This is a genomic window from Serratia sp. CY37869, from assembly GCF_052168895.1.
In the GTDB taxonomy this organism is placed as follows: domain Bacteria; phylum Pseudomonadota; class Gammaproteobacteria; order Enterobacterales; family Enterobacteriaceae; genus Serratia; species Serratia ureilytica.
The window spans coordinates 788,751-1,015,572 of sequence record NZ_JBJNLU010000001.1; the positions used below are offsets into that span (position 1 = coordinate 788,751).

Genomic DNA, 226,822 nt, shown 5'->3' on the forward strand with positions numbered 1-226,822 from the left:
AGGCGCTGGTATGCGAACGGCATCTGGTGCCGGCGCACCTTCAGCAGCCGCATTTCCAGCTGGAAACGGCGATGCCGATCCACCAGGTGGAGATCGTCCGCTACCCGAGCAACCCGGTCGCGGTGCCGAACATCAGCCAGGCGTGGCAGGCGATCCAGATGCTGGCCTCCAATCCTTTGCGCCATGCGCGCCCCGACGTTCAGGATTGTTCGGCGCTGTTGCGCGACTGGCTGTCGTTGTTCTGCCATCAGGATGACTCCAGCCAGCGCAAGCGCATCGCCAGCATCAAAAACGCCTGGGTGGAGCACCACTTCGAACGCAATCAGGGGCCGGGGCCGCTGGCCTGGATCCGCGGAGCCGAGATCGCCGTCAACTTAAGCGCCAACCATCATGCCGACCACGGCGCCTATCTGTTCGGCAAAATATTGCACCACGCGTTGAGCCAATACGGCGACCTGAACCAAACGTTAAGCATGAAGCTGTTGCTGGATGGGGAAACCCACGCCGACTGGGGGGCGCTCTACTATGGCTGATATGTCGTTGATGCGTGAAACGGCGCTTTCGTTGGAACAGGCGCCGACGCCGGGGGCGCAAAGCGAAAGCGCGGGCCAGGCCGAAATCCGCGGGCTGTCCAATCGACAGGATTTTTTCGAGCTGCTGCGGCGTATCGAACGCGCGCAGCCGGATGCGCCGCGGCTCGGCGTCTCCAACGATCGCAGCCGCGAAAGGCTCTGCATCACCCAGCCGGCGGATATGGCGTTCGCTTCGCGTGAAATCGCCTCTATCGTGCAGCGCCCTAAGCAAGTGCTGATTCAGGCGCGGCATTTCGGCATGTTCGCCCCCTACGGCCCGCTGCCGATCCATGTGACCGAGCACGCGCGCACCGAAGTCATCGCCAGACGCAACCAGGCGTTCCAGCAGTTCGTCGGCATCGTCAGCCAGCGCTTCGCCGTATTGCACTACCGGGCCTGGGCGCAGCTGAAGGCGATGATCGGCCATGAGCATGACGATGACAAAAACCCGTTCTTGCGCCATTTGCGCCAGACGGTGGGCGTCGATACGGCGCTGACGGTGAACCCGCATATCCAGCGCCTGCGCGAGGCGTACCCCGGCACTTATCTGCCCGGTCGCCGCTCGCTGCGGCAGCTCAACAAGATGTTGGCGGCCTATTTCGCCGTTCCCATCACGATTACGCCGCGCTACGCCAAGTGGATCGACGACGGCAAGCAAAGCGGCAGCCAAAAGCTGGGCAAGTTGGGCAGCACGCGCATCGGCAGCCGCTTTTTCGATGCCCAGTACGGCGCGCATATTCAGATCGGCCCGCTGGGGGCCCCGCAGTATCAGCAGTATCAGCGCGGCAGCAGGCGGCTGCAGGCGTTGGTGAGCATCTGTCATGACTTTACGAGCCATCAGCTGATGCTGGATGTCAGCCTGCTGATTGCCACGGAGCCGGGCATGGCGGCGCAGCTGGGCGGCAAGTCGCTGAGTAAAGACAGCTGGCTGAAACCTAAGACAGGGACGTTTAGGCAGCTGGTTTATCAATCAACAACTTAATATAAGGAAATTTAAGGTGTATCAACGAGAACGTCTTTTTTCGCGATTGGGCCACTTTGCCTATCAGTCGTTCGTCGAAGCGACCAAGCTGTGCCGAACCTTCAGGCACGAATACGTGGAGCTGGAACACTGGCTGAAAGTCCTGGTGGACAAGGAACGCGGCGACTTGCCGATGATCCTGGCGCACTACGCCATCAACAGTCAGCGCATCAGCGATGCGTTGGATCGCATTCTTCATACCTTGCCTAACCGGACGAATGCGGTGGTGGACCTGTCGACGCAACTGGAAACGGTGGTGGAAAGAGGGCTGCTGATGAGCCAGCTCGCCGAAACGCCGTCCGGCGGGGTGCGCACCATTCATATCTTGGTCGGCATTCTGCAGGATCCCACGTTGCAGCGCAGCCTGTACCGGCTGAGCGACGAGTTCAAAAAACTGCCGATCCCGCAGCTGTTCGACGATTATCCGGCGATTCTGGCGGAGTCCGTCGAGCATGAGGAAGAGGAAGAAGAGGTCTACAGCGCCCACGGCGATGCGCCGGAGGCGTCCGAGACGGTCGATATTCTCGATAAATGGTGCGCCGATCTGACCCGCCAGGCGCGCGACGGTGAAATCGACCCGGTGATTGGCCGCGAAGCGGAGCTGCGCCAGGTGATCGACATCTTGCTGCGTCGCCGGCAGAACAACCCGATTTTGGTGGGCGAAGCCGGGGTCGGCAAAACGGCGGTGGCGGAAGCGCTGGCCTGCAAGATAGCCCAGGGGCAGGTGCCGCCGCTGCTGCAGGGCGCCCGGCTGCTGTCTTTGGATCTGGGGCGCATGCAGGCCGGGGCGAGCATGAGGGGCGAATTCGAATCGCGCCTGAAAGCGCTGATCGACGCCATCGCGCATTCGGCGGTGCCGGTGATCCTGTTTTGCGACGAGGCGCATACGCTGGTGGGCGCCGGCGGGCAGGCCGGCACCGGCGACGCCGTCAACCTGTTGAAACCGATGTTGGCCAGGGGGGCGCTGCGCATGGTGGCGGCGACGACCTGGTCGGAATACAAACAGTTCATCGAGCCGGACGCCGCGCTGACGCGCCGTTTCCAGTACGTGTTGGTTTCTGAACCCGACGAAGAGAATGCGGTGAACATGATGCGCGCCATCGCCCCGCATTTTGCCCAGCACCACAGCGTCAAGATCCGTGAGTCGGCGCTGCAGGCGGCGGTGCATTTGTCGCTGCGCCATCTGCCGTCGCGGCAACTGCCGGATAAAGCCATCAGCTTGCTGGACACCGCCTGCGCGCGGGTGGCGCTGAGCCAGCATGCGCTGCCTGAAAAAATCGAGTCGCTCGAGGCCGGGTTGGCGGTGAAGCGCACCGAAATGAACGGCCTGCAGGAGGAAAGCAAATTCGACGATCTGGCGCTCACCCGCATCACTGAATTGCAGCAGACCCTCAGCGATATGGAAGGTGAACTGGATGCGCTGCGTCAGCGGCAGGCGCAGGAGCAACAGGCGGTCACCACCTTGCTCGACGCGGAGCGGCAGTCGCCGGAGCGCTTGCCGCAGTTGGCCTCCGAGCTGGGAGCCTTGCAAGACGGCGGCCTGCCGTTGGTGTATCCGTGGGTGGATGACCGCGTCGTGGCGGAGGTGTTGTCGGATTGGACCGGCATCCCCACCGGCCGCATGCTGCAAAGCGATCTGGACAATGCGCTCAATCTCAACCAACTGCTGAGCCGCCAGATATTCGGCCAGCAGACGGCGATCGATGAAATCGCGCAGGCGGTGCGCATCTCCCGCGCCGGCATTCAGGCGCACGATCGGCCATTGGGCGTTTTCATGCTGTCCGGCCCGAGCGGCGTCGGCAAAACGGAGACCGCGTTTGCGCTGGCGGAGGCGATGTACGGCGGCGCGCATAACCTGATCGTCTTCAATATGAGCGAGTTTCAGGAATCGCATACCGTTTCCACCCTGAAAGGGGCGCCGCCGGGCTATGTCGGCTACGGCAAGGGCGGCAAGTTGACGGAGGCGGTGCGCCGCAAACCTTATTCCATCGTCTTGCTCGACGAATTCGACAAGGCGCATCCCGATATCCACGAGGCGTTTTATCAAGTCTTCGACAAGGGCGTGATGGAAGACGGTGAGGGCCGCATGATCAGCTTCCGCCAGTGTTTCATTTTAATGACGAGCAATATCGGCGCCGGCGAAATAGAAGCGACGCTGGCGGAAACGCCGGATCTGAAAACCGAAGCGCTGCGGCCGATGCTGCATGACGTGCTGGCGCGCTTCTTCCCGGCGGCGCTGTTGGCGCGCATGAACGTCATTCCCTACGTGCCGCTTTCTACCGAAGCGATAACCCATATCGCCACCAAACAGATTTCGCGTTTACAACAGCGTTTGCACAAAGAAGTGGGCGTGTCGCTGGTGCTGGAAGGCGACATTCCAGGCTGGATAGCCAAACGCATCAGCGCCCATCCTTCGCGCGGCAGAGCGGTCGAGTCGCTGCTGCAGCAGGCGATTTTGCCGCCCATCAGCAATGAAGTGCTGCAGCGCAAACGGACGGGACAGGAACTGCAGAATATCCAACTCATGGTCGAGAACGATAGTTTAAGTGTTTATTTCGACTGATTTTTAATTTGCCGCCGGCCCGCAAACGCGGGGCGGGGTTCGATATCGGATCAGAGAGGTTGTTATGCCTTTAATCGAAATTGATAACCCGGTGTTAGCCGAATTAAATGCGTTTCCACTCAGCTTCACCACCAAAGAAGGGTTGTCGAGCAACTCGCAATATACGCTCGAATTCGAATGTGAACAGGCGGACGTTGATTATGAATCTCTGCTGGGTCAAGGGATCAGCATTCAAATAGAAAGGCCGGATTTCGGCGCGCGGCCGTTTTACGCTTACGTGATCGGCGCCTCCGATTCGGGGCAGCATCAGGATAAGTTCGTTTATAAGCTGGAGCTGAGCACCTGGCTGTGGTTTTTGATGCAGAACCGCAACAGCCGCATTTTCCAGGATTTGAACGTGCTCGACATCATCGAGCAAATCTTCTCGCGCTACGGTTTTGCCGACTACCGTCTGGATATTCAAGGCACTTATCCGACGCGTGAATATTGCGTGCAGTTTTCCGAAACGGATTTCGCGTTTATCAGCCGCCTGCTTGAAGACGAAGGCATCTGGTATTACTTCGATCACGCCGAGGATAAACACACGCTGGTGATCACCGACCGGCAGAATTTCGACGATCTGGATTTCGGTTACGCCGTGTTGCCGTTCATGCCGGACAGCGAAGAAAACCGCGCCATCCGCGAAGGGATCCAGCGCATCCAGCGTTCACGCAAAGTACGCCCGAATGAAATCGTGCTGCGCGACTTCGACTTCCAGAACCCGCGCAAGAACCTGCAAACCAAGGTGGAAGAGAGCCGCCTCGGCCTGCAGAACACCCCGTTGGAGTGGTATGACTACGCGGCGGGTTATGTGGATACCGAACGCGGTGAAAACCTGGCGCGGCTGCGCCTTGAAGAAATGCAAAGCGACGGCCATCTGCTGTTTGGCGAGAGCAACGCCGTCGGGTTGATGGCCGGCAAGGATTTCTCCTTGATTTTGCACCCGGACGCCAACCGCAATCGCCGCTTCAAGCTGACTCGCTGCGACTATGTGTTCGTGCAAGACGGCCCGGACAGCAGCAGCGACGGCCGCAACGTCACCTGCCGTTTCAATGCGTTGAACGACGACGTGCCGTTCCGCCCGCTGCGCGAAACGCCAAAGCCGCAGATGCCGGGCATCCAGAGCGCCACCGTGGTCGGCGCGCCCAACTCCGAAGTGCATACCGACAAATTTGCGCGCATCCGCGTGCATTTCCACTGGGATCGCTACAAAACCACCGAGGAAGACAGCTCTTGTTGGATCCGCGTGGTGCAGGCCTGGGCCGGGAAAGGCTGGGGCGTGATCGCCATGCCGCGCGTCGGTCAGGAAGTGCTGGTGACCTATGTCGACGGCGATCTCGATCGTCCGATGGTGACCGGGATTGTGTATAACGGCGACAACCCGCCGCCTTATCAGTTGCCTGAATACATCAACTACTCGGGCATGGTGTCGCGTTCGCTGCGCTTCGGCAAGCCGCAGCATGCCAGCCAGTTGACCTTCGATGACAACCGCAACAACGAACGCGTCATGCTGCATGCCGAACGCGATCTGCAAACCACGGTGGAGCGCAACCAGGCCACCGAGGTGGGAATGGACAAGTTCGACATCATCCGCCGCACCTTTACCGACTGGTTCACCAACCACGTCTCTTACAAGGATTACGTCTTCAGCATTACCGGGTTTGACGCCTCGATTAAAGGCGTCAGCGCGTCGATGACCGGCGTCAGCCTCACCGCCACCGGCGTGAGCACCTCGTTTACCGGCGTCAGCACCTCGTTCACCGGCGTGAGCACGTCATTTACCGGCGTCAGCACTTCGTTCACCGGGCTGAGCACCTCGTTTACCGGGCAGAGCACCAGCTGCACCGGCGTATCAAACTCGATGACCGGCGAAAGCAACTCCTTCACCAGCATCAGCAACAGCATGACCGGCGAAAGCAACAGCTACACCACGGTCAGCACCAGCCAGACCGGCAGCAGCACCAGCTTTACCGGCGTCAGCGTCAGCACCACCGGCTCGTCGACCAGCACCACCGGCTGCAGCATCAGCACCACCGGATCGTCGACCAGCACCACCGGCTGCAGCATCAGCACCACCGGCAGCAGCGTGAGCACCACCGGCAGCAGCGTCGGCACCACCGGCAGCAGCGTCAGCAGCACCGGCAGCAGCGTCAGCAATACCGGCAGCAGCGTCAGCAATACCGGCAGCAGCACCAGCACGACAGGGGTGTCGATCAGCTATACCGGCGCGTCACTGTCCGAGACCGGCGTCGATTTGAAAAAAGTCGGGATGCAAAGCAAAAACTAACGAGGCGCGGCAATGAGAATCATACGGCCACAGCAATTGGTGGCGATTAAAGGAAGTTACCAGATCGGGACAGACAGCCGGCTCGGCATCAGCGTCGTGGCCGGATGCTACCTGTCCCGGCCTGAACACTTCGTGAACGAAGCCGAAATCTGGGAGGCGTGGAAGCGCGTGCCGCTCAGCCTGCCGATATTGGATGTTGCCGAGCCGAAGCCGTTCGCCGAATACCTGATCGCCGGCCATGCCGGCATCGGTCAGCCGGTGAAAACGCTGAATGTCAGCGCCGACATCGGCGGGCTGAAGCGCCGTTGGCGGGTCGAGGGCGAGGGACGGCGCGGCGCGATGGAGGTGGAACCCTTCCTCAGCGTGCCGCTGGATCACACCTCCGCCTGGGGCGGCAAAGACAACAAGGAGAACCCGTTTGGCCGCGGCTGCAATGACGGGCTGCGGCCGCTGCTGATGACGCTGTCCCCCGAGGGGACCGCGCAGGAGCGCTCTCCGCTGGCGGCGCCGGCGCCGGTGCCGCACGAGTTTGCGCTGCGCAAGGCGCACATCGATAAGGTGGCGGGCCAGATCGCCGGCAAAGCCTATCTCGAGACGGCATTCCCCGGGCTGCCGGCCAATATCGATCGGCGTTATTTCCAGATGGCGCCGCCGGCGCAGTGGTTGCCGGAAGCGGCGTGGCCGGATCGGGTGCCCTTCGAGCTGCAGGGCGTCGGCGCGCAAAGCGAAGCGATTCGCGGCGAGCTGCCGGCGGTGCGCGGACGGGCGTTCATCCGCCGTCACGATAGCGACAGCCTCGAGGAAATCGAGCTGCAGCGCAAAACGCTGTGGTTCCTGCCCGACAGCGACATCGCTTTGCTTATCTTCACCGGCAATGCGCCGTTGACGCATCTGCTGGACGAGTCCATCGAGTCCGTCATGCTGGCGTTGGATCGCTGCGATGCGCCGCGCTCGTTCGACTATTTCCAACAGGTATTCCGCAAGCGCAGCGACGATGACGCCTCGCCCTTTGAGTTTCTGTTCGATCCGGATCTGATGCCGGTGGAGATGGGGTTGAACGTCATCCAGGCGGTGTCGGATCACCCCAGCGATTTGCGTTACGATCCGTCGCCCACCTCTCTGGGCGATTCCGCCGTGTTCTATCAACGCATCCGCGAGGCGATCGCCTTGCACCAGCAACAAGCGGCGGCGGAGCCCGCTTCCGTGACGTTGCCCGATTTGCCGGATCTTCCCGCCGAAGACGGCAATGACGCGTTTTTCCCCGATAGCGCGACCGTGGAAGGGAAGACTTTCACCGGTTTGCGCTGCGAGGCGCTGTCGGGCCGGCATTTTCTGCAGTGCCGCTTTGAGCGCTGCGATTTCTCGCAGGCTTCCCTCGATAGCTGCACCTTCGAAAACTGCGTTTTTGATGCGGTCAATTTGACGCAGGCGGCGCTGCGCCAGATCCGCATGATCTCGTGCACGCTGCAAAAGCCGTTGCTGGCGGAAAGCGTGTGGCAAGAGGCGGTCTTCGAACGGGTGACGCTGGCGGAGCCTCAGGGGCAAGGGCTGCGCGCCGACCACGTGAAGCTGGATAACTGCGTTTTCGAGCGGGGCGATTTCACCGCGAGCCGCTTTGAACACGCGGCGATCGGCAACGGCATGTTTAATGGCGCGACGCTGATCCGCGCGCAGTTTCTGCAAGGCGAGCTGGACGCGTGCGTGTTTAACCGCTGCCTCGCCGAAGAGGCGGTTGCGCTGGAGATGACGCTCACCAAAAACTCGTTCCTTGGCGGCAACTGGCGCGGCGTGCGCTTCGAACGCTGCCGCGTCGAGAGCCTGACGGCGGGCATGCAGGCGAACTTTTCCCACGCCGTGTTCAGCGATAGCTGTTTCACCAAAGTGGGATTGAAAGCGGCGCGCATGGAGAGGTGCCAACTGCTGTACAGCGTTTTCACTGAATGCAACTTTGACGAGGCCGATCTGACGGCCTGCGCGATCGCCGGCTGCGATCTGGCCGGCGTGCGGTTTAAAGACAGCCTGTTGACGCACTCACGTTGGCAAAACAGCAGCGCTCAGCAAGGCCTGTTTTATAACGCCGATCTGCGCGATGCGGAATTTGACCAGTGCAATCTGGCGGCGGCGCATCTGGCGATGACCTGGCAGGACGCCGGCACGCGGTTCAGCGGTTGTCTGCTGGAGCGCGCGTGTTGGGTGCCGCGCAGAATCATTCATGGGGACTATGCGCATGAAAACTGAAAGCCGCGTGATTCAACAGGCGCTGCCTGACCGAGAGGCGATCGAACTGGAGGTCGCCCAGGCGGTGGCGCAGACGCCGCCCATGCCGCGGATCTTCAAGAAACGCCGGTTCCACGATCGCGAGCTGAAAGGGTTGACGCTGAGCGACTGCTTTTTCATCGACTGTCATTTCGAACGCGTCACGTTTGAAGGCTGTGATTTGCGGGCGGTGCGCTTTGAGGGCTGCACCCTGCAGCAGGTCAACGTGGTCGGCGGCAGCCTGATGCGCCTGTCGTTCAACGAATGCCGGTTTGAGAACCTGACGCTGCAACAGGGGCTGCTGTGCAATTTGGCGTGCAACGACACCACGCTGCAGGGGTGTTACGTCGGCGATTGTCTGCTGGATGACTGCGGTTTGATCCGGTGCGAGGTCAACGGCGCGGAAATTGAACGCAGCAGCCTGGGGCATCTGGCCGTGCAGTCCAGCACCCTGACCAACCTGATGTTTCACCAGGACGTGATACAGGACGCCAACTGGTACGCCTGCCAGCTCACGCAGTGCCTGTGGCAGGCGTCGACCCTCGAGCGCCACATCATGGGGAGCTGCCGGCTGGAGACGTGCAGCTGGCAGACGATCGCGGGGCAGGCGCGCATCTGGTTCACCTGCCGCCTGTCGGGCTGCACTTTGGCTCAGCTACAGCTGCAGGGCGCCAGTTTTCACCGCAGCGAGCTGGAGGGGTGTTCGTTCGCCGACAGCGATCTGACCTCGGCGATCTTCGCTGAAGCGCAGGCGCTGCGCTGCGATTTCGAGCGCGCGACGCTGATCCTGGCGCAGGGGCAGAAGGCCCGGTTCAGCGAATGTGCGATGGGCGGCGCCAACTGGGGGCGCGCCATCTTGCCGCAAGCGGAATTCAGGGCGTGCGATCTGGCGTTAGCCAATCTTGAGCAGGCCGAACTGCGGGAAGCGAACCTGATCGAACAGCCGTTGACCGCCGCTCAGCAACAGAGCGCTCGCCTGCATGGCGCGCAGCGTCATCGCGCCGAAAACGTGCCGCTTACCGCCGATCCGTTCTTGAGCGCGATCGACGCCTGGTATGCGCATCAACAACCGGGGCCGCGGCAACCGTCGTATCAACGGCCAACAGGAGTAAGCAGATATGTATAAATCCAGAAGAGAGCATCAGAAGGTCTATGCCAACGCCAGGGTGACGCCTTTGCAGTTGGTGCGCAGCGCTCCGCTTCCCGAACAAGGGGGGCGCAAGGTGGTGACGCTGGCGGCCGACGCCAACGGCGGTCTGTATGTCGACGGCATGCGCGCGCATTGTCTGGCGGTCGCCACCAGCTGCCTGGTTCAGCCGCTGGCGGGCGATCGCGTTTGCGTCATCGCCGACGGCGACAAGTTGGTCATCACCGAGATCCTGTCGCGGCAACAGGCGAACGCCGTTATGACGCTGGACAGCCGCTGCGCCAACTTGCGCATCGTGGCGCCGGAGATCGAGCTGCAGGGCGGCAAGCGGCTGACGCTGCGCAGCCCGCACTTCACGCTGCTGACGCGCAGCAGCCGTTGGGTTGCCGAAACGCTGCACCAAATCTCTCAACGCCTGTTTGTGCGCAGCAAGCACGCGAGCCGGCGGGTGGAGGAAACCGACGAGGTGCTGGCCAAGCACATCATTCAGGATGCGCGGCAATCCCTCGTCATCAACAGTGAAATTGGTTCCCTGAAGTCTTCGGCGGTGCTGAAGATCGACGGTGGCCAGATACATATGGGGTAAACCACCATGACTGCAGCCAATACCAACATGGGCGGGATCGGCTTTGCCGGCTGCGACCCGATGATACCGGCGCCGGGCCCGAACACCTCGCCCAACAACACCGGCATACCGAACGTGCCTAACATTTTCATTTCCGGCGGCAATGAACAAAACCTCGGCACCACTCGTGTGGCCACCGCCGATTCGGGCGGAGTGATCGGCGCTGCCTCGGGGACGCATTCGGCCCAGGCGCAGCCGGTGCAGGGATCGGGTAAGTATTTCTCCGGCGGCATGCCGGTCACGCGGCTAGGTGATTCCAGCACGACGAACAACAACAACATGGTCTGCACTCAGGTCGCGCCGAGCCAGACCAAATGTTTCGTTAATGCATAGGAGTTCAGCATGGTGAAAACGCTCCGGGGGATTGCGACAGGGGGACTGTTGGCGGTGGGGATGCTCGGCGGATGCAGCTGGTTTTCTCACGATGAGGCTGCGGATGCGGGGCGTCGGTTGCGGTTTATCGACGTCGAGGTGACCGCCAACGACAACGTGAACCCGAATGCCGCCGGGGAGGCGCAGCCGGTCAAGGTGTGCGTGATAGAAACCAATCGCTCGGGGTGGATGCCTGAGGGAATTGGCGACGGCGCCCCTTGCCGCGAGACGGCGCCGTCGGAAGGGGCGCTGAGCCGGCACCAGAGCATTTTGCAACCGAGGGAGACGTTGCGTTATCGCTTCGAGGTGCCGGCGGGGCAAGAGCGATGGGTCGTCGTCGGGGCGGAGTTTCAGCAAATCAGCGGCGTGTTGCCGCTCGCCGAGCAAAAGTCCCCTGCGCAGGCTGATTCGCAAATGAAGGTGATGGTGGGGATGACGTCACTCAGCATAGTGACTAACGACAAAATGGATGAATGACATGTTACCTAAACAACGCGTCGCCTGGGTAGAAGGCATGTTGATGGAACCGCAGCATTTCCAGCAGCAGGAACGTTTTTTCGAGCACTTGATTGAAGCGCGCTTGCGCAGCGTCGAAACCTTCACCTGGGGGTTCCTGACGCTGGAGATCGACAACGGGCTATTGGAACAGGGCAAGTTTGCGCTGAAGAAAGCCAAGGGCGTTTTCCCCGACGGCACGGCGTTCAGCATGCCTGAGGATATTCCGCTGCCGCCGCCGCTGGTGCTGGGAGAAGGCTGCCAGGGGAAAGTGGTGTGCCTGTCCGTGCTGATGGATATCGCCGGCAACGCCCAGATCGATCTTATCCAGGATGCGCGAAAAAGCAGCCGTTTTCGCACCATGGACGCCGAGGTGCCGGATCGCAACCACGGCGTCAGCCTGGAAGGGACCCCGCGCGTGTGCACGATGCAACTGGGCAGCCTGGTGACGCGGCTAAGCCTGGAGGACGCGGTCAGCAGCGCGGAAAGCGTGCTGCCGGTCGGTTTCGTGCGCGAGCTGACCAGCGATCGTCGGGTGCTGCTGGATGAGCGCGCCTTGCCGCCGATGCTGGATTTCCGCGCCATCGGCTGGCTGCCCGCTTTCACCACCGAATTGCTTGGGCTGATCAGCCAGCGTCTGGAGTCGGTTTTCCGCCCGGACGTGCATATGACGATCGGCGGGCTTTCCGAGCTGCTGGAACTGCTGCTGCTGCAAACCTTGAGCGAGTTCAATTTGCGCATCAGCCAACTGCTGGCCAGCCCGCAGGTACATCCTGAAACCCTGTTCGACACGTTGCTGAGCCTGCTGGGGCGGCTCAGCATCATTCCCGGCGGCGAACGCCTCTGGGATCGGGCCGATTTGGTGTATCTGCACGATGAACCGCACAACTGCTACTTCCAGCTGTTCGCCTCGATTCGCCGCGCGCTGTCGCTGGTGATCGAAGCGCCGGCGGTGGCGTTGCCGTTTATCGATCGCGGCGACAGCATTTATCTGTGCCCGAACGACTCGCAGCTGCGCCTGGAAAAACTGGTGTTCGCCGTCAGCTGCGGTTTGTCCATCGAGCATCTGCGCTCGTATTTCCCCGCGCAGGTCAAACTGGGGCCGGTCGAGAAAATCATTCAGCTGATCGATCTGCAATTACCGGGCGCTCGCTTGCTGCCGATGGCTTCGCCGCCGCGGCACATACCGTATTACCCGAACAGCATCTATTTCGAGGTTGATCATGCCGACCCGATTTATAAGGAAATGATGGCCGGCTCGGCGATGGCGCTCAGCATCGTGGGTGATTTCCCCGACCTGCGTTTTGACGTCTGGGGATTAAGGCAAGGGAGGGTGGGATGAACGAATTCGAGAGAAAAATACGCGAGGCGATGGCGGTAACGCGCAACAACGCGACACCGCGCCTTCCCGCGTCCGGCTCGGTGGGCAAAACGACGGCGGAGATCGCCGCGCTGTCCTTCGGCGCGCGGGCGCTGGCCGCCAAGCTGCGGCCGGGAAGCGCCGGGGTGGCGACGCCCCCCGAACCCAAGCCTTATGAAGCGGAAAGCGTTGCGCCGGAAAGCAGCGAGCCCGCGCCGGGCGAGCGCCCGGCCGAGGCGGCGCCGACCTCGAGCGGGCTGTTCGGCCGCGCCGCGCTGAGCAAGCCCGGCGTGATGATGGGCCATTGGGACAACCCGCTGATCGCCGCCGCTATCCCGGTCCTGCTGCAGGTGGAGCGGGTGCGCGATCAGAAACAGCTGAATCCGGGCGCGGTGCGCGCGCAGATCGTGCGTGAGATCCAACAGTTTCAGCAGACGCTGCTGGCGGATCACATCGCGCCGAGCGATGTGGACAAGCTGGCCTATCTGCTGTGCTCCTACGTGGATGAGTGCTGCATGAGCACGCTCGAATCCGGCGAACTGAATCTCAGCCTGCTGGTGGAGTTTTATCGCGACGCCTGGGGCGGGGAAAAGTGCTTCGAGCACCTGCAGGCCTATCTGGCCGCCTCGCCGCGCAACAAGGAGATCCTGGCGTTTTACGATCTGATCCTGTCGCTGGGCTTCGAAGGGCAATACCACGTAATGGAACGCGGCGCGGTGCTGTTGGCCGACGTGCGCAACCGTCTTGACGGCTATCTGTACAGCCAGAACCCGACGCAGACGCTGGCCGATGCCGAGCCGAGCAACGTGGTGCGCAAGGCGACCCGCATCACGCCGCTGAAGCTGCTGTGCTACGGCCTGGCCATCGCGCTGCTGGCGTACGCCTCGGCCGCCTGGTATCTGCACGATCAGTCCCGCGCGCTGCGCAACGCCATTTTGGCCTGGACGCCGCCGCAGCCGCGCAAAATCAACATCATGGAGACGCTGCCGCAGCCGCTGCCGCAAATCCTCAGCGAAGGGTGGCTGGAGGTGCGCGCCGATCCGCGCGGCTGGCTGTTGATCTTCACCTCCGACGGCGCGTTCGCCACCGGGCAGTCGAAGCTGTCGGAAGAGTTTAAAAAGAAACGCAACATTGAGCGTTTGGGGGAAGCGCTGGCGCCGTGGCCGGGCGATCTGGAGGTCATCGGGCATACCGACAACAAACCGTATCGCAACACCTCCAACAACTCCAACCTGAAACTGTCCGAGGCTCGCGCGCAGACGGTCGCCGACAAGCTGCGCGAATCCTTGGCCAACAGTAAATACAACCGCACCGTGACATCGGTCGGCAAGGGCGATCAGGAGCCGCTGGACGACAACGCGACGGAAGAAGGGCGCCGCCGCAACCGCCGCGTGGACATCCTTTGGAAAATCGGCGAGAGGGAGATGGCTTCACCGTCTGCAACGTTAAATCAGGCAGGGGTAGCCGCCGAGGTCCCCGAGGATAACTAAGACATCCGCCGGCGTAGAGATAATAAGGAAATTATATGATACGTAGATCATTCATATTGGTGATTGCCTTGCTGCTGTGTGCGGTGGTGTGGTGGATTGGGCCGTTGATCGCCATCGGCACCTATCGGCCGCTGCTGTCGGTCTGGGTCAGGGGCATCATCATCGCGCTGATCCTGTGCTGGGCGCTCTGGCCGTTCGTGGCGACGTTCTTATCCTGGGTGTTCCGCCACGCGCGAGCGCCGGCCCCGGCCAAACGCAAGACCGCCCAGCGAGACCGCGTGACCTCGCGCTTTTACGACGCCTTGCGCACCTTGCAGTACGTCGGCACGGCGAAGCAGCGCACCCCTTGGCAGCGCTTCAAATACCGCCTGACGCGCCGTTACGTCAGCGAAAAGCCGTGGTTTCTGGTCATCGGGCCGCCGGGCAGCGGCAAAACCTCGCTGATCGGCGAAAGCGGCGAACGCTTCTTGCTGGCCGAGCACTATGGCCTGCAGCAGACGGTGGACGTCGGGCCGACCCAGGATTGCAACTGGTGGCTGGCGGAGAATTCGGTGTATGTCGACACCTCCGGCGAATGGCTGCAGTTGAACGGCCTGGGGGAAGAGGGCGCCAGGGCGCGCGACACCCTGTTCAAACTGATCCGCCGCCATCGCCGCCATCCGGGCATCGACGGCATCATGCTGTGTCTGGATGCGCGTTGGTTGCTGCACGCCTCGCTGACGGAGAGAAAGTCGGTCGCCGACGCGCTGCGCGTGCGCCTGCTGGAGATGGCCTCGTGGTTCCGCAGCGAGCTGCCGGTCTATCTCACCATCAGCCACCTCGATCAACTGGTCGGCGGCGAGACCTTCCTGTCCATGCTGGGTGACGATCTGTTGCAAAAAGGCATGGGCTTCAGCCTGAACCGCGCCGAACAGGGAGAAACCCCCTTCGAGCAGTATGAAACCCTCTACCGGGAGATGGTGGCGCGCGTCAGCCATCACGTGCTCGAACTGTTGCACGATGCGCCGGACGGCCAAAACCGCCAACAGCTGCTGTTCTTCACTGAATCGCTGGGGTCGCTGGGCAACCCGTTGTATTCCCTGTTAGAGCAGATCTTCCCGCAAACGCCGGTGGGCTACGCCTGCCATCTGCAGCAGGTGTGGCTGGGCAGCACCATCGCCTTGCCGCCGCAGGGGGCGATCTACAACGCGGAAGCGGCGGATATCTATGAAGCTCGCCCGACCGGGCGCATTTATCACCCGGAGCTGGATTATGCCCGGCAAGAACGCGGGGTGATGCAGCAGTCTTCGCACGCCAGGCCGCTCGGCAGCCGCATGAGCTCCCTGGGCCGCTATGTGCTGGTGCTCATTCTGTTGGCGGTCTCGTTTAACCTGCTGGCGATGCGTTACCTGTGGGAGAGCGATTACATCTCCTACATTGCGGCGCGCTTCGATGAGACAAAGCGCATCGTGCGCGAAATTCCGGTGACTAACCGCGTCAGCGACGATGTCATTTCCGCCTATGAGCAGCTGGGGTACATGAACGCGCAATTGGGCGGCGAAGTGTCGCCGGTGCCGAATCCCTATTTCGAGCACAAGCTGATCAACAGCGCGGCGCAAAAAACCTACCAACGCCATTTGCTGCAGATCTTCTGGCCGGCGGTGGAAAACTATATCGCGGACGAACTCAAGAATGACGTCTCGGCGTCCAACAAGGACGTCTACGGCACCCTGAAAGTGTACCTGATGATGGGCGAACCCTCGCACCGCTCCGCCGAAGCCTTGGTCGACTGGTTCATGGCGCGCTGGGAAACCTTTATGCCGCAGGGCTACACCGACATGAACAAAGGCATCTTTGCTTACCATCTGCGGGAGATGTTCTCTTTGCCGGACGCGCCGGTCATGAAGATGAACGGCGATCTGCTGCGCCTGGCGCGGGTGAAAGCGATGAACATTCCGATGCAGGTGCGGGTGGTGCGCCGCATCGAAGAGAAACCGTTGCCGGCGGCGATCAACGATATTTCGTTGGCCGACGCCGCCGGGCCGAACGTCTCCTTGATGCTGCGCCGCAAGAGCCAGGCGACGGTCACCGATACCGCCGTGCCGGGGTTCTATACCCGCGCCAGCTATCGCGACGTTTTCCTGGCGCAGCTCGATGACGCCGCCAAGGACATGATCGAAGAAGAGTCCTGGGTGCTGCGCGACAGCGCGGAAGGGAAAAACGCGGTGAACTCGCTGGCTTCGGCGCAGAAGCTGGCCGACGAGGCGAGGAAGCTATACCTCATCGAGTATGCCGACAAATGGGATGCTTTCATGCGCGACGTGCGCGCCCGGCCGGTCAACGGGCTTGAGGATGCGGCGATCCTGGCGCGTCAACTGTCCGACCCTTCTTCCCCGCTGGCCAATCTGGTGCGCTTCGCCGCGCGCGAAACCAGCATGACCGGCACCAACCAGGGCGATGCGGCAAGCTGGTTCGATCGCCAGCGCAATCGCATCGAGCAGCAGCGGCGCGACATCCTCGGCGAGATTTCCGGCGAGCGCGCGCGTTTTCGTCTCACGCCGGAACGCGCGGTGGAAGATCGCTTCGAGCTGCTGCGGCGTCTGGGCTATCAGCTGTTGCAGACCACCAACGCCAGCAACGATCCGCTGAGCCGCAGTTTCGAAGCGCTGTACAGCCAGTTGACCACCTTGTCCACCTCGCTGCGCGGCGGCCAGGTGGTGCCCGCAGGAGGCACGCTGAAGCGTCTGCAGTTGGATGCGGCGCGCCAGCCGGAACCGGTGCGCAGCGTGATGATGGATCTGTTGCAGGTCGGGGACAGCCAGACTATTCAGCAGAGCCAAAAGAACCTGAGCAAAGGCGCTTCGTCGCTGGCCTCCGGCTTGTGCAAGAGCAGCATCAGCGGGCGTTATCCGTTCTCGCGCAACGCCAGAGCGGAGGTCGGCATCGAGGACTTCTCGCGCATGTTTGGCCAAAGCGGCGCGATGCAGCAGTTCTTCGATGAGAACCTGGCCCCTTATGTGGACGTCAACGCGCAGAAATGGAATGCCAAACCGGGTTCAGAGGGGATCGTCAATGCCAGCACGCTGGGCGCGTTTGAAAATGCCCGCCTGATCCGCGATACCTTCTTCACCGCCGGCGACAAGCTGTCCTTCTCCATGTTCATCAGGCCGTTGTCCCTGACGCCGACCATTACGGAGGCGACCCTGGATATCGATGGGCAGGTGATTAACTACAGCCATGGCTTCAGCCAGCCTACCCGTATCGATTGGCCGGGCCCGAAAGGCGGCAGCTATGTTCGACTCACCTTCCGCACTGGCACCGGCCAGATCCAGGTCGCCAGTTTCGACGGGCCCTGGGCCTTGTTCCGGATGTTCGACGCCAGCAATCCCGTGCCGCTCGCCAGCGACAGGCGAGAGCTGACGATGTCGATGTCGTCGGTGGTGGGCGTGCTCAAACTGGAATTGCGCTCGACGATGAAAGATTTCCCACTTTGGTCACGGGCGTTGCGAGGATTCTCGTGCCCGAAAGCGATGTAAACACAACCGTAAAGAGGTGATAAACATGTTAGATCCAGCCAAAATTTTAGAAACCATGAAGGCCGGCGGCAATTTGGGCACCAATTCCCAATCGTCGCTGAGTCAACCGTTTATGCAAGGCGTCAGCAATATTCAAATGTCGGGGCCGGATGCGGCCAAGTCGGTCATGAGTAATGTGACAAAATCTTGCGATGATATGTTCGGCAATATGAAGGGCATTTTTAATGGTCTGCAATCGAATGTGAACGCACACCAAAAAATGCAAACGAGCGAGCAGCCGAAAGATTTTAATGTTTCCATGGACGATCTTCGTCCGGCGATTGCGAAAGGGTTCCCGCACGAAATGGCGGACTTCTTTTCCAAAGTGCCGAAACTGTAATCAAAAACTCGATGGATAAAATACCGGGAGGCGGAAATGCCTCCTGGTATTCACAAGGAGTGTTGCGATGATCTATGACTGGATGCTCAAAAACGCCAATAAACGCATGGGTTTTTTTATCATGGTGATACCCAGCCTGTTTTTTTGGATATTGGTTTTTCTGACCTTATCTATTTTTTGATTCTTTGATGTAAAAAAAAGCACCCGCGAAGGTGCTTAAAATGAAGCGAATTAAAAAATAGGAAGGGATGATTATGAGTTGTTATTACAGTTTAGAGATGATCTGCAATCCGCTGGAAATCAGCGCATCGACGGCCAGACCAATACCTTTACCGATGGTGCCGACAACGGTTTTGGCATCCGGGTTAACACCGGCAATCGCGGAAATGGTATCAATACCTGTACCTACCGCACTGCCAATCAGTGTGCCTACGTCACCAAAAAAACCAGCACCGTTAACTTGTTCAATTTCTACTGCGGATAGTTCTTTCATGATTGAAACTCCTTTTTCAGTTAGCCCTTTACTTCAGGCAATTTCATTATTGCAAATCAGGTCATTTTTTCAATAAAACTCGTGCTGTTTTTTTATACTATTGTGTTTTTTGTTAGATTGATTTTGCATCGTTAGATTATATATTGCCGAAACCTGGGTTTTTATATCTTACTCGCCTTGAACGGCGGCGGTTTTATGAGGTTATTATTTTAAATCGGAATGATATATACCAGAAGGGAGACCTTATGAAGGTATTGACGACGCCGGAAAGACCTTTCCGGTATGATGAGCTTGCGGATAAAATCATCCGGGAGGCCAGGAGCCGCTTGGGCTGCGCCGTTCTGCGGTTTTTAGACTGCATGATCCTGGGTTATGGCCCGCCGGTGATAGTCTTTGATATCTATAATAATCACGGTAAGTTGCAAACGTTCAAAGTCATTCTTCCTCTTGGGAGCGACAAGCAGCTAAAAAAAGATCACCTCGGGTTGGTTTCCTGCCTGGAGGCTAAAAAATTGATGAGGATAAAAAAAATATAAATCATCCCGCTCGTCAACGATGCCGCGTTATCTTTCTGCGCTGCGCATCACTCCTGAAAAATCTTTACTCCTACCAGGCATTTCTTGCGCGGGCGGCCGATGGGTTCGCCTTCTTCTTTTTTGTTGCCGTCTACATGAAAGGGCGGGAATCACTTACTGCCATAAAGTGTAGCTTTTTTTTATGCAATTTTTTTACAATAAAATGAATATGGTTATACTCTGTTTAATAGGGTCTGCGATGACCCTGCCGCCTCGTGCGAAAAAAGCATTATCCTGCCTTTATCATAAGTAAATTCCTAATGCATAAACGGATTCTCTTAACAATCAATGTCACGCAATGTTATGTTCTATATTATGTGTTTTTTCGATATTTATCTGGATATATTGCGCTCTTGGAGTAAAATTAACGTATCAGAGAAAAATCTTAGCACCGTGATGCTGATGGCAATGATGCCTTATAAATATATCTTACGATAACAATTTCCCTTGCGAAGCGCGGCAGCTTACCGCGTCTTGCTTTTGTATGCTCTCCAGGGCAGATGATTTATATAACCCTATATATAAAATGCACTTTTGCGAGGCAAGGTCTTTTTTGCTTCGCCTATAACGCTTTTTTATTAAAAAGCACGTTAAAACAAAAAATAATCACAGCAATGATATTGCAGTAAGGAGAGTGAGCAAGCGTAGTCAAAAGGGAGGTTTGTTAATGGAGCGCGTCAATATCGCTATTGTGGATAAAAATCAATTCTTCAAGCTGGGGTTGAGTCTTGCCTTGCAAGAAGGTTTTCTCACGAATGGCATTAAGGCCAAGATCACGGGAGAAGAACGTGCCAACATCATATTCAGGGCGCCGGACAAGCGGGTGTCCATAAATTTTTGTCATACCCAGCTTTTGCAGGGCAACTTTTCTTCTATTCCGCTCTATTTTTCAATATTGGAGCATAAAAAGACATTCCCTAAAATTCATTGCAATTTGGAAGCCGGAAGTATTACGCGCAAAGACAGCGTGGCGGCGATCGTGGACAAGGTCATGTTCTGCTATCGCAAGAAAAATAGTTTGGTTTCAAGCTATTGCCCGCGTTGTCGTACCCAGTTGACCTTTAGCGAGGGGAAAGTGTGCCGTTTAATCCATCTGGGCTATTCACAAAACCAAACGGCGATGTTGCTCGGCATCAGCCCGAAAACGGTGAGTATTCATAAACGTTCGGCTATGAGAAAACTGAACATCGATAATAATATTGAATTCTTGCGCTGGTTAAAAATGCACAGCGACTCTTGTTAATCAGGGAAAGGACGCGAACGGTCCGGCGCCGTATTATCAGCGGCGCTGAGCGGTCATCTTTTATTGATTTCCGCCCGGCATGGAATCGGTTTTATAGGGAGATAAAACATGGCTGTCTTTGTGAGAGAAGCGGTTTCTCATAATCATTTCAAATTATTGCAGGAGCTTTATGGCAGAGATTTGGGCGGGGAGCGTTTCCTGCACTGGAAGCATTTGCTCGATCCGCATTGTGGGGCGCCGATGGAAAAAACAGGCATATTTTACAAGGATCAAGAACGTTATCTCGGGATGTTTGTATCCAGTTTTTATCCTTTTAAAATCAATGAATTGTCTTTTAATGTTAATATGCTTGGCGATCTTGGGATCCACCGTCAGGTCAAATCTTCCACCGTCTTGAAAGATTTTTTCCTGCAGGCCAGGCGTTCGGATGTGGCGGCGGATATCTGCTTTTCCGATGACAGGAAGATCAGGGTTTATGAAAAGATTTTTAGAAAGTATTTAACGACCAATACGCAAATCTATCCCTTCGTCGAATTAACCTTAAAGCCTGATAAGTTTATGGCCTTTCGTTTTACCGAGGGCGGACAAGCGCGGCAGGCCAGCTTTATCAATAATCTGGGGCGAGAAAAAGATCATCGCGCATTTGAATATATTGAAAAACATCCTCTGTATCATAAAATTCATTATATCAATAAAGGCAATCTCTACGCTGTGATTGGCTGTTCCAGTGAGTGTGCCGAACTTTTGGATATTTCCAATCCTTCCAGGGAGTGTTTTTCCTGGGCCATCGGCGTTTGTCGGCACCTGCATAGCCGTTGCAAAGTGATGATCCCTATTGATTTTTACAAGTCGATTTGCGCTCAGGCGGCGGAGGTCATTGCAGAAAAGCGCATCAACATGCTGATCGGTTATTACTCAGAAAAGATAAGCGAGCTGATGCCGAAAGAGGTTTGGGTATGCCGCATGGATCGCCGTTAAGCAGGGCACGTGTATTCTAAATGGAGTGTTTGTCATGGAAGAGATTCCTGTATCACCCTATTCAAAAGTTTTTATCGATGAATATGACCGCCATCCAGAGGGCTGTAATTACAACGTATTGGTGCTGCAGCGTATTGAGGGCGCGCTGGATCCCATCAGATTACAAGCTGCGCTGAATGCGCTGGTGCAAGATCATGTCCTGCTGAACAGCCATATTCATGAACGGAATGGCGAACTGTATTGGCGTCGCAATGACGCAATCCATCCTTTGCAGCATTACACGGACCGCACGCTGCTGACCCAAGTGATTCGCCAGCCCTTCGACATTTACCGCGGGCCGCTTTATCGTTGGGCGCTTTTCGCCGAGGGGCCGGGGCGCTATACCCTGGCGCTGGTGGGCCATCATCTGGTGATCGACGGCGCGTCTTCCGACGAGTTTTTCTCATTGGTGAGCCAGTACTATGGTCAACAGCGGCTATCGACCCGCCTCGAGGCGGCCGAGATTGCCGCCATCAACCGGCAGCTGCAGCGCGAGGTGGAACAACTGGCCGCCGATGGAGCGCTGGCGCACTGGCGGGCCGAAGCGGCAAATTTGGGCGTGATAGACGTGCCCTTTGAGAAAAGCGGCGCCGTGCGAAACGATGAGGCGGCCGAGCTGCGTTTCCAGGTGCCCAAAGCGCAATGGAAAGCGCTGAAGCAGAGCGCGGGAATACGGCGAATGAATGACTTTCTGGCGTTGCTGGTGCTGTGGGGCATCTTGATGGCGCGCAGCGGCAATCAGGAAACGGTCTATATCAGCTATCCGGTGTCGATAAAAAAGGGGCAAAGATTTGCGCTTGGCGGGCATGTCAACACCAGCGTGATGCCCCTCGCGCTGCGTGACGGCGAAGGCTTCGCCGCCGTTTATCAACGCGCGCTGGCGTTTATTACCGCCGCGGCGCCGCACTCGCGCCAACGGTTTAACCAACTGCCCACGCAACAGGTGGTGCAGGCGCTGGGTATCCGCGCGATGCCGATTTCCTTTGCCCAAACCAACCTGCGCGATGCGGCATTGGCGCTGGCCGATTGCGCCACTTCGCCGTTGTTTGAAGCCAACCACGATATGGCCAGCGCGTCGCTTTCCCTGGAATATGAGGATCGGGCCGACAGCGATGCCTTGCAGTTCCGGCTGCGTTTTCGTCAGGACATGTTTGACGAAGATGACATGCGCGACTGCGCGGAACATTTCATGCGTTTGATGCAAGCGGCGATGCGCGCGCCTGACGCGCCTTTACGCCACCTCGCCTTTTATCCCGCCGCCGACATGCCGCCAGATGACGACGCGGTCCCTGCGTTGCCGAGAGAAACCCTCAGCGCCCGGTTTGAGGCGATCGCGCTGCGTTATCCGGATAAGATTGCGCTGGAGTTTGAGGGGCTGCATGTCAGCTACCGTGAGCTGAACGGCATGGCGAATAGCCTGGCGCGCGAAATTACGCTCCGCTACCAAGCGCTGACCGGGGGCGCCCCTCAGGCGGACACGCTGATTGCGCTGTACAGCGAGAAAAGCCTGGAAATGGTGGTGGCGCTGCTGGCGGTGCTGAAAACCGGTGCGGCCTATGTGCCGCTCTCCTGCAATTATCCTCAGGCGCGCATTCGGCATATTCTCGAAGAAACGCGTGCGCCGGTGCTCATCGCCGGGGAAAGCCTGCAGTCGGCCGCCGAGGCGCTGGCGGCGATGATGCCGCACGCCGTGTCCGTCCTCACGCTGGGCGATCTGAACCGCCTGCCGCACGAGCGGCAGAATCTGCCGGCCGTCACCGGCGCCGACCGGCTCGGCGCGGTGATCTATACCTCGGGATCGACGGGGATCCCGAAAGGCGTGATGCTCGAGCAACACGCGATGTGCGGGTTGGCGACCGCATCCGGCATCGCTGTCACGCCCGATGACGTGTTGCTCTTCCTCTCGAGCCCGGCGTTCGACGCGGCGACGTTCGAGGTGTGGGGCGCATTGCTCAACGGCGCCAAATTGGTCGTCGTGCGCGATACGGAGGATATCGCCGGCGATGTGCCGCAGTTGGAGGCCTTGCTGCGTCGGCAGCAGGTATCGATTCTGTGGGCGACGCGCAGCCTGTTCGATCATCTTTACCTCAGTCACCCCGACCTGTTCGCCGGGCTGCGCTGTCTGCTGGTGGGCGGGGAGGCGCTGACCGCCACGCTGATGCAGCGCCTGGTGCGGCAAGCCAACCGCCCGCAGCAGGTCATCAATGGCTATGGCCCGACGGAATGCACCACGTTCACCACGATGTACGCCATCGCGGCGGACGAAACCCGCAGCAGCATCCCGATTGGGCGAGCCATACCGGGGCGCGAACTTCATGTGCTGGATCGCTGGCTGCAGCCGTTGCCGCCAGGGCTGGCCGGCGAGCTGTATATCGGCGGAGACGCGCTGGCGCGCGGCTATCTCAACCAGCCGCAGCAGACGCAAGAGCGTTTCATTACGCTGAACGGGCGACGCTTGTATAAAAGCGGCGATCGGGTGCGAGAGTTGCGCGACGGCAATCTGGAGTATCTCGGCAGAAACGATTGCCAGGTAAAAATCCGCGGTTTCAGAATTGAACTCAGCGAAATAGAAAATACGATCAATGCGCTGGAGGGCGTCGAGAAATGCGTCGTGGTGGATGTCGTCCATCGCGATAGCAAGCGCCTTGCCGCGTATGTGCTGATGGCGCGGGGCGAGCCGCTGGATCCTGCCGATTTGCGCGCCCGGCTGGAGCGGATCCTGCCGGATTACATGGTGCCGTCCAGCTATGTTGCGCTCGACGAGATACCGCTGACGGTGAACGGCAAGCTGGATCGCACGGCGCTGCCCGCTCCGCAATTCGCGCAAAGCGAGCGATATGCCGCGCCGCAGAATGCGCTGGAGGCGTTGATTTGCGCCCTGTGGGCGGAGATCCTCGGCGTTGAACGGGTTGGGGTGGATGACGACTTCTTTCGTCTGGGCGGCGATTCGATCCAAAGCATCGTGTTCACCAGCGAATTGAGCAAGTCGGGCTATCACAGCAACTCGCGTGCGGTGTTCGAAACCCGGAATGCGCGGGCACTGGCCAAGCGCATCTTGCAGCAACGGGACGCGATTGCGCCGCTCAATGAACAGGGCGAGCTGCAGGGCGAATTCGAATTGTTGCCGATTCAGCGCTGGTACAACGAGCAGCCGCCGCAACATCGCGCCTTCTTCAACCAGACTTTTTTGGTGCGGGTGCCGCCGATGTCCGCCGAGCGCGTGGCCGATCTGGTCAACGGGCTGGCGTCGCGCCATGACATGCTGCGCGCGCGGTTTAGCGCCGACGATGCCGGCGCGCTGGTCGCGCAGCGCTATCTGTCGGTGGCCGACGGCGGCCCTTCATGGGGATACTATGACCTGGCGCTTTGTCGCCAAAGCCGCGCCGAACTTCTGCATCAATGGCAATCGGGGTTTGATCCGGTAGAAGGGCCGCTGTGCCGCTTCGTCTACATTTTCGACAGCAGCGCGCCCGGCTATGCGTTGATGTTCTGCGCATTCCATCATCTGATCATCGACGTGGTGTCCTGGCGCATCATCGTCAGAGACATGCGACGGTTGCATCAGGGCGAATCGCTGTCGGCGAAAGGCACCAGCTACCGGCAGTGGGGCGAGACGTTAAGGCACTACGCGGCGAGCCGGCATGACCAATGCGCTTACTGGTTGGCGATGATCGCCGGGCAACCCGATTACGCCACGCTCAGCGAGGGGGCGCAGAGTCCGGCGTTTTGCCGCTTAGAGTGCGACGCGGCGTTGACGACGCTGTTGATGGACACTTGTCATCAGGCCTACCGTACCTCGACCCGCGATGTGTTGCTGGCGGCGCTGGCGCCGGTGCTGCAGGCCTGGCATGGCCGTGCGGACAGTTACCTCACGCTCGAACACCATGGCCGCGATATCAATGACGATAAGATCCAGCTCGACGACACCGTCGGCTGGTTCACCGCCTTACTGCCTTTGCGCATCACCGCGCATCAGAGCCCAAAACACACGCTGCGCGCCATCAAGGACACATTAAGAAAGATGCCGGATCACGGCATCGGCTATTCGGCGCTGAAATACGGTTCAGCGTCGGACGACGAAGCGATAGCCTGTCTGCGGCGCCACCGCTTGCCGGCCATTTCATTCAACTATCTCGGCGTCTTTAACGAACAGACTGACGACGCCCTGTGGGCCTTGATCGACCAAACGGCGGATCTGGAAAACGGCGCGCTGCCGGCGAGCGACAATGTGCTGGATCTGGTGCTCTACGTGCACGGCGACCGGCTGAGCATCGTGATGTCGGGCTTATTGCCGCAGGCGACGCTGGCCCGGCTCGGTTCGCACTATAGGGAGAGCGTGTCGGCGCTTGTCGAACACTGTTGCCACGAGGCGAGCCAGGGCGTTCGCCTCGCCAGCCCGGGGGACTTCCCCCATGCCGACGTCAGCCTCGCCGAGTTGGACCACTGGCAGCAACGTCATCGCATCGCCGCCGTTTTCGAGGCTACGGTTACGCAGCGGGAACTGATGTATTTCAACCGGCTTAACCGCGAGTATCAGATCGATCAGGCCGTTTATGAGGTGGCCGGCCCGCTGCAGCCGGAGGTGTTGAACCAGGCCTGGTCGCTGGCGCTGCAGCGCTTTGAAATGCTGCGCGCCGGGTTTGGCGATCAAACCCGCCGTGGGCGGCCCAACGTCTTCATCTGCGAGACGCTGCAGGCGCCGATCGCGATCGAGGATTGGACCGATGCGCCGCCGTCCTCGCTGGAAGAAAGGATGGAAGCGCTGTTGGCCCGGGAACGAGAAACCTCGTTTGAGCTGGATGCGCCGCCGTTGATCCGCTGGTGCCTGATCAAGTTGAACGCCGATGAGCACTATCTGGTGCAGACCTTTAACCATATCTTGTTCGACGGTTGGTCCCTCGGCGTTCTGTTCGAACACTGGTTCAACGACTACCTCACCTTGCTGGAAGGGGGCGCGCCGGCGCTGGAAATTAACCGATTTGAGCCGTTCGCCGCTTATGTGCGCGCGCACGGCGACGATCCCGAAGCGCAGGCGTTCTGGGCGGACTATTTGCGCGGAGCGCCGGTCAACCAACGTTTGCCGTTGAGCGCTTCGCCGGATGCCGCGCCGCAGGGGCGACGTATGCGGCAATATGGCGCGGAATTCACCGCGGAACAGGTGGCAAGCCTCACCGCGTTTTGCCGGCGCCAGGGGATCACGGTCAATCAACTGACGCAGCTGGCCTGGATGCTGGCGCTGGCCGAAGCGCTGGCCTGTGACGATATCGCGATCGGCACAACCATGAGCGAGCGCCCGGCGGACATTGAGCAGGTGCAGACGCTGTTTGGCCTGTGTGTCGCCAGCCCGGTGCTGCGCCTGCAGGCGATTCGCCGCCGGCCCATTTATGCGTTGCTGGCCGATATCGCGGATTCCCAGACGCTGAGGCAGAAGTACGCCTTTTCCGAACTGAACCGCTACGACGAACAATGGGTGCCCACTTCGCCGTTCGGCAGCCTGTTTGTGTTTGAAAACATGCCGCAACCGCAGAAGGATCCGCGCTTGCCGTTTACGTTCCGGGTGACGGATATCGTCAGCGGCAGCAACCACCAGACGGTGCTGTGCTTGTTCCCCGAAGCGGAACGGCTCGCCATTTCACTGTTTTATGATTCTCACGAGATAGCTCAGGAGAGCATCGTTGCGGTAGGACGCCGTTTTCAGGCCATTGCGCTCGCGATCGCCCACCTTCCGCCCGACAGCGAAATCCGCGCCGAAGACGGGATTATCCTGGCGGAGGAGGCGTGATATGTGGCTTGCTATCGACGGCAAAATAAAATACCGGGCGATCGTGAGCGATCTTGACGGAACCTTGCTGGATCCTGCCGGGAATCTGTCTGATCTGACGGTGGAAACGCTCAATATCCTGCATGCCCGCGGGCTGGAAATCGTCATCGCGACAGGCCGTTGCGATGCGGATGCGCGCGGGATTGTGGATGGCTTGGGGTTCTCGCCGGCGATCGTCTCCTGCAATGGCGCGATGGTCAATATCGAGGGGCGGCCGGTGGCGGATAAACGCTATTTCCTGCCTCGCGACAGCCAAATGATGTTGATGGATTACCTCTTCGCCTGTCCGCTCCACGTGACGTTGTTCACCCAGGAAGGATGGATGATGGCCGAAGAGAATCCGCATTTTGCCGACTATATCAAAACCTCGGGCGTCGCTTGCCGCTATGTCGAGCCGGAGGCGATGAAACGGCAACCGATCCTGAAAGTGCTGCTGCAGGGTGAAGCGGCGCTGATCGAGCGGTTTTACGACGAGGTCAGTCAGGCTTTCGGAAAAACGCTGTCCATCTGTAAGTCCTCTGCGGAAACGATAGACATCATGGATAAGCATATTTCCAAGGCCAGAAGCGTGGCCGACTATCTGAGCGCCAAACAGATAGCGATGCGCGATTGCCTCTCTTTCGGCGATGCGATGAACGATTTGGACATGCTGCGCTGGGCCGGAACGGGGGTGGTGATGGGCAATGCCATGGGCGAATTGAAGCGCGCGCTGCCGTTTAACCCGATTGCGCTGCCCAACAGCCGCAATGGCGTCGCCGATTATCTCTGCCGTGAGTTCGGCCTGTTCTGACATTGTCACCGCCGCGCGGGTGAACGCATTGGCAACAGGGTCTTTCGTGGGCAGTTAACAAGGAGGTGAACAAACAGTGAGGGTTTCATTTTTTCATTACTAAACATGTCGATAAATACAAAGGAGACAGTATGAAAGAACTGACTGAAGCAGAAGTCATGGCGGTTTCCGGCGCAGGCATCGCTTCCGATGCCGGCAAAATCCTGGGCAATGGCATTGGCGCCATCGTAGATGCCGGTACCGGTCTATTCGGGATCCACGCGGATGCGGCGGGCGCCGGCGCCAAACTCGGTGAGGGCATTGGCGCCGTCATCGATGCCGGGATTAGCGCCTTCTCGCAGCTGTTTGGCCGTAAATCGTCATAAGCCCGGCCCTTAATGAAAAGTGCCCGCAAGGGCACTTTTACTTCGCTCATGTCGGGAGCCGGAAGAACGGCAAAGGGAGAGTTCATGGCGAATAAAATCATCTTGATCATGGTCATCAATCTGTTCGTGGCGGTGGCGTTGGCGGTGTTTAACTTTATCTATATCCAAAAGAAGGTGGATATACGCGCCCCCAATGACGCCACGCCCTTTCAGGTGACCGAGAAAGCGCAGGGCAGGATCGTCTCCATGCAGCAGACCTCGGTATTTCTGAACAACAATCCTGTGGTGGCGTTTACCTTGGAAATCAACGCCAGGCGCAAACAGTTTACGATCGCTGACCATCGGGAGGTGGTGCTGTATATCGCCATGAGCCGTTATGAGGAAAACGGCGTTTACAGCCTATTGCTGGGCGAGAACGACAGAGACGTGGCGTTCGAAAAGGACAGCTTTGGCTATCCGATACGCTGTCATCAGGTGCTCTAGGCGCGCGGAAGGTTTCCTGCCGCCAGGCGGCGTAAAAGGGATTTGCCACGGACAAAGGGGGGAGGAAAAAATGCTGAAACGCATCGGATACATCGCGCTGATTTGCCTGGCCTTAATCGGCGGGCGGCAGGCCATGGCGGCAGAGGAAGATCGCTGCTTTGCGGACGAACATCCCGCCTTGCACACCGTTATTCCTTGTTATAACAATCAGTTGGCCATATTGCCTCTGTCATATTCGTTAAAGGGCGTGGATAACGGCCATGACGTGTCGATACGCCATTATCGGTTGATGTCGCAATCCTGGTCGCCGCAAGACGCCATCCGGCCGACGCAATGGTGGCACGATGTGGATATTTATATCCCCAACGGGGCGCTTGCCCGTAAAGCGTTGGTGCTGATGAGCGATGACTGCGCTTGCGCCGCCGCAGGGGCGAGCGGGCCAGGCAAGCAAAATGCGGCGTTTTCCGTCGCTACGCCGGCGGCCTTGGCGGCGGAAAGTCACACCATCGTGATTGTCGTCAACCGGCTGCCTTATCCGTACCTGGAATATCAAAATGAGGGGCGGCGTCGTGCGGGGGAGGACAGCCAGGCCCGAGGCTGGCGATTGTTCCTGGACGATGCGGATGAGTACTTGATGATGCCGCTGGCGATCCCCATGACGGCGGCCTTGTCGCAAACCATGACGCTGGCGCAGCGCGAATTGAGCCGATGGGGGATAGATAAATTCATCGTGGCGGGCGCGGCGAGCGGCGCAACCGCGGCGTGGCTGGCGTCATTGTCGGATGAGCGCATCGATGCCGTCGTCGCCATGTTCCCGGATGGGGTCGCGGCGCGGCAGGTCTTGAAGCATACCTATCGTACGTATGGCGGCCGTTGGCCGTTGGCGTTTCATCCTTATTACCAACTCGGCATCGATCGGCGCATAGAGACGCCGGCGTTCGACAAACTGATGCAAATAGCGGATCCCACCGCTTATCCGCCGCCGACGGCGGGAGAGCGGCCAGCGGCGGCGAAATATGTCATCATCGCCAGCGGCGACGAACGTTATCCGCCGGACAGCACGCGATTCTATTTCAGCGCCTCACCGGGAGAGGCTTCGCTGCGCGTGATTGCCGACGGGGATCGCGCGGCAAGCCGGCCGGCCGCCGAACGCGCCATACTGGCGATGATCAAGCGCCGCCAGCGCGATATCGCGTTGCCGACGATCGAGGTGCAAGGCAGCGCCGCGGATGCTGCGGTGCGCACGCTGCGTTTTTCCGAACCGCCGGCCACCGTGCGGCGTTGGAGCGCGCACAACCGCACGGCCCGAGATTTTCGTTATTCGTGCGGCGTACGCTTTACCCCGGAGCCGTTGGCCGCAGCGGAGGCCGATCGCGGCGAGTTTCGTCTGGCCGCCCCGGCGCAAGGCTGGGAGGCCACCTTTATCGAGGCGGTGTTCAACGATGGGTTTATCGCGACCACGCCGGTCTTTATCACGCCTGACGATAACTATCCGTCCGCCGTTCCCGCGGGCGATGGCCTGGCGTGTGAAACCCTACCCGGCAGAGGGCTGGGGGAAGATTATCGCCATGACGATTAATTAGCGGCGCCGAAAAACAATAAGGCGGCAATGCGTTATTCTGCGCGACAGAGCGCATTGTTGCCTTGTTTTCGAAATAGTGAACGGCGTCAGACAGAATATTTCTGCGTAACGCCATTTTCTCGTTGTCACATGACCGCGCCGGTTTCACGAACGGCGAATGCCTTATTCTCCCTCCTGTTCGATAAACCGTTATCGCCATGCTTTTCCTATTCCTCTGCTCCTCTCGCTGCCGCCGCGTCGTGATGCCTTTCGTAATATAACTGTCATTTATTTCAGGGCGAGTTTTATCGCCCGGCTTTCATTTTACGGCGATGTCGCCCGATTTTCCGGCTGAGGGAGAAATGAGGAGGATCTGGCGAAAGCGCCTTCGAATAGCGCGAGAATAAATTCCCTGGCGGCCAGATGATTGAATCAAGAAACGCCGATTTGGCGGTTTTTTCAAAATAAAATTAAGAATGATGCTAATTCTATTTGGGGTAATTATCTTTTCTCATCTTTACATTGATTTTATGTATTGCTAAAGGGGGAAAGCTAAGCATAATTAACTGTGAAAGGAGCGGAGCTCCTATTCTCCCTGTTCGGGTTCTCCGTGGCGGGGATATTTTGAAGTCTGTCTAATCAAAAGGAGAAGTACCCATGATGGAAAAAAAAGTGATTATGTTGGCATTTGTCGCGGCAGCGTGTTCAAGCGCTTTACCTGCTCTGGCAGCAGATGGTCAGGTTAATTTTACCGGGAATATTGTCGATGCTGCGTGCAAGGTCACGAATGACTTGAGTAATCCATTAAATGTTGTTTTGGGTGATGTGGCCCGAACGGCATTTGCGGGTGGCAAGGGATCAACGTCCAGCGCGACAAAATTCACGCTGGAAGTCACCGATTGTCCGGATACGGTAAAAAGCGCCACCGTTAAGTTCGACGGCGCGGCCGATAACGGCGACAGCAACGTATTGCAGCTGACCCAGGAAACGGATGTCGCTACCGGCGTCGGTATCCAACTGTCTGATATTTCTAACAGTGTTCTGCCGCTTTACACGGCGTCGACGGCTTATCCGTTGGCTTCCGGCAGCGGCGTGAAAAATAACCTCGATTTTACCGCCCGCTATATTTCCACGCAGGCAGATGTTACCGCCGGTAAAGCCAATAGCGTCGCCACCTTTACGCTGAATTATAACTGATAATATTTTCTTGCCCGCTGGTTCACAGCGGGCTGTATTGCCTCGGAGATAATATTATGCGTTTTAATCGCTACGGCGCCTTAGCGGCTTTCATTATTTTATTGTTTGCGTCTACGGTTCACGCCGGCGTGGTGATTGGCGGGACGCGGGTGATATTCAACGGCGAAAAAAAAGAAGCGTCAATCAGCGTGGAGAATCCGGATAAAGAACCGTATTTGATTCAGTCCTGGCTGGAGAATCAACAAAGCGGGGTGGATAAAATCGCGTTTATCGTTACGCCGCCTTTATTTCGGCTGGACGGCAACCAGGAAAATATGCTGCGCATCGTGAAAGTGGGCGATGGCTTACCGAAAGATAAAGAAAGCTTGTATTGGATGAATATTAAATCCATTCCTTCAACAACCCAGGCGGGTAAATCGAATACGCTGCAAATAGCGGTCAAGACCCGCATTAAATTGATTTATCGGCCGGCGCCGCTGCTCCGCCAGGTGCCCGAAGAAGTGACGCAGCAGCTGAAATGGCAGCGTGTCGGTTCAGAATTAAAACTCACCAACCCAACGCCTTATTATATGAACTTTCATTATGTCCGCATCGGGGGGCGGGAAATGAAAGAGGTGGCGTATATCGCGCCGATGAGCAGCGAAATGTTTGCATTGCCCGTGGCGGGCGCAACGTCGGTAAGCTGGAAATTAATTAATGATTATGGCGGCACAGGGAAAGAACATCAGTCAGGTATTTAATCTGTAAGGGAAGGCAGACAGAGGGATAAAACATTTCAATAATGGAGCTAATGAATGATAACTCAAAAGCGTATATTAGCGAAGCGGGATGCTTGGCTGAAACGCATAGCCTTATTCACGGCAACAACGGCGGTATGCGGCAACATGGCTAATCCCGCCTTCTCTCGTGACTATTTTAATCCGGCGTTGCTGGAAACCGGGCGCTCAGGTCAGCAGCACGTCGATCTGTCGATTTTTGAAAATGGCCAGCAGGTTCCCGGCACGTATCGGGTCGATATTTGGGTGAACGACATGCTGCTGGAAACGCGCGAGGTGTCGTTCGCTCTGCGGGCCGGCAGCGACGAGAAGGCCGATCTGCAGCCTTGTCTGACGCGGGAAGATCTGAAACGGCTTGGGGTGAAAGTTGAGCTGTTTCCCGGTTTGGCCGGTGCCGATCGCTGCGCGAATTTGGCCGCGATCCCGCAGGCCTCGGCGCAATTTCAATTTAACCGCCAACGCCTGATGCTGAGTATCCCCCAGGCGGCGTTGGAAAATAAGGTGCGCGGATACGTTCCGCCGGAACAATGGGATGAAGGCCTGCCGGCGATGCTGCTGAACTATGGCTTCACCGGCAGCAACAGCAAGGGGCGCGATCGATTCACCCAGAGCGCAAGCAGTTATTACCTTAACCTGCGGCCGGGCTTCAACCTGGGCGCCTGGCGAGTGCGGAACTACACCACCTGGAGCTACAACAGCGCCGGCGGCGGGCGAGCGTCGGAGGATCGTTGGGACTCCGTCTATACCTACGCCCAGCGCAATATCATCCGCCTGAAAAGCTTGCTGACGCTCGGCGAAAGCAGCAGCCCGTCCGATGTGTTTGACAGCGTATCGTTTCGCGGCGCGCAGCTGGCTTCCGATGACGACATGTTGCCGGAAAGCCTGCGCGGTTATGCGCCGGTGGTGCGCGGCATCGCGCGCAGCAATGCGCAAGTGGTCATTCGCCAAAACGGCTATGTCATCTACCAGAGTTACGTTGCGCCGGGCGCGTTTGAAATTTCGGACATGTACCCGACCGGCGGCAGCGGCGATTTGGAGGTGACTATCAAGGAGGCGGACGGCAGCGAACAGCACCTGACCGTTCCCTTCGCCAGCCTGCCGGTGCTGCAACGCGAAGGGCGGCTGAAATATGCGCTGACCTCGGGGCAATACCGCACTTACGATCACAGCGTAGATAAAAAGATCTTCTCGCAGGCCAGCCTGATTTATGGCTTGCCCGCCGGTTTCACCCTGTATGGCGGCGGCCAATTCGCCGGGCCGTATCAATCGCTGGCATTGGGTCTGGGCAAGAACCTGGGCGAGTTCGGCGCCCTGTCGGCCGACGTCACCCAGGCGTGGGCAAAGCAGGAGCATCAACCGAAAAGCGATGGTCAGTCATGGCGCGTGCGGTACAGCAAAAATATCGTCGAGACGGGGACGAACTTCGCCATCGCCGGCTACCGCTATTCGACCAGCGGCTACTATGGGCTGCAGGAAGTGCTGGACACCTATCGCAGCGGCAACCGTTACGCCCCGATAGACCGCCGCAAAAATCGCGGCGAAATCACGCTGAACCAGAATTTATGGGAAGGGGCGGGGTCGCTTTCACTCAGCGCGGTCTCCGAAGACTATTGGGGCTCCGAGCGCAATATGCAGTCGCTGAGCGCGGGTTACAACAATAGCTGGAATGGCATCAGCTACGGTTTTAACTACAGCTACAGCCGGAATTCACAGGCTATTTACGGCGATTCGAACCGCGGGCGCATTTACGATCGCGATCAGATCTTCGCTTTCAACATCAGCGTGCCATTAGAGAAATGGCTGAGCAACACCTACGCCACCTACAACCTCAACACCAGCAAAAAAGGCAATACCAGCCATACGGCGGGCCTCAACGGCACGGCGCTGGCCGGCGGCAACCTCAGCTGGAGCGTACAGGAAGGGTATGGCAGCCAGGGCCAGGGCAACAGCGGCAACGCCAACGCCGACTGGCGCGCGACGTACGGCGAACTCACGGCGGGCTATGCCTACGATCGCAGTCAACAGCGCGTCAACTACGGGGTGAAGGGCGGGGTGATCGCCCATGAAGACGGTGTGACCTTCGGTCAACCGTTCGGCGAAACCGTCGCCCTGGTACAGGCGGCCGGCGCGAGCGATGTGGCGGTCGGCAATCAGGTCGGGGTGAAAACCGACTGGCGCGGCTACGCGATCGTTCCTTACGCCACGCCTTATCGCAACAATTCGATTCGCCTCGATGTCGACAGCTTGCCGGATGATGTCGATCTCGAGTTGACGAACCAGTCGGTCACGCCGACTCGCGGCGCGGTGAGCCGGGCGAATTTCAAAGCCAACGTCGGCAGACGGATTTTGATGAAGGTGACGGACTCGCAGGGGGCACCTCTGCCGCTGGGCGCCAGCCTGCGTCTTGCCGAGGGGGCGACTCAGCCGTTCCTGGTCGGCGGCGACGGCGTGGTTTATCTGACCGGCATGGCGGAAAAGGGTCTGCTCATCGCGCAGTGGGGCAGGAATGGCGAGAACCAATGCCGCATCCGTTACCAGTTGCCGGCGGAGCCGCCGTCAGCGGGTCTCCAAACCCTAAACGGCGTTTGCCAATAGATCTCGCTCTATTTCCATCATGACTTTTAAGTGAGAGTGAAAATGAACGTTTTTCTCAGGATATTCGGTTACGGCGCCCTGGTGTGGCTGGCGACGCTCACGACGGCGGTTTATGCCGGCACCTGTACCACCAACGCGAAAACCGCCCGTATGGGGTTGCTGACGCTGGCCGTGGATCCGCGCATTGAAGTCGGCGAGCAGTTGGCTGTTCGAACCGAGAACAGCATTAACGGCACGACGTTTTCTTTTCTTTGTTCCGGTTCGGTCGCCTATCGCTCCATGTCGCCGCTGACGCCGAGCGCGCTGCCCGGCGTATTTGAAACGGGCATCGAGGGCGTGGGGGTGACGATTTCAGACTTATGGCAGAGCAATAAGAACGTGCCCGTCAACACGGCGATTTCGCCCAACTTGCTGACGCCGTGGATCAATCGAAACGATGTTCGGCTGACGTTTATTAAAACCGGCCCGATCAAAACCGGCGGCGATATGGGCGGGAAAATTATCGCCAGATATTATCTGGATTCGACCTCCATTTTGGATATCAGTATTTCCGGCATGAAGGTCATTCAGAAAAGTTGCCTGGTTGATTTGAACTATAAAAATCAAACGGTAAATCTGGGCAGCCCTAAACGCAGCGAGTTTAACGGCGTCGGCAGCACGGCGGCGTCTTCCGAACGCAATTTTTCCGTGGTTCTGCAATGTCAGGAGGACAATATTCCGGTTCAGGTCACGTTCGAGGCGGCCGGAAATTCGCCTGGCGTGGGAATGATTGATATCGCCGACGGCGCCGATGCGGCGAAGGGCGTCGCCGTGGAAGTGTTGGATGAGAACCGTAATCCATTAACGTTTTCCAGACCGATCAATTACCACACCGCGGCTGAAAAAGAGATCAGGATCCCCTTGATGGCGCGCTATAAGCAAACGGGAGCCATTAGCCCCGGACAGGCCGACGCGGTGATGACATTCACCATTACGCAGAATTAAAGAGACCCCTATTAAAAATATAATGTCGTCTGTTCGCGCGACATTATTGGTGGCATCAGGCGCTGCAGGCCGATGCCAATGCAATGACAACACGCATGTATGGCAGTGTTTGTCCGTTTAAATATGGAGATTAACCAATGAAAGAACTGTCTGTTATCGAAATGAATGAAGTGTCAGGCGCTTATTCCTGGGATATGAGCAATGGACTGTCGGGGCTGATTGGCAGCGCCGTCTCCAATGCCGCGGAAGCCGTTTCATCCATCGCTCTGGGCGCCTCCGTGGGCAGCATGGCGGGCGCCGTCATCGGCGGTAAGCACGGCGGCGACGGCGGCGGCCTGCTGGGCGTCGGCTCGATTGGCCAGGGCGTCGGCATGGTCGCCGGCGGCATCCTGGGCGGCGTAGCCAGCGGCGTGGCCGCAGCCGTTATTGGCTGGGACACCACGCTGGAATACTCCAAAAAAGGCCTCGATGGGCTGATTAACGGCACCATCAGCTAAATCCATACGCGGTCCAAAGCCGCAGCGTTCTCGCTGCGGCTGTCTCCCGGTCAGGCAAGCGCAGGTTCTTCCTATGAGTGATAATAAGAGCAGGAATATTTTCCGCCAGGAGGCGGTCAATTATCAACGTCAAAGATGGACCGGCAGGGCGCTGTTAATTTCCGGCGCGTCGAGCCATGTGATTGCCGCCACCTGTTTCACTTTTATTCTGATCCTGGCGGGCGCACTCTATTTTTGCGAGTACACGCGCCGGGTCGATGTTGAAGGCGAGGTGATCAGCATCCCGCATTCCACCAATGTGTTTTCCTCCCAATACGGTTACGTGAGCCAGGCATTCCATAAAGCCGGTGACGTCGTGGAAAAGGACGAACCGCTGTATGTGATTGATGTCTCGAGAAGCACCACGTCCGGCAATGTCAGCCATATCGCGGCCAGCGAAATAAGCAAACAGATTAGCAATCTGGATTCGATAATCAGCAAGCTGAATAAAAATAAAACCGCCATGCTGGATAATTTGCGCAAACAGATCAATAGCTATGAAAACGCCTATAAAGAAACCGAGAAACTGAACCTCAGCGCCAAAGAGGGGATGGATAAAATGCGCGATAGCCTGAAAAATTACGAACACTATTTGACGAAAGGCCTGATCACTAAAGATCAGTTAAATTATCAGCGCTCGCTCTTTCAGCAACAGCAAAGCTCGTATCAGGCGCTCTACAGCCAAAAGATCCAGCAAAATATTCAACTGTCGCAGTTGCGCAGCGATTTGCTGATTCGCGCCGCCGATTACGACAATCAGATATCGCAAAGCGAATCGCAACGCAGTGATTTACAACGCCAGCTGGCGGAGTCCAATGCCGGCGGCCAGGTCATTATCAAAGCGCCGCTCAAGGGGAAAATCGAGTCGCTGAGCGTGACCGCCGGGCAGGTGGTCGAGAGCGGCAGCAGTCTGGCGCAAATCAAACCGATTGATAACATCAAATATTATCTGGTTTTATGGCTGCCGAATAACAGTTTGCCCTACGTGAAAATCGGCGATGGCATCAACATTCGCTATGAAGCCTTCCCGTCGGATAAATTCGGTCAGTTTCCGGGAAAAATAGAATCCATCTCGTCGGTCCCCGCCTCCCCGCAGGAAATGTCGGAATACAGCAGCGGAAATAAAAGGGAAAGGAACGCCTACTACAAAGTGCTGGCGTCCATCAGCGACACGCAATTCAGCGATAAAGGCAAATATCTCGAAATCAGCAGCGGGCTGCAGGCCAGGGTCATCGTCTTCCTGGATAAGAAACCGCTTTATCAGTGGGCGATCGCGCCTTTGTATGACATAAAAAACAGCGTCGTGGGGCGAGTCGATGAAGGACAATAATCTCTTTGAACGGATCAACGAGAAGTTAACATTCTCACTGCGCAAGCGGGTGCCGAGCATCTTGCAGTCGGAGTCATCGGAATGCGGCCTGGCGTGCCTCGCCATGATCGCCTCCTATTACGGGTTTAATGTGGATATGCTGAGCCTGCGGCAGCGATTCGGCATTTCCACCCAGGGCGCGACCCTGGGGACGATCTCTCAAATCGCGTCGCAAATCCAGCTGAAGACGCGCGCCTTGTCCTTGGACATCGACGAAATCAATCAGCTGAAAACGCCCTGCATACTGCACTGGAATATGAATCACTTCGTGGTGTTGGTTAAGGTGCAGCGCGCCGGTTTTGTCATTCACGATCCGGCCTTCGGGCGCAGAGTGATCGGGCTGCAGGAGATGTCGAATCACTTTACCGGCATCGCGTTGGAGCTGTGGCCCGACAGGGCCTTTCAAAAAGAGACCCTCAAGACCCGTTTGCGCCTGCTGGATTTGATGAAAAACATCGAGGGCCTGCCGGGGACGCTGCTCAAGATCTTTGCGTTATCGATAGTCATCGAATCGGTCAACCTGCTGCTGCCGGTGGGAACGCAACTGGTGACCGACCATGTCATTCAGGCGCATGACTACAGCCTGCTGACGGTCATCTGTTTGGGGCTGATCTTCTTCACCTTGTTCCGCGCGGTGGTCAGTATCGCCAGGGCCTGGATCTCCATCGTGCTCGGGACGCTGACCGATATTCAGTGGAAGACGACGCTGTTTGAACACCTGATGAAGCTGCCGCTGGATTTTTTCGAGAAACGGCACCTGGGGGACATTCAATCGCGCTTTTCCTCGCTGGATGCGATCAGAACCACCTTTACCAATAATATCGTCAGCGGGATCATCGACGGCATCATGACGGTCGGGCTGTTCGCGATGATGATGGTCTACGGCGGCTGGCTGGTCTGGGTCGTGGCGGGCTTCACTCTGATCTACATCCTCATCAGGATGATGACTTACAGAACCTACCGTCAATTCTCGGAGGAGCAGATCGTCAAGGCGGCCAAGGCCAACTCGCATTTCATGGAGACGCTGTACGGCATCTCGACCGTCAAGGCGCTGGGCATCAAGGAAACGCGCTCCAGCTATTGGCTCAATCTGAACGTCGATGCCGCCAATACCAATATCAAAATCACTCGATTCAATATGATGTTCGGCGGGATCAATACCTTTATCACGACGCTCGATCAGGTGGCGATCCTGTGGCTTGGCGCCATGATGGTCATCGACAATTCCATGACGCTCGGCATGTTCATGGCGTTCAATGCCTATCGCGGCCAGTTCTCTCAGCGGGCCTCGAGCCTGATCGACCTGGCGATCGGCTTGCGCATGCTGTCGCTGCACAATGAGAGGATATCCGACATCGTCTTTACCGATGCGGAGACGGAGTCCGCGCCGCGACAGGTTTTCCCCTCGGGCACGGGGATTGCCATTGAGGTAAAAAATCTTACGTATCAATATGACGCGCTGTCGCGGCCGATCTTCAAAGACCTGAACATGCGCATTGCGGCTGGCGAAAGCGTGGCCGTCGTGGGCGCCTCCGGCGCGGGCAAGACCACTTTGCTGAAGGTGATGTGCGGTTTGCTCAGCCCCACTTCCGGCCAGGTTTTGGCCGACGCGATGGATATCCATAAAGTCGGGGTGAATAACTACCGTAACGCGATCGCCTGCGTGCTGCAGGACGACCGGCTGTTCTCCGGGTCCATTGCGGAAAACATCAGCGGGTTTGAGGTCAATGCCAATAAAGAGCTGATCATGGCCTGCGCGATACACAGCAATATCCACGATGAAATCATGCAGATGCCGATGGGCTACGAAACCCTGATCGGCGAGTTGGGTAATGGCATCTCCGGCGGGCAAAAGCAACGTCTGTTTATCGCGCGCGCCCTCTATCGCCGCCCGAGTGTGCTGTTTATGGATGAAGCGACCAGCCATCTGGACGTTGAGAATGAGTCGGCGATCAACCGGGCGATATCTTCGCTGAATATTACGCGCGTGATCGTCGCCCACAGAAAGTCGACCATCGACTCGGCCGACAGGGTAGTGGTGCTGGGGGCCGAGAGCGGCGCGCCGGCAGGCGGCGGTGAATAAAGGGCGCTTGCCGGCGCCGGGGCGAAGCCGGCAATGCAGGCTGTCCCCACGGCGAAAATCGCGGTAAAATGCAGCAGTTGACCCTATCGCATTCCATCAGGCCGTCGAACCCGCTATGAAAACGCGCAAACCGCGCCGCCCGCCCGGGCGGTGGATCTATTACATCCTGCATGAAGACATGCTGTGGCCTTGCCCGGTCAAATGGGAGTGGGAGAGCGGCTATAACGCCTGGCTGCCGTTTTACTATTCCCCCACGCTGGAATTCGTCGCCGGCAACCCCGCCCGCGCCACCAAGGTCAGCAGCGGCCGACGTTAAGCGGGCCGCGCGTGCTGCTCGCCTTGCCGCCCGACGTCCGCTCACCTAAGATCATCTCATCACCCACAGGTTTTCCCGGAGCCCCCATGTTGACTCTGTTTCGCACGTCTCTTTGCGGCGCGCTGGCATTGCTGCTGCTCGCCGGTTGTCAGCAGACGGCGCATAAACCGGCGCCGCCGCTGCAGGCGCAGCTGGATCACATCGCTTCGATGCTGGCCGGCGGACACTTCCTGCGCGTGGACTGCGGGCGCAGCGAGATACCGGACGATGTGAAGCTGCAGCGCACCGCAATGCGCGCGGCGCAGCGCCGCGGCTGGGACACGCAGGCGGCAGGGTATCGGCAGTTGCCGGCGCTTACCCAGGCGCGTTACCTGACCCTGCAACAGGACAATCAGCTGCTGACGGAAAAATGCGCTGCGCTCAGCCGCAGCACCGCCCGCTTTATCGCGGCGGCGCAGGCCGATCAGGAAGATTACATGGAGTAGCGCGCCGGCATGCCTTTCGGGCGCGCTTTATGGGCGCCCCAAAATTCTTTGCAGGATAACGATTTATCGATCATCATTTGAAATGATGTTTCACTTTTACCCATCGAGCCCATCTTGAACCTGTATGCCGCACTGCGTCAGCGCGTGGAAAATACGCGCTGGTACGCCAAACGGAAAAGCTACCGCGTGCTGTTCTGGCGCGAGATCACGCCACTGGCGGTGCCCATCTTTCTGGAGAACGCCTGTGTCCTGCTGATGGGGGTGCTGAGCACCTTTCTGGTGAGCTGGCTCGGCAAAGAGGCGATGGCCGGAGTGGGGCTGGCGGACAGTTTCAACATGGTGATCATCGCCTTTTTCGCCGCGGTGGATCTCGGCACCACCGTGGTGGTGGCCTTCAGCCTCGGCAAGCGCGATCGCCGGCGGGCGCGGGCGGCGGCGCGTCAGTCGCTGGTGCTGATGACCGGCGTGGCGCTGCTGTTGGCGGCGGGCATTCACCTGGCGGGCGAGCCTATCATTGATGTGATCGCCGGCGCGGCCTCGCCGGAGGTGAAAGCGCTGGCGCTCTCTTACCTGCAAACCACGGTGTGGAGCTACCCGGCGGCGGCGATTGCGTTGATCGGCAGCGGCGCCCTGCGCGGCGCGGGCAACACCAAGATCCCGCTGCTTATCAATGGCGGCATGAATATCCTCAATATCATCATCAGCAGCATCCTGATTTACGGCATGCTGGGCTGGCATGGCCTGGGGTTCGTCGGCGCCGGGCTGGGGCTGACGATTTCCCGCTATATCGGCGCCATCGCCATCCTCTACGTGCTGGCGATCGGCTTTAATCCGGCGCTGCACATCACGTTGAAAAGCTATTTCACGCCGCTCAAAATGAGCATCCTGTGGGAAGTGCTGGGGATCGGCATTCCCGCCAGCGTCGAGTCGGTACTGTTTAACGGCGGCAAGCTGTTGACGCAGATGTTTGTCGCCGGCATGGGCACCAACGTGATCGCCGGCAACTTTATCGCTTTCTCCATCGCTTCGTTGATCAACCTGCCGGGCAACGCGTTGGGATCGGCCTCGACCATTATCGTCGGCCGGCGGCTCGGCAAAGGCGAGATCGGCCAGGCGGAGCGGCAGCTGCGCCATATTTTCTGGCTGTCGACCCTTGGGCTGACCGCCATCGCCTGGGGCACCGCGCCGCTGGCCGGGGTGTTCGCCGCGTTTTATACCTCGCAGGATGATGTGAAAACGGTGGTGAAAACCCTGATCTGGCTCAACGCCGCCTTTATGCCGATCTGGGCCGCTTCCTGGGTCTTGCCCGCCGGGTTGAAAGGCGCGCGCGACGCCCGCTTCGCCATGTGGGTGACGATGCTCGGCATGTGGGGGTGCCGCGTGGTGGCCGGCTACGCGTTGGGCATCGAACTGGGCATGGGCGTGGTGGGCGTCTGGTTGGGGATGTTCCTCGATTGGGCGGTGCGCGGCGCCTTATTCTACTGGCGCATGGTCAGCGGGCGCTGGCTGTGGAAATATCCGCGGGCCAGGCGCTCGGACGCCGAATAAGCTCGCCTGCGCGCAGCCTGCCGGCGGCCTGAGAGGCACCGGCAGGAAGAAGCTCTATTCAGAGGGAAGGGTACCAACGCAATGACTTCTTGACCGGCCCCGGTGTGACCAACACCTTACCTCGGCCGACCAGATTCAACAGCAGATTGCGCGCCTGATAGATCGTGATGTCGTTAGACTCCGCCAACTGGCGGGTCGTGGGCCACTCGCCGGGAGGAGGAGGTGCCGTGCCGTTGGCCGAAGGGCAGAGGCGGTGCAGCGTCGTTAATAAATGCTGCTGCAGGTTTTGTAATTCTTGTTGTTTTGACGTGCGTTTTATCATGTCAGCCTCCCTTAAACTTCAGCCGAATTTTGATATAACGATAAGCGTCGCCCGGAAAATAATGCCCTGTCCCGGCAATACTCTTCCTGAACCGGTAGCGAACACTTGCCTGAACCCGATATTTCCACTGCAATAAACCAGCGGCGTTCACGGATCGGGAGCGGTAATGAGGTGGCCAAATTTTCAGCCTGCTGTGCGTAATGGCTGTACTTCATCGTTTTTCTCCATGGTTTACTGCCCGGTGCTGGTTTTTACCAGACCGAATTGATAAGCCTCCCTTTTCTTTTCCAAATCATTATACCGCAAATAGAAAAAAGGCGATCAATAATGTCGTGTGATATATATTTTACGAGATAATCTACTATCGTTATTAATTTTACGATCTGTTGTCTCGAAAAAATATAGTTGTCTTGTGGTTTTTGGGCTTATATCTCGTATTTATTACTTTTGCTTTGAATGACTTTTCAAATTACAACGATTTTTGTAAAAATATTTGGGCCAAAACAAGCGGTAAGTTGAATCTTAGTGTAATTCCCATGGCAAGGGTTAAAATCTTGCGGGAATTTACTGGTTCGGTTGTTTTCTTTCTCATCAGTGTGGTTTTCGTTGAATACCTAAAATGGGTGATGATGAAATAAAGGTCGCGATTTAATTATCGTGAGGGTTTGCTTTGGCTGCGGGTAATACCGTTTTCATTCTGGATTGTATAAATAACCGTTAAAGGAACGGGAGCGATCCTGCGCTTTTTACATAAATTAAAGGAATAAGTGAATTATGAAACTGAACAAAATCATGCTGACAGCAGTTCTGGCGTTTGGCGTTTCTTCTCTGGCGCATGCCGCCGACCAAGGGCATGGCAAAGTGACGTTTACCGGTTCCATTATTGATGCGCCTTGCTCCATTTCTCCTGAGACCGTGGACCAGACCGTGGATATGGGCCAGGTATCCAACGTTGCGTTGAAAAATGGCGGTAAATCAGCGCCGCGTCAGTTCGATATCAAACTGGAACAGTGCGACAACTCGACGCTGAAAACCGTCACCACCACCTTCGAAGGCAAAGCCTCTACCGCCAATAAGGATCTGCTGGGCATCGTCGGGACCGCCAGCGGCGCCAGCATCGCCATCACCGACACCGCCAGCAACCCGATCAAACTGGGCACCGCAACGGCCCCACAGAACCTGGGCACCGGCACCAACACGCTGCGCTTCGCGGCTTACCTGCAGGGTGACGGCGCTTCCGCCACCGTCGTTCCGGGTGATTTCACCGCCGTTGCCGATTTCAAGCTGGCATACCAGTAAGCCTGCGCCATTGGCGTGACGTTTTGCATGCGGGGCTTCCCCGCATGCTTTTTCCCAGATGGAAGGTCTGTGTCAGGAGGTTCAATGCGCCGGTTTATTCACCCTTTAGTGTCTCCTTGCATATTGACGGCTACGCTGATGAGCCCGGCCGCGCCGGCGGCATCCGGTTTTCAGGGCTGGGGACGCGTAAATATGCAAGGAGCCATTATTGATACCGCTTGCGCTATTGCCGCCGGCAGCCGCGAGCAGACTATCGATATGGCCGTGATGCCGACGGGAAATATCATGCGTGATGGCTTAGGCAATACGCATCCGTTCACCATCGAATTAATCAACTGCACGCTTGAACGCCCGAAACCGAATTTGCCGGACTGGCGACAATTTCAGGTGGTTTTCGATGGCGATGCCGATGGCGACTTATTCGGCGTGCACGGGGAGGCGAAAGGCATCGCGCTGCAAATATCCGATGATATGGGGAATATCGCCGCGCCCGGTCGTCCGTTGCCGCTGGGGGATATAACGCCAGGCAGCATGTCGCTTAATTACTCCATTAAATTGGTTGCCAATAATCAACCGATGCGTGCGGGGGACTATTTTTCCGCCGTGCGGTTCAAGCTGGATTATTACTGAGCGCTGTTATTGCGGCAAGCCGCAACGCCAGAATTATACGATATAAGGTTAGGGATATGATGTTGTCGCCTGCTGGGAAGCTATTTCGTTTTCAGGTACTGGGGTTATGTATCACGCTGGCGGTGGGAAGTTCATCAACGTGGGTATATGCCGAAGACGGTATTCAATTTAATGCCGACATTTTGGACGTGAACGATCGCAAAAATATCGACCTAAGCCAATTTTCCCGCAGTGGATACATTATGCCGGGAAGTTACGGCATGGTGGTCCATCTCAATAAAAGCGAGTTGCCCGAACAGAAGATCCCTTTTTATCCGCCGGACAACGATCCTGACGGCAGCCGCGCCTGCGTGGGCAAAGCGCTGGTCGAGCAGTTGGGATTGAAGCCGTCGGCATTGCAAGCGCTGACCTGGTGGCATCAGGGGGAATGTCTGGATGAGTCCAGCCTGAAAGGCATGGTGTCGCGTGGCGATCTGGCGACGGGCTCGCTGTATCTGAGCGTCCCGCAGGCTTATCTGGAATACAGCTCCGACGACTGGGATCCGCCGTCGCGCTGGGATGAAGGCATCCCGGGCTTGCTGTTCGATTACAACGTCAACGCCCAGAGTCGGCAGCAGCAGCAGGGCGGCACGCGCGGGTACAGCGTCAGTGGCAACGGCACCGCCGGCGCCAACCTGGGCGCCTGGCGTCTGCGTGCCGACTGGCAGGGGCAGATCAATCACCAGACCGGCAGCGGGCAATCCACCGACAAACGCCTGGACTGGAGCCGTTACTACGCCTATCGGGCCATTTCTGCGCTGCGCTCGCGCCTGACGCTGGGTGAAGACTATCTGGATTCGGGGATTTTCGACAGCTTCCGTTTTTCCGGCGCGAGCCTGGTATCGGACGACAACATGCTGCCGCCGAACCTGCGCGGCTATGCGCCTGAGGTGGTCGGGATCGCCAAGACCAACGCCAAGGTGACGATCAGCCAGCAGGGGAGGGTGATCTATGAAACCCAGGTGGCGGCGGGGCCGTTTCGCATTCAGGACATCAACGATGCCATCACTGGCGAACTGGATGTGCGGGTCGAGGAGCAGGACGGCAGCGTACAGGCGTTCAAGGTCAACACCGCCAGCATTCCGTACCTGACGCGGCCCGGATCGTGGCGCTTCAAGCTGGCCGCCGGTAAACCGTCGGATTGGCAGCACCATTCGCGCGGGCCGCTGTTCGGCACCGGAGAGTTCTCCTGGGGCGTCAGCAACGGTTGGTCGCTGTATGGCGGCGCACTGCTGGGCGGTGACTATAACGCGCTGTCGCTGGGGATAGGCCGCGATCTGATGATGTTCGGCGCGCTCTCGTTCGACGCCACCCAATCGCGGGCGCGGTTGCCGCAGCGGGAGGAGACGCTCAGCGGCGGCTCTTATCGGGTGAGCTATTCGAAGACGTTCGATGAACTGGACAGCCAGGTCACCTTTGCCGGCTATCGCTTCTCGGAAGAGGACTTCATGAGCATGAGCGAATATCTCGACGCGCGTTATTACGGCAGCCGGGTCGGCAACAACAAGGAGATGTACACCATCACCTTCAACAAACAGTTCCGCGACTGGGGCCTGAGCAGCTATCTCAACTACAGCCACCAGACCTATTGGGATCGCCCGTCCAACGACCGTTACAACCTGACGGTGTCGCGCTATTTCGATCTCGGCAAAATAAAAAACCTGAACCTGTCGTTGTCGGCTTATCGCAACCGTTACAACGATTCCAACGATGACGGCATGTACCTGTCGCTGTCGATGCCGTGGGGCAACGGCGCCACGCTCAGCTACAACAGCACGGTGAACCGCAACGACACCACGAACCGGGTGGGGTACTACCAGCGAATCGATGAACACAACAACTACCAACTGAGCGCCGGCAGCGCCCGCCGCGGCGCTAACCTGAGCGGCTACTACAACCACGAGGGCGATGCGGCGCGCCTGAGCGCCAACGCCAGCTATCAGGAAGGGCGCTACAGCGCCGTGGGGCTGTCCGCGCAGGGCGGCATGACGCTGACGCCGGAAGGCGGCGCGTTGCACCGCGTCGGCATGATCGGCGGTACGCGCCTGTTGGTGGACACCAACGGCGTGGCCGGTGTGCCGGTGCGCGGCTACGGCAGCACCGTCAGCACCAACCGCTTCGGCAAGGCGGTGGTGGCGGACGTCAATAGCTACTACCGCAACAAGGCCAGCATCGATCTGGACAAACTGGGCGACAACGCCGAAGCCACCCGTTCGGTGGTGCAGGCCACCCTGACCGAAGGGGCGATTGGCTACCGTCAGTTTGACGTTATCGCGGGCGAAAAAGCGATGGCGATCGTCAAACTGGCGGACGGCAGTACACCGCCGTTCGGCGCCACGGTGCTGAACGCCCGCAAACAAGAAACCGGCATCGTCAACGATGGCGGCAGCGTGTACCTGAGCGGCATCAACGCCGGGGAGATCATGACGCTGCACTGGAGCGGCGCGGCACAGTGTCAGGTGCAGCTGCCCAAAACGCTGCCGGCCGACATGCTGACGCGTACGCTGCTGCTGCCGTGTCGGCCGATCGCCGCGGCGCCATCGGCCCCGGTTGAATAAACCCATCACCCTGAATTTGGAGTTATCGACAACATGCAAACTTTTTCTCTTAAAACCGCCGCGGCGCTCGCGCTGTTGGGCGCCACGGCGGCGCAGCACGCGCAGGCGGCAATCGCGCTCGATCGCACCCGGGTGATCTTCGACGGCGGCCAGAACTCGGTCAGCCTGAATCTCAGCAACCAGAACAAGCAGCTGCCGTATCTGGCGCAGGGCTGGCTGGAGGACGAGCAGGGCAACAAGATCCAGAGCCCGCTGGTGGTGTTGCCGCCGGTGCAGCGCATCGAGCCGGGCAAGCCGAGCCAGATCAAGATTCAGGCGCTGCCGGCGGCCAAACAGCTGCCGCAGGATCGGGAGACGTTGTACTACTTCAACCTGCGCGAGATACCGCCGAAGAGCAACAAGCCCAATACGTTGCAGATCGCGCTGCAGACGCGCATCAAGCTGTTCTATCGCCCGGCGGCGATCGTGCCGAACCGCACCGATATGGCGACGCCATGGCAAGAGCAGCTGACGTTGACGCGGCAAGGGGAGAGCTATCAGGTCAATAACCCGACGCCGTACTACATCACGATCGTCGATGCGGGCAGCAAAAAAGGGGGGGAGGGTGTAAAGGGATTTGAGCCTTTCATGATCGCACCGAAGAGCCAGGCGCGCCTGACCGTGGGCGCAGCGGGGCTGGGCGGTAGCCCGGTGCTGACCTACATCAACGATTACGGCGGCCGGCCGCAGCTGAGCTTCAGCTGCAGCGGCGTGAGCTGCAAGGTGGTGCCGGAGAAACGGACGGCGTCATAACCCGCCGCAGGCGGTGCCGACGGGAGAGCCATTCAGGGGGAAAGGATGAAACGAGAACGGAAAAAGGCCGGCGGGAGCGCGTTGATGCTGGCGCTCAGCCTGGGTGTGATAGCGATGCCGCCGGCGAAGGCCGACGTGGTGGACAACTGGCAGGTGGAGGGCGCCAATGGCGTACTGCAGGTATATGGCGCTCTGACGGAAAGCGCCTGCCGGCTGGAGATGAGCAGCGCGCGGCAGGAAATCTGGCTGGGTGAGACCGGCACCGCGCGCTTGCGTCAGGCCGGCGATCGCGGGCAGCCGGTGGCGTTCGAGCTGCGTTTGCAGGATTGCCTGCGCACGCCGGGGGGCCAGCGAGATGCGCGTACCGGCGCGTTGGTCTGGGCGCCGAATCAACCGGCGGTGACGGTCAGCTTCGGTTCGACGGCGGACAGCGACAATCCGCAGCTGGTGAAAGCGCAGGGCACTTCAGGGCTGGGGTTGCGCCTGCTGGACGGCCGCGGTCGCGACGTTCGGTTGGGCAGCCGCGGCGAGCCGCTGCTGCTGACGCCAGGGCAAGAGGCGTTGAGCTACAGCGTGGCACCGGAGCGAACCGTGGCGCCGCTGATGGCCGGCGCGTATCGGGCGACGGTGGATTTTAGGCTGAATTATGACTGAGGCGAGGCGATGGTACCGAGGATAAGACGCGGCCGGGTGCCTTTCTGGCTGGCGGGAGTGCTGGCGCTAGGCCAACTGCCGGCGCAGGCGACCACGGTGAACGTACGGGTCACCGTGCTTTCTCCCCCCTGCATCATCAACGGCGGACGCCCGATCGAGGTGGACTTTGGCGATGAAGTGATGACCACCCGCATTGATGGCGCCAACTATCGGCGGGCGGTGAGTTACACGCTGACGTGCAGCGGGCAGAGCAGCAACGGGCTCAAACTGCAGGTGCAGGGGGCGGCGAGCGGCTTCGACGGCCAACTGCTGCGCACCAGCAAAGACGGCTTGGGCATTGCGTTGCTGAACGGCGGCCGCCGTTGGCCGATCAACCAGTGGTTGAGCTTTACCTATCCGGCCGCGCCGACGCTTGAGGCGGTACCGGTGAAATCGGCCACCGCCAGGCTGGCGGCGGGTGAATTCACCGCGGGCGCCACCATGAAGGTGGATTATCAGTAACGCGGGAGCGAGAGCATGAAACAACGTTTTACGGCGAGCGTGCTGCTGTGCGCAGGGATGGCATGCCATCTCGTCTGGGCGGAGAAAACGGTCGACATGCAGTTTCGCGGCACGTTGATCGAGCCGCCGCCCTGCACCATCAACGATGACGGGATCATTGACGTGAACTTCGGCGATCGTGTCGGCATTAACAAGGTCGATGGTGCGAACTATCGGCAAAGCATCGGCTACCGCATTCGCTGCGAGCCGGGGATCGGCAAATGGGACATGTTGCTGAGTCTGACCGGCAACGCCGCAACGTTTGACGAAGCGGCGGTGCAAACCAACCGGCGCTATCTCGGCATCCGCATTTACCAGAACGCACAGCCGTTCAAAGTGGGCAGCGCGCTGCCTATCGATCCGGCCAAACCGCCGGTGCTGGAAGCGGTGCCGGTCGGCAAATCGGGCGAAACCCTGACGGAAGGCGCGTTCGAGGCCACGGCGACGCTGCGGGCCGACTATCAATGAAGGAGGAGGCGAGCGTGAAAACAACACAAGGCGGCTGGGGCGTTATCGGCCTGTTGCTGTTGGCGCTGGGCGTGAACGGCGCAGCGCAAGCCGCGGACAATCTGCGCATGCGCGGGGCGCTGGTGGCGGAACCTTGCGTCATTCAGCCGGGCGACGAGAGCATCGCGCTGGATTTCGGCACGCTGGTCGACAAGTACCTGTACCTGAACCAGCGCACGCAGGGGCAACCGTTCGAGTTGCGGCTGGCGGAGTGCGATCTCAGCCTGGGCAAGACGGTGTCGATCACCTTCAAAGGGACGGAGAATGCGCAGCTGCCGGGGCTTTTGGCTTTGGCGGCGAGCAGCCAGGCGCGCGGGATCGCCATCGGCATGGAGACGCTGCAGGGGCAGCCTTTACCGCTCAACAGCGCAGGCGGCAAGTACCCGTTGCAGGACGGCGGCACGGTGATTGGGGTGCAGGCCTATGTGCGCGGCGAACCGGAAGCGCTGGCAAAGCGAACCATCGGTCGCGGTGCTTTCAGCGCCATTGCGACGTTCAGCCTGGACTACCAATGAGCGCCGGGCTTCGGCAAAACAGAATAAGGATATGACGCGATGCAGCGTTTTCACTTCAGAGGGATGTATTTACTGCTCGGCCTGCTGCCGGGGCTGTGCTCGGCGCAAATTTATTCCTATGTGACCAAGAGTACCGGCTCTCCCAGCAATGCGGCTTATGAGTATGTGCTTGAGAGCTGGGATAAGGATGACTCATCGCCTAATCCTTGCTATCAGCAAAGCATGTGCGCTGTGGGGATCAACCACCGGCACACCAGCGCCAATACGGGCGGCAGCACGGCCGTGACGCCTTCGGCCTCTATCGTCGGGTCGGGGCGCTACCCGCAGATTACCCAACTGCGGACGATGGGTGAACTCAGCCGCTTCTACCAGAGCATTTATCCGTTGCCGATCGTCGGTGCGACTTCTCATGTGGGGGATGCCATCACTCAGGAGTGTGTCGGGCTGTTTTATACCACCTCGTCCTCCTCCGCCGTTGAAGGCAACAGCGCACGGTTGATGCCGAGCAGCGTCTGCGGCATCGCGCCGCCGCCGGTCGGGGTCTGCGGCATCGATGAGCAACAGCTCGATCTGAACCACGGCGTGTTGCCGGATACCGACCTGGTAGGCAATACGGCGCGCGGCAGCCTGCGCGTAGTGTGCTCGCAGAAGATGAACATCGTCATGTATATCCGCGTCGGCAGCAATGGCCGCCTGGATCTGGGGAATTCCGGCGTCTACAGCACGCTGCGCATCAACGGCGCCCTGGGCAACCTGGGTTATCAGTTCACCGCGGATACGCGCGGGGTCACGGTGCCGATCACTTCCACCCTTGGCGTGACGGGAACGATCAAGGCTGGCAATTACTCGGGGCAATCGGTCGCCATTCTGGCGTTGCCGTAGCCGCATTACCCGCGCCGCGCGCCGTTGCATTATGCCGTTGAGTCACCCGCCATCAGGGGGGGGAATCGCGCTCGGCGGCGACCGGGAAGGATGATTTCAAAGGGAGCGTGCCGATGGAAACTACCATCACTCTGGCGTTTATCGATAATGACCGTTTCTTTATTGAAGGATTGCAGCAGCTGCTGCTGGCGTATTTTGCGCGCCGCGGCATGCGGGTTCAGGTGCTCGACGCCACACAGGCGCATCGGGCGGATGTGGTGTTCCAGTCCGTAGAGCGTGATTGGCAGGCGCGTTTCTGCCTGCGTTCAGTGAGCGGTGGCCAACCGCTCAACTTTGCGCTGCGTGAACCCGGCGATACCCGCTGGCGCGATAACCCGCGTTGCATCAGTGAGGCGGGCGTTATTTTCCGCAACGACTCGCCGGACAGCGTATTAAGCCAGCTGGAGCGGGCATTGGCGGCGCGGACGAACCGCGACGCAGAGCACCGGTGCTATTGGTGTGAACGGCAGCGCATTACCCGCCGTGAGCAGGATGTCATGCGCTACCTGGCCTGTGAATTGCCGCAGACCGCCATCGCGCGCAACCTGCATCTGAGCGTGAAAACCGTCAGCAATCACAAACAGGCGGCGATGCGAAAACTGGGATTTAAACGCAATGCGGATCTCTACCATTGGTTGCGGTTGGGCGGGTTGAAAACCGTAGAGCGGGCGCGCGGATGAGAGGGCGGCTCAGGCGCTCAATTTGGCGCCTGAGGGGCAGGAAGCGTCAATACAGCAGCGTCATCGCGCTGAAGAACAACAGCGTCAAGGCGATGATGATGAGGTTTTGCGTGGCTTTGCGCACCAGTTTGCTGGCGCTCAGGCGGCTGTCGATGACGTAGAGCAGCGGCACCATCAGCAGCACATAGGCGAACATCAGCATGGCGGTAAAGGGCTGCAGGTTCATTCATGTTCCTCCTGGGCGTCATCATGGCCGATCAGGTGTATCAGCACGGCTTGCGTCTGGCGGTGCTGGCCGATAAAGGGCGACGTGGCTGGCGATGCCGGCGCGAACGTCAGGCCGGCGCGTCGCGTTTTCACCGCCGCTTGCAGAATCTTCTTTCGATGCTTCCGAGTATGGTCGACCATGCGCCTCCGAATAGGGCCGCCCGAAGGCGGCCGATCGTTGTATTGCCCATTAAGCTGGAGAGGATCGCAGCCGCTGCCGGGGCCGCAGAGGTATAATATTGCGAATGATAACCATTATCAATAATGGAGATGAAAAAATTAAGGGTATTGCGAGGGGGCAGCCGGCGGGGCGGGAAAAGAAAAAGCACGCCTTGCGGCGTGCTTTGCGGGGTACTAACGGCGGTGGTTACTTCTGATCGGGCAGGGCGTAAGCGACCACGTAGTCGCCCAGCTTGGTGCCGAAGGAACCGTGGCCGCCGGCGTAGATCAGCACGTACTGCTTGCCGTTGACCTCATAGGTCATCGGCGTCGCCTGGCCGCCGGCCGGCAAGCGCGCTTCCCACAGTTTTTCACCGTTGGTCACGCTGAAGGCGCGCAGGTAGTTGTCCGCGGTGGCGCCGATGAAGAACACGTTACCGGCGGTGGTCACCGGGCCGCCCAGCATCGGCATGCCCATTTTGAACGGCAGCGGCAACGGTGAGCTGTCGCGCACGGTGCCGATGCGTTTTTTCCACACGATGTCGTTGGTTTTCAGATCCACGGCGGAAATGTAACCCCAGGCCGGCTGTTTGCACGGCAGGCCGAACGGCGACAGGAACGGGTTCAGGGTGACGCCGAACGGCACGCCATACTGCGGTTGTACGCCAGACTCGGTACCGCTGCCGCCTTTGTCGCCTTCCGGCGGCTCAATCGGGTTGCCTGGGCCGCGCGGGATCAGTTTGGAGACGAACGGCAGCGCGATCGGGTTGGCGATGGCGATTTCGCGATCGGTATCGACGGCCAGGCCGCCCCATTCGAACATGCCCAGGTTACCCGGGAACACCAGCGTGCCCTGCTCGGAAGGCGGGGTGAAGGTGCCTTCATAACGCAGGCTGTGGAACATCACGCGGCAGACCAGCTGATCATAGATGGTCGCGCCCCACATGTCGGCGCCGGTCAGTTTCTTCTCAGGACGGAAGGTCAACTCGGAGAACGGCTGGGTCGGTGACAGGCGATCGCCCTTGGCCGGGCCTTGCGGTACCGGTTTCTCCGGTGCCGGCACCACCAGTTCGCCGTTGGTACGGTTCAGCACGAAGATGTTGCCGGTTTTGGTCGGCACATAGATGACCGGCACTTTTTTACCGCTCTTGTCGGTAATGTCCGCCAGGGTCGGCTGCGCCGGCACGTCCATATCCCACAGGTCATGGTGGACCGTCTGATAGAACCAGGCCAGTTTGCCGGTGGAGGCGTTCAGCGCCAACAGGCCGCTGGCGTAGCGTTCCATTTCCGGGGTGCGATCGCCGCCCCAGATGTCCGGAGTGGAAACGCCCATCGGCAGGTAAACGATATCCAGCTTGGCGTCATAGGCGGCAGGCGCCCAGGAGTTCGGCGAGTTCGGCACGAAGTGGTGCTCGTCCGCCGGGATGGCGTTCGGATCTTTCGCGCCCGGATCGAAGGCCCACAGCAGCTTGCCGCTGTTGACGTCGAAGCCGCGGATCACGCCGGAAGGCTCGCGGTTGGAGTAGTTGTCGGTCACGGCACCGGCGACGACGATCACTTTATCGGTGATCACCGGCGGCGAGGTCGGCTCGTAGTGGCCCGGCGTCGCATACGGCATATTGCTCTGCAGGTTCAGCTCACCGTTGTTGGCGAAGTCCGGGCAGGGTTTGCCGGTTTCGGCGTCCAGTGCGAACAGACGGCCGTCGTTGACCGGCAGAATGATGCGGCGTGCGCACATCGCCGGAGCGGCGTCGCCGGCGGCGCCTGCGGCTGCGGCGGTTTCGTGGTAAGACACGCCGCGACAGGTGATGTGCTGGAAGGTTGGGTTGTATTTCAGCTGCGGATCAAACTTCCATTTTTCTTTACCGGTGGCGGCATCCAGCGCGAACAGCTTCTGGTGCGGCGTACACATGTAAAGGGTATCGCGGATCTTGATCGGCGTGACTTCGTTGGTGATCTCACCCGGATCGTTGGCGGTCTTCAGATCGCCGGTCTGGAAACGCCAAACCTCTTGCAGCTGGCCAACGTTTTTGTCGTTGATCTGGCTCAGCGGCGAGTAACGGGTGCCTTCCTGGGTGCGGCCATAGGCCGGCCAGTCGGCGCCGGTGGCGTCTTTCGGTTGTACCTGGGCGGCGTCGAGGGTGCCGTTAATCTCTTGCGGATCGTTGAACACGGCATAGGCCAGCGCGATGACGGTGATCGCCAGCGCCGCGCTCAGCGCGCCGTAGGCGAATTTGCTGTTGGCCACCAGCTTGCGGTAGATAAACGGCAACACCAGCCACAGGCCGAAGAAGAAGGTGACGTCCAGGCGCGGCGTCAGCGCCCAGAAGTCCGGGCCCACTTCCCACAGGGCCCAAATCGTGGTGCCCAGCAGGAATACCGCGTACAGCAGCAGCGCGGTGGCGCGGCGGCGGAACAGCAGCCAGGAAGTCGCCAGCAGCACCAGCCCGGCGATGATGTAATACAGCGAACCGCCCAACTTGGCCAGCCAAATGCCGCCGCCGAGCAGATAAAGCCCGCTCAGCGCGGCAAACAGCGCCGTTATGACGATAAGCGGCGATAGTGACGCTTTATTTTGCATAGCAATACCCTTACCAAAAATGAAAGTCCCCGATTTAGAGATTAAGCCAAATCGGAAAAAACACGCGGTTTCTCCCTATTATTTCAGCGAGAAGCCGCTAGGGTGACGTAAAACCCATCCCGTTTTTTAACCTTAAGGTGCTTTGCCTTATTCAAAGCGATAAGACAAGGTGGCGCCGCCACCCCAGTTGCGCCCCGGCGCCGGCTCGAAGTAGCGGCCGTTGCCTTCGTTGACGATCACCGAACCGACGTATCGGCGATCGAAAACATTGTCCACCCGGCTGAACACGTCCAGCGCCCAGCGGTTCCAGGTAAAGCGATAACCGGCGTTTACGCCGGCCACGGTGTAAGAGGGAGCCTGCGCGCTGTTGGCGTCATTGGCCTGAATGTCGCTCATGTAGCGCAGTTCCGCGCCGGCGTGCCAGCCTTCCGGCGGGGCATAGGCCAGCGAGGCGTAGCCCATGTTGCGGGCGATGCCCGGCAGGCGATTGCCGGCGGGAATGGTTTGGGCCGGGGTACAAACGGCTTTGCCGCACATCTCGCTGCGGTAGGTGGCGTCCAGCAGCGTCCAGGCCATATGCAGGCGCCAGTCCAGCGCGAACTCTTGATCCAGCGCCAGTTCCAGGCCGCGCCGCCGGGTTTTGCCGGCGTTGGCGTAGCTGGTGCGCCCACCGCTGCTTTCCGCCACCACCAGCTCGTTGTCGGTATCGGTCTGGAACAGGGCGGCGCTCACCAGGCCGTTGCCGAGGCGCAGTTTGCTGCCCAGCTCGACGGTGTCGCTGGTGGACGGCTGCAGACCGATGTTCAGGCCGGCCTGGCCGTTGGGGCGATAGGAGAGTTCGTTGATGGTCGGGGTTTCAAAGCCGCGGCCGGCTGAGAGATAAACGTTCCACGCCGGATTGATTTTATAGTTGAGCGAGCCCATCGGCAGCCACTGGTGGTAGCGTTTGCTGCCGCTGTCGTCGCCGTTGCGCGGCGTGATGTAGTAGTCGGTCGAGTCGAAGCTAACCGTGCTGTAGCGCAGGCCGGCGTCCAGCGTCCAGTGCGGCGTCAGTTGCCAGGAGGTTTGCAGGTAAGGATCCAGGTTCCAGATGCGGTTTTTCTCGTTGCGCCGCTGGTCGCCTTTCTCGCCGTAGTCCACTGTGCCGTCTCGCAGAATAAAGTTTTCAAACCCCTGCCGGCGTTCGGTCATGGTTTCATAATCCAGACCGCCGATCAGTGTTACCGGTAACGAGGCGAGAGTATCCTCATGCTTCCAGCGAGTGTCAATGCCCTGATATTTTCTTTCCAGCACGATCACCCCGCCGGCGTGGGTAGGGTTAAGCTGCGGCCCGCGTGGAATGGATTGGTACTGCGTGGTGTGGCGCTCGCCGTGGTAGGCGGTCAGCGTCAGTTCGTCGCGCTCGCTCATCTGGCGCTGATAGCGCAGGCCGGCCTGAGTCTGATCGAGCGACTTGCGGGTGTTGTATTGATCCGCGCGCGGCGCCTGGCGCGGGTTTTCCTTCCATTCCGCTTCGGTCAGGCCGCCCGGATCGCCGGCGTCAATGGAGACGCTGTTGAACATCAGCGTCAGGGTACTGACGTCGTCCAACCGCACGCCGAGCTTGCCGTTGCCGAGGTTTTTCCGCGCGGCGCTGTGATCGCGATAGCCCTGAGTGGTGAAGCGGGTGCCGGAGATAGCGTAGTTGACGTCGCCGGCCTGGGTGCCGTCGCCGGTGGCGCCGGTCGCTTTCACCCCGTAGCGCCAGGTGTTGTCGCTGCCGAAATAGCTGCCGGCCTCCAGCGTTGGCGGCTGGGCGCCGGTCTGTGTGTCAACGTTGATCACCCCGCCCGAAGCGTTGCCATACAGCGCGGAATAGGGGCCGCGCAGCACCTCGATGCGCTCGACGGAGTTGATGTCGATGTTGGAGGTTTGTCCCTGGCCGTCGGGCATGGTGGCGGGGATGCCGTCGACGTACATGCGCACCCCGCGCACGCCGAACATCGATCGGCTGCCGAATCCGCGTATCGACAGCTGCAGATCCTGCGCATAGTTTTGTCGGTTTTGAAGTTGCAGGCCCGGCACGCTGCCAAGGTTTTCCGACAGGTTAATCTGCGGTGCGGCGTTGCGCAGGTCCTGGCCGTCGATCACGCTGACGGACACCGGCGATCCCAGCTCGGTCAATCCGATGGGTTGCGCCATTACCACCAGCGTATCGCTGTCTTTCTGATCCGCCGCCAGGGCCGAACCGATGCAGACCGGCTGCAGCAATAACAGGGTTGCCGGGGTCAAGACGGGACGTTTTTTATTCATCAGATAATTCTGCCAATAATGCTGAAAAAATTGCCCGCAAGTGGGCGAAAATAGCCATTTGTGACTCCCTGTACTGGCATTCAATGGGAGGGAAACTGCATCCTGCAACGAGTATAGGATATTCCGACACCGTACACTTTGGAATAGCGCAACTGAAAGATGCGGGTTTTCATTTAAGAAGATTCTCTTTTTTATCGCTTTTCCTGCGATGCCTTTAAATTAAATTTATTTATATTAAATATATTCCTATCTTTGTTTTTAATTTATTTACAATAGTTATTTTATTTATGAATGAAAATCCGTGAATCATTTTAAAATGACAAATTATTTTTTATGTCATTGTTTTTATTGGTTTTAGTTTATTTGTGTTTTTGTGGCTTTATTTTTTATAAAAATAAAATAATATTCGCTCTTATGTTTTTTAAGTTTTCGCCTAACAGCTCAATCGCATAACCATCACGGTATTTATGCCATGCATAAATATCTATTCATATATTATTGGAATATATTAAAAGGGAATTGATTCATGGGCGCGATCATCGCTTCACCCTATACCCACACGTTTTGGAATGAATACGTCCTCAATCCACACTCCTGCGAGTACAACCTGGTGCTGGATCAGACCATTGAGGGGGCGCTGGACGTCGATCGACTGCGCGCGGCGGTCGAGGGCGTGTGCCGGGACTATATTCTGTTTCACCATGTCCTCGACGACAGCTCGCCGCAATTACGCTGGGTAAAGACGGAGAAGAAAATTGCGTTGGAAACGCTTGATGCCGATTGCGATGCCGGTAAATTAATCAATACGCCGTTCGATCTCCGGGAGGGGCCGCTGTGCCGCTTCTACCTGATTGAGTTGGCGCCGCAGCGCTATAATTTGATCATTGTCGTTCATCATATCCTGATCGACGGCCTGTCCGGCCAGGAGTTCTACAACGCCGTTTCCGCCTATTACAATCGCGGGGCGGCCGTGGCGCCGCCGCAGGCGAATGAAACGGACATTTGTCGATTGTACCGGCGCTATGAGGCGGATATCGCGGCGTTGAAGCAGGACTTCGCTTCCGCGTCATTCTGGGGCGACCGGTTGGCCGAATGCGCCCCGCGCGTAGCGTTGCCTTATCTCCCCGGTGAAGCCCCCGAAGCACCCGGCGCCGGCGAAGTGCGCTTTACGTTGCCGTTCGCCGAGTGGCAGGCGCTGAAGTCTGGCGTCAGATATGCCAACCCATTCCTGATATTCAAAACGCTGTGGGCGTTGCTGATCGCCCGGCAATCCGCGCAGGACACGGTGCATATCGGTTATCCCGTCGCGCCGGACGGCGGCGAGCCGCTGTTTTTCGGCGCCCAGGTCAACACCGCGGTGTTTCCCTTAACGCTCGCCCCGCAAGCCACGTTCAACCAGCTGTACCGCGCGACGCTGGCCTACAGCAAAGCGCTCAAGGTGACGGGCAAGCTGCGGCACAGCCAATTGCCGGTTTATGACATGCTGAACCTCAGCCCGGTGCGCGAGCTGAACGTCAATTTCACTCAGGCTTACCTGAAAGATGCGCCGCTGGCGCTTGACGGTTGCCGCATCGGCGTCAATCACCGTTACAACGTCGATCTGGCCGGTTCGGAACTGCTGCTGGAGTATCAGCCGACCGAGCAGGCCTTTGAGTTTCGCCTGCGTTATCGGCCCGATCTGTTCGACGCCACGCAAATGGCGGAGATGGCGGAGCAGTATCTCGGGCTATTGCAGCGTGCGCTAGCCGAACCGGACGCGCCGATAGCCGCGTGGCCGCAGCTCACGGCGCAGCAGGTTTTACGCTGCCGCGACGCCTGGGAGAGCGAGCCGGACACGGCCGACCCAGGAGCGACACTGCTCGACGGCGTGGCTCGCCAGGTGCGCCGTCATCCGGAACGCATCGCCGTAACCGATGCCAACGGTTCGCTCAGCTACCGCCAACTGGCGCAGCGCAGCGATCGCCTGGCAATACGGCTGAGGGAAGAATATCGCCGGTTGCGCGGCGCCGCCATGCCGCCAGAGACGCTGATCCCGCTGTATCTGCAGCGCAGCGCGGAAGCGGTGGTGGCGATGCTGGCCATCATGAAGGCGGGCGGTGCCTATGTGCCGCTGGATCCCGCGGCGCCGGCGCAGCGCCTGGAATATATTCTGCAAGAGGTGAACAGCCCCATCGTCCTGACGGAAAGCGCATTGCAAGGGGAGGCGCGGCGTCTGGCGCCGGACGGCGTTTGCCTGGCGGCGGATGAATCGCTTGCCGATGCGGATGCCGCGAGCCTGCCGAATGTCGAAGCCCGGCAATTGGCCTACGTGATTTACACCTCCGGCACCAGCGGGCGGCCGAAAGGCACGCTGTGCGAACACCGGGGCGCGGCCAACATGGTGCGGGGTCATACGCAGCGTTTGCTGCGCAATGAATCGGGCGCGCTCAACTGCCTGCAGTTCGCGTCGCTGGCCTTTGACGCGCACGTGTTTGAAGTGTTCATGGCCCTGAGCAACGGCCACCGGCTGTTCATCGCGGGCGAGGCGCAGCGGCGCGATCCGGCGCTGTTGTGCGGCCAAATGGCGGCCTGGGGCATCGAAGCCTGTTTCCTGCCGCCGGCGCTGCTTGGCACCTTGCCAGACCTGCCGGCTTCGGTGCGCTATCTCGCGACCGGCGGCGAGGCGACCGCGCAGGAGGCGCTCGACCATTACCTGGCCTGCGGCATGCAGGTTGCCAATCTGTACGGCCCGACCGAGGCTTCGGTCAGCGCCAGTCTGAATATCTATCGCCGCAACGGCGCGCGCAATATCGGCCACGCCATCGCCAATATGCGTTGTTATGTGGTTGACGAGCATGACAATCTAATGCCGCTGGGGGCGGAGGGCGAGCTGTGTCTGGCCGGCGCCGGCCTGGCGCGCGGATACCTGAACCTGCCGGCGCTGACGGAAGCCGCATTCGTCGCCAATCCTTTTGAACTGCGCGAGCCTTACCGGCGCCTGTATCGCACCGGCGACCGGGTACGGCGCTTGGCCGACGGCAGCCTGGACTATCTCGGACGACACGACCAGCAGATCAAGATCAACGGCTATCGCATCGAGTTGGGCGAGATCGAAATGCAGCTGCGCGCGCTGCCCGAGGTGGCCGAGGCGGTGGTGACCCTGCGCCCCGGCACGACGGACCAACTGGCGGCCTGGTATGTGCCGAAGCCCGGCGCGACGCCGCAGGCCGGCGACCTCTTGCAACGCCTGGCGGCGCAGCTGCCGCATTATATGTTGCCGTCGGCGCTGTCGGCGCTGTCAGCGCTGCCGCTGACGGTGAGCTGCAAGGTCGATTACCGGGCATTGCCGGAACCGCTGCCGGTGGAGCGGCAAACGGCGTTTCGCCAACCGGGCACGCCGCTGGAGACTCAGCTTTCTGCACTGTTCAATCGGCTGCTGGGCGGCCATGTCGGCATGGACGACAACTTCTTCCGCCTCGGCGGCAACTCCATTATGGCCATCAGGCTGTGTCACGAAGTGAATAAATTGCCGGGGGCGAAGATCTCGGTGCTGACGTTGAATCAGCATCCGACGGTGGCCGCACTGAGCGAGCATATCGCCGCTCAACGGCAGGCGCCGTCGGATGAGCCGCCCATCCTCGCCGGCGGGCTGCGGGAGGGGCCGCTGTCGCTTCAGCAGTCGCGATTGTGGTTTGTTCAGCAACTGTCGGCGGACGCCACGCACTATCTGTCGCCGGTGCTGCTGCGGCTGGCGCCGGACATCGATGACCAACGTTTTGCGGACTGTCTGCAGGCGATCGTCGAGCGCCACCAGATCCTGCGTAGCCTGATTCGCCAGAATGAGCGGGGCGAAGCCAGCCAGTGGGTCAGCGACGCCGTGCTGCCGGTGCCTTTGCTGACGGTGAGCAGCGCTGAGTTTGACATGGCGCTGGCGCAGGCCTGCAGCCGGCCGATGGATTTGACGCGCGAGCTGCCGCTGCGCGCCACGCGCTATCGTTACCGCGATGCGGCGGGCGGGGAAACGGCCGTTTGTCTGTTGGTGTTCCATCACATCGTCTTTGACGGTTGGTCGCTTGAGGTGCTGCTGCAGGAGCTGGACGCGCGCTATCGGGGAACGTGGCGTAAAGCGACAGAGCCGGCGCTGCAATACCTCGACTATGCCTGCTGGCAACACGCGCCGGAAAATGTGCAGCGCCGGGCCGACGAATTGGCCTTTTGGCAACGAGAGCTGGCGGGCTGGCAGCCGCTCTCGCTGCCGGTGGATTTTTTGCGGCCGGCGGTCTTCGACGTACGCGGCGACAACAGCGAAGTGCCGCTGCCGGCGGCGCTGGTGAAGGCGCTGGAGGCGTTGGCGCGCCGAGAGGGCGTGACGCTGCATGCCGTGATGCTGGCGGGGTTCATGCTGTTGCTTGCCCGCTACAGCGGTCAGAACGATGTCATGGTGGGTACGCCGCTGGCGAACCGCAATCGCCCTGAGCTGGGGAATCTGATCGGGTTCTTTGTCAATACGCTGCCTTTACGCCGGCAGATCGACCCCCGTCAGGGCGTTGCCGAGTTTGTGCGAGAGGTTGCGGCCACGACGCTGCGGGCGCAGCAGCATCAGACGCTGTCGCTGGAGGCGCTGGTGGACGCTCTGGCGCTGCCGCGCGACTTTTCGCGGCATCCGCTGTTCCAGGTCATGTTCGCGCTGGAGGGCGAGAGCGGCGCACCGGCGCGTCCGGACTGGCTGTCGGTGGTCGATCTGAGCGCGGATGAGCGCACCGCCAAGTTCGATCTGACGCTCACGCTGACGCCGCAGGGGGAGCAGATGCGCGCGCGCTTCAACTTCGCGTCGGCGCTGTTCAGCAAAGCGTCGATGGATCGGTTGGCCGGCTACTATCTCGCCCTATTGCAACAGATGGCGCGTCACGATGACTGGCCGCTGGAAAATATTCGTCTGCAGCCGCAGAGCCCGGCGCTGCCTGCGGCGCCGGCCTTTAGCTATGCGTTTGAACGCTGCCTGCAACAGGATTTCGTGCGGCATGCGCAGCGCAATCCGCAGGCCGTCGCGGTGATCGACGCGCAGGGGGAAATGACGTACGGCGAACTGCACGAGGCGGCGTTAACGCTGGCCACTCAACTGCGTGTGCAGGGCAAGATGACCGGCGACGCCATCGCCGTCGTCGCCGACAAGGGGCGCCGGCAGCCGATCGCCCTGTTGGCGGCGCTGATGTGCGGCAAGGCGTTTTTGCCGATGGAGGCGACATGGCCGCCGCAGCGGCGGCTGAAGGTGATGGCGCAGGCCGGCATCAATACGTTGCTCAGCGATGCGCCCTGGGCCTGCGACGAGATCAACCTGGTCGAACTGAATGCCGGCGGGCTGGCGGCGCAGTTGCCGCTGCCGGAGAGGCGTCTGCCGGTGGTGGAGGCCGGTCCTGACAGCCTGGCCTATATCATTTTCACTTCGGGCTCGACCGGCACGCCCAAGGGCGTGGCGATCGAACATCGCAGCGCGGTGAACATGCTGGAAGGCGTTCGGCGGTATTTTGGGTTCAACGAGCGGGATCGCAGCCTGGCGCTCAGCGCGTTGAGCTTCGATCTGGCGATCTTCGATATTTTCAGCCCGTTGAGCGCGGGCGGCGCGGTTGTGATGCCGGCCGAGCGAGATCGGGTCAATCCGCAAGCCTGGTATCAGCTGATGATGACACATCGAGTGACGCAATGGTTGAGCGCACCGGCCCTGATGGAGCTGTTGCTGGACTATGTAAACGGCGCGGGGCTGGCGGCCGGGCCTGCGCCGGCGCTGCGGGCGGTGATGGTGGGGGGCGACTGGATCGCCACCTCGCTGCCGGAACGCTGCCTGGCCTGGGCGCCGCACGTCCGCTTCTGCAGCGCCGGCGGCGCTACGGAGGCGGCGATCTTCACCATGCTGTATGAGGTGCCGCGAGGCGAGAAAATTCGCTCGGTCAGCATCCCTTACGGTAAACCGTTGCCGCACCAGCGTTGCTACATTCTGGATGCCGGACGACGGCCCGCGGCGCCGGGCGTGCGCGGGGAGATCTATCTGGCCGGTGAAGGGTTGGCGCGCGAGTATTACGGCGATCCGCAACGCACCGCCGAGAGTTTCTTCTGGCATGAGGAGCTGCAGGAGCGGGTGTATCGCACCGGCGACGCGGGCCGGTGGCTCGAGGACGGCAATGTGGAGTTCCTGGGGCGTCTCGATCAGCAGGTCAAGCTGAACGGCTACCGCATCGAGCTGGGTGAAATAGAGCATGCCGCGCTTGCCTATCCGGGGGTGACCGCCTGTTGTTGCGTGCTCGTCACCGACCCTCAGCCCTGTCTGGCCGCTTACTTCGTTGCCGATGAGGCGATCGCCCCGCAGGATTTGGCGCAGCATTTGAGCAGCCAACTGCCTCCTTACATGGTGCCGCAGGCGCTGATGCAGCTGGCACAGCTGCCGCTGACCGAAAACGGCAAGATAGCCCGACAGGCGTTGCCGCCGCCGAAAAGGACGGCGCGCGAGTTTGTCGCGGCGCAGAACGAGCGGGAGAACACTTGCCTGGCGGTGTGGCGCGATCTGTTGCAGCGGCAGGATATCGGCGTGGAGGACAATTTCTTCTCGCTGGGCGGCAATTCCCTTCTGGCGATCCAGGCCTGTTACCAGATCGGTCAGCGGTTGGGGATCGAGGTGACGTTGAGCGAGCTGGGCCGGTTCCCGACGATCCGTTCATTGTGCCGTGCGTTGCTGCGGCAGGGGGAGGGCACCGCGCCGATGTTGATCCCGCCGCTGCGGCAACGCGAGTATCCGCTCTCCGCTTCACAGCTGCAGCTGTGGTTTATCGAGAACCTGAACGGCGGCGGCAATCTTTATCATGTGCCGATGCTGTTCCGTCTCGGCGAGGAGGTCTGTCTGACGGCTTACGAGCGCAGTCTGCAGGCGGTCGTCGCCCGGCATCAGGTGTTGCACAGCCTGATTGCCCAGAAGCCGTCCCAAATTGCCGTCGCCCGGGCCTGTGAACAAACGCTATCGCTGGAGCGCGTGGCGCTGGAGGCGGCGCGCTGGCCGGACAGACTGCGGCAGGATATCGATCGGCCGTTTGCCCTGGAGGCGGAGTTGCCGATCAGAGCGAGCGTTTACCAGGTGGCGCAGCCTGATGGCGGGCGGGTGACTTACAGCCTGATCCTGGTGCACCACCTGGCGTTTGACGGCTGGTCGCAGCCGGTGCTGCTGCAGGAGTTGGATGCGCTGTATCAGGCGCAGCGGCAAGGGCGGGAGGCTGAGCTGGCGGCGTTGCCGTTGCAATATGGCGACTATGCCGTCTGGCAGCGGCGCTGGCTGGACTCCGCGTTGGCGGATGAGGCGAAAGCGTATTGGCGACAAGCGCTGGATGGGTGGCAGGCGCTGGAGATGCCGCTCGATTTCGTGCGGCCGGCGCGCTTCGATCATCGCGGCGCCAATCACGTCATCGCGCTGCCGGAGGCCCTGACGATGCAGGCGACGCAGTTCGCCCGGCGGCAAGGCGTCACGCCGTTTGCGCTGTATCTTGCGGCCTTTAATCTGCTGCTCGGTTACTTCAGCGGCCAGCAAGACATTCTGGTCGGCACGCCGGTCGCTAACCGGCCGGTGGCGGAGACCCGCTCGGCGATCGGATTCTTCGTCAATACGCTGCCGTTGCGCTCGCAAATAGACGATGCGGCGTCGCTGAACGATTATGTGCATCGGGTTTTTGATGGCGTGCTGCAGGCGCAGCGGCATCAGAATTTACCGTTGGATCAGTTGATTGAGCTGCTGCAGGTGCCGCGCGATCTGTCGCGCCATCCGCTGTTTCAGACGCTGTTCGCGCTGGAAGAGGCGGGTGAAGCGCCGGCCTGGCTGGCGCCGCAGGATCTGTTGACACACTATCAGGCGGCCAAATTCGATTTGACGCTGAGCATACAGTCGGCGCCGCAAGGCGGCAGGGCGATCTTCAACTATGCCACCGCCCTGTTTGCACCGGCCACGCTGGCGCTGTTGGGTGAGTATTATCTGACGATCCTCACGCAGATCGTCAATCACGGGGAGCAGCGCGTCAGTCAGTTGGCGCTGTTATCGGCGAGTGAAACGGCGCGGCAGCGCGCCTTCCGTCAATCCTGTCCGCCGGCCTACGATTTCGAACGCGCCATCCATCATGATTTTATCCGTCAGGCCGAGCGCGATCCGCAGCGGGTGGCGATTGTCGATGAATGGGGTGAGCTGAACTACGGTGAGCTGTATCGGCGTGCGTTGGCGCTGTCGTTGCAGCTGCGCGAGCATGCGGATATGCGCGCCGACACCATCGCGGTGATGGTGGACAAAGGGCGGGCGCAAATCATTGCGGTGCTGGCGATCCTGATGGCCGGCAAGGCCTATTTGCCGCTGGACGGCGCCTGGCCGGAACGCCGCCGCCTGGATATCGTCGCGCAGTCGCAGACCCGGATTATCCTCAGCAGCCGGGCGTGGGCGGCCCACGGTAACGCCAGACTGTTGACGATCGATCCGCAAGGTGCGGTCAACGCGTTACCGCTGGCGGCGCCGGGTGAGCCGGTCTTGCCGGCGCCTTCCGCGCTGGCCTATGTGATTTTCACCTCCGGTTCTACCGGCACGCCGAAAGGGGTGGCGATAGAACATCGCGGCGCGGTGAACAGCATCATCGATACCTTGCACCAGCTGGAACTCGGTGCGGACGATCGCGGGTTGGCGCTTAGCGCGCTGAGCTTCGACATTTCGGTGTTCGATATTTTCGGCCTGCTGTCGGTGGGCGGTGCCATCGTGATGCCGTCCGAAACTGAACGCTATCAGCCTGAGGCCTGGCATCGGTTGTTGATGACTCAGGGGGTGACCTTCTGGAATTCCGCGCCTTCGGTGATGACGCTGCTGGTGGAGCAGCTGGAGTCCGCCGCGTCGCAGGCGCAGTGGCCGCATCTGCGCAACGTGGTGCTGGTGGGTGAGGTGATCTCGCGTTCACTGCCGGCGCGCATTCGCCAATGGCGGCCAGGGTGCCGGGTAGTCAGCGCCGGGGGCGCGACCGAAAGCTCCATTTGGTCGATTTTGTACGACATTCCGGAAACGCCGATCCTGGCGCCCAGCGTGCCTTATGGCCGGGCGATGGCCCATCAGCGTTTCTATGTGCTGGATCGCCATCTGCGCGTGTTGCCGCCCTGCTTACCGGGGGAGCAGTACATCGGTGGGGCCGGCGTGGCGCGCGGCTATTACCGCAATCCGTCGCTGACCGAGGAAAAATTCATCTACCATCCGGAACTGGGGGAGCGGCTTTATCGCACCGGCGATGCCGGGCGCTATTTGCCGGACGGCAATCTGGAGTTCCTCGGCCGTATGGATTTTCAGGTGAAAATCAATGGCTACCGCGTCGAGCTGGGGGAGGTCGAGCAATGTGCGCTGGCGTTCGGCGCGATCAAATCCTGCTGCGCCGTGGTGCTGTCAGAGGCGCATCGGCAGCGTCTGGCGCTGTATTACGTCAGTGAGGCGCCGCTGGAGGAGTCGGCGCTGCTGGCCTTTATGAGCGGGCAATTGCCGCTATACATGCTGCCTGCGGCCCTGGTGCGGCTGGAAGCGTTGCCGTACAACTCCAGCGGTAAGCTGGATCGCAAGGCGTTGCCGGCGCCGACGGCGAATGAGCCGCAGGCCTATGTCGCTCCCGCGAACGCGCTGGAGCAGCAGTTGTGCGCATTGTGGCAGGAGGCGCTGCAGTGCGAGCAGGTCGGCATGACGGACGATTTCTTCCTGCTGGGCGGCACCTCGATCAAGGCGATCTCCCTGTGCGTCGGCATGGGCGAACTGATGGCCGCGCCGGTGCCGGTGGTGCAGCTGTTGCAAAGCCGCACCCTGAAAAATCTGCTGGCCGCCAACGAGCGCCGTTTGGTCATGCCGCTTAACCGCCGGACAGACGGCGTGCCCACTGTGTGGATGATCCACCCGGCGCTGGTGGGCGCGGAGGCGTTTCATGCTTTCGCTCAGCCGTTGCAAGGGCGACTCAATTGCTATGGCGTCGATAACCATAATCTTTACCATCAACCGACCATCGACTCGCTCGGCGAGCTGGCCGAACGGTATTTGAACGACATGATTGCTGCCGGCCTGCTGCAAGACGCCGGGCCGGTGCGCATTCTCGGGTGGTCGCTGGGGGGCATCATCGCGCTGGAGATCGCCGCTCGCCTGGAGGCGCGCGGCTGCCGTAACGTGCAGCTGTATCTGCTGGACAGCTTCTATCGGCAGACCACGGCGGAGCTGCCGCTGGAGCAACTGCTGCCTGCGCTGGGCATCGAGGGCGAGGCGGCGACACGCGCCATGGCCGCCGGGCAGGCGGAGCGGCGGCTGTCAGAGGGAAGGCTGAGCCGCCGATTGCAGACCACGAAAGTGACGCTGTTTAAGGCGACGGAGGGTAACCCGCAGTTGCCGGAGGCGATAACGGCGCCGCTGCTGGCGCTGGAAGATAATGGACTGGGCGCGGTTTGCGCGCAGCTCAAGATTATCCCGCTGGCCTGTCATCATCATAATATTTTGCAGTGTGAGGAGGCGATCGGACAAGTGCTCAACGATGACGTTTGATTCATGAGCCTGGTTCATAAGCTCAAGCGTATTTCGCCCCATAGTCATGGCGGCAGTCGCGTTTTACAGTCACCACACCGGAACGGCGCCGCGTCAGGCGGGGCCGGTATCAATCAGTGGGGGAGTGAAGATGCAAACACGCAAATTGGGGCGCGAAGGGCTGGAAGTCTCGGCGTTGGGGTTGGGCTGTATGGGACTGAGCTTTGGCTACGGCCCGGCCACCGATAAACGGCAGGCGATCGATCTGATCCGCGCCGCGGTCGACGAAGGCGTGACGTTCTTCGATACCGCGGAGATTTACGGTCCGTTCACGAACGAGGAATTGTTGGGCGAAGCGCTGGCGCCGGTGCGCGATCGGGTCGTCATCGCCACCAAGTTCGGTTTCGACTTGCCGCAGCCGGCGGGGCAGCAGGTGTTGAACAGCCGTCCGGAGCATATTCGCCAGGCGGTGGAAGGTTCGTTGAAGCGCCTGCGGGTGGAGACGATCGATTTGCTGTATCAGCACCGTGTCGATCCCGAGGTGCCTATCGAGGAGGTGGCCGGTACGGTGCAGCAACTGATTCGCGAAGGGAAAGTGAAGTATTTCGGCCTGTCGGAAGCCGGTGCGCAAACCATTCGGCGAGCTCACGCGGTGCAACCGGTCACGGCGCTGCAAAGCGAATATTCGCTGTGGTGGCGCGAGCCGGAGCGTGAAATCTTGCCGACGCTGGCAGCGCTGGGCATCGGTCTGGTGCCATTCAGCCCGCTCGGCAAGGGCTTTCTCACCGGCGCCATCACCGAGGACACCACCTTTGACAGCGGCGATTTTCGCAACGTGGTGCCGCGCTTCAGCGCCGAAGCGCGCCGGGCCAATCAGGCGCTGGTGAGCGTGCTGGGGCAGATAGCGCAGCGCAAGGGCGTGACGCCGGCGCAGATCGCCCTGGCCTGGCTGCTGGCGCAGCAGCCGTGGATCGTGCCGATCCCGGGAACCACCAAGCGTCACCGGCTGGAAGAAAATCTTGCGGCGGCGTCGGTGGTGTTGGCGGCGGACGAACTGGGTGAGATTGAGCGTGCGCTCTCCGCTATCGACGTGATTGGCGATCGCTACCCGGCGCATCTGCAGAAAAACGTCGGGCGTTAAGCCCCGCGCCGCAGCGCCTCAATCAGCAGCGCAAAGGCGGTGGTGTGTTGCCTGCGGCTTGGATAATAGAGGTAATAACCGGGAAACGGCGGACACCAGTCGTCCAGCGCCATCTGCAACCGCCCGTCGGCCAGCGGCTCGGCGACGGTATCTTCCGGCACAAAGGCGATGCCGAGGCCGAGCTGCGCGGCGTCGATTCGCTGGCGCAGGCTGTTGAAGGTCAGTTGCCCCTCCACCCGCACTTTGATCTCCCGGCCATCGCGGGCAAATTCCCAGGCGTACAGCCCGCCGAGGGTGGGCAGGCGCATGTTGATGCAGCGATGGTTTTGCAGCGCTTGCGGCGTAGCGGGGAGGCCGTAACGGGCGAAATAGTCAGGGGAGGCGACGGGCACCATGCGCATATCCGGCCCGATGCGCACCGCGACCATGTCCTTCGCTACCTGTTCCCCCAGCCGAATGCCGGCGTCGAATCGCCCGGCGACGATGTCGGTCAGGCTGTTGTCGATGGTGATTTCCACGTTGATATCCGGGTAATCGACGAGAAAAGTGCGCAGCACCGGCCATAGCACCGCATCCACCGCGTGTTCGCCGGCGGTGATGCGGATGTTGCCGGCGGGCCGATCGCGCATTTCACCCAGCGCGTTCAGCTCGTTTTCTATCTCCGCAAAGCGTGGACCAATGCTGTTGAGCAACCGCTCACCGGCCTCGGTGGGGGCGACGCTGCGAGTGGTGCGCGTGAGCAAACGCAGCGCCAGGCGTTCTTCTAGGCCGCGAATAGCGTGGCTGAGCGCCGATTGGGAAACCCCAAGCTGTGCCGCCGCTTTGGTGAAGCTGCGCTCCCTGGCCACCATCAGGAAAGCGATCAGATCGTTAAAGTTTTCTTTCAACATATCGGCACCGAAGAGGAGGGTGAGCGCACTGTCGCGCGTAGATTTATGAATTGAGCTCATAGCTCCTTGCGCATTCTACCCGCTAGTCGCCGGAAAAGCATGGCGCTATCTTGACATCACTCACTCATGATTATCAGCGCCGGCTGTGAGATCCGGCGCGGAGGACACGACAGATGAAAATACAACGCAGCGGTTCTATCCCATCACAGCGCGGTTCGGCGGATTACTTTACCGGGCAGGTACGCATCGACGCGCCGTTCGCCGGTGATGCGCCGGCCAGGGTGGGCGGCGCGACCGTCACCTTCGAACCCGGCGCCCGCACGGCATGGCATACGCATCCGCTCGGCCAGACGCTGATCGTCACTCAGGGGCGCGGGTGGATCCAGATGTGGGGCGAGAAGACGCAGGAGATGCACCCCGGCGATATCGTTTGGATACCGGCCGACGTCAAACACTGGCACGGTGCGACACCGGACACCGCCATGACCCATATCGCCATCGCCGAAGCGGTGGACGGTAGCCCGGTGACCTGGCTGGAGCCGGTCAGCGAGGCGGACTACCGACCATAACGCCGATCAGGCCGGGGGGCTCTGTTCGCAAAACCGCAGGCGGTTGCCGAACGGATCGGTGAGGTTGAGCTCTTTGCCCCAGTCGACAACCTCCAGCCCCGGCCTGGCATAGCGATAGTTTTTGGCCGTGAGCTCCTGGTGCAGCGCGTCGATATCGTGCACCGGGATGAAAATGGCGGCGCCGGGCGTGCTGTCGCCATAGTGTTCGCTCAGGTGCAGCGTCAGCTCTGAGCGGGCGATCTGCATGTACAGCGGCAGATCTTTGCTGAAACGGTGCTCCCACGCCAGCGTGAAACCGAGAAAATCCAGATAAAACTCTTTGGCCTTGTCGACTGAAAAGATACGCAGGATCGGAATGGCGGGGGAGAGCGTCATCATTGTTGACCTCACTGTCGCGTTAGCGGCAGCCGATATGGATATCGGCTGCGTCGGGGCCGGTATAGGCTTCGAAGTCGGTCAGGAAGCGACGTTCGATTTCCGGGTGTTGCTCGAAGTAGGCCCAGATGGCTTGCCAGCCTGCGATAACCGCCGCCGGCATGGCGCCACGGGCCTGGAACACCAGATAGCGGCCGGGTTGGATGTGCAAACCGCTCTCTGCCGCGCTGCCGGCGGTGACGTCAAACGGCCCGCTGGCGTCGGAGGCGTAATTGGAGTAGACCCCGTAAACCGGCATGGCGGGCGACGTGGCGAAAAAGTCTGACCACAGCGCCGGGATTTTAGCCGTCTCGGGCTGGGTTTCGTCCTGATTGGTGGTTCTGATTGTCAGGCCGACGACGTAAAAACCGGGCAGGTGTACCGAGAGAGGCTGCATAGAGGCAATTCCTTTTAACCGCTGAAAAGATGCCTAAAGGTAGCAAAGGCTCCCCAAAACCGCCAGACAGGGCCCCCGCAGACGCGGGGACCCTCGCATCAGGCGCCCAGGCCGCCGAGGCACAGGTATTTGATCTCGAGATAGTCTTCGATGCCGTATTTTGAGCCTTCACGGCCCAAACCGGAGTGTTTCATGCCGCCGAACGGCGCCACTTCGGTGGAGATCAGCCCTTCGTTGATGCCGACAATGCCGTACTCCAGCGCTTCGGCCACGCGCATCACCCGGCCGATGTCGCGGCTGTAGAAGTAAGCGGCCAGGCCGAACGGCGTGTCGTTGGCCAGTTCGACGGCGTCGGCTTCCTGGCTGAAGCGGATCAGGGGCGCCACCGGGCCGAACGTCTCCTCGCGGAAGATTTTCGCCGTGCGCGGCACGTCGGTCAGGATGGTCGGGCTGAAGAAATTGCCGCCCAGCGCGTCAGGCTTGCCGCCCAGCAGCACCGAGGCGCCGTGCTCGACGGCGTCGGCGATGTGCTCGCGCACTTTCTCCACCGCGTCCGGGTTAATCAACGGGCCGATGGTGACGCCGTCATCCAGGCCGTTGCCGACTTTCAGCTTGGCGACGGCGGCTTTCAGTTTGGCGGCGAAGGCATCGTATACGCCGTCTTGCACCAGAAAACGGTTGGTGCAGACGCAGGTCTGGCCGGCGTTGCGGTATTTCGAGGCGACCGCGCCGGCCACGGCGGCGTCCAGATCGGCGTCGTCAAACACGATAAACGGCGCGTTGCCGCCCAGCTCCATGCTGGTTTTCTTGATGGTGGGCGCACACTGGGCCAGCAGCTGCGCCCCCACTTCGGTGCTGCCGGTGAAGGAGAGTTTACGCACGTCCGGGTTGGCGGTGAGTTCGCCGCCGATGCCTTTGCTGGGGCCTGTTATCACGTTGCACACCCCGGCGGGCAGCCCGGCGCGCTCCGCAAGTACGGCGATCGCCAGCGCCGAGAACGGGGTCTGGCTGGCGGGGCGGATCACCCCGGTGCAGCCCGCCGCCCAGCCGGGGCCGGCTTTGCGGGTGATCATCGCCGCCGGGAAGTTCCACGGAGTGATGGCGGCGAACACGCCGATCGGCTCTTTTTGCACGATGATGCGGCGACCGGCCTGCGGCTGCGGAATCGTGTCGCCATACACCCGCTTGCCTTCCTCGGCGAACCATTCGATAAAGGAGGCGGCATAGGCGATTTCACCGCGGCTTTCGGCCAGCGGTTTGCCCTGTTCCGCCGTCATGATGCGCGCCAGATCCTCCTGATTTTCCATCATCAATTCAAACAGCCGCCGCAGCTTGCCGGCGCGCGCTTTGGCGGTCAGCGCACGCCAGGCGGGCAGCGCCTTTTTGGCGGCGGCGATGGCGCGCGCGGTTTCTTCGGCGCCGAAGGCCGGCACATGGCCGACCAGCTCGCCGTTGGCGGGGTTATGAATGGCGATCGTGTGGCCTGCTTTGGCCGGCAACCATTGCCCGTCGATGTAATTGGCCTCGCGGAACAGCGTGGGATCCTTGAGGGTAGCGCTGATGCTGGTGCTCATTGGTCTCTTCCTTTGCTGAGTTCAACAGAATGGTCTATCCCATACGGCTACCCTTTACCCTAGCAAATTTTGCCGCCGCCGTTTGTCAAGGTGGCGACAAGATGAGCGTTTTCTTCATGCGCACCTTCTGTACAAAAAACATCCGCCGGCGAGCCGATACTGAAAGAGCAGGCATATGACCCTTTTCGATGTGATTAAAAGGAGTGTGCGAATGATGAAATCAGTGGACAGGCATCTCGCGGCCTACGGCAGCGAAATGGATTTTTTGGCGTCGAGCATTGCCCTGATGGAATGGCAAGGGCGGCAGATTGACGCCGGGCAGGTGGCCGGCAATATGTCGGAGCAGCAAAGCCGCCTGTTCTTTGCGCGGTTAAATTATTTTCGTCAGCTTTATCAGGCCGCATCGGCGGCCGAACACAGCCTGTAATTTCCGATCCAGCCCCGCCGCCGCGGGGCTTTTCATTTCAGCTCAGCGGCGCCACACCCCGGTCGCCAGCGTCGCCGGCGAATACTCCAGATTACGCCCCCGCCACGGCAACGCCGCCGCAAAACGCCAGGCGCGGCGCACGTCAAATCGCCAATAGCGTTCCGCCCCTTCGACGCCGGGATCCCCTTCCGCCTGCCAGAGGATTTGCGTTTCCCCCTGCAGATGCAGCACGTCGCCGCGATCGAAATCGATGAACAGCAGCGCCGCCCGCGGTTCGGCCAGCAGATTGCCCAGCGTGTTCATGTAGCGGTTGCCGCGAAAGTCCGGCATCCACAGCGTGTCACCTTCCAGGTGGATAAAGCCGGGGCGGCCGCCGCGATGGGAAATATCCACGCCGCCCTGCGCCAGTGCCAGGTGCGCGCAGCTGGCGACGAAGCAGGTGTCCGCGGCGCGGATCAGCGCCTGCGCCGCCGCATCCAGCACGGCCAAATGCTCAATCGGCTGCGGCCGGCTGTCCACCGGGTAGAGTTCGCGGCGCTGAATGTACTGCGGGCAGTTGCCGAAGCTTTGCTGAACGAGGATTTCCACCCGGTTTTTGTCGGTGCGGCCGATGGCGCCGTTGGCGCGGTTGCGCCGCCGGTTGCTGAAATCCAGCCCCAGCGCGCCGACCGGCTTGCCGGGCAGCAACAGCGCCTGGGCGGGATCGTCGCCGCGGCGCGGCGCGCTGATGCGTAAATGCGTGTCGTCCGGCGTGCGTAAAAATCCGGGCGGGCCGGTGAACAGGGTGGCGATGGGCCAGCCTTGTTCATCCAGCGTGGCGACAAACAGGTAGGGCAGCGCGGCGAAAAACGCGCGATGCTGATCCGGCATCGCGGGGTAGATGCCGCCGCCTACGCTGCCAAACCCGGCCAGCGTCTGCGCGCGCAGCTCATCGGGATGGAACAGTTGAGGGATCATGGCGTCAGCTCCCCGCCGGTTCCGGCAGGGCCGGCATGGCAAAGAAGCCGGGCAGTGCAGCGATGCGCGCCGCCCAGCGACGTATCGCAGGGTAAGGCGACAGCGAAATGCCGCCTTCAGCCGCGACCGCCACGTAGCTGTGGCAGGCCAGATCGGCGATGGTGGGGTGTTCGGTGGCCAGGTAGTCCCGCTCGCTCAGATGCTGTTCCATCTGCGGCAGGAAACGATCGCTGACCGCCCGCGCCGCCTGATAGTCCTCCGGCACGGCGAATTGGGCGATCAGTCGGCAGGCCGCCGGGCCGTAGCGGACTTCACCGGCGGCTTTGGAAAGCCAGGCCTGCACTCGCGCCGCCGCGGCCGGCTGTTCCGGCAGCCAGTGGCTGTCCGGCGCATAGCGCTTCACCAGATAGACCAGAATGGCGTTGCTGTCGGCCAGCGTCAGATCGCCATCCTGCAAGACCGGGATCTGGCCGAACGGGTTGAGCCGGCGGAAGGCTGCGCTCTGCCGTACGTCCGCCGAGGCTTCGACCCATGCATAGGGCAGCGCCAGCATGTGCAGCAGCAACGCCACGCGATGAACGTGGCCGGAAAGCGGGGTGCCGTAGAGTGTGATGGTGGACATGGCGTTTCTCCTCAGTGCTTTTTGTCAGCATACTCTTGCGTTGAACGAGCGAAATCCGGCAATGTGGAAATTGATAATTTCACTTTTCGGAAGAATCTATGGATCGGTTAGACGAGTTGGCGATTTTCGTGGCGGTGGTGCAGCAAGGCAGCCTGGCGGCGGCCGGGCGCAAACTGCGGCGTTCGGCGCCGGCGATCACCCGGGCCATCGCCGCGCTGGAACAGCGTTTCGGCACCCGATTGGTGGAGCGCACGACCCGGCGGCTGGCGCCCACCGAGGCGGGTGCGCGGCTGTTGGAGCGCGCGCAACGGCTGCTGCAGGATTATCAGGCGGTGGTGCAGGATACCGCCGAAGCGCAGCTGAGCGGCTTGCTGCGCGTTACCTCGCCGGTGCAGTTCGGCCGCCGGTACGTGGCGCCGGTGGTGATGGCATTTCTCGATGATTACCCGCAGATGCAGATCGAAATGGTATTGAACGATCGCAATCTCGATCTGATTGACGAAGGGTTGGATATCGCGGTGCGCATCGGTCATCTGCAGGACTCTTCCCGCGTGGCGCGGCGGCTGGGGCAGGTCAGCCGGGTGACGGTCGCCAGCCCGGATTACCTGGCGCGCTGCGGTGAACCGCGATCGCCGGCGCAGCTGGCGGAGCACGCCACCATCGTCGGCACCCAGCGGCCGTCGCTGCGCGAATGGCGCTTCGGCCCGCAGGAAAACGGCGAGCGCGTGCGATTGACGCCCCGGCTGTTGCTCAACGACGTGGAAGCGCAACTGCTGGCGGTGCGCGCCGGCAAGGGCGTCGCCCGGTTGCTCTCGTATCAGGTGGCGGACGATTTGGCCGCCGGTACGCTGGTGCGGCTGTTGACGGATCATGAGCCGTTGCCGATGCCGGTGCAGCTGGTGGCGCAGCAGGCGCAGCACATGCCGCTGAAGGTGCGCGCCTTTTGGGATTATGCATTTGAACGGCTCAGCGCCTTGCCGCAAATTCAGCTGGACGGGCGGGGGAAATAAACGCAAAAAGTTTCATGGGTTAAACTTTTTCATTATTCATCAGGTTTTATTTTACCGGGCGCGCATTGCTGATGCGCCCGTCTTGACAATAATGTTGTCGGTGCTAATAGTTAATTCACATCTTAAATAATAAACGAAGTTTAATATATGAAACCACTTGCGGGGAGTTATGACAACGGCGCCACGGTGGATAATGAAGCGGCTATTTTGACTTCATTTCAAACCCGCAGCGCGGCTGTTTATAAACAGACGCGCCATGAAAATAATATTGCTTATGGCAACGGCGAACGTGAAACATTTGATTGGCTCTATTCTGCAAAGCAGCATCAGGGGACGTTAATTTTTATTCACGGCGGCTATTGGCAATTTTGCGATAAGGCGGATTTCGCCTTTATCGCCGCCGGGCCGCTGGCGTTGGGTTTTGACGTGGTGTTGGTGGAATATGCGCTCGCGCCGGCGGTGGATCTCGACGAAATATGCCGACAGATCGGAATGGCGCTGGATGCCATTCAGCGCCGCCTGCCGCCGCACTACGCCCATCCGGTTTATCTGTGCGGCCATTCCGCCGGCGGGCAGCTGGCGGCGCTCTGGCAGCAGCATGCGTTGGTGGATGCCGTCTTTCCCATCAGCGGCCTGTTCGAGCTGGCGCCGCTGCAACAAAGCTATGTCAATCGGGCGCTGCAGTTGACCACGCGGCAAATTGAAACGCTCAGCCCGGCGCGCCGCCTGCCGACGCGCGGCAAGCCGCTTACGCTGTATTACGGCGCATTGGAGCTGCCGGAACTGAGAGGTCAGTCGCAACACTATCATGCGGCGCTGCGCCAACGCGGGCTGCCGGCTGAACTGGTCGCGGTGCCAGGCGCCAACCATTTCACCATCCTGGATGCGTTGTTCGCCGCCGACGGCGCGCTGCTTCGCCAACTTGACCACCACAGGAACCACTGACATGCGCGAGATTGTAGAGACCGGGCTGCCGGATATCGGCCAGCCTTTTTCCTGGGCCACCCGGGGCGGCGGCATGCTGTTTACCGCCCATGGCCCGGTGCGGGCGGACGGCAGCATCGACACCGGCGCGCCGGAGCGACAGATTGCGCTGACCTTCGATAACCTGGCGCAGACGCTGAAGGCGGCGGGCAGCCACAGCGATAAGGTGCTGCAGGTGATCGTGTATCTTACCGACGTTAACGACGTTAAATGGCTCGATGATATTTACCGGAAATACTTTAATTATCCTTATCCCAATCGCTCCACGGTTATCGTCGAGAAATTGGTGGTGCCCGGAATGAAAATAGAAATTACCGTCAGCGCCATCGCCTGATTTAATTTCTCCTTAAGCCTGTCTTCATATTAATTCAATAACGAGTTAAGGATGCGTCATGTTTAAACAGATTGCACCTTCCGCCGCCGATCCTATTATGTCGCTGATGGAAGCCTATTTGCAGGATCCCAATCCGAAAAAAGTGAATTTAGGCATTGGGCTGTATTACGATCGGCAGGGGAATATTCCGCTGATGCAGGCGGTTGAGGCGGCCGAGCAGCGGTTGCTGGCGCTGCGCCGCCCGCACGGTTATCCGCCGATCGAAGGTTCGCCGCAGTTCGCCCGCCAGGTGCAGGCGCTGCTGTTCGGTGAGCAACAGGCGGCCGAGATCGCCACGGTGCAGACCGTCGGCGGCTCCGGTGCGTTGAAGCTGGCGGCGGATTTTTTGCGCCACTTTCTGGCGCGCGGTGAAATCTGGGTGTCCGATCCTACCTGGGCCAATCACTGGGCGATTTTCGAAGGCGCCGGGCTGCGGGTGAATACCTATCCCTACTTTGATGAAGCGGCGGGCGGCCTGCGTTTCGCCGCCATGCTCGACGCGTTGGACAGCCTGCCGCCCGGCAGCGTGGTCTTGCTGCACCCTTGTTGCCATAACCCGACCGGCACCGATCTGACGGCGGAGCAGTGGCGCGCCACGCTCGCCGTGCTGCAGCGACGCAGCCTGCTGCCGCTGTTCGACATCGCCTATCAGGGCTTCGGCGACGGGCTGGAGGAGGACTGCTTTGCATTGCGCGAAGCGCTGAAAACCGATCTGCCGTTTTTGGTCTGCAATTCGTTTTCCAAAAACGTCGCGCTGTACGGCCAGCGTCTGGGCGCGCTGTCGGTGCGCTGCGCCGACGCGGAAAATGCCGCCAACGTCAAAGGGGCGTTAAAAACGCTGATCCGCCGCAGCTATTCCTGCCCGCCGACGCACGGCAGCCAGATCGTGGAAACCCTGCTTGGCGATGCCGAACTCGGCGAGCTTTGGCGCGATGAGCTGGCGGAAATGCGCTCGCGCATCAAGCAAATGCGTGAACAGCTGGCCGCCGGGCTGGCGCAGGGCGGCTCTTCGCTGGATCACCGGCGCATTCGCGAGCAGCGCGGTATGTTCAGCTATACCGGCCTGAACGAAGCTCAGCTGCAGACCCTGCGGCAGCGCTACGCCATCTATCTGGTCTCGCCCGGCCGCATGTGTCTGCCGGGGCTTAACCCCGGCAACATCGACTATGTGACCGCCGCGATCCTCGACGTCACCCGTACCGCCTAACTCCGCCCGGGAGCACAGCCATGCCACAGATGAATGATTTTGAGCATATCGCCCGCCGCCAGGGCGGGTTGAACAAGCATCTTACCGCCGGGCAGATGTCGATGCTGGCGATCGGCGGCGCCATCGGCACCGGGCTGTTTCTCGGCAGCGCCTACGCCATCCAGATGGCGGGGCCGTCGGTATTGCTGAGCTACCTGATCGGCGGCGTCATTGCGCTGCTGCTGATGGGCAGCCTGGCGGAAATGACCTCCGAACACCCGACGCCCGGCTCGTTCGGCGACTACGCCGAATTCTACCTCGGCCCGCTGTTCGGTTTTCTGGTGCGTTACTCTTACTGGTCCTGCGTGGTGCTGGCGGTGGGCACCGAAGTCACCGCCATCGGCATGTACATGCAGTTCTGGTTCCCGGCGACGCCGACCTGGCCGTGGGTGCTGCTGTTCTCGGCGGCGGTGATCGTCGTTAACGTGATCGGCGTGAAATCGTTCGGCCAGGTGGAATACGCGCTGTCCACCGTCAAAGTGACGGCGATCGTGGCGTTTATTCTGATCGGCATCGGCATTCTGGCGTTCTCGGGCAACCCGGCCTATGGTCTGCGCAACCTGACCGCCGGCGGCTTTATGCCGTTTGGCGTCAAGGGCATGTGGTTCGCGGTGATCGTGTCCATCTTCAGCTACCTGAGCATTGAAATGATCGCGGTGGCCGCCGGCGAGGCGAAGAATCCGGTGATTGCGGTGAAGGCGGCGTTCAAGGGCACCATCGTGCGGCTGTTCATCTTCTACATGCTGTCGATCGCCCTGATGCTGGCCATCGTGCCCTGGCGCCAGTCCGGCACCGGCGAAAGCCCGTTCCTGATGGCGATGAACGTGATCCATCTGCCCGCCGCCGCCGGTATTTTCAACTTTATCGTGCTGGTGGCGGCGCTGTCGGCAATGAACAGCCAGCTGTATATCACCACTCGCATGATGTTCTCGCTGTCGCGCGCCGGGCAGGCGCCGGCGGCGTTGGGGCGCGTCAGCCGGCGCGGTATTCCGGTCAATGCGCTGGCGATGTCGTGCATCGGTATCGTGGTGTCTATCGTGCTGAGCCTGGTGGCGCCGGAAACCTCGTTCGCCGCCATGATGTCTATCTCGGTGTATGGCGCCTGCTTTACCTGGCTGATGATTTTCGTCACCCACCTGTTCTTCCGCCGCCGGCATCGGCAGACCCACCTGAAGTTTCGCATGTGGGGCTTTCCCTATACCACCTTGCTCGGCGCCGGGCTGATGACGGCGTTGATGATCTCGACGGCGTTTACCGAATTCTTCCGCATGACGCTGTGGTTCGGTATTCCGTTCACTTTGCTGCTGGTGGCGGCTTATCACTTCCAGAGCCGCCGCGCGGTTGCGCCGTCGCCACTCAAGGCGCCGGAAGTGGAGTAATAAGGGGAGGGGCTGAGGCGCATCTCAGCCCCGGGGATTAAAGCTGGCTTTTCGGGATCAGGTGGTCGCCGAAGCTCAGGCGACGGCGGCCCGGCTCGATTTCGGTCAGCGGCGCCACTTCGTGCAGCGAGGATTTGCAGCGCTGTACCAGATCCTGATACTCGCGGGTGCCGGCGATCTTCCAGGCTAATTCCTGTTCGGTCAGATCGCGCAGCACGCGCGCCGGGCTGCCGACCACCAGCTTGTTGGCTTCGATCACCGCCGCGGCTTTGACGAACGCCATCGCACCGACGATGGTGTTCTCGCCGATCTCCGCGCCGTCCATCACCACCGCGTTCATGCCCACCATCGCATTGCGGCGAATGCGGCAGCCGTGCAGGATGGCGCCGTGGCCGATATGGCCATCTTCTTCCACCACCGTGTCCTGCTGCGGGAAGCCGTGCATCACGCAGTTATCCTGAATGTTGGCGCCGTCGCAGATCACCAGGCGGCCAAAATCGCCGCGCAGGCTGGCGTTCGGGCCGATATACACGTGTTTGCCGACGATCACGTCGCCAATCAGCACCGCCGTCGGGTGCACGTAACTGCTGGGGTCAACGACCGGCGTCAGGCCGTCAATCTGATACACAGGCATAGCGTGAGTTCCTTAACATGTAGGGTCGCGCGGCAGGCCGCCGAAGCGCCGATAGTAGCCGGCGGCCGGCGCGGGCAGGGCGCCGATGGTGGTCTCCGCCAGCGCGCTGACGTACTCCGTCGCGGCGCGATCGACCTGCTGATAGAGATTGATGCACAGATTGCGGGCGATCTGGCCCTCCCACTGGGCGGGCAACAGCGCGTCCGGCAGCAGCGGATCTTTCAACACCACGCGACGGAAGAAGTGAATCAATAATAGCTTAATCTGGAAACAGCGCAGCGGCGTCAGCGCCGCCGGGTCGACTTCGCGCAGCAGCGCCATCAGCGGCCGGAAAGAGACGATAAACTCATGATAACCGGCCGCTACCTCGCTCAATGACCAGCAGTCGGCCACCAGTTTCTGCAGCGTTTGCTCGGAGCGATTGTAGGGGTAATCGGCGCGGAAGTAGATCACCTGCTCGCTGGCGTTCAATTCGCCGAGCAGCGCCGTCACGTCGGTTTGCGCATGGGTGGGGGCGGCCATCAGGTTGTTGGCGATCTGCCCGAACCCGAGCCAGCCCAGCTCTTTTTTCAGCCGCGCGCGCGCGTTTTTTTCGGCGCATTCCAGTAGCAACAGCTCCCATTTGCCGTCCCAGGCGGGCTGCTCGCGCAGATAGATCTTCGATTCGGCGTGGCGGAACTGGCGCATGCCCTGCTCGGTCACGCGGTAGAAGCTGCGGCGGCCGATTTTCTCCACCGCCAGCCACCCCTCTTTCTGCAGGCGGAACACCGAGGTGCGCACGAAACGATCGCCGAAACCGAAGGCCTCCAGCAGCGCGCTCAGGCTGCCGAGCCACACTTCGCCGCCGCGGTGGCTGAGCGCGTCGCCGTACAGCGAAATGATCAGCGACGTGCCGCTGATCGGCTGGGCGTCGACGGCATGGCGAATGAACTCATCCAGTTTATGTTCCATATTTTTCCATGGGTTAGCCTTCGATGAGCCACAACATTAACATAATTTGGGGCGGCGTCATCCGTGACGCCGTGCGCCTCAGCGCGGCCGCAGATCGACCACGCGCTGCGCCTTGCCTTCCGAGCGCGGAATATCGCCGCAGTTGGCGATGCTGACGTCGGTGCTGACGCCCACGATCGATTTGATGTGGTGGCGCAGCTGGTGGCAGATATCGCAACGCTGCTGATGGCTGAGGCTGAGCGCCGATTCTTTCAGCTCGACGCGCACCGCCAGCGTGTCCAGATGCCCGCTGCGGCTGACCTGCAGTTGATAGTGCGGCGACAGCTGCTCGAACTGCATGATCTGTTCTTCCACCTGCGACGGGAAGACGTTGACACCGCGGATGATCAGCATGTCGTCGGAGCGGCCGGTGATCTTGCCCATGCGGCGCATCTGGCGCGCGTCGCCCGGCAGCAGCCGGGTGAGATCGCGGGTGCGGTAGCGGATCACCGGCAGCGCCTCTTTGGTCAGGGTGGTGAACACCAGTTCGCCGTGCTCGCCGTCCGGCAGGGCGATGCCGGTTTCCGGGCAGATGATCTCCGGCAGGAAGTGGTCTTCCCAAATGGTAGGGCCGCCGCCGCTTTCCAGACATTCCATCGCCACGCCCGGCCCCATCACCTCCGACAGGCCGTAAATATCCAGCGCCTTGATGCCCATGCGGGTTTCGATTTCGTGGCGCAGGGCTTCGGTCCAGGGTTCGGCGCCGAACACGCCGAGCCGCAGCGAGCAGCCGCGCGCGTCGCCGCCCATTTTGCGCTCCAGTTCATCGATCAGCGTCAGGCAGTAGGACGGCGTCACCATGATGATGTCGGGTTTGAAATCGAGGATCAGCTGCGCCTGGCGTTCCGTCTGCCCGCCGGACATCGGGATCACCGTGGCCCCGAGCCGCTCCGCGCCGTAGTGCGCCCCCAGGCCGCCGGTGAACAGGCCGTAACCGTAGGCGACGTGCACCTTGTCTTTGGCGGTGGCGCCGCCGGCGCGCAGGCAGCGGGCGACGATATCGGCCCAGTTATCGATGTCGCGCTGGGTGTAGCCCACCACCGTCGGGCGGCCGGTGGTGCCCGAGGAGGCGTGGATGCGCACCACCTGTTCCATCGGCACCGCGAAGGTGTCGAACGGGTAGTTGTCGCGCAGATCCTGCTTGGTGGTGTAGGGGAAGCGCGCCAGATCGCTCAGCTGCTTAAGATCGTCGGGGTGTACGCCCGCCTGATCGAACTTGCGCTTGTACATCGGCACATTGTCGTAGGCGTGGTGCAGCGTCCACTTCAAACGCGCCAACTGCAACGCTTCAATCTCATCGCGCGAGGCGAATTCGATCGTTTCGAGGGGCTGTGGATTTATTGTCATGGTTAGCCTCAGGGGTCAGACACGCTCAATGATCATGGCGATGCCTTGGCCCACGCCGATGCACATGGTGCACAGAGCGTAGCGGCCGGCTCGCCGTTCCAGTTCAAACAGGGCGGCCAGCGCCAGGCGCGCGCCGCTCATGCCCAGCGGGTGCCCCAGAGCGATCGCGCCGCCGTTGGGGTTGACCTGCGGGGCATCGTCCGGCAGGCCAAGCTGGCGCATCACCGCCAACGCCTGGGCGGCGAACGCTTCGTTCAGTTCGATGACGTCCATCTGCGCCAGGCTCAGCCCGGCGATCTCCAGCACCTTGCGGGTGGCCGGCAGCGGGCCGATGCCCATCAGCCGCGGCTCCACGCCGCAGGTGGCGGTGGCAAGGATGCGCGCGCGCGGCGTCAGGCCCTGGCGCGCCGCCATCGCTTCGGAGGCGACGATCAGCGCGGCCGCGCCGTCGTTCAGCCCCGAGGCGTTGCCGGCGGTGACGCTGCCGGGCTGACGGAACGGGGTTTTCAGCGCCTGCAGCTGATCGAAGGTGGTGTCGGCGCGCGGGTGTTCATCCTGGCTGAACAGGGTGACTGCGCCTTTTTTACCGGTGAGGCTGACCGGCGCTATCTCCTGCGCCAGGTATCCCAGCGCCTGCGCCCGGGCGGCGCGCTGCTGGCTGCGCAGCGCAAAGGCGTCCTGATCGGCGCGGCTGATGTTGAACTGCGCCGCGACGTTTTCGGCGGTCTCCGGCATCGAATCGGTGCCGAACTCGGCCTGCATGCGCGGGTTGACGAAGCGCCAGCCGAGGGTGGTGTCGTACAACTGCGCCTGGCGGCTGAAGGCGCTGTCGGCCTTGCCCATCACCAGCGGCGCTCGGGTCATCGATTCCGCGCCGCCGGCCAGCATCAGCCCAGCGTCGCCGGCTTTGATGCTGCGCGCCGCTATCGCCAGCGCGTCCAGACCCGAACCGCACAGGCGGTTCACCGTGGTGCCGGAAACGCCGACCGGCAGCCCGGCCAGCAGCAGCGCCATGCGCGCCAGATTGCGGTTGTCTTCCCCGGCCTGGTTGGCGCAGCCGAGGATCACATCGTCCAGCTGCGCCCAATCCACCTGTGGATAGCGCTCCAGCAGCACGCGCAGCGGCAGGGCGGCGAGGTCGTCGGCGCGCACCTGGGCCAGCGCGCCGCCATAGCGGCCGATCGGGGTGCGCACGCCGTCGCAGATAAATGCCTGATTCATGCCTGATCTCCTAAAATGCTGTGACCGAGGCGGTGCGCGCGGCCGCGAAACCAGGCGACGGTTTTGCCCTGTTGATTGACGATTTCGACGTCATACAGCCCGGTGGCTTTGCCCTGATGGCGCATCTGCGCGCTGGCGGTGAGGCGATCGCCGGCCAGCGCCGGGCGGACGAAGTCGATGCTGCAGCCGGAAGCCACCGCCGCCAGCCCCTGGCTGTTACAGGCGTAGGCGAAGGCGGTATCCGCCAGGCTGAACAGCTGGCCGCCATGGCAAGTCTGGTGGCCATTGAGCATCTGCGGGCCGACGGTCATGCTGACCTGCGCGTACCCTACGTCGACGGCATCGATGTGCATCCCCATCGCCTGAGCGCAGGTATCTTGCTGGAACATCTGTTCGGCGCAGCGCTGAGCCAGCGCGCGCGGCGTATTGGCGTTCATTGTTCGGCTCCTGAGAAAGCGGCGGGGGAAGCGTAGCGGCGCAGCAGCGGCATCGGGCGATAGCGGGCCTCGCCGTAATAGCGTTGCAGGTTTTCCAGCGTCGTCAGGATGTGGCGCCAGCCGAGCGCGGCGCCCCAGGCGAGCGGGCCGCGCGGATAGTTGACCCCGCGCAGCATCGCCAGATCGGTATCCTCGGCGCTGGCGACGCCTTTGTTCACCACGTCGAGCGCTTCGTTGGCCAGCATGGCCAGGGTGCGCATCGTTAGCAGGCCGGGGTAATCCGGCAACGGGATGACGCGTTTGCCGAGGGACTGCAGCAGACGGATCGCTTTGGCATTGTGTTGCGCGCCGTTTTGCGCCGCGCAGCTGATGGCGATGGCGGAGGCATGCGCATAGTCGGCACAGAGATCGAACAGCACCACGGGCATTCCACGTTCGTCGGCCAGTTGGCCGGCGGTTTTACCATTGGTTAACATCAGTGTAACGTCGTCGATCGTGACGTGCGGGCTGGTCTGGCCAGGTTGTTTGATCGCCCCCGCATTTTCGCTTAACAGCTGCGCCAAATCGGCCAGCGAAGACCAGTCGCCGTGCAGCGTAACGCGCTGCGGCAGCGCGGCCTGCGCCGGTGGCGCAAAGGCGATCATCTCTGCGGTGGGGCGTTGCGCGTCGTAGCGGTAGAAGCCGCGGCCGGATTTGCGGCCGAGGCGCCCGGCGGCCACCAGCTCCTGCTGCACCAGCGAGGGGGTGAAGCGCGGATCCTGGTAGAAGGCCTGATACACCGAGTCGGTCACGGCGTAATTGACGTCCTGGCCGATCAGATCGGTCAACTGCAGCGGGCCCATGGCGAAACCGCCGGCGTCGCGCATTACCGCATCCAGGGTGGCGGCGTCGGCCACCCGTTCTTCCAGCGCGCGCAAGCTTTCGGCGTAGAACGGCCGCGCCACGCGGTTGACGATGAATCCCGGCGTCGAGCGGCACACGACGCTCTGCTTACCCCAGCGCTGCGCCAGGGCTTGCAGCGCGGCGAGGGTCTCGGCCCCGGTCTCCAGACCGCTGACGATCTCCACCAGCTTCATCAGCGGTGCCGGGTTGAAGAAGTGCAGCCCGGCCATGCGCTGCGGGTGTTGCAAGGCGCCGGCGATGGCGGTGATCGACAGCGAGGAAGTATTGCTGGCGAACAGCGCCGTGGGCGAGCAGACCGCTTCCAGATCGCGGAACAGGCTCTGCTTGATCGCCAGATTTTCCGCCACCGCTTCAATCACCAGCGCGCTGTCGGCCAGTTGCTCGAGCGAATCGGCGCGTTCGAGACGCGCCAGCAGCGCCTCGGTGGTGTTTGCGTCGGCCTTGCCGCCGTCGACCCGCTGCCGCAGGCGGCGAGCGAGTTCGTCGATCGCGCGCTGGGCGGCGGCGGGGGCGATATCGAACAGCCGCACCGGGTGACCGGCGGCGGCGGCCACCTGCGCAATGCCGATGCCCATGGTGCCGGCGCCGATCACCGCCACCTGGCCGTTAAGAAGGGGCGCGTTCATGGCTATTTCCCGCTGAAGTTTGGCGTGCGTTTGGCGAAGAACGCGCTGACGCCTTCGCGGTAGTCGTCGCTGCGGCCGCCCAATCGCTGCAGATCGCGCTCCAGATCGAGTTGTTGATCGAGGCTGTTGGTGGCCGAACTGTAGATGGCTTTCTTGATTAGCCCCAGACCGTAAGTCGGCTGGGTGGCCAGATGGCGCGCCAGCGTTTGCGTGCGGTCGGCCAATTCATCCGCCGGCACCACCTGCCAGATCATGCCCCACTCCAGCGCCTGTTGGGCGCTGATTTTGTCGCCCAGCATGGCCATGCCCATCGCGCGGGCGTGGCCGGCCAGCCGCGGCAGGAACCAGCTGCCGCCGGAATCCGGCACCAGCCCCAGGCGGCAGAACGACTGAATAAAGCCGGCGTTGTCGGCGGCGATGACGATGTCGCACGCCAGAGCCAGCGCGGCGCCGGCGCCGGCCGCCACGCCGTTGACCGCGCACACCACCGGTTTGGGCAGGGCGGTCAGGCGACGGATCAGGGGGTTGTAGAAACGTTCGACCGACAGGCCGAGGTCCGGCGCCTGTTGATCGGCGCTGACGTTGCGATCGTTGAGATCCTGCCCGGCGCAGAAACCGCGGCCGGCGCCGGCGATCAGCAGGCAGCGCACGTTGTCGTCGCGTTCGGCTTGCGTCAGCGCTTCGCTCAGTTGGCGATGCATCTCGTCGTTAAAGCTGTTGAGCCGATCCGGCCGGTTGAGGGTCAGCGTCAACACGCCGGCGTCGAGATGGCTGAGAATCAATGCGTTATCCATAAATCAGCGCCCCTGATAGTTTGGCGTACGTTTTTCGAAAAAGGCGGCGATGCCTTCGCGGCGATCGTCGGTGGCGGCCAGGGTGACGAACTGCTGACGCTCCATCGCCAGCCCCTGGCTAAGGCCGGTTTCCTCGGCCTGTTTCAGCGCCTGCTTGGCGGCGCGCAGCGCCAGCGGCGCCTGACGGCTGATGCGATCGGCAATCTGCTGCGTGCGCTCCAGCGTCAGGGCATCGACGCACACTTCGCTGATAAGGCCAGCCTGCAGCGCGGTGCGGGCGTCGATGGCTTCGCCGGTCAGCACCATCTGGCTGGCGCGCGACTTACCGACGCAGCGGATCAGGCGCTGGGTGCCTCCGGCCCCCGGCATCAGGCCGAGGGTGATCTCCGGCAGGCCGAAGCGGGCGCTTTCGCCGCCGATAACGATGTCGCAGGCCAGCGCCAACTCGCAGCCGGCGCCCAGGGCATAGCCGTTCACCGCCGCCAGCAGCGGCTTGCTGAACTGCGCCAGCCGCTGCCACAGCTGCGGACGGCGATCCGCCAGCGCGGCCGGCAGATCCTGCCGTTGCAGCTCGTGCAGATCGGCCCCGGCGGCGAAGAAACGCGCCGCGCCGGCGATCACCACGGCGCCCACGCCGCTGTCGGCATCGGCCTGATCCAGCAGAAACACCAGCTGCTCCAGGCAAGGGGTGCTCAGGGCGTTGCGCGCCTCCGGGCGGTGCAGCGTCAGCGTGACCACGCGGTGCTGCTGCTGACGCAAAATAAAGGGGGTATCCATCGCGGCTCCTAGACGTCGAAGTCCAATACCACGCCGTCGCCTTTCGGCCACGACTGGCAGCTCAATACATAGCCCGCCGCCAACTGATCCGGCTCCAGGCTGTAGTTGACACCCATCTCGACCTGGCCAGCCTTCAGACGGCATTTGCAGGTGGCGCATACGCCGCCTTTGCAGGCGTAGGGCAGGTCGGCGCCCTGGCGCAGCGCGGCGTCGAGAATGCTATCGTCCTGTTCGCCGAGCTCGATATCCAACCGGCGGCCGTCGAGCAGGATTGTCACCCTGGCGGCGTTGCGATCGCCGCTGTGGCGCGGGCGGGCGACCAGGCCGCTGGTGTTGAAACGTTCGCTGTGGATGTGGTTGGCCGGGACGCCGGCCTGTTCCAGCACGGTCTGCGCGTCGTCCATCATCGATTCCGGCCCGCAGATGAAGGCGTGGTCATAGTCGCGGAAATCCAGCAGCGCGCCGCCGATCGCCGTCAGGCGTTCACGATCGATGCGGCCGCTGAGCAGCGGGCTGTCGAGGCTCTCCTGGCTGAACAGGTACAGCGGCTGAAAACGCTGCGGGTAGCGGTTTTTCAGATCCGACAGCGCTTCTTTGAACATCATCGAACGGCTGTTGCGGTTGCCGTAGATCAGGGTAAAACTGCTGCCCGGTTCGAGCTGCAGCGTCGCTTTGATGATCGACAGCATCGGCGTGATGCCGGAGCCGGCGGCGATCGCCAGGTAATTGCCGCGGCGCTCCGCCTGCGGCTGATAGCCGAAGCGCCCCTGCGGCACCATCACTTCCAGCGCATCGCCGACTTTCAGCATACGGTTGACGAAGCCGGAGAAACGGCCCTGATCAATCGCTTTTACGCCGATCTGCAGCAGGCCTTCCTGCGGTGAACTGCAGATGGAATAGCAACGCCGCAGCTCTTCGCCGTTGACCCGCGCCTTGAGCGTCAGGTGCTGGCCGGGGGTGTAGCGGTATTGGTTTTGCAGCTCTTCGGGCACCCGCAGGGTGATGGCTACGGCGTCCGGCGTTTCGCGCTCGATGGCGGCGACGTTCAGGCGATGAAAGACCGTCATGGTGTCAGCGCTCCTATATGCATTTGAAGTAGTCGAACGGTTCCCGGCAGTCGCAGCAGCGGTACAGCGCTTTACAGGCGGTGGAGCCGAACTCGCTGATCTTCTCGCTGTGGGTGCTGCCGCAGCGCGGGCAGGCGACCGGGCCGTGGGCGTGCGGCCGATCGCAGGTGTGGCCCTGCGGGGGCGCTACGCCGTATTGCCGCAGCCGCTCGCGGGCGTCGGCGTTCATCCAGTCGGTGGTCCAGGCCGGGCTGAGGCGAATGTCCACCCGCACCGGGCTGAAGCCGGCGGCCGTCAGCCGCTGCTCGATGGCGTTGAGTAAAAATTCGGTGGCCGGGCAGCCGGAATAGGTTGGGGTGAAGGTCACGCGCCAGCCGCTGCCGTCGCGCACCACGTCGCGCACCATGCCCAAATCGGTGATCGACAGCACCGGCAGTTCGGGATCGCTGATCTGCTGCAGGCAGTGCCAAATCTGCGGGATTTCGGCGGGTTGCAAACGAGTGACGTTCATCGCGGCCTCCTACCACTGACTGTTTGGATAGGCGCGCTGCAGGAACTGCATCTCCGCCAGCAGCGGGCCGAGGTGTTCACTGTGTCGGCCTTGTTTGCCGCCGTGCCGGAACGCCTGCTCGGCGGGCAGCGTCAACGTCGCCTGGCGCAGCGTCTCCTCCACCAGCGCCTGCCAGGGGGCCTGCAGCTGGCGCGGATCGACGGCGATGCCCTGTTCCGCCAGCTCAAGCTCCAGCGCGTCGGCCTGGAACAGCTCAGCGGTGAAGCGCCACAGGTTATCCAGCGACTGCTGGATCTTGCGGTGGCTGATGTCGTTGCCGTCGCCGAGGCGGATCATCCAGCCGCGGCTGAAGCGCAGGTGGTAATCGGCTTCCTTCAACGATTTGGCGGCGATGGCGGCGATCTGCGCATCGCGGCTGCGGCTTAGCGCCTGGTGCAGCTGCACGTGGTAGGCGTCGAGCAGGAACTGGCGCACCAACGTGTCGTTGAAACCGCCGTTCGGCTGTTCCGCCAGCAGCAGGTTATGGAACTGGCGCTCGTCACGGCCGAAGGCCAGGCTGTCTTCGCTGCAGGGCGGGCCGGCCAGTTCGGCGGCGTAGCCCAGGAAGTGGCGCGCCTGGCCGAGCAGATCGAGACCGATGTTGGCCAACGCCAGATCGATTTCCAGCTCGGGCGCGTGGCCGCACCAGGCGCACAGGCGCTGGGCGAGGATCAAAGGCGTGTCGCCCTGGCGGAGCAAATAGCTGATGCGCGGATCGTTAACCGTCATGGTCGCCTCTACATGTTCTTGATGCCGTCGGGAATGGTGTAAAACGTCGGATGACGGTAGATCTTGTCTTCGGACGGATCGAAGAACGCGCCGCGATCTTCCGGCTGCGAGGCGATCAGATGGCGCGATTGCACCACCCAGATCGAGCAGCCTTCGTTGCGGCGCGTGTAGGCGTCGCGGGCGTTTTCCAGCGCCATTTGGTCGTCTGCGGCGTGCAGGCTGCCGACGTGGCGATGCGCCAACCCTTGTTTGCTGCGGATAAACACTTCATACAGCGGCCATTCAACGTGGCTCATGATCTCGGTTCCTTATGTTGGCTATGCGGCGGAAGCGGCGTTTTTCGCGGCGTGGGCCATGGCGCCGTCGCGTACCCAGGCGCCGTCTTCCCAGGCGCGGCGTTTGGCCTGCAGGCGTTCGTGGTTGCATTGGCCGCGTCCTTTGATCACTTCATGCAGTTCGCTCCAGTCGATCTCGCCGAAGCGATAGTGGCCGGCGGCCTCGTCCCAGGTAAGACTCGGGTCCGGCGCCGTCATGCCCAGCGCCGCAAGTTGCGGCACGGTGTTGTCGACGAACTTTTGCCGCAGTTCATCGTTGCTGTGGCGTTTGATTTTCCAGGCCATGCTCTGGGCGCTGTGAGGGGAGTCGGCGTCGCTCGGGCCGAACATCATCAGCACCGGCCACCAGAAGCGATCGATGGCGTCCTGCAACATCGCGCGCTGCGCATCGCTGCCGTGGGCCATCGCCATCACCGCCTCGTAGCCCTGGCGCTGGTGGAAGCTTTCCTCTTTGCAGATTTTCACCATCGCCCGCGCGTAGGGGCCGAAGGACGCGCGGCACAGCGCCACCTGGTTGACGATGGCGGCGCCGTCGACCAGCCAGCCGATCACGCCGATATCCGCCCAGTTGAGCGTGGGGTAATTGAAGATCGAGGAGTACTTCATTTTGCCGTCGAGCATCTTTTGGTAGATGTCCTGGCGCGAACAGCCGAGGGTTTCGGCGGCGCTGTAGAGGTACAGGCCGTGGCCGGCCTCATCCTGCACTTTGGCCAGCAGCACCGCTTTGCGGCGCAGCGTGGGGGCGCGCGTCAACCAGTTGGCTTCCGGCAGCATGCCGATGACTTCCGAATGGGCGTGTTGGCCGATCTGCCGAATCAGGTTCTGACGGTAAGCGTCCGGCATCCAGTCTTTGGCTTCGATAGCGATATCCGCCGCGATCTTGGCGTCGAAATGCTGCTGATACTCTGCTTCAGTTGTCATGCTCGCCTCTTGGTGATTCGTATTTTTCACATTGAATATAAAAATGTGAATCACTTTAACTAACCATAAGGCTACAAACTGATAACAAAAAGATCAAACGAGATTCATGTGGTTTTGCGAGTGCACTCACAAGTGAATTGTTTATATTATTGATTTAATTTGATAAATAAAATCAATGACTCTGTGTTAACGACAGGGAAAGCGGCTTGAACGCGCTTCTTGTTCTCTTTTTGTTAAAATTGAGTTTGGCGTAAACTGGCATTTATGTGATACGTAATTAAGCTGTAGGGTGAAAATTTATGAATTTTGGAGGGCACATGCAGCAGTTACACAGTTATCTTTCTGGCGCCTGGGTGTATGGGCAGGGAGAGAGCCGCGAGATCCGCCACGCCGTGACCGGCGAGGCGCTGTACCAGGTCTGCTCCGACGGCCTGCCGTTAGCGGCGAGCCTGAGCTATGCCCGCCGCCACGGGGGGCCGGCGCTGGCGCAAATGACGTTCCAGCAGCGCGCCCAGATGCTCAAAGCGGTGGCGAAACACCTGCTGGCGCACAAAGAGGCGCTGTATCAGATTTCCTATCAAACCGGGGCGACGCGCAGCGACGGCTGGGTCGATATCGAAGGCGGCATCGCCACGCTGTTCGCCTATGCCGGCATGGCCGGCCGCGATCTGCCGGATGATACCCTGTGGCCGGAGGATGAGCTGATCCCGTTGTCGAAACAGGCGCAGTTCGCCGCTCGCCACGTATTGACCTCGCGCCCCGGCGTGGCGCTGCATATCAACGCCTTCAACTTCCCTTGCTGGGGCATGCTGGAAAAACTGGCGCCGACCTGGCTGGCGGGCATGCCGGCCATCATCAAGCCGGCCACCGCCACCGCGCAGCTGACGCAGGCGATGGTCAGGCTGATCGTCGACAGCGGGCTGGTGCCGGAAGGGGCGCTGCAGTTGGTATGCGGTGGCGTCGGCGACATGTTTGCGCACCTGGATTATCAGGATGCGGTGACGTTCACCGGTTCGGCGCAGACCGGGCAGCGGCTGCGCGCGCACCCGCGGCTGTTGGAGAAATCGATCGCCTTCACCATGGAGGCGGATTCGCTCAACTGCTGCGTGCTGGCGGAAGACGTAACGCCGGAGATGCCGGAGTTTGCGCTGTTTATCAAAGAGGTGTGCCGTGAAATGACCGCCAAGGCGGGGCAGAAATGCACGGCGATCCGCCGCATCATCGTGCCGGCGGCGCAGGTGGTTGCGGTGCGTCAGGCCTTGTTGCAGCGCCTGGCTGGGGTGACGGTGGGCGACCCGCAGCTGGAGCAGGTGCGCATGGGGGCGTTGGTCAGCCACGAGCAGCGTGATGATGTGCAAAGCAAGGTGGAGTTCCTGCTGCGCAACGGCTGCGAACCGCTGTGCGGCGCGTCGCTGGATAAGCTGGAAATCCTGGGCGACGGCGCGCGCGGCGGGGCGTTTTATCCGCCGACCCTGCTGTATTGCGCCGATCCGTTCACCCATCAGGCGGTGCACGGCACTGAGGCCTTCGGCCCGGTGGTGACGCTGATGCCGTATGCGGATACCGAGCAGGCGATCGCGTTGGCGTTGCTGGGGCAGGGCAGCCTGGCGGGGTCGCTGGTGACCGCCGATCCGGCATTGGCCAAGCGATTCATTCGCGCGGCGGCGTGCGCCCACGGCCGCATGTTGATTCTGGATGAACAGGCGGCGGCGGAGTCCACCGGCCACGGGTCGCCGCTGCCGATGTTGGTGCACGGCGGCCCGGGGCGCGCGGGCGGCGGTGAAGAGCTGGGTGGACTGCGCGCGGTGAAGCACTATATGCAGCGCACGGCGATCCAGGGCAGCCCGGCGATGCTGGCGGCCATCGGCGGCGAATGGGTGCGCGGCGCGCCGGTCGCCGAGCACCCGGTACATCCGTTCCGGAAATACTTCGAGCAGCTGCAGTTGGGCGACAGCCTGTTGACCGCGCGCCGTACCGTGACCGAAGCGGATATCGTCAACTTCGCCTGCCTGAGCGGCGATCATTTCTACGCGCACATGGACAAGATCGGCGCCGCCGATTCGCTGTTCGGCGAGCGGGTGGCTCACGGTTACTTTGTGGTGTCCGCTGCGGCCGGGCTGTTTGTCGATGCCGCCGTCGGGCCGGTGATTGCCAACTACGGCATGGAGAATCTGCGCTTTATCGAACCGGTGAAGATCGGCGACACCATTCAGGTGCGGTTGACCTGCAAGAAGAAGATCCGCAAGCCGCAGAAAACCGCCGAAGATCGGCCGCACGGCGTGGTGGTGTGGGATGTGCAAGTATTGAATCAGGAACAGCAGCCGGTGGCGCTGTACAGTATCCTGACGTTGGTGGCGCGCCAACAGGGGGACTTCGAGGCGTGATGCGCGCTTGCCGCCGCCGGAGCTGCCGGCGGCGGCAATCTATTCAGATCAGCGGCTGACCGCGCAGCTGTTCCAGCACTTTCAGCGGCGAGCGCTGCGGATCCTGCATCTTGTTCACCGGCAGCAAGAAGGTCTGTTCCAGCATAAACTGGCCGCCCATCGCGGCGTGCGGCGTTTGATCCGAGAAGCAAATCCAGCTGCTGCCCGGCGGAAACGCCAGCGCAAGCTGCGGCCCCTGTTGTTGATAATCGCCGTCGGCCTTCATGGCGTCATGCAACTGCAGCATCAGGTGGTCATAATGGCTGCGGCGGGTTTTGGTGATACGTACCCGGTGCTGCAGCCAGCTGCTGAAGGCGGAGTAGCGCGCCAGACGCGGCATAAAGCGTTGCGCCAGCTCAGGGAACGGTTCGCCGACGCGCCATTGGCGATGTTCACCGTGCGGATTGATGTTGGTGAAAATGCGCAGAATACGTTCACCGTAGTTCGGGCGCGACGGGAAAGCATCGACGTGCAGCCGGCTGTCGTCTTTGCGCCAGGAGCTGCTTGCGCGCCAGGCCGAAACCGGATGCAAACGCAGGCTGCCGGTCGGATGGTGCAGCGCCTCCTGATACTCGGGCAACAGCCCGGCGATCAGCTGGCGGCAAGATTGGTAATAACGTTCCAGCAGTTGCTGAACCTGCTGTCGACGTTCTGCGACGGCGACGCCGGTCAGCTTCCCGGCCAGCGGTTGATAGCTGATGTTTTTGCGCTTCGGATCGACCAACGCCGGATCCAGCAGCGGCATTTCCTGTTCAGACAGGGTGAAGGCCAGTTCGGGCAGAAACAGCACCTTGCCCTGTTCCAGTTCGCTGACCGCGCTGGATGCTTCCGCTGCCGCCCATTGTCGCAACGGCAGCGTCAGGACGGCCTGTTCACGCATAATATCGCCAGTAGGCATGAGATCTCCTCGCAAATCTATATCGCTTTATTCCCGTCTTTCAGATTGCCGCGTGATTGGCTGCACTGGCTTGCGCAGTGGCTGGCTGGAGCGGCGTCAGCAGCCCGCTCAATTGCAACGTGAAATTTGTGGGTTCTATTATGGATGTATCAGCAGGGCGCAGTGCGCCGAAGCGTGCGATGGCTTCCTGATATAGAGAATAATCCTGATAAGGGTATCACCGGCAATACCAATGAAAAGTAAACGAGGGCTAAACGGGGCTGCGTGTAGGCACGAATAATCAAAAATGGCACGAATTGTCCGCTGAATAGCGAGTTTTTTATCTTATTGAATTGTAATGGAAATAAATATGCTGCTTATTTATTGGCGTTATTTCATTCGAGAGCGGGGCAAATTGGGGAAATAATGTTTCGGTAGGAAATTATTTCATTTTTGTCGTGGGAATAAATCGGGCCGCCCAATTTTGGTGGCCCGATGAGTGATTAAGCGCCGTAAATGCAGTTTTTGCCTTTTTTCTTGGCCTGATACAGCGCGCTGTCCGCCTCATTGATAAAGCTGATCGGCGTATCGTTATACATATGCGGCACTTTGGCGCAGATGCCGATGCTGATGGTGACGATGCCGTGCGGGTTGCCCTGATGCGGGATCTTCAGATCGCGCACCGCCTGGATGACGCGTTCGGCGAAAATCAGCGCGCCCTGCACGTCGGTATCCGGCAGGATAATCCCCATCTCTTCGCCGCCGTAGCGCGCCAGAATATCGTTGCTGCGGCACGCCAACCCTTTCAGCGTCTGGCCGATCTGCTGCAGGCACTGGTCGCCGGCGACGTGGCCGTAGCTGTCGTTGTACTGCTTGAAGTAGTCGATATCCAGCATCAGCAGCGCCACGCTGCGGTAGTTGCGCGAGGCGCGCGCCAGCTCGTTCTTCAGCGCGATGTCAAACTGGCGGCGGTTGGCCAGGCCGGTCAGGCTGTCCAGCAGTGCCAGTTCTTCCAGCATCTGGTTGATGCTGGTCAGCTGATCGCGGGTACGCATCAGCTCGGCTTCGGTTTGCATGCTGTGCTTGATTTGCCGCAGCAGCACCGTGCCCATCGCCAGCAGGATCATCAGCAGAGAGAGGCCGCCGGCGGCGAACAGGCCGGCGTCGGTGCGCCAGTCCGCCAGTGCGTCGCGTTTCGACAGCCCGGCGGCGATCACCAGCGGAAAGCGGTTGACCCGCGAATAGCCGTAGATGCGCTCCACTTTGTCGTACAGCGAGGTGATGGTGGCGTTGCCGAATTCCGAATGCGGCAATATTTCGCTGAACAACACGCCCTTGGCGATATTTTTACCGATCGAGGCCGCCGAGTAAGGGCGGCGGTAGAGGATGGTGCCGTCCGCCAGCAGCAGATTTAGCGAGGCGTCGGTGTTGAGGGCGAAACTGTCGTAAAACTGGCGAAAATAATCGACGTACAACGTCGCCAGCACCACGCCGCCAAAGCTGCCGTCCGGGTTGTTGAAGCGCCGCGAAACGGGGATGATCAGATCGCCGGTGGTGCGGCTGCGGATCACCTCGCCGATGTACAGACCGCCGCCATCGCGGTTTTGGTGATATTTGAAGTAATCGCGATCGGCGTTGTTGGCGTTCTTGATGAATTTGCCCGAGGAGGTCGCCAGCCAGCGGCCGCTCGCATCGTAGATAAACATCCCGTGCAGCTGCGGCAGGTTGCCGACCTGGGTTTGCATCACCCGTTGCAGCCGGGTCAATTGCGAGGGCCCCAGTCCGTCGTTCTGGAGACGTTCGGTCAGATCGAGCAGATTGCCGTCTACCTGCATGAAGGTATCGTCGGCATGCTGCGCCAGCGAACGGGCTAGGTTGGCGGATTCATGCTCGGCGCTGCGCAGATCCCGCTGGTGCGCGTTCCAGATTTGCCAGCTGTTAAAGAGGATCAGCGTGGCGGCAACGATGATGACAAACACGCCGGCCTGAAATAATAATGGGGAGCTTTTAACGCTGCGCGGCGCCGCGGCATCCTGTATGGGTTGCTGCTGAGTCATGTCACCCTTGTTGTTTGATTACTATTCAATTTGAGTTAAGAGCAATCTTATATTTTATGCATAAATGCGCCAGACCTCTAGCCCTTAACGTGGCGATAGGGAGAAAGGCGCCTCGCACCCCGCATTTGCGGCGGTGTGAACGCGAAGGAGTAAAAGAGCCATGTCGGATTACATCATTATCGCTTTACTGACGCTGGCGGTGTATTACCCCCTCACGCTGGGGGCGCTGGCGGTGATGATGTTCTTCGCCTGGCGGCGGCGACGGTCGCCTTACTGGCGGTTGGGGCTGGCGCTGTTGACGGTGTTGTTCGCGCTGTTCGCCAAAGCGGCGTATGACTGGCACCGCTACAGCTAGCGGCGCCATGCGGGGTTATTCGACGTTGATCATCCAGTTGACGCCGAATTTGTCGGTCAGCATGCCGAAGCCTTTGGCCCAGAAGGTGGCTTGATAAGGCATCGTTACCTGGCCGCCCTGCGCCAGCTTATCGAACAGTTTGCGTCCTTGTTCCGCGTCGCTGGGGTTCAGCGACAGCGAGAAGCCTTTGTGGGAAGCGCCGCCGCTGTCATCCTGCGGACAGCCGTCGGAGGCCATCAGCACGCCGTCGCCAATCAGCAGACGCGCATGCATGATCGCTTCAGGATTGACGTCCTGCGGCCCGCCTTGGCGGGCTTCTTCGGGCATGTCTTTAAAGCGCATGACCATTTCAATTTTGGCATTCAACTGCTGTACATAGAAGTTAATCGCTTGCTCACAGTTACCGCTGAAGAACAAATAGGGTTGTACCAGCATGACATTGACCTCGGTTGTGGCCCGACAGGCAACGACCGGCCCTCGGGCGGGAAGAAATGATTGCTGGCGGCAATAATTGCCGTCGGTGACTTATTAGTGTAGTCCCCCTGACGTAGAATGCTCGTGCGAGGTGAGCGCCTTCGCCGCCGGCAGGGCGGGCGAAGGCACGAAGGCGGTTAATACAGCGAAGGTTCGCCGGGGGGGCGGGTTTTAAAGCGGCGGTGCAACCACATGTATTGATCGGGCGCCAGCAGCACCTGTTCTTCCACCACGCGGTTCATCATGGCCGCTGCGCGCGTTTCATCGTCCAGCGGGAAGTCCGTCAGCGGCGGCTGCACGATCAGCTCGTAGCCGCGGGCATTCGGCAGGCGGCGCGGCACGAATGGCACGATCGACGGCCGCCCCATACGCGCCAGGATATAGGTGCCGGTCGTCGTGGCGGCGTTTTCCACGGCGAAGAACGGTGCGAACACGCTGCTTTGCGGGCCGTAATCGTGGTCCGGCGCGTACCACAGGATTTCACCCTGCTTCAGGTTGCGGATCATGCCTTTGATATCTTTACGATCGATCATGAATTTATTCGAGCGCAGCCGGCCCCAGGTCTGCACCCATTCCATCAGCTTGTTATTGTGCGGGCGGTGTACGCCGATGCCGGGGTTTTGCATGCCGAAGATGCGCGCGCCCAGCTCCAGAGTGAGGAAATGCAGGCCGATCAGCAGCACGCCTTTCCCGTCCTGACGCGCCAGCTGCATGTTTTCCATGCCGCTCACCTTAAACCAACGGGCGATGCGCCAGTCAGGCCAGAACCAGGCCATGCCGACTTCGAACAGGCCCATGCCGACGGACTCAAAATTTTTGACAATCAGCGCCTCTCGTTCGGCGGCGGGCATCTCAGGGAAACAGAGTTCTAAATTACGGCGCGCTATTTTTACCCGGCGTTTCATCAGGGGCATGGCGATTCTGCCAAGGCCGTGTCCAAGCCGATAAATGAGCGGATAGGGCAATAACACCAATAGATAGAGTATTCCCAGCCCTATCCACAGCAACCAATAACGAGGGCGCAAGAATTCGCGCTCAAAGCGTTGGTTTAAAATCATTTTTTCTGTTCTTCCTTTAATTTCGCAATGGGACCTTAACCCAAATTGTTATGGGCGAAATGATAGAGCATTTTTTGTGAGACCGGGTTTTCCATTCATGCTTTTTTTTTTTACGCTTTATTTAAGCGCAGACGGAAAACGGAACGAAATGAGATTTTTACCGAGGGAAGGGCGGATATTCACCGCTATTTCAACCGGCTGGCGACATTGAAAAATAAGGACACAATTCAGCGCATCGCAAAAGTGACAACCGCTATGTAACCTTAGAGAAACAGCAGCGCGGCGGAACCGTCCCAAACGGCAGCCAGCGCATACAGCAGCGCGAGAATCAGGACAAAAGGGGCATTGAACATCGGCGTTTCCTCCAGGAGGCTGTGTTTAAAGTTTAGCCTGCCCAGATGACAATGGGATGAAATGCGATCGCTTTTGAAGCGGTGAAATTCAGACGGACGGAAATGGGTAAACCGCTGATTTTTTACTATAGTCATAGTGTGATGTTGTGCGATTGTCGCCGTACGCCCCGTCTTGAACGGCTGTGGGCAGAGTGTCCAGAGCAAGATCGCGGAACGGGCGGCGCCGGACGTGAAACAGGTGACGAAGTTCTCAGAGGGCGGGTCTGTAAGGATTTGACATGTCATATGAAAATGACGATCTAAGCGGTGTTGAGCAACCGAGCGACTACGTTAAAACCACCGCCTGCGAAGTGCGCAGCGGCGTAAAGGCAGCGCTCGAGCAATCATGTGCCTGCATCAAGGATAACCCTTGGGCAGGGGTAGGCGCCGGCGCCGTCGTGGGCCTGGTAATAGGATTTCTGTTAGGCAAAAGGCAATAGGGAGAGTAAAAATGGGCATCATTTCCTGGATCATTTTTGGTTTAATCGCCGGTATCCTGGCTAAATGGATTATGCCGGGCAAAGACGGCGGCGGCTTTATTGTTACCGTTATACTGGGGATCGTGGGCGCCGTCGTCGGCGGCTATATCAGCACCTTCTTCGGTATGGGGCGCGTTGACGGTTTTAACCTGGGCAGCTTCGTGGTGGCGGTCATCGGTGCCCTGGTGGTGCTTTTTGTCTACAGGAAGATCAAAGGCTAAGCAGCCGTTGCTCAACAGGGTCGCCGCGGCGGCCCTTTTTCGTGAAATCAATCCGGCTGTGCGGCACGGGCCGCAGCGGCTGAAAGGGGAATATCATGGGTCTGTTCGATAGCGTATTGGGTAACATTCTGGGCGGCGGCGCCAACGGCAAAGGCATCGACTACATCGCCATTATGCAGTGGGTCGAGCAACAAGGCGGCCTGCAGGCCATTTTGGACAAGTTCCGCCAGGGGCAGTTCGGCGATATCGTCGGTTCCTGGCTCGGTAACGGCGAAAACCAGCCGATTACCGGCGATCATGTGCAGCAGGCGTTGGGCAGCGATGCGATCAATCAATTGGCTGAAAAGCTGGGCGTCGATCCGGCCCAGGCGTCCAGCACCATTGCACAGTTCTTGCCGACGGTAGCGGATGCCGCTTCGCCAAACGGTGAAGTGCAGCAAGACAGCAATGAACTGGGCGACATGGTCGGCAAACTGTTCAAATAATGATTATGCTCCCGGCGTCTGGCCGGGGGCATTCACTCCGCTAATTCCCTCGATCGCCGTCAACGCCTGTTGCAAATGCGCCACCCAGGCGCGCACTTTCTGCGGAATAAAACGTAAAGCGGGATAGACCGCATGCAGCGCCATGGGCGGGTAGCGGTATTCCGGCAAGACGGGAACCAGCGCCCCCGTCGCCAGCTGTTCGCCGATCAGCGGCCGCTGAGCGCCACCGATGCCGGCCCCGGCCTCGATGGCCGCCAGCAGCGATAAGGTATTGTTGGCGCGAAACGTGGGTCGCAGCGCGACCATCTCGGCGCCGTGGGGGCCGAGCAGGGTGAGCGTATCGCCATCGTTTAGGCCGCTGTAGCGAATGTGCGCATGTTTCACCAGATCCGCCGGCGAACGAGGGGCGCCATGCCTGGCCAGATAGGCCGGCGACGCGACCAGCAGGCGTTGCAGCTCACCCAACCGTTTCGCCACCATGCCGGGCGCGTGCAATTCGCCGAAGCGCAGCGCCACGTCGATGCCTTCGCCGATGACGTCGGCGCGGCGATCGTCCAGCAGCAGCTCGATGGTGAGATCCGGATGACGTTTTTGGAACGCGATGGCCAAAGGGGTGATATGCCGTTGTCCGAATCCGGTCGGCGCATGCAGGCGCAAATTGCCCTGCAGCTGGTGGTGCTGGCCGTGCAACGCCTCTTCCGCTTCGTCGACCGCCGCCATAATCGGTTTGAGGCGCTGATAGTAATCATTGCCGGCCTCCGTCAGGGTGACCGCACGCGTGCTGCGAAACAGCAGCTGCGCCCCCAACTGCTGTTCCAGACCGGCGATTTGCTGACTGACCGCCGGCTGCGTCAAACGCAGATCGCGCGCGGTGGCCGACAGGCTGCCCAGCTCCGCCACCCGCATAAAGGTTTTCATTGCGTTCAGCTTATCCATGTCGATTTTGCCTATAGATATTTCTTATTAGTGTTAGTGGAAACCCTCATCTACCGCAAGTATCGCTAATCAATAACACTCAGGGTATCGATAATCCGAGGGGTGACAAAATGAACGCAAAGCGACAGGCGCTGGTGATCGGCGCCAATGGCGTGATTGGGCGCCGATTGATTGAGGAGCTGATTGACCAAGGTTGGCAAGTGGTGGGCGTCTCGCGCCGGGGCGGCGAACCGGCGCCTGGGGTGCGCCACCTGCAGGTTGACCTGCTGAATGCGGCGGCGACGCGGGACGCGCTGCGTCCGCTGAGCGCGATTAGCCACGTTTTCTATGCCGCCTATCAAGATGCTCCGGATTGGGCGGGGCTGGTGGCGCCGAACCTGCAAATGTTGCAACACGTTGTCGAAGGGCTGGAGCCGATTGCGCCGGCGTTGGAACATATCAGCCTGATGCAGGGCTATAAAGTTTATGGCGCGCATTTGGGGCCGTTTAAAACGCCAGCGCGTGAAAGCGATGCCGGGCATATGCCGCCGGAGTTTAACGCGGCGCAGCAGCAGTATCTGGAGCAGCGCCAAACAGGCAAGCGCTGGCGTTGGAGCGCCATTCGCCCGAGCGTCGTGGGGGGCTTCTCGCTCGGCAACCCGATGAATCTGGCGTTAAGCATCGCGGTTTACGCCTCGATCAGTAAAGCGCTCGGGCTGCCGCTGCGCTTTCCCGGGAAGCCGGGCGCTTACCACAGCCTGTTGGAAATGACCGACGCCGGACTGCTGGCACGCGCCACGCTCTGGGCGGCGACCGAACCTGCGGCAGCCAATCAGGCGTTTAACATCAACAACGGCGATCTGTTTCGCTGGAGCGAAATGTGGCCGAAAATCGCCGCGTACTTCGGGCTGGAATGTGCGCCGCCGTTGCCGATGACGCTGGAAAACATGATGGCGGACAAAGCGCCGCTGTGGCGCGAGCTGGCGCAACGGCACTCCTTGACCGAGCCCGATTACCGGGCGGTGGCCGGCTGGCGTTTCGCCGATTTCGTCTTTTCCTGGGACTACGACATGTTCGCGGACGGCAGCAAGGCGCGGCGTTTCGGTTTCCATCAGTTTGTCGAAACCGAGGCCATGTTTTTCTCGCTGTTCGATGCATTCCGCCGTCGCCGCATCATTCCCTGAATGCGGCATAAATTTCCCCACAGCCCCGCTGCGGGGAAAGGTCTCAGAACGTCAGCATGATTTTGCCGATGTGCTCGCTGGATTCCATCAGCGCATGCGCGGCGGCCGCCTCTTCAAGCGGGAAGGTTTTAAAGATTTGCGGTTTCAGCACGCCGCGCTCCAGCAGCGGCCAAACTTTCTCGTGCAGCTCGGCGGCAATCTGCGCTTTGTCCGCGACGCTGCGCGAACGCAGCGTCGAACCGGTATGGGTCAAGCGTTTCAAGAGCAGCGGCATCAGGTTGAGCTCTTTTACCACGCCGTTTTGCGTGCCGATTTGCACGATACGGCCTTCCATCGCTGCGGCCTGATAGTTCTTGGCCACATAGTCGCCGGCGATCAGATCGACGATCACGTCGGCGCCTTTGCCGTTAGTGGCGTCTTTGGTGCGGGCGACAAAGTCTTCGTTGCGGTAATTAATCGCCACGTCGGCGCCCAGCGCCAGGCTCGCCTGACGCTTCTCTTCTGAACCGACGGTGGTGATCACCTGGGCGCAGAAGGCTTTCGCCAGCATGGTGGCGACCGTGCCGATACCCGAGGTGCCGCCGTGGATCAACACGGTCTCGCCGGCTTTGAGGTGACCGCGCTGGAACACGTTGACCCAGACGGTAAAGAAGGTTTCCGGCAGCGCGGCGGCCTCGGTCAGGCTCAGGCCCGCCGGAACCGGCAGCGCATTGCTTTCATGCACGGCGCAGTATTGCGCATAGCCACCGCCGGCGATGAGGGCGCAAACCCGATCGCCGATTGCGAAGCGGGTCACGCCTTCACCGATGGCTACCACTTCGCCGGCAATTTCGAGGCCGGGAATATCCGAGGCGCCGGGCGGTGGCGCATAGTTCCCCTGACGTTGCAGCACGTCGGGGCGGTTAACGCCGGCGGCGGCGATTTTCACCAGAAGTTGGCCCGCTTGCGGAACCGGCACCGGACGTTCGGCGACGACCAGAACCTCGGGGGCGCCGGGTTGGCTGATCTCAATCGCTTTCATCGTGTCGGGCAGCGGTGCATTCGTTGACATGGTTACTCTCCTCATCGTGGCGGACGCGGTTATCAGGTGGCGCGTCCACAATAAAGTCTGCTGTTAGCTTAGCGAAATCGAATGAGGTGCGCGTGGTCGAATAGAGCGGTTTTGCGAGGAAGAGAAGGAGACGCCGCCGCGATGGGCGGCTGGGCATCAATCGTTAGGGGGGATGCGGAACCCTTTCAATGAAACGATAAAGTGTTCTTTTCCTTTGGAGATCTTGGCGCCTTTATCGCACCACAGGCTGGCAAGCTGGAAGAAATCGTCGCTGCCGATGTCGTAAGCCAGTTCGATTTTCTTGGCTGTGCCGGCGCGGATGAGCTTTTCTGCTTCCTGGTGGTTTGCAGCTTTAATTATGGTCATGGGCGAAATCCTTGGTGTTAAGCCAGAACGGATAATCGCTAATCATCATATGGCCATATTGTGACAGTTTTGTGATGAAAGGATGACGGTAACCGCAGGCGCGGCGTGCGGCGTGCCGCGCCTTCGCGGTGAAAATGCGTTGTCGGTTACCGATCGTGCGGGCGGACGAATGCACTTTTCTTCTGAGATTTGAAGTGTTTATAGAGCGCATAGCCCGCAATGCCGGCCAAGACGGCCAGGAGGGTAAGAGATCCTGTGGCCATGAACATCACCTCCGAATAAGAATGGCAAGGAGGCGTATTTGTGACATTCATCACTTTGCAGGGCAATGAGACCAATCTGTAATCGGAAAGGCGAGATGCGAGAAGGGCAAAAAAAAAGCGCCTATAGGGAGGCGCATAAAGATTTGCAACACAGCTTGTCATGTTCAACACCAGGAGGAGTGGTGAACTGACGCCATTCTAAGCGGCCGTGATTGCGTGAGGTATAGGCATTCTCCGAAAGCGTCATTACCACTCATAGCCTAACTGAATGTTGTAATCGGGATCCTGGTTGGTGGAATAAGGATCGGATTGGCGGCGGCGATCGGTTTTCTTCACCGGGCCGTCATACGCGGGATAAGGTTTGGTGCGCGGCTTGCTGCAGCCCGGATGATCGCACTCGATGTCGACGCGAAAACCGTTTTTATCTCGCGCCTCTGCCCAAGTGATCGGCGGTTTCTCGGCCTTGGGCGCGGGCCCAGGCGACGTCGGCGGCTTGGGCGCAGGGGCGACGCTGGGATCGGGGGCTTGATAATTCAGCTCCAGCGCGCCAAGCGGAGCGCTGTAAGCGGCAAAGGCCAGCAGGGCGGCGGCGCTGGCGGCCGGTAATGTGAGCCATCTCGGCATGGTGGGTCTCCCTGGATGATTACGCCGGGCAACTATAAAACAGTAAAACGAGAATTACTATCATTTGCCTGCGGCGTAATGGGGATTCAGCTGGCGATCCCGTAGGCAGACGGGGTCAAATCCTGTGCGTTTAGCCGAGATTAACGCCCCTGCACGGCGAAAAAGGTTGCTATTGCCGCTCGCTCGTGAGTTAATGATGTCGGCCTGTGGTACAGACCTATTTATGCACGACATTTTGAGTAAAGTAGTTCAAATTTAAAGCGTTATCCCGGATAGCCCTTCTCTGACGAATTTCCTTTCCAGTGCCTCCATAAGTAACTGATGACCGGCTATCTCGCCCATGGCGGCTAACATTATTATTGAAGGAAATTAGACATGTCTAACATGATCAAAGGTCAAGTGAAGTGGTTCAACGAAGCTAAAGGTTTTGGTTTCATCACCCCAGCAGACGGCAGCAAAGACGTATTCGTACACTTCTCTGCTATCCAGGATCAAGGCTTCAAGACCCTGGCTGAAGGCCAGAACGTACAGTTCTCTATCGAGAACGGTGCGAAAGGTCCATCTGCGGCTAACGTTACCGCTATCTAATTGGCGTCTACCGCTGATTGAATAAAACCCGCCGAGGCGGGTTTTTTTATGCCTGCAATTTGACGGCGCATAAAAAAAAGCCCGCAAGTCTGCGGGCAAAAGTTCCTTGTTACTTCTTCATTTGCAAGCGCTTCTCTGGGGGGGAAACGCCTGAAGACAGGTTACGCGAGGACGGCTTAAGATTCTGCGGTCAAACCGTTAAGAAAGTGAAAATCCAGGCGGCTGCTACGCTGATAGCAGAGACCGGCAGGGCTGGGGCGGTGTCCTTCACCCGGGGTTTTGTAATACACTGATGCCAATCGCAAAGAATGGGGAAGGGTATGCAGGTTAACGATCGAGTGACGGTAAAAACAGATGGCGGCCCACGGCGCGAAGGCGTCATTCTGGCCGTAGAGGTCTTCAACGAAGGTACCATGTATCTGGTGTCTCTTGAGGACTACCCGGCGGGCGTGTGGTTTTTTAATGAAATCGACAGCCGTGACGGCACTTTTGTGGAGCCTTGCGGCGCGCCCGGGCAGTAACTTCGAATAATCTCATTAATTTGCTAACGAAACTGTCTATTTTGAGATTATTTCAATGCGGTAAGAATTTTTTTATCGACGACATAAAAATACCCGTTGCGCTAGCGGGGGATAACGCAGCAGGTATTCTTTTGGTTATCCCAGCGTTTGAGAACCGGATTACGTTATCACCGGATATTTAACGATGGGTAAACAAAGTGGGGGCGTTCTCTACGGTTCAGCGGCTATTGACGAATATTCCACTAGTCAATGTGTCGGTCAAACGGACAACGTGGTAAATGATCTGCTTGTTGTGCGTTTTTATTTTCCGCTTGATGTTTCCCTTGTGGGAAGAGACCGTTTTGGCCTTTATTTGCATCTGGTCTGATATCTGGATGGTGCCTTGCCCGGACATCCACATGCGTAACATGTTCGATTCAGTTTGGCTCAGTGTCACCGGCGTTTGATCCAGAGAGGATTTCTCCACCCGTAGGGATTTTTTCTCGAGATAATGACTAAGTAGCTGATTCATAGTCTCTGGTTTGATGGATTTTGACGATATGATGACGTTCTTGCGAACATATAAATAATCGTCGAAATGTACATTGGTAATAGCCATGAAGATGAAGAATAACGTATCCGGGTGCAGTGAAATCACCCGTTTTATTCGCTCCGTGGCGTTTGCTTCATGGATGAAGCAGTCCTCGTTAATAAACACCAGGCTAGGATTCAACTTACTGCATTTTTCATGCAGGCTGTCAATGTCCTCGATGGCATTAATATGGCGCTTCTTCACGCCATGCGAAGTCAGATAGTCGGTTAACCCCAATCTGGTATAGCTACATGAATCCATGATAATCGTTGGCATATCGCACCCCCACTTAAATCCGTTTTACTGCGGTAATATGAGAAAAAGCCTAAAAAGCCGAAAGGCAAAATGGAACAATAATTCAGTGTAGCGAGTGTTCTATCAATAAACACGACGGCACTCAATGATATTTTCATACTAAACTTATTAATCGCATGAATCTATAAGTTTGGCTTAAGTCAGAGCGATCTGCTACTCGCCCGGCGTCGGCATGATGGGCCTGATTCGCGCTTGGCGCCCGCGCCTGCCGGCATTGTCTGCTGATAATCTGTTCATCATGTCACGAAACAAAATTTTAGTTTGCTAGGAAAAGTCTTAAAAAAAATTCATGTGTCTTTTTTTTGAAGTCTTTTAGCGTGCTTTTTAAGTGCTCAAAAAGCACTCGCTTCTAGGTTCTTCTATTTTTAATCATAAAAATCATTGCGTTATGATTGTCTTGGCACCTTTCGCTAATGATAAGCGCTTCTGTTTTTATCATAACAACAAACAAAAGTTAACATTATTGCTGGAATGTGTAGCTTAATTGTTGCCATAAATCACCATTTTACAATAGGTTATGTGGATATTTATTTCATATGAAATCATTTGTGTGAATGTTTATCGGTGATTGAGTGATTTTTCTAAACTATCGTCTTGCCAGCCGGTCGGCAGGGGCGGCGGCAGGTCGGAGTTGTTTCTGACCCGTGCCGGTTTTAATTTGCTCTTGCACCTTTCAAAAACAGGATGTCGCGGTGAGACAAAATCAATATGGGCAGCCGATAGGCGATGCCCTCCCTCATTGGCAGCCGGCAGGCATGCCCGGGCAAGCGTTACTGTCAGGGCGGTTTTGCCGCCTAGAACCGCTGAACCTCGAACGCTGGGGCGACGAGCTTTATCAGGCTTATCAAACCGCCGAGGACGACCGCGACTGGACCTATCTGTTTTGGGCGCGGCCGCAGACGCGCGAGGATTTTCAGCATTACCTGCAGGCCCTGGCGTCCAGCGCCGACAGGCGCACGATGGTGGTGATCGATCAGGCGAACGGGCGCGCGGTAGGAACCTGCGCTTTTTTGCGCATCGATCCCGCCAACGGTGCGGCTGAACTGGGCACCATCAACTGGTCCCCGCTGATGAAGCGCAGTGCGCTCGGCAGCGAGGCCATTTTCCTGATGCTGCGCCATTTGTTTGACGATCTGGGTTACCGGCGCTGCGAATGGAAATGCGATAGCCTCAATCTGCCTTCGCGTCAGGCCGCCGAGCGTTTTGGCTTTCGCTATGAGGGCACGTTCCGTCAGGCGGTCGTCGTCAAAGGACGCACGCGCGACACCGACTGGCTGTCGATCATCGATGGAGAATGGCCGGCGCTGCGCTCGGCGTTTGCCGCCTGGCTGTCGCCGGATAACATCGGCGACGACGGGCGGCAAGAACGGCGTTTGCAGGCCTTCCAGCCCGGGTGACGCGCCAGGCGTTTAGGCCGTCTCCGCCAGGCAATGGCGCAGCGAGTCCAGCGTCAGGCGAATGTCCTGTTCCTCCGTCATCCAGTTGACCAGCGCGGCGCGGATCCCCGGCTGGCCGTTATAACGCGTAGGGGTGCAACGCGCCACCCCATGCCGGCTAAGGCGTTCGAGAAAGCGATCGCGCGCCGCTTCGCTGTCGCCCTGTGGATGACTGAGGGCAAAGCACACCACGTTCATATTCACGGGCGCCAACAGATGGAAACCGTCCTCGGCCGCTAACGCCGCTCCCAGCGCCTGCGCCAGTTCGACATTGCGCTCGACGATATCTCGTATGCCGCTGCGGCCATAGGCTTTCAGCGTCAGCCAAAGCGGCAGGGCGCGGAAGCGGCGCGAATTTTCCGGCGTCAGATGCAGATAGTTGTCTGGCCGCAGCGTCGGTGCTTCCAGGTAGGCCGAATGGTTCTGAAATACCTGCATCTGCAGATCCAGATGGCGGGTAAATTGGATCGCGCTGTCATAAGGCACGTTCAGCCATTTGTGCGCATCGACGGTGATGGAATCGGCATGCTGCCAGCCCTCGAGCCTTGGGGCGTAGAGCGGCGAGCAGGCCGCCACGCCGCCGAATGCCGCATCGACATGCAGCCAAAATGGATAACGCTCTCGCAGCGCCAGCAGTTGCGGCAGATTGTCGAAAGCGACGGTATTGACCGTGCCGGCACTGGCCAGTACCAACGTTGGCTGGCCTGCGCTAGCGGCCAGCTGCCGCTCCAGCGCCGCCATATCCATGGCTTCAGACTCCGGCAGGCTGGCGACGATCGTCAATGCCTCGCGGCCGATACCGAGCATGCTGAGCGCCTTCACGCTGCTGGAATGCGGATTGGCTCCAAGAACCCGGATCGGGCCCAACGCCGCCAGGCCTTGTTGGGCGATATCCACGCCGCGCTGTTGCCCCAGCCACTGCCGACCAATGGCCAGCCCGGTGAAATTGGCCATGGTCGCGCCGCTGACCAGGCTGCCGCTGAACGTTTCCGGCAGGCCCAGCAGGGATTTCAATTGCGTCACGGCCGCCAGCTCGATCGTGGCTGCGATGGTATCATGGCTGAGCAGGCTATTTTGGTCTGTCACGCTAACCAGCCAGTCCGCTGCGACCGCCGCCGGGGTGCCGCCGCCGGTGACGAAGCCGAAATAACGCGGGCCGGCGCTGGCGGAAATGCCGGCCTGATAACGTTGCCAAAAGCGCTCCAGCGCCGCCAGGGCGCCTTCGCCGTTTTCGTCGAGCCGATCGTCGCCCGGTTGCAGCTGCTGATGCTCGAGCGGTGGGCAGACCGAGCGTTGCTGCAGCCCAGCCAGGAAATCTTCCGCCAGTTGGCGGGTGTGATCGAGGATCTGCGGAAACTGTGCGAGGTCCTGTTGTAAACGTGGGTGCATGGCGGCTCCGAAAGCGTCAGGGATGATGGGGTAAACATAGAACATTTGCCTGCCGGTCAAAATCGATGAAAAATAACCTTTTTGGATAGCCTGGTTAACCAATGATGAGTGAACGCATTCCCTTGCATGTCTTGCCGACCTTTGCGATCGCCGCCAGGTTGGAAAATTTGCGCGCTGCGGCGCAACAGGTGCATTTGACGCACGGCGCGGTCAGCCAGCAAATTCAGCTGTTGGAGCAGGCGGTCGGCTCTCCGCTGTTTGAACGGCGCGGGCGCGGTGTGCGCCTGAATGCCGCCGGGCGAGAGTTGCTGGCGGCGGTAGAGCCGGCGCTGCAGGCGCTGCAGCAGGGCGTCGCCCGCGCCCGGCGAGCGGCGGCAAGCCAGACGCTCCGCATCAGCGTGTTGCCGTCTTTTGCCCATTACTGGCTGCTGCCGCGTCTGTCGGCTTTTCATGAGGCCTGTGCCGATATTGCGCTGGATATCGATGCGTCGCTGGCGCTGCAGGATCTGTCGCAGCGGGGGTTCGATGCAGCGATCCGCATCGGCAGCGGTCAATGGGCGGGGCTGCAGGCGCAGCGCATCGCCTCGGGGGACGTGTTGCCTGTCGCTTCGCCGGATATGGCGCGAGAATGGGGGGCGGCTTTCGAGAACGGTGGCGATATTCCGTTGCTCGAGCACGACGTCAGTCCCTGGCGCGACTGGTTCAACGCGCAGGGGCGCCCGTTATGCGGGCGGCAACAGGCGTTGTTCAACGATGCCGGATTATTGATTCGCGCGGCAGAGCAAGGGTTTGGCATTGCGTTGGCGAAAAAGCTGCTGGTGCAGGATGCCCTCGACGCGGGGAGGCTGGTGGCCTTGGCCGCGCCCTGTCGCCTGAGCGATGACGACGTTTATCTGGCATGGCCGCAGACCGCCGGGTTGACGCCGGCGGTCACCCGCTTGCTGCAGTGGCTTCAGCAGCAGTTGGCGGCGATTTAGCGGCGTAGCCATTCCGGTTGCGAGGTGCCGAGCGTGGTCGCCGGCAGCGCCCATTGCAGAGCCGTGCCCTGCAGACTCAACGGCGCGCGCAGGCGTTGCGCGGCCCCCCAGTGAGTCAGTTCCGTTTCAGGGTTCTCGTCGGCGCTTCCGGCCGGTGTCAGCGGTTCCGGCCGATAATGCGTCGGGTAGGGATGCGCCAGCAGCAGCTGCGCCGTCCGCGCCAGCGACAAGCGCGCGCGATAGCCGGTGCCGCGGTACAGGCGCTGCGTCATACCGGTCAGCACCGCCGCCGCCATCAAATAGCCGGTGGCGTGATCCAGCGCCTGTACCGGCAGCGGCACAGGCAAACTGGCGCTGCGCCAAACCATGCCCGCCTCCGCCAGCCCGCAGCTCATCTGCACCAGACTGTCGAAACCGCGCCGGGTGCGCCACGGCCCGCTCCAGCCGTAGGCATTCAGGCAGACGTCGATCAGGCCCGGCGCCAGCGCGTGCCTTTCCTCCGCGCCATAGCCCAGTTTCTCCAGCGCGCCGGCGCGGTAGCCGTGCACGATCACGTCGGCGTTTCTCAGCAGGTGCTCAAACGTATGGCGATCGCGCGCATTGGTCAGATTGAGGCGCGCGCTGCGCTTGCCCAACATCACTTCGTGTTCGACCCCGGGCTCATCCCACCCGTAAGGGTCGATACGCAGCACGTCGGCGCCCAAGCCGGCGAGAAAACGCGTGGCGATCGGCCCGGCAAGAATGCGCGTCAGGTCCAGCACCCGCACGCCGTGCAGCGGCCGGGCGACGGGCAGCGTCCAGCCGGGCGATGGCGCTTCCGGCTGCAATGCGGTGTGGATCAGCGGTTCGAGCGCCACGCTTTTACCCTGAATATGTTGTCGCCACGCGGCCGCCGAACGCATTTGGGCTGCGCAGCCGCCGGCCGCGATCACCGCTTCCTCCAGCTCGCTTTTTTTCCAGGCCAGCACACGTTCCGCCAGCGCGCCTTTCTTCGATGCCGGGCCCAGCACCTGTTCCACCGCTCGCCGATGGTGTGGCGCATTGGTATGCAGGCGTATCCAGCCGTCCGCCGTGGCGTAGTCGCCGGCCAGCGCGTCCCAGGCGGCGGGCAGCGTCCAACCCAGCGGGCGTAGCGTCCAGCCGAACCAAAGCGAGGCCAGGCGTTGATCGACCCAAACCTGCTGCGCGGCGGCGCCCTCGCGCCGCAGCAGCTCGGCGCAGGCTAAACCTGCGGCGCTCCAGGCGGCGGTGGCCAATTCGGTCACGGGAAAAGCCGAAGGCAATGCGCCGGTGCCGCTTACGGTGAGGCGATCGGCGGGGGCAGGGCATTGCCCGAGGCTTTGCCAAATCTCGTCGAGCAGAGTGTGGATCAGGGGAGTCATCGGCCGCTCCTTGTGGGTAAACGGAAATATAGCCTAGCGTAGCCCACTGTCGGCGGCCTTGCTAAGGTGCGACGTCGAGAGTGCGGCCGTCGGCCAGTTTGGCGCGTACGCTGTGGGGCGCCACGCCGCCGAAAGGTTGCGCGCTGAAATTGGCGGTCAGGGTCGATCCGTCGCTGAACGTCGTCTGTTGCACCCAGCCGTCCCGATCGAGCCAGCGGAAGTCGGTTAACGCTTTATCCCACAAGGCTTGATGCAGCGGCCGGAAGGCGGCATCGGCGCGTTTTATCGCCGGTAAGCGCGCCGCCAGAGTGGTGCGGCTCAGGTGGAACATCGGCGCGGTGTTGTACAGCTGGCTGAGCAGGCTGCGGGTGGTCTGAACGTCGCTGAACTTCAGATTGTCGTAATTCCAGTGGTGGCTGCTGACGATAGCATCGTGGAAAACGGCCTGATACAGCGGCAGGCGGTAACGCGGATCGAATTCGACGGTACGGTAGGGCTGTTTCACTTTGGCGGGTCGGAAGAAAAACGCCGGTTGGGCGTTGGGCCACCAAGCGCCGAGATAATAGGGCGAGGATTTATCCTGATTCATCTGTTTATCTCCCCAGCCGAATCCCCAGGTTTCCATGCCGTGGGCGAACATCAGGCTGCGCGCGGTCACTGCGTTGCCATCCTCTGAGCCCAGCGGCAACTTAAGGGTGGCGCTGAACCAGGCGAGCCGGGCGTTGCGGGCTTCGGCCATCTGCGCCGCGCCGGTTGGGTGGTCGGGCTGATAGTCGTCGGACACCATGCCGGTGCCGTCCACATCGAGAAACAGGCTGTTCAACCCGGCCAATTGCACCAGTTCGCGCATGCGCTGTTGAGAATAGGGCAGGACACAGCCTGGATTGAGGTAATAACCCTGTTTACCGAAGCCGGGTTTCCTGCTGCCGTCTGCACGCACGATGGCGCAGGATTCCCGCAGCGTCGTCGGCAACTGCGCGGTGAGCCAGCTGTCGTTGACGCCGCGCGCGATGGCGGTATCGTAGGAGTCGTAGCTGGCGATCAGATAACCGGCCGCTTTGGCGGCGGCTACCGCTTGCGGGTGCAGGAAGGCGGCGGTCCAGTTATCGGTGCCCAACCACAGGCGCGGCAAACCGGCCTGGCGCAGCGCGTCGATCAACGGTTTGGCCAACCCTTGCCCCCAACCGTCCGCTGGGGTTAACCAGCGTCCCAGCTCCCGTTGCGCCAGCGCCCGCACTGCGGCGGCCTGGCGCTGTTGCGCCTGCAGAAAGTTGGCGTCATCCGGCGTCGCGCCAAGCGCGAACTGCGCCGTCAACGCCCGGTTGATGCCGTCGATCAGGGGCTGTTGTTGCCAGCCCTCCGGCGTTTTTCCCGCCAGCCGCAGCAGCAAGCTTCTGCTCTCGGCGTCCATCTTCTGCCGCAGCGCTTCGGCGGCGGGAGAGGCGAAGTAGTGCAGTAATCCCGGCCAATCCTTGACATCTTCCGCCGCCAGCAATTGGTCGCCCCACAGATAGATATGGGTAGCGCCGATCAGCTTTTCGCCTTCGGGCGCCTGCTTGATCTTCTCGCGCAGGCTGCTGAACCGGCCGTTTTGTTGCAGATAGTCGCGGTAACGGCGGGCGCCGGACAGCGGGGCGTTGCCGACGTGCAGCAGCACCTCGAATGCCTGTTGTTGATTGAAGCGATTGAATTGGTGGCTGGCGCGCATCGCCAGCTTTTCCTGCGCGGTGGCGAAGGCTATCTGGTTACTGAACGGCGTCAACATCAGCCAGCTGTAGACCTTACCCTGGTGTTGCAGGCTCCACAGCGGCAGTTTCAGATCCCAGTTGGTATCCAGCGGCGTCATTTCCGTCGTCAGGTAATGACGCCAGACCGCGTTGTCCAGCGGGATGCGGCTGCCTTCGCCGATCGGCAACAGCAGCGTTTCCCCCTGCGGCATATGATACCAGTTCAGGGTTTGCGGCCGATCGCTGCTGAAGCTCAGGCGCAGATCGCCGCCTTCCAGACGGGCGCTGACGTTGATTGCGCGTTGCGGCCATCGCCAGCTGGCGCGTCGTGGCGTTGCGGTAAGATCCGTTACCTGCTGCGCAGGCTTCGCCAGATTGATCGGCACCGGGCCTGCGGCGATATGCAGCGTGGCAGGGTCGAGTTCAAATTGCACGTCGCCTTGCTGCAGCAGTAAGGCATCGGCGGGAAAACTGATGAGCAGCGCCAGCGCGAGCGGGGAAAACCGTTGTTTCATCAGGGGCGTCCTTGGAAGATGAAAGAGGGCAGTTTACCGATAAGCGCACTGTCGCCCAATGTCGCCATCTTCTATTTGTGACATCGAAATATAAACGCCGTATTCCAGTTTATTTTTCGTTTAATAAATTAGCCTTTACTTCATTACCCGACGTCACTATACTCAGCCAAAATTTCAGTGGAGAAACCCAATTGGACAGTTGTAGTTGTAATAAAACAAATAAGGCAAGCTGACCAATTCTCTTCTGATTTGTTGCTTGCCGTTATCGGCGGGCAGCACCCCTCTCCAGTTATTTCTGAGCTGTGCATACCCGAATAAGAAACGTTTCCTGATGCCTGACGGTTTCAGGTGAATTGAGTTGGACGTTATTATGGTATTCTGCAGCCACAGCCTTTTCCCTCCAGGCACAGCACGCTGATTCGCTGATTTATTTTCAGCGCGATTTCGCGTGTGCTAAACAGCACATGATTTTATCTCCTGCGGTTAATTAAGGGGACAGTCATGGCTATGACTCCTTTCGTTTTGAATTTATTGCTGGCGATGTGCCTGGGCGCGGTCATTGGCGCCGAACGCCAGTGGCGCCAACGCATGGCCGGCCTGCGCACCAATGCGCTGGTGGCGACCGGCGCGGCGGTCTTTATTCTCAGCTCCATGTCCACCGATCCGGCCAGCGCCGGCCGCGTGGCGGCGCAGATCGTATCCGGTATCGGCTTCCTCGGCGCCGGCGTGATCATGCGTGAAGGGCTTAATATTCGCGGCCTCAATACCGCCGCCACGCTGTGGTGTTCGGCGGGGATCGGCGTACTGTGCGGCCTGGGCCAGCATTGGGATGCGGTGGTCGCTACGCTGGTGATCCTGTGCGCCAATATCCTGCTGCGCGAAGCCGCGCAGCGCATCAATCTGCAGCCGCATCAGCAGGCGACCGATCTGGAACTGTGCTATCGCATTCAGGTGACCTGCGGCGAGCAGGACGAAATTCTGGTGCGCACCCTGATCCTGCAGGCGCTGAACGGCGTCGCCTTGCGGCTGCAATCCTTGCGCAGCGCCGATATTTCGAGCCCGGGGCAATTGGAAGTGTGCGCGGAAATTACCGCTACGCCGGCCGCGCAAAAAGAAATCGAAGGTATTGTCTGCCGCGTCAGTCTGGAAAAAAGCGTGAGCGCCGTTCGCTGGCGCGTCGCGTCCGAATTACCGGTCTGATTAATGATATAAATATTGATTAACTTGATTATATGTTCAGGTTTATTCATGCACGCCTTGAATAACGCTGAACATTAAGGAGGCGTTATGGACGATGACCCCGGAAGGAAAATGATTCCAGCGTGGCTGACAGGGTAATTCCGCCATTTAGTCACGCTAATAAAAAATTCCAAGCTGCGCATAGTCACCTGTTTATCGGGCGGGGCTTCGCTGTGCGCAGAACTAAAATAAGAGAATAGCGTTATGACTCAGATTAATGAAAGAACGCGTCGCCGTGATAAAGACGCGGTGACCTACGCCATTGCGCAAGAGGCCACCAACAGCATCGCTCAAACGCTGGCGAACCTGAAGTGCAACCGCAACGGCTTGACCCAGGACGACGCCGATGAGCGGCTGGAGCAGTTCGGCGCCAACCAGGTCGCCCATGACAAGGCGCCGCATGCCCTGATCCAGCTGATCAAGGCCTTCAACAACCCGTTTATCTTCGTGCTGATGGTGCTGGCTGCGATCAGTTTCTTTACCGATTATTGGCTGCCGCTCCAGAGCGGTGAAGAAACTGAACTCACCGGCGTCATTATCATCCTGACCATGGTCACGCTGAGCGGGCTGCTGCGTTTCTGGCAGGAATACCGCACCAACAAAGCGGCGGAAGCGCTGAAATCGATGGTGCGCACTACCGCCACGGTGCTGCGCCGCAGCAGCTACAGCGCGCATCCGCTGACGCTGGAAGTGCCGATCCGCGAACTGGTGCCGGGGGATATCATCCAGCTCTCCGCCGGTGACATGGTGCCGGCCGACGTGCGTCTTATCGCCTCGCGCGATCTGTTCATCAGCCAGGCGATTTTGACCGGCGAGGCGATCCCTATCGAGAAATACGATGCGATGGGCAACGTGGCGCAGAAGTCGAGCGAAGGGGAAGTGTCCAGCGAGAACGCGCTGCTTGAGCTCTCCAACATCTGTCTGATGGGCACCAACGTCGCCAGCGGTACCGCTACGGCGGTGGTGGTGGCGACCGGCGGGCGCACCTACTTCGGCTCGTTGGCCAAGTCGATCGTCGGGACACGGGCGCAGACTGCGTTCGATCGCGGGGTGAACAGCGTCAGCTGGCTGTTGATTCGCTTCATGCTGGTGATGGTGCCGGTGGTGTTGCTGATCAACGGCTTCACCAAAGGCGACTGGAGCGAAGCGGCGCTGTTCGCGCTGGCGGTGGCGGTCGGCCTGACGCCGGAAATGCTGCCGATGATCGTCAGCTCCAACCTGGCGAAAGGGGCGATCGCCATGTCGCGTCGCAAGGTGGTGGTGAAGCGTCTGAACGCCATTCAGAACTTTGGCGCCATGGACGTGCTTTGCACCGACAAGACCGGCACGCTGACCCAGGACCGCATCATTCTCGAGCACCACATCGACGTCAACGGCGCCAGAGATAACGAGGTGCTGCACCTGGCCTGGTTGAACAGCTTCCATCAGAGCGGCATGAAGAACCTGATGGATCAGGCGGTGATCCGCTTTGGCCGCGGCAAACCGGGGATTGAAGCCCTGGGGCGTTTCAGCAAGGTGGACGAGCTGCCGTTCGATTTCGTGCGCCGCCGTTTGTCGATCGTGGTGGCGGATGAGAATGGCCGCCAGCAGCTGATCTGTAAGGGCGCGGTGGAGGAGATGCTGGAGATCGCCACCCACGTGCGCGAAGGCGATCAGACGCTGGTGCTGGACGACGCGCGCCGTGCGGCGTTGCAGGCGCTGGCCCGAGAATATAACGAAGACGGTTTCCGCGTGCTGGTGCTGGCGACGCGCGAGCTGGATGCGCAGCGCCCGGCCGAACCGCTGAGCGTGGCCGACGAACGCGATATGGTGGTGCAAGGGCTGCTGACCTTCCTCGATCCGCCGAAGGAGAGCGCTCAGCAGGCGATCGCCGCGCTGCAGGAAAATGGCGTGACGGTGAAGGTGCTGACCGGCGACAACCCGGTGATCACCTGCAAGATTTGCCGCGACGTCGGGCTGGAGCCGGGCGAGCCGCTCTCCGGGCTGCGGATTGAACAGATGGATGACGAAGAACTGGCGCGCGAAGTGGAACAGCGCACGGTCTTCACCAAGCTGACGCCGCTGCAAAAATCGCGGGTGCTGAAAATGCTGCAGGCCAACGGCCATACCGTCGGTTTCCTCGGCGACGGCATCAACGATGCGCCGGCGCTGCGCGACGCCGACGTCGGCATCTCGGTCGACACCGGTACCGATATCGCCAAGGAGTCGGCGGACATCATCCTGTTGGAAAAGAACCTGATGGTGCTGGAAGAGGGGGTAATCAAAGGGCGCGAGACCTTCGGCAATATCATCAAGTACTTGAACATGACCGCCAGCTCCAACTTCGGCAACGTGTTCTCGGTGCTGGTGGCCAGCGCCTTCATCCCGTTCCTGCCGATGCTGGCGATCCACCTGTTGATTCAGAACCTGATGTACGACATTTCTCAGCTGTCGCTGCCGTGGGACAAGATGGACAAAGAGTTTCTGCGCAAACCGCGCAAGTGGGACTCCAAAAACATCGGGCGCTTTATGCTGTGGATTGGGCCGACCTCGTCAATCTTCGATATCACGACGTATGCGCTGATGTGGTACGTGTTCGCCGCCAACAGCGTGGAACACCAGGCGCTGTTCCAGTCCGGCTGGTTCATTGAGGGGCTGCTGTCGCAAACGCTGGTGGTGCATATGTTGCGCACCCAGAAGATCCCGTTCATTCAGAGCACGGCGGCGCTGCCGGTCTTGCTGACCACCGGGTTGGTGATGGCGCTCGGCATCTACATTCCGTTCTCGCCGCTCGGCGCCCTGGTTGGCTTGCAGCCGCTGCCGTGGGAATACTTCCCGTGGTTGGCCGCTACGCTGGTCAGCTACTGCGTGGTCGCACAGTTGATGAAGCGTTTCTATATCCGCCGCTTCGGCGAGTGGCTCTAAGCCGCCTCGGCATTCACTTCGGGGGCGAAATTCTTCGCCCCCGCACCGCTACAGCAGTTTGTTGACCAGCAGGCCGAGCATGATGGTCAGCGTGAAGGAAAACAGCGTGCCGAGCAGCACATACTCGGTACGCATCTTATCGTCACTTTGGCGCAGATCGCCGAAACGGAAGATAGATTTGGCCGCCAGCAAAAAGCCGATCGCCGGAATTTGCCCCAGCAGCACAAAGGTCAGGATCAGCGTTCTTTCCAGATAGCCAATCTGTTTGCCCGCGCGCAGCAGCGAATCGTTGTCGGCCTTGGCCGAAGGCGGCATTTGCGGCGTCCAGCGCGCCAGCAGTTGCCCAATCAGCAGGCTCATCGGCAGATAAATCAGGCTGTAGGCCACCAGCACCAGGCCGGTTTGCCAACTCCCCAGTTGCCGTCCCAACGCCGCGAGCAGTTCACCGGCATTCGGCGTCAGCCCCAGCCACAGCAAGGCGATCACCGCCAGATGCAATCCCTGATCGAGCAGAAAGCTGCGGGCCGGGCTCAGGCGGATCATGGCGGTGACTTTCAGCAAATCGATCAGGTAGTGGCTGACGGCGATAACCAGCAGGCTGATCAGCACCTGCAGTGAAGACAGTCCGCCGTGCAGCAGGCCGAAACCGGCCACCACCCAGGCGGCCAGCACCCCATGCAGCAACGCGTGCAACAGCAGAAAACGCGAACGCGAGCGATGTTGGATTTTATCTTCCACCCAACTCAGCGGCTGCAGTGGAAAATCCGCCAGCAGATGGACGATCAACAGCCAGGCCAGCAAAGGCGCATAGGTCAGATCCATAGTCAGACGATCCTGTTAATGGCGTGAATAAACCGCATGATTTCCTCGTAGGCCGCGCGTTTCAGTGCGGCGGAGACCGTGGAGGCGGCTTTTTGCAGCTGCTCGGCTACGGCCGCGCCGCTGTCGGCGAACATTCTCGCCTGGACGATGCGCGCTTCGGTCTGCGACAAGCGGCCAATGACATGATCTAACATCGGCAGCAGATCGCTGACAATGGCGTTTGTCCGATCGTTGTCGGTTTTCAGAGCCAGGCGGCAATTTTTCGTCATGGCGTCCAGCGCGCTGCCGGAGTTGATAAAGGCGCTACCGTAACCGGCGGCGTCGGGCCGTTGGCTACCCAGCCCGACGGCGATGCGCGCATCCCAGTGCGCGGCGCCCATCGCCCGCAGCGCAGTGCGAATATACACCGCCAGCAACAGCCCGTCCTCCGGCGCGGCCTGCGCCTGGAAGGCATCGCCGCGAAAGATTTCCACCTGGCGCAGCCGCCCGTCGCGCTGCAGCCGATCGAGCAGGCTGTGCAGCCCGTTGAGGTAGTTGACGGTGTCTGACCGGCGAGAATCGACCAGATCGCCGCTGATTACGCTGATTGGCGTCGGCATGGCGTGATCCGTTGTGGATGGAGGATGACTATAAATTCGCACCTGAATACGAATATGTCAATAATTCGTCTCTAAAGGCGAATTTTCCGGGTTTTGGTCGGTGGAGGCGAAACGTCGGGGGCGAAGAGAAAGGGAGAGAGACGGCCGGGAATGCGCGGACCTGTCAGGTCCGCCACCGGCGGCGTAGACGGAAAGAGGCCGGCGACCGGCCGTTCAGAAGCTTTTGACCAGCACGTCACGCGGCATTTCACTGCCGTGTTTCAGCAGGTGCTCAAACGATCTTTCGCTGCTTTTCAACTGCTGCAAAAACTCCTGCGGCGACAGATCGTGCTTTTTGCCGCTCATGTAAGCCAGCGCCAGTTCTTTTGCCTGATAGCGGGAGAAATTGTACATAGTGTCCTCGATACGGTGAATGTCAGTGCTCACGATTGTAGCGAAAGAGCACATAATGAACAGCCGCTTTGGCGTATGGAATCGATAGCCGAAACTTAACTTGCCGGTTGCAACAGCTCATCGCACAGGCGTTTGATGACCTGGGTTTGCGGCAGGCCGTTGTGCAACATCTGGCGGATATGCTCCGAATCGCTGACGCCCCGGCGCACATGGCGCTCGACCGCCTGCAGCACGGCCCGATCCTCCTGCCGCTCGGCGAAGCCGCTCAGCGTGTCGAGGGTGTGCAGGATATGTGCAGTCAGGCTGCAGCGGCGCAGCGTGGCGGGATCGACGTATTCGGCGGCGAAACCGCTGCGATAGGCGTTGAGCTTGTTGTAGTTGGTGAAGGCATCGTACTCCGGCGCGATCGGCGTGCGGTGTTGCAACAGAAAATCGGCCAGCAGACGGCAGTAGCCGACCAGCAGCGTGGCGTGCGCGAGGCGCAGCGGCGTATCGCAGATGCGGATCTCTACCGTGCCCAGCTCCGGTTTCGGCCGCGCATCCCAGTAAATATCCTTGACGCTGTCGATGACGCCGGCGGCATGCAGCCGGTCATAGTAGGCGTTGAATTCGCGCCAGCTGTAGATGTGTTCCAGGCAGCCGTAATTGGGGAAAGAATTCTGTGCGCTGAAACGGGAGCTGGCAAAGCGCGTATCGACGCCCTGGTACAGCGGTGACGAAGCGCTGAGCGCGATCAGCTGCGGAAAATAGGGCGTCAGCGCATGGCACAGGTACATCGCCTCGTCTCCGTCGTTGACGCCGAGGTGGATGTGTTGGCCGAATACGCAGGCCAGCTTGGAGAGATAGCCAAAACGGCTGGCCAGCTGCCTGTAGCGCGCGTTGTCGCTGATGACCTGCTTGCGCCAGTCGTTGCTCAGGTGGCGGCCGCCGCCGCAGACGTCACAGCCCAGGCGCCGTGCGCTACGCCGGACGGTATCGGTCAGGGCGCGCAGCTCGGCGTGCAGCGCATCGAGATCGCGGTGCACCGAGCTGTTCAGTTCCACCATCGACTTGGTGAGCTCATGTTTGACGCGTCGGCGGTCGCCGACCGCGCTGACCACCCGGTCAGCCCGATCCGTAAGATCGTAGTGCTCGTCATCGACCAGCTGCAGCTCTATTTCGGTGCCGATGGAGAGTCTTTCCGACGGTTTGAATGTGAGCGGCATGGCGCCTCCCCCTCAATAACGCAACGTTAATTCAGTATAAGTCGCGGGGGGAGGCATTGCCGCCGAAGAGGCGTTAGTGCAGTTCGGCGCCGCTGCGATCGGCCAGCGCTTCCAGCAGCGGGGCAGAAGGCACGAAGAACAGGGTGCCGGTCACCGCGTGGCTAAAATCGAGCAGCCGATCGTAGTTGCCGGCCGGGCGGCCGATAAACATGTTTTCCAGCATCTGCTCGATCGGCTGCGGGGAGCGCGCATAGCCGATAAAGTAGGTGCCGAACTCGCGCAGGCCGGGGCGGCCGAACGGCATGTTGTCGCGCAGAATTTTCACCTCGTTGCCTTGCTCGTCGGTGATGGTGGTCAACGAACTGTGCGACGACGACGGTTTGACCGCTTCATCCAGCTCGATGTTGGACTGTTTATGGCGGCCGATGATCTTCTCCTGCGTTTCCACGCTGAGCGAATTCCAGCCCTGCATATCGTGCAGGTATTTCTGCACCAGCACATAGCTGCCGCCGCTGAACGCCGCGTCTTCGTCGCCGATCACCGTGTAGTCGAAGGCTTCGTGCCCCTCCGGGTTCTCCGTACCGTCGACGAAGCCGATCATGGCGCGCTGATCGAAATAACGGAAGCCGTGCACCTCCTCGATCACCGTCACGGCGTCGCCGAGCTTGGCGGTCAACTGAGAGGCCAGTTCAAAACACAGATCCATTTCATCGGCGCGGATGTGCAGCAGGATGTCGCCAGGCGTGGCGACCGCAACGCGCTCCCCGCTGCCGATCGGGCTGAACGGATGCAGCTGGCGAGGGCGCGGCGCGCCGAACAGCGTATCCCAGGCCTCGGAGCCGAAGCCGCAGACGCAGGTGAGATTGCCCGCCGGCGCGCGTTTGCCGACCGAACGTACCACGGCGGCGATATCGCCGCACCAGGCGCGCACCGCCGCCAGATGGGCGGGAACGGGCGACAGGGTGGCGACGATGAAAATGGCATGGCGCGTGACCGGCGTGAATACGGCTTGCGGCGGGGTGTTATTTGCATTCATTGCATTCGGCTCCAGTGTGTTCGGGTGAAATAGATCAGATCAAATTAAAGTGCTCGTCGGGTTTCATCGGCGGTGGCAGCGGGCTTTGGTCGTTCATTTCCAGCAGGTTGCGCTCGATGGTGTTGCAAATGGCGTTTAACGGCAGATGGTTGGCCGACACGCCGAACGGATCCTCCAGCTCTTCGGCCAGTGAGTCCCAGGATAAGAAGGTATAGGAAATGAACACCGAAACAAACGGTGTCATGTAATGCAGATCGGTCACCAGGGCAAAAGGCAACAGGCTGCAGAACAGGTAAACGGTGCGCTGCAGGATCAGGGTATAGGCGAACGGCACCGGGGTGCTGGCGAGCCGTTCGCAGCCGCCGAGGGTGTGAGACAGTTCGCTCAGCTTATCGTCGATCAGCCCGAAGGTGATGTCGCTCAGCAGGCCCTGACGGCGCAATTTGCCGATTTCCTGGCCCAGCATCAGCAGGATGCGGTTGGTCGGCATCGGGCTGGCGATCACCTCGGCCAGCTCGTTGCCGGTGAGATTGTGGTACAGATCGGCGGTGGGGTCGGTGCCGCGCAGCTGATGCTTCAGGCTCCAGCTAAAGGCGATCAGCAGCTTGGCGACCTTTTGCTGCACCGCCGGTTCGTCCGGCAGCAGGCTTTTGATCTGGCGCAGCAGGGTGCGTTCGGTAATCAGCAGCGAGCCCCACAGGTTGCGCGCTTCGACAAAGCGGCTGTAGCCGGCGTTATTGCGAAAGCCGAGAAAAATGGCGATGGCGATGCCCAACAGGCTGAACGGCGCGATGGTCAAATGCACGCCGAGCTGTTCGTACCATTGGTAGCTGATCACCGCCACTATCGACATCAGCACGTTCAGCGACAGGCGAAAGGTAATTTTTGACAGCACGGAACCGTGCCAGGCGAACAGGCGAAAAAACCAGTTCTGGTGCGGGCGAATTATCATAACGTGGGTGCTTCCTGGTGTCCTGCTATTGAGAATAGTCGATTCTTATCCGGCGGCGCTATGCCGCCGTTGTCGATTGCCAGAGCCGTTGCGGGTGCGTATAGACGGTGGCGCGCCCCGGTTTGCTGAAGCCCACCAGCGTCAGGTTGCTGCGCTCGGCCACTTCCACCGCCAGACGGGTGGCGGCGGAGACGGCGAACAGGATCTCGACGCCGCACATGGCGGACTTTTGCACCATTTCATAGCTTGCGCGGCTCGAGACCAGCGCCGCCCCTTGCGACCAGGCCTGTTGGCTGCGGTAACCCAGCAGTTTGTCGAGCGCCACATGGCGGCCGACGTCTTCACATCCGCCGCTGAGTGCGCCGTCCGGCTGGATCCAGGCCGCCGCATGGGTGCAGCCGGTCAGTTTTCCCACCGTTTGCACTTCCTGCAGTTGAGCCAACGCCCGGTCGAGTTGGGCCAAATCGAAACGTTGGGTGAAGGGCAGCGGTGCGATGGGCTGAGCAACCTCCTGCAGCTGCTCGACCCCGCAGACGCCGCAGCCGGTGCGGCCGGCCAGGCTGCGGCGCTTCTCTTTCAGCTGCATAAAGCGGCGGCTCGAAAGCTCTACATGCACTTCAATGCCGTTGCAGGCCGGTTGTTGACGGATGTCGTAGATATCGTCGGGGGAGGTGATGATGCCTTCGGACAGCGAAAAACCGATGGCGAAGGCCGCCAGATCTTTTGGCGTCGCCATCATCACCACGTGGGAAATGCCGTTGTACACCAGGGCGACCGGCACTTCTTCCGCCAGCCAATCCTGCTGCGCCTGTGCCAGATCGTTGCGCTGCCAGACCGCGTGGCGCGACAGGCATTCCTGTTTGATATCGTCGGTTTCTGCGAAGAGCAGGTGCTTGTTCATAACGTTCTCGTGACCGTCGGTGACGAGGCGCCGACGAGGATGAATTCTTATTAGCAGGTGTGGGGATTATACAGGATTCTGATCCCGCTCGCGTAGGGAATCACGCCCTGCAGGTTATCCACAGTTTTGGTGGATAACGTGTGTGCAAGGGGCAGTGAAACACTTAGCAGGCGTAAAAAAAAATCGCTCAGAAAATTATTATATTACGCGACAAAGCGCGATCCGCAGGGGGATAGGGGGTTGCACGCGTTCGCGTTTTGTTTATGCTTTACTGTATAAATATACAGTTTGGTTATGATTATGCTGAGCAATTCAAGGTTGTATGCTTTTTCACCAGGTGAGCCCCTGACGTTACCGCTGTTTGCCGATCGCGTGGCCTGCGGTTTTCCCTCCTCGGCGCAGGACTATGTCGAGAGCCGGCTGGATATCGGCAAACTGCTGGTGCGGCATCCTAATGCCACTTATTCGTGCGCGCCAGCGGTGAGATGGAGCGAGCAGGATGGATCAGGCACTGAATTTTTCACTCAGCTATGCGCAGCTGATCCGGGAAGCAGAAGATGCGATTAAAAAATGCAATCTGAACCAGGGCGGGATGGGTTACACCCTAGAGTTGGGTAAGGCTTCTGTCATTCTGAGTTTCTGGTACGGTCTGGCGCTGCAGGGCTATCCGGGCACAATAATGGATGAACGTGTTGATGCCGACCGGCTGCGCCTGCATGTCCTCATCTATAAGAGAGAGGAGTGACATCGTGGCAACGGTTAACGTCCGCCGGCCGTCGCCGCTGTAGCGACGGATGCTGATTGTGCTGGCCGAACCTGCGCGCCCCCTGCCTGCTGCTGTGGCGCGCGGACGGAACGATCAAGTCGCCGCCAACGGCAAAAGCCGGGAATTGAACGGGCGCATACGTTGGGTAGATACCGGGGAAAGCAGGCAGATCAGGAACGACATCAGAAAGTCCTGTACTACCGACAGATTAAGAAACTGAGCATCCGAGAAACAGCAGACGCGACAGGCTACAGTACTTCCCAAGTTTGTCGCATTCAGGCCTTCTATAAAGAAGTTGAGACTGATTAAAAAGCAGCCTTAATGTACAATAATTTTCGATATCCAAACTGACCCCATGAACAATCAATGAGTTAGAGGTGAAAGATGATTTCATACAAAAAAATCATACCTGCTCTTGTCATATTCGCTTTATCTAATGCTGTGGCATATGCGAATGATTTCGACAAATCAAATGAAGCGATGGCAATTTCAGCAATAGGTTTTTCTGGCTCAAATGCTCGTGTTGCACATGATGTTTGTGGGGCAACCAATGAGAAAATTGATAAATATAAAAAACAAATAAAAGACTCATTAACTAGAACATTAAAGTATGAACAGTCAGGATTCGATACGCATTGGGATAATGGTTGGAAAAATGCTGATTTTTTGGTTAAGTCATTAAGTAATGATGAAGCCTATAAAAAAGAATATTGCCGAGAGGTTTTAGATGGAATTAATAATCCTGAAATGAATTAAGGATTATTCCTTATTCGGGGTTCTACGCCGGAACCCCAGATTTTTCCGTCCGCTAAAATTATCCCCGGTTGAGCAGCTTTATACCGTCAGCTCGCAGTGGACCATCAGGGGAAATGTGGCGGTACAGCGTTTGTCGGGTTATCCCAAGCTCCTGGCATAACGTACTGACTTTCGTCTCTGGCCGTCCCATTGATGCCATTGCCAGTCGCAATTTTATTGGCGTCATTTTGTAAGGCCGTCCGCCGTTCCTCCCGTGGGCTCTTGCTGAGGCAAGGCCTGCCGCTGTTCTTTGCGGCGCTGTACGCAGCAGAGACCGACGGCCGCGCGCGACTGGCTCGACACCCGCTTAGTCCCGCCCTCTGGTCAAATGCAGGCTGACGTGTACAGCCTGCAGGCAGAGGATTTCGTCTGGCAACCGGTATCGCCCGCCGTCGGCGCCGTTCGCAATGACAATCCCTCACTCATCCTGCCCATCGATACGCCAACGGTCTGAGTGCCGCATTATCCACAGTTTTGGTGGATATCATGTGTGCAAACACACGTGAAGAACGCCAAAAGCTGCAGGAAAAATCGCTCAGAAAATTATTATATTACGCGGGAAAGCGCGATCCGCAGGGGGATTGGGGGTTGCACGCGTTCGCGTTTTGTTTATGCTTAACTGTATAAATATACAGTTTGGTTATGATTATGCTGAGCAATTCAAGGTTGTATGCTTTTTCACCAGGTGAACCCCTAACGTTACCGCTGTTTGCCGATCGCGTGGCCTGCGGCTTTCCTTCCCCGGCGCAGGACTATGTCGAAGGCCGGCTGGACATCGGCAAGCTGCTGGTGCGGCACCCCAACGCCACCTATTTCGTGCGCGCCAGCGGCGAATCGATGATCGACGGCAACATTCGGGACGGCGATCTGCTGATTGTCGACAGCGCCCTGACGCCGGAGCATGGCAATATCGTGATCGCTGCGGTGGACGGTGAATTCACCGTCAAAAAGCTGCAGTGCCACCCCGACGTGCGGCTGTTGCCGATGAATCCCGCCTACGCGCCCATCGTGTTCGACGACGAAGCGCAGCTGGAGATTTTCGGCGTGGTGACCTTTATCGTCTACGCGGCGCTGTAGCCATGTTCGCCCTGGTAGACGTCAACAGCTTCTACGCTTCCTGCGAGACCATTTTCCGGCCCGACCTGCGGGGGCGGCCGGTGATTGTGTTGTCCAACAACGACGGCTGCGTGATCGCCCGCAGCGCCGAGGCGAAGGCGCTGGGCGTGCCGATGGGCGCGCCTTATTTCAAGATCAAAGAGGAGATGCGCCGTCGCAACGTCGCGGTGTTCTCCTCCAACTACGCGCTGTACGCCGATATGTCCCGCCGGGTGATGGACACGCTGGAGGAGATGGCGCCGGCGGTGGAGATCTATTCACTGGACGAAGCCTTTCTGCGGCTGGACGGCGTGGCGCGCTGCGAGGCGCTGGAACCGTTCGGCCAGCGGGTGCGCGATCGCATCCGGCGCGAGCTGCATTTGACGGTCGGGGTCGGCATTGCGCCGAGCAAAACGCTGGCCAAGCTGGCTAACTTCGCGGCCAAGAAATGGCGCGGCACCGGCGGCGTGGTGGATTTATCCGATCCGGCGCGCCAGCGCAAACTGCTGGCGTTGCTTCCGGTGGAAGAAGTGTGGGGCGTGGGCCGCCGCCTGACGCGCCAGCTGCAGGCGATGGGCATTCACACCGCGCTGCAGCTGGCGGACTGCGATACCCGGCTGGCGCGTAAAACCTTCAGCGTGGTGCTGGAGCGCACGATACGTGAGCTGCGCGGCGAGTCATGCCTGCAATGGGAAGATGAGGCGGCGGCGAAAGAGCAGATCATCTGTTCCCGCTCGTTCGGCCAGCGGTTGACGCACTACCCGCACATGCGCGAGGCGATCTGCAGCTATGCCGAACGCGCCGCCGAAAAGCTGCGACAGGAAAAGCGCTATTGCCGCAACGTGTCGGTGTTTATCAAAACCAGCCCGCATTCGGCGGGCGAAGGCTATTACAGCAATATGGGCACCGCCCGGCTGCAAACGCCGAGCAACGACAGCCGCGACATCATCGCCATGGCGGTGCGCGCGCTGGAGAGCATTTGGCAGGAGGGGCGGCGTTATCTGAAGGGCGGCGTGATGCTGGGGGATTTCAGCGCCGCCGCCATGGCGCAGATCGACCTGTTCGACGACTGCCCGCCGCGCCGCAACAGCGAGCGCCTGATGGCGACCCTCGATCGCCTGAATCAGGAAGGGCGCGGGCGCGTATGGTTCGCCGGGCAGGGGATCGTCAAACCGTGGCAAATGAAGCGCGACATGCTGTCGCCGGCCTACACCACCCGGCTGGCGGACATTCCTGTGGTGCGGCTGGGGGAGCGGGCGCCGCGCGCTGCCGAATCGAAGGAAGAAAAACGCCGCGGGTGACAACCGGCGGCGTGGGTAGGCTGAGTGTTACTTCACCGCAGCCGGATCCGGCTTATCGGGGGCGATGCCGTACAGCGCCATGGCGCGGTTGACCTCGCTGCGGGCGATACGGCCTTCGTCAGCCAGCAGCTTCAGGGCGGCGAGCGCGATGAAATGGCGGTTGACCTCGAAGAACTCACGCAGCGCCTCGCGGGTGTCCGAGCGGCCAAAACCGTCGGTGCCCAAGGCGATAAAGGTGCGGTCGGGCAAGAACGGTTTGATCTGATCGCCGACGATCTTCATATAGTCCGTCGCTACCACCACCGGGCCGGGATGCGCCGCCAGCAGGCTTTGGATATAAGGGACTTTCGGCGGATCTTCCGGATGCAGCAGGTTCCAGCGTTCGGCCGCCATGCCGTTGCGGCGCAGCTCGCTCAGGCTGGTGGCGCTCCAGATATCGCTGGCGACGCCAAAGTCCACGGCCAACAGCTCCGCCGCCGCCAGCGCCTCGCGCATGATGGCGCCGCTGGCGACCAGCTGAGCGCGCGGGCTCTCTTGGGTTGTCGCTGCGCTCTGTTTGAGCAAATACGCCCCCTGGATAATCCCGTCCTCTACGCCCGCCGGCATCGGCGGCTGCGGGTATCCCTCATTGAGCAAGGTGATGTAGTAGTAAATATCCTCTTGCTCAACGAACATCCTGCGCATGCCGCTCTGAACGATCACTGCGAGTTCATAGGCATAGGTCGGATCGTAGGAGACGCAGCTGGGGATCACGGAAGACAGCACGTGGCTGTGGCCGTCGTCATGCTGCAAGCCTTCGCCCATCAGGGTGGTTCTGCCGGAGGTGGCGCCGAGCAGGAAACCCTTGGTGCGCGCGTCGGCCGCCGCCCAGGCGAGATCGCCCACCCGCTGCAGCCCGAACATGGAGTAGAAGATATAGAACGGGATCGTCGCGACATCGTGGTTGCTGTAGGCGGTGCCGGCGGCGATCCAGGTCGATATCGCGCCGGATTCGTTGATGCCTTCCTGCAAAATCTGGCCGTCTTTGGCCTCTTTATAGTAGCTGAGCTGCCCGGCATCTTGCGGGGTATATAGCTGGCCGAGCCAGGAATGGATGCCAATCTGGCGGAACAGGCCTTCCATGCCGAACGTGCGCGACTCGTCCGGCACGATGGGCACGATCAGTTTGCCGATGTTGGGGTCTTTGAGCAGCGCGCCGAGGATATTGACGAAGGCCATGGTGGTTGACATGTTGCGCTCGCCGCTGCCCTTAAGGAGACTGTCGAAGCGCGATAACGCCGGTATCGCCAGCGGGGTGGATTGGCCGAAGCGGGCGGGGATGTAGCCGCCCAGCGCGGTGCGCGTCGCGGTGATGTACTTCGCCGCCGCGCTGTCGGGCTCGGGCTTCAGATAAGGGATCGCTTCCAGCTGCGCATCGGGGAGCGTCAACCCCAAACGATCGCGGAAGGCTTTCACCGCATCCTGGCTCATTTTTTTCAGCTGATGGTTGATGTTCTGCCCTTCACCGGCTTCTCCCATGCCGAACCCTTTGACCGTTTTGGCCAATACCACCGTCGGCCTGCCCGGGGTATGCATCGCCTGATGGTAGGCGGCGTACACCTTTTGCGGATCGTGGCCGCCGCGGTGCAGCGCCCAGATCTCATCGTCGCTCAGATCGGCGACCAGCGCGAGCAACTCCGGGTACTTGCCGAAGAAATGCTCCCGCACATAGGCGCCGCTTTGCGACTTGAAGGTCTGGTAATCGCCGTCGACGCACTCCATCATGCGCTGCATCAGCAGCCCGGAGCGATCTTTTTGCAGGAGTTTGTCCCAGCCACTGCCCCAGATCACCTTGATCACCTGCCAGCCGGCGGCTTTGAAGGTGCCTTCCAGTTCCTGAATGATCTTGCCGTTGCCGCGCACGGGACCATCCAGCCGCTGCAGATTGCAGTTCACGACGAAGATCAGGTTATCGAGCTTTTCTCGCCCGCCCAGCGCAATTGCCGCCAGCGATTCCGGTTGATCCATCTCGCCGTCGCCGAGAAACGCCCACACCTTTCTCCCCTGATGCGGTTTCAACCCGCGGTATTCCAGATAGCGCATATAGCGTGCCTGATAGGCGGCGGTCAGCGGCCCCAGCCCCATCGAAACGGTGGGATATTGCCAGAAATCCGGCATCAGCCTGGGGTGCGGATAGGAAGAAAGGCCGCGGCGCGCGGATTCGCGGCGAAAGTTGTCGAGCAGCTCCTCGTCGATGCGGCCTTCGAGATAGGCGCGGCCGTAAATGCCGGGGGCGGAGTGACCCTGGATATACACCATGTCACCGGCAAACTCATCGGTGCGTCCGCGGAAAAAGTGCGTGAATCCCACGTCGTAAAGCACCGCGGCCGACTGGTAGGTGGCGATGTGTCCGCCGACGTTGGAATGTTTGCCGGCGCGCAGCACCATCGCCATGGCGTTCCAGCGAATAAACGCATTGATGCGCGCTTCCGCGGCCAGATCGCCGGGATACGTCGGCTGCTTATAGACCGGGATCGTATTCACGTACGGCGTGGTGACCATGCTGAAGAAATCGCCGTGTTTTCGCTGATCGGCTTCGGCCATTCTTTCCAACAAAAAATGCGCGCGTTCACGGCCGTCGATGTCGGCGACGCCTTCAAATGCCTCAAGCCATTCAGCCGTCTCTTGTGGGTCAAGATCTGCTTTTACCGCGGGTTGGTTCATAAAAGCTCCAAATGTACTTACCTGATAAGGCGCTGAGCGATACAGGAATTTATTGAATTGCATATGCAAGAGTTGCAAATGCAATAATGGCGAAAGCCACTCTATCCCTTTACAATTGCAATTGCAACTCACCGCTTTTGACGAGAAAACTGACATGACAGATAAACAACCCGACCTGTGGTTCTCCTTCGTGCGCGCGCACCGGGCAATCATCAAAAAGATAGAAACGCAATTGTCGGAGGCGGGGCTGCCGGCGTACGCCTGGTATGACGTGTTATGGGGATTGGAAAGCGGGGAAAACGGCACGCGCCGCATGCATGAACTGGCGGACGTGTTGGTGATTGAGCGTTATAACCTGACCCGCCTGATGGATCGCCTGGAAAAAGAGCGGCTGGTCACGCGTTTCCGTTCGGATGACGACCGTCGGGCCTCCTTCGCCACCATCACCGAGGAAGGTAAGGCCCTGCGGAAAAAAATGTGGGAGATCTACCGCGCGGTGGTCAAAACCCACTTTCTCAATCAGTTCAGCGAAGAAGAGATCGCACGCTTCTCCGACGCGTTGGACAACGCGATGCAGCTGGCCAGAGCGTGATCAGGCATCGGGCGTGATGTGCAGAACGCGCAGCGCATCGGCGATCAGCGTCGAGGGAATTTTCTGCTCGTCGGCCAGCAGTTTGAGGGCACATAGCGCAATCCATTCCGCCTGCGGATAGTGAATTTCGCCCCGGGTGCGAGAATCCGAACCCACCGCGGCAAAGCGTGCGGGAATGAACCGCTTGAGCTGGTTGGCAATCAGGTGCGAGTAGTCGGTAACGGCGACGACGGGGGCATTCCCGGCGCCCAGACACGTTTTCAGATGGCATTCGCCGCCGCTGTCCTGGCGCTGCATGTCGGCGAGTTCAGCATCCTGCGCCAACCGCGTGTAGCTGGGGCAGCTCCAGATTTCGGCCGCGATGCCCCAATTTTTCAACACCTCAGCCGCCTGCTGAACGCGGGCGAGCGTTCTGCCTGCGCCGCACAGGCGAACCTGCAACGGCGAGTCCGCCGCCGCCGCGACACGATACATCCCCTTGAACGCCTGCTCTGCGACAAACGGCTCACCGGAAGCGGGGGCATCATTGTCTGCGTTGGTCGCGAGATACACCATCTTTCTCGTTCCCTCCAGATAGAGCGCGTGCAGGGCGTGATGGAGTATCGCGCCGGTTTCCCGGGCATTGGCCGGATCGAAAGGCAGCCAGTCCGGCATGGCGGTGAGCTGGAGCGGGAACCAGGCCTGCACGCCTTTCGGCAAGTCGGTACTGCCGGTATCCGCATCGCTGATGAAAATCCCCTTGCGATTGGTTTCCGGCTCAAGCCCGCGGAGCATGTCTACCGAAGGGGTGTTGACGACGTAAAACAACGGTTTCTCATAACGTTCTGATTGATGGCCAAACCAGAGCGGCCAGGCGGTGGCGTAGCGGGAGCTCGGCGGTTCGGCGCGCCTTCTGCCGTCGATGAGCCAGATGTTGCCACTGGCGTTTAGTTCGCTCAAGGCTTCCGCCGTCCAGGCGGTGGAAGAGGGAAGCGCCGCGCCGGCGTTCTGGCTGACGGAGGCCATCTTGCGGATACAGGCTTCGGCCAGGGTTCTGGTCCTGGCGGAGGCGGCAGGCATTGTTATACGTTGAGGCGACATGCGGAGCATTCCCTTTAAGTTGCAAGTGCGATGATTGTAATTGCAATTCATGGCGTGTGCCAATGACTTCTGAACAGGTCGCAGCCATCCAGGCGTGACCCGCGGCGATATATTCAGGTTATGCAGACGCGATCCTATTTGTTTCACCGACCAGACAGCCGCCATCCGTTGTCCTTATTTCTGCGGTTTTTTATAAATGACGGGCGGCTAAAAACGGTTTGCCGATAGGGATAATGCGCGTGTCAATCCGCGTTAAACGAGAATATCGGCATCTTAAAAATAAAACGAAATAAGGATGAAAGCATATGCCTGGATTTAATTATGGTGGTAAAGGAGATGGGACTAACTGGAGTTCTGAACGCGGTACGGGCCCTGAGCCGGGGGGCGGCGATAAAGGCCATTCCGGCGATCGCGATCGCGGCGGCGCCGGCGTTGGCAACAGCCCGGAACAGCAACAGATAGCGGCGATCCAAAACGATCCGGCGCTGCGCATGAAGCTGGAGGCGGTGATTAAGGCGGCGCGCAGAATTAACCCGGATGCGAAATTGCATATTGAAAGCGTCAGCCCATCCGGCACGCTGAGCCTTTCCGCCACCGGTTTGACGGCCGATCAGGCGAAGCACATTGGCCTGGGGGGGCTGGTGATGGGGGTCAACGCCAAGGGGGGGACAGTGGCGATCGGGGATATCGAAACCGGCCATGCGCGCAAACCCTCACCCCCTGGCAAAGGCGGCAACAATGGCCTGAATGCCGGGCAGATCGGCGCCTCTTCGTTAGGCAGTTTCGTGACAGACTCGCATCGCGATCGGCCCGTCAGCGGCTGGCATGGCAACGGCAAAACCGGTGAATTCTCGACGACCCGCACGACCGGGAGTTACTACGGTTTTCATCATTTGAAGGTGGAAAAGCAAGACGGAGTGGCGACCTACAACCTCTACTATAAGGCCAATAAGAACCGGCCCGCGTTTATCGCCGTGGTGAGAGGGGATAACCTGAATGCCATGGAGGTGAAATATGCCAACGGCAAGCCGGTAAAATCACCCGGCTCGGTAAAAACGATCGTTAAGGAATTCGTCGAATATCAAAATGCGGAATTAAAAGCCATCAAGGATGGCGTCAGCCTGGCCGCAGGTATCAATAAAGATATCGCGGAAAAGATCGGCGCGAAATACGCCAAACTCGCCAAGGATTTGGAGGCGGGAATTCAAGGAAAATATATCCGCAACGTGCAAGATGCGGAGAAAACCTACGAGCAATTGACGAAGGGCCTGAACAAAAAGCTCAAGGCGCAGGACAAAGCGGCGATTGTCGCCTGGCTGAAAATGATCGATGCGGAACAGTATGCCCGCAATGCGCGGGTATTGGGCAAGGTCTTCACCGGGGTGGACTGGGCGATCAAGGGCGCGGATCTGGTAAACGCCGCGATTGAAGGTTTCTCAACCGGCAACTGGAAAGCGTTCCGCAACCAGCTCGAAGCGCTCGGGTTGTCGATCGGCGCAGGGTATACGCTCTCCGCTATCGCCGCGTTTTTCGCGCCGACGCTGGTGTCGTCGACGGTGGGCATTTTCGCCTTCGCTTACCTATTTGGCTGGGCCACCAGTTATATCGATGCGGAACGTGCGGGGGAGCTGGAGAAGTGGGTCGCTGACCTGTAACGGCATGAGGGGGCTGGCCCCCTCATTTTATCCCTCACACCCTCTACCTCTTTCACACCACCGGCGCCACCGTCAGCAGCAGATTGGCGAAGCGGCGCCGTTCGCCGGAGGCGATCACCAGCAGCGTCCGATCCGATTTGACCGCGGCGTAAAACGCCTCGCGCGGCAGGTGCTCGATCGGGCAATGTTCTGGCAGCAGTTGCCGGTATTCGGCTTCGATAGTGTTGGTGAAGTCCGGCGGGCAGGCCATCAGCGCCGCGCTTTCCACGTTGATGCAGGCCAGCAGTTTTTCCAGGATTGGCGGGGCGGCGAGCGTGCCGGGCGCCAGGTTCAGATAGACCACGGTGGCGTCTTTCGGCGCGTGCGTCACGCAGGCGTAATTGCCGTCGGCGATCAGCACCTGGGTTTTATGCCCGCATTGCGCCAGCGCGGCGAGCAGCGGCGGGTGAGTGATGGCGGATTTGATCATAAAGCGATTCCTGAATAGGGGGCGGCTGTGCCGCCCGCAGCTGAACTACATGCGGAAGATGCCGCCGTTGATGTCGAGAGTGGCGCCGGAGATGAAGCCGTCGTATTCCGCCGCCAGGAAGGCGATGGCGCGGGCCACGTCGTCCGGCGTGCCTGCGCGGCCCAGCGGGATGCTGCGAACGGTTTCCTCCGCCGATGCCTGGGTGGTATGGCGATTATGAAAGCGGGTGCCGAGGATCAGGCCGGGCGCCACCGCGTTCACCCGGATGCCGTGCTCGCCCAGCTCCGCCGCCAGCGAGCGCGTCCAGGTGAGCACCGCGCCCTTGGTGGCGGAATAGACCAGCGAGCCGGCGTGCCCGCCGGCGCGGCCGGCCAGCGAGGCCAGGTTGATGATGCTGGCGCCGTTCGGCGCCGCCTTCAGGTGCGGCAGCGCGCTCTGGGTCACGTTCAGCATGGTGGTCATGTTTACGTCGATCACGGTTTGCCAGAAGGCGCGATCGATCTCGCCCAGCCATTTGCGCCCGACGATGCCGCCGACGTTATTGATCAGAATATCGATGCCGCCGAGAAACTCGGCGCCGGCCGAGACGCAGCGCAGCGTTTCGTCGGTGTCGATGAGATCGGCGTAGCCGTAGGCGGCCTTTTGTCCGAGTGAATGGGCCAGCGCCACCAGCGCCTTGGGGCCGCTTTCGTCGCTGTGGTAGTGAAAATAGATGTCGCACCCGGCCTTGATCAGCCGCTCTGCGGTGGCGCGGCCGATGCCCTGTTCCGCCCCGGTGATAAAGACCTTTTTGCCCGCAAGATCGCCCATGATTGACTCCTTATTGGTTCGTTAAGAATTGATGACGCCTTCACGCTGTTTGGCGCAGTAGAAAATGCAGATCAAACCGGTCGCCAGCAGGCACGAGGCCAGGAAAAACAGCCCCGGCGCGCTGCTGCCGGTCAGATCGTTCAGCACGCCCACCGCATAGGGGGCGACGAAACCGCCGATATTGCCGATGCAGCTCACTACCGCCAGCCCGGCGGCCGCGGCCGCGCCGGTGGAGATATTGGCGGGCATGGATAAGAACGGCGGCACGGCGGTGTAGATGCCGATGGCGGCAATGCACAGGAATGACAGCGCGACGAGCGGGTCGTATTTAAAAAACGTCACCGCGCCCATCAGGCCGATGGCGGCGATCACCATGCTGAGGCCGGCGAACACGCCGAGCTTTTTGGTTTTGCTGGCCCACAGGCTCCACGGATACACCAGCAGCGCGGCCAGGCCGTAGGGAATGAGCGCCAGCAGGCTGACGCGAAAGATATCGCTGCCGGAAATGGCGCTGATGATCGACGGCAGCCAGGTGCCGAAGCCGTAAATGCCGCATACCATGCCGAAGTTGAGCAGCGCGTAGAGCAGGTACTTTCTGTTTTTAATGCCCTTGAGGAAGTCGCCCAGCGTGATTTTTGAGCCGGATTTGGAGCGGCCGGCGTTGCTCATCAGCCAGGCTTTTTCCTCCACGTTCAGATAACCGACGTCCTTGGGCGAGTTCTTGATCAGGAAGGGGATCAGCAGGCCGATGACGATCGGCGGCAGCCCTTCGAGGATGAACAGCAGCTGCCAGGGGGCGAAGCCGAACCAGTCATGCTGAATATTGAGAATAAAGCCGGAAATCGGCGAGCCGACCGCGTTAGACAGCGGCTGGACGATGATGAACATGCCGAGAATTTTGGTGCGGTATTTTTCCGGGAAGAAGACCGTGAAGTAATACACCACCGAGGGAAAGAAACCGGCCTCGCACACGCCCAGCATAAAACGGCAAATATACAGCTCCAGCGGCGTGCGCACAAAACCGAGCAGGGTCGCGAAGATGCCCCAGGAAATTAATATTCTGGCGAACCAGATGCGCGGGCCGAATTTAATGGTTCCGGCGTTGCTGGGTATTTCAAACAGGAAATAGCCGATAAAGAAAATTCCGGAAGCGAAGCCGAAAGCCGAGGCGGTCAATCCCAGATTATCTTCCAACGCTTTGGCAGCGTAGGCCATATTGTTGCGGTCGAGAAAGGCCAGGAAATACAACAAGATCATTAGGGGGACAATATGCAGCGTCAATTTCCTGATGGCACTGCGTTCAATATCCTTTGGCATTGTTTTTTTCATCATGGTTTTTCCCATGTGGTTAATCGGAATAATAGCGGCCCGGCCCAAAGTCATGAGCGGCATGCTGAATAACGACGTTGCGTGCATAAAGCGTCGCGCCGTTTATTTAGTGCGACGACGCTGTTTTTTCTGATTTTGGCTGCGGCGAGCCGGACGATGCTATCTGCGCATCGCCTGGGTAAGCCGTTTTTACCGAATTAACCGGCGGTTTTGACGGAACGCCGGCTGATGACCGTCGGCGGGAAGAGAAACTCGCCGGGCGGTTGTGAATCATTGTTGATGCGGCCGATCAGGCGTTCGACCATCAGCTGCGCCATCTCGACCAGCGGCGGGCCGATCGACGTCAACCCCGGTTCGGCCAGGCCGGCAAGCGCGATATTGTCGATGCCGACCACCGAAATCTCTGCTGGCACCTGGACGCCGGCGGCGCGCAGCCCCACCATCAGCCCGATGCCCAGCGCATCGTTAATCGCCACGATGCCGTCCGGGCGCGGCGTCAGCGCGAGGATGCGGGATGCCAGCGTCAGCCCCAATTCGAACATCTCCGTGTCGCCGTAGGCGCTGGTGGCTTTGCCTTCGATCACCCGTTGGCGTTCGCTCAAGTTGTGCCCCAGCGCACTCAGAAAACCGTCGATCTTGTGGCTGCGCCCCACGGTCAGCGCCGCTTCGGTGGCGAACACGATATGTCGGCAGCCGCGTTCGAGCAGGTGCTGCGCGGCCAGACGCCCGGCGGCGAGATTGTCCATCGACACGCTGTCGAACAACCGGCTATCGGCGGCCATCGGCTCGGCGAACGGGCTGTCATAGCTGACGATCTTCATGCCCCGCTCGGCCGCCCGGACAAAATGGGTCTGGCGGATGTCGCTCGCCGCCACGATGATGCCGCGCACGCCATGCAGAAACATATCGTCGATAAACGCGGCTTCCTCCTGTTCCTGCCTGTAGGCGTTGCCGAGCAAGACGCGGTAGCGGTGAGCGCGCGCCGCGCTGTCGACGGCGTGCGCCAGCGCCGAAAAACTCGGGTTAACGATCGACGGCAGCAGCAGGCCGATGATCTTCGCCTGTGGCGCGAGGTTCACTGCGGTGCGCGCCGGACGATAGCCCAGGGTGTCCATCGCCTGTTCGATGCGCTGACGGGTCTGTGCGCTCATCTGGTGGCTGCGATTATTCAGCAGGTTCGACACGCTGCTGATGGACACGCCGGCCAACCGCGCGACATCACGAATATTTGCCATTTGCCGATCCCTTGCTGCCTGCCGTTAGCCTGCAATCTATAAGGGAAGGCGGGCGCAGGCAAGCCGCAACCGGGGCGAAACCCGCACGGGATCGCGCATTTGTGAGAGTCGTCAGGCGCAGGGCTGGTTGTTTACTAAACAGCAAAGGGCGGCGGCCATGGGGTGACGCGGATGAGTGAGATCTGCGAAGCATCTCTCGTTTATCGCCCTTCGGGGCGGCGGGTTCTGTACTATTGTTTTCTCTTTGCGGCACGTTCCAGGCCGATGGGGCGCTGGGCGCAACGGAGATCACAGATGAACAAACGGGAATTAGAAAGCGCGATTGTCACCGATTTTTCCAAACGCATGAGCTATGGCGACTACCTGTGCCTGGACCAACTGCTGGACTGCCAGCACCCGCTCTCCAACCCGCCGCATCATGACGAAATGCTGTTCGTGATACAGCACCAAACCTCCGAACTGTGGATGAAGCTGATGCTGCACGAGCTACAGGCGGCGCTGCGGCTGGTGCAGCAGGACAAACTCAGCCACTGTTTTAAAATTCTCGCGCGCGTTAAACAGATCCAGCGGCTGCTGTTCGAACAGTGGGCGGTGCTGGAAACGCTGACGCCGTCGGAATACGTCGAGTTTCGCGATGTGTTGGGCAGTTCGTCGGGCTTCCAGTCGCATCAATACCGGTCGATCGAGTTTCTGCTCGGCAACAAGAACGCCGCCATGCTGGCGGTGTTCAGCAGCGATGCGGAAAAACACGCGGCGCTGAAGGCGATCCTCGAAGCGCCGAGCCTGTACGACGAATACTTGCTGTACCTGGCGCGCCACGGTTTGCCGATCCCGCAGGAGTGCCTCAAGCGCGACTGGACGCAGCCCTATCAGCGCAACCCGGATCTGCTGCCGGCGTTCAAAGTGATCTACGACAACCCGCAGACCTATTGGGAAGCGTATGAAATGGCGGAGAAGCTGGTGGATATCGAAGAGAGTTTCCATCTGTGGCGCTTCCGCCATATGAAAACGGTGGAGCGGATCATCGGCTTTAAGTCGGGCACCGGCGGTTCCAGCGGCGTCAGCTTCCTGAAAAAGGCGTTGGACCTGACCTTTTTCCCCGAACTGCTGGACGTGCGTACCGAAATCGGTGCCTGAGACACTGTGAGGGGGAAGGGCGATGAGCGTGAGGATTATCGATAAAGCGGCGGAGAAGGTGGTGGGTGTCAGAGTGGTGGGGCCGTATCCACAGACCATCCCGCAGGGCTCGCAGCAACTGCTGGCATGGCGGCAGCGCCACGACGTGCCGTTCGGCAAATGGCTGGTGTTGTACTGGGACGATCCGGCAGAAGTGGCGCCGGAAAAGCTGCGCGCCGACGTGGTGATGAGCGTGGCGGACGATTTCGCGCTGCCGACGGGCAGCGCGGGCATGACCGTGCAGACGCTGCCCGCTGGGCAGTACGCGGTTTACCGCGTACGCATCAGCGATGGCGATTTCGAGCGGGTGTGGGGCGAGTTCTACCAGAAGCTGCTGCCGGCCAGCGGCTATCAGCCGGTTGAGGGGGTGAGCTATGAACACTATCTCAACGATTGCGAGGCCGACGGCTATTTCGACCTCGAGATTTACCAGACGGTGAAAAAGTGGTGAAGGGGAAATGATAAAGAAGGCTGAATCGATAGGGGATATCGATTCAGCCTGTGATTGTCATTCCTGTTCGGTTTAGGAGCGGTGACAAGAGGAGGGAGTGTCACTCGCACTGACGTATAGGCCGTTTGATATCTATACAGTGTAGGTAGATAGGCCAAGTCTCACTTTAGCGCCTTGGAATCAAGTGCCTTGGAATCACTCGGTGGCGGTTGTGGTGGCTATTTCCCCCAAGTTCCTTTTTGATTCATTAATATCTTACCGTTCTTTATAACTGTCAGTGTGTTATCAATTTTACTGAGCATGTAGGTCGTCGATGCATTTTTAAACTCATAACTGATTATTGGGCATGGGGCTGTATTGCAATCAGCACGTGTCACTTTTCCCTGCAAAGTTACAGCAGCACCATCTTTTTTACGCTCTCCATAATAAGTAGCATCATTACAGTTTCCTTTACTGATGCAAACAGTCATGAGCTTGATAGAGAATGACTGTGTGTCAAAGTATTCTTCCTCAGTCCTCACCTTATTTCTTTTGCTGTCTGAGGAAAAATGCATGTCTTTGAAGCGTGCAGCCCAATGCAGAATATCATTATTAATAGGGGAATCTTTATCAGATGATTTGTAATTTATGATATCAGAATCAGGTACAACCCAGGCGGCATAAATTTTCCCATCGGGATTGATGACCAGAGCAGAGGCATTTTCCAGATAAAGATCTTTTAGCCACCCTTCAACAAATAACCCACCACCTGGGGTTGAATGAGGTTCACCGAACACATCAAAGTTGTTGATGTACTTTTCATAGTCTTGACCCAGTATGCTTTTAAGATTGTCAGTGACCGCTTTATCGTTGACCAGCCCGCTTACTGTGTTGGTTTTGTTATATTGTAACAGGTCTATCGCTGATGTGGATTCAATGGAGCAAAGCAAAGAAGCAGCAAACAATGTAGGTAATAAGATTTTTTTGAACATAAATCACTCGTTTGATAATTTTAAAAATTCTTCTGCTTCCCGGGCATACCGCTTTTGAAGGCCATTACCATAACGTGCCCACCAGTTGTACTGTTTACCACCCTGCGTCGTGATGGTATCTCCATATATTGCTCTATCGTATTCTACCCGAGCTTTAAGTAAATTATCCTGAAAGCTTTCCGCCGACATACTTTCAATTTTGGCTATTGCCTCCGACGTTAAGGTATCAGCCTTAACTATTCGTCCGGACTCCATGGAGTTCAGGATCGCTTGTGCGCCAGATGAGCCACGCATATGTGCCAATGAAGTTATTGCCCCTTGTTTTCCTGGATCAGAAAAGTTCAGTGCACCTGCAGACTTCGCTGATGCGCTCATTGCTTTGGATACTTCCTCAAACTCTTCAGCGCTGCCTTGGCCGTATTGGTTACGAGCAGCAAGGATTTTGTCATAAGCATTGCCATTTCCTTTTCTGAATCCGTATAACTCACGGCGCCCACCTTGTTCTCCAGCACTCCCTTCAGAGGCCATGACCGATTCAACAACCCGATTATCAATTCTGCCGGGTTTTGTTGTCGATTGAGCATTTTGCGTGATAGATGCCGGCGCCGCTGCCGCCGCCCGAGGGGCGGCGTTAACCGGCTTTCCCGGCGTACCACTCGCCTCCTCGTTCGGGAACAGCTGATCGACGGCGCTCTGGATTGCCGCCTGATGGCCACCGCCCGGTGCGGCGGTGCGCGCGGCGCCGCCAGGCTGGTTGAGATCCAGCTGGCCGCCGGTGTTGATCGCGCCATCCTCTTTTACCGTGATATTGAAACTGGTGCCGGTGATGTTGATTTGGCCGTCCGCCAGCAGTTCGATCACGCTTTCGCCGCACTCGAGCCGCAGCGATTCGCCGGAGCCGAGGGTAAAGGCATTGACCACGGCGTCGCTGCGCGTTTTGCCGGTCAGCGCGGAGGATTCACCTTTGACGCCGGTCGCCTGATTAAGCACCACCCGTTTGATCTGGTTACCGCCCACCAGATGCGTGTGGTCGTTAGCGATGGTGTGGCTTTCATCGTTTTTCACCTGGGTGTCCATGTTGCGCTCCGCCTGGATCCACACCTGTTCGGCGCCGGCCTTGTCTTCGAAACGCAGGGCGTTGGCGTTGTCGGCGGTGCCGTCCTTGGTGCGGCTCATAAAGCCCATCTGGGTGGCGGCGGCCGGCAGCGCCCACGGCGGCATGCTGGCTTCGTTATAGACGCGCCCGGTGACGATCGGCCGATCCGGATCGCCGTTGATAAAGTCCACCACCACTTCGTCGTTCACGCGCGGGATCTGCACGCCGCCGTAGCCTTGGCCGGCCCAGGCGCTGGAGACGCGCACCCAGCAGGAGCTGCCGTCGTCTTTCGGCCCGAAGCGATCCCAGTGGAACTTCACCTTGATGCGGCCGTATTTGTCGGTCCAAATCGATTCGCCGGCCGGGCCGACCACCCGGGCGGTCTGCGGTCCGTGGGTTTTCGGCCAGGTGGCCTGCTGCGGCGGGTGCCAGGGCACGTCCGCCGGCAGGACGATGAAGTCGATGCGGTGTTCGCTGCTCTGATCGTCGCCGCTGGCGTAGCGATTCTCTTTCAGATGGTAGCTGGCCTGCAGCGTCAGATATTCGCGATTGTCGTCGGCATGCGGGGCGTTATACAGCGTGAAGGTACTGCCGGGGGCGATGCCCATGGCGGTGGCGGTGCCTCGGATCTGCTGATGTTCGGCCTGCCAGGCTTCCTGGCGCACGCGGGCGTAGAACTCCCCCTGCTGATGCTCGGTATAGCGGCCCGGCCAGTCGTAAACGTCGATTTGCCCCGGCGTCGGCGAGACCGGGTTTTGCCGCGCCTGGAACAGCCAGGCGTTCGGTTTGCGGAAATCGTAGTCGTCCAGGCTGTAGATGCCCGGCGTGACGCGATCGGACAACGTCCACTGGCTGATACCTTCCTCGCTGGTGCTGCCGCCCGACGGCGTCAGGTGGTAGGGGATCATCTCATAGCCGGGATAGGGCTGGTGATGGTGGGGGGCGTCCCCGAGCACCAGCGTGTGTTTGCCCATTTCGTGTTTGAAATAGTAATAGATGCCCTCCTGCTCCATCAGGCGGCTGATGAAGTTGAAGCTGCTTTCGTTGTACTGCACGCAGTAGCCCCACAGACGATAGTCGCCGGTCAGCTGATCTTCCAGCTGCACGTTGTGCTCCGCCAGCAGGGTCTTGACGATCTGCGGCACCGTCTGTTCCTGGAAGATGCGGAAATTACGGTCTTTGGTCATCGGCCACAGGTCCGGCTGCACGTGCAGGTTGTACACCGCGTAGCGCGTGCCGCCGATCTCTTCGCTGCTGACGGCGATGGCGGTGATCTTACCGTTCAGGTAACGCGGGGCGCTGAGAAAGCCCTGGGTCGGAATTTCCAGCGTCAGCGGTTGGCCGAGCAGCGCTTTGCGATCGAGGCGCGCGTCGGTGCTCAGCAATTCAATAGAGAAGTCGAAAGGAGTGGAAAGCGCTTCGATACCGTCCAGCGAGCGAAACAGCAGTTGCTCCTGGCCCAGTGGCGTGTGCGCAATAATGCGATCCAACATGAGAACGTCCTCTGTGATTGACGTCATGCCCTGCATACTCCGGCGTTGCAGCGGCCTTGCCGCGCGGCCAATGAGGGGGCAGTTGCTCGTCAGTCTCATGAAATAGGGGAAACCCCGCCGAGGCGGAGTTTCAGAACGGGATTAGCCGGCAGTGGCCGGGTTGACCAGCCAGGTGCCGGCGGTGTCGATGCTGAGCTGCTGGCGGCGGAGCCGATCGTTGTGACGGATCTCCAGCTGATAGCGGCCCGGCGCCAGGTTCAGGCTGGCGAAGCCGTTTTCGCCCGGCGTCACCTGCTGCGGCTTGCCGTCGAGGCTGACCTGCTCACCCGGTTGCAGTTTGAAGTACACCAACGCCACCGGTTGCGCCGGCGGCGCCGCTTTTTCAGGTTCCGCCGCCGCAGGCTGCGCGGTTTGCGGCGCGCTCGGCTGCTGCGTCAGGGTTTTCTGCGCCGGTGACGCCTCGCTGTTTTGAGCGACGGCCTGGGCATCGTCCTTGCCGCCGCTCAGCCAGGCGATCGCGCCGATCACCAGCAGCGCGGCGACGCCGGCGCCGGCCATCATCGGGCGCGAGAATTGGGTGCCGCGCGCGGTAACGGTGCCGGCTGCGGCCGCAGCGGCGGCCGGGTTGGCGGCGACCAGCAAGTTCTCCGGCGCGGCGGCCGGGGTGCTGATTATTTCGTTTTCATCGGCGATCGGCAGGTGCAACAACTCGGCCATTTCGTCAATGGTCTGCGGGCGGTCTTCCGGCTTCAGCGCCAGCGCGCGATCGACGGTGCGCAGCAGCTCCGGCGAGTAGCCGGCGGGGCGGCGCTCGGTCAGCGGCTGGTAGCTGTCTTCGATGCTGCGCACCACGCTGACCGGCGGCGGCGAACCGACGATCAGCGTGTGCAGCACGGCGCCGAGCGCGTAGATATCGGTCCACGGCCCTTGTTCGCCGTCGCTGTTCTCGGTGTACTGCTCGATCGGCGCGAAGCCCGGTTTGAGCATGATCTCCGTTTCGTCCGACAGGTTGCCGATCTCTTTGCGCGCCGACCCGAAGTCCAGCAGCACCGGCAGCTGGCTCTCCTGGATCTGGATGTTATCCAGCGAAATGTCGCGGTGCAGATAGCCTTCCTGATGGATGGTGTTGATGGCGCTGAACAGCGGCGGCAGCAGCCGACGGATCCACGCCTCGTCGATTTTCTCCGGCTGCTGCGCCTGCAGGTTTTTCAGCGTGGTGCCGCTGTAAAACTGGGTGCCCATATAGGCGGTGCCGTTCTCCTCCCAGAAGCGCAATACGTGCAGCAGACCGGGATGCGAGAAGCGCGCCAGCAGACGCGCCTCCTGAATAAAGCTGTTCAGCCCGGCCTGGAAAGTTTTGCCGAAGCGTTCGCCGCGCAGCCCGATGCTGAGATCGTCGTTGCGTTTCGCCAGCGAGGTTGGCATGTACTCCTTGATGGCGATGGTACGTTCCAGTTGGTGATCGTAGGCGCGGTAGACGATGCCGAAGCCGCCTTCGCCGATCGCTTCCTGGATCTCGAATTCATTGAATCGATAGCCGCTCGGCAGGCTGTTCGAATTCGGTTTGGTTATCCCGGTTCCCGACATAGTGATGACTCTCTGTGTTCAAAGGGCCGCCGTCTCGGCGGCCGCGGCGTTATGCCTGAAATTGACAAATGAATTCGTTGTTCTGCAGCGCGATATGCAGCTGGCGATAGCGCTGGTCGTTGGCGCTGCCGGTCAGCAGGGTGTGGCTGATCTGCGGCAGCAGGGTGTTGGTCAGGATAGCGTCGACCATGCGGCCGCCGGACTCCACCTCGGTGCAGCGGCTGACGATCTGCTCGATGACCGCGTCGTCGAAGGTGCAGACGATGTCGTGATTCTCCGCCAGGCGACGCTGAATGCGGCCCAATTGCAGGCGCACGATGTTGCCCAGCGTGGCGTCGGTCAGCGGGTAATACGGCACCACCAGCAGGCGGCCGAGCAAGGCGGCCGGGAACACCGACAGCAGCGGTTGGCGCAGCGCACCGCTCAGCGCCTCCGGCTCCGGCAGCAGCTCCGGATCGCTGCACAACCCGGCGATCAGATCGGTGCCGACGTTGGAGGTCAGGATGATGATGGTGTTGCGGAAATCGATATGACGGCCTTCGCCGTCCTCCATCCAGCCCTTGTCGAACACCTGGAAGAAGATTTCATGTACGTCCGGGTGCGCCTTTTCGATCTCGTCCAACAGCACCACGCTGTAAGGACGGCGGCGAACCGCCTCGGTCAACACGCCGCCCTCGCCGTAGCCGACATAGCCGGGCGGCGCGCCTTTCAGCGTCGAAACGGTGTGCGACTCCTGGAATTCGCTCATGTTGATGGTGATGACGTTCTGCTCGCCGCCGTACAGGGTTTCCGCCAGCGCCAGCGCGGTTTCGGTTTTGCCGACGCCGGAGGGCCCGGCCAGCAGGAATACCCCGACCGGTTTGTTCGGATCGTCCAGCCGCGCTCGTGAGGTGCGCACCCGGCGGGCGATCAGATCCAGCGCATGGCGTTGGCCGATGACGCGCTGATTCAGGGTGTCGGAGAGCTGCAGCACCGCTTCAATCTCGTTTTTCACCATGCGGCCCAGCGGGATGCCGGTCCAGTCGGCCACCACCGCCGCCACGATGTTGGCGTCGACGGCGGCGAAGATCAGCGGCGCTTCGCCCTGCAGCGCGCTCAGCTGCTGCTGCAGTTCGCCCAATTGGGCGCGCAGCGCGTCGGCATCAGGGCGCGTTTGCGTCTCTTCGTCGGTGCTCGCCTCTTCTTGGGCGTGCAGTTGGGCGCGCAGCGTGATGATCTGCTGGATCAGCGCCAGCTCCTGCTGCCAACGCTCGGTCAACTGTTCGAGTTCCTGGCGCAGCGCGGTCAATTGGGCTTCAATCTCCTGCGGGCGCAGGGGATCGCCGATGCCGACCTTGGCCTCGCGGCGGGCGATATCCAACTCTATCTGCAGCGCATCGATGCGGTGGCGGCAGTCTTCGACCTGGGCGGGCTCGGCATGTTGGCTGACCGCCACGCGCGCGCAGGCGGTATCCAGCAGCGCCACCGCCTTGTCCGGCAACTGGCGGGCCGGAATATAGCGATGGGACAGCCGCACCGCGGCGTCCACCGCTTCATCCAGCAGCAGCACGCGGTGGTGTTGCTCCAGCGGGCTGACGGTGCTGCGCAGCATCAGCAGCGCTTTGTCTTCGCTCGGTTCGTGCACCTGCACCACCTGGAAACGGCGGGTGAGCGCGGGATCCTTCTCGATGTATTTCTTGTATTCCGACCAGGTGGTGGCGCCGATGGTGCGCAGTTGGCCGCGTGCCAATGCCGGTTTCAGCAGGTTGGCGGCGTCGCCAGTGCCCTGGGCGCCGCCGGCGCCGATCAGGGTGTGAATTTCGTCGATAAACAGGATGATCGGCGTCGGGCTGGATTGCACTTCGTCGATCACCGCCTGCAGCCGTTTTTCAAACTCGCCCTTGACGCCGGCGCCGGCCTGCAGCATGCCGATGTCCAGCAGGCACAGCTTCACGTCGCGCAGCTGCGGCGGCACGTCGCCGGCCACGATGCGCAGCGCCAGGCCTTCCACCACGGCGGTTTTGCCGACGCCGGCCTCGCCGGTCAGCAGCGGGTTGTTCTGGCGGCGGCGCATCAGAATATCGACGATTTGCCGGATCTCTTCATCGCGGCCGGCCACCGGGTCGATCTCGCCGTTGCGCGCTCTGGCGGTCAGATCCTGGGCATACTGCGCCAGCACGCTTTCACCGCTGCGCGCCGCGCCGGGCAGGGGCTCGGCGCCGCTTTGCGCCGCCGCATCCTGGGCGTTTTCCGCCGAGTGAGCGGTAATGGCGGCGAACTGTTCCATCAGCAGATCGGCGTTGATGCGCTCGAACTGCGGGGAAATGGCCTTCAGCAGGTGGCGCAGGCTGTAGGTTTTCAGAATGCCGAGCAGCAGGTGGCCGCCGCGGATGCGCGCCGCGCCGAACTTCAATGAGCCATAGACCCAGGCGCGTTCTACCGCGCTGTCGATGTGCTCGGACAGATCGGAGATGGCGCTGGCGCCGCGCGGCAGGCGATCGAGCGCCTCGACGATGTCGCGCGCCAGCTGCGCCTCGTCCAGCGCGAAGTGGCGAACGATCTGCTGCAGATCGCCGTCCGGCGATTGCATCAGCTGATGCAGCCAGTGCGCCAATTCGACGTAGGGGTTACCGCGCAGCTTGCAAAACGCCGTCGCACTTTCCAGAGAGGTGAATAACAGGCTATCCAGTTTGCCGAATAATACCGAGCGGCTGATTTCAGACATGGTTTTCCTCAGGTCTCAGAGTGGCCTGACGCCGCAGGGCGCCGGCCGAAATAGGGTCAGAACGGGTTTTCCAGCGGTTCAGGGCTGAAGATCAGATCGTCGAGATCGCGCTGTCGCCGATGGTCGGCCAGCCAACTGCTCAGGCCCAATCGCTGCACGCCGCCGAGCTGGATGCCGTGCGCCTGTTCCTTCGCCAGGATCAGGCGCACTTCCCAGACGAACTCGATGCCCAGGTATTGGCGCACCCAGTCGCGCAGTTGCCGGCACAGATCGGCGCCGGGCAGAAAGCGGTCATAGTCCTGCTGCGGCATCGGCCCCAGTTCGATGCGGAACTTGTGCTGGATATCCCGCACCGCGATGCCGAGAAAGGCCGACTCGCCGAGCCGCGGCGCGCCGCGTCCGGCCTTGAGCCGCGCCTGCTCGCGCGGCTCCACCCGCAGCCAGTGCGGCACGTTTTCGACGATGCACACCGGCACCTTGAAATACTGCTGCAAAATTTTGCTCAGGCCTTCCGGATCGCGGCTGTGGCGAATCAGATGACCGGCCATAAAATGTTTAGCGTGGGCGTTGATGCTGTCGCGCTCTTGCTGCGCCGGCTGGCCGATGCCGATCAGGCTCGACAGGTACTCGTCGAAGCGCCGGTTGTCCGGGCGATCCAGCGACACCGTCGGCTGCGCGTCGGCCCAGGCGCGGTAAAACAGCAGCGTCAGCCGGTGATGGAACAGATTGGTGAACGCCAGCAGGGTGGTGTCCTGATGGTGGTACACCCGTTCGCGCACGTATTCGGTCAGGTGCAGCGGCAGCGGTCCGTTGGGGCCGAACAGGCCGAAGCTGAAGATCGATACGTCGTGCAGCGGGCTGTTGGCGCGCGGCGTCACCTGCGCCAGCGTGGAGGGCGCGAACGACAGCGAAGGTTCCTGGCCCAGGCGCAGCATCTCGTGGCGCGGCAGCGGCGCGCGCCCCAGCAGGTAGGGTTGGCCGCCCTGGGCGTCGATGCGCCGCAGCAGTTGAAACAGATCGTGCTTGTAAGGCGCGCTGCGCAGCCGCGGCCAGAAGTCGTCCGGCAGGCGATACAGCGCGTTGATCTGCGGCGGCGCCAGTTCGGTGGCGATCATCTCCGCGTTCATATCAGCGTCCTTTTGCCCATGCGCGCCTGCCAGTGGGCGATCTCGCCGCGCTGCTGGCTGGAGAGCGTCATCTCGGTGAAGGTGTTCATCGCCACCAGGCGCGAGAACAGGCGCTCCAGCACGCTGCCGAGCAGGTAAGGACTGTTGCCGGAGAACGCCTGCTCATCGACCGTCAGATCGATGGCGATGCCGCGCGCGAACACGATGGGGCCGGGTTCAGGCACTCGCCGATAGACCGGCCGCAGGTTGCAGTGGCGCACGCCCTGGATCTGTTTGGCGATCGCCGGCTCGCTCAGGTTGCCGTACAGCCCCAGCAGCTGGCGCAGGCTGGCGGCGCCCTGTTCCGGATCGCCGTCCATCATGCTGAGGTAATTCAGCTGCAGCTGACTGATCAACCGCCAGGTGATCATCCCTTCGGCCAGCGCCGGACGCGGCGGCGTAGGGCCTTTGCGCAGCGAGACCTGCTTGATCGGGATTGAATCGGGCATCACGAAATTGCCCTGATCCTGCTGCAACAGCATCAACGGCAGGTCGCGGCTGGTGCACAGCACGTCGGCGGTGAGGTATTTCAGATCGCTGTGCCACGGCGACTGCCGTTCGTCCACCAGCGATACGAACACTTCCGAACCGGCATAGCCGGTGCGGGTGCCGTAGCGGCGGGCGTGTTCCGACAGCGTGCGCTGTTCGCGCCGCAGCGAGAAGTAGGCGCCATAGTTGCCGTCGTCCGCGCTCAGGGTGCTGTAAAACGGCCGAAACTCTTGCTCGTAGCGTTTTTCGCTGGCGCTGCCGCCGAGCCGCTGCACCGAAAACACTTCGTAATCCAGCGGCCGGATATTGTCGACCACCAGATGGTATTCGTGGTTCTTTTCGTTGATCGCGATGCGTTCGGCCACTTTCGGAAACAGGTTGATCACCGGCGTGCAGTGCAGCGCCAAATGGGCAACGTCGACCACTCGTTCCAGCGCGGCGTCGTGCCTATCGAGCAGCACCACGATTTCGAACTGGCGCAGCGCCTTTTTCCCTTCGCGCACGCTTTGCAACAGCGGACGCAGGCCGTTGACGCTGAAGAACTGGAAGCGCGCCGGGAAGGCGAAATATTCTTGCAGCAGCCGGTAGCCTTCGAAGTTGCGCAGATCGTTGGGCAGCAGCGCCTGATCGGCGGCAAAGCCTTCCTGTCGCAGCCCATCCAACGCCAGCGCCCGCCGCTGCGGCTGAGCCTCCACCGTTTGGCAGACAAGCCCGACGCTGTGCTGCATCAGCAACTCCAGCAGCTGCTGCGCCTGCATGTCCGGCCCGGCCAGGTAAAACATCAATTGGTCCAGCTGCAGGTTGTTGAGCGTCACGCTTTCGTAGCACTCGAGCCGAATGCGCAGCGCGCTGACGCAGCCGCTGTGCTGCAGCCCCAGCGAGGCCAGCGGAATATCGGCCGGAATGCCGCCCAGCTCGACGCCGGCGATGCGCACCGGCTGCAGCGTGACGTCATGCGCCGTGGTGTAACTGCAGGTAATGCCGCTTTTCTTCAGCGTCTGGCTGTCCATCATGGTGCCGCGCGGCACCACGAAGCCGTTGCTGATATCGCCTTTACTGCTGTCCGGCTGCAGCTCGGCGATCGCCATCGACGGCGTCGGCGACAGGTAGTTGGGGTAGATGATCTCCAGCAAGCGCTGAGAAAAGCGCGGGAACTCGGCGTCCATTTTCAGCTGCACGCGCGAGGTGAGGAAGGCGAAGCCCTCCATCAGACGCTCGATATAAGGGTCCGCCACGTCGATGCCGCGCATGCCGAGACGGCCCGCGACCTTCGGGTACTGTTCGGCGAACTCGGCGCCCATCTCACGCAGATAGGCCAGTTCGCGGTTGTAATAATCTAACAGTTTACTGTCCATCGCCTTACCCTATGTCTTTCAGATCGAAGTGGCCGTTTTCCAGATCCACGTCGGTACGGAACAGAAACTCCAGCGGATAGGGCACGCACCACAGGCGGCCCTTGATTTCGATCGACAGCACGTTGTGCAGCTCCAGCGAGCCGGTGTCCGAAATGCAGCGCACCTGCAACCCGTCGGGCAGAATGCGCGGCTCGAAATGGAGGATGGAATCGGTCAGCGCGCGCTGAATGTCCAGCCATTCGATGTCCGACATGCGCTTGCCCGCCAGCGAGGCGATGCCGTAATTCAGGGTGGAACGCCGCACCTGCGGAAAATCGCCGAGATCCAGATTGGATTCGCTGTTGACGCAGTTGAACAGCCACTGCAAATCGCGCAATACCCGGCGGCGCAGCTCGCTGTGCGACACCAGGTTGCGCACCTGCGCCTCCTGCTTTTTCTGCGGTTCGTCGTCGGTCAGCATGTCGAGCAGCACCGGCTGCATTTTGTCGCGTGAAGTCAGGCGTTCGCTGTCCTGACGAGAGCGATAGCCCTGGCGGCGCAGATCGCCGCCGTCATAGTGGGGTGGGCGCTTGTCGTTCATGGTCAGGCGCTCGCGTCGAAGCTCAACTGCCGCAGGCTGTGCAGCGGGAATTCGTCGCTTTCGCTGAGCCAGGTCTTCAGGCCCAGCCCCGCATAGTGGGCGCCGTCGCCCAGCGGTTGCCATTCGGTGCGTTTGCCGAGCAGCAGCGCGTCGTCGCTGCCTTCGGGCAGCGGGTAACGGGCGGGCAGTTGGCATACCTGTTCGCGGCCGTCGGTCAGGCGCACCAGCGCATGGCTCCACACCAGATCGATGGCGCTCTGTGGCGCCTGGAACTGGATCGCGGCGATGTCGGCAAACGGCACCCAGTAGTAAACGCCGTTGAGCGCCAGCTCGCACACCGGCCCGAGGCGGCCGTCACCGTCGGTCAGCCAGTCGAAACTCAGCTGCCGCTCTTGGTCGCCTTCGGCCAGCATTAACCGCCCGGCGCCGGCCGGGGCGGCCTCCAGCGCCTCATCGCGCAGCGTCTGGGCCTGCTCGGCCGCCCCTTGCGCATCCTGATGCAGCGCCTGCACCATCAGTTTCAGCCAGGGATGCGCCTGCCGCAGCAGCGTCGGCGCGGCCGTGCCGGCGAATACCGCCTGGCGTTGCAGCTCGGCGTTGACCGACTGCATCAGCAGCAAGGTGGTTGGTTGGGCGATCGGTTTCAGCGCCTGCCAGGATTTCAACTGCGCGTTGGCGCGCGTCCAGTTACCGCTCAGACACAGCAGTTGCACCAGCGCGGCGCGCAGGTCGGCATCCGCCGGTTTTGCCTTGATATCGTTCTCGACGGCGGTGATGGCCGCGGCGATCGACTGGCCTTGCAGCATGCTTGCTAATGATTTCACAGGCTTTCCTTATAATCAGTGAGTGGCGCCGTTAACCGACAGGTAGCTGCCGCTGGCGGGATCGACCCGGTCTGCGGCCAACTGTTCCACCAGCTTGAAGGTCAGCGGGGCGGAGGCGCTCAGCAGCGGCTGCCAGGCGGTTTGCGCCTGCTGCACGCGCTGTGTGATCTTGGTCTCGTCGGCGGCGTCGACACGCGGCATTTCAACGATCGCTTCACCGTTGAACGCCCAGGCATGCAACTGCGGTTCGAAGGTCAGCAGCAGGAAGCTGCCCGGCGCCTGCGGGTTGCCGCCCAAAATGAGCCGTTGGGCGTTGGCGCTGACGACGGTCAGCGCGCGATCGCCGCCGTTAATCTTCGCCAGCGGGTAACCTTGCAGGAACCACAGCGTCGGCGAGAGGGTTTGCCCGCCGTGTTGCAGCGTGACCGCGCCGCTGCCTTGCAGCCAGCCGTCCTCGCCGCAGCGCAGCGCGTCGCCAGCGGGAATGAACAGCGAGCCGCCGGTGGCTTCGTCACCCCAGAAGGTGCGGAAGTGGCAGCCCTGCGGCAGGCTGAAACGCTGTGGCGGCGCGGTGTCCGCCTGCGCAGAGGTGACGGCCACCGCCGCAGGAATGGTCGGCGGCGGCGGGGTTTGCGGCTGCTCGGCGGTCTCTTGCTTGACCACCTGTTTCCAGCCGCGCGCTTTGGCGGCTTCGCCGGTCGCCAGCTTCTCACCGCGCTTGTCGGTCAGCGTCCAGGGCAGATGACCGGCTTTTGGGCACTGCTTTTCCAGCAGATTGCCGACGCGGGGCAGAAAGTCGTTCAACACGGCCGGATCTTTGCCTTGCGCCGAGACGATGCGCAGCGGGATGCTTTTGCCGCACCAGCTTTCCGGATTGCTGTTCTTGACGTCATCAATAAACACTTCCAGCTTCTGGCTGGGGGAGTAAACCAGGCGATAGTTCATCGCCTGCGCGGTCGGTACCGCCATCAGGGCGACGAGCCCCGGCATCCAGTATTTCATAGTGAACCTTGCTGTGAATGTGCGCCGACTCAGTCGCGGATGAGAAACCGTTCCGCATCCGCCAGCGAATGCAGCAGGGTGGTTTCCTGCGGTGAGCCAATCCAGACGGCGATAGCGCTGTAGTTATCGCTGTTATTGTTTTTCTTCCATGCCTGCTGCATCAGGGCGATCCACTCGCTGGGGGAGTTGACCATGTGCAGCGACTGTTCCAGTTCGGCCTGGCTGAAGCTGTGCCAGAAGCCGTCGGTGCACAGCAGGAAAACGTCGCCGTCTTCCAGCTGCAGCACGTCGCTGTAGGTGGCGTCGCGCTCTTCGTTGAGCCCCAGCGCGAAATACAGCAGGTTGCTGTTGATGCCGTTGGTCTGATAACCGGCGTCCTGCATCTGTTGGATCAGGCTGTGGTCGGTGGTGACGGCATGCAGGTAGCCGCGGCGGAACAGGTACAGGCGGCTGTCGCCGGCGTGCGCCCAGTAGGCCAGCTGGTAATCGCGATCGATAAACAGACTGACCAGCGTGGTGCCCATCTTGCTGTATTCGTCCGACTGCCGCTGCTGCTGGTGGATGGCGGCATTGGCGCGCGTAATGTGCTGACGAATGCTCTGGGCGTTAAGGTGCTTTTCGCCGTCGAAGTTTTGCAAAATGGTGTCGCGCGCCAGTTTGGCGGCGATATCGCCGCCCGGAAAACCGGCGATGCCGTCGCACACCACGAAGCAGGCGGCGCGGTTGCCGAGCACCTCGCCGGTCTGATCCTGGTTGGAGGCGCGGCCGCCCTGATTGGAGGTAGAGGCTATGGTGATATTCATTACGCGTCCGGTTTGGTCTGTGAGTCTTTGTATTGATTCACTTCAACGTCATAGGCGTGCAGGAAGGCTTCGCCGAACAGAGTGTGGAAATCGTCCTCGATTTCGCCGGAGGTTTGCTGATAGTTCTTCACAAAGTAGTCCCACAGCGCGGCCTTGCGGTTGGCGGGCAGCGACAGACGCGGCGCCACGCCTTCCTTGCGCGCTTCCTCTTCGAGGCGCTCCGGGTTGAACGACTGCAGCATGGCGGCGATGATGGCGCGAATGCCGGCGATCATCCCCAGCTGGTGCGCCTGCAGGTCGATCAGCGCATCGCGCACCGCCTGTTCCGGCGGCATAAAGCCCGGCATCTGGCTGCCGAACATCTGCATCAGCACCGTTTTCCCCGAAGGCAGCAGTTTGAACGGGTTGTTGGCCTCGTCGAGGATCATGGTCATCTCAGCCTTCACGCCGCGCTTGAGGATCGAGCGGGATGAGAGCAGGGCGACGGTGCCTTGCGAGAACAGGCTCAGCAGGCGGCCGGCCTGGCGGATCTGTTGTTCGTCGAAATGCGGCTGCGGCTGCAGATCGTCGAGACCGATGCCTTGCAACAGCGCCGTCAGCAGCGGCCCCTCCAAGGTGTCGCCATTCGGCGCGGCGGCGTGCTGCCGCTGGGCGGACTGGTAGGCGACCGGATCGATGCCCAAGCGGTTGCCCTGGCGCGGGCGCGGAGGTTGCGCAGGCGGTTCCTGCTGGCTGAACTGCGGTGCGGGTTGGGGCTGCGGCTCGGGTCTCTGCACCGGCGGCGGCGTCGGTTGAGGGCGCGGCGCTTGCGGTTGTGCGGCGATCGGCGCCGGTGGTGGGGACGGCGGTTGTGCCGGTTCCTCCGGCTGAGCCAGCGGCACGGCGCCGCCCATCAACAGCCCCAGCGGGTCGTTGCTGTTTAACGTCTCTGGCGAAGCGGGCGCGGATGAACCGCCGAACAGCGCCAGCGGATCCAGCTCTTGTTCCGGTTGCTGCGCATTCTGGACGGGGGGAGCCGGGCGCGGTGGCGCAGCCTGCTCCGCCAGCAGCGAGCTGGGGGTGGTGTCGGCCAGGATATGCTCACGCTCAAAAGTGGAGTCGGTGTTGAATAGGGCGGCCGGATCGGTTTGCTGTTGCTGCAATTGGCGCAGATCGACATCGCCCGCCAGCTGCGCCAGCGGATCGGCCGGGTTCAGCTCGCGAGCGGGGGTATCCAGCAGCGGATGGCTGTCTGGATTGGCGATCGGCGGCGGTGTGACGGCGGCCGACGCATTCGGCGTAAATTCTTCCACCAGGCTGTCCCAGATTTCGTTGGGGATCGGCGCGGCGGATTTTTCTTTGGCGGCGGCTGCAGGGGCCGCAGCAGCGGCAACGGCCTTGGCCACCGGTTGAGCCTGCGGCGCGGCGTGCTGTTGCAGCGCGCTGACTTCAATCTGGTAATCGTCGATGCCGAGCACGTCGCCATCCTGCAGTTCAACCTGGCGGCCACGCTCCAGCGGAATATCGTTCAGCAGCACGCGGGTGACGTTGCCGCGATTGGTGATGCGGCATTCGCCGTCAGAGGAAATGTGCACGATCGCCTGCAGACGGGAAATGGCGCGCTCTTCGTCCGGCAGCACCAGGTTGTTGTCCACGCTACGGCCGATGGTGCCGCCCGGCGGCAGAAAATCGCAACTGCTTTGCGGCGGAACCTGGCCGCTTTTATTTTTTACAATGGAAAATCGCATAAGGCATTCCTGCTGATGGGGATTTTAGACTGCTTTGGGCGTATGTTGATTTAGTCATCTAATCAGATGGCTAACTTCGATTCTTTTCTTCTTTGTAATAGGTGTTTTTTGGTAGTTGAGTTAAGTAGATAAAGGTGAACATCAAACTGCCGTAGTGAATAGAGTCATAGTTATCGTTGCCTATTGGGTAGAAAAGATTAAGAAAATCATTTCCATATGCAAAAATTGAGAGCTGTAGGACTCCCATAACAACAACAATGAGACAGTTGAAAACAAACAATGGATAATTGTGTTTGCGTGCCGATATTTTTTTTAAGTAATATAATGCCACTAAAATTATGAGTGACAATGAAAAGTAGGAAAATAAGAATCCATATGAGTAAGTTGATAGCGTGACGTCTGGAGTCATTTTCTTTGGTTGTCCTTTATGAGTTCGTACATCCCGCTGCCGGTTGTTAAATCTGATATAACCTCAATCGTCAAACCTGTTCGGCCCATCTCTTGCCAACCACGAATAAAGTCGCTATTGATATTCCTATATAATCTCCAGGCATCTGGTTTTAATGTTTTCCTGATCATTCCATATCCAGATAGGCTAAGATCTACAGTGCCATAAATTGTATCCGCAGCATCCTGACTATATCCTAGTGCTTTTGCAGTATATCGATAGGCATTTCTGACACTGCCTGATTTATCTTTTCGGAAAAGTAAATAGTAACCGTTTTCATAAATATTGTTAGTACCTTGAGCAATCAGCGGTAAGCCAAAACCGCCACACGCCATACCGAGAGTCGCTGCACAAGTACCGACTCCGGCGAATATTTGTGTTCCTCCACCGACAAAACCTATCTGCTTCAAAATAAGGTTGGTGGTGTTGTTACTCTTCTTTTTTTCTATTGATATATAGAGCGTATTTCTTCCTGCGTCGATAGCAAAAGCTTGGCGTTTAAGATGATTAGTCTCGTCTTCAATGTCCCTGATTGCCCCAGCGTAGGATGTGCAGTGTATACTGATATCCCTTTGTGCAAACTGAATAAGTTGGTCTATTTCCAGTGAGAAATTAGCTCTTGATTCGTTGGTGTATAGATACTGTCGTGAAAACGTTCTTGATAGTTTTTTTAGTTCATCGACAGATCTATCCAGATCTGCTTTTGTTTTGTATTGCATCAGGATTCCTTTCCTATTTTTCTAAACTAACATTTATTATATGTAAGGATGCGTATTTATTATCAGTTGTCGTCTTTCCCTTGGTACTTCTTGATGATGGCTTGTAACGCTTGGCTATGTACAAGATCGATGCACTTGGCCATCGTCATCGGCTCCCCAGACATGCTGTCATAGGGCTTTGCCAGAAATTCTTTTGCCAGCGCCCTGACGGCGGTATGCGCCTCCAGAGAATAATCGCCGAACTCCATGTAACCCCGAGCAGCGGCTGCGGCATCGTTTTTGACTTCTTTTGCTGAGTACCCCTCGGCGATACAGACGCTAAGCGCGTAGTTTTTGAGGTACTCGGCAGGGGAATAGTCAATTTCTGTCGCTGCATTGACGTTCAACGTTGCGGCGATGGCCACAGTCAGTGAGATTTTTTTCACTGATTATTTCCGAGGAGGATTTTCATTTACTCTGTCCGGATTATCTTTCACCCAATTATCATTAGGGCGCTGTACATAATCTTTCGCAAGTTTATCAAGCTCTTCACTATGGTACATATCCATGCACTTCATTAAGTCTAAGCGGCTTTTCCCATCCTTAGCATTGTAATTCTTTTGCAAGTACTGCTTTGTCAGCTTGATGATAGGGGATTCTTCATCACGAATTGCATAGTATGACCAAGCATCGATACCATTCGATGAGGCAATTGCATCTTTGCTAGCCTCTGGTGATGTCTTATAAGCGACGGAAATGCAGTAGGTTAGAGCAATATCCTTGTAGTTTTGCAAATAGCTTCTGTATGCCGCTTGCGGCGGCCAATTTTCAATCGACTCTTCTTGATTTTTCTGCGCTATAGCACAAGTGGCATATAGACAAAAAAAGGAGATAAGGATTTTTTTCATCTCAACACTCCAAAATCCGTATGGTTTGTGCAGAGTAATACATAACCAGCGCATGAGTATCTCAATGCTTGATGGCTAATACCCAGTGAAAATAATTAATAAAACTCTAATTTTCTTAAGTTGATGGTTTTATAAAATTGCAACTTACAATATTAATTATTAATTAGAGTAACGTTCGAAGATGGCTTTAGCCTCACTGGAACTCTGCAGCGAAAGGCAATCTAAAGTATGATAACTTCCTTTAACTGATCCTTGACTATTTTTATTTGCGTACTGTTCAGCCAGTTTTTCGCCTTGTTCGAATGCATCCATGGGGAGTTTACTGAATTCTAAATAGGCGGAAGCGGAACGGAAGGCATCTTGCTTGGTTTTTTCTGAGTCAGTAGATTTCCCAATGCAGCGGCTAATCAGCCAATTTTCATAAATTTCGCTTTGAGGTAAGTTTTCTATTTTTATATCTTCCGCCAGCAACATAGGAGAAACGAGAAGAAGAGCAAGGGCGATGTGGGTAGTCTTCATTTTAATATCCAAAGTGATGCGACTTCAGGAACAAAAGATCCATTCTCAGGATCCCCCATGAAATGACAAGAGTCAGAGCAAATGTCACCGTTCCATAATGTGACATGTCCTCTGGCATTTCGCCAGCCATTTCCTTGTATAACCATTATCCCTTTTTTACCTGAGAATTTAGCTGGGGTAGGGGATTTCACCGTGATATCAGGCTTGCCGAAGTTCTTTTCTAAAAAGAGAATCATATCGTTAACACGATAAAGATACCATTTTTTATCTTTACCAGACACAGTCGCATAACCGGAGTTAGAGGGAATTGGTATGCCTGTATAGTTGAGTACATAACTCATTCGTATAGGACAAGCATTTTCAAAAATACCGTTTTCAATATTGCTTTCTACTTTTCCACCAATCAATGCACCCACTTTTTTTACATTGATATTGACTTCAGAAAAACGAATCCATGCGGGTCCAAATAGAGGTTTTTTCATCCTGACTCTCCATTGTATCCATGTTATGAACCCCCGGCCGTAGCCGGGGGCAGACAAATTAAGCTTCGCGGTTTTCCTTGATGTTCCAACCTGCGCTGCTTTCGGCGCCTTTGCCGCCTTTGTCGCTCTGCTCCCAGTACTGCTGTTTCACTTTCGCCGCCTGGAAGGAGTAGGTGACGCCCACGGTGTCTTCGCCGCCTGCACCGGTGTACTGCACGGCGGTGACCAGCACGTCTTCCAGGGTGATTTTTGCGTATTCAACCTGGGTGCCGCCCGCCTTGCAAACCGACAGCTCAATCTTGGTCAGGTGTTTGCCGCTTGAGCAGTGTTTCAGCAAGGCCGGGGTTGACTTGTCGATCAGCGCGTTGACGTGCAGATCGTTGAAGCACACTTTACCGGCGCCACCGCCGCCGCCAACGCCCATATTGCCTGGTTGAGAGGCGCCCCAGGAGAAAGAAGTAATGTCGGTCCAGCCTTTGTGATTCGAATCTTTGGATTCGCCGCTGGCACCTTCAACTTTCAGGAACATATCAATAGCCATAGTTTCTTCACTCTTTATTAAGGGTTAACAGTAGTATTAACGTTACGTTGAAAAACTCAGGTAATAGCAGCAGGAATTGCAAGTGTGGTAATGCATTACCAATTTATATCCTTGTGCCATGCACCTTCTTAAATACCGAAAACTATCGGTACGGGTTACCGAGCCATTATTAAAATGATAATGGCTCAATGCTTAATTATTTCGCGTTATCTTGGTTCCACATGCGATCCGGGTTTTCTGCGATAGGCTGACGATGAGGTTGATGTATCAGCCAGGCCGCACTATCGCGGCCTGACTTCAGCCCATCAGGACGCGTCGTTTTGCTTCAGCGAAGGCAGCTTCGACACCAGGCGCAGGGAGACGGTCAGGCCTTCCAGCTGGTAGTGCGGGCGCAGGAAGAACTTGGCGCTGTAGTAGCCCGGGTTGTCTTCGATCTCTTCCACCTGCACTTCCGCCGCGGCCAGCGGTTTGCGCGACTTGGTTTCCTGCGATGAGTTGGCCGGATCGCCGTCCACGTAGTTCATGATCCAGTCATTCAGCCAGCGCTCCATATCGTCGCGCTCGCGGAAGGAGCCAATTTTGTCACGCACAATGCACTTCAGATAGTGCGCGAAGCGGCAGCAGGCGAACAGGTATGGCAGGCGCGCGGAAAGCTGGGCGTTGGCGGAGGCGTCGGCGTCGTAGTATTCCGCCGGCTTCTGCAGCGACTGCGCGCCGATAAAGGCGGCGAAGTCAGAGTTTTTGCGGTGCACCAGCGGCATAAAGCCGTTTTTGGCCAGCTCGGCTTCGCGACGATCGCTGATGGCGATCTCGGTCGGGCACTTCATGTCCACGCCGCCGTCGTCGCTCGGGAAGGTATGGCACGGCAGGTTCTCCACCGCGCCGCCGGATTCCACCCCGCGAATGGCGGTGCACCAACCGAACTCTTTGAACGAACGGTTGATGTTGGCGGCCATGGCGTAGGCGGCGTTGGTCCAGGTGTAGTTGCCGTGGGTCGCGCCGTCGGTATCTTCTTCGAAGTCAAACTCGTCCACCGGATTGGTGCGGATGCCATACGGCAGGCGCGCCAGGAAGCGCGGCATCACCAGGCCCAGGTAGCGCGCGTCTTCCGATTCGCGCAGGCTGCGCCAGGCGGCGTATTCGGTGTTCTGGAAAATCTTGGTCAGATCGCGCGGGTTGGAGAGCTCCTGCCAGGACTCCATCTGCATCACGCTTGGCGCGGTGCCGGCGATGAACGGGCAGTGCGAGGCGGCGCCGATCTTGGCCATTTCACCCAGCAGCTCCACGTCCTGCGGGCTGTGATCGAAGTAGTAGTCGCCCACCAGGCAGCCGAACGGCTCGCCGCCGAACTGGCCATACTCTTCTTCGTAGATTTTCTTGAAGATCGGGCTCTGATCCCAGCCCACGCCTTTATAACGCTTCAGCGTGCGGCCCAGCTCCTGCTTGGAAATGCTCATGAAACGGATCTTCAGCATCTCGTCGGTTTCAGAGTTGTTGACCAGGTAGTGCAGGCCGTGCCACGCGCCTTCCAGCTTCTGGAAATCGTCGTGGTGAATGATCTGGTTGATCTGCTGCGACAGCTTTTCGTCGATTTCCGCGATCAGCGCCTGGATGGTGCGGTAGGCGTCGGAAGAAACGGTGACGGTATTTTCCAGCGCCTGCTGCGCCAGAGTTTTCACCGCGTTCTCGACCGCTTCTTTGGCCTGATCGGTCTTCGGCCGGAACTCTTTGTTCAACAGCGCGCTGAACTCATCGCTGGAAAAAGTCTCGGTGGTTTGCAACGCATTTTGTTGCTGAGGCGAGTTGCTCATCGATTAATCCTCACGCTCGTTGTTGTCATCGTTAACCGCCGGCTTCGGCGCGTCGGTCAGGGATTTCAGCAGCGCCGGGTTTTGCAGGATCTTGGAGATCAGCTCCTCGGCGCCGTTTTTACCGTCCATGTAGGACAGCAGGTTGGAAAGCTGGGTGCGGGCGTCCAGCAGATTGTCCAGCGCGTCGACCTTGCGGGCGATAGCGGCGGGGGAGAAGTCTTCCATGCTTTCGAAGGTCAGATCGATGTTCAGCTTGCCTTCGCCGGTCAGGGTATTGTCAACCTGATAAGCGACGCGCGGCTTCAGCGATTTCATGCGCTCGTCGAAGTTGTCGACGTCGATTTCCATGAACTTGCGCTCCTCCACGCTGGCTTGCGGATCGACCGCTTTCCCCACCAGATCCGCCATCACGCCCATCACGAACGGCAGCTGGATTTTGCGCTCTGCGCCATAAATTTCGACATCGTATTCAATCTGTACGCGCGGCGCGCGGTTGCGGGCGATGAATTTCTGCCCGCTGCGGGATTTCGAGTTTGACATGATTTACTCCATCTAATGGCGATTGGGAACGCGCCTCGTCCGGCTGGGAGAGTCAGGTTCTGATTCGGGTCTGCGCAGGGGCAGACGGTATCGGGTGTCGTCAAGAGAACAAAAGTCGGCGGCTAGCTGTTCTCCTCGTTGTCGGGGCGACCGAGAATGGTCTCCAGTTGGTTAAGCCCATCGGGCGCCAAATCGCGGACGATTTGCATAAAGTCCAGCGTAATCAGTCGCTGTACCCGATCGATCATCAGCGGCGCCGGGTGGCTTGGCTCATGAAGACGAAAATAGTTTTTCACCTTGTCCAGCATCAGCTGGGCGTCATCGCGCGACTGGATCTGCGCGCTGCGCCAGTTGAGTGGGGCAGAGGCGCTCTGCACGGCGGCCGGTGGCTGCTCAGCGGCGGTTTCCTGTGTGGCGTCCGCTTCGGTGGCGGCCGGGGCCTCGCTCTGGCCGGCAAGCGCCACCAGCGAAAAGACCTTGGTCAGCGCGCTCATTTCCGGCAGCGCGCTTTCACCCAGATGGCGGGTGACTTCGCTGCGAATGGCGGCCAGGGTGTTGGCGATATGCATCACCAGCGCGCCTTCGGGGCGATCCTGTTGCGCCAGCTCATCCTGCAGCCGTGCGCGGCCGCCGGGAAAGTTGGGGCACTCTTGCTTGCTGCCGTCGAGCAGGGCGCCGGCATCGCGCAGCGAGATTTCACCGGCGGCGCTTTTCAGCAGCGGCGCGGCGCGCACGCTGGCGGCCAGCGCGGCCTTGTCGCCAAGGTCGGCCAGCGCGTTGATGCGGAACAGCGGGTCGGCCTCACCGTCGAACTCCAGCGGCGGCTGCAGGGCATCCCAGTAGCGGAGTATCGCCTGGTGGATCAGCGTCAGCCCGTCGGCATAGCCCGGCAATCCGCGCAGCTGGGTCCAGGCGCGGGTGAGATACAGCATGACGCGCAGGTCTTTGGTGCGCGCCAGCAGCGAGCTTGCGAGACGCTCGACCTGCACCCAATCCGGCGCCTCTTCCGGAATGATGGTGCTGCCGAATTGCTGTTCGGCTTTGCCGGTGGCGGCACGCGCCATGGCCAGAAAGTCGGCGTCGTATTCCAGGTTGTCGCCGCAGGGCGTATCCGCGTCAACCGGGGCCAGCAGGGTATCGGTGTCGATAGCCATAAGATTTCCTTCAACGAGCGATGTTAATCAAACATTTGCGGGTACTGGCCGCCGCGGCCTGGGCGCGCCCAGCCGTTGGGTTCGAACAGCAATGAAAACAGCTGCACGGTGAGGTTGCCGCTGTGCACGTGGGTGTAGAGCGGGTGCCCGTCGGCCTGATTGGTCCACCAAAAGCTGGTGTACTGCGCCGGATCGAAACAGTCGGCGGCCTGCTGCCAGCCGAGGCCCGGTACGTCCGGATGCTGGAAACCGATAATCGACAAGATCTCGGAGTCCGCTTCCGCCGGCGGGCTGGGCAGCGCCGGGATCGCCTGCAGCGTGCGGTCGATCTGTTCGGCGGAGAAGCCGTTGCGCACGCCGTTCAGCAGGGTATGGCCGAGCTGTTGGTACCAGCTCGCCGCCATGTTCAGCTGTTGCGGGCGCCAATCCTGTTGGCTGAACAGGCGCAGCGCGCAGATGGGGTAACGCCGCCCGACGCGGTCGCGCGCCGGCAACAGGCAGCCCATCTGCACGTACTGGCTGCCGAGCGTGGCGGGGATCACGAAGTTCCACACCGGCGCGTTGCTGAACGGGTGATCGTTTGGCCCCTGTGCATCGCGCTGCAAATTTACCAGCCCGTTATGGAACCAGTGGGCCCAGTTGTTGACCACCGGGTCAGGCAAACGGCGTTGCAGGAAGTCACCGGCGGAAGGAAGTTTGCCGTACCAGCCGATGCTCGTCGGGGCGCTTGAATCAGTGCTCATGGTCATGTCCTTTCGGGGCTACGGGCACGAGAAGGCCGGCAGTTGGAACGGATTGCGAATGCTGTTGGGCGTGAACTCCAGCGTGACGCGGTGGCCGTCGAGATTGAACGTCGCCTGACGGCCGAGGCCGCCGGTGCCCGAAGACTGCGCCATATCCACCAGGCGGTTCAGCGCCCACGGCCCGCTGGTCACCAGACTGGCGGTGGTGCCGTTGGCCAGCGCCAGCTGCAGATGCACCTGGTTGGTATTGCGGGTGCCCGGCCAGCTGACCACCAGCGGCACCTGCGGGCCGTGGCTGTATTTGAACAGCTGCCCGTCGATATCCAGCGTCAGGTTGAGGATGTCGTTATCCATCCGCACCGGCCGCACGGTCACGCGGTAAGAGGGCGTCGCCGTGCCGTTGGCGAAAAAGGCGTCGCGGATGCGCTGCGCCTGCTGGAACGACCGCAGGATGCCTTCGCCGCCGGGCAGCGTCTTGCCGTCCACGCCGGGCGTGAAACGCCAGTTGGCGCGGGTGGTATCGACCTTGCCCTGCAGGTTGTCGCGGAAGAAGCTGTCCATCAGCCCGCTGTTCGGCGCGAACATGCGCGCCAAATCGTCCGGCGTCACTTCCTGGCGCGCCCGGGCCACCAACGGATAACGCCCGGCGATCGCCTGGCGGCAGAAGCTGCCGACCTCGAAGCTGATGCGCTTTTTCACGTTCTCCATCTCTTTGCGCTGGGTGTCGCTGCTGGCGCCGATCGCCAGCGACAGCAGCATCTGTTTGAACGGCACCGGCAAGCGGCCGGATTCGGCCTGCAGGCGCGGGATGATGTCGCTCGGCGGCGCCGACATGCCGCTGTTGGCCGCGCCTTGCACCGCCGTCAGGTAGCTGTACAGCTCATCGACCTGTTTCAGCACGCTGTCAAAAGGGATCGCCTTATTGCCTTCGCCCTGGCTTTGCGCCAGCTCAAGCAGCGGCGCGAAGTGCGCCATCACCAGCTGTTCCGGCTGGGCCGACACGTCGCCGTCGGCGTTGGCCGGCCGGTTGGTGAACAGCGCCTCCAGCGTGCGGTTGGCGTTTTGATTCAGTTTGTCTTCGGTTTTGGCCAGCAGCGAGCGGGAATCGGCGTCGCTTTTCTCGTCGCGCAGGGTGACGTTTTTGCTGACGTTAACCAGCAGATTGCGCATCGGCGACGGATTGCCGGACAGCAGGCGCGCGCTGCTGATGCGCTGGGTCAGGTTGCCGATGTTGGCCAGTTGGATATCGCCCAGCAGCTCATCCCAGGCGCTGATAAAGTCCTGCATGTACAGTTGGCGGATGGTCTTGGTCAGATCGGCGCTTTTCTGCTCCGGCGTCTGGCTGTTCAACACCCAGACGTCTTCCTTGCGCAGGGTATCGGTCACCGGATCGATGTTGTCGTTGAACGCTTTCCAATACCCCTGCGAGGTGAACAGGCCCGGCACGCCGTCGGTCACCGGTTTGCCGCTTTTGCGGCTGAATGCCAGTTCGGTCTGCGGACCGGCCAAATCGACCAGGCTGACCGGCTTGATGTCGGTCTGTTTCAGCAGCAGACGCTTAAGGCGGCCGTAGACGCGTTGCGACAGCGGCGCCCGATTGAGCGCGGCCTGCGCCTGTGCCACCAACGGCTCGTCTTTGGCGTAAGGCGAGGCCTGGATCTGCGTATCCAGCAGTTGGCTCAGGTGCCATTCGATCTGCTGCAGCTGTTTTTGGGTGCTGCCCTGCGGCAGGTTGCGCTGCAGGTTGAGCATCACCCAGGCGCGCAGGAATTTGCCGTCGTACTGCTTCGGCAGATACAGCATCTGGTAGGCCTTCAGCGCTTCATAGCTGAAGTCCGCGTCGCCGTGGTTATCGTTGCGCAGCGTGGCGGCGATCTGTTGCGCCACCTGCGGCAGCAGCAGTTCTTTCAACGCTTTTTGGTACAGGGCATTGCCGGCGTCGCCGACCTGATCGCCGCGGAACAATCCCATGCGATAGGTGAACGGCGGATCGTCCAGCGAAAAGTTCTGGCTGTCCGGCAGATGCAGCAGGCTGTTGAGGAACGGCAGCAGCGAGAACATATCGCCGTTGCCCAACTGGGTCAGGCTTTGCCCCTGGCGCTCGACGCCGGGCACCTTGGCGGCCACTTCCGCCAGATAGGCCTTGTTGTTGCCGTAGCTGGTGAACCACAACATCGCCAGCACCGCCAGGATCACCGCCAGCGCGATGTACCCCGCCCAGTGCAGGGCGCGGTTGCGGTATTCCCACCAGCGGTTGCTGCCCGCCAGCCCGGACTCCTGGAAGACCACCGATTCCAGCGTCTCTTTCAGGAAGAAGCTCTGGCCTTTGGCTGCCGGGATCGGCGTTTCCTGGCCCACGCTGTCCCAGGCCGCGTTGGCCTGTGCCCCTGAGTTGGCCGGCGGCAGCTGCAGGTAGCGGTTCAGTTCGCCCATCACCCGGTCAAACGGCAGACCTTCCTGAGTGCCGCTGGTGAAGTAGATGCCGCGCGGGGTAAAGCGGGTTTCAAAACTGGAGGTGGCGAACACCTGTTCCAGATATTGGCCGAGCAGCGGGCGCAGCGCGGCGAATTCCTGCGGGAACAGGTAGCTTTCGGCGCGTTGGCGCGCGTCGTGCTCCATCAGCAGCGTATCCGGCAGCGCCGCATCCAGCCGTTGTTGCAGCAGGGCGTATTGTTGTTCGAAGGCGGCGTTCAGGTTGAAGTCCGGCTGCCGCGAGCGCTCGTAAGGGAAGGTGAATCCCCAGATCTGGTCGCGCTGCGCTTTGTCGAAGCTGCCGAAATAGGCCATAAAGCCGTTGAGCAGGTCGGTTTTGGTCACCAGCACATAGACCGGGAAGTGAATGCCCAGCTGTTCGTGCAGTTCTATCAGGCGTTTGCGCAGCGCGCTGGCCTGCGCGGCGCGCGCTTCCGCGCTGTCGCTCAGCAGATCGGCGACGCTGATGGTGACCATCACGCCGTTGATCGGCTGGCGGGTGCGATATTTTTTCAGCAGCGCGACGAAGCTTTGCCATTCGCCGGCGTCTTCTTCGCGCTGGCTTTCCTGGGTGGTGTAGCGGCCGGCGGTGTCGAGCAGCACGGCGTCGTTGGTAAACCACCAGTCGCAGTTGCGGGTGCCGCCCACGCCGCGCAGCGCGGACTTGCCGAAGCGATCCGCCAGCGGAAAATGCAGGCCGGAGTTGACCAGCGCGGTAGTTTTACCGGCGCCGGGCGCGCCGATGATCACATACCACGGCAGCTGATACAGATATTGGCGGCTGAAGCGGGTCATCCAGCGATGTTTGCCGTCGCCCTGGCCCGGGGCGAAGCGCGCCTTTTTCAACAGCTGCGCCGCTTCGTCGAAACGCTGGGCCAGCGGATCGTCTGGTTTGATCTCGGGCTTGCCGTCTTCCGCCGGCACCGCTTCGGCGGCGCGCAGGTTGCTCAGCAGGCGGCTGTTGAACCAGGCGCTGTAGAGGCGCGGGATCAGGCGGCACAGGAACCAAATCAGGTAGATAGCGCCGATGGCGATCTGGCGGTTGAGTTCCGGCTCCAGCGGGCGATAGTCACCGATGGCGACCAGCGGGCCGATCGTCCAGATGATGAACGCCAGCGCGGTGATGCCGACAAAGCCCCACAGCAGGCGGCTGGTGATGATGGAGAATAACGTACTGAGCATTACTTTCCGGTTCCTTGCGGCAAGCCGTTGATTTCCGCCTGGGTGTTTTCCGGGGCGACCAACAGCGTAATTTCTACCCGGCGGTTCAACGCGCGGTTCACTTTGTTATCGTTCGGCGCGACGGGGTTGCTCTCGCCGCGCCCCTCGGCCTTGACCCGCTGCGGGTTGGCGAGGTGTTTTTGCAAGCGGGCGCTGACCGCTTCGGCGCGCGCCAGCGACAGCTCCCAGTTGGAGGCGAAGCGGGCGCTGCGGATTGGCACGTTGTCGCTGTAGCCGGTGACCAGGATTTTGCCGCTGACGCCGTTCATGGCGGCGGCGATGCGATCGATGACCGGGATATAGTTGGCGCGCACCGTGGTGGCGGCGGAGTCGAACAGCCCGTCGCCTTTGAGGATCACCACGCTTTGCTGCGCTTCGTCGCGCACCACCACCAATCCTTCGGCGATCTCTTTGCGCAGGAAACTTTTCAGGCTCAGCGTCGGCGGCGCGGCCGGCGCCGGATTACCGATCGCCACCTGCGGCAGGTTGGTTTGGTAAATCGCCGCCAACACCGGGCTGGTGTTGTCGCCCAGCCGCCAGTTGAGGGCGATAAACAGCAGCGAAGCCAGGAAGCCGGTCAGCGCCACGCAGGCCCACAGCGGCACCAGCGGACGCCACAGTTTCTGTTGTACCGGCAGATCCAACGCATGAGGCGACAGGGGCGGGGCGTAGCCGCCGCGCACCGACCGAATCAGCTGCAGCAGGCGCTGCTTCATGGTTTCCAACTGCGAGCGGCCGTTTTCCATCACCCGGTAGCGGCCTTCAAAGCCCAGCAGCAGGCAATAATTGATCAGCTCCAGCAGATTGATGTGCTCGCGCGGGCTCTGCGACAGCTTGGCCAGCAGCTGGAAGAACTTCTCGCCGCCCCAGGTTTCGTTATGGAAGGTCACCAGCAGCCCGCTGCCGGACCACACGCTGTTGCTGCCCCACGGGGTCAGCGCCGCCGCTTCATCCAGCGCGGTGCACAGACAATAACGCGCGCCGATGATCACTTCGTATGGCAGGTTGGCGCGTTGGCCGCGGATCTCGAAGCGGCGCATTTCGTCGATCAGCTGTTGGCGCAGCTGCGCCGGGTTGGCGTGCGTGGCCGATTGGCGGATCTGCGAAATGGCGTTCAGCAGCGGGTTGGCGGCGTCCACCAGCGGGTTGGCCGCCGGCGCCATGCTATTTTCCTGAGTCATAGGTTACCGGTCCGTATGGCTGCGAATCGCCCAAAATTCCATGTCCAGCCCCGGGAATTCGCCGGCCAGGTGCAGGGCGAAGGCGCTGGATTTTTCCATCTGTTTCCACAGGTCGCCGCCTTTTTCCAGCTCGAAATAGGTGTAGCCGGCGTGATAAGGGATCTGGCGCGGCGCGACGGGCATGGTGCGCAGACCGATGCCCGGCAGCTGCAGCTGCACCAGATCGCGGATGCGCGTGACCGGGGCGATCTTCATCTGCGCCGGGAAGTGGGTCAGCAACACCTCGGCGGCCACGTCGGCGCGCACCGCCAGCACGAAGCCGAAGTCGCGCATCATTTTGGCGTCTTGCACGGTGGCGACGTTCAGGCCGTGGGAGCGCTCGACCAGCGTCAGCTGAATGGCGTTGTCCTCCAGCACCACCGACAGGCCCTGACGCAGCAACAGCATCAGCTTGCCGAAGCACAGCGCCAGGTTGTCGTGGTCATACACCGGCAGGCGGCCTTCCGGGGTGCGCTGCGCCGAGAAGCTGGCGAGTTCGGTGGCGAACTGCAGCCAATCGGCGAACAGGCGCTCCGGGTGCAGATGGTCGAGGTGGTAGGCATGGCTCACCTGACCGAGATGGCGGTTGATCAGCTGCAGCAGCATGAAATCGACCATTTCGGAACTGCCGCCGCGGCCCGGTTGCAGCAGGCGTTGACTCATCTGCTGGCTGCGCTGTTGCAGCAGCCCCTGCAGATCGTTGATGAAGGTCTTCAGTACCGGGTTTCCCTGACAGTTCAGCATCGGCGGGATTTGCGCCGTATCGAGACGCAGGCTGTTGTCGCCGCGCTTTTCCAGCACGCGGGTGACGCCGAGCGCCGTCCATTCGGCGTTCAGCTCGCTCTCCAGCATCAGCCGCAGGCGCAGGCGACCGAATTGCAAGGCCGCGCTGCCCACCGAGACGGCGTTGAGATCGTCGACTTCGGTCTCGTAAGCCAGATAGCGCGCCAGCGCTTCCGGGCTTTCCTGAAAGATCACGTCTTCACGCCCCGCGCGATAGGTCGGCAGAGCCAGCACCACGTTTTCACCGGTCTTGTTGTCGGCGATGGCCAGCGGCGCGGGCGCCTGCTGGGCGCCGGAGAAGCGAAACGGCGTGCCGTCGGGCATGATGCCGCTGGCGGCGTTGAGCGCAATCTTGCCCTGGCGCAGCAGCGTTTGGTCCAGATCCAGGGTGAGAAATCCCCAGAAACAGCCGCTGTGGGCCTGGCCCCAGTTGCGCATATAGCCTTCGAGATAGTTTTCCGCCTGCTGGAAATGGTGAGGGCGCAAAAACATCCCCTCAGTCCAGACAACCTTATGAGCATCTTTCATCATCACACCTATAGTTACTTCGCTTCAGCGCAGCGGTAGGTCAGTCGACCTTTTTTACGGGGCGCAGGCCACTCACGCCCGCGACGATATGCGCTTCCAGCTCATCCGGCGAGAATTGCCATACCTTGTAGAAATTGGTTTCGGTGGGTTCCGGCAGCGGCAGTGAAATGCGCCAGGTCTTGCCGTCCAGATTTTGATATTCGGCGATCACGCCGATGTAACGTGCGTCCAATGTGCTTTGCCCACCGAGCTTTTTGCCGGTCTGGCCCGGCGTCAGGAAGAACTGATCGCTGTCCAGCAGGCTGTTGCCGAGCACGCTTTTGGCGTCGTTTTGCAGACTGAAAAAGTCGGCTTCCATGAATTCCGCATCCGAGCGCAGCAGCAGCACGCGAATTTTGATCGGCGCCGGTTGCGCGCCGGCGGCGGCGTTGACCTGGCGGTCAGCGTCGAAGACCAGGCTGTAACGCGCCGGCACGCTTTTCGCGGAAGACATGCAGCCGCCGAGCGCCAGCGCGCCCAGCAGCAGAAACAGCATCCCGCACCAGCGGGAAGCGATAGGGGTCGTCGTCATGGGAATCTCGTCGCCCGCAGGCGTGCTGACTACTGGAGGATCCAGGTGGCTGAGCCGGCGTTTTTGCACGCCTTGCTGTCGCCGCCGACTTTAACGCAGTCCTGCTTGGCGGCGCGCGCGCGGCGCGGCAGATCTTTGCGCAGCGTCGCTTTGTAGCGCGCTTCCGGCACGCCGGCGTTGGCCTGGATATACCCCACCAGATCGCCGCCGCGGATGGCGGAGATCGCCAGCCAGTTGTTTTCCACTTCGCCCAGCGCGTAGAACGCGGCGGCGTTGTCCAGGCTGCCGACGGCGGTGCCGGTATAATTCGGGCTGCTCATGATGCTGGCGGCGTACAGGCTGCGGTACTCCTCACCGATCGGTTTGAACTGTTTCGGCGCGCTCACCGCGGCGCGGTGCTTTAACGTGACGCCGTTGACTTCACTGCTGACGATGGCGTCGTTATTGAGCGCCGGCGGCGGTGGCGGTGGGGTGGAGCAACCGGCAAGCGTCAGGGCGGTCAACAGCGTCAGGGTAATCCGTGTTTTCACAATGTCCTCTTTTTCTTGATTGAATGGCTGTGTAATAAGGCGCCGTCATCAGGGCGCAAGCAGCAACACTTTTAATTGGCTCGGCACGATGCGCATGCCGAGCGCGTTGGTGGAATTCTGCAGGCTGAGGCTGGTCAGCCGGGTGGCCGGGGTGCCTTTGAGCAGCACGGTAAAAGCGCCGGTCAGGTGGCGGGACGGCCCCATCACCGTGCCGGAAGCGACGCCGGTGGCCACGCCGGGGTTGTCGCCGTTGGTCAGGGGCGTCACCGTCGCCATGTTGTGCGCCGGGGTGCCGACGAACAGAATGTTGAACGCGTTCGGGATGGCGGTCGGCGCCAGGGCGATATCCGGGTAGGGAATGGGCACCGGCGCCGGGCTTGGCGTCAGACAGACGTCGGGAAACGCCAGGTCCACGCCGATCATTTGGCTGTTGGCAAACATAAAAGGTCTCCGCAAGGTTATCCGACGTGGATCTGTTCCGAATCGAGCTTGGTGATGTCTTTCGAGGTAATCAGCGTGTTGCGAGCATGAATGCGGGCGTAATCTTCCGCCTGATAATCCAGCTGCCCGACGCGCACGTGCTCGGTCTGGCGCACTTTGCGAAACAGCGAGTGGCTGATCTGGCTGACCGAATGCCACAGTGACTCGCAGCGTTTGCCGACCAGGCGGCTGATGCTGACGAAAGCCGAGAGCTCTTCGCCGCTGTATTTCATCTTGTCGACGTGGCAGTCGCCGCTGTTCGCTTGCAGGGTCATGGCGTCGCCGCTCAGGTTCAGCGCCTGCGCGCCGTGCAGCGACAGCGAGCCGTGCAGCGTTTCAATGTGCAGATCGCCTTCGACGCTCAGCCGCGCCGCGTTTTGCGGTTCCGCGCGCTCGAGGACGGCGATCGCCCACAGCTGGTGGCCGCAACCGGCGACCAGCACGCTATCGCCGAGGGCCGGCGTCAGCAGGCAGCTGGCCGCACGGCGGCAATGCCAGCCGCGGCCTTCACATTCCACCACCAGGCTGCCGTCCGGCAACAGGTTGACGACCTGGCCGGCGGCCTGTTGGGGCGGCGCGATGTTGACGGCGCGAGTAGTGTTGACAACGCTCATGGTGATCCCCTCGTGAAGTGGTCAATACGTTCAAATGCGGCTCTGGCGCTGTGCGCTCCAGATTTCGGCGGCGTACAGCTCTTCGTCGCGCTCGAGAATGCCGCTGCGGTCGCCCCAGCGCGTTTGCTGCTGGTGGGCGCGGTGCATGCGGGTGCGCATGAAGCGCGCACGCCGGAAATCGGCGGCGCCGATGTCGGCATAACAAAAATCGGCGTAGGTCAGGTCGCTGTCGCTGAAATCACAGCGCGCCGCGCGGCTGTGCTGGAACACGCCCTGATACAGACGCGCCTGGTTGAAGTTGGCGGCGTCCAGCGTCGCTTCGCTGAAAATCGCCTGATCGAACTGCCCGCTGCGGCACTGCGCCTGAGTCAGGTTGGCCTCCAGCCACAGCGACTGCTGCGCCTGCACGCCCGTCAGGTTGGCGCGCCGCAGCGAAGCGCCCTTGAAGTTGCTTTGGCGCAGCGTCGCCTGGCTGAAGTCGACGTCGTCCAATTGGTTATCGGTAAACTGGCAGGCGATCAGGCGCTGCCCGGCGTAACTTTTGCCCCGGTGGTCGCATTCGAAAAACGTGACGCGGTCGAAATCTGCCCCTGCAAATTCTGTGTTACAGAGGGTTAAGCGAAAAAACGTGACAAGCGAAAGTCGGGCATGCTCCAACGTGGCGCCGTCGAGCGGGCTTTCGTAAAACGTGGTGCGATCGTGCTGAGTGGCGGAAAAGTTCGCGCCGGCCAATTGGCATGACATCCAGTGGCTTTGGGTGAGCGGCAGACGGCTGAAATCACCCTGTTCAAGCCGGCATTCGTTGAACATCGTCAGCTCGATATGACTCTCACTGAAGCGGCTGGCGGACATGGCGCACTGATTGAAGGCCGTTTGCTTGAGGTTCGCCCGAGTAAACAGAGCGTGCTCGAGCCGGCAATCGCTGAATACGCTGTCGCGCAGATCGCAATCGGAGAAGTCCACGCCGTTCAGGTTCAGAGCGTTGAACATTGCGCCGGCCAAATCCATACCCGCGAATGACAGGCCGTGCAAATCCTCACCGGAAATCGGTTCGCCGCGTTTCACACGCTGGCGTATCTGCTCTGGCGTTGAGGTCATACTTCTTTCCCGTTGTGGCGAGGCAATGTTTTCACTCTGGCGGTATAGGCATCGTCGAGCCGGGTCGCCTTGTCCACTTTCGACTGCGACAAATCGGCCCGGAACAGATTGGCGCCCTGCAGGTCGGCGCCTGACAGCACGCACTTTTGCAGGATCGCCGCAATAAAGTTGGCGTCGCGCAGGTTGGCGCGCGTCAGATCGCTGCGAATGAACAGGCTGCCGCTGCCGTTGGCCTGATTGAAGTCGGCCTCGTTCAGCCGCGTTTCCGACAGATCGCAATTGTTGAGGCGCGCGCGGCTGAAACTTGCCCGCTGCAACGGCATCTGACGCAAGTTGCACTGGTTCAGCGTCGCGTCGCTGAAATCCGCCTGGGGCAACAGCGTCTTTGCCGCAAAGGCGCAGGCCGTCAGGCGCGCGGCGCGGAAGCTGAGGTTTTGCGTTTCGGTATCAACCCAGGCGCAGCTTTCCAGCCGTGCCTGCTCGAATTTCACCGCCAGCAGCCGGCATTTGATGAAGCTGACTTTGTCGAGCCGGGCGTGACTGAATGTCAGTTGCTCCAGCTGCAGCTCCATCAGCGTAATGTTGGCCAACGTGGCGCGGCTGAAATCACACTGTCCGAGCAAGGTTTCGTACCCCAGCAAATCGCGTAAGGACGCCATCGTGAAGTCGCAGCGTTGAAACAACGTTTGTTGAATGTTGGTTTCATGCAGCTGCGCGCCGCCGAAATCCGTCGCTTCGCATTTCGCCAGGGCCAAAGAGGCGTGGCTCAGATCCGCCTGCTGCAAGACGGCACCGCAGAGATCGGCGCGTGCCAGCATTGCCTCGCGAAGGTCACAGCCCACCAACCGGGCTTGGCGCAGATTGGCGTTTTCCAGCAACGTGCCGCGCAAGGTGGCATGGCTGAGGTCCATGCCGGACAGATCGGCGCCGGTGAGGTCCAGGCCGCTGAGATCTTTATCGCGCTGCATGGCCGCGGTGACGCGTTGGCGAATGATCTGCGCCAGATCGCCGCTTAAACGCAGCGCCGGGCTTTGCGCCTGTGCCGACATTAAATACATTTGGTGCAGCGCGCGCTCGCTTTCCCCCAACTGCTTGTCGCTAAACGCGTCGGGGCGTTGACGCGCCTGTTGAAACAGCTGGTCGCGCTGCTGTTGGTAGCTTTCCGCGCCGGAAAGGTCGGCGGGGCCAGGGCCGTCAATATCAATGCCGTTTGCCTGCGCGTCATCGCGGATTTCACGGTAATGCGCTTCAGCGCGCTGTTCCATGCCCTCGACAAACTCGGCCAGCTGATCCAAAGCGGGCATCGGTTCAGCTGGCGGTGCGGCAAACATGTCGTCGATGTCTCGGCCTTCGCGCTGCAGACGTTGGCGGTGTTGTTCGCGTTGGTGATGCTCGTAGGCGGCGATGTTTTCCACCATCGGGCTTTGCTGCGTCGGCGTTTCCGTATCGAGCCAGGGGCCAATACAGCACTCCGGCAGCAAATCTTTTTCACGAAAAGCGTGCAGAGCGCCATGCTCTTTATCAAGCCGCCGATCGAGCACCTGCCGATAATGCGCGACGGTGCGGCTTTTACCCTCAATTTCCAGCGCCGGCATGAGCTGCATGACGTCTGCGGCATCGTCTTCATTGATGGGAAGGCTGCCCTGGTAGATCAACAGCATTTGTTCGCGATGGGGAAAGAACCACACGGTGGTGTGGCGCATCGCGACTTCCCCGAAATGCGCTTCGCCGCCGCGCAGCCGGTTAATGAAGCAGCGTGCGCGCCACGGCGGCAAACGGCCTTGCTGAACCGGCTCTGAAGGGTGCATGTTCCATATCCGGTAGGCAGCCTGAAGCGGCAAGCTGTCGCGTTGGGGAAACTGCTGATCGCTTTCCGCCATGTTGAACAGGCGCCAGTCGATATCGTTGGCGAAGCCGGGAAAACCGTGTTTCAACCAGTCGGCGTCGTAGTTTTTACCGATGCGTGAGAAGCGGCGCGGCCAGGTGATCTCCAACGCGTCAAAGCTTGCCGGCTGCGCGCTTTGCCGAGGAGACGCGAGGCGCTCCTGCAGCGGTTCAACATTGGGTAGGCGATGAATGCGGCCCTGCGGAAATGTTTCTGGAGTGGCGCCGATGCCGTGCGGATTATCGGCGAACTGAGCCCCGCCGTAAGCCCGGCGCCAGTCCAGACGCATTTCTGCAAAAGGGAGAGGAGAGGAGGGGCGATCGTTGATCCAATGACGATCGCCGAAAACCACCAGCGTTTTCTCCAGCGAATCAAGCTGGATCTTCACGGCGCAGGCGGTTTTGTCTTGTTGATGGTGGGTGTAGGCGTTGCCGGTGGCGAGAAACTCCGCACAGGCTTTCGGAATAGCCAAATCGAGCACGCCGCCGCTCAGCGTAAGTTCGTCGGCGGCCAACTGCCACAGCTCCGGTTCGGGGCGCAGGCGCGGGGAAGCCCCCATGTCGGCCAAGGCCAAAATGGAAACGCCCAGATGATTTTGCCCTTGCCAAGAGAAGGGGCGATGAAGCGCGCTGAGGCGCAGAGGTTTTACGACTTTCATTGTGTGTGTAAAGCTTCCTGTGGATATCAGCCGGCAGCCAGGCTGCTTGCTCAAAAACAATCCGTTTTTCGGTTTAATAGATATCAGGCTATGTCACAACAGATGAAGAAAACGATGCAGCGTCCAGAGCCGATCGCGAATGCGGGGAGCATTTCCTCGCGTCAAAGGGATTATCAAGAGGACGGTGCGTTGTCCTTCCCGCTTATTTTACGAGCCAGCAGTACGACGGAGACGGACAATGCCGCGGCGATCGCCTTGGCGGTAAATTGGCCTGCGCTCTCCAGATGATAGGGGGCAAAAAAGCCGACGCCGGGGGTACCCAGAATCAGCAGCGCGGCGAGCGGGGCAAAACAGCACAGTTCTATCGCCAGCGCCAGTCTGCCGGGGGCCGCCGCACCCAGGTAACCCATCAAAAAACCGGGCAAAATCAGGAACCCGATCAGCTCCGCGGGCGCGTTCACCGCAGACATCACCTGCTGGTTGTACTTCAGTATCGCCAGCATCAGTGCGACAAAGATCAGCAACCGGACGGACAATGCCGCCGTTCTGCCCGCGGGTAAGACGGTCTTGCAAATGGCGGCGATCAATACGCCGCCAACCAGGATGCCTAAGAAGGTAAACAGGATTTGTCCCCAGAGGCTGTCCTGCGTCGAAAAGGCAATAAACGCGCCCATCGTGACACTTCCTTATGCAAGGTGATTTAGCGAGCTGATGGACGACAAATCGTTTTCACAACGTTGAAATCGGATCGCGTTGATTGAAAAGGTTCTTTTCGCTCAAAGTCGGGATAACTCTTCGATCACCGCTTTTTTGGGGTTCTTGGGATCGTACTTTATCGCGGTGAAATGACCCGGCTGATAACGCGGCAGATCAACGACGCTGATCGGGCCTTTCGCGACGGCCGTATGGTTTTTTCCGTCTTGGGCGATGTATTTGACTTCCACTTCGCAGACCGGCCGATTCCCGTCCCACAGGTTGGTCTGGCGAATGCTGACGATTTGCCCGGAGGCGGAAACTCCGTTCTCCATCACGCTGAGAGAGGAACCGATGTGTTTGAAATAGCCCCAGATATCGACCGTGATGAATTTGAAAAAACCCACCAGGCTGAGAATAGGGGCCAATAAAATCAAACCGATTACGGTGAAGATATTTTTGGCTTTGGACATGGGCATCCCTACTTATAAAAAGATCGCCAGCGCCTTGCTGCTCAATCGCAAAGAACCGTTGGTTATTAAGGCCCCAAGCTGCGTGAACGTCATGGGATCGTTGCTTAGCTTGAAATTGGTTTTGCTGATCGAAAGCGGGTTATGGGAAACATCGAACATCGTGTGCTTGACGCTCAGCCCCGTTAAGGCAAGGTTGGCGCCTATCGCGGTCCACTTATAGCCGTGGCAGTTATCTTTCCAGGTGGGCGCCGAAATAGACACGCCGTCCTCGCTGGTAATGCTGATGGTTTTTGCCGTGATGGTCAGCGAACCGCTAATGGTCGTTTGCTGATCGTTTTTGTAGGTTTCTTTGACATTCCCCGTGATGTCGGTGGTCTGGCCGCCGGCCTCCACCGTCAGCGTCTGACCGCCTGCGGTGACGGTAGTGGTTTGCCCGCCGGCGGTGATGGTGGTGTGCTGCCCGCCGGAGGTGATGTTGACCGTCTGCCCCTTGTTGATGGTGTTGGTCTGTTGCCCCTCGGTAATGTCGAGGGTCTGGTCGCCTTTCACCGTGACATGCTGGGTTTGCGTAATGTTTTGCGTCTGCGCGCCGTCAAGCTTGAAGGACTGATTGCCGGTGATGTCGATCTTATCGCCGCCGTCGATAATCGTCAGGGCGCGGCCGCCTTTGATGTTCACCGTCTGGTGAGCGTTCAGGTTGGCGGTTTCCAGCCCATCGACGGTGGTGGTGCGTTTCGCTTTGTACAGGAACGTGGCGTCGCCGATGACGGTATCGTTCTGCTGGCGACCGATGGTGGTGGTGCGACTGCCGTCAATATTGACGTTCTTGTCGTTTTCCACCGTCATGTTCATGTTGCGTTCGGCGTGCATGTCGAAAGATTCGTTGCCGGGCGAGTCTTCCAGGAACAGGAAGCTGGCGTTGTCGACGCCGCCGCCTTTGCTGCGGCTCATAAAGCCCATTTTGGTGGCGTCGCCGGGCAGATCCCACGGCGGCATGCTGTCTTCGTTGTAAACGCGGCCGGTGATGATGGGGCGATCCGGATCGCCGTTGATAAAGTCGACCACCACTTCCTCACCCACGCGCGGGATTTGGATCCCGCCGTATTTCCAGCCGGCCCAGGCGCTGGAGACGCGCACCCAGCAGGAGCTGGTTTCATTGCCGCTGCCGTGGCGATCCCAACGGAACTTGAGTTTCACCCGGCCATATTTATCGGTCCAGATGCTTTCGCCTTCCGGGCCAACCACTTCGGCGGTTTGCGGGCCATGGGTTTTCGGCCAGGGTGTGGTGCGCGCCGGGCGCCAGTTGATGTCCGCCGGCACCACCTGAAATTCGGTATGTTGTTCACCAACGTCGTTATCGTTGCTGGCGTAGCTGTTTTCCTGCATGAAGTAACGCGCGCTGACCACCAGATAGGCGCGGTTGTCTTCCATACGCGGCGCCTGGATCAGCTGAAAACGGTAGCCGGGCGCAATGCCCTGCGAACTGCCTTCGCCGCTCATCTGCTCATGCTGCGCTTCGAACTCCTGTTGGCGCACCTTGACGTAAAACTGGCCGTGGGCGTGATCGGTATAACGCCCGGGCCAGTCGAACACCTCGGCTTTGTCCTGTGCGAACGAGGCGGGATTCTGCCGGGCCTCCAGCAACCGTGCGCGCGGTTTACGAAAATCGTAGTCATCCAGGCTATACAGGCTGGGCGTGATGGCGTCCGACACGCTCCAGCTGTTGATGCTGTCCTTGTTTTCCACCAGACCGCCTTCCGCGAGCTGATAGGGGATGCTGGCATAGCCGGCGAGTTCCTGATGCGCCGCCGGCGCGTCGGCCAACACCAGCGTATGGCCGTCCTGCTGGTGCGTGAAATAGTAATAGATGCCTTCATGTTCCATCAGACGACTGATGAAATCGAAATCGCTCTCCTGGTACTGCACGCAGTACCCCCAGATGCGGTAGTCGTAACTCAGACGGTTATCGATCTTCACCTGATACTGTCCCAGCACCTGGGTCAGGATGTCGGGAACGGTCTTTTCCTGATAGATGCGAAAATCGCGGTTTTGCGTCAGGTACCACAGCGTGGGGCGCAGCACGGCGCGGTAGATATAGTAGCGGTTGCCGCCGGCTTCTCGTCCGGAGAGGGTCATACGCGTGATATTGCCGTTGAGATAACGCGGGGCCATCGGGTTGCCCCGCAGCTCCAGCGTGATTTTTTGTCCCAGCAGCGATTTCAGATCGAGGCGATTGTCAGGGCTGAGCAGCTCGACGTCGAACTCGAACAGCCCGGCCAGTCTTTCCTCACCGGAAAGGCTTCTGAACAACAGCTGATAGGCGGGCAAAGGTGTGTGCGCAATGATAAGGCGATCCATACTATATCCCCGGTTTAGGCATAGCTACCGCACGAGATTTGACGCGCGATCCCGATGGCGTATCTGTCACGAATTGAGACAGGGGCTGACGAAAGATTTAACAAAGTTTACACAAAGGCACGATTTGTGCAGTCTACAATAGAGCTCTGCATTTGCAAAATAGCCTTGTGGATCAATGCTCAATTCGTTAACTCGCTCACGATATAGTTTTTTATTATCTAAAACATATGGATACGAGCAGATCTTTTTTTATCCAAAATTATTGGGAAAATGGTAATACCAAATAATAAATCTGTAACACTTAAGTCAACGTGTTTATAAAACAACTCTTTTTTTCCGTGAAAAAAGTCACTGAGTATTTTTTATCCTTACCATTCGTTAGTTAAAGATGATCAAATATATAAATTTACCGAATGTTAATTCGGATGATTCCTATTTGGCCTGCGTGAAAAGCCCGCGGTGCGGGCCTCCGACGGTGAGTCTGAATGGTTGATAAAGCAGCAATTGATGCGGTTAGCGCGGAAGGGGATCGAGGGAAAGTCGGCTTATCAGGTCACAGAGCCAGATTAAGGCCGGGTCGCGTTGCGCCTGTCGGCCGGCGATCAGCTCAATGGGGAAAGGCGCGATGGCCAACTCCTCAGGCAGCGGGAGAATGCGTACGCGTTGCGGATCGGAAAAACGCCGGGCCACGCTGGCGGCCAGGGTGGCGATCAGATCGCTGTCGGCGACCACCGCCGGCAGGGCGACAATGTGTGAAAAGGTCACGGCGACGCGCCGCTGGCCGCCGATTTCCGCCAGGCGGCGGTCGACCAAGCCTCTGGCGGAGCCGTCGTCAGCCGGCGCGTACAGCCCGTGCGGCAGGCTGAGGTAGCGGGCCAGATCCCAGCGGCCATCCGCCAATTGCGGGTGTGAACGGCTGGCGATACAGACCAGATGCTCTTCAAACAACGTGCGCACATAGTGACTTTCCGCCCCGGAAAGATGCCCTCCCAGCGCGACATCCACCTCCCCGCTATCCAACTGACGGTAAATATTGCGGCGATCCAGACGCGAAACGCGAATATCGATGCCGGGTGCCGCCTGACGCAAACGGCTGATGATGGCGGGCAGCAGCAAGATATCCGCATAGTCGCCGGCGGCCAGCGTAAAACGCCGCTGCCCGGCGGTGGCCGGATCGAAACGGGCAGGGGGCGCCAACGCCAGATGGATTTGCTCAAGCACCCGCTGTATCTGCGGCATAAGCTGGTGGGCGCGCGGCGTGGGCGCCATGCCGCCGCCGCTGCGGACAAACAGCGGATCGTTGAGCAGAATGCGCAGTCGCGCCAATGCATTGCTGACGGAAGGTTGCGCGCGGTTAAGACGCCGGCCCGCGGCGGTGACGTTACGAGTCTGATACAGCGCTTCAAACACCACCAGTAAATTGAGATCGACGTTGGCTAAATTCATTTTATGAATACTCTATATACAGATAATCCATTTCCAGAATCTTACAGCGTTCCCTAGGCTGGTAGCACACGAATTTAGCCTTCAATCAGGGGAAATGATGAACAAAGTGTTAATCACCGGCATTGAGCCGTTCGAGGGTGACGCGGTGAACCCTTCCTGGCAGGTCGCGCAGGCATTGGCCGGAGAGCGTATCGCCGGCGCGGAGATCGCGGTGCTCGAGTTGCCGTGCGTATTGGGCGTGGCCAACCAGCAGCTGATCGCGGCGATTGAGGCATTGCAGCCGCTGGCGGTGATCTGTCTGGGGCTGGCCGGCGGCCGAGCCGAAATATCCCTGGAACGGGTAGCCATCAATTTGATCGATGCCCGCATTCCCGACAATGCCGGTAAACAGCCGATTGACGTGCCGGTGGTTGCCGGCGGGCCGGTGGGCTATTTCAGTACGCTGCCCGTCAAGGCCGCGGTGCAGCAACTGCGCCGGCAGGGGATCCCGGCGGGCGTTTCTTACACGGCGGGCACCTATAACTGCAACCATATTTTTTATGGTCTGCGTCACTATCTGGAGACGCGGCATTCGCGGGCCAGGGGCGGATTCGTGCACATTCCGTACAGCCATGAACTGGCGGCGGCGCATCCGGGCAAGCCGAGTATGGCGCTGGCGACGATGGTGGAAGCGGTGCGCACTCTCGTGCAGGTGACGCTCACGGTAGAGGAGGATGTGCAATTCGGCGACGGTGCCGTGCATTGACAAGCAGGGCGTGGCGCGCCACGCCCTGATGCGCGTTATTCGTCAGCGACGCGGATCACCAATTTGCCGAAGTTTTTGCCCTGCAGCAGGCCGATAAAGGCCTGCGGCGCCTGCTCCAGTCCATCGACGATGTCCTCGCGGAACTTGATCTTTCCTTGCTCGACCCAACTGCTCATCTGTTGCAGGAATTCATCAAAGCGTGAACCGTAATCGTCGAAGATGATAAAGCCCTGCATGCGGATACGTTTACGTAAGATCAGCCCTTCCAGCAACGGTAAGCGGTCCGGCCCGGCGGGTAACTCGGTGGCATTGTAATGGGCGATGATGCCGCAGACCGGAATGCGCGCTTTGGCGTTCAACAGCGGCAACACGGCGTCGAATACGGCGCCGCCGACGTTCTCATAATAGATGTCGATGCCCTGCGGACAGGCGGCGGCCAGCTGTTCGGCAAAGTCGGGGGCACGGTGATCGATACAGGCGTCGAAACCCAACTCTTCCACCACATAGCGGCATTTGTCCGCACCGCCGGCGATGCCGACGACGCGGCAGCCTTTTAGCTTCCCGATTTGGCCGACCACCGAACCGACCGCACCACTGGCGGCGGCCACCACCAGCGTTTCACCCGCCTGCGGTTGGCCGATGTCGAGCAGCCCCATGTAAGCGGTAAATCCCGGCATACCCAGCACGCCGAGCAGGCGGGAAGGGTGCGGCAGGTGCGGGCCGAGGTTGCGCAGGCCGCTGCCGTCAGACAGGGCGTAATCCTGCCAGCCGTCATAACCCAACACCCAATCGCCGACGTTGAAATCGGGATGCTGTGAAGCCGCCACGCGCGATACCGTGCCGCCCACCATGACCTGACCGATCTCCACCGGCGGCGCGTAGGAGGGGGCATCGCTCATGCGCCCGCGCATATAAGGATCCAGCGACAGATATACGGTGCGCAGCAGCAGCTGGCCGGCCTCGGGTTGTGGCACGGCGACCGTGTCGAGACGGAAGTTCGCCGCCGTCGGTTCGCCGTGCGGACGCGAAGCCAGCAGGAAGCGGCGGTTCTGTTGAGAAGGGGACATCGAAAGCTCCTTTGCGTTGCGACAAACAAGATTCGTTAAGCCTAGTCCAGGGGCGGCAAGGCAACGTTACCGAATGTGCTTAGCCTTAGAGCGGAACGATCAGCACGTCGATATGGCTGATATTGATAAAGCGGGCGGCGGAACAGGAGACCTTATTCATCATGCCGTCGCGATGATTGCCGCAGAGCAGCAGGTCGAACGGCTGATGCCGGCTGGCGTATTCCAGGCTGTCGCCAAGCTCGCCATGCACGATAAGGGTATCGGCGATCGGGTAGCCGGCGCGTTGGCGCAGTTCCTCCATAAACAGCCGGGTTTCCTCTTCCATCAGCGTGCGCAAATCGGCCAGCATCGGCCCGGCGAAATTATTGTACATTTCCGGATTGGCGAGGGTGCTTAACAGGGTGATGTTGCCGCCGTAGGGGCGGACGATAGAGACGGCCTTTTCCACCAGGCGATGGCTGTCAGGCGCGACGGCGACGGTAACCAGAACGTTTTGATACCCCATATTCCACTCCTTGTTGCATCCGTCGTGTTTCAGGCTGCCGCGTCGGGGCCTTGGATGAAATGCTGCGCTCGGATAAAGGGTAGAACCTGGCGGGGGGAATAAATGTGTTTCGCATCACGCGCGGCAATAAAAGCTGAGTTTGCTCCGGTTATATAGCAATAAAAGATAAAACCGTTGCCGCACGTAATTTCACTGAATTAAAGCACCTGCGCCCACAGCGTTTTCGGCACCTTGCCCAGATCGAACAATTTACCGGCAACCAGCTCGGCGCGACGGTGGTCGGCAGCACGGTACATATTGCTCATTTCTGTATCGTTTTCAATGGAATAGTTCAGTTTGTCGTACACCTTCTCCAGGCTGTCCAAAGAGGAGCATTTACGGAATGTCAGCAGATATTCGAGCGTATCGGTCATGATTAAAATATAGCCTGTTAATAGTTAAAGCCGGGTGAATAACACATAGCGGCTCACGGCGACGCCGTCGAGGCAGCGATGTACGACCTGACAAAAATCATTTCAAGTGAATAAATTGCACTGGGTAATAATGTGACGCCGCCCGTGGCGGCGCTGGGATAAATCATAATATGCAAGTGCGCCATCAGCAATCTCATCCTGCTGATAAATGAAGAAATAGGGAAAGTCTCAGGGCGATGCGTCACGAACGAGAAGCTTAAGCGTCGACGTTTCGCTGCATGCAAGCGCGCGAAGCCGCGCTCGCTCTCCTTTGGCGGCGTTTTTTTCACCTGTCCGCAGGGCGGTCGCAGCACGAGGCGATGTATGTTGCCGCTGTCGGCATTGAAACTACGCCTGTTTGGCCTGCGCGATTATGGCAAGTAAAACAAAACTGCGTTTTATTTTATTGCAATGAACCGATGGGGCGCGGGAATTTTAATAACGTCTGGAACGGCGTGGTAATTAATGCGCCGGCAAAAAAGAAATAAAAAAACGCTAAAGCTTTAGGATGTGCTGCCGATATGTCGTTTTGGGATAATTTAACGTTAAAAAACCATTCTTGCGCCGCGCTAATACGGAAACATATCGTTACGTCTATTGGCTTGTTCACTACGCCAGCGAATCATTGATAAGCCATAATCACCTGATGTTGAAAATTAGAACAACCCTCTGCGGAGGGTTTAAGTCAAATCCGATAGCTAATAACCTTATAGTTTACATTGGTTATTTTTCACCTGGGATATTTTTTAGCGGCTCAAATGGTTATTTATACTAAGATTGTTGCCTATATGCAGATTTTTGTTCTGTTATTTTGGTTTGGTGATGGTTTTGTTCGAATTGATCTAAAAAAGATAATTTTTTGGCTGATAAACATTGTTTTTAAGACGTTTTTTTACCTAAGGCGATTTTATGAGCAAAATGCGGGTCATAAAATGTGCGAATTTAGGGGTATTTGGCTTAATTATTTTTTATTTTTGTGATCTATGTCACATTGTATTTAAAATTGCCTCTCACTTACATTGTGTGTGCTAATGGTTCGGGGGTAGAGTTGCGCTGCTTTAGGAATAATCTTATTAAATTTGTAAAAATAGTTTCATGGTGACTAAACACTATCGAAGCAGAATGCTGTACATCCATACACGTTGGTTTACGCTCGTAGCAAATACTGAACAGTGGTCGAATTTAGCGATTGGCGAAAATTATAGCAGTCGTTTTTGAGAGATTAATTTGCCAACTTTGGGAAACAACCCAGGTCACGGGCGATAAAATTTATCACCCAGCGTATGTTTTTAAACATAGTCTGTCGGGATGGGGAATATGGGTACGTCTGAATTACTTAAGCATATTTATGACATCAATTTGTCATATTTACTTTTAGCACAGCGTTTGATCAACGATGAAAAAGCGTCCGCGATGTTCCGCCTTGGTATTGATGAGACCATGGCCGATGCGTTGGCGCAGCTGACTTTGCCGCAAATGGTCAAACTGGCCGAGACCAACCAGCTGGTTTGCCACTTCCGCTTTAACGATCACCAGACCATCGAACGCCTGACCAAAGAGTCGCGCGTCGACGATCTGCAACAAATCCATACCGGCATTTTGCTATCAAGCCATTTACTGCAAGAGCTATCGAGTAAAGACGCTAGCCCGACGAAGAAAAGAGCCTGATGATGGTTGAGAAAAGCATTGTTCAAGAAGCCAAGGACATTCAGCTCGCCATGGAGCTGATTTCGCTGGGGGCCCGTTTGCAGATGCTGGAGAGTGAAACCCAGCTCAGCCGCGGGCGCTTGATTAAACTTTACAAGGAGTTGCGCGGCAGCCCGCCGCCAAAAGGAATGTTGCCGTTCTCAACCGACTGGTTTATGACTTGGGAACAGAATATTCATTCCTCGATGTTTTATAACGCCTACCTGTTTCTGATGAAAAGCGGACAGTGCAGCGGGGTGGAAGCGGTGATCAAAGCCTATCGCCTCTACCTGGAGCAGTGCCCGCAGCAGGCCGGCGAGGCGCCGTTGCTGGCGTTGACCCGCGCCTGGACGCTGGTGCGCTTCGTCGACAGCGGCATGTTGCAGCTCTCCGCTTGCAGCTGCTGCGGCGGCGCATTTATCACCCACGCGCACCAGCCGCTGAACGGTTTCATCTGCAGTTTATGCCAACCCCCATCCCGCGCCGTAAAAAGACGTAAACTTTCGCCGCAACTGGCCGATATTATTCCTCAACTGCTGGACGAGCAGGTCAAACGCGCCATTTGAGCCGCCACGTTGCCGGCTCTCGGCAATGAATACCGACGTGTGATACGCAGGGGCGGCATGCCGCCCCCAGACATGCAGCCTGGTCTGTCGCGCTAGGGCGCGTTTGCCCCACCTTCCATCCACATTGTTAATTTAAGGAATGCGTGTGCTAGTTATTTTGGGTTATCTCGTGGTATTGGGTGCGGTGTTTGGCGGCTACCTGATCGTGGGCGGTCATCTCGGTGCGTTATATCAGCCGGCGGAGTTTCTGATTATCGGCGGGGCGGGGGTCGGCGCTTTCATCGTCGGCAACAACGGCAAGGCGATCAAAGCGACGCTGCGCGCCCTGCCGCGCCTGATGCGCCGTTCCAAATACAACAAAGATCTGTATATGGATCTGATGGCGTTGCTGTTCCGTCTGCTGGCCAAATCGCGTCAGCAGGGCATGCTGTCGCTCGAGTTCGATATCGATAATCCGCAAGAAAGTGAAATTTTCTCTAATTATCCGCGCATCCTTGCCGATAACACCCTGGTGGAGTTCATTACCGACTATTTACGGCTGATGGTGAGCGGCAATATGAATGCGTTCGAGATCGAAGCGCTGATGGACGAAGAGATCGAAACCTACGAGCAGGAAAGCGAAGTGCCCGCCGGCAGTCTGGCGATGGTGGGCGACTCCTTGCCGGCGTTCGGCATCGTCGCGGCGGTGATGGGGGTGGTGCACGCCCTGGCTTCGGCTGACCGTCCGGCCGCTGAACTGGGCGCGCTGATCGCTAACGCCATGGTCGGTACTTTCCTCGGCATTTTGCTGGCCTACGGCTTCATCTCGCCGCTGGCGACGTTGCTGCGTCAGAAGAGCGCCGAAAACGTCAAGATGATGCAGTGCATCAAAGTCACGCTGTTGTCGAGCCTGAACGGTTACGCGCCGCAGATCGCGGTCGAGTTCGGCCGTAAAACGCTGTATACCACCGAACGTCCTTCTTTCGTTGAGCTGGAAGAACACGTGCGCCGCGTGAAAGCGCCGGCGCAGCAGGCGACGGAAGAAGAAGAAGCATGAAACAGAATCATCCGGTCGTTTTGGTCAGAAAGCGCAAGTCGCATCATGCCGCCCATCACGGCGGCTCCTGGAAGATCGCTTATGCCGACTTTATGACGGCGATGATGGCGTTCTTCCTGGTGATGTGGCTGCTGGCGATCGCCAGCCCGCAGGAGCTGACGCAAATCGCCGAATACTTCCGCACGCCGCTCAAGGTTGCCCTGACCAGCGGCGACAAGAGCAGTTCCGAAAGCAGCCCCATTCCTGGCGGCGGCGACGATCCAACGCAACAGCATGGCCTGGTGAAAAAACAGGTCGATTCGCCGGACTCGCGCGCCGAAGAGCTGCGCCTGAACAAGCTGCGCGAAAAGCTGGATGAGTTGATTGAGTCCGATCCGCGCCTGAAGGCGCTGCGTCCACATCTGTTGATCAACATGATGGACGAAGGGCTGCGCATCCAGATTATCGATAGCCAGAACCGGCCGATGTTCAAAACCGGCAGCGCGCAGGTCGAGAGCTACATGCGCGATATTCTGCGCGCGATAGCGCCGATCCTTAACGACTTGCCGAACAAAATCAGCCTGTCCGGCCACACCGATGACATCCCTTACGCCACCGGCGAACGCGGCTACAGCAACTGGGAACTGTCGGCCGATCGCGCCAACGCGTCGCGTCGCGAGCTGATCGCCGGCGGCCTGGCGGAAGGCAAAGTGCTGCGGGTGGTAGGCATGGCGGCCACCATGAGCCTGAAACAGCATGGCGCCGATGATGCGATTAACCGCCGCATCACCGTACTGGTGTTGAACAAGCAAACGCAAGAGGGCATCGAGCACGAAAATGCCGAAAGCAACGCGCTGGATATTGCCCAGCCGGACAGCCTGAAGCAGCTGGCGCCGTCGGCGACCGCGCCGGCCAGCCAAACGCCGGAATCCTCGACGACAGCCCCGGAACCCGCGGCGCCAACGCCGAACGCTCCACCGCAGGCGTCCCCGGCGATAGCCCCGGCCGACCAGGCGCCGGAACCACCGGCGGCCGCACCCGCACCGACTAACCGCGACTCACAGCCAGAGGTGACCCCGTGAGCATGGACATTAGCGATTTTTATCAGACCTTCTTTGATGAGGCGGACGAGTTGCTGGCCGACATGGAGCAACACCTGCTGGAGCTGGATCCGCTGGCCCCCGATATCGAGCCGTTGAACGCCATCTTCCGCGCGGCGCATTCGATCAAGGGCGGCGCGGCGACCTTTGGTTTTTCGGTGCTGCAGGAAACCACCCATCTGCTGGAGAACCTGCTGGACGGTGCAAGACGCCAGGAAATGAGCCTGAGCACCGAGATTATCAACCTGTTTCTGGAAACCAAAGACATTATGCAGGAGCAACTGGACGCCTATAAAACCTCGCAACAGCCTGACGCTGAAAGCTTTGAATACATTTGCCAGGCGCTGCGTCATCTGGCGTTGGAAGCGCAACAGCAGCAGGAGGCGCCTGCGGCTCAACCCGCCGTTCAGCAGCCGGTCGCTCAGCCATCGGCCGCGCCGGCGGCGATCGAAGGCGGCATGCGCATCAGCCTGAACGGGCTGAAAGCCAGTGAAATCCCCTTGATGTTGGAAGAGCTGGGCAACCTCGGCGAAGTTAAAGACCCGCATCAGACGGAACACAGCCTGGACGTGACGTTGCTCACCTCCGCCAGCGAAGACGACATCAGCGCCGTGCTGTGCTTCGTGCTGGAACCGGAACAAATCAGCTTCTCGACGCCGACGCAAAGCGCGCCGGCCGTCGCGGAGGCGAACTTGCCGGAGACGGTCGCTGCGCCGGAACCGGCGCCGGTCGCCAGCGCTGCGCTGCCTGCCGCCAAACCTGCGGCCGCAGCGGCCGAAGCGCCGAAAGCACGCGCCAAGGCGAGCGAATCTACCAGCATTCGCGTAGCGGTGGAAAAGGTGGATCAGCTGATCAACCTGGTGGGCGAGCTGGTGATCACCCAGTCGATGCTGGCGCAACGTTCCGGCACGCTGGATCCGGTGAACCACGGCGATCTGCTGAACAGCATGAGCCAGCTGGAGCGTAACGCACGCGATCTGCAGGAGTCGGTGATGTCGATCCGCATGATGCCGATGGAATACGTCTTCAGCCGCTACCCGCGTCTGGTGCGCGATCTGGCCGGCAAGCTGAACAAACAGGTGGAGCTGACGCTGCAGGGCAGCTCGACCGAACTGGACAAGAGCCTGATCGAACGGATTATCGACCCGTTGACGCACCTGGTGCGCAACAGCCTCGATCACGGTATCGAAGAGCCGGCCACCCGCATCGCCGCCGGTAAATCGGCGGTGGGCAATCTGGTGCTGTCGGCCGAACACCAGGGTGGCAACATCTGTATTGAGGTCATCGACGACGGCGCCGGTCTGAACCGCGAAAAAATTCTCGCCAAGGCCGCTTCGCAAGGGCTGGCGGTGAGCGACAGCATGAGCGACGAAGAGGTCGGCATGCTGATCTTCGCGCCGGGCTTCTCCACCGCCGAGCAGGTGACCGACGTTTCCGGCCGCGGCGTCGGCATGGACGTGGTGAAAAGAAATATTCAGGAGATGGGCGGCCACGTCGAGATCCGTTCGCAGGCCGGTAAAGGCACCACCATCCGCATTCTGCTGCCGTTGACGCTGGCGATCCTCGACGGCATGTCGGTCAAAGTGAACGACGAAGTCTTTATTCTGCCGCTGAACGCGGTGATGGAATCGCTGCAGCCGCAGGCGGAAGACTTGCACCCGCTGGCCGGCGGCGAACGCGTGCTGCAGGTGCGCGGCGAATACCTGCCGCTGGTGGAACTGTATCGGGTATTCGAAGTGGAAGGCGCCAAAACCGACGCCACCCAGGGCATTGTGGTGATCCTGCAAAGCGCCGGCCGCCGCTATGCGTTGCTGGTGGATCAGCTGATTGGCCAGCATCAGGTGGTGGTGAAGAATCTGGAAAGCAACTACCGCAAAGTGCCGGGCATTTCCGCCGCGACCATTTTGGGCGACGGCAGCGTGGCCTTGATCGTCGATGTCTCGGCGTTGCAAACCTTGAACCGTGAAAAGCGTCTGACGGACGCCGCCGCATAATAATGAGTTTATTGATTTAAAAGGTGAATGATATGGCAGGATTGGCAGCCGTCAGCAAATTGGCTGGCGAAACGGTAGGGCAAGAGTTTCTGATTTTTACCCTGGGCAACGAGGAGTACGGCATCGACATCCTCAAGGTGCAGGAAATTCGCGGCTACGATCAGGTGACCCGCATCGCCAACACCCCGGCGTTCATCAAGGGCGTCACAAACCTGCGCGGCGTGATTGTTCCCATCATCGATCTGCGGGTGAAATTCTCCCAGCAGAGCGTTTCCTACGATGAGAACACCGTGGTGATCGTGTTGAACTTTGGCCAGCGCGTGGTGGGCATCGTGGTTGACGGCGTCTCCGACGTGCTGTCATTGACCGCCGAGCAGATCCGTCCTGCGCCGGAGTTCGCGGTGACCCTGGCGACCGAATACCTCACCGGCCTCGGTTCGCTGGGCGAGCGCATGTTGATCCTGGTGGATATCGAAAAGCTGCTGAGCAGCGAAGAGATGTCGCTGGTCGACAGCGTGGCGAAAAGCGTCTGATCCAAGACTCAAGGGGGCAGGGCGCTGCCCCCTTCAACCTTCATGTTCCCTGACCTGTCGCGATGCCGTCCGCCGCGCCCGGAACCCCCACTAAAAATAGTTACTTTCCCGCATAAAGTTTTGCCGCGCTGCGCCGATAACTCTCACATTCAACGTCATCAGAGCCTGTCTGCGCGGGCTTCAACAAGGGAAATCATGTTAAATCGTATGAAGGTGGTCACCAGCCTGTTGCTGGTGTTGGTGCTGTTTGGCGCCTTGCAGTTGATTTCGGGCGGACTCTTTTTCTCCTCGCTGAAAAGCGATAAGGAAAACTTTACCGTCCTGCAAACTATTCGTCAGCAGCAGCTGCAGCTGAGCGAAAGCCGCGTTGACCTGCTGCAGGCGCGCAACTCCCTGAACCGTGCCGGTATTCGCTACATGATGGATACCAACAAGATCGGCAGCGGCGCCACCATTGATGAACTGCTGGCCAAGGCGAAGGAAGAGCTGGGCGAAGCGGAAAGACACTACGCCGCGTACGAGAAAATCCCTCAGGACCCGCGTCAGGATCCTCAGGCGGCGGAACGCCTCAAGCATCAGTACGATGTGCTGTACGGCGCGCTCTCCGAACTGATCCAACTGCTGGGCGAAGGCAAAATCAACGCGTTCTTCGATCAACCTACGCAGAGTTACCAGGATAACTTTGAGCAGAGCTACAACGTTTACCTGGAGCAAAACGGCAAGCTGTACCAAATCGCGGTCGACGGCAGCAACAGCTCCTACAACTCGGCCATCTGGACGCTGATCGTGATCCTGGTGGTGGTGCTGGCGGTGATCGTACTGGTCTGGACTGGTATCCATCACATCCTGGTACGCCCGCTGAACCGCATGATCGAGCACATCAAACAGATCGCCGCCGGCGACCTGACTCAGCAGATCGTCGTCAACAGCCGCAACGAAATGGGCGTGCTGGCGGCCAGCCTGAAACACATGCAAGGCGAACTGATTGAAACCGTCAGCGGCGTGCGCCAGGGCGCAGACGCCATCTACAGCGGCGCGTCCGAAATCGCCGCGGGCAACAACGATCTCTCTTCCCGCACCGAACAGCAGGCCGCGTCGCTGGAAGAGACCGCCGCCAGCATGGAACAGCTGACCGCGACGGTGAAACAGAACGCCGAAAACGCGCGTCAGGCTTCGCAACTGGCGCTGAGCGCCTCTGAAACCGCGCAGAAAGGCGGCAAGGTCGTGGCTAACGTGGTGCAGACCATGCATGACATCGCCGGCAGCTCGCAGAAGATCGCCGATATCACCGGCGTGATCGACGGCATCGCCTTCCAGACCAACATCCTGGCGCTGAACGCCGCGGTGGAAGCGGCGCGCGCCGGCGAACAGGGCCGTGGCTTCGCGGTGGTGGCCGGTGAAGTGCGTAACCTGGCGCAGCGCAGCGCACAGGCGGCGAAAGAGATCAAAGGCCTGATCGAAGATTCGGTCAGCCGCGTCGATATGGGTTCCGTGCTGGTCGAGAGCGCCGGGGAAACCATGGGCGACATCGTCAACGCCGTCACCCGCGTGACCGACATCATGGGCGAAATCGCCTCGGCGTCGGACGAGCAGAGCCGCGGCATCGATCAGGTTGGCCAGGCGGTGGCGGAAATGGACCGCGTCACCCAGCAGAACGCCTCGTTGGTGGAAGAATCCGCCTCGGCGGCGGCGGCGCTGGAAGAACAGGCCAGCATGCTGACCCAGTCGGTAGCGGTATTCCGTCTGAGGCAGGAAGGCCAGGAAGAATTTAAAGCGCCTGTCACCAGCAAGGCGACGGTAACACCGGTAATCAATCATAAGAAAATGAACGCCAGCGATCTGCAGGATAACTGGGAAACGTTCTGACCGGTATCGGGCCTCTCTCGCAGAGGCCCTTTTCCCTACGTAGGCCGGTCGCCGGCCGGCTGCAAGGAGGTTCAAGTGTTTAACCGAATCCGTATCTCTACCAGCTTATTCCTGTTGTTGATGACCTTCTGCGTTCTGCAGTTGGCCAGCAGCGGCCTGTCGTATTCCGCGTTTCGCTCCGATAACCACAACCTCGACATCATCACCCTCGGCAGCCAGCAGCGCGATTCGCTTAGCCTGAGCTGGGTGTCGCTGTTGCAGGCGCGCAATACGCTGAACCGCGCCGGCACCCGCGCGGCGCTGAAACTGCCGCAGGAGCAGGTGAACGAGCTGATGAGCAACGCCCGCAGTTCGCTGCAGAAGGCCGATCTCTATTTCAATCAGTTTATGGCGGTTGAACGCAGCAGTGAACAGCAGAACCAGCAGACGGCCACCACCAAGGCCAGCTACGAGCGGCTGCGCGGCGCGCTGCGCGAGCTGATCGGCTTCCTGGAAAAGGGCGAGCTGCAGGCGTTTATGGATCAGCCGACGCAGAAAACCCAGGACCTGTTCGAGGCCGACTTCGTGCAGTACCTGCAGTTGGTGAACGGTGACATCAGCGAGGCCAGAGACGCTAATCAGTTCTCCTTCACGCTGGCGGGCCTGATGCTGGCGGGGGCGGTATTGATGCTGATCGTGGTGACCGGCAGCGCCATGTGGTGGTTGCGCACCATGCTGATACAGCCGCTGAACCAAATCCGCAGCCACTTTGAACGCATCGCCGCCGGCGATCTGGCGACGCCGATTCAGGTGTACGGCCGCAATGAAATCAGCATGCTGTTCGCCAGCCTGCAACGCACGCAGCAGTCGCTGATCGGCACCGTCGGCGCGGTGCGCGACGGGGCGGAGTCGATTCTGATCGGTCTGCAGGAGATCGCCGAAGGCAACAACGATCTCTCTTCCCGCACCGAGCAGCAGGCCGCGTCGCTGGAAGAAACCGCCGCCAGCATGGAACAGCTGACCGCGACGGTGAAACAGAACGCCGACAATGCGCGGCAGGCGTCTCAGCTGGCGCGTGACGCCTCGGCCACCGCAGCCAAGGGCGGCGAACTGGCCGGTGACGTGGTCACCACCATGCACGATATCGCCAACAGTTCGCAGAAAATCGGCGCCATCACCAGCGTGATCGACGGCATCGCCTTCCAGACCAACATTCTGGCGCTCAATGCGGCGGTGGAAGCGGCGCGCGCCGGCGAACAGGGGCGGGGTTTCGCCGTGGTCGCCGGTGAAGTGCGCAACCTGGCGAGCCGCAGCGCGCAGGCGGCGAAAGAGATCAAGGTGCTGATCGACGAATCGGTCAGTCGCGTCAAACACGGCTCGGTGCTGGTGGAAAACTCCGGCGCCACCATGCAGGACATTGTGCGTTCGGTAACTCGCGTGACCGACATCATGGGCGAGATCGCGTCGGCTTCGGATGAACAAAGCCGCGGCATCGAACAGGTGACGCAGGCGGTGACCCAGATGGACCAGGTTACCCAGCAGAACGCCGCGCTGGTGGAAGAGTCCGCTTCTGCCGCCACCGCGCTGGAAGAGCAGGCCATTACCCTGGCCGACGCGGTCGCGGTATTCCGTCTGGCGGACGATAACGTCGTCGCGCCAGGTAACAGCAACAACGCAGTTTCACCCGTGGTAAAGGAAGCCCAAGATTGTTAAACCGCATAAACAGCACGTTTTTCTCCGGTGAGGCGGCATGAAACAGGCGCCGTCTACTTCTAACCGGGATACTGCGTCGATGTTGACGCAAATGGTGCAGCGCCTGCCGCTGTCGGACGTGCATTTTCGCCGTATCAGCCAGTTGATTTATCAACGCGCCGGCATCGTGCTGGCGGAGCATAAGCGCGAGATGGTTTACAACCGCCTGGTGCGCCGGTTGCGGCTGCTGGGATTGCACGATTTCGGCGACTATCTGGCGCTGCTGGAAAGCGATCCGAACAGCGCGGAGTGGCAGGCGTTCATCAACGCATTGACCACCAACCTGACGGCATTTTTCCGCGAGGCGCATCACTTCCCGATCCTGGCGGAGCATGCGCGCTCGCGGCCGAACGGCTACAGCGTCTGGAGCACTGCGGCCTCGACCGGCGAAGAGCCGTATTCGATCGCCATCACGCTGAGCGATGCCCTGGGGCAGCGGGCCGGCAGTTGCCAGGTCTGGGCCAGCGACATCGACACGCAGGTGTTGGAAAAAGCGGAAGCGGGCGTTTACCGCCAGGAAGATCTGCGCACCCTGACGCCGACCCAAATGCAGCGCTATTTTCTGCGCGGCACCGGGCCGCATCAGGGGCTGGTGCGCGTGCGGCCGGAACTGGCGGCGCGGGTGAACTTCCAGCCGTTGAACCTGCTGGCGCCGGAATGGGCGCTGCCGGGGCAATTTGACGCCATTTTTTGCCGCAACGTCATGATCTATTTCGATAAGGCGACGCAGGAGCGCATCCTGCGCCGCTTCGTTCCCTTGCTTAAGCCGGGGGGGCTGATGTTCGCCGGCCACTCCGAGAACTTCAGCCAGATCAGCCGGGATTTCTACTTGCGTGGGCAGACCGTGTATGGGCTGACCAAGGAGAGGTAATGAGTAAAATCAGAGTGTTATGCGTAGACGATTCGGCACTGATGCGTCAGCTGATGACGGAAATCGTGAACGGCCACCCCGACATGGAAATGGTGGCGACCGCGCCGGATCCGCTGGTGGCGCGCGATCTGATCAAAAAATTTAATCCTCAGGTGCTGACGCTGGACGTCGAGATGCCACGCATGGACGGGCTGGATTTCCTCGAGAAGCTGATGCGCCTGCGGCCGATGCCGGTAGTGATGGTTTCGTCGCTGACCGGTAAAGGCTCGGAGATCACGCTGCGAGCGCTGGAGCTGGGCGCGGTGGATTTCGTCACCAAACCGCAGCTCGGCATTCGCGAGGGCATGTTGGCCTACAGCGAACTGATCGCCGAGAAGATCCGCACCGCCGCCAGAGCGCGCCTGCCGCAGCGTTCCAGCAGCCCGGCGCCGGCGATCCTCAGCCATGCGCCGCTGCTGAGCAGTGAAAAACTGATCGCCATCGGCGCTTCCACCGGCGGCACCGAAGCGATCCGCCAGGTGTTGCAGCCGCTGCCGGCTACCAGTCCGGCGCTGCTGATCACCCAGCACATGCCGCCGGGGTTCACCCGTTCGTTCGCCGAACGGCTGAACAAGCTGTGCCAGATCACGGTGAAAGAAGCGGAGGACGGCGAGCGCGTACTGCCGGGCCACGCTTACATCGCCCCGGGGGATCGCCACCTGGAGCTGGCGCGCAGCGGCGCCAACTATCAGGTGAAGCTGCATGACGGCCCGGCGGTCAACCGCCATCGTCCGTCGGTCGACGTGCTGTTCCGCTCGGTAGCGCAATATGCCGGCCGCAATGCGGTGGGGGTGATCCTCACCGGCATGGGGAACGACGGGGCGGCGGGGATGCTGGAGATGCACCGCGCCGGGGCCTATACCCTGGCGCAGAACGAGGCGAGCTGTGTAGTGTTCGGCATGCCGCGCGAGGCGATCGCCGGCGGCGGCGTCAGCGAAGTGGTCGAGTTGGACAGGATGAGCCAGCGCATGCTGGCGCAGATTTCCGGCGGCCAGGCATTGCGCATTTGATTTCAGTCCGCAGGGTTTGCCCGGCGGCGATATGACCTACGGTCGCCGCGCGGCGGCCTGCGGTTTTGCATCATTAAACGGTTAACTATTTCAGGAGTAACAATGGCAGACAAGAACCTCAGATTTCTGGTTGTGGACGACTTCTCCACCATGCGCCGCATCGTCAGAAATTTGCTGAAAGAGCTGGGCTTCAACAACGTCGAAGAAGCTGAAGACGGCGCGGATGCGCTGAACAAGCTGCGCGCCGGCGGTTTCGACTTCGTGGTGTCCGACTGGAACATGCCGAACATGGACGGGCTCGAACTGTTGCAGACCATCCGCGCCGATAGCGCGCTGGCCGCGATGCCGGTACTGATGGTGACGGCGGAAGCCAAGAAAGAAAATATCATCGCGGCGGCGCAGGCCGGCGCCAGCGGTTATGTAGTGAAACCTTTTACGGCGGCGACGCTGGAAGAAAAGCTCAACAAGATTTTTGAAAAATTGGGCATGTAAGGAGAGGGCGATGAGAGACATTCCAATGCCTGCCAGCGATGCAGCGACCGCGGGAGAGATCATCTCCCGCATCGGCCAACTGACCCGAATGCTGCGCGACAGCATGCGCGAACTGGGGCTCGATCAGGCGATTGCCCAGGCGGCAGAGGCGATCCCGGATGCGCGCGACCGTCTTGACTATGTCGTAACCATGACGGCGCAGGCGGCGGAACGGGCGTTGAACTGCGTGGAGGCGGCGCAACCGCGCCAGGCGGAGCTGGAGTCCGGCGCCAACGCGTTGAAAGGACGCTGGGACGAGTGGTTCGCCAATCCCATCGAACTGGACGACGCGCGTTCTCTGGTCAACGACACGCGTCAGTATCTGGATCAGGTGCCGGGCCATACGGCCTTCACCAACGCTCAGCTGCTGGAAATCATGATGGCGCAGGACTTCCAGGATCTGACCGGTCAGGTGATCAAGCGCATGATGGACGTGGTGCAGGAGATCGAAAAGCAGCTGCTGATGGTGCTGATGGAAAACATGCCGGAGCAGCCGGTGAAGGAAAAACGGCCGAACGACAGCCTGCTGAACGGTCCGCAGCTCGACCAGAACGGCGTCGGCGTGATCGCCAACCAGGCGCAGGTCGACGATCTGCTCGACAGCCTCGGTTTCTGAGGCCTTTCGGGGCGCGCGACGGCGCGCCCCGACAACAAGCCACGCAGTTTTCGTCTCATCCCCTAAATAACCCGCCTTTTTCCCCGTTGTTCCGCCAATGACATCGCCAATTTTTTGGCATGCTGACCGCCATTCTTTACCCTCCCGACACAGGAACGGCGTTTCGTGGCTGAAGACAGCGATCTGGAAAAAAGCGAGGCCCCCACGCCCCACAGGCTGGAGAAGGCGCGTGAAGACGGCCAGATCCCGCGCTCCCGCGAGCTGACCTCGGTACTGATGCTGCTCTCGGGCCTGGCGATCATCCTGATGTCCGGCAGCAACATGGCGCAACAGCTGGCGGCGATGCTAACGCAAGGGCTGAACTTTGACCACGGCATGGTCAGTAACGACAAGCAGATGCTTCGCCAGCTGGGCATGTTGCTGCGTCAGGCGGTGCTGGCGCTGCTGCCGATCATGGCGGGGCTGGTGCTGGTAGCGCTCGCCGCGCCAATGCTGTTGGGGGGCATCTTGTTCAGCGGCAAGTCGATCAAGTTCGATATGAAGCGGCTAAACCCCCTGTCCGGGTTGAAACGCATCTTTTCCAGCCAGGTGTTGGCCGAGCTGCTGAAAGGGATCCTCAAAGCGACGTTGGTCGGCTGGGTCACCGGTCTTTATCTGTGGCACAACTGGGCGGCGATGCTGCATCTGATGACCCAGCAGCCGCTCGATGCGCTGGGCAATGCGCTGCAGATGATCCTGTTCTGCGGTTTTCTGGTGGTGCTGGGGCTGACGCCGATGGTGGCGTTTGACGTGTTCTACCAGCTGTGGAGCCACTTCAAAAAGCTGAAGATGACCAAGCAGGATATTCGCGACGAATTCAAGGATCAGGAAGGGGACCCGCACGTCAAGGGGCGCATTCGCCAGCAGCAGCGGGCGATCGCCCGGCGCCGCATGATGGCCGATGTGCCCAAGGCGGACGTGATCGTCACCAACCCGACGCACTACGCCGTCGCGTTGCAGTACAACGACAAGAAAATGAGTGCGCCGAAGGTGCTGGCCAAGGGGGCCGGCGAAATCGCCTTGCGCATTCGCGAGCTCGGCGCGGAGCACCGCATTCCGATGCTGGAGGCGCCGCCGCTGGCGCGCGCGCTGTATCGGCACAGCGAGATTGGACAACACATTCCGGCCACCCTGTATGCCGCGGTCGCCGAAGTGCTGGCCTGGGTGTACCAACTGCGCCGCTGGCGGCGCGAGGGCGGCCTGATCCCGAAAAAACCTGAACGTTTACCGGTGCCGGAAGCACTGGATTTTGCGAGAGAGAGTGACTCTGATGGCTAATTTGGCCTCCCTGCTTCGTTTGCCGGGCAATTTTAAAGATACGCAGTGGCAGGTGCTGGCCGGCCCGGTGCTGATCCTGCTGATTTTGTCGATGATGGTGTTGCCGCTGCCGGCGTTTATCCTCGACCTGCTGTTTACCTTCAACATCGCGCTGTCGATCATGGTGCTGCTGGTGGCGATGTTCACCCAGCGTACGCTCGAGTTCGCCGCTTTCCCGACCATCCTGCTGTTCTCCACATTGCTGCGTTTGTCGCTCAACGTCGCCTCGACGCGCATCATCTTGCTGGAAGGCCACACAGGTTCCGCCGCCGCCGGGCGAGTGGTGGAAGCCTTCGGCCACTTCCTGGTGGGCGGCAACTTCGCCATCGGCATCGTGGTGTTCATCATCCTGGTGCTGATCAACTTTATGGTAATTACCAAAGGTGCAGGGCGTATCGCCGAAGTGGGCGCGCGCTTCGTGCTGGACGGCATGCCGGGCAAACAAATGGCGATCGACGCCGATTTGAACGCCGGATTGATTGGTGAAGACGAAGCGAAGAAACGCCGCGCCGAAGTGACCCAGGAGGCCGATTTTTACGGCTCGATGGACGGCGCCAGTAAATTCGTGCGCGGCGACGCCATCGCCGGCCTGATGATCATGGTGCTGAACGTGGTCGGTGGCCTGCTGGTCGGCGTGGTGCAACACGGCATGGAACTGGGGGCGGCGGCGGAAAGCTATACGCTGCTGACCATCGGTGACGGCCTGGTGGCGCAGATCCCGGCATTGGTGATCTCCACCGCCGCCGGTGTCATCGTCACTCGCGTCGCGACCGATCAGGATGTCGGCGAGCAGATGGTGGGCCAGCTGTTCAACAATCCGCGCGTGATGCTGCTGAGTGCCGGGGTGCTGGGCCTGCTGGGCCTGGTGCCGGGCATGCCGAACCTGGTGTTCCTGCTGTTTACCGCGGCTCTGCTGGGCCTAGCCTGGTGGCTGCGCGGCCGTGAACAACAGGCGCCGAAAACGGTGGAAGATCCGGTGATGCCGGAGAATCCGCAGGCCGCCGAGGCCAGCTGGGCCGACGTGCAGTTGGAAGATCCGCTGGGGATGGAAGTGGGCTACCGGTTGATTCCGATGGTCGACTTTCAACAGAACGGCGAGCTGCTTGGGCGTATCCGCGGGATCCGCAAGAAATTCGCCCAGGACATGGGTTATCTGCCGCCGGTGGTGCACATTCGCGACAACCTGGAACTGCCGCCAGCCAGCTATCGCATCCTGATGAAAGGCGTCGAGATCGGCAGCGGTGAAGCGCAGCCGGGCCGCTGGCTGGCGATCAACCCCGGCAATGCCGTGGGCGAGCTGGCGGGAGACAAAACCGTCGATCCCGCCTTCGGACTGGAAGCGGTGTGGATAGACAGCGCCTTGCGCGAACAGGCGCAAATCCAGGGCTTTACCGTGGTGGAAGCCAGCACCGTGGTGGCGACGCACCTCAATCACCTGATTGGCCAGTTCGCCAGCGAGCTGTTCGGCCGCCAGGAGACCCAACAGCTGTTGGATCGCGTGTCGCAGGAGATGCCGAAGCTGACCGAAGACTTCGTGCCGGGCGTAGTGTCACTGACGACGCTGCACAAGGTGCTGCAAAATCTGCTCGCCGAGCGCGTGTCCATCCGCGATATGCGCACCATCGTCGAAACGCTGGCGGAACATGCCCCGGCGCAGAGCGATCCTTACGAATTGACCACCGTGGTGCGGGTGGCGCTGGGCCGGGCGATCACGCAGCAGTGGTTCCCGGGCAACGGCGAGATTCAGGTTATCGGCTTGGATACCCAGCTGGAGCGCCTGTTGCTGCAGGCGTTGCAGGGCGGAGGCGGTCTGGAACCGGGGCTGGCTGACCGTCTGCTGGAGCAGGCGCGTCAGGCGCTGCAACGGCAAGAGATGCTCAGCGCGCCGCCGGTGCTGTTGGTTAACCATGCGCTGCGTCCTTTACTGGCGCGCTTCCTGCGTCGCAGCCTGCCGCAGCTCGTGGTGCTGTCCAACCTGGAGATCAACGACGATCGCCAGATTCGCATGACCTCGACCATTGGAGCCGCCTGATGAAACGCTGTCTGTCCTTGTTGTGTTTGCTGGCGCCGCTAGCCGCCGGCGCGGTGTCCGGCTCCTGGGTGGCTGAAGGGGCGGGGGTCACGCTGGAACAGGGCGGGATGCGCGATGAATCCGCCGGTTTGCGGCCGCCGAACGCGCTGCCGGATGCCAATGCGCGCATCACCAGCGTCAGCTGGCGCTACCGTTTGCTGGGGCCAGAGCCCGTGGGGCTGCAGGCCCAGCTTTGCACGGTAAACCGCTGCATTCCGCTCGGCGGCGGCAGCGGCAGCAGCATCGGTCTGCAGGGCGAGCCGGCCAATGCGGAATTGCGTTTTGTCTATTACGTGCAGTCGCAAGGCGGGCTGAATCCGCCGCTGCGAGTGATTGGCAATCAGGTGATCGTCAATTATCAGTAAGATCAGGCCAGAATTTGCAGGCCGTTGCGTTCCACCAGCGTCAGCAGTTTCATCGCGGCGGAGTTCGGTTGCGCTTCGCCGCGCTCCCATTTCTGCACCGCCTTTTTGCTGACGTTGAGATACAGCGCAAACACCGGCTGACTGACGTTTTCCCGTTCGCGCAACGCGCGGATCTCGGCCGGCCCGAACTGCTTCACCGGCCGCAGGCACAGCATGTCGAAAGTGCGCATGGTCACGTCGTCGACGAAACCGGCGCGGTGCAGGCCCTGAACTTCCTGGTGGATCTCGGCAAGAATTTTACTCATCGCTTAGCCTCCGTAACTCCCTGTTGTTGACCAGCTGGTAGAGTCTGAATGGCGAATAATCCAGATACAGCGCAGCCAGATGTTTCAATCCCTGTAACTCATCCGCACTGATGTTTTCTCTCTCGCTTTTGGCAAAGCCGCGCATAAAAAACAGGCGGTCTTCATCGCGAAAAACGATCAGTACCCGATAGCCGCCACGTTTGCCCTCACCAGCCCGAGCGATGCGCTTTTTGTATACGCAACCGCCAAGATTGGCGTCGTACAGCTGATGTTGCATCTCTCGCGCCGCTTTCACTATCGTGGCGTCGCTAATGCGCTCGCGTGCGGCAAAACCCTGAAAGGTTTTGGTGAGATAAATGTCGGCCATTCGCTCTCCCTGCGAATCTATACCCGTTAAGGGTATATTTCAAGTGGTTTAAAAATAACCACAGGGTGACAAGCGGCCAAAGGGAAAGAAACAGCCAAATTCACGCCATGCGCAGCCTGGCACAAAGTCTTAAGTGAATTCAAAGAGTGATAGGGAGAAAATGCGACGGGATGCGCAGAAGCCGGTTAACGCATGCCCGGTGATAGGCTCACCGGGCAAATGAGTCAGGTCAGACGCCGATTTTTCTGCCGAGCAGGCTGCCGGCGTGCGACTGGCCGTCCGGGCCATACAGCGATTTGTTGTTTTTGCTGAGGATGGCCAGCGCCTGAGCGTTATGGTCGATCTGCTGATTGAGCAGCAGGCCGTTGTGCTGGTTCTTTTCGCGCAGCGTTTGGCTGAGCAATTGAACGCGCTGCCAACGGTCGGCCAGGGGGGCGTGGCTGGCATAGGGCGCGCGTTGCCCGCAGTTTTTTTCCTGCCCCAGGCGCTGTTGCTCGAGGTAGGCGACCGTCGCCAGCAGTTGGCTTTTGGCATCGGTTACGCGCTGCAAGGCCACGCCCGGCAGCTGGCCGGAGCATAACAGATCGTGCTCTTCTTCCAGCACGCCATTGAGCGCCTGCAGCGTTTCCAACAGTTTGTCCAGCAGTTGTGCCAGCTTTTCCATAGTGATGACTTATCCTTTACCGCTACCCGCCGCCGCGTTGTCAGTCGCGTCCGGCGATCCATTGAACATCGCTCTGCGCGTCTTGCAGCAGTGCGTCGGCGATTTTGCCGGCGTCCATCTTCAGTTCACCGTTGCGGATCGCCTGCTTGATGGCCTCGACCCGGCCCATATCGATATCCTGGGTGCCCGGCTGCATCAGGCGCGCCTGCGCCTCGCTCAGTTTGACCTGCGTACCGCTGACGGCGGTTTCGGCCACGGCGGCCTTACGCGGCTGGAGCGGGTTGTCGGCCGGGGTTTCACGCGGTTGCACAGTGGAAACCGGCTGTAACCGCTGGGTGCGATCGATACTCATGGTCCATCTCCGTTTACGCCGTGACCGCACTCGGGCGACGACGCTGCAATGAAAGTGTTGCGGCCCTGATGGCCAATAAAATGCTGCTTGATTTGTCTTATCGGCAAGGTTTGCGGAACCTTTACTTTTTTATAACGTAATGCGAATCGCGCCGTCGTCCCCGACCACGCCGCTGACGATTTGCCCGGACGCCATGCGCACGCGCACGCTGTCTTCGGCGGCGGCGTTGTTCATCGCCTTGCCCGCGCCGCTAATGCTGAATCCTTCGCCCTGTGCATTGACCTGCACCGGTTGCCCGGCCTTGATAATCCAGGCCCGGCGCAGCATGGCGAGGGTCAGCGGCTGGCCGGGGCTGATGTTGCGCAGGCTGACGGCGCCTAATGCTTTGCCCGCTTCGGTCAGCGCGCGCGGCGGCAGGGTATCGAGCCGACCTTCTTTCAACGTCAGGTCCGCCGCCGTCAACCGGCTGCCGGCGTTGATGCCGCGCGCCGAAACGAGATAGCGGCCGAACACCTGCACCTGCGTCTGGATAAAACGCCGCTCCTGGCCACAGCGCGCCGAAATGCTGACGTTGCCGCCGATCCGCGCGTTGGGCGGCAGCGACAGCTGCGGCAGTTCGCAAGCGGGCCATTGGTTCGGCGGCGTGCGCACCCGCACTTTTACCTGCACCGGTTCGCCGCTGAACTTGCCTTGGATGAAGCTTTCGATTTGCGTCGCCAGATCGTCGGCGCGCGCGTTCAGACTGCACAGCAGGCCGATAAGCAGCAGCATTTTACCTTTCATCGTCATCTTCTCAAGCTTCATCGGGATACGCGTAAGTGTACCCGCAGCGCGCGCAGGCTAAGCAGATAAATAGCGCCCCATTTTGCGTTTATTCCCGCGATAGGGTAGCGCGGGGGGCGTTTATGCTGTCGACTCCAAATTCTAACCTCGCGGAGGGAGCATGCTCGACAAACTGGACGCGGCTCTGCGCTTTGGCCAAGAGGCGCTGAACTTGCGCGCCCAGCGGCAGGAAATTCTGGCCGCCAACATCGCCAACGCAGACACACCGGGTTATCAGGCACGGGATATCGATTTCGCCAGCCAATTGAACAAAGTGATGGAGCAGGGGCGCGTCAGCGGCAACGGCATGGCGCTCAACCTGACGGCGGCGCGCCATATCCCGGCGCAGACCCTACAGCCGCCGCAGCTCGATCTGCTGTTCCGGGTGCCGGATCAGCCGTCGATGGACGGCAACACGGTGGACATGGATCGCGAACGCACCAACTTTGCCGATAACAGCCTGAAATATCAGACCGACCTGACGCTGCTCAACGGTCAGATCAAAGGGATGATGTCCGTACTGCAACAAGGATAAGGCGCATGTCTTTACTGAATATTTTTGATATCTCCGGCTCGGCGTTATCGGCGCAATCCCAGCGCATGAACGTCAGCGCCAGCAACATGGCCAACGCCGACAGCGTGACCGGCCCGGACGGCGAACCTTACCGCGCCAAGCAGGTGGTGTTCCAGGTCGCAGCGGCGCCGGGACAGCCGACCGGCGGCGTGCGCGTTGCCCAGGTGGTGGACGATTCGGCACCCGAGCGTCTGGTGTATCAGCCGGGCAACCCGCTGGCGGACGCCAAGGGGTATGTGCGCATGCCGAACGTCGACGTAGTGGGGGAAATGGTCAACACCATCTCCGCTTCCCGCAGCTATCAGGCCAACGTCGAGGTGCTCAACACCACCAAGTCGATGATGATGAAAACCCTGACGCTGGGTCAGTAACCGGAGGTTCCCATGGCTATCGCCCCAACCACGAACGAGTCGTTGGACAATACCGTCATCGGTAACAACAGCAAAAATACCAACAGCCAGGATCTGCACAACAGCTTCCTGACGCTGCTGGTGGCGCAGTTGAAAAACCAGGACCCGACCAATCCGATGCAGAACAACGAACTGACCTCGCAGCTGGCGCAGATCAACACCGTTCAGGGCATCGAAAAACTCAACACCACGCTGGGGTCGATCTCCGGTCAGATCAACAGCAATCAGTCGCTGCAGGCCACCGCGCTGATCGGCCACGGCGTGATGGTGCCGGGCAGCAACATTCTGGTCGGCAGCAAGGACGGCAAAGTCAGCACCACGCCGTTCGGCGTGGAACTGGAGCGCGCCGCCGATCAGGTAACCGCCACCATCACCAACGCCAGCGGGCAGGTGGTGCGCACCATCGAAATCGGCGGTCTGACCGCCGGCGTACATGCCTTCACCTGGGACGGTTCGCTGGATGACGGCTCCACCGCGCCCGACGGCGCCTACAAAGTGGCGATTAACGCCAAAGGCAACGGCGAGCAGTTGGTGGCGCGCAGCCTGCACTTCGGCCTGGTGAACGGCGTGATCCGCGACGGCAACGGCGCCAAGCTGGATCTCGGTCTGGCGGGCAACGCCACCCTGGAAGACGTGCGACAGATCTTATAACCCTAAGCATCAGGCTCAATCGGACGATAGCCTGACCACTATTCGGAGAATAACATGGCTTTTTCTCAGGCAGTCAGCGGCTTGAACGCGGCAGCAACCAACCTGGACGTGATCGGTAACAACATCGCCAACTCCGCGACGGCGGGCTTCAAATCCGGCAGCGTCTCCTTTGCCGACATGTTCGCCGGTTCGCAGGTCGGTCTGGGCGTCAAAGTGTCCGGCATCACCCAGAACTTCAAGGGCGGCACCACCACCGGCACCAGCCGTTCATTGGATGTGGCCATCAACGGCAACGGCTTTTTCCGCATGCAGGATAAAGACGGCGGCATCTTCTATACCCGCAACGGCCAGTTCAAGCTGGACGAGAACCGCAATCTGACCAACATGCAGGGTCTGCAGCTGACCGGCTATCCGGCGGCCGGCTCCCCGCCGACCATTCAGCAGGGCGCCAACCCGGTGCCGTTGAGCATTCCTGAAGGCATGATGAACGCGAAAGCGTCCACTTCCGGCCAGATGGTCGCCAACCTGATGTCGACCCATAAGGTGCCGGAAAACAAGACCTTCGATCCGACCAAACAGGACAGCTACAACTATACCAATACCATCACCGCCTACGACTCGCTGGGTAACGCGCACAACATCAACGCTTACTTCGTGAAGACCGAAGACAATAAATGGCAGGTCTACACCCAGGACGGCAGCGCAGCGCCAGTGAACGCCGGCACCATGGAGTTCAGCACCAGCGGTACCCTGGTGAAAACCACCAGCACCAACGGCGCGCCGGGCGAGTTCAGCATGGTGATCCCGATGACCGCCAAAGACGGCGCGCCGGCGCAAAACTTCACCCTGAGCTTCGCCGGCAGCATGCAGCAGAACGTGAGCAGCGACTCGGTGAGCAAGGTATCGCAGGACGGTTATGCCGCCGGTGAATACACGGGCTATCAGATCAACAACGACGGCACCATCGTGGGCGTCTACTCCAACCAGCAAACCCAGCTGTTGGGCCAGATCGTCATGGCTAACTTCTCCAACCCGGAAGGGCTGGCGTCGCAGGGCGATAACGTTTGGCAGGAAACCGGCGCGTCCGGCCAGCCGCGCGTCGGTCTTGCGGGCGGCGGCGGCTTAGGCAAGCTGACCAGCGGCGCGCTGGAGTCTTCCAACGTCGATCTGAGCCAGGAGCTGGTGAACATGATCGTCGCACAGCGTAACTATCAGTCCAACGCCCAGACCATCAAGACGCAGGACTCCATTCTGCAGACGTTGGTTAGCCTGCGCTAATAGGGTCGAGTTATGGATCACGCGATTTATACCGCGATGGGCGCGGCTCGCCAAACGCTGGAGCAGCAGTCCATTACCGCCAACAACCTGGCCAACGCGTCGACGCCGGGCTTTCGCGCTCAGCTCGCCGCGCTGCGCGCGGTGCCGGTTGACGGGCCGAGCCTGGCGACGCGCACATTGGTGGCCGCGTCGACGCCGGGCGCCGACATGAGCCAGGGGGCGCTGAACTATACGGCGCGCCCGCTGGATGTGGCGCTGCAGCAGGACGGTTTCCTGGCGGTGAGCCTGCCGGGCGGCGGTGAAGCCTATACCCGCAACGGCAACATCCAGATCTCCTCCACCGGGCAGTTGACGGTGCAGGGGCTGCCGGTGATGGGCGACGGGGGGCCGATCGAGGTGCCGCCGTCGGCGGAGATCACCATCGCCGCCGACGGCACCATTTCGGCGCTGAACGCCGGCGATCCGCCGAACACCATCGCGCAGATCGGCCGCCTGAAGCTGGTGAAAGCCGACGCGCGCGAAGTGATGCGCGGTGACGACGGGCTGTTCCGCCTGACGCCGGAAACCCAACAGCTGCGCGGCAATCAGTTGCAAAACGATCCGCAGGTGCGGGTGATGCCCGGGGTGCTGGAAGGCAGCAACGTCAAGCCGATGGAGACCATGGTCGACATGATCGCCAACGCCCGCCGTTTTGAAATGCAAATGAAGGTCATCCACAGCGTGGATGAAAACGAACAGCGTGCCAACTCACTGCTCTCAGTGAGCTAAGCAGCAAGGAAATAACCGATGATTCCATCCTTATGGATTGCCAAAACCGGTCTGGACGCGCAGCAGACCAACATGGACGTGATCGCCAACAACCTGGCGAACGTCAGCACCAACGGCTTCAAACGCCAGCGTGCGGTATTTGAAGATCTGCTGTACCAGACCATGCGTCAGCCGGGGGCGCAGTCCTCCGAGCAGACCACGCTGCCTTCCGGTCTGCAGATCGGCACCGGCGTGCGTCCGGTGGCGACCGAGCGGCTGCACAGCCAGGGCAACCTGTCGCAGACCAACAACAGCAAAGACGTCGCCATCAAGGGGCAGGGGTTCTTCCAGGTGATGTTGCCGGACGGCACCCAGGCCTACACGCGCGACGGCTCGTTCCAGATCGATCAGAACGGCCAGTTGGTCACTTCCAGCGGTTTCCAGGTGCAGCCGGCGATCACCATTCCGGCGAACGCGCTGTCCATCACCGTCGGCCGCGATGGCATCGTCAGCGTCACCCAGCAGGGGCAAACCGCCGCCCAGCAGGTGGGCCAATTGACGCTGACGACCTTTGTCAACGACAGCGGTCTGGAGAGCGTGGGCGAGAACCTGTATCAGGAAACCGAAAGCTCGGGCGCGCCGAACGAGAGCACGCCGGGGCTCAACGGCGCCGGTCTGCTGTATCAGGGCTACGTGGAGACCTCCAACGTTAACGTGGCGGAAGAGCTGGTCAACATGATCCAGACTCAGCGCGCTTACGAGATCAACAGCAAAGCGGTATCGACTTCCGATCAGATGCTGCAAAAGCTGACGCAACTGTAATCTGTCATTGACGGGCCCGGCTTGCCGCGCCCGTCATTCTCTTTCGTGAAACAAAGGCGATACCCGTGGTAACCACATATTCGATGGCAATCCTGCCGCGGCAGGGACAACGCTGGCTGGCGGGAATGGTGATGCTGACGCTGAGCGGCTGCGCTTATATTCCGCATAAACCGCTGGTGGACGGTGCGACCACGGCGCAGCCCGCGCCGGCCAGCGCGCCGATGCCGAACGGCTCGATCTTCCAGACGGTGCAGCCGATGAACTACGGCTATCAGCCGCTGTTCGAAGACCGCCGTCCGCGCAACGTCGGCGACACCCTGACCATCGTGCTGCAGGAAAACGTCAGCGCCAGCAAGAGCTCCTCCGCCAATGCCAGCCGCAACGGCGCCAGCAAGTTCGGCGTCGCCACCTCGCCGCGTTACCTTGACGGCCTGTTGGGCAATGCGCGCGCCGATATGGACATTTCCGGCGACAGCACCTTCGGCGGCAAGGGCGGCGCCAACGCCAACAACACCTTCAACGGCACCATTACGGTGACGGTCAACCAGGTGCTGGCCAACGGCAACCTGCACGTGGTGGGGGAAAAGCAGATCGCCATCAACCAGGGCACCGAATTCATTCGTTTCTCCGGCGTCGTCAACCCGCGCACCATCAGCGGCAACAACTCGGTCACCTCGACGCAGGTGGCGGACGCGCGGATCGAATACGTCGGCAATGGCTATATCAACGAAGCGCAGACCATGGGCTGGCTGCAGCGCTTCTTCTTAAATGTTTCACCGTTCTAAGGATTGACTGATGCTGAAAAAATGGTTTATCGCGCTGTGCGTCGGGCTGGTGTGCTTGCCGGCGGCGGCGGAGCGCATCCGCGATCTGGTGACGGTGCAGGGCGTGCGAGACAACGCCCTGATCGGCTACGGCTTGGTGGTGGGGCTGGACGGCTCCGGCGACCAGACCATGCAGACGCCGTTCACCACCCAAAGCCTGAGCAACATGCTGTCGCAGCTGGGCATCACCGTGCCGCCGGGCACCAACATGCAGCTGAAAAACGTGGCGGCGGTGATGGTGACCGCCAAACTGCCGCCGTTCTCGCGCGCCGGGCAGAACATCGACGTGGTGGTCTCATCAATGGGTAACGCCAAGAGCCTGCGCGGCGGCACCTTGCTGATGACGCCGCTGAAAGGCGTGGATAACCAGGTCTATGCGCTGGCGCAGGGCAACGTGCTGGTCGGCGGCGCGGGCGCGGCGGCCGGCGGCAGCAGCGTGCAGGTCAACCAGCTGGCGGGCGGGCGCATCAGCAACGGCGCCACCATCGAGCGCGAGCTGCCGACCACCTTCGGCAGCGGCGGCGTACTCAACCTGCAGCTGAACGACGAAGACTTCACGCTGGCGCAGCAGATCAGCGACGCCATCAACCGCCAACGCGGCGGCGGCACCGCGACGCCGCTCGACGCCCGTACGATTCAGGTGCTGGTGCCGCAGGGCAACAGCTCTCAGGTGCGCTTCCTGGCGGAGATTCAAAACATCACCGTCAACGTCGGCGCAATGGACGCCAAAGTGATCATCAACTCGCGCACCGGGTCGGTGGTGATGAACCGCGATGTGATCCTCGATTCCTGCGCCGTCGCCCAGGGCAACCTGTCGGTGGTGGTCGATCGGCAGAACACCGTCAGCCAACCGACGACGCCGTTCGGCGGCGGCCAAACGGTGGTGACGCCAAACACCCAGATTTCGGTGCAACAGCAGGGCGGGTCGCTGCAGAAGGTGAACGCCAGCGCCAACCTGAACAACGTCATTCGCGCGCTGAACGCGCTGGGCGCCACGCCGATCGATCTGATGTCGATCCTGCAGGCGATGCAGAGCGCCGGCTGCCTGCGCGCCAAGCTGGAAATCATCTGATGGCGGGCGATCTGATGGCGATGTCGGGCGCGGCCTATGACGCCCAGGCGCTGAACGGCCTGAAGCGCGACGCGGCGGCCGACCCGCAGGGCAACCTCAAGCAGGTGGCCCAGCAGGTGGAAGGCATGTTCGTGCAGATGATGCTGAAAAGCATGCGTTCCGCCTTGCCGCAGGACGGGGTGTTGAGCAGCGATCAAACGCGGCTCTATACCTCGATGTACGATCAGCAAATCGCCCAGCAGATGTCGCAAAAAGGGCTGGGGCTGGCCGACATGATGGTCAAGCAGATGAGCAACGCCAACGCGGTGCCGAGCGAAACTGCGGGCATGTCGCCGATGGCGCTGGACAACGAGGTGCTGCAAACGCTGCCGAACCAGGCGCTGGAGCAGATGGTGCGCCGGGCGATGCCGAAAGCCCCGCCGGCCGCCGCGCCGCTGTCGCTCAACAACGGCAACTTCGTCGCTCGTCTGTCGATACCGGCGAAGGTCGCCAGCCAGCAGAGCGGCATTCCGCATCAGCTGATCGTCGCGCAGGCGGCGCTGGAATCCGGCTGGGGGCAGCGCGAGATCCCAACCTCAGACGGCACGCCGAGCTACAACCTGTTCGGCATCAAGGCCGGCGGCAGCTGGAGCGGGCCGGTGACGGAGATCACCACCACCGAGTTCGAACAGGGCGCGGCGAAGAAGGTGAAGGCGAAGTTCCGCGTTTACGGGTCGTACGTCGAAGCGATCGCCGATTACGTCAAACTGCTGACCAACAACCCGCGCTACGCCGACGTGGCCGCCGCGCGCAGCCCGGAGCAGGCGGCGCATGCGCTGCAGCGCGCCGGGTACGCCACCGATCCCCAGTACGCCAGCAAGTTGGTCAGCGTGATTCAGCAGATGAAGAGCGCGGGGGAACAGGCGGTGAAAGCTTACACCCACGATCTGAAAGATTTGTTCTAAATCCCCGTCATTCTTGACGCCGCTGCGGCGCCAATTATTTAGGGGGTAGGCGGCAATGGAGGCTCGCTGGATGCTGACCGCATTGCCGCTTTTTTTCCTCAAGTTCTTCTCATTTTTGCCGATAACCGAAACAGGCTGAGCGAACAGGCTCAGCAGCTCAATTAAGAACCCTGTGGGCCACCGGCGCCGCAGCATAAGGAATTCCGATGTCCAATAGCTTAATCAATACCGCGATGAGCGGGCTGAATGCGGCTCAGGTGGCGCTCAGTACCGTCAGCAACAACATCTCCAACTACAACGTGGCGGGCTACAACCGTCAGACCGCGATCCTGGCGCAGAACGGCGGCATGGCCACTATGAGCGGCTTTATCGGCAACGGCGTGACCGTCACCAGCGTTAACCGCGAGTACAACCAGTTCATCACCAACCAGCTGCGCGGCGCGCAAAGCGCGTTCGGGGCGCAAAACGCCTATTACGAGAAGATTTCGCAGATCGACAACCTGTTGGCGAGCAAGACCAACCCGCTGTCGACCAACATGCAGGATTTCTTTACCAACCTGCAGAACCTGGTGAGCAACGCCGGTGACGACGCCGCGCGCCAGACGGTGCTGGGCAAGGCCAACGGCCTGGTGAACCAGTTCAACAACACCGACAAATTCCTGCGCGACATGGACAACGGCGTCAATCAGCAGATCAGCGATACGGCGCAGCAGATCAACAGCTACGGCCAACAGATCGCCAAGCTGAACGACGAGATCACCCGTTTGCGCGGCAGCGCCGGCGGCGAACCGAATGCGTTGCTGGATCAGCGCGATCAGCTGGTCACCGAATTGAACCAGCTGGTGGGCGTACAGGTCACGCAACAGGACGGCGACGCCTATACCGTTTCCTTCGCCAACGGTTTGACCCTGGTGCAGGGCAGCAATACGTATCAGGTGGAAGCCGTGCCTTCCAGCAGCGATCCTTCCCGTCTGACCATCGGCTATAACCGCGGCAACGGCGCCAGCGAAGTGCCGGAAGGCCAGATCACCAGCGGCACGCTGAGCGGCGTGCTGAAATTCCGCAGCGAAACGCTGGACGGCGTGCGCAATCAGCTGGGCCAGTTGGCGCTGGCGATGGCGGACAGCTTTAACCAACAGCATCGCGCCGGCTTCGATCTGAACGGTGACGCGGGCGGCGACTTCTTCAGCTTCAGCGGCGGCCGGGTGGTGGATAACACCCGCAACACCGGCGACGCGTCGCTGTCGGTCTCTTACACCGATACCGGCAAGGTGAAGGCCAACGATTATCGCGTCGAGTTCGACGGCAGCAACTGGCAGGTCAGCCGCCTGCCGGACAACGTGAAAGTCAACGCGACGCCGGGCACCAGCGCCGACGGTAAACCGACGCTGAACTTCGACGGGTTGGAAGTGAGCATCGACGGCAATGCGCAGGCCAAAGACAGTTTCACCGTGAAACCGGTCAGCGACGTGGCGGGCAACCTGAAAGTGGCCATCACCGATTCGTCCAAGATCGCCGCCGCCGGTAAAGACGACAGCGGCCGCGGCGATAACGAGAACGCCAAGAAACTGCTGGATCTGCAAACCAAAAACCTGGTGGACGGCAAAGCGACCCTGAGCGGCGCTTACGCCGGCATCGTCAGCGGCGTCGGCAACCAGACCGCCGCCGCCAAGGCCATCGCCACGTCGCAGGCCAAAATCGTCACCCAGCTGGGCGCGCAACAGCAGTCGATGTCCGGCGTCAACCTTGACGAAGAGTACGGTGAATTGCTGCGTTTCCAGCAGTACTACATGGCCAACGCGCAGGTGATTCAGACCGCCAGCTCGCTGTTCGACGCGCTGCTGAACATTCGTTGATTTCATTGTTAATCGGCGCCGATAACGGCGCCGGTCGCTCAGAGTAAGGAACCCACAGCATGCGCATGAGTACCGGCATGATGTACCAACAAAACATGAACGGCATCACGGGCAACCAGTCGCTGTTCATGAAGGCCGCCGAGCAGCTTTCCTCCGGCAAGCGAGTGATCAACCCGTCCGACGATCCGTTGGCGGCGTCGCGCGCGGTGATGCTGTCGCAGTCGCAGGCGGAAAACAGTCAATACACGCTGGCGCGCACCTTCGCCCGTCAGAACGTGTCGATGGAAGAAACGGTATTGGCCGGCGCGACCTCCACCATCGCGGACATGAAGGCGTTGATCGTCAACGCCGGCGGCACCGAAAGCGATAACGATCGCCAGTCGCTGGCCACCCAGCTGCAGGGGTTGAAAGATCAGCTGCTGAACCAGGCCAACAGCACCGACGGCAACGGCCGCTATATGTTCGGCGGGTATGTGAACGACAAGGCGCCGTTCGTCGACAACGGCGGCACCGTCAGTTACCAGGGCGGCGACAAGACGGTTGAGCAGAAAGTGGACGCCAACCGCACCATGACCATCGGCCATACCGGCAACGCGGTGTTCATGTCGTTGACCAGCAATCCGAAGCCCGAGCCGGACGGCAGCGCGCCGGTCAGCAACGTATTCGAGAGCATCGATATTGCGCTGAACGCGCTGAAAACCCCGCTGCAGGGCGCCGACGAGGCCACCAAGCAGCAGGTGAACGATGCGCTGGCGAAAGCCAACCGCGGTCTGGACAACTCCTACAACAACGTGCTGAGCGTGCGCGCCGAGCTGGGCAGCCAGCTGCAGGAGATGGATCAGTTGGACAGCATCGGTAAAGAGCGTGACATGACCAATCAGATCCAGATGAGCGCGCTGACGGATGCCGACCTGGCCGAGTCTATCTCGTCCTACTTCATGCAGCAGGCGGCGCTGCAGGCGTCGTACAAAACCTTCAGCGATATGCAGGGCATGTCGTTGTTCCAGATGAATCGTTAAGAGCAATACCCCGTTGCCTGACCGCGACGGGTTTCCCTTTAGTGCGCTTAGAAAACGCCTTCTCCGCCCCGCGGGGAGGGAGGCTTCTTGAAACCGGGCGCACTCGTTTGGCGCGTCGCTCGTTCTCCCACTACTGACTGAGTGACGCGCCTTTTTTTCATCAGGGAAGAAATAATACGATTGTCACCCCTGTTTAATGCGCAATGGCATTATTGAAATCAGCGGTGGAAAAATCACGATGGATATTATTTCCCTGGCGATAAATATCGGTGCTATTTCTTTTTCTTCACCACTTTCCATTTTTCACCGGCGGCCGTTTCGCTGATGGCAACTTTAAATTTGTTGCTTTTCCAGTGGGCCATGCCGAATAACCGGCGTGCTTTGCGGTTGCTTTTCGCTTTAATCATGATCTCGCTCCTGTAGTTAGCAAAGGTCGATGCTGCGCCCTGCAGCCGGCAGGCTGCCGGACGCATTTATTCAGGGTGTAAGTTATCTGCCGCGCATTTAACTCTGCGTGGCTGTGTTATTTTATTTTTCTCTAACCAATAAGCTTATATTATCGCCACGGGTGACTGACGGGGTGTGGACGATATTTTTTCTACCGGGTCTATTTTAGGTCGGGGTTTTATTTATTCAAGCCGCCGGAGACATTTGAACCTTAATCCGGATAAAAGACGTTTCTCAGGCTTTTGTCCCAAGAAAGCGTGTTTATTGCCATTTTGTCTCAGGCGGAAGAGGGGGAAAGGAAGGGGCCGCAGGGGCTCAGAAGGTCATGCCGCCGATCACCGCCGCCAGTCGATCGAAGATTTCACCGAACAGGTGCTCACAGAACGGCGCCAACATCGGCATCATCATGCCCAGCGTCATGATGCCGAAGGTCATGGTGACCGGGAAACCGATCACGAAGACCGACAGCTGCGGCGTCATGCGGTTGAGCAGGCCGAGCGCCATGTTGAGCGTCAACAGCAGGCAGATCAGCGGCAATGCCAGCATCATGCCGTTGATGAAGATCAGCGAGCCGACCTGAGTCAACACCAGGAAGCCGTTGCCGTTCAGCGGCTGCGTTTGGATCGGCAGGGTATGGAAGCTGTCCGCCAGCAGCGAAATCAGCCACAGATGGCCGTCAAAGCTGAGGAACAACAACATCGCCAGCAGGTTGAGCAGGCGCGCCAGCACCGGCATGTTCGGGCCGCCGCTGGGATCGAAGAAAGTGGCGAACGACAGTCCCATCTGCATGCCGATCACTTCCCCCGCCAGGCGCACCGCCGCGAAGGCCAACTGCATGGTCAACCCCAGCGCCACGCCGATCAGAATCTGCTGAATCGCCAGCCACAGGCCGGCGGCGGAGAAGATGGGAATATTGCTGGCGGGCAGCGTCGGCGCAATCAGGATGACGATCAGCCCGCCAAGGCCGATTTTGACCTTTTTGCTGATTTGCTTTTCGCTGAATATCGGCGCGGTGCTTATCAGCGCCAGAATGCGCAGCAGCGGCCAAAAGTAGTGGCTGAGCCAGACGGTGAGCTGGGCGCTGTCGAAGGTGAGCACGGTCAGCCGATCAGGGTAGGCAGGTTGCTGAACAGGGTGCGCATGTAGTCCAGCAACAGATTCAACATCCAGGGACCGGCGATGATGATGGTGGCCACCACCGCTAGAATTTTAGGGATGAACGACAGCGTCATTTCGTTGATCTGGGTGGCGGCCTGCAGCAGGCTGACGACCAGGCCGCTGATCAGCGCCGCCAGCAGCAGCGGGGCGGCCAGCGCCAGCGCGACTTTCATCGCCTCGGTGCCGAGCGCCATAACCGATTCAGGTGTCATCTCGCTTTCTCCGGTCAGGGGTTACGAATAGAAGCTCTGCGCCAGCGAGCCGAGCAGCAGCTGCCAGCCATCGACCAGCACGAACAGCATCAGCTTGAACGGCAGCGAGATGGTGGCGGGCGGCACCATCATCATCCCCAGCGCCATCAGCACGCTGGCGACCACCAGGTCGATAATCAGGAACGGAATGAACACCGTAAAGCCGATCTGGAAGGCGGTTTTCAGTTCGCTGGTGACGTAGGCGGGCAGCAGGATGCGCATCGGCACCGCTTCCGGGCCGGCCAGCGGCGGCTGATTGGCCAGCCTGGCGTACAGCGCGAGATCGGTTTCGCGCGTTTGCCGCAGCATGAATTCGCGCAGCGGCTGCGCGCCTTTATCCAGCGCGACTTCCAGCCCGATTTTGTCCTGGCTGAACGGCAGATAGGCATCCTGATAAACCTTGTCGAACACCGGCGACATGATGAAGAAGGTCAGGAACAGCGCCAGCCCCAGCATCACCTGGTTCGGCGGCGCCGACGGCGTGCCCAGCGCGTTGCGCAGCAGGCCGAGCACGATGATGATGCGGGTGAAGCTGGTCATCATCAGCAGCATGGCCGGCAGGAAGGTCAGCGAGGTCAACAGCACCAGCGTCTGCACCGGCAGCGACCAGCTCTGGCCGCCGTTGGCCAGCGGCTGGCTGATCAGCCCCGGCAGTTGCGCGAAAGCCGCCGGGCTGATGAACAGCAGGGCGGCAGGGAGCCAAACCGCCGGGCGGCGGACGAGGGTATGAAGAGTCGAGGTCATGCCGATTTTTCCGGGCGTTTCAGAACTTTTTGCATCAGTTGGCGGAAGTCCGCCGGTGTCGCCGCGTCGGCCTCGCCTGCGTCTTTCGGCGGAGCGGGCAGGGTGTGCAGCGGGGTGATCTGCTGGGCGGTGACGCCCAATACCAACAAGGTGTCATCGACTTCCACCACCACCACGCGCTCGCGCTGCCCGACCTGGCAACTGGCGCGCAGGTTAAGCAGTTTGTTGTTGCGCGCCTGCGGGGCGAAACCCAGCCGACGGAACAGCCAACCGGCCAGCAGGATCAGCAGCAGAATGCCGCCGAGCGCGCTGCTGACCTGCATCAACACCGAACCGGCCGGCAGGGCCGGCGCGGCGGGTGGTTGGGTGCTTTGGACGGTAACGGGCGCCGCGGCGGTCATCAGCGGCTCAGTCGACGCATGCGTTCGGATGGGGTGATGATGTCGGTGATGCGCACGCCGAACTTGTCGGCCACCACCACCACTTCACCTTGCGCGATCAGGTAACCGTTGATCAGGATATCCAGCGGTTCGCCGGCCAGGCCGTCCAGCGCCACCACCGAGCCTTGCGACAGGCGCAGCAACTCTTTGATGGTCATCTTGGTGCGCCCCAGTTCCACGGTCAGCTTGACCGGAATATCCAGGATCAGGTCGATATCCTGCAGGCTGCCGAGCGCATCCTGAGCTTCCAGCGACTTGAACACCCCTTCGGTGCTCGCGCCGGATTTCTCTGAAGACTGCTGCTCGTTAAACGCATCAGCCCACAGATCGTCTACGGATTCCTTTCCTTCGCCAGACGGTTGCTTAGGATCACTCATTGGGCTGTTCCTCACTCAGAGCATTCAAAATAGGGTTAATCAAATGTTCAACACGCAGGGCGTATTGCCCGTTCAACGTGCCGTATTGGCTGGTCAGAACCGGTACGCCGTCCACATGGGCGATCAGGCGTTCCGGCTTGTCTATCGGTAATACATCGCCCGGTTGCAGCTTCAGGACTTTCGACAGCCGCATCGGGATATCGACGAAGTTGGCGATCAGCTCCAGTTCGGAGTGCTGCACCTGCTTCACCAGCGTTTCGCGCCAGTGGCTGTCTTCCTGCCGCGAATTTTCCAGCGGCGGGTTGGTCAACAGTTCGCGCAGCGGTTCGATCATCGCGAACGGAATGCAGATGTTGAACTCGCCGGTCAGCGCGCCGATCTCCACCTGGAACGGCGTGGTGACCACGATGTCGTTCGGCGAGGTGGTGATGTTGGTGAACTTCACCTGCATTTCGGCGCGCACGTACTCCACGTCGATCTTGTAGATGGCGCTCCAGGCGTCGCCGTAGGCGTCCAGCGCCAGGCGCAGCATGCGCTTGATCACCCGCTGTTCGGTCGGGGTGAACTCGCGGCCTTCGACCTTGGTCGGGAAGCGGCCGTCGCCGCCGAACAGGTTATCGACGGCGATGAACACCAGGCTCGGCGCGAACACGAACAGGGCAGTGCCGCGCAGCGGATTCAGGTGCACCAGGTTCAGGTTGGTCGGCACCGGCAGGTTGCGGGCGAACTCGTGATACGGCTGAATTTTGATCGGGCCGACGGTAATGTCCGGGCTGCGGCGCAGCAGGTTGAACAACCCCATGCGGAACTGCCGGGCAAAACGTTCGTTGATGATTTCCAGCGCGTGCAGTCGCTCGCGCACCACGCGGCGCTGGGTGTTCGGATCGTAAGGCTTGACCTCGCTCTCTTTGCCGACCACCGCTTCGGGTTCATCACCCGCGCTGTCGCCGTTGAGCAAGGCGTCGATCTCTGCCTGTGAAAGAATGCTATCGCCCATAGTGATTACCGCAGTATGAAGGCGGTGAACAGCACGTCGCTGACCACCTGCTTCGGTTGTCCCTTAACCAGCGGCGGGCTGAGCACGTCCTTAATCTGCGCCACCAGCTGTTGCTTCCCTTGTTCATTGGCCAACTGACTCGCTTCCTGACGGGAAAGCAGCATCAGCAAGCGGCTGCGCACCTCCGGCAGAAAATCGTTCAGCTGACGGCGGGTACTTTCGTCCGGCAGGCGCAGCGTGAGGCCGATATACAGCACGCGATCCGGGTTGTTGTCCGGCGTCACCAGGTTGACGGTAAAGGTGTCGAGCGGCATGAACACCGGCGCGGCCGGCGGTTGCTGTTTGACGGCGGCCGGTTCGGCGCCGTTTTTATGCTGTTGCAGCAGCCACCAGCTGTAGCCCGCGGCGCCACAGGCGACGACGCTGATCAATACCAGCAGGATGACCAGAAGGGGGCGTTTCGGTGCTGCCGGAAGGGAGTTCTGAGACATAGCCAAATCTAATTCCTGTTGTTCCACCCGCGGCCTGCGTGGCGGCGGGCATAGCGCGCGGCAAAGCCGCACGCATGACATGTAAAGGTATTATCGCGTCTATCGCGGCGTGCAATAGCCTGAATAGACGCGCAAATGGGTGCCAGCTTGGGCGTTTGCAGCGGCTCAGGCGAAAATATCGACGCCGTTGACCGCGCTGGCCATGCGCTGCAACGCCACCGGCGCGCTGACGCCCTCGGCGGCCGCAGCCTCGCCGCCAGCGTGTTCAGCATAGCTGGAACGCCCCTGGCCATTGGAAGCCTGCTGCTGCGCCTGTTGCCATTGCGGGGTGGACTCGCCGCCCACGCTGCTCTGCCCCAGGTTGATGCCGCTCTCGGCCAGCGCGTGACGCAGCTGCGGCATCGCCGCTTCCACCGCAGCGCGCACCTGACCGTGGGCGGAGGCAATGTGCAATTGCGCCTGCTGATCGTCCAGTTTCAACGTGATCTGCAAGGCGCCCAGCTCCTGTGGATGCAGACGCAACTCGGCGCTTTGCTGGCCGTTGCGGTGGAACATCAACACCTGTTGGTTCAACGCCTGCTGCCATTCCGGGCTGCCCAACTGCGCGTTTAACTGCGGCGTCGGCGGTGCGGTCACCAGTGCGCTAGCCGGTGCGGCCGTTTGCGTTGGGCTGGCGGCGGCCAGGGCCACGGCGTGGTTGAGCGTCGGTTGCTGCTGCGTATCGCCTGCCGGCAGCGGCTGTGCGGCACTTGCGCGCTCACCGCTGGTCGGTTGCGGGAGCGCCGCCGTGGCGTTATCGCCGTCCGGGGCCGGGGTTTTAGCGTTTGTCACCGTCGTGGCGGCTGACGCCGACGAGCGCGCGGCGGTGTTATCACCGGCCGCCGCGATGTTCAGCAGGCCGTTGCCGGGCTGCAGCGCAGTCGCATCGTCAGCGTTTTCCACCGGCAGCGGCCGCTGGCCGTCGGCCGGTGGCGTCTGGGCGACGATCGCGGCCGGCAGCATGGCGTACAGCGCCTGCAGCGTCGCGGCATCCAGCTCTTTGGCCGCGGCGATCGGCGGCTGCGCCGGTTTATCGCCGGCGACGGGCGCATCGGTCTCGGGGCGTTCAGATGAAAGCGCATCGGCTGAGATTGCCGGGTTCTGCAGCAGACCGCCGCGCTCGCCGAAGGCGGCCAGCAGTTGATTGAGCTGGTTGCGGCTCAGGGCCGGGGCGCGTTCATCGTCCGCGCTCAGCGTGACCGGCGGCTGTTTGCCATCGGCGGCGGGCGCGAAACGCGCGCCGAGCAGCTGGGCGAAAGCGGAAGACAGCTGGCTCTCATCCAGCGCCGACGTCAGTTCGGCCAGACCGCCGGCATCGCCGGGTAAGGCCAGGCCGGGCAGGGCGTTCAGATTCATGGGTTGATATTCCTTTGTGCACTGCGTTGAGCGAACTCATCCATCAGTTTTTGATCCCGTTTATTCTCCTGCTGCTGCTCCGCATTTAAGGCGCGGGTATGCAGGGTCTCGAAAGCGTTCAACCGCTGTTGTTTGTCTTGCCATTGCTTCACCGCATGATCCACTTTCTGCCCCCACTGCAGCAGCTGCTGGCGGTGCTGGTCGATGGCCTGTTCCAGCGTGCCGATAAACTGCTGGTAGTTTTGCCAGCGTGAGCTGTCCATGCCGTCGCAGAGCGTATGATTCAGCTTCTGGCGGTATTCGTCCTGATAGTTGAGCAGCATCGACAGCTGTTGCTCCGCCGCCTGCTGCGCCTGCCGAACCTGGCCCAGCTGTTGCGCGGCTTGTTCCACCGCGTCCTGCGCCAGATCGCGCAGGGTAATCAGGGGTGACTGTGATTTCATCGCTCTGCGCCTCTGTGACGTTAAACAATCAACTGCTGCAGCTGTTGACAGGCTTCATCATAGCCGCAGCGTTCAAAGATGCCCTGTTGCAGGTACGCCTCCATCTGCGGGTACAGCGTCATCGCTTTGTCCAGCAACGGATCGCTGCCGGCCGCGTAGGCGCCGACGCTGATCAGATCGCGGTTGCGCTGATAGCTGGCCAGCATCTGTTTGAAGGTGCGAACCCGGCGATAATGCTCCTCGTCGATCAGCGACGTCATGGCGCGGCTGATTGACGCTTCGATGTCGATAGCCGGGTAGTGGCCGGCCTCCGCCAGGCGTCGGGACAGCACCACGTGGCCATCGAGGATGGCGCGCGCCGAGTCGGCGATCGGGTCTTGCTGATCGTCCCCCTCGGTCAACACGGTGTAGAAGGCGGTGATGGAACCGCCGCCGCTGATGCCGTTGCCCGCGCGTTCCACCAGCGCAGGCAGTTTGGCGAAGACCGAAGGCGGATAACCTTTGGTCGCCGGCGGTTCGCCGATAGCCAGGGCTATCTCACGCTGCGCCATGGCGTAGCGGGTGAGGGAATCCATGATCAGCAACACGTGCTGCCCGCGATCGCGGAAATCCTCGGCGATGCGGGTGGCGTAGGCCGCCCCCTGCATGCGCAGCAGCGGCGACACGTCCGCCGGCGCGGCGATCACCACCGAGCGCGCCCGGCCTTCGGCGCCGAGAATGTTCTCGATAAAGTCTTTGACCTCGCGGCCACGCTCGCCGATCAGGCCAACGACGATCACATCCGCCTGGGTATAACGGGCCATCATGCCGAGCAGCACGCTCTTGCCGACGCCGGAACCGGCGAACAGGCCCATGCGCTGGCCGCGACCGACGGTCAGCAGACCGTTGATGGTGCGCACTCCCACGTCCAGCACCTGCTCGATCGGCGTGCGCTGCAACGGGTTGAACGGCGCGGTGATCAGCGGCGCGCGGTAACCGGTTTCCGGCGATGGCAGGCCGTCGAGCGGTTTGGCGCTGCCGTCCAGCACGCGCCCCAGCAGCGCCGGGCCGAGCGGCAGCTGCTTGCCGGCGCTTTGGCCTTCCGGCGCGATGCGGGCGTAAACCCGCGCGCCCGGCACGATGCCTTCCACTTCTTCCAGCGGCATCAGGAACAGCCGCTGGCCGTTGAAGCCGACCACTTCGCTTTCCACTTCCTGCACTTCACCGGCGTCGTGCCGTTCGATGAGGCAGGTCGCCCCGAGCGGCAGCTGCAGCCCGGTGGCCTCCAGCACCAGCCCGGTGGCGCGGGTCAGGCGGCCGTAGCGGCGCACCGTCGGCGCGCGGGCGATGCGTTTTTCCAACGTATCCAGAGAGCTCAGCCAGCGGCCGAGACGCGCGGTCATCAGACTTCTCCCGGTGCCGCCAGGCGACACAGTTCATGCCAGCGCGTCGCCAGACTGGCGTCGAGATCGCCTTCTTCGGCGCTGACCTTGCAGCCGCCCGGGTGCAGTTCGCCGTCCGCCAGCAGGCGCCAGCCGTGCAGGCTGAGGGTAACCCCCAGTTGTTGCTCGACGCGGGGGTAGTCGTCCGGGTGGACCCGCAGCTGCGGTTTGCCGTTGAACATCGGCTCCTGCTGGATCAGCTGTTGGATTTGCGCGAGCAGGGCGGTGCCGTCGCACACCGGCGGTTGGCCCAGCACCTGTTTGGCGGCGGTCAACGCCAGCTGCATCAGCCGGGAAGCGATCACGCTGTCGAGCGCGTCCAGCGTGTGCTGGAATTCGGTGACCAACTGCTGCCAGTGGGCGGTCAGCGGCTGTTGCTGCTGCTGCGCTTCCAGCAGCCCTTGCTGACGGCCTTCTTCCAGACCGGATTGAAAGCCGGCCTCATAGCCTTTTTGCTGGCCGTCGGCATAGCCCAACTGCTGGCCCTGTTGCTCGGCCTGCAGCCGCAGCGTCGCCAACTGCTGTTGCAATTCGGCCTGCGCGTCCGGCGACGGATCGCTGTGTTCGAGATCCGGCAGCGGCGGCAGTTCGAACGCCGGTTTCTGTTCGCCCAAATCGTTGAGCGACCAGGGCTGCCAGGGCAGGGTGTTAATGCGATCAGACATAGGTGTCCTCGCCGCCGCCGATGATCATTTCGCCGGTTTCCGCCAGGCGTCTCACCACCAACAGGATGGCTTTCTGCTCGTTCTCCACCTGCGACATGCGCACCGGGCCACGGTTGGCCAGATCGTCGCGCAGGATGTCGGCGGCGCGTTGCGACATGTTCTTGAGGAACTTCTCGCGCAGCGGCTGTTCGGCGCCTTTCAGCGCGATCAGCAGCGACTCGCCTTCCACTTCTTGCAGCAGGCGCTGGATGCTGCGATCGTCGACTTCCACCAGGTTTTCGAACAGGAACATCTCGTCGATGATCTTCTGCGCCAGCTCGCCGTCGTATTCGCGCATCGCGTCGATGACCGCTTCTTCCTGCTGGGTTTTCATCAGGTTGATGATCTCGGCGGCGGTGCGCACCCCGCCCATTTTGCTGCGTTTGAGGTTCTGACCGTCGAGCAGGTTGTTCAGCACCTCGGTCAGCTCCGCCAACGCCGCCGGCTGCACGCCGCCGAAGGTGGCGATACGCAGCATCACGTCGTTGCGCAGGCGTTCGTCGAACAGGGCCAGAATATCCGCCGCCTGGCCGCGTTTGAGGTGCACCAGAATGGTGGCGATGATCTGCGGGTGTTCGTCGCGGATCAGATCGGCGGCGCTCTGCGGCTCCATAAAGTTGAGCGTTTCCATGCCGGTGGTGGTCTCGCGCGATTCGAGAATGTCTTCCAACAGGCTGGCGGCGCGCTCTTCGCCCAGCGCCTTGACCAGCACCGAACGCAGATAGTCGCTGGCGTTGACGCTCAGCGCCGCGTATTGCTCGGCGTCGTCTTCAAACTCGGTCAGTATTTCGCCGAGCTGTTTGTGCGACACCTGGCTCATGCCGGCCATGGTGCCGCTCAGCAGCTGTACTTCGCGCGAGGAGAGGTGCTTGAACACCTCCGCCGCGCGATCTTCACCCAGCGTCATCAGCAAGATGGCGCTTTTGTCGGTTCCGGTCAGGCTCATATCTCGTTACTCATCCATTGGCGGATTACCAGAGCGACCACGCGCGGGTCTTTGTCAGCCAGATCGCGGATCCGCTGGCTCTGGACTTCTGCGCTGACGCGCTGCTGCGATTTACGATGCTGCGCCAGCTCCTCGTTGCTCGGTTTGCTGCTGTCGACCGCTTTGGCGGCAGGCGCGTTGGCGGCGGCGATGGCGGCCTGTTGCGCCGCCTGGCGCTGTTGCAGCTGCGGCCGCACCAGTTTGCGCCACAGCAGCCAGGCAACCAGCAGCACCAGCAGATAGCGGCCCGCGTCGATCAGGCGATCGATAAACGACTGGCTTTGCCAGAACGGCAGTTCGCCACCGGTCACCTGAGCGTCGGTAAACGGCGTGTTGACCACGTTCAGGGTATCGCCACGGCTGCTGGAGTAGCCCATCGCTTCACGCACCAGCGCTTCGATCTGCGCCAGCTGTTCTTTGTTCATCGGCTGCGGTTTGCCGTCTTTATCCGCGCCGAGGTAGTTGACCACCACGGCGACCGACAGACGCTGCACGGTGCCGGCTTTTTGCTGGGTATGGCGGATGGTGCGATCGAGCTCGTAGTTGGTGGTCGCGTCGCGACGGGTATTTTGCGGCACGCCGCTGGCCGCCGCGCTGCGGGTGGTCGCGGCGTTTTGCGCGGTGGCGTTGGCGTTATTGCCCGCCGCCGGCTTGGCGGTTTCAATCGGCGCCGTAGGCGGAGCGCTCGGTTGGTTGGACAGCGCGCCCGGCACGCCGCCGACCTGCGGCCCGCCGATCTGCTCGCTCAGGCTGGTTTGCTGTGAGCGGATGGCGGCTTTATCCGGCTGCTGGTTAGGTTGGTACTGTTCATCGGTTTGTTCGCGCGTGGCGAAGTCGATCTGCGCCGTGACCTGCGCACGCACGTTGGCGCTGCCGACCACCGGGGCGAGGATCGCTTCGATGCGGCGCTGGAAGCCGTTTTCGACTTCGTTGGCGTATTTCAGCTGCGAAGCATTGAGATCGCGCCCGGTGCCGTCGGACTGGGTCAGCAGGCGGCCGGCCTGATCGACCACGGTCACGTTGCCCGGCGGCAGACCGGCGACGCTGCTCGACACCATATAAACGATGGCGTTGATCTGGCCGTCGTCCAGCGCACGGCCGGGTTGCAGGGTCAGCGTTACCGAGGCGGAAGGGGATTTTTGTTCGCGCACGAACAGCGAAGGTTTAGGCAGCGCCAGGTGAACGCGGGCGTTTTGCACCGGCCCCAGCGACTCGATAGTGCGCGACAGCTCGCCCTCGAGGGCGCGCTGATAGTTAATCTGCTCGCTGAACTGGCTGATGCCGAATTTTTCCTGATCCAGCAGTTCGAAGCCGACGGCGCCGCCTTTCGGCAGCCCCTGCTGCGCGAGGCGCAAACGGGTTTCATGCACTTTTTCCGCCGGGATCAGCAGCGCTGCGCCATTTTCGGCGAAGCGATAAGGGATATTCATCTGCGTCAGCTGGGTGACGATGGCGCCACCGTCGCGGTCGTTCAGATTGCTGTACAGCACGCGGTAGTCGGGGCTTTTCACCCACAACAGCAGTGCGACGACGATCGCGATCGCGGCGGAAGCGGCGACCAGCAACGGAATTTTCGGATTGGCGCGCAGACGGTTCCAGATGGCCTGCAGGCCGTTGTCGCGGCTTTCGCCGGCGGTTATCGAAGCACTCATTTTAGGTCTCGTCCTTCAATGGCGCTCACGATCCCGTACGGGCCGCTGAGCAGCTCCCTGCCAGGCTGATGAACGGTATGGTTAGCGTTGTGTGACAAAACAGACTCCCTGATACACATATCTTCTAAATAGCGGCGCTCCCATTTCTGGGCAGGCCATTATTCGCCTTATCAGACAATTCCGATTGCCCGATAAGCCGGGTTTTTTGCAGTTAATTAACCGCTTTAGGTCCGAAAACGCTGTGCTAGGGTGTGCATCATTGGAGAAGTACAGGGTGAAAACGTCACCCGGCGAGACGAGAGGATTGAGGACCAGATGGCGATTCAGGGCATTGAAGGGGTACTGCAGCAGATGCAGACCATGGCGGTTCAGGCCGGCAAGATGGGGCAAAATGCGGCGCCGCAGGGCGTCAGCTTCGCCAGCGAACTGACCGCGGCGCTCGGCAAGATCAGCGACACCCAGCAGACGGCGCGCAAACAGGCGCAGGACTTTGAGCTGGGCGTGCCGGGCATCAGCCTGAACGATGTGATGGTCGATCTGCAGAAATCGTCGGTGTCTTTGCAACTGGGCGTCCAGGTGCGCAACAAGCTGGTGGCGGCCTACCAGGACATCATGAATATGCCGGTGTGATGAACGTACCGTCCATTTTTCAGTGAAATTTGGCTCGGCGCCGTTAGCCTATGGCGATGGTTATAGGAGGGATAGGATAATGTGTAAATCGCTGTGCCTTGCTCTGGCCATGATGGCGTTGTCTGGATGCGCCGGCCAGAATGATGAGTATCCATCGGCGCAAAAAACGGCGCCTCATCAGGATGCCGGCAAAGAGTGGAAGGCGTTTGTCGCGCCGCTGTCGGTGAAGACACAGTCGCCCGGCGAGCGTGAAATGAAACGCGCCGCCCGGCAATACTGAAGCCGTGACGCCAGTCGATGGACAAAAAAAGCCAGCTATCGAAATAGCTGGCTGAAGGTGCGATAAAACATTTATGTGATGTAGGAGCGCCGACGCACGTTCGAGGTGCGTCAACGCGAACATCATATTTGTTATGTTATAACAAATCAATGCTGCCGTGCGTTTGCCTCAGCCTGCTAACGCCACGATGCGCTGGTGGGCGCTTGCCAGCCCCTGGTCGCGGCCGTGCGGCTTCATGTCCAGCCCTTCGGCATAGATGAATTGCACGTCGCCGATCCCCATCAGCCCCAGCACCGAGCGCAGGTAGGGCGTTACGGCGTCGGTCGGATGCCCGGCGTGCATGCCGCCGCGTGAACTGAAGACCACCGCATTGACGCCTTCCACCAGCCCCACCGGGTAGGTGGCGGTATAGTTGAAGGTCATCCGGGCGCGGGCCACCAGATCGAACCAGTTTTTCAGCTGAGTCGGCACGTTGAGGTTGTACATCGGCGCCCCGATCAGCAACAGGTCGCTCTCTTTCAGTTCGGCAATCAGTTGATCGGAGAGCGCCACCGTGGCTTTGGCGCGCGGGCTGACATTTTCCGCGCCGCGCAGCGCGCTGAACAGCTCGCCGTCCAACACCGGCAGATCCAGCGCCGTCAGATCGTGTTCGACGATCCGATCGTCGTATCCTTTCGCTTTGCGCGCCGCCAGATAGCGGTCAATCAGGTTATTGGTCTGCGAGTCATTTCCCATAATGCTGGATCTGAGAGCCAGTATTTTTTTCATGCTGCTGTCCTCTGACGGTAATCTGTGGTTTTCACCGGAGACTCCGGAATGACTGCAGGTTATCATTGCTTAAGGTTCACCAGTGGTGATAGGTTTTCACCTAATTGATTCCATATTGGCAACATTAAGATGAAAAGCGATCTGAGTGCGCTGCCGGCCTTTGTTGCCGTAGCGGAAGGCGGCAGTTTCGCCGCCGCCGCAGAGAAACTGCATCTGACGCGTTCTGCGGTCAGCAAAATCGTGTCGCGTCTGGAGGCACGGCTGGGCGTGATGCTGTTTATGCGCACGACGCGCAGCCTGAGCCTGACGGACGAAGGCGCGCTGTACTATGAACACTGTCGACAGGCATTGGCGAACGTTCAGGCGGCGGAAAATCAGCTCGACAGCGGCAAGATGCAGGTCAGCGGCCGGCTCAGAGTCTCGGTGCCGGTGCTGTTCGGCCACCTGTGCATTGCGCCCTTGTTGACGGCGCTGGCGAATGAGCATCCGTTACTGACGCTGGAAATCTCATTCAGCGACCGCAGGATCGATCTCGTCGACGAGGGATTCGATCTGGCAGTGCGTATCGGCGAACTGGCGGACAGCGGCAGTTTGGTTGCCCGACGTCTGGGCGAACATGGCATGCTCCTGTGCGCGTCGCCCGACTACGTGCGGCGCTGCGGCGAGCCGAGCACGGTGGTAGCGTTAAGCCGGCATCAGGCGGTGGGGTATCTGCACGCCGGCGCCGTGCTGCCGTGGCAGCTGCGTGGCGAAAACGGTGAGCTGCAATCATTCAGCCCCCCGGCCAAGATGATGATGGATGATATGCAGGGGATCGTCGATGCGATATCCGCCGGCGCCGGCATTGCCTGGCTGCCGGAGTGGCTGGTGCGCGAGCGGCTGATGGCGGGGACGTTGGTGGAGATCATGCGCGGTGAGTCCAACCTCAGTTTCCCGGTCAACGTGGTGTGGCCCTATATGCCTTACCAGCCGCTCAAGGTGCGGCTGGCGGTGGACAAACTGGTGGCTGAGCTGCCCGCAAAATTGGCGCTTGTGCCGC

209 protein-coding genes and 3 pseudogenes (2 of these 212 only partly in view) are annotated in these 226,822 nt (G+C 60.2%); 104 read left to right on the forward strand and 108 right to left on the reverse strand.

Annotation, left to right across the window (positions count from 1 at the left end):
* The 13 genes from tssF (ACJ8J1_RS03830) to ACJ8J1_RS03890 all read left to right on the forward strand — a co-directional run.
* Positions 1-533, forward strand: the 3' end of a protein-coding gene (gene tssF, locus ACJ8J1_RS03830) for a type VI secretion system baseplate subunit TssF (protein ID WP_033643661.1). Its footprint begins 1,309 nt before the window's first position; 533 of the gene's 1,842 nt are visible here — the last part of the coding sequence; its start codon lies off the left edge, out of view; it ends in the stop codon at positions 531-533.
* Positions 526-1,554, forward strand: a complete 1,029-nt coding sequence (gene tssG, locus ACJ8J1_RS03835; RefSeq protein WP_004935359.1) for a type VI secretion system baseplate subunit TssG — start codon at positions 526-528, stop codon at positions 1,552-1,554. Before tssF (ACJ8J1_RS03830) ends, tssG (ACJ8J1_RS03835) begins: the two co-directional genes overlap by 8 nt.
* Positions 1,555-1,570: 16 nt before the next feature.
* The gene (gene tssH, locus ACJ8J1_RS03840) at positions 1,571-4,156 is read left to right on the forward strand and encodes a type VI secretion system ATPase TssH (protein ID WP_033643660.1); all 2,586 of its coding nucleotides are present in this window, start codon (positions 1,571-1,573) and stop codon (positions 4,154-4,156) included.
* A gap of 64 nt (positions 4,157-4,220) precedes the next feature.
* Positions 4,221-6,482, forward strand: a complete 2,262-nt coding sequence (vgrG, locus tag ACJ8J1_RS03845) for a type VI secretion system tip protein VgrG (RefSeq protein ID WP_004935351.1) — start codon at positions 4,221-4,223, stop codon at positions 6,480-6,482.
* A 12-nt stretch (positions 6,483-6,494) separates the two neighbouring features.
* Positions 6,495-8,720, forward strand: a complete 2,226-nt coding sequence (locus tag ACJ8J1_RS03850) for a DUF2169 family type VI secretion system accessory protein (protein ID WP_033643659.1) — start codon at positions 6,495-6,497, stop codon at positions 8,718-8,720.
* Positions 8,710-9,864, forward strand: coding sequence for a pentapeptide repeat-containing protein (locus tag ACJ8J1_RS03855; protein WP_228287357.1), 1,155 nt, complete (start codon positions 8,710-8,712; stop codon positions 9,862-9,864). The genes ACJ8J1_RS03850 and ACJ8J1_RS03855 overlap by 11 nt, the downstream gene beginning before the upstream one ends.
* Complete coding sequence (locus tag ACJ8J1_RS03860) at positions 9,857-10,471, forward strand: DUF3540 domain-containing protein (protein ID WP_033643657.1); 615 nt, start codon at positions 9,857-9,859, stop codon at positions 10,469-10,471. Before ACJ8J1_RS03855 ends, ACJ8J1_RS03860 begins: the two co-directional genes overlap by 8 nt.
* Positions 10,472-10,477: 6 nt before the next feature.
* Positions 10,478-10,843, forward strand: a complete 366-nt coding sequence (locus ACJ8J1_RS03865; RefSeq protein ID WP_033643656.1) for a PAAR-like domain-containing protein — start codon at positions 10,478-10,480, stop codon at positions 10,841-10,843.
* Positions 10,844-10,852: 9 nt separating this feature from the next.
* Complete coding sequence (locus ACJ8J1_RS03870; protein ID WP_033643655.1) at positions 10,853-11,359, forward strand: type VI secretion lipoprotein TssJ; 507 nt, start codon at positions 10,853-10,855, stop codon at positions 11,357-11,359.
* A gap of 1 nt (position 11,360) precedes the next feature.
* Positions 11,361-12,719: a type VI secretion system baseplate subunit TssK gene (tssK, locus tag ACJ8J1_RS03875; RefSeq protein WP_021505816.1), complete on the forward strand. Its 1,359-nt coding sequence runs from the start codon at positions 11,361-11,363 to the stop codon at positions 12,717-12,719.
* Positions 12,716-14,227, forward strand: a complete 1,512-nt coding sequence (gene icmH / locus ACJ8J1_RS03880; RefSeq protein ID WP_033643654.1) for a type IVB secretion system protein IcmH/DotU — start codon at positions 12,716-12,718, stop codon at positions 14,225-14,227. The genes tssK (ACJ8J1_RS03875) and icmH overlap by 4 nt, the downstream gene beginning before the upstream one ends.
* Before the next feature lie 35 nt (positions 14,228-14,262).
* On the forward strand, positions 14,263-17,742 hold the full coding sequence (gene tssM, locus ACJ8J1_RS03885; RefSeq protein ID WP_033643653.1) for a type VI secretion system membrane subunit TssM: 3,480 nt from the start codon (positions 14,263-14,265) through the stop codon (positions 17,740-17,742).
* A 25-nt stretch (positions 17,743-17,767) separates the two neighbouring features.
* The gene (locus ACJ8J1_RS03890) at positions 17,768-18,121 is read left to right on the forward strand and encodes a DUF6277 family protein (protein ID WP_033632662.1); all 354 of its coding nucleotides are present in this window, start codon (positions 17,768-17,770) and stop codon (positions 18,119-18,121) included.
* A 265-nt stretch (positions 18,122-18,386) separates the two neighbouring features.
* On the opposite strand, the gene ACJ8J1_RS03895 is transcribed toward ACJ8J1_RS03890, so the two are convergent.
* Positions 18,387-18,614: a hypothetical protein gene (locus ACJ8J1_RS03895; protein ID WP_004935320.1), complete on the reverse strand. Its 228-nt coding sequence runs from the start codon at positions 18,612-18,614 to the stop codon at positions 18,387-18,389.
* Between the two features lie 245 nt (positions 18,615-18,859).
* Between ACJ8J1_RS03895 and ACJ8J1_RS03900 the strand changes: the two genes are divergently transcribed.
* The 18 genes from ACJ8J1_RS03900 to ACJ8J1_RS03985 all read left to right on the forward strand — a co-directional run bounded on the left by ACJ8J1_RS03900 (position 18,860) and on the right by ACJ8J1_RS03985 (position 42,358).
* Positions 18,860-19,150 carry a hypothetical protein gene (locus ACJ8J1_RS03900; RefSeq protein WP_004935318.1) on the forward strand — a complete coding sequence of 97 codons (291 nt, stop codon included), beginning with the start codon at positions 18,860-18,862 and terminating at the stop codon, positions 19,148-19,150.
* A gap of 706 nt (positions 19,151-19,856) precedes the next feature.
* Positions 19,857-20,432: a helix-turn-helix transcriptional regulator gene (locus ACJ8J1_RS03905; protein WP_004935315.1), complete on the forward strand. Its 576-nt coding sequence runs from the start codon at positions 19,857-19,859 to the stop codon at positions 20,430-20,432.
* A 108-nt stretch (positions 20,433-20,540) separates the two neighbouring features.
* Positions 20,541-21,410 (forward strand): hypothetical protein, encoded by an 870-nt coding sequence (locus ACJ8J1_RS03910; RefSeq protein ID WP_033643652.1) that lies wholly within the window; start codon positions 20,541-20,543, stop codon positions 21,408-21,410.
* Between the two features lie 34 nt (positions 21,411-21,444).
* Positions 21,445-27,231: a non-ribosomal peptide synthetase gene (locus tag ACJ8J1_RS03915; RefSeq protein WP_033643651.1), complete on the forward strand. Its 5,787-nt coding sequence runs from the start codon at positions 21,445-21,447 to the stop codon at positions 27,229-27,231.
* A 1-nt stretch (position 27,232) separates the two neighbouring features.
* Positions 27,233-28,060, forward strand: coding sequence for a Cof-type HAD-IIB family hydrolase (locus ACJ8J1_RS03920; protein WP_033643650.1), 828 nt, complete (start codon positions 27,233-27,235; stop codon positions 28,058-28,060).
* Positions 28,061-28,191: 131 nt separating this feature from the next.
* The gene (locus ACJ8J1_RS03925; RefSeq protein WP_004935304.1) at positions 28,192-28,425 is read left to right on the forward strand and encodes a hypothetical protein; all 234 of its coding nucleotides are present in this window, start codon (positions 28,192-28,194) and stop codon (positions 28,423-28,425) included.
* Between the two features lie 84 nt (positions 28,426-28,509).
* The gene (locus ACJ8J1_RS03930) at positions 28,510-28,908 is read left to right on the forward strand and encodes a hypothetical protein (protein ID WP_033643649.1); all 399 of its coding nucleotides are present in this window, start codon (positions 28,510-28,512) and stop codon (positions 28,906-28,908) included.
* A gap of 70 nt (positions 28,909-28,978) precedes the next feature.
* Complete coding sequence (locus ACJ8J1_RS03935; protein ID WP_033643648.1) at positions 28,979-30,487, forward strand: PhoPQ-activated protein PqaA family protein; 1,509 nt, start codon at positions 28,979-28,981, stop codon at positions 30,485-30,487.
* Positions 30,488-31,126: 639 nt separating this feature from the next.
* Positions 31,127-31,666 carry a fimbrial protein gene (locus ACJ8J1_RS03940; RefSeq protein ID WP_004935293.1) on the forward strand — a complete coding sequence of 180 codons (540 nt, stop codon included), beginning with the start codon at positions 31,127-31,129 and terminating at the stop codon, positions 31,664-31,666.
* Between the two features lie 56 nt (positions 31,667-31,722).
* Positions 31,723-32,406: a fimbrial biogenesis chaperone gene (locus ACJ8J1_RS03945; RefSeq protein ID WP_033643647.1), complete on the forward strand. Its 684-nt coding sequence runs from the start codon at positions 31,723-31,725 to the stop codon at positions 32,404-32,406.
* A gap of 54 nt (positions 32,407-32,460) precedes the next feature.
* Positions 32,461-35,037: a fimbria/pilus outer membrane usher protein gene (locus ACJ8J1_RS03950; protein ID WP_033643646.1), complete on the forward strand. Its 2,577-nt coding sequence runs from the start codon at positions 32,461-32,463 to the stop codon at positions 35,035-35,037.
* 42 nt (positions 35,038-35,079) lie between these two features.
* Positions 35,080-36,021 carry a fimbrial protein gene (locus ACJ8J1_RS03955; protein WP_033643645.1) on the forward strand — a complete coding sequence of 314 codons (942 nt, stop codon included), beginning with the start codon at positions 35,080-35,082 and terminating at the stop codon, positions 36,019-36,021.
* A gap of 137 nt (positions 36,022-36,158) precedes the next feature.
* Positions 36,159-36,518 (forward strand): hypothetical protein, encoded by a 360-nt coding sequence (locus ACJ8J1_RS03960; protein ID WP_004935280.1) that lies wholly within the window; start codon positions 36,159-36,161, stop codon positions 36,516-36,518.
* 73 nt (positions 36,519-36,591) lie between these two features.
* Entirely contained in the window at positions 36,592-37,887 is a 1,296-nt protein-coding gene (locus ACJ8J1_RS03965) for an HlyD family secretion protein (protein WP_004935276.1), read from the forward strand.
* Complete coding sequence (locus tag ACJ8J1_RS03970) at positions 37,874-40,009, forward strand: peptidase domain-containing ABC transporter (protein WP_004935271.1); 2,136 nt, start codon at positions 37,874-37,876, stop codon at positions 40,007-40,009. The genes ACJ8J1_RS03965 and ACJ8J1_RS03970 overlap by 14 nt, the downstream gene beginning before the upstream one ends.
* A 115-nt stretch (positions 40,010-40,124) precedes the next feature.
* Entirely contained in the window at positions 40,125-40,325 is a 201-nt protein-coding gene (locus ACJ8J1_RS03975; RefSeq protein ID WP_015378375.1) for a hypothetical protein, read from the forward strand.
* An 86-nt stretch (positions 40,326-40,411) separates the two neighbouring features.
* Entirely contained in the window at positions 40,412-40,810 is a 399-nt protein-coding gene (gspS, locus tag ACJ8J1_RS03980; protein WP_033643644.1) for a type II secretion system pilot lipoprotein GspS, read from the forward strand.
* Positions 40,811-40,924: 114 nt separating this feature from the next.
* Positions 40,925-42,358: an EmmdR/YeeO family multidrug/toxin efflux MATE transporter gene (locus tag ACJ8J1_RS03985; RefSeq protein ID WP_033643643.1), complete on the forward strand. Its 1,434-nt coding sequence runs from the start codon at positions 40,925-40,927 to the stop codon at positions 42,356-42,358.
* A gap of 58 nt (positions 42,359-42,416) precedes the next feature.
* On the opposite strand, the gene ACJ8J1_RS03990 is transcribed toward ACJ8J1_RS03985, so the two are convergent.
* The gene (locus tag ACJ8J1_RS03990) at positions 42,417-42,680 is read right to left on the reverse strand and encodes a FaeA/PapI family transcriptional regulator (RefSeq protein ID WP_042784947.1); all 264 of its coding nucleotides are present in this window, start codon (positions 42,678-42,680) and stop codon (positions 42,417-42,419) included.
* Between the two features lie 11 nt (positions 42,681-42,691).
* The gene (locus tag ACJ8J1_RS03995; protein WP_129992881.1) at positions 42,692-42,895 is read right to left on the reverse strand and encodes a hypothetical protein; all 204 of its coding nucleotides are present in this window, start codon (positions 42,893-42,895) and stop codon (positions 42,692-42,694) included.
* Positions 42,896-43,454: 559 nt separating this feature from the next.
* Here ACJ8J1_RS03995 and ACJ8J1_RS04000 point away from each other — a divergent pair.
* The 10 genes from ACJ8J1_RS04000 (at position 43,455) to ACJ8J1_RS04045 (ending at position 51,815) form a co-directional block, all read left to right on the forward strand.
* A complete protein-coding gene (locus ACJ8J1_RS04000; RefSeq protein WP_033643642.1) occupies positions 43,455-43,979 on the forward strand; it encodes a fimbrial protein in 525 nt (174 codons plus the stop codon).
* Positions 43,980-44,063: 84 nt separating this feature from the next.
* Entirely contained in the window at positions 44,064-44,609 is a 546-nt protein-coding gene (locus tag ACJ8J1_RS04005) for a fimbrial protein (RefSeq protein ID WP_033643641.1), read from the forward strand.
* A gap of 56 nt (positions 44,610-44,665) precedes the next feature.
* Positions 44,666-47,206, forward strand: a complete 2,541-nt coding sequence (locus ACJ8J1_RS04010; protein ID WP_033643640.1) for an outer membrane usher protein — start codon at positions 44,666-44,668, stop codon at positions 47,204-47,206.
* 33 nt (positions 47,207-47,239) lie between these two features.
* Positions 47,240-47,998, forward strand: coding sequence for a fimbria/pilus periplasmic chaperone (locus ACJ8J1_RS04015; protein WP_033643639.1), 759 nt, complete (start codon positions 47,240-47,242; stop codon positions 47,996-47,998).
* An 84-nt stretch (positions 47,999-48,082) separates the two neighbouring features.
* Positions 48,083-48,652 carry a fimbrial protein gene (locus tag ACJ8J1_RS04020; protein WP_033644312.1) on the forward strand — a complete coding sequence of 190 codons (570 nt, stop codon included), beginning with the start codon at positions 48,083-48,085 and terminating at the stop codon, positions 48,650-48,652.
* 9 nt (positions 48,653-48,661) lie between these two features.
* Positions 48,662-49,153, forward strand: a complete 492-nt coding sequence (locus ACJ8J1_RS04025; protein WP_050594428.1) for a fimbrial protein — start codon at positions 48,662-48,664, stop codon at positions 49,151-49,153.
* 15 nt (positions 49,154-49,168) lie between these two features.
* Complete coding sequence (locus ACJ8J1_RS04030) at positions 49,169-49,660, forward strand: fimbrial protein (protein ID WP_033643638.1); 492 nt, start codon at positions 49,169-49,171, stop codon at positions 49,658-49,660.
* The gene (locus tag ACJ8J1_RS04035; RefSeq protein WP_049866692.1) at positions 49,657-50,214 is read left to right on the forward strand and encodes a fimbrial protein; all 558 of its coding nucleotides are present in this window, start codon (positions 49,657-49,659) and stop codon (positions 50,212-50,214) included. The genes ACJ8J1_RS04030 and ACJ8J1_RS04035 overlap by 4 nt, the downstream gene beginning before the upstream one ends.
* A gap of 39 nt (positions 50,215-50,253) precedes the next feature.
* Complete coding sequence (locus ACJ8J1_RS04040; RefSeq protein WP_033643637.1) at positions 50,254-51,096, forward strand: MrpH family fimbial adhesin; 843 nt, start codon at positions 50,254-50,256, stop codon at positions 51,094-51,096.
* Between the two features lie 113 nt (positions 51,097-51,209).
* Positions 51,210-51,815 carry a helix-turn-helix transcriptional regulator gene (locus ACJ8J1_RS04045; protein ID WP_033643636.1) on the forward strand — a complete coding sequence of 202 codons (606 nt, stop codon included), beginning with the start codon at positions 51,210-51,212 and terminating at the stop codon, positions 51,813-51,815.
* A gap of 46 nt (positions 51,816-51,861) precedes the next feature.
* On the opposite strand, the gene ACJ8J1_RS04050 is transcribed toward ACJ8J1_RS04045, so the two are convergent.
* The 4 genes from ACJ8J1_RS04050 to pqqU form a co-directional block, all read right to left on the reverse strand.
* Complete coding sequence (locus ACJ8J1_RS04050; RefSeq protein WP_015378373.1) at positions 51,862-52,041, reverse strand: hypothetical protein; 180 nt, start codon at positions 52,039-52,041, stop codon at positions 51,862-51,864.
* Positions 52,038-52,223, reverse strand: a complete 186-nt coding sequence (locus ACJ8J1_RS04055; protein ID WP_033643635.1) for a hypothetical protein — start codon at positions 52,221-52,223, stop codon at positions 52,038-52,040. The genes ACJ8J1_RS04050 and ACJ8J1_RS04055 overlap by 4 nt, the downstream gene beginning before the upstream one ends.
* A gap of 226 nt (positions 52,224-52,449) precedes the next feature.
* Entirely contained in the window at positions 52,450-54,822 is a 2,373-nt protein-coding gene (locus ACJ8J1_RS04060) for a glucose/quinate/shikimate family membrane-bound PQQ-dependent dehydrogenase (RefSeq protein ID WP_033643634.1), read from the reverse strand.
* A 147-nt stretch (positions 54,823-54,969) separates the two neighbouring features.
* Positions 54,970-57,114, reverse strand: coding sequence for a TonB-dependent receptor PqqU (gene pqqU, locus ACJ8J1_RS04065; RefSeq protein ID WP_033643633.1), 2,145 nt, complete (start codon positions 57,112-57,114; stop codon positions 54,970-54,972).
* Between the two features lie 526 nt (positions 57,115-57,640).
* Here pqqU and ACJ8J1_RS04070 point away from each other — a divergent pair.
* Positions 57,641-67,657 (forward strand): non-ribosomal peptide synthetase, encoded by a 10,017-nt coding sequence (locus ACJ8J1_RS04070; RefSeq protein ID WP_033643632.1) that lies wholly within the window; start codon positions 57,641-57,643, stop codon positions 67,655-67,657.
* A 130-nt stretch (positions 67,658-67,787) separates the two neighbouring features.
* Positions 67,788-68,777: an aldo/keto reductase gene (locus ACJ8J1_RS04075; RefSeq protein ID WP_033643631.1), complete on the forward strand. Its 990-nt coding sequence runs from the start codon at positions 67,788-67,790 to the stop codon at positions 68,775-68,777.
* On the opposite strand, the gene ACJ8J1_RS04080 is transcribed toward ACJ8J1_RS04075, so the two are convergent.
* Positions 68,774-69,667 carry a LysR family transcriptional regulator gene (locus tag ACJ8J1_RS04080; protein ID WP_033644309.1) on the reverse strand — a complete coding sequence of 298 codons (894 nt, stop codon included), beginning with the start codon at positions 69,665-69,667 and terminating at the stop codon, positions 68,774-68,776. The genes ACJ8J1_RS04075 and ACJ8J1_RS04080 overlap by 4 nt on opposite strands.
* Positions 69,668-69,840: 173 nt before the next feature.
* Here ACJ8J1_RS04080 and ACJ8J1_RS04085 point away from each other — a divergent pair, with 173 nt between their 5' ends.
* Entirely contained in the window at positions 69,841-70,236 is a 396-nt protein-coding gene (locus ACJ8J1_RS04085) for a (R)-mandelonitrile lyase (protein ID WP_033643630.1), read from the forward strand.
* A 6-nt stretch (positions 70,237-70,242) separates the two neighbouring features.
* Here ACJ8J1_RS04085 and ACJ8J1_RS04090 read toward each other — a convergent pair whose 3' ends face one another.
* From ACJ8J1_RS04090 to gabD, 3 genes are all read right to left on the reverse strand, one after another.
* The gene (locus ACJ8J1_RS04090) at positions 70,243-70,611 is read right to left on the reverse strand and encodes a glyoxalase superfamily protein (RefSeq protein ID WP_033644308.1); all 369 of its coding nucleotides are present in this window, start codon (positions 70,609-70,611) and stop codon (positions 70,243-70,245) included.
* Between the two features lie 22 nt (positions 70,612-70,633).
* On the reverse strand, positions 70,634-71,047 hold the full coding sequence (locus ACJ8J1_RS04095) for a GyrI-like domain-containing protein (protein ID WP_033643629.1): 414 nt from the start codon (positions 71,045-71,047) through the stop codon (positions 70,634-70,636).
* A gap of 98 nt (positions 71,048-71,145) precedes the next feature.
* Positions 71,146-72,621 (reverse strand): NADP-dependent succinate-semialdehyde dehydrogenase, encoded by a 1,476-nt coding sequence (gene gabD, locus ACJ8J1_RS04100; protein WP_033643628.1) that lies wholly within the window; start codon positions 72,619-72,621, stop codon positions 71,146-71,148.
* 211 nt (positions 72,622-72,832) lie between these two features.
* Between gabD and ACJ8J1_RS04105 the strand changes: the two genes are divergently transcribed.
* Positions 72,833-73,048, forward strand: coding sequence for a glycogen synthase (locus tag ACJ8J1_RS04105; protein ID WP_004935234.1), 216 nt, complete (start codon positions 72,833-72,835; stop codon positions 73,046-73,048).
* Between the two features lie 42 nt (positions 73,049-73,090).
* Here ACJ8J1_RS04105 and ACJ8J1_RS04110 read toward each other — a convergent pair whose 3' ends face one another.
* Together ACJ8J1_RS04110 and ACJ8J1_RS04115 are read right to left on the reverse strand one after the other, a co-directional pair.
* Positions 73,091-74,005, reverse strand: coding sequence for a pyridoxamine 5'-phosphate oxidase family protein (locus ACJ8J1_RS04110; RefSeq protein WP_033643626.1), 915 nt, complete (start codon positions 74,003-74,005; stop codon positions 73,091-73,093).
* A 4-nt stretch (positions 74,006-74,009) separates the two neighbouring features.
* Entirely contained in the window at positions 74,010-74,627 is a 618-nt protein-coding gene (locus ACJ8J1_RS04115; protein ID WP_033643625.1) for a glutathione S-transferase family protein, read from the reverse strand.
* 98 nt (positions 74,628-74,725) lie between these two features.
* Between ACJ8J1_RS04115 and ACJ8J1_RS04120 the strand changes: the two genes are divergently transcribed.
* From ACJ8J1_RS04120 to ACJ8J1_RS04140, 5 genes are all read left to right on the forward strand, one after another.
* Positions 74,726-75,637, forward strand: coding sequence for a LysR family transcriptional regulator (locus ACJ8J1_RS04120; protein WP_033643624.1), 912 nt, complete (start codon positions 74,726-74,728; stop codon positions 75,635-75,637).
* 147 nt (positions 75,638-75,784) lie between these two features.
* Positions 75,785-76,582 carry an alpha/beta hydrolase gene (locus tag ACJ8J1_RS04125; RefSeq protein WP_033643622.1) on the forward strand — a complete coding sequence of 266 codons (798 nt, stop codon included), beginning with the start codon at positions 75,785-75,787 and terminating at the stop codon, positions 76,580-76,582.
* Position 76,583: 1 nt separating this feature from the next.
* Positions 76,584-76,955, forward strand: a complete 372-nt coding sequence (locus ACJ8J1_RS04130; RefSeq protein ID WP_033643621.1) for a RidA family protein — start codon at positions 76,584-76,586, stop codon at positions 76,953-76,955.
* A 58-nt stretch (positions 76,956-77,013) separates the two neighbouring features.
* A complete protein-coding gene (locus tag ACJ8J1_RS04135; RefSeq protein WP_033643619.1) occupies positions 77,014-78,201 on the forward strand; it encodes an amino acid aminotransferase in 1,188 nt (395 codons plus the stop codon).
* Between the two features lie 20 nt (positions 78,202-78,221).
* On the forward strand, positions 78,222-79,619 hold the full coding sequence (locus ACJ8J1_RS04140; protein WP_033643618.1) for an amino acid permease: 1,398 nt from the start codon (positions 78,222-78,224) through the stop codon (positions 79,617-79,619).
* Positions 79,620-79,656: 37 nt separating this feature from the next.
* On the opposite strand, the gene paaY is transcribed toward ACJ8J1_RS04140, so the two are convergent.
* The 13 genes from paaY to paaA form a co-directional block, all read right to left on the reverse strand.
* Positions 79,657-80,253 carry a phenylacetic acid degradation protein PaaY gene (gene paaY / locus ACJ8J1_RS04145; protein WP_033643617.1) on the reverse strand — a complete coding sequence of 199 codons (597 nt, stop codon included), beginning with the start codon at positions 80,251-80,253 and terminating at the stop codon, positions 79,657-79,659.
* A 12-nt stretch (positions 80,254-80,265) separates the two neighbouring features.
* Positions 80,266-81,204: a phenylacetic acid degradation operon negative regulatory protein PaaX gene (gene paaX, locus ACJ8J1_RS04150; protein WP_033643616.1), complete on the reverse strand. Its 939-nt coding sequence runs from the start codon at positions 81,202-81,204 to the stop codon at positions 80,266-80,268.
* A 78-nt stretch (positions 81,205-81,282) separates the two neighbouring features.
* Complete coding sequence (gene paaK / locus ACJ8J1_RS04155; protein WP_016927188.1) at positions 81,283-82,590, reverse strand: phenylacetate--CoA ligase PaaK; 1,308 nt, start codon at positions 82,588-82,590, stop codon at positions 81,283-81,285.
* Between the two features lie 15 nt (positions 82,591-82,605).
* Positions 82,606-83,811 (reverse strand): 3-oxoadipyl-CoA thiolase, encoded by a 1,206-nt coding sequence (pcaF, locus tag ACJ8J1_RS04160; RefSeq protein WP_033643615.1) that lies wholly within the window; start codon positions 83,809-83,811, stop codon positions 82,606-82,608.
* On the reverse strand, positions 83,808-84,248 hold the full coding sequence (gene paaI / locus ACJ8J1_RS04165) for a hydroxyphenylacetyl-CoA thioesterase PaaI (protein WP_033643614.1): 441 nt from the start codon (positions 84,246-84,248) through the stop codon (positions 83,808-83,810). The genes pcaF and paaI overlap by 4 nt, the downstream gene beginning before the upstream one ends.
* Positions 84,245-85,777: a 3-hydroxyacyl-CoA dehydrogenase gene (locus ACJ8J1_RS04170; RefSeq protein WP_033643613.1), complete on the reverse strand. Its 1,533-nt coding sequence runs from the start codon at positions 85,775-85,777 to the stop codon at positions 84,245-84,247. Before ACJ8J1_RS04170 ends, paaI begins: the two co-directional genes overlap by 4 nt.
* Positions 85,778-85,779: 2 nt before the next feature.
* Positions 85,780-86,571, reverse strand: a complete 792-nt coding sequence (gene paaG / locus ACJ8J1_RS04175) for a 2-(1,2-epoxy-1,2-dihydrophenyl)acetyl-CoA isomerase PaaG (RefSeq protein ID WP_033643612.1) — start codon at positions 86,569-86,571, stop codon at positions 85,780-85,782.
* Between the two features lie 3 nt (positions 86,572-86,574).
* The gene (paaF, locus tag ACJ8J1_RS04180) at positions 86,575-87,348 is read right to left on the reverse strand and encodes a 2,3-dehydroadipyl-CoA hydratase PaaF (protein ID WP_033643611.1); all 774 of its coding nucleotides are present in this window, start codon (positions 87,346-87,348) and stop codon (positions 86,575-86,577) included.
* 8 nt (positions 87,349-87,356) lie between these two features.
* Positions 87,357-88,415: a 1,2-phenylacetyl-CoA epoxidase subunit PaaE gene (gene paaE / locus ACJ8J1_RS04185; protein WP_033643610.1), complete on the reverse strand. Its 1,059-nt coding sequence runs from the start codon at positions 88,413-88,415 to the stop codon at positions 87,357-87,359.
* A 13-nt stretch (positions 88,416-88,428) separates the two neighbouring features.
* Positions 88,429-88,926: a 1,2-phenylacetyl-CoA epoxidase subunit PaaD gene (paaD, locus tag ACJ8J1_RS04190; RefSeq protein WP_033643609.1), complete on the reverse strand. Its 498-nt coding sequence runs from the start codon at positions 88,924-88,926 to the stop codon at positions 88,429-88,431.
* A gap of 9 nt (positions 88,927-88,935) precedes the next feature.
* Entirely contained in the window at positions 88,936-89,694 is a 759-nt protein-coding gene (gene paaC / locus ACJ8J1_RS04195; RefSeq protein ID WP_033643608.1) for a 1,2-phenylacetyl-CoA epoxidase subunit PaaC, read from the reverse strand.
* Between the two features lie 8 nt (positions 89,695-89,702).
* Positions 89,703-89,990, reverse strand: coding sequence for a 1,2-phenylacetyl-CoA epoxidase subunit PaaB (paaB, locus tag ACJ8J1_RS04200; RefSeq protein WP_004935173.1), 288 nt, complete (start codon positions 89,988-89,990; stop codon positions 89,703-89,705).
* A gap of 21 nt (positions 89,991-90,011) precedes the next feature.
* The gene (gene paaA, locus ACJ8J1_RS04205) at positions 90,012-90,950 is read right to left on the reverse strand and encodes a 1,2-phenylacetyl-CoA epoxidase subunit PaaA (RefSeq protein ID WP_442520323.1); all 939 of its coding nucleotides are present in this window, start codon (positions 90,948-90,950) and stop codon (positions 90,012-90,014) included.
* Positions 90,951-91,267: 317 nt separating this feature from the next.
* On the opposite strand from paaA, the gene paaZ reads away from it, so the two are divergent.
* Positions 91,268-93,334, forward strand: a complete 2,067-nt coding sequence (gene paaZ / locus ACJ8J1_RS04210; protein WP_033643606.1) for a phenylacetic acid degradation bifunctional protein PaaZ — start codon at positions 91,268-91,270, stop codon at positions 93,332-93,334.
* A 43-nt stretch (positions 93,335-93,377) separates the two neighbouring features.
* On the opposite strand, the gene ACJ8J1_RS04215 is transcribed toward paaZ, so the two are convergent.
* Positions 93,378-94,271, reverse strand: coding sequence for a Kdo hydroxylase family protein (locus tag ACJ8J1_RS04215; RefSeq protein ID WP_033643604.1), 894 nt, complete (start codon positions 94,269-94,271; stop codon positions 93,378-93,380).
* A gap of 482 nt (positions 94,272-94,753) precedes the next feature.
* A complete protein-coding gene (locus ACJ8J1_RS04220) occupies positions 94,754-96,307 on the reverse strand; it encodes a sensor domain-containing diguanylate cyclase (RefSeq protein ID WP_033643603.1) in 1,554 nt (517 codons plus the stop codon).
* Positions 96,308-96,467: 160 nt separating this feature from the next.
* Between ACJ8J1_RS04220 and ACJ8J1_RS04225 the strand changes: the two genes are divergently transcribed.
* Positions 96,468-96,662 (forward strand): hypothetical protein, encoded by a 195-nt coding sequence (locus tag ACJ8J1_RS04225; protein ID WP_033643602.1) that lies wholly within the window; start codon positions 96,468-96,470, stop codon positions 96,660-96,662.
* 15 nt (positions 96,663-96,677) lie between these two features.
* On the opposite strand, the gene ACJ8J1_RS04230 is transcribed toward ACJ8J1_RS04225, so the two are convergent.
* Entirely contained in the window at positions 96,678-97,097 is a 420-nt protein-coding gene (locus tag ACJ8J1_RS04230; RefSeq protein WP_033643601.1) for a VOC family protein, read from the reverse strand.
* Positions 97,098-97,273: 176 nt separating this feature from the next.
* Positions 97,274-98,194: a Kdo(2)-lipid IV(A) acyltransferase gene (locus tag ACJ8J1_RS04235; protein ID WP_033643600.1), complete on the reverse strand. Its 921-nt coding sequence runs from the start codon at positions 98,192-98,194 to the stop codon at positions 97,274-97,276.
* 631 nt (positions 98,195-98,825) lie between these two features.
* On the opposite strand from ACJ8J1_RS04235, the gene ACJ8J1_RS04240 reads away from it, so the two are divergent.
* The 3 genes from ACJ8J1_RS04240 to ACJ8J1_RS04250 all read left to right on the forward strand — a co-directional run bounded on the left by ACJ8J1_RS04240 (position 98,826) and on the right by ACJ8J1_RS04250 (position 99,771).
* Entirely contained in the window at positions 98,826-99,026 is a 201-nt protein-coding gene (locus ACJ8J1_RS04240; RefSeq protein ID WP_033643599.1) for a glycine zipper domain-containing protein, read from the forward strand.
* 11 nt (positions 99,027-99,037) lie between these two features.
* Positions 99,038-99,286 (forward strand): GlsB/YeaQ/YmgE family stress response membrane protein, encoded by a 249-nt coding sequence (locus tag ACJ8J1_RS04245; protein WP_004935146.1) that lies wholly within the window; start codon positions 99,038-99,040, stop codon positions 99,284-99,286.
* Positions 99,287-99,381: 95 nt separating this feature from the next.
* Positions 99,382-99,771 carry a YidB family protein gene (locus ACJ8J1_RS04250; protein WP_019453502.1) on the forward strand — a complete coding sequence of 130 codons (390 nt, stop codon included), beginning with the start codon at positions 99,382-99,384 and terminating at the stop codon, positions 99,769-99,771.
* A 3-nt stretch (positions 99,772-99,774) separates the two neighbouring features.
* On the opposite strand, the gene ACJ8J1_RS04255 is transcribed toward ACJ8J1_RS04250, so the two are convergent.
* Complete coding sequence (locus tag ACJ8J1_RS04255) at positions 99,775-100,707, reverse strand: LysR family transcriptional regulator (protein ID WP_033643598.1); 933 nt, start codon at positions 100,705-100,707, stop codon at positions 99,775-99,777.
* Between the two features lie 110 nt (positions 100,708-100,817).
* On the opposite strand from ACJ8J1_RS04255, the gene ACJ8J1_RS04260 reads away from it, so the two are divergent.
* Positions 100,818-101,870, forward strand: a complete 1,053-nt coding sequence (locus tag ACJ8J1_RS04260) for an SDR family oxidoreductase (RefSeq protein WP_033643597.1) — start codon at positions 100,818-100,820, stop codon at positions 101,868-101,870.
* A 43-nt stretch (positions 101,871-101,913) separates the two neighbouring features.
* On the opposite strand, the gene ACJ8J1_RS04265 is transcribed toward ACJ8J1_RS04260, so the two are convergent.
* From ACJ8J1_RS04265 to ACJ8J1_RS04275, 3 genes are all read right to left on the reverse strand, one after another.
* Positions 101,914-102,921, reverse strand: a complete 1,008-nt coding sequence (locus ACJ8J1_RS04265; protein WP_033643596.1) for an NAD(P)H-quinone oxidoreductase — start codon at positions 102,919-102,921, stop codon at positions 101,914-101,916.
* A gap of 156 nt (positions 102,922-103,077) precedes the next feature.
* Positions 103,078-103,287, reverse strand: coding sequence for a hypothetical protein (locus tag ACJ8J1_RS04270; protein ID WP_004935132.1), 210 nt, complete (start codon positions 103,285-103,287; stop codon positions 103,078-103,080).
* A 509-nt stretch (positions 103,288-103,796) separates the two neighbouring features.
* Positions 103,797-104,174, reverse strand: coding sequence for a hypothetical protein (locus ACJ8J1_RS04275; RefSeq protein WP_033643595.1), 378 nt, complete (start codon positions 104,172-104,174; stop codon positions 103,797-103,799).
* 375 nt (positions 104,175-104,549) lie between these two features.
* Between ACJ8J1_RS04275 and cspE the strand changes: the two genes are divergently transcribed.
* Positions 104,550-104,762 carry a transcription antiterminator/RNA stability regulator CspE gene (gene cspE / locus ACJ8J1_RS04280; RefSeq protein WP_004935122.1) on the forward strand — a complete coding sequence of 71 codons (213 nt, stop codon included), beginning with the start codon at positions 104,550-104,552 and terminating at the stop codon, positions 104,760-104,762.
* A 320-nt stretch (positions 104,763-105,082) separates the two neighbouring features.
* A complete protein-coding gene (gene dsrB, locus ACJ8J1_RS04285) occupies positions 105,083-105,283 on the forward strand; it encodes a protein DsrB (protein ID WP_033643594.1) in 201 nt (66 codons plus the stop codon).
* A gap of 217 nt (positions 105,284-105,500) precedes the next feature.
* Here dsrB and rcsA read toward each other — a convergent pair whose 3' ends face one another.
* Positions 105,501-106,130: a transcriptional regulator RcsA gene (rcsA, locus tag ACJ8J1_RS04290; RefSeq protein WP_019453510.1), complete on the reverse strand. Its 630-nt coding sequence runs from the start codon at positions 106,128-106,130 to the stop codon at positions 105,501-105,503.
* A 794-nt stretch (positions 106,131-106,924) separates the two neighbouring features.
* Between rcsA and ACJ8J1_RS04295 the strand changes: the two genes are divergently transcribed.
* Entirely contained in the window at positions 106,925-107,566 is a 642-nt protein-coding gene (locus ACJ8J1_RS04295) for a GNAT family N-acetyltransferase (protein ID WP_033643593.1), read from the forward strand.
* A gap of 12 nt (positions 107,567-107,578) precedes the next feature.
* On the opposite strand, the gene ACJ8J1_RS04300 is transcribed toward ACJ8J1_RS04295, so the two are convergent.
* Complete coding sequence (locus ACJ8J1_RS04300) at positions 107,579-108,994, reverse strand: pyridoxal phosphate-dependent decarboxylase family protein (protein WP_033644307.1); 1,416 nt, start codon at positions 108,992-108,994, stop codon at positions 107,579-107,581.
* Between the two features lie 101 nt (positions 108,995-109,095).
* Between ACJ8J1_RS04300 and ACJ8J1_RS04305 the strand changes: the two genes are divergently transcribed.
* Positions 109,096-109,971 carry a LysR substrate-binding domain-containing protein gene (locus ACJ8J1_RS04305; protein ID WP_033643592.1) on the forward strand — a complete coding sequence of 292 codons (876 nt, stop codon included), beginning with the start codon at positions 109,096-109,098 and terminating at the stop codon, positions 109,969-109,971.
* On the opposite strand, the gene ACJ8J1_RS04310 is transcribed toward ACJ8J1_RS04305, so the two are convergent.
* Positions 109,968-111,353: a CoA transferase gene (locus tag ACJ8J1_RS04310; protein WP_033643591.1), complete on the reverse strand. Its 1,386-nt coding sequence runs from the start codon at positions 111,351-111,353 to the stop codon at positions 109,968-109,970. The genes ACJ8J1_RS04305 and ACJ8J1_RS04310 overlap by 4 nt on opposite strands.
* Before the next feature lie 61 nt (positions 111,354-111,414).
* Positions 111,415-113,595, reverse strand: a complete 2,181-nt coding sequence (locus ACJ8J1_RS04315; protein WP_033643590.1) for a glycoside hydrolase — start codon at positions 113,593-113,595, stop codon at positions 111,415-111,417.
* Between the two features lie 501 nt (positions 113,596-114,096).
* Between ACJ8J1_RS04315 and ACJ8J1_RS04320 the strand changes: the two genes are divergently transcribed.
* Together ACJ8J1_RS04320 and mgtA are read left to right on the forward strand one after the other, a co-directional pair.
* Entirely contained in the window at positions 114,097-114,795 is a 699-nt protein-coding gene (locus ACJ8J1_RS04320) for an MgtC family protein (protein WP_025303346.1), read from the forward strand.
* A 243-nt stretch (positions 114,796-115,038) separates the two neighbouring features.
* Complete coding sequence (gene mgtA / locus ACJ8J1_RS04325) at positions 115,039-117,738, forward strand: magnesium-translocating P-type ATPase (protein ID WP_033643589.1); 2,700 nt, start codon at positions 115,039-115,041, stop codon at positions 117,736-117,738.
* A 48-nt stretch (positions 117,739-117,786) separates the two neighbouring features.
* Here the strand turns inward: mgtA and ACJ8J1_RS04330 are convergent, their stop codons facing one another.
* From ACJ8J1_RS04330 to fdhD, 7 genes are all read right to left on the reverse strand, one after another.
* On the reverse strand, positions 117,787-118,560 hold the full coding sequence (locus ACJ8J1_RS04330) for a DUF3307 domain-containing protein (protein ID WP_033643588.1): 774 nt from the start codon (positions 118,558-118,560) through the stop codon (positions 117,787-117,789).
* Positions 118,561-118,562: 2 nt separating this feature from the next.
* The gene (locus ACJ8J1_RS04335) at positions 118,563-119,159 is read right to left on the reverse strand and encodes a hypothetical protein (protein ID WP_033643587.1); all 597 of its coding nucleotides are present in this window, start codon (positions 119,157-119,159) and stop codon (positions 118,563-118,565) included.
* Positions 119,160-119,372: 213 nt separating this feature from the next.
* The gene (locus tag ACJ8J1_RS04340; protein WP_004935085.1) at positions 119,373-119,552 is read right to left on the reverse strand and encodes a hypothetical protein; all 180 of its coding nucleotides are present in this window, start codon (positions 119,550-119,552) and stop codon (positions 119,373-119,375) included.
* 95 nt (positions 119,553-119,647) lie between these two features.
* Positions 119,648-120,757: a YbdK family carboxylate-amine ligase gene (locus tag ACJ8J1_RS04345; protein ID WP_033643586.1), complete on the reverse strand. Its 1,110-nt coding sequence runs from the start codon at positions 120,755-120,757 to the stop codon at positions 119,648-119,650.
* Between the two features lie 73 nt (positions 120,758-120,830).
* Positions 120,831-121,793 (reverse strand): Dyp-type peroxidase, encoded by a 963-nt coding sequence (locus tag ACJ8J1_RS04350; RefSeq protein ID WP_033643584.1) that lies wholly within the window; start codon positions 121,791-121,793, stop codon positions 120,831-120,833.
* Between the two features lie 34 nt (positions 121,794-121,827).
* Positions 121,828-122,745 carry a bestrophin family protein gene (locus ACJ8J1_RS04355; RefSeq protein ID WP_033643582.1) on the reverse strand — a complete coding sequence of 306 codons (918 nt, stop codon included), beginning with the start codon at positions 122,743-122,745 and terminating at the stop codon, positions 121,828-121,830.
* Positions 122,746-122,803: 58 nt separating this feature from the next.
* On the reverse strand, positions 122,804-123,646 hold the full coding sequence (fdhD, locus tag ACJ8J1_RS04360; protein WP_033643581.1) for a formate dehydrogenase accessory sulfurtransferase FdhD: 843 nt from the start codon (positions 123,644-123,646) through the stop codon (positions 122,804-122,806).
* Positions 123,647-123,940: 294 nt separating this feature from the next.
* Between fdhD and ACJ8J1_RS04365 the strand changes: the two are divergent.
* From ACJ8J1_RS04365 to umuC, 7 genes and pseudogenes are all read left to right on the forward strand, one after another.
* Positions 123,941-124,131 (forward strand): annotated as a pseudogene (locus ACJ8J1_RS04365) (DNA polymerase V); the annotation flags it as partial.
* Positions 124,132-124,145: 14 nt separating this feature from the next.
* A complete protein-coding gene (locus ACJ8J1_RS04370) occupies positions 124,146-124,391 on the forward strand; it encodes a hypothetical protein (RefSeq protein ID WP_016927225.1) in 246 nt (81 codons plus the stop codon).
* A 117-nt stretch (positions 124,392-124,508) separates the two neighbouring features.
* Positions 124,509-124,721, forward strand: a pseudogene (locus ACJ8J1_RS04375) (resolvase); the annotation flags it as partial.
* Between the two features lie 75 nt (positions 124,722-124,796).
* A complete protein-coding gene (locus ACJ8J1_RS04380; protein WP_126502249.1) occupies positions 124,797-125,168 on the forward strand; it encodes a hypothetical protein in 372 nt (123 codons plus the stop codon).
* Positions 125,169-125,481: 313 nt separating this feature from the next.
* Positions 125,482-125,661, forward strand: a pseudogene (locus tag ACJ8J1_RS04385) (SOS response-associated peptidase family protein); the annotation flags it as partial.
* Positions 125,662-125,849: 188 nt separating this feature from the next.
* Complete coding sequence (gene umuD, locus ACJ8J1_RS04390; protein ID WP_033643579.1) at positions 125,850-126,284, forward strand: translesion error-prone DNA polymerase V autoproteolytic subunit; 435 nt, start codon at positions 125,850-125,852, stop codon at positions 126,282-126,284.
* Between the two features lie 2 nt (positions 126,285-126,286).
* A complete protein-coding gene (umuC, locus tag ACJ8J1_RS04395) occupies positions 126,287-127,603 on the forward strand; it encodes a translesion error-prone DNA polymerase V subunit UmuC (protein WP_033643578.1) in 1,317 nt (438 codons plus the stop codon).
* A 27-nt stretch (positions 127,604-127,630) separates the two neighbouring features.
* On the opposite strand, the gene aceE is transcribed toward umuC, so the two are convergent.
* Complete coding sequence (gene aceE, locus ACJ8J1_RS04400; RefSeq protein WP_033643577.1) at positions 127,631-130,306, reverse strand: pyruvate dehydrogenase (acetyl-transferring), homodimeric type; 2,676 nt, start codon at positions 130,304-130,306, stop codon at positions 127,631-127,633.
* 154 nt (positions 130,307-130,460) lie between these two features.
* On the opposite strand from aceE, the gene ACJ8J1_RS04405 reads away from it, so the two are divergent.
* A complete protein-coding gene (locus ACJ8J1_RS04405; RefSeq protein ID WP_033643576.1) occupies positions 130,461-130,898 on the forward strand; it encodes a MarR family winged helix-turn-helix transcriptional regulator in 438 nt (145 codons plus the stop codon).
* Here the strand turns inward: ACJ8J1_RS04405 and ACJ8J1_RS04410 are convergent, their stop codons facing one another.
* Complete coding sequence (locus ACJ8J1_RS04410) at positions 130,899-131,978, reverse strand: transketolase-like TK C-terminal-containing protein (RefSeq protein WP_033643574.1); 1,080 nt, start codon at positions 131,976-131,978, stop codon at positions 130,899-130,901. It abuts the gene before it with no gap.
* A gap of 305 nt (positions 131,979-132,283) precedes the next feature.
* Here ACJ8J1_RS04410 and ACJ8J1_RS04415 point away from each other — a divergent pair, with 305 nt between their 5' ends.
* Positions 132,284-133,633, forward strand: coding sequence for a colicin-like pore-forming protein (locus ACJ8J1_RS04415; RefSeq protein ID WP_033643573.1), 1,350 nt, complete (start codon positions 132,284-132,286; stop codon positions 133,631-133,633).
* A 52-nt stretch (positions 133,634-133,685) separates the two neighbouring features.
* Here ACJ8J1_RS04415 and ACJ8J1_RS04420 read toward each other — a convergent pair whose 3' ends face one another.
* The 4 genes from ACJ8J1_RS04420 to ACJ8J1_RS04435 form a co-directional block, all read right to left on the reverse strand.
* Entirely contained in the window at positions 133,686-134,102 is a 417-nt protein-coding gene (locus tag ACJ8J1_RS04420) for an RbsD/FucU domain-containing protein (protein WP_033643572.1), read from the reverse strand.
* Between the two features lie 45 nt (positions 134,103-134,147).
* Positions 134,148-134,912, reverse strand: coding sequence for an SDR family NAD(P)-dependent oxidoreductase (locus ACJ8J1_RS04425; protein ID WP_033643571.1), 765 nt, complete (start codon positions 134,910-134,912; stop codon positions 134,148-134,150).
* A 21-nt stretch (positions 134,913-134,933) separates the two neighbouring features.
* Complete coding sequence (locus ACJ8J1_RS04430) at positions 134,934-136,169, reverse strand: MFS transporter (RefSeq protein ID WP_232093723.1); 1,236 nt, start codon at positions 136,167-136,169, stop codon at positions 134,934-134,936.
* A 269-nt stretch (positions 136,170-136,438) separates the two neighbouring features.
* Entirely contained in the window at positions 136,439-137,476 is a 1,038-nt protein-coding gene (locus tag ACJ8J1_RS04435) for a LacI family DNA-binding transcriptional regulator (protein WP_442520324.1), read from the reverse strand.
* A gap of 294 nt (positions 137,477-137,770) precedes the next feature.
* On the opposite strand from ACJ8J1_RS04435, the gene kynA reads away from it, so the two are divergent.
* Positions 137,771-138,613, forward strand: coding sequence for a tryptophan 2,3-dioxygenase (kynA, locus tag ACJ8J1_RS04440; protein WP_033643569.1), 843 nt, complete (start codon positions 137,771-137,773; stop codon positions 138,611-138,613).
* Between the two features lie 22 nt (positions 138,614-138,635).
* Positions 138,636-139,103: a DNA gyrase inhibitor SbmC gene (sbmC, locus tag ACJ8J1_RS04445; protein ID WP_033643568.1), complete on the forward strand. Its 468-nt coding sequence runs from the start codon at positions 138,636-138,638 to the stop codon at positions 139,101-139,103.
* 218 nt (positions 139,104-139,321) lie between these two features.
* On the opposite strand, the gene ACJ8J1_RS04450 is transcribed toward sbmC, so the two are convergent.
* The 34 genes from ACJ8J1_RS04450 to ACJ8J1_RS04615 all read right to left on the reverse strand — a co-directional run bounded on the left by ACJ8J1_RS04450 (position 139,322) and on the right by ACJ8J1_RS04615 (position 179,774).
* Positions 139,322-140,074 (reverse strand): hypothetical protein, encoded by a 753-nt coding sequence (locus ACJ8J1_RS04450; protein ID WP_033643567.1) that lies wholly within the window; start codon positions 140,072-140,074, stop codon positions 139,322-139,324.
* A gap of 3 nt (positions 140,075-140,077) precedes the next feature.
* Complete coding sequence (locus ACJ8J1_RS04455; protein ID WP_033643566.1) at positions 140,078-142,663, reverse strand: type VI secretion system Vgr family protein; 2,586 nt, start codon at positions 142,661-142,663, stop codon at positions 140,078-140,080.
* A 141-nt stretch (positions 142,664-142,804) separates the two neighbouring features.
* Entirely contained in the window at positions 142,805-144,250 is a 1,446-nt protein-coding gene (locus tag ACJ8J1_RS04460) for a serine/threonine protein kinase (RefSeq protein ID WP_033643565.1), read from the reverse strand.
* Positions 144,251-144,299: 49 nt separating this feature from the next.
* A complete protein-coding gene (tssH, locus tag ACJ8J1_RS04465; RefSeq protein WP_033643564.1) occupies positions 144,300-146,954 on the reverse strand; it encodes a type VI secretion system ATPase TssH in 2,655 nt (884 codons plus the stop codon).
* Between the two features lie 56 nt (positions 146,955-147,010).
* Positions 147,011-148,081 (reverse strand): type VI secretion system baseplate subunit TssG, encoded by a 1,071-nt coding sequence (gene tssG / locus ACJ8J1_RS04470; RefSeq protein ID WP_050594427.1) that lies wholly within the window; start codon positions 148,079-148,081, stop codon positions 147,011-147,013.
* A complete protein-coding gene (tssF, locus tag ACJ8J1_RS04475; RefSeq protein WP_033643563.1) occupies positions 148,078-149,964 on the reverse strand; it encodes a type VI secretion system baseplate subunit TssF in 1,887 nt (628 codons plus the stop codon). The genes tssG (ACJ8J1_RS04470) and tssF (ACJ8J1_RS04475) overlap by 4 nt, the downstream gene beginning before the upstream one ends.
* A 4-nt stretch (positions 149,965-149,968) precedes the next feature.
* Positions 149,969-150,544 carry a type VI secretion system baseplate subunit TssE gene (locus ACJ8J1_RS04480; protein WP_033643562.1) on the reverse strand — a complete coding sequence of 192 codons (576 nt, stop codon included), beginning with the start codon at positions 150,542-150,544 and terminating at the stop codon, positions 149,969-149,971.
* 2 nt (positions 150,545-150,546) lie between these two features.
* Positions 150,547-151,368 carry a type VI secretion system accessory protein TagJ gene (locus tag ACJ8J1_RS04485; protein WP_033643561.1) on the reverse strand — a complete coding sequence of 274 codons (822 nt, stop codon included), beginning with the start codon at positions 151,366-151,368 and terminating at the stop codon, positions 150,547-150,549.
* Positions 151,369-151,383: 15 nt separating this feature from the next.
* The gene (locus ACJ8J1_RS04490) at positions 151,384-152,370 is read right to left on the reverse strand and encodes a type VI secretion system-associated protein (RefSeq protein ID WP_442520325.1); all 987 of its coding nucleotides are present in this window, start codon (positions 152,368-152,370) and stop codon (positions 151,384-151,386) included.
* 29 nt (positions 152,371-152,399) lie between these two features.
* Positions 152,400-153,173: a PP2C family protein-serine/threonine phosphatase gene (locus ACJ8J1_RS04495; RefSeq protein WP_033643559.1), complete on the reverse strand. Its 774-nt coding sequence runs from the start codon at positions 153,171-153,173 to the stop codon at positions 152,400-152,402.
* Positions 153,173-154,900, reverse strand: a complete 1,728-nt coding sequence (gene tagH, locus ACJ8J1_RS04500; RefSeq protein WP_442520326.1) for a type VI secretion system-associated FHA domain protein TagH — start codon at positions 154,898-154,900, stop codon at positions 153,173-153,175. The genes ACJ8J1_RS04495 and tagH overlap by 1 nt, the downstream gene beginning before the upstream one ends.
* 405 nt (positions 154,901-155,305) lie before the next feature.
* Positions 155,306-156,067 (reverse strand): DUF4225 domain-containing protein, encoded by a 762-nt coding sequence (locus ACJ8J1_RS04505; protein ID WP_033643557.1) that lies wholly within the window; start codon positions 156,065-156,067, stop codon positions 155,306-155,308.
* Positions 156,068-156,129: 62 nt separating this feature from the next.
* Entirely contained in the window at positions 156,130-156,483 is a 354-nt protein-coding gene (locus ACJ8J1_RS04510; protein WP_050594451.1) for a T6SS amidase immunity protein Tai4 family protein, read from the reverse strand.
* Between the two features lie 12 nt (positions 156,484-156,495).
* Positions 156,496-156,954, reverse strand: a complete 459-nt coding sequence (locus tag ACJ8J1_RS04515) for a T6SS amidase immunity protein Tai4 family protein (RefSeq protein ID WP_031299756.1) — start codon at positions 156,952-156,954, stop codon at positions 156,496-156,498.
* A gap of 159 nt (positions 156,955-157,113) precedes the next feature.
* Positions 157,114-157,473 (reverse strand): T6SS amidase immunity protein Tai4 family protein, encoded by a 360-nt coding sequence (locus ACJ8J1_RS04520; protein ID WP_033643555.1) that lies wholly within the window; start codon positions 157,471-157,473, stop codon positions 157,114-157,116.
* Positions 157,470-157,955 (reverse strand): type VI secretion system amidase effector protein Tae4, encoded by a 486-nt coding sequence (locus tag ACJ8J1_RS04525; protein WP_071796739.1) that lies wholly within the window; start codon positions 157,953-157,955, stop codon positions 157,470-157,472. The genes ACJ8J1_RS04520 and ACJ8J1_RS04525 overlap by 4 nt, the downstream gene beginning before the upstream one ends.
* A gap of 58 nt (positions 157,956-158,013) precedes the next feature.
* Positions 158,014-158,496, reverse strand: coding sequence for an Hcp family type VI secretion system effector (locus ACJ8J1_RS04530; RefSeq protein WP_004934962.1), 483 nt, complete (start codon positions 158,494-158,496; stop codon positions 158,014-158,016).
* 305 nt (positions 158,497-158,801) lie between these two features.
* Entirely contained in the window at positions 158,802-160,307 is a 1,506-nt protein-coding gene (gene tssC / locus ACJ8J1_RS04535) for a type VI secretion system contractile sheath large subunit (protein WP_004934958.1), read from the reverse strand.
* A 3-nt stretch (positions 160,308-160,310) separates the two neighbouring features.
* Entirely contained in the window at positions 160,311-160,847 is a 537-nt protein-coding gene (gene tssB, locus ACJ8J1_RS04540) for a type VI secretion system contractile sheath small subunit (RefSeq protein WP_015378282.1), read from the reverse strand.
* Between the two features lie 122 nt (positions 160,848-160,969).
* The gene (tssA, locus tag ACJ8J1_RS04545; RefSeq protein ID WP_033643554.1) at positions 160,970-162,001 is read right to left on the reverse strand and encodes a type VI secretion system protein TssA; all 1,032 of its coding nucleotides are present in this window, start codon (positions 161,999-162,001) and stop codon (positions 160,970-160,972) included.
* A gap of 23 nt (positions 162,002-162,024) precedes the next feature.
* Positions 162,025-162,744 carry a type VI secretion system-associated protein TagF gene (gene tagF, locus ACJ8J1_RS04550; RefSeq protein ID WP_033643553.1) on the reverse strand — a complete coding sequence of 240 codons (720 nt, stop codon included), beginning with the start codon at positions 162,742-162,744 and terminating at the stop codon, positions 162,025-162,027.
* Between the two features lie 18 nt (positions 162,745-162,762).
* On the reverse strand, positions 162,763-166,398 hold the full coding sequence (gene tssM, locus ACJ8J1_RS04555) for a type VI secretion system membrane subunit TssM (RefSeq protein WP_033643552.1): 3,636 nt from the start codon (positions 166,396-166,398) through the stop codon (positions 162,763-162,765).
* On the reverse strand, positions 166,398-167,600 hold the full coding sequence (locus ACJ8J1_RS04560) for a DotU family type VI secretion system protein (RefSeq protein ID WP_049272050.1): 1,203 nt from the start codon (positions 167,598-167,600) through the stop codon (positions 166,398-166,400). The genes tssM (ACJ8J1_RS04555) and ACJ8J1_RS04560 overlap by 1 nt, the downstream gene beginning before the upstream one ends.
* Positions 167,601-167,621: 21 nt before the next feature.
* Positions 167,622-168,968, reverse strand: coding sequence for a type VI secretion system baseplate subunit TssK (gene tssK, locus ACJ8J1_RS04565; protein ID WP_033644304.1), 1,347 nt, complete (start codon positions 168,966-168,968; stop codon positions 167,622-167,624).
* 40 nt (positions 168,969-169,008) lie between these two features.
* A complete protein-coding gene (gene tssJ, locus ACJ8J1_RS04570; protein WP_033643551.1) occupies positions 169,009-169,539 on the reverse strand; it encodes a type VI secretion system lipoprotein TssJ in 531 nt (176 codons plus the stop codon).
* A gap of 29 nt (positions 169,540-169,568) precedes the next feature.
* Entirely contained in the window at positions 169,569-170,069 is a 501-nt protein-coding gene (tagV, locus tag ACJ8J1_RS04575) for a type VI secretion system accessory protein TagV (RefSeq protein ID WP_033643550.1), read from the reverse strand.
* 48 nt (positions 170,070-170,117) lie between these two features.
* The gene (locus ACJ8J1_RS04580) at positions 170,118-170,510 is read right to left on the reverse strand and encodes a DUF4150 domain-containing protein (RefSeq protein ID WP_033643549.1); all 393 of its coding nucleotides are present in this window, start codon (positions 170,508-170,510) and stop codon (positions 170,118-170,120) included.
* A gap of 17 nt (positions 170,511-170,527) precedes the next feature.
* A complete protein-coding gene (locus ACJ8J1_RS04585) occupies positions 170,528-171,163 on the reverse strand; it encodes a DUF3540 domain-containing protein (RefSeq protein WP_101452880.1) in 636 nt (211 codons plus the stop codon).
* Positions 171,164-171,193: 30 nt separating this feature from the next.
* Positions 171,194-172,261: a pentapeptide repeat-containing protein gene (locus ACJ8J1_RS04590; protein WP_033643547.1), complete on the reverse strand. Its 1,068-nt coding sequence runs from the start codon at positions 172,259-172,261 to the stop codon at positions 171,194-171,196.
* Entirely contained in the window at positions 172,258-174,804 is a 2,547-nt protein-coding gene (locus ACJ8J1_RS04595) for a DUF2169 family type VI secretion system accessory protein (RefSeq protein ID WP_033643546.1), read from the reverse strand. Before ACJ8J1_RS04595 ends, ACJ8J1_RS04590 begins: the two co-directional genes overlap by 4 nt.
* Positions 174,805-174,977: 173 nt before the next feature.
* A complete protein-coding gene (locus tag ACJ8J1_RS04600; RefSeq protein ID WP_033643545.1) occupies positions 174,978-175,478 on the reverse strand; it encodes a hypothetical protein in 501 nt (166 codons plus the stop codon).
* A 102-nt stretch (positions 175,479-175,580) separates the two neighbouring features.
* Positions 175,581-175,970: a DUF3592 domain-containing protein gene (locus ACJ8J1_RS04605; RefSeq protein WP_033643543.1), complete on the reverse strand. Its 390-nt coding sequence runs from the start codon at positions 175,968-175,970 to the stop codon at positions 175,581-175,583.
* 12 nt (positions 175,971-175,982) lie between these two features.
* A complete protein-coding gene (locus tag ACJ8J1_RS04610) occupies positions 175,983-178,328 on the reverse strand; it encodes a type VI secretion system Vgr family protein (protein ID WP_033643542.1) in 2,346 nt (781 codons plus the stop codon).
* Positions 178,329-178,841: 513 nt separating this feature from the next.
* Positions 178,842-179,774 (reverse strand): LysR family transcriptional regulator, encoded by a 933-nt coding sequence (locus tag ACJ8J1_RS04615; protein WP_033643541.1) that lies wholly within the window; start codon positions 179,772-179,774, stop codon positions 178,842-178,844.
* A 97-nt stretch (positions 179,775-179,871) separates the two neighbouring features.
* Between ACJ8J1_RS04615 and pcp the strand changes: the two genes are divergently transcribed.
* On the forward strand, positions 179,872-180,519 hold the full coding sequence (gene pcp, locus ACJ8J1_RS04620; RefSeq protein ID WP_033644303.1) for a pyroglutamyl-peptidase I: 648 nt from the start codon (positions 179,872-179,874) through the stop codon (positions 180,517-180,519).
* Positions 180,520-180,554: 35 nt separating this feature from the next.
* Here pcp and ACJ8J1_RS04625 read toward each other — a convergent pair whose 3' ends face one another.
* The 3 genes from ACJ8J1_RS04625 to ydgT all read right to left on the reverse strand — a co-directional run bounded on the left by ACJ8J1_RS04625 (position 180,555) and on the right by ydgT (position 182,504).
* Complete coding sequence (locus ACJ8J1_RS04625) at positions 180,555-181,586, reverse strand: NADP-dependent oxidoreductase (protein ID WP_033643539.1); 1,032 nt, start codon at positions 181,584-181,586, stop codon at positions 180,555-180,557.
* Between the two features lie 85 nt (positions 181,587-181,671).
* Entirely contained in the window at positions 181,672-182,091 is a 420-nt protein-coding gene (gene uspC, locus ACJ8J1_RS04630) for a universal stress protein UspC (protein WP_033643538.1), read from the reverse strand.
* A gap of 197 nt (positions 182,092-182,288) precedes the next feature.
* Positions 182,289-182,504, reverse strand: a complete 216-nt coding sequence (ydgT, locus tag ACJ8J1_RS04635) for a transcription modulator YdgT (RefSeq protein WP_004934895.1) — start codon at positions 182,502-182,504, stop codon at positions 182,289-182,291.
* Between the two features lie 278 nt (positions 182,505-182,782).
* On the opposite strand from ydgT, the gene ACJ8J1_RS04640 reads away from it, so the two are divergent.
* From ACJ8J1_RS04640 to ACJ8J1_RS04715, 16 genes are all read left to right on the forward strand, one after another.
* On the forward strand, positions 182,783-183,031 hold the full coding sequence (locus ACJ8J1_RS04640) for a hypothetical protein (protein ID WP_142075675.1): 249 nt from the start codon (positions 182,783-182,785) through the stop codon (positions 183,029-183,031).
* Positions 183,032-183,860: 829 nt separating this feature from the next.
* The gene (gene flhD, locus ACJ8J1_RS04645) at positions 183,861-184,211 is read left to right on the forward strand and encodes a flagellar transcriptional regulator FlhD (RefSeq protein ID WP_033643537.1); all 351 of its coding nucleotides are present in this window, start codon (positions 183,861-183,863) and stop codon (positions 184,209-184,211) included.
* Positions 184,211-184,795, forward strand: coding sequence for a flagellar transcriptional regulator FlhC (gene flhC / locus ACJ8J1_RS04650; protein ID WP_016927281.1), 585 nt, complete (start codon positions 184,211-184,213; stop codon positions 184,793-184,795). The genes flhD and flhC overlap by 1 nt, the downstream gene beginning before the upstream one ends.
* Before the next feature lie 145 nt (positions 184,796-184,940).
* Positions 184,941-185,831 (forward strand): flagellar motor stator protein MotA, encoded by an 891-nt coding sequence (gene motA / locus ACJ8J1_RS04655; protein WP_015378266.1) that lies wholly within the window; start codon positions 184,941-184,943, stop codon positions 185,829-185,831.
* Entirely contained in the window at positions 185,828-186,892 is a 1,065-nt protein-coding gene (gene motB, locus ACJ8J1_RS04660; protein WP_033643536.1) for a flagellar motor protein MotB, read from the forward strand. Before motA ends, motB begins: the two co-directional genes overlap by 4 nt.
* On the forward strand, positions 186,889-188,904 hold the full coding sequence (gene cheA, locus ACJ8J1_RS04665; protein WP_442520327.1) for a chemotaxis protein CheA: 2,016 nt from the start codon (positions 186,889-186,891) through the stop codon (positions 188,902-188,904). Before motB ends, cheA begins: the two co-directional genes overlap by 4 nt.
* 32 nt (positions 188,905-188,936) lie before the next feature.
* Positions 188,937-189,437, forward strand: a complete 501-nt coding sequence (gene cheW / locus ACJ8J1_RS04670) for a chemotaxis protein CheW (protein ID WP_025303271.1) — start codon at positions 188,937-188,939, stop codon at positions 189,435-189,437.
* Between the two features lie 195 nt (positions 189,438-189,632).
* Positions 189,633-191,303 (forward strand): methyl-accepting chemotaxis protein, encoded by a 1,671-nt coding sequence (tsr, locus tag ACJ8J1_RS04675; RefSeq protein ID WP_033643534.1) that lies wholly within the window; start codon positions 189,633-189,635, stop codon positions 191,301-191,303.
* A 75-nt stretch (positions 191,304-191,378) separates the two neighbouring features.
* Positions 191,379-192,995 carry a methyl-accepting chemotaxis protein gene (locus ACJ8J1_RS04680; protein ID WP_033643533.1) on the forward strand — a complete coding sequence of 539 codons (1,617 nt, stop codon included), beginning with the start codon at positions 191,379-191,381 and terminating at the stop codon, positions 192,993-192,995.
* Positions 192,996-193,032: 37 nt separating this feature from the next.
* Complete coding sequence (gene cheR / locus ACJ8J1_RS04685; RefSeq protein WP_025159837.1) at positions 193,033-193,905, forward strand: protein-glutamate O-methyltransferase CheR; 873 nt, start codon at positions 193,033-193,035, stop codon at positions 193,903-193,905.
* Positions 193,905-194,954, forward strand: coding sequence for a protein-glutamate methylesterase/protein-glutamine glutaminase (locus tag ACJ8J1_RS04690; RefSeq protein WP_033643532.1), 1,050 nt, complete (start codon positions 193,905-193,907; stop codon positions 194,952-194,954). The genes cheR and ACJ8J1_RS04690 overlap by 1 nt, the downstream gene beginning before the upstream one ends.
* 102 nt (positions 194,955-195,056) lie before the next feature.
* Positions 195,057-195,446, forward strand: a complete 390-nt coding sequence (gene cheY, locus ACJ8J1_RS04695; RefSeq protein ID WP_004934862.1) for a chemotaxis response regulator CheY — start codon at positions 195,057-195,059, stop codon at positions 195,444-195,446.
* Between the two features lie 10 nt (positions 195,447-195,456).
* Positions 195,457-196,101, forward strand: coding sequence for a protein phosphatase CheZ (gene cheZ / locus ACJ8J1_RS04700; protein WP_004934858.1), 645 nt, complete (start codon positions 195,457-195,459; stop codon positions 196,099-196,101).
* Positions 196,102-196,266: 165 nt separating this feature from the next.
* Positions 196,267-197,418, forward strand: coding sequence for a flagellar biosynthesis protein FlhB (gene flhB / locus ACJ8J1_RS04705; protein WP_033640021.1), 1,152 nt, complete (start codon positions 196,267-196,269; stop codon positions 197,416-197,418).
* Positions 197,411-199,489, forward strand: a complete 2,079-nt coding sequence (flhA, locus tag ACJ8J1_RS04710) for a flagellar biosynthesis protein FlhA (protein ID WP_033643531.1) — start codon at positions 197,411-197,413, stop codon at positions 199,487-199,489. The genes flhB and flhA overlap by 8 nt, the downstream gene beginning before the upstream one ends.
* On the forward strand, positions 199,489-199,893 hold the full coding sequence (locus ACJ8J1_RS04715) for a flagellar protein FlhE (protein ID WP_033643530.1): 405 nt from the start codon (positions 199,489-199,491) through the stop codon (positions 199,891-199,893). The genes flhA and ACJ8J1_RS04715 overlap by 1 nt, the downstream gene beginning before the upstream one ends.
* 2 nt (positions 199,894-199,895) lie before the next feature.
* On the opposite strand, the gene ACJ8J1_RS04720 is transcribed toward ACJ8J1_RS04715, so the two are convergent.
* From ACJ8J1_RS04720 to flgA, 5 genes are all read right to left on the reverse strand, one after another.
* A complete protein-coding gene (locus tag ACJ8J1_RS04720) occupies positions 199,896-200,198 on the reverse strand; it encodes a helix-turn-helix domain-containing protein (protein ID WP_015378258.1) in 303 nt (100 codons plus the stop codon).
* On the reverse strand, positions 200,191-200,565 hold the full coding sequence (locus tag ACJ8J1_RS04725; RefSeq protein WP_033643529.1) for a type II toxin-antitoxin system RelE/ParE family toxin: 375 nt from the start codon (positions 200,563-200,565) through the stop codon (positions 200,191-200,193). Before ACJ8J1_RS04725 ends, ACJ8J1_RS04720 begins: the two co-directional genes overlap by 8 nt.
* Before the next feature lie 229 nt (positions 200,566-200,794).
* A complete protein-coding gene (locus tag ACJ8J1_RS04730) occupies positions 200,795-201,229 on the reverse strand; it encodes a flagella synthesis protein FlgN (protein ID WP_033643528.1) in 435 nt (144 codons plus the stop codon).
* Between the two features lie 40 nt (positions 201,230-201,269).
* Positions 201,270-201,581, reverse strand: a complete 312-nt coding sequence (gene flgM, locus ACJ8J1_RS04735; protein WP_004934832.1) for a flagellar biosynthesis anti-sigma factor FlgM — start codon at positions 201,579-201,581, stop codon at positions 201,270-201,272.
* 129 nt (positions 201,582-201,710) lie between these two features.
* Positions 201,711-202,364, reverse strand: coding sequence for a flagellar basal body P-ring formation chaperone FlgA (gene flgA / locus ACJ8J1_RS04740; protein ID WP_033643527.1), 654 nt, complete (start codon positions 202,362-202,364; stop codon positions 201,711-201,713).
* A gap of 160 nt (positions 202,365-202,524) precedes the next feature.
* Here flgA and flgB point away from each other — a divergent pair, with 160 nt between their 5' ends.
* The 11 genes from flgB (at position 202,525) to flgL (ending at position 212,600) form a co-directional block, all read left to right on the forward strand.
* Complete coding sequence (gene flgB / locus ACJ8J1_RS04745; RefSeq protein WP_033643526.1) at positions 202,525-202,938, forward strand: flagellar basal body rod protein FlgB; 414 nt, start codon at positions 202,525-202,527, stop codon at positions 202,936-202,938.
* A 5-nt stretch (positions 202,939-202,943) separates the two neighbouring features.
* On the forward strand, positions 202,944-203,348 hold the full coding sequence (gene flgC / locus ACJ8J1_RS04750) for a flagellar basal body rod protein FlgC (RefSeq protein ID WP_033643525.1): 405 nt from the start codon (positions 202,944-202,946) through the stop codon (positions 203,346-203,348).
* Between the two features lie 12 nt (positions 203,349-203,360).
* Entirely contained in the window at positions 203,361-204,038 is a 678-nt protein-coding gene (gene flgD, locus ACJ8J1_RS04755; protein ID WP_033643523.1) for a flagellar hook assembly protein FlgD, read from the forward strand.
* Between the two features lie 54 nt (positions 204,039-204,092).
* A complete protein-coding gene (gene flgE / locus ACJ8J1_RS04760) occupies positions 204,093-205,316 on the forward strand; it encodes a flagellar hook protein FlgE (protein WP_033643522.1) in 1,224 nt (407 codons plus the stop codon).
* Between the two features lie 12 nt (positions 205,317-205,328).
* Positions 205,329-206,084 (forward strand): flagellar basal body rod protein FlgF, encoded by a 756-nt coding sequence (locus tag ACJ8J1_RS04765; protein WP_033643521.1) that lies wholly within the window; start codon positions 205,329-205,331, stop codon positions 206,082-206,084.
* Between the two features lie 18 nt (positions 206,085-206,102).
* Positions 206,103-206,885, forward strand: a complete 783-nt coding sequence (gene flgG / locus ACJ8J1_RS04770) for a flagellar basal-body rod protein FlgG (protein ID WP_004934819.1) — start codon at positions 206,103-206,105, stop codon at positions 206,883-206,885.
* Positions 206,886-206,968: 83 nt separating this feature from the next.
* Entirely contained in the window at positions 206,969-207,670 is a 702-nt protein-coding gene (gene flgH, locus ACJ8J1_RS04775) for a flagellar basal body L-ring protein FlgH (protein ID WP_004934817.1), read from the forward strand.
* Positions 207,671-207,680: 10 nt separating this feature from the next.
* Positions 207,681-208,781, forward strand: a complete 1,101-nt coding sequence (locus ACJ8J1_RS04780; RefSeq protein WP_004934816.1) for a flagellar basal body P-ring protein FlgI — start codon at positions 207,681-207,683, stop codon at positions 208,779-208,781.
* Positions 208,781-209,725, forward strand: a complete 945-nt coding sequence (gene flgJ / locus ACJ8J1_RS04785; protein WP_033643520.1) for a flagellar assembly peptidoglycan hydrolase FlgJ — start codon at positions 208,781-208,783, stop codon at positions 209,723-209,725. The genes ACJ8J1_RS04780 and flgJ overlap by 1 nt, the downstream gene beginning before the upstream one ends.
* Positions 209,726-209,931: 206 nt before the next feature.
* On the forward strand, positions 209,932-211,581 hold the full coding sequence (gene flgK / locus ACJ8J1_RS04790) for a flagellar hook-associated protein FlgK (RefSeq protein WP_033643519.1): 1,650 nt from the start codon (positions 209,932-209,934) through the stop codon (positions 211,579-211,581).
* 59 nt (positions 211,582-211,640) lie between these two features.
* Positions 211,641-212,600 (forward strand): flagellar hook-associated protein FlgL, encoded by a 960-nt coding sequence (flgL, locus tag ACJ8J1_RS04795; RefSeq protein WP_033643518.1) that lies wholly within the window; start codon positions 211,641-211,643, stop codon positions 212,598-212,600.
* Positions 212,601-212,872: 272 nt separating this feature from the next.
* Here the strand turns inward: flgL and sra are convergent, their stop codons facing one another.
* The 14 genes from sra to fliF all read right to left on the reverse strand — a co-directional run bounded on the left by sra (position 212,873) and on the right by fliF (position 224,105).
* A complete protein-coding gene (gene sra / locus ACJ8J1_RS04800) occupies positions 212,873-213,007 on the reverse strand; it encodes a stationary-phase-induced ribosome-associated protein (protein WP_004934807.1) in 135 nt (44 codons plus the stop codon).
* A gap of 355 nt (positions 213,008-213,362) precedes the next feature.
* A complete protein-coding gene (gene fliR, locus ACJ8J1_RS04805) occupies positions 213,363-214,145 on the reverse strand; it encodes a flagellar biosynthetic protein FliR (RefSeq protein ID WP_033643517.1) in 783 nt (260 codons plus the stop codon).
* A 2-nt stretch (positions 214,146-214,147) separates the two neighbouring features.
* A complete protein-coding gene (gene fliQ / locus ACJ8J1_RS04810) occupies positions 214,148-214,417 on the reverse strand; it encodes a flagellar biosynthesis protein FliQ (RefSeq protein WP_004934803.1) in 270 nt (89 codons plus the stop codon).
* A gap of 21 nt (positions 214,418-214,438) precedes the next feature.
* On the reverse strand, positions 214,439-215,200 hold the full coding sequence (gene fliP / locus ACJ8J1_RS04815) for a flagellar type III secretion system pore protein FliP (RefSeq protein ID WP_033632755.1): 762 nt from the start codon (positions 215,198-215,200) through the stop codon (positions 214,439-214,441).
* Positions 215,197-215,601: a flagellar biosynthetic protein FliO gene (fliO, locus tag ACJ8J1_RS04820; RefSeq protein WP_033650868.1), complete on the reverse strand. Its 405-nt coding sequence runs from the start codon at positions 215,599-215,601 to the stop codon at positions 215,197-215,199. Before fliO ends, fliP begins: the two co-directional genes overlap by 4 nt.
* A complete protein-coding gene (fliN, locus tag ACJ8J1_RS04825) occupies positions 215,601-216,017 on the reverse strand; it encodes a flagellar motor switch protein FliN (RefSeq protein WP_004934799.1) in 417 nt (138 codons plus the stop codon). The genes fliO and fliN overlap by 1 nt, the downstream gene beginning before the upstream one ends.
* Positions 216,010-217,014: a flagellar motor switch protein FliM gene (gene fliM, locus ACJ8J1_RS04830; protein ID WP_004934798.1), complete on the reverse strand. Its 1,005-nt coding sequence runs from the start codon at positions 217,012-217,014 to the stop codon at positions 216,010-216,012. Before fliM ends, fliN begins: the two co-directional genes overlap by 8 nt.
* Before the next feature lie 5 nt (positions 217,015-217,019).
* Positions 217,020-217,505 (reverse strand): flagellar basal body-associated protein FliL, encoded by a 486-nt coding sequence (gene fliL, locus ACJ8J1_RS04835; protein ID WP_033643515.1) that lies wholly within the window; start codon positions 217,503-217,505, stop codon positions 217,020-217,022.
* 165 nt (positions 217,506-217,670) lie between these two features.
* On the reverse strand, positions 217,671-218,900 hold the full coding sequence (locus ACJ8J1_RS04840) for a flagellar hook-length control protein FliK (protein ID WP_033643514.1): 1,230 nt from the start codon (positions 218,898-218,900) through the stop codon (positions 217,671-217,673).
* Complete coding sequence (gene fliJ / locus ACJ8J1_RS04845) at positions 218,897-219,343, reverse strand: flagellar export protein FliJ (protein WP_033643513.1); 447 nt, start codon at positions 219,341-219,343, stop codon at positions 218,897-218,899. Before fliJ ends, ACJ8J1_RS04840 begins: the two co-directional genes overlap by 4 nt.
* Positions 219,344-219,363: 20 nt before the next feature.
* On the reverse strand, positions 219,364-220,725 hold the full coding sequence (gene fliI, locus ACJ8J1_RS04850; protein ID WP_033643512.1) for a flagellar protein export ATPase FliI: 1,362 nt from the start codon (positions 220,723-220,725) through the stop codon (positions 219,364-219,366).
* On the reverse strand, positions 220,725-221,429 hold the full coding sequence (gene fliH / locus ACJ8J1_RS04855; protein ID WP_033643511.1) for a flagellar assembly protein FliH: 705 nt from the start codon (positions 221,427-221,429) through the stop codon (positions 220,725-220,727). Before fliH ends, fliI begins: the two co-directional genes overlap by 1 nt.
* Positions 221,422-222,414, reverse strand: coding sequence for a flagellar motor switch protein FliG (gene fliG, locus ACJ8J1_RS04860; RefSeq protein WP_004934775.1), 993 nt, complete (start codon positions 222,412-222,414; stop codon positions 221,422-221,424). Before fliG ends, fliH begins: the two co-directional genes overlap by 8 nt.
* Positions 222,411-224,105 (reverse strand): flagellar basal-body MS-ring/collar protein FliF, encoded by a 1,695-nt coding sequence (gene fliF, locus ACJ8J1_RS04865; protein WP_033643510.1) that lies wholly within the window; start codon positions 224,103-224,105, stop codon positions 222,411-222,413. The genes fliG and fliF overlap by 4 nt, the downstream gene beginning before the upstream one ends.
* Before the next feature lie 315 nt (positions 224,106-224,420).
* Here fliF and fliE point away from each other — a divergent pair, with 315 nt between their 5' ends.
* Positions 224,421-224,735: a flagellar hook-basal body complex protein FliE gene (gene fliE / locus ACJ8J1_RS04870; RefSeq protein WP_033643509.1), complete on the forward strand. Its 315-nt coding sequence runs from the start codon at positions 224,421-224,423 to the stop codon at positions 224,733-224,735.
* A gap of 79 nt (positions 224,736-224,814) precedes the next feature.
* The gene (locus ACJ8J1_RS04875; RefSeq protein ID WP_033643508.1) at positions 224,815-225,015 is read left to right on the forward strand and encodes a hypothetical protein; all 201 of its coding nucleotides are present in this window, start codon (positions 224,815-224,817) and stop codon (positions 225,013-225,015) included.
* Positions 225,016-225,183: 168 nt separating this feature from the next.
* Here the strand turns inward: ACJ8J1_RS04875 and ACJ8J1_RS04880 are convergent, their stop codons facing one another.
* Positions 225,184-225,783 carry an FMN-dependent NADH-azoreductase gene (locus tag ACJ8J1_RS04880; RefSeq protein ID WP_033643507.1) on the reverse strand — a complete coding sequence of 200 codons (600 nt, stop codon included), beginning with the start codon at positions 225,781-225,783 and terminating at the stop codon, positions 225,184-225,186.
* A gap of 129 nt (positions 225,784-225,912) precedes the next feature.
* On the opposite strand from ACJ8J1_RS04880, the gene ACJ8J1_RS04885 reads away from it, so the two are divergent.
* Positions 225,913-226,822 carry the 5' portion of a LysR family transcriptional regulator gene (locus ACJ8J1_RS04885; RefSeq protein WP_033643506.1) on the forward strand. It continues 20 nt past the right edge of the window, so only the first 910 of its 930 coding nucleotides appear in the window; it begins with the start codon at positions 225,913-225,915; its stop codon lies beyond the right edge, outside the window.

Excerpts from the sequence above, each read along its gene's own strand:
- ACJ8J1_RS04230 (WP_033643601.1), bottom strand. The coding sequence starts at position 97,097 with ATGCTGGTACAACCCTATTTGTTCTTCAGCGGTAACTGTGAGCAAGCG.
- tssB (WP_015378282.1), bottom strand. The coding sequence starts at position 160,847 with ATGTCAAACTCGAAATCCCGCAGCGGGCAGAAATTCATCGCCCGCAAC.
- icmH (WP_033643654.1), top strand. The coding sequence starts at position 12,716 with ATGAACGAATTCGAGAGAAAAATACGCGAGGCGATGGCGGTAACGCGC.
- tssC (WP_004934958.1), bottom strand. The coding sequence starts at position 160,307 with ATGAGCAACTCGCCTCAGCAACAAAATGCGTTGCAAACCACCGAGACT.
- ACJ8J1_RS04215 (WP_033643604.1), bottom strand. The coding sequence starts at position 94,271 with ATGCCTACTGGCGATATTATGCGTGAACAGGCCGTCCTGACGCTGCCG.
- gabD (WP_033643628.1), bottom strand. The coding sequence starts at position 72,621 with ATGAGCACCAGCATCAGCGCTACCCTCAAGGATCCCACGCTGTTCCGC.
- ACJ8J1_RS04105 (WP_004935234.1), top strand. The coding sequence starts at position 72,833 with ATGATGAAATCAGTGGACAGGCATCTCGCGGCCTACGGCAGCGAAATG.
- cheW (WP_025303271.1), top strand. The coding sequence starts at position 188,937 with ATGGCAGGATTGGCAGCCGTCAGCAAATTGGCTGGCGAAACGGTAGGG.
- ACJ8J1_RS04495 (WP_033643559.1), bottom strand. The coding sequence starts at position 153,173 with ATGAATATCACCATAGCCTCTACCTCCAATCAGGGCGGCCGCGCCTCC.
- ACJ8J1_RS04345 (WP_033643586.1), bottom strand. The coding sequence starts at position 120,757 with ATGCCGCTCACATTCAAACCGTCGGAAAGACTCTCCATCGGCACCGAA.
- ACJ8J1_RS03900 (WP_004935318.1), top strand. The coding sequence starts at position 18,860 with ATGAAGGTATTGACGACGCCGGAAAGACCTTTCCGGTATGATGAGCTT.
- ACJ8J1_RS04340 (WP_004935085.1), bottom strand. The coding sequence starts at position 119,552 with ATGTACAATTTCTCCCGCTATCAGGCAAAAGAACTGGCGCTGGCTTAC.
- fliF (WP_033643510.1), bottom strand. The coding sequence starts at position 224,105 with ATGAGTGCTTCGATAACCGCCGGCGAAAGCCGCGACAACGGCCTGCAG.
- ACJ8J1_RS04250 (WP_019453502.1), top strand. The coding sequence starts at position 99,382 with ATGGGTCTGTTCGATAGCGTATTGGGTAACATTCTGGGCGGCGGCGCC.
- pcp (WP_033644303.1), top strand. The coding sequence starts at position 179,872 with ATGAACAAAGTGTTAATCACCGGCATTGAGCCGTTCGAGGGTGACGCG.
- ACJ8J1_RS04730 (WP_033643528.1), bottom strand. The coding sequence starts at position 201,229 with ATGGAAAAGCTGGCACAACTGCTGGACAAACTGTTGGAAACGCTGCAG.
- ACJ8J1_RS04415 (WP_033643573.1), top strand. The coding sequence starts at position 132,284 with ATGCCTGGATTTAATTATGGTGGTAAAGGAGATGGGACTAACTGGAGT.
- tssJ (WP_033643551.1), bottom strand. The coding sequence starts at position 169,539 with ATGACGACGACCCCTATCGCTTCCCGCTGGTGCGGGATGCTGTTTCTG.
- fliP (WP_033632755.1), bottom strand. The coding sequence starts at position 215,200 with ATGACCTCGACTCTTCATACCCTCGTCCGCCGCCCGGCGGTTTGGCTC.
- ACJ8J1_RS04130 (WP_033643621.1), top strand. The coding sequence starts at position 76,584 with ATGCGCGAGATTGTAGAGACCGGGCTGCCGGATATCGGCCAGCCTTTT.
- fliJ (WP_033643513.1), bottom strand. The coding sequence starts at position 219,343 with ATGAAATCACAGTCACCCCTGATTACCCTGCGCGATCTGGCGCAGGAC.
- flgA (WP_033643527.1), bottom strand. The coding sequence starts at position 202,364 with ATGAAAGGTAAAATGCTGCTGCTTATCGGCCTGCTGTGCAGTCTGAAC.
- fliG (WP_004934775.1), bottom strand. The coding sequence starts at position 222,414 with ATGAGCCTGACCGGAACCGACAAAAGCGCCATCTTGCTGATGACGCTG.
- flgH (WP_004934817.1), top strand. The coding sequence starts at position 206,969 with ATGGCAATCCTGCCGCGGCAGGGACAACGCTGGCTGGCGGGAATGGTG.
- ACJ8J1_RS04275 (WP_033643595.1), bottom strand. The coding sequence starts at position 104,174 with ATGCCGAGATGGCTCACATTACCGGCCGCCAGCGCCGCCGCCCTGCTG.
- paaK (WP_016927188.1), bottom strand. The coding sequence starts at position 82,590 with ATGACAATAAATCCACAGCCCCTCGAAACGATCGAATTCGCCTCGCGC.
- ACJ8J1_RS04035 (WP_049866692.1), top strand. The coding sequence starts at position 49,657 with ATGAAGGAGGAGGCGAGCGTGAAAACAACACAAGGCGGCTGGGGCGTT.
- paaD (WP_033643609.1), bottom strand. The coding sequence starts at position 88,926 with ATGAACGTCACTCGTTTGCAACCCGCCGAAATCCCGCAGATTTGGCAC.
- ACJ8J1_RS04310 (WP_033643591.1), bottom strand. The coding sequence starts at position 111,353 with ATGACTCCCCTGATCCACACTCTGCTCGACGAGATTTGGCAAAGCCTC.
- fliE (WP_033643509.1), top strand. The coding sequence starts at position 224,421 with ATGGCGATTCAGGGCATTGAAGGGGTACTGCAGCAGATGCAGACCATG.
- ACJ8J1_RS04015 (WP_033643639.1), top strand. The coding sequence starts at position 47,240 with ATGCAAACTTTTTCTCTTAAAACCGCCGCGGCGCTCGCGCTGTTGGGC.
- flgB (WP_033643526.1), top strand. The coding sequence starts at position 202,525 with ATGCTCGACAAACTGGACGCGGCTCTGCGCTTTGGCCAAGAGGCGCTG.
- ACJ8J1_RS03920 (WP_033643650.1), top strand. The coding sequence starts at position 27,233 with ATGTGGCTTGCTATCGACGGCAAAATAAAATACCGGGCGATCGTGAGC.
- flhC (WP_016927281.1), top strand. The coding sequence starts at position 184,211 with ATGATGGTTGAGAAAAGCATTGTTCAAGAAGCCAAGGACATTCAGCTC.
- ACJ8J1_RS04020 (WP_033644312.1), top strand. The coding sequence starts at position 48,083 with ATGCTGGCGCTCAGCCTGGGTGTGATAGCGATGCCGCCGGCGAAGGCC.
- paaX (WP_033643616.1), bottom strand. The coding sequence starts at position 81,204 with ATGGAACATAAACTGGATGAGTTCATTCGCCATGCCGTCGACGCCCAG.
- flgG (WP_004934819.1), top strand. The coding sequence starts at position 206,103 with ATGATTCCATCCTTATGGATTGCCAAAACCGGTCTGGACGCGCAGCAG.
- ACJ8J1_RS04595 (WP_033643546.1), bottom strand. The coding sequence starts at position 174,804 with ATGAAAGTCGTAAAACCTCTGCGCCTCAGCGCGCTTCATCGCCCCTTC.
- flgJ (WP_033643520.1), top strand. The coding sequence starts at position 208,781 with ATGGCGGGCGATCTGATGGCGATGTCGGGCGCGGCCTATGACGCCCAG.
- motB (WP_033643536.1), top strand. The coding sequence starts at position 185,828 with ATGAAACAGAATCATCCGGTCGTTTTGGTCAGAAAGCGCAAGTCGCAT.
- fliI (WP_033643512.1), bottom strand. The coding sequence starts at position 220,725 with ATGACCGCGCGTCTCGGCCGCTGGCTGAGCTCTCTGGATACGTTGGAA.
- cheR (WP_025159837.1), top strand. The coding sequence starts at position 193,033 with ATGAAACAGGCGCCGTCTACTTCTAACCGGGATACTGCGTCGATGTTG.
- ACJ8J1_RS04780 (WP_004934816.1), top strand. The coding sequence starts at position 207,681 with ATGCTGAAAAAATGGTTTATCGCGCTGTGCGTCGGGCTGGTGTGCTTG.
- ACJ8J1_RS04880 (WP_033643507.1), bottom strand. The coding sequence starts at position 225,783 with ATGAAAAAAATACTGGCTCTCAGATCCAGCATTATGGGAAATGACTCG.
- fliN (WP_004934799.1), bottom strand. The coding sequence starts at position 216,017 with ATGAGTGATCCTAAGCAACCGTCTGGCGAAGGAAAGGAATCCGTAGAC.
- ACJ8J1_RS03910 (WP_033643652.1), top strand. The coding sequence starts at position 20,541 with ATGGCTGTCTTTGTGAGAGAAGCGGTTTCTCATAATCATTTCAAATTA.
- ACJ8J1_RS04370 (WP_016927225.1), top strand. The coding sequence starts at position 124,146 with ATGGATCAGGCACTGAATTTTTCACTCAGCTATGCGCAGCTGATCCGG.
- fdhD (WP_033643581.1), bottom strand. The coding sequence starts at position 123,646 with ATGAACAAGCACCTGCTCTTCGCAGAAACCGACGATATCAAACAGGAA.
- ACJ8J1_RS04430 (WP_232093723.1), bottom strand. The coding sequence starts at position 136,169 with ATGATCTTGTTGTATTTCCTGGCCTTTCTCGACCGCAACAATATGGCC.
- ACJ8J1_RS04525 (WP_071796739.1), bottom strand. The coding sequence starts at position 157,955 with ATGAAAAAACCTCTATTTGGACCCGCATGGATTCGTTTTTCTGAAGTC.
- flgM (WP_004934832.1), bottom strand. The coding sequence starts at position 201,581 with ATGAGTATCGATCGCACCCAGCGGTTACAGCCGGTTTCCACTGTGCAA.
- ACJ8J1_RS03970 (WP_004935271.1), top strand. The coding sequence starts at position 37,874 with ATGAAGGACAATAATCTCTTTGAACGGATCAACGAGAAGTTAACATTC.
- flgK (WP_033643519.1), top strand. The coding sequence starts at position 209,932 with ATGTCCAATAGCTTAATCAATACCGCGATGAGCGGGCTGAATGCGGCT.
- ACJ8J1_RS04320 (WP_025303346.1), top strand. The coding sequence starts at position 114,097 with ATGGCTATGACTCCTTTCGTTTTGAATTTATTGCTGGCGATGTGCCTG.
- sra (WP_004934807.1), bottom strand. The coding sequence starts at position 213,007 with ATGATTAAAGCGAAAAGCAACCGCAAAGCACGCCGGTTATTCGGCATG.
- ACJ8J1_RS04000 (WP_033643642.1), top strand. The coding sequence starts at position 43,455 with ATGAAACTGAACAAAATCATGCTGACAGCAGTTCTGGCGTTTGGCGTT.
- ACJ8J1_RS04625 (WP_033643539.1), bottom strand. The coding sequence starts at position 181,586 with ATGTCCCCTTCTCAACAGAACCGCCGCTTCCTGCTGGCTTCGCGTCCG.
- paaG (WP_033643612.1), bottom strand. The coding sequence starts at position 86,571 with ATGGATAACGCATTGATTCTCAGCCATCTCGACGCCGGCGTGTTGACG.
- ACJ8J1_RS04030 (WP_033643638.1), top strand. The coding sequence starts at position 49,169 with ATGAAACAACGTTTTACGGCGAGCGTGCTGCTGTGCGCAGGGATGGCA.
- ACJ8J1_RS04115 (WP_033643625.1), bottom strand. The coding sequence starts at position 74,627 with ATGTCCACCATCACACTCTACGGCACCCCGCTTTCCGGCCACGTTCAT.
- ACJ8J1_RS04690 (WP_033643532.1), top strand. The coding sequence starts at position 193,905 with ATGAGTAAAATCAGAGTGTTATGCGTAGACGATTCGGCACTGATGCGT.
- ACJ8J1_RS04135 (WP_033643619.1), top strand. The coding sequence starts at position 77,014 with ATGTTTAAACAGATTGCACCTTCCGCCGCCGATCCTATTATGTCGCTG.
- flhD (WP_033643537.1), top strand. The coding sequence starts at position 183,861 with ATGGGTACGTCTGAATTACTTAAGCATATTTATGACATCAATTTGTCA.
- flgC (WP_033643525.1), top strand. The coding sequence starts at position 202,944 with ATGTCTTTACTGAATATTTTTGATATCTCCGGCTCGGCGTTATCGGCG.
- umuD (WP_033643579.1), top strand. The coding sequence starts at position 125,850 with ATGATTATGCTGAGCAATTCAAGGTTGTATGCTTTTTCACCAGGTGAA.
- aceE (WP_033643577.1), bottom strand. The coding sequence starts at position 130,306 with ATGAACCAACCCGCGGTAAAAGCAGATCTTGACCCACAAGAGACGGCT.
- tssM (WP_033643552.1), bottom strand. The coding sequence starts at position 166,398 with ATGCTCAGTACGTTATTCTCCATCATCACCAGCCGCCTGCTGTGGGGC.
- ACJ8J1_RS04075 (WP_033643631.1), top strand. The coding sequence starts at position 67,788 with ATGCAAACACGCAAATTGGGGCGCGAAGGGCTGGAAGTCTCGGCGTTG.
- ACJ8J1_RS03865 (WP_033643656.1), top strand. The coding sequence starts at position 10,478 with ATGACTGCAGCCAATACCAACATGGGCGGGATCGGCTTTGCCGGCTGC.
- ACJ8J1_RS03905 (WP_004935315.1), top strand. The coding sequence starts at position 19,857 with ATGGAGCGCGTCAATATCGCTATTGTGGATAAAAATCAATTCTTCAAG.
- umuC (WP_033643578.1), top strand. The coding sequence starts at position 126,287 with ATGTTCGCCCTGGTAGACGTCAACAGCTTCTACGCTTCCTGCGAGACC.
- ACJ8J1_RS04045 (WP_033643636.1), top strand. The coding sequence starts at position 51,210 with ATGGAAACTACCATCACTCTGGCGTTTATCGATAATGACCGTTTCTTT.
- ACJ8J1_RS04300 (WP_033644307.1), bottom strand. The coding sequence starts at position 108,994 with ATGCACCCACGTTTACAACAGGACCTCGCACAGTTTCCGCAGATCCTC.
- ACJ8J1_RS03965 (WP_004935276.1), top strand. The coding sequence starts at position 36,592 with ATGAGTGATAATAAGAGCAGGAATATTTTCCGCCAGGAGGCGGTCAAT.
- ACJ8J1_RS04380 (WP_126502249.1), top strand. The coding sequence starts at position 124,797 with ATGATTTCATACAAAAAAATCATACCTGCTCTTGTCATATTCGCTTTA.
- ACJ8J1_RS04460 (WP_033643565.1), bottom strand. The coding sequence starts at position 144,250 with ATGTCGGGAACCGGGATAACCAAACCGAATTCGAACAGCCTGCCGAGC.
- ACJ8J1_RS04480 (WP_033643562.1), bottom strand. The coding sequence starts at position 150,544 with ATGAACGACAAGCGCCCACCCCACTATGACGGCGGCGATCTGCGCCGC.
- ACJ8J1_RS04315 (WP_033643590.1), bottom strand. The coding sequence starts at position 113,595 with ATGAAACAACGGTTTTCCCCGCTCGCGCTGGCGCTGCTCATCAGTTTT.
- ACJ8J1_RS04355 (WP_033643582.1), bottom strand. The coding sequence starts at position 122,745 with ATGATAATTCGCCCGCACCAGAACTGGTTTTTTCGCCTGTTCGCCTGG.
- tssA (WP_033643554.1), bottom strand. The coding sequence starts at position 162,001 with ATGGCTATCGACACCGATACCCTGCTGGCCCCGGTTGACGCGGATACG.
- ACJ8J1_RS04255 (WP_033643598.1), bottom strand. The coding sequence starts at position 100,707 with ATGGATAAGCTGAACGCAATGAAAACCTTTATGCGGGTGGCGGAGCTG.
- mgtA (WP_033643589.1), top strand. The coding sequence starts at position 115,039 with ATGACTCAGATTAATGAAAGAACGCGTCGCCGTGATAAAGACGCGGTG.
- ACJ8J1_RS03895 (WP_004935320.1), bottom strand. The coding sequence starts at position 18,614 with ATGAAAGAACTATCCGCAGTAGAAATTGAACAAGTTAACGGTGCTGGT.
- tagH (WP_442520326.1), bottom strand. The coding sequence starts at position 154,900 with ATGCGATTTTCCATTGTAAAAAATAAAAGCGGCCAGGTTCCGCCGCAA.
- ACJ8J1_RS04640 (WP_142075675.1), top strand. The coding sequence starts at position 182,783 with ATGCAAGCGCGCGAAGCCGCGCTCGCTCTCCTTTGGCGGCGTTTTTTT.
- uspC (WP_033643538.1), bottom strand. The coding sequence starts at position 182,091 with ATGGGGTATCAAAACGTTCTGGTTACCGTCGCCGTCGCGCCTGACAGC.
- flgE (WP_033643522.1), top strand. The coding sequence starts at position 204,093 with ATGGCTTTTTCTCAGGCAGTCAGCGGCTTGAACGCGGCAGCAACCAAC.
- fliM (WP_004934798.1), bottom strand. The coding sequence starts at position 217,014 with ATGGGCGATAGCATTCTTTCACAGGCAGAGATCGACGCCTTGCTCAAC.
- fliO (WP_033650868.1), bottom strand. The coding sequence starts at position 215,601 with ATGACCGCCGCGGCGCCCGTTACCGTCCAAAGCACCCAACCACCCGCC.
- ACJ8J1_RS04720 (WP_015378258.1), bottom strand. The coding sequence starts at position 200,198 with ATGAGTAAAATTCTTGCCGAGATCCACCAGGAAGTTCAGGGCCTGCAC.
- ACJ8J1_RS03945 (WP_033643647.1), top strand. The coding sequence starts at position 31,723 with ATGCGTTTTAATCGCTACGGCGCCTTAGCGGCTTTCATTATTTTATTG.
- ACJ8J1_RS04040 (WP_033643637.1), top strand. The coding sequence starts at position 50,254 with ATGCAGCGTTTTCACTTCAGAGGGATGTATTTACTGCTCGGCCTGCTG.
- ACJ8J1_RS04530 (WP_004934962.1), bottom strand. The coding sequence starts at position 158,496 with ATGGCTATTGATATGTTCCTGAAAGTTGAAGGTGCCAGCGGCGAATCC.
- ACJ8J1_RS04235 (WP_033643600.1), bottom strand. The coding sequence starts at position 98,194 with ATGATTTTAAACCAACGCTTTGAGCGCGAATTCTTGCGCCCTCGTTAT.
- ACJ8J1_RS04715 (WP_033643530.1), top strand. The coding sequence starts at position 199,489 with ATGAAACGCTGTCTGTCCTTGTTGTGTTTGCTGGCGCCGCTAGCCGCC.
- ACJ8J1_RS04220 (WP_033643603.1), bottom strand. The coding sequence starts at position 96,307 with ATGACTCAGCAGCAACCCATACAGGATGCCGCGGCGCCGCGCAGCGTT.
- ACJ8J1_RS03960 (WP_004935280.1), top strand. The coding sequence starts at position 36,159 with ATGAAAGAACTGTCTGTTATCGAAATGAATGAAGTGTCAGGCGCTTAT.
- ACJ8J1_RS04335 (WP_033643587.1), bottom strand. The coding sequence starts at position 119,159 with ATGCCGACGCCAATCAGCGTAATCAGCGGCGATCTGGTCGATTCTCGC.
- ACJ8J1_RS03950 (WP_033643646.1), top strand. The coding sequence starts at position 32,461 with ATGATAACTCAAAAGCGTATATTAGCGAAGCGGGATGCTTGGCTGAAA.
- ACJ8J1_RS04140 (WP_033643618.1), top strand. The coding sequence starts at position 78,222 with ATGCCACAGATGAATGATTTTGAGCATATCGCCCGCCGCCAGGGCGGG.
- ACJ8J1_RS04110 (WP_033643626.1), bottom strand. The coding sequence starts at position 74,005 with ATGATCCCTCAACTGTTCCATCCCGATGAGCTGCGCGCGCAGACGCTG.
- paaI (WP_033643614.1), bottom strand. The coding sequence starts at position 84,248 with ATGAACGCCAATACGCCGCGCGCGCTGGCTCAGCGCTGCGCCGAACAG.
- flgD (WP_033643523.1), top strand. The coding sequence starts at position 203,361 with ATGGCTATCGCCCCAACCACGAACGAGTCGTTGGACAATACCGTCATC.
- ACJ8J1_RS04405 (WP_033643576.1), top strand. The coding sequence starts at position 130,461 with ATGACAGATAAACAACCCGACCTGTGGTTCTCCTTCGTGCGCGCGCAC.
- ACJ8J1_RS04245 (WP_004935146.1), top strand. The coding sequence starts at position 99,038 with ATGGGCATCATTTCCTGGATCATTTTTGGTTTAATCGCCGGTATCCTG.
- ACJ8J1_RS04265 (WP_033643596.1), bottom strand. The coding sequence starts at position 102,921 with ATGTCAACGAATGCACCGCTGCCCGACACGATGAAAGCGATTGAGATC.
- ACJ8J1_RS04270 (WP_004935132.1), bottom strand. The coding sequence starts at position 103,287 with ATGACCATAATTAAAGCTGCAAACCACCAGGAAGCAGAAAAGCTCATC.
- ACJ8J1_RS04420 (WP_033643572.1), bottom strand. The coding sequence starts at position 134,102 with ATGATCAAATCCGCCATCACTCACCCGCCGCTGCTCGCCGCGCTGGCG.
- fliL (WP_033643515.1), bottom strand. The coding sequence starts at position 217,505 with ATGTCTCAGAACTCCCTTCCGGCAGCACCGAAACGCCCCCTTCTGGTC.
- ACJ8J1_RS04840 (WP_033643514.1), bottom strand. The coding sequence starts at position 218,900 with ATGAATCTGAACGCCCTGCCCGGCCTGGCCTTACCCGGCGATGCCGGC.
- fliH (WP_033643511.1), bottom strand. The coding sequence starts at position 221,429 with ATGTCTGATCGCATTAACACCCTGCCCTGGCAGCCCTGGTCGCTCAAC.
- tssH (WP_033643564.1), bottom strand. The coding sequence starts at position 146,954 with ATGTCTGAAATCAGCCGCTCGGTATTATTCGGCAAACTGGATAGCCTG.
- ACJ8J1_RS04260 (WP_033643597.1), top strand. The coding sequence starts at position 100,818 with ATGAACGCAAAGCGACAGGCGCTGGTGATCGGCGCCAATGGCGTGATT.
- ACJ8J1_RS04060 (WP_033643634.1), bottom strand. The coding sequence starts at position 54,822 with ATGCAAAATAAAGCGTCACTATCGCCGCTTATCGTCATAACGGCGCTG.
- ACJ8J1_RS04585 (WP_101452880.1), bottom strand. The coding sequence starts at position 171,163 with ATGAGCGTTGTCAACACTACTCGCGCCGTCAACATCGCGCCGCCCCAA.
- tssF (WP_033643563.1), bottom strand. The coding sequence starts at position 149,964 with ATGGACAGTAAACTGTTAGATTATTACAACCGCGAACTGGCCTATCTG.
- ACJ8J1_RS04605 (WP_033643543.1), bottom strand. The coding sequence starts at position 175,970 with ATGTCCAAAGCCAAAAATATCTTCACCGTAATCGGTTTGATTTTATTG.
- ACJ8J1_RS04125 (WP_033643622.1), top strand. The coding sequence starts at position 75,785 with ATGAAACCACTTGCGGGGAGTTATGACAACGGCGCCACGGTGGATAAT.
- ACJ8J1_RS03870 (WP_033643655.1), top strand. The coding sequence starts at position 10,853 with ATGGTGAAAACGCTCCGGGGGATTGCGACAGGGGGACTGTTGGCGGTG.
- pqqU (WP_033643633.1), bottom strand. The coding sequence starts at position 57,114 with ATGAATAAAAAACGTCCCGTCTTGACCCCGGCAACCCTGTTATTGCTG.
- ACJ8J1_RS03915 (WP_033643651.1), top strand. The coding sequence starts at position 21,445 with ATGGAAGAGATTCCTGTATCACCCTATTCAAAAGTTTTTATCGATGAA.
- ACJ8J1_RS04085 (WP_033643630.1), top strand. The coding sequence starts at position 69,841 with ATGAAAATACAACGCAGCGGTTCTATCCCATCACAGCGCGGTTCGGCG.
- flgL (WP_033643518.1), top strand. The coding sequence starts at position 211,641 with ATGCGCATGAGTACCGGCATGATGTACCAACAAAACATGAACGGCATC.
- cheZ (WP_004934858.1), top strand. The coding sequence starts at position 195,457 with ATGAGAGACATTCCAATGCCTGCCAGCGATGCAGCGACCGCGGGAGAG.
- ACJ8J1_RS04765 (WP_033643521.1), top strand. The coding sequence starts at position 205,329 with ATGGATCACGCGATTTATACCGCGATGGGCGCGGCTCGCCAAACGCTG.
- tssG (WP_004935359.1), top strand. The coding sequence starts at position 526 with ATGGCTGATATGTCGTTGATGCGTGAAACGGCGCTTTCGTTGGAACAG.
- sbmC (WP_033643568.1), top strand. The coding sequence starts at position 138,636 with ATGAGCGTGAGGATTATCGATAAAGCGGCGGAGAAGGTGGTGGGTGTC.
- ACJ8J1_RS04070 (WP_033643632.1), top strand. The coding sequence starts at position 57,641 with ATGGGCGCGATCATCGCTTCACCCTATACCCACACGTTTTGGAATGAA.
- ACJ8J1_RS04600 (WP_033643545.1), bottom strand. The coding sequence starts at position 175,478 with ATGGGCGCGTTTATTGCCTTTTCGACGCAGGACAGCCTCTGGGGACAA.
- ydgT (WP_004934895.1), bottom strand. The coding sequence starts at position 182,504 with ATGACCGATACGCTCGAATATCTGCTGACATTCCGTAAATGCTCCTCT.
- flhA (WP_033643531.1), top strand. The coding sequence starts at position 197,411 with ATGGCTAATTTGGCCTCCCTGCTTCGTTTGCCGGGCAATTTTAAAGAT.
- ACJ8J1_RS04025 (WP_050594428.1), top strand. The coding sequence starts at position 48,662 with ATGGTACCGAGGATAAGACGCGGCCGGGTGCCTTTCTGGCTGGCGGGA.
- ACJ8J1_RS03990 (WP_042784947.1), bottom strand. The coding sequence starts at position 42,680 with ATGATAAAACGCACGTCAAAACAACAAGAATTACAAAACCTGCAGCAG.
- ACJ8J1_RS04425 (WP_033643571.1), bottom strand. The coding sequence starts at position 134,912 with ATGGGCGATCTTGCGGGCAAAAAGGTCTTTATCACCGGGGCGGAACAG.
- pcaF (WP_033643615.1), bottom strand. The coding sequence starts at position 83,811 with ATGAATCAGGCATTTATCTGCGACGGCGTGCGCACCCCGATCGGCCGC.
- paaC (WP_033643608.1), bottom strand. The coding sequence starts at position 89,694 with ATGACGGTTAACGATCCGCGCATCAGCTATTTGCTCCGCCAGGGCGAC.
- ACJ8J1_RS04455 (WP_033643566.1), bottom strand. The coding sequence starts at position 142,663 with ATGTTGGATCGCATTATTGCGCACACGCCACTGGGCCAGGAGCAACTG.
- tssK (WP_021505816.1), top strand. The coding sequence starts at position 11,361 with ATGTTACCTAAACAACGCGTCGCCTGGGTAGAAGGCATGTTGATGGAA.
- ACJ8J1_RS04010 (WP_033643640.1), top strand. The coding sequence starts at position 44,666 with ATGATGTTGTCGCCTGCTGGGAAGCTATTTCGTTTTCAGGTACTGGGG.
- ACJ8J1_RS04875 (WP_033643508.1), top strand. The coding sequence starts at position 224,815 with ATGTGTAAATCGCTGTGCCTTGCTCTGGCCATGATGGCGTTGTCTGGA.
- paaF (WP_033643611.1), bottom strand. The coding sequence starts at position 87,348 with ATGGATACCCCCTTTATTTTGCGTCAGCAGCAGCACCGCGTGGTCACG.
- ACJ8J1_RS03890 (WP_033632662.1), top strand. The coding sequence starts at position 17,768 with ATGTTAGATCCAGCCAAAATTTTAGAAACCATGAAGGCCGGCGGCAAT.
- ACJ8J1_RS04490 (WP_442520325.1), bottom strand. The coding sequence starts at position 152,370 with ATGAAATACTGGATGCCGGGGCTCGTCGCCCTGATGGCGGTACCGACC.
- ACJ8J1_RS03860 (WP_033643657.1), top strand. The coding sequence starts at position 9,857 with ATGTATAAATCCAGAAGAGAGCATCAGAAGGTCTATGCCAACGCCAGG.
- ACJ8J1_RS04050 (WP_015378373.1), bottom strand. The coding sequence starts at position 52,041 with ATGAACCTGCAGCCCTTTACCGCCATGCTGATGTTCGCCTATGTGCTG.
- ACJ8J1_RS04410 (WP_033643574.1), bottom strand. The coding sequence starts at position 131,978 with ATGTCGCCTCAACGTATAACAATGCCTGCCGCCTCCGCCAGGACCAGA.
- rcsA (WP_019453510.1), bottom strand. The coding sequence starts at position 106,130 with ATGCCAACGATTATCATGGATTCATGTAGCTATACCAGATTGGGGTTA.
- vgrG (WP_004935351.1), top strand. The coding sequence starts at position 4,221 with ATGCCTTTAATCGAAATTGATAACCCGGTGTTAGCCGAATTAAATGCG.
- ACJ8J1_RS04055 (WP_033643635.1), bottom strand. The coding sequence starts at position 52,223 with ATGGTCGACCATACTCGGAAGCATCGAAAGAAGATTCTGCAAGCGGCG.
- ACJ8J1_RS04240 (WP_033643599.1), top strand. The coding sequence starts at position 98,826 with ATGTCATATGAAAATGACGATCTAAGCGGTGTTGAGCAACCGAGCGAC.
- cheY (WP_004934862.1), top strand. The coding sequence starts at position 195,057 with ATGGCAGACAAGAACCTCAGATTTCTGGTTGTGGACGACTTCTCCACC.
- paaB (WP_004935173.1), bottom strand. The coding sequence starts at position 89,990 with ATGAGCCACGTTGAATGGCCGCTGTATGAAGTGTTTATCCGCAGCAAA.
- ACJ8J1_RS03955 (WP_033643645.1), top strand. The coding sequence starts at position 35,080 with ATGAACGTTTTTCTCAGGATATTCGGTTACGGCGCCCTGGTGTGGCTG.
- ACJ8J1_RS04330 (WP_033643588.1), bottom strand. The coding sequence starts at position 118,560 with ATGGATCTGACCTATGCGCCTTTGCTGGCCTGGCTGTTGATCGTCCAT.
- ACJ8J1_RS04505 (WP_033643557.1), bottom strand. The coding sequence starts at position 156,067 with ATGCAATACAAAACAAAAGCAGATCTGGATAGATCTGTCGATGAACTA.
- paaY (WP_033643617.1), bottom strand. The coding sequence starts at position 80,253 with ATGCCTGTGTATCAGATTGACGGCCTGACGCCGGTCGTTGACCCCAGC.
- ACJ8J1_RS04225 (WP_033643602.1), top strand. The coding sequence starts at position 96,468 with ATGTCGGATTACATCATTATCGCTTTACTGACGCTGGCGGTGTATTAC.
- fliQ (WP_004934803.1), bottom strand. The coding sequence starts at position 214,417 with ATGACACCTGAATCGGTTATGGCGCTCGGCACCGAGGCGATGAAAGTC.
- tssG (WP_050594427.1), bottom strand. The coding sequence starts at position 148,081 with ATGAACGCGGAGATGATCGCCACCGAACTGGCGCCGCCGCAGATCAAC.
- kynA (WP_033643569.1), top strand. The coding sequence starts at position 137,771 with ATGAACAAACGGGAATTAGAAAGCGCGATTGTCACCGATTTTTCCAAA.
- ACJ8J1_RS04005 (WP_033643641.1), top strand. The coding sequence starts at position 44,064 with ATGCGCCGGTTTATTCACCCTTTAGTGTCTCCTTGCATATTGACGGCT.
- tsr (WP_033643534.1), top strand. The coding sequence starts at position 189,633 with ATGTTAAATCGTATGAAGGTGGTCACCAGCCTGTTGCTGGTGTTGGTG.
- ACJ8J1_RS04435 (WP_442520324.1), bottom strand. The coding sequence starts at position 137,476 with ATGGCAAATATTCGTGATGTCGCGCGGTTGGCCGGCGTGTCCATCAGC.
- ACJ8J1_RS04350 (WP_033643584.1), bottom strand. The coding sequence starts at position 121,793 with ATGAATGCAAATAACACCCCGCCGCAAGCCGTATTCACGCCGGTCACG.
- ACJ8J1_RS04560 (WP_049272050.1), bottom strand. The coding sequence starts at position 167,600 with ATGGCGCCGGCGGCCAACCCGCTGGTGGACGCCGCCAACCCGCTGCTG.
- ACJ8J1_RS03995 (WP_129992881.1), bottom strand. The coding sequence starts at position 42,895 with ATGAAGTACAGCCATTACGCACAGCAGGCTGAAAATTTGGCCACCTCA.
- tssM (WP_033643653.1), top strand. The coding sequence starts at position 14,263 with ATGATACGTAGATCATTCATATTGGTGATTGCCTTGCTGCTGTGTGCG.
- ACJ8J1_RS04305 (WP_033643592.1), top strand. The coding sequence starts at position 109,096 with ATGATGAGTGAACGCATTCCCTTGCATGTCTTGCCGACCTTTGCGATC.
- ACJ8J1_RS03855 (WP_228287357.1), top strand. The coding sequence starts at position 8,710 with ATGAAAACTGAAAGCCGCGTGATTCAACAGGCGCTGCCTGACCGAGAG.
- dsrB (WP_033643594.1), top strand. The coding sequence starts at position 105,083 with ATGCAGGTTAACGATCGAGTGACGGTAAAAACAGATGGCGGCCCACGG.
- ACJ8J1_RS04590 (WP_033643547.1), bottom strand. The coding sequence starts at position 172,261 with ATGACCTCAACGCCAGAGCAGATACGCCAGCGTGTGAAACGCGGCGAA.
- ACJ8J1_RS04615 (WP_033643541.1), bottom strand. The coding sequence starts at position 179,774 with ATGAATTTAGCCAACGTCGATCTCAATTTACTGGTGGTGTTTGAAGCG.
- ACJ8J1_RS03930 (WP_033643649.1), top strand. The coding sequence starts at position 28,510 with ATGGCGAATAAAATCATCTTGATCATGGTCATCAATCTGTTCGTGGCG.
- ACJ8J1_RS04450 (WP_033643567.1), bottom strand. The coding sequence starts at position 140,074 with ATGTTCAAAAAAATCTTATTACCTACATTGTTTGCTGCTTCTTTGCTT.
- paaE (WP_033643610.1), bottom strand. The coding sequence starts at position 88,415 with ATGACGGTCTTTCATCGCCTGAACGTCGCCGCCATCGAGCGCGAAACG.
- ACJ8J1_RS04090 (WP_033644308.1), bottom strand. The coding sequence starts at position 70,611 with ATGACGCTCTCCCCCGCCATTCCGATCCTGCGTATCTTTTCAGTCGAC.
- ACJ8J1_RS04295 (WP_033643593.1), top strand. The coding sequence starts at position 106,925 with ATGCCCGGGCAAGCGTTACTGTCAGGGCGGTTTTGCCGCCTAGAACCG.
- ACJ8J1_RS03935 (WP_033643648.1), top strand. The coding sequence starts at position 28,979 with ATGCTGAAACGCATCGGATACATCGCGCTGATTTGCCTGGCCTTAATC.
- gspS (WP_033643644.1), top strand. The coding sequence starts at position 40,412 with ATGTTGACTCTGTTTCGCACGTCTCTTTGCGGCGCGCTGGCATTGCTG.
- paaZ (WP_033643606.1), top strand. The coding sequence starts at position 91,268 with ATGCAGCAGTTACACAGTTATCTTTCTGGCGCCTGGGTGTATGGGCAG.
- ACJ8J1_RS04520 (WP_033643555.1), bottom strand. The coding sequence starts at position 157,473 with ATGAAGACTACCCACATCGCCCTTGCTCTTCTTCTCGTTTCTCCTATG.
- tagF (WP_033643553.1), bottom strand. The coding sequence starts at position 162,744 with ATGAGCACTGATTCAAGCGCCCCGACGAGCATCGGCTGGTACGGCAAA.
- ACJ8J1_RS04725 (WP_033643529.1), bottom strand. The coding sequence starts at position 200,565 with ATGGCCGACATTTATCTCACCAAAACCTTTCAGGGTTTTGCCGCACGC.
- ACJ8J1_RS03975 (WP_015378375.1), top strand. The coding sequence starts at position 40,125 with ATGAAAACGCGCAAACCGCGCCGCCCGCCCGGGCGGTGGATCTATTAC.
- ACJ8J1_RS03850 (WP_033643659.1), top strand. The coding sequence starts at position 6,495 with ATGAGAATCATACGGCCACAGCAATTGGTGGCGATTAAAGGAAGTTAC.
- ACJ8J1_RS04120 (WP_033643624.1), top strand. The coding sequence starts at position 74,726 with ATGGATCGGTTAGACGAGTTGGCGATTTTCGTGGCGGTGGTGCAGCAA.
- ACJ8J1_RS04610 (WP_033643542.1), bottom strand. The coding sequence starts at position 178,328 with ATGGATCGCCTTATCATTGCGCACACACCTTTGCCCGCCTATCAGCTG.
- ACJ8J1_RS03940 (WP_004935293.1), top strand. The coding sequence starts at position 31,127 with ATGATGGAAAAAAAAGTGATTATGTTGGCATTTGTCGCGGCAGCGTGT.
- tssK (WP_033644304.1), bottom strand. The coding sequence starts at position 168,968 with ATGAAAGATGCTCATAAGGTTGTCTGGACTGAGGGGATGTTTTTGCGC.
- ACJ8J1_RS04515 (WP_031299756.1), bottom strand. The coding sequence starts at position 156,954 with ATGAAAAAAATCCTTATCTCCTTTTTTTGTCTATATGCCACTTGTGCT.
- ACJ8J1_RS04080 (WP_033644309.1), bottom strand. The coding sequence starts at position 69,667 with ATGTTGAAAGAAAACTTTAACGATCTGATCGCTTTCCTGATGGTGGCC.
- cspE (WP_004935122.1), top strand. The coding sequence starts at position 104,550 with ATGTCTAACATGATCAAAGGTCAAGTGAAGTGGTTCAACGAAGCTAAA.
- paaA (WP_442520323.1), bottom strand. The coding sequence starts at position 90,950 with ATGACAACTGAAGCAGAGTATCAGCAGCATTTCGACGCCAAGATCGCG.
- ACJ8J1_RS03925 (WP_004935304.1), top strand. The coding sequence starts at position 28,192 with ATGAAAGAACTGACTGAAGCAGAAGTCATGGCGGTTTCCGGCGCAGGC.
- ACJ8J1_RS04170 (WP_033643613.1), bottom strand. The coding sequence starts at position 85,777 with ATGAACGCGCCCCTTCTTAACGGCCAGGTGGCGGTGATCGGCGCCGGC.
- ACJ8J1_RS04095 (WP_033643629.1), bottom strand. The coding sequence starts at position 71,047 with ATGCAGCCTCTCTCGGTACACCTGCCCGGTTTTTACGTCGTCGGCCTG.
- ACJ8J1_RS04580 (WP_033643549.1), bottom strand. The coding sequence starts at position 170,510 with ATGTTTGCCAACAGCCAAATGATCGGCGTGGACCTGGCGTTTCCCGAC.